This is a genomic window from Halobacillus locisalis (assembly GCF_013694105.1).
Taxonomy (GTDB): domain Bacteria; phylum Bacillota; class Bacilli; order Bacillales; family Halobacillaceae; genus Halobacillus; species Halobacillus locisalis.
Genome location: NZ_JACEFG010000003.1, coordinates 115343 through 346028, shown reverse-complemented (window position 1 = coordinate 346028; position 230686 = coordinate 115343). Strand labels below are relative to the sequence as shown.

Below are 230686 nucleotides of genomic sequence, written 5' to 3'. Positions count from 1 at the left end.
TAGGAATAGAATAGATATTTGTTCTCCAGGTATTCTCTTCATGGTTATCAATGTATCCATTTGCTGTGCTCTCAGGTAGTTGGTCCAAAGAGAAATAACCTGAACCTAACATATTGCACCTAAGAAAAACTTCTTTTTCTATGTATTCTGTAAAAGACATTCCTGTTTGTTCTTCTATTATCAGACCTAAGAGAATGTACCCTGCATTGTTATAATGGAAGCTATCCCCTGGCTTGAAGTTCATTTGTTCAGCCTGAAATAGAGGTAAAAAATCTTTAAGAGTATTGATTTGATAAACAGGATGGTCCTTCCACATATCTTCATAATCACTCATCTTTTCTTCATCAAAGTAATCAGTTATGCCAGATGTATGTGTTAAAAGATGATGGATCGTAATCTCTTTATCGAAGTTTGGAAATTCTAGATCTAAGCAGTCAGCTAAACGAGTCTCAAAATTTATTAAACCTCTTTCGACTAACTGTGAAATCCCGATAGCCGTAAATAACTTACATCCAGACGCTATCCCAAAACGGGTGTCCATATTGTTCAGCCTTTTTTCAGACCTGTCCGCATAGCCAAAGGACAAATTCGTTACATCTCCGTTATGTTTCACATGTACCACACCTGAAAAATCAATCTTATCGCTTATGTTAGTGATTATATTGTTTAATTCACTGTTCCCCATCATTTTTTCCCCTCCGCATTGTTTAGCAAATTCAACTATTAAGTTAATTACAGTTTATGCTTCTTAGAGCTTCGGTTAAATACTCAAAATGATTATGAAAAAAACTCACCATAGAAGAGGGCTACCTTTAACAGTGTAGCCCTCTATTTCAACCTCATTTAATTTCTTTGGTAAACAATATTCTTGATTGTTTCAGCAGAAAGAAAGTATTCCTCAGATATCTCATCAATATTTATACCCGATTTGAACTTTTCTTTAATAATGCGGTTCCTTTGATCTAACCTTGTTCTACTACCAGAACGTGTCCCCCACTTCTGATAGTCACTTTTATCTTTAGGTATATAAATCATCTTACCTTGAACGTATTTTTGTAGCTCTTCTAATAGTTCTGGAGGTAGTATACTTTCAGCTTTAACATAACTCATTTCTTTTGCCCCTTATAAGATATTTAAATTGGATATCACAAGGTGCAAAGCCTAAAAAGGTAGAAATGGTTACTAATAGCGAGCGACTTCTTATATCCTCACGCAAAATATCGCTATACCTTATTAGACTTTGCATGAGGCATTAGCGATTTAGCAAACGAAATAACTTGTCTAATTTCAATCCCCCCCAACATTTTCAATTCAAACATATCAAATGAACAGTGCCTATTCCATTTGTTCACTGAGAATTATGCTATCAGTAAAAAAAAAAACGACCTCCGTATTGAACTAAAGCCCCCATTAACGGAAAACTTGAATTCAAGATATTACGCATTATGTAACTGCTCACTAATAATAATTGTCATCACAATTATAATCAATTGTTGCATTTCTGTTATCTGTTTATGACTTTTAATGGAATATTGTTCTCCTAAAACTAAAGATTCTTTTAGAGTTGGAGTAGCAATTGAGCGTTTCTTAATGCTAGAAACCACTAACTCACTTTCTTCATTGTCTTTTACTAAAAAGTCTAATGAACCATTTTTTCCTTTTGCAATAAGAGAGTCATTTCCATCGGGAGACATAGCAAGTATTTTTTGAGACCTGATTTTAAATTCTTGCTGTAAAGTAGAAATTTTGTTCCCCTCGGCATCAAAGACATCTATATTCTTATTAAAACCTCTCTTTTTATTTATATAAGCAATGACCTTTGCTTTTGGATTAGTTATGCACAAGAGCTTACTCCCGACAGAATGTAAGTTAATAAAATTTAGCAATTGGTTTTTCCAGTCTTTTGATGTATCTATAGTTTCCTCAATCATACCTATTAATTTCCCTTCAGTACGTACTGAATACTGGCGACTCTGACTTTTAAATATAGTCTCTTGTTTTATCTGCAGGTTAGAATATGTTGAAAACAATGGATGAATCACTTCCTTCATTTTTCCTCTTATATTTTACGATTAATTGTTATCTCTCGTTTCATTTTTTAGATATTACTTTACTCAAAAGAAACAGAGAATCTTTTAATAGACTCTCCGCTTTTTTGTAACCTAGCTACTGCTTTATTTAGTATCTTATTTCAGATATGCCCCCTATGTTTGAAGACTCACTTTCGAGATACCTGCCCAATATCTTGCAAAAAGTGATAGCCAATTTCTAGATTACCACAATCTGTTAGTTTAGAAAAATAAGACCAAAGGCAGTACTCGTGATTGAGTGCTGCCTTTGGTCTTATTTAATTCACACTGGTTCACACCAGATTCCAGATGCGTAACATTCACATCACAATCACCACCATTAAGTATAATAAAAAGCCAGCAGTGTATGCTGACTTCTATTGAAGTGAATCGGATAAAATGCTTATTAAGGTTAATTCTCACTATCGCTAATAGCTTTTTTAATTCCAAATGCAATCGATATTCCTACAATACCACCAGCACACATAACAATAAATCGTCCCCATTCATATGCTTCATCAGTAAATAATTTTATAATAACTACAGATATAATCGCACCACCGCACCAAGCTAACCAACGAGACTGACCTTTTATTAGGTATATAAATTAGGTAATTCCTCTACTTTGGATTTGGAATTATAAAATAATAGTTAATAGTAGAGGTATGTTCTCCTCCTGCCTCCTTTACCCAGTTAAATGTTATTGTGCCTACAATCTCTTCATTTCTTTCACCACTAACTTCAATAGTGTAATCATCCATTATTACTTGACTACCTGTAGCTCCTTGTTGCTTCGAGTATATAATCTGGTCTGGTTTAGAAAGTGTTTCTGGTATATTTAATTTTATATGATCTCCAATGTTGGCATCAATTTTTACTGGGTTTATTTCTTCTCTTATTTCCTTCAAAGTTAAAGGCTGATCGTTACTGGAACACCCTAATTCAGACTTGCACTCAACGTGAAATTTTGCTTCATAAGGCTCACCCTCATATTCAAACTTAACGTCGTCTAGTATATTCATATCTATTTTCCCGATTATTTCCTTTTCACTTAAGATACTTTGTTCAGATGCTTCTTCGTCAACATCTTTTTCTTTCTGAGTGCAACTGCTCAAAATTACAATTGCTAGTACGATTAAAAATAGTCTTCTCATTTGTGATTCCCCTATTTCAAATTTACTTATTAACCTTTTGTTACTGGCTAACCTGGTAATATTAGGTTATCACATCAGAATAATACATTAAATACAGTGAAGGTCGCTTAAGATTCCGGATGCGTATCAATTCACATCACAACCACCTCCTTTCAGCATAATAAAAAGCCAGCATTAGATGCTGACTTTTAGTCTTTCATATTCAATTAAAGCCCCCATTTTCAGGAAGACTTGAATCCAAGATATAATTTAAGGATAGTTTTACTTTAATGCTCTTTCTCTCAACAATTCTTTTATCCTAAATATACAATTTCTCCATTTTCCTTTTTGCATCGCATCGTAATTTTCCCCACCTTTTGTTCTGGATTGTCATATCCATTTTCTACTTCTTGAAATAGTCTGGATAACAGAGTTTCTACTTCTCCTAATGTTGTATCTTTAGACAGATTATGTACTTCCATTAATTCAACACCTTTATGTGCACCTGCCGTACCTTGGACTTCAACCTCTCCAAATGCTTGAACTTCGATTTCTATTTTCATATTCTTCATCTCCTTTTCATCTCCTTAAAACTATTATTGTATTTAATAATTAACTTCCCAACATGTACAATACTTGCTCTCTTGTTAGTACAACGAGCAATAACCCCTATTTAAGTAAAGCCCCCGTTTCATGAAGACATGAAATCAAGATAAACCTAGAGACTCATGATTCTATTATCTGAGAGATATTAAACCGTCTACTTACTCGTCATCTTATAATTAGCCACAAAAGGAGTTAAGACCATCCCTGATAGAAATATTAATAAACCTATCAATAGTGTAAAAATAGTACTTTCGAAAGGTGTTAAAAACAACCCGAATACAAGGAATGGCACAACACTTAAGAGCGTTACTTTTAATTTCGAAGGAAAATCAATTTTATGGGCACAACTACAATTTCTACATTTACTAAAACCATGAAGGAAATTTGCCTTTAAAATTTCACCCCACCTAAACTGGGTATGACAACACTCACAACTAGTCATAAAAAAACACCAACTTCAAAATATTTAAAAAAACTAACCATTAATTTTCATGATCAATCAAATCAGATAGAACAATCGCCCCCTAAAACGGAAGACTCAGATCTGAGAGATCTACTACCTAAAAAAATTACTTTTTCGACGTACTAGTACTATTAATGGTCATATATACTAAAGTCGGATATAGGTACGGTGGAAATCCTTCTTTCGAAGAGCTAATGTTTAAAAAATAAAACTATTTTTAGGTGCACTCACGTTTTCTCCTCGATTTTCAATACAAAACCTACTGTTTTAGACCCTTGAAATTCTCCGTTTTCATTCCAGGAAGCGGTCATCAAAAAATAATGCGTCCCTTCTCCATACACCTCAAATCGTTGATCTTCAAAGGTCCCAGATTTGCTCGATGAACCCACTAGTTCAATGTAAGACAACTTATCTGGCTTCTCCCCATCCACTTCAATATCGATCACTTTTCCTGGGAGAACTCCTGCTGGCTCGATTCCTTTTGTCTCTTTCTTGATATCGATGCCGCCCGTAATGTTGGAAGGGAACGCAGAACTCTCTGAACAGTTCTCTACCCAACACTCATACTTCGTTTCGAAATTGATTTTGTCCGTCCCCTGCTTAAGGGTAAATGTAGGTTTTTCAAGAAGAGGTTCGACTTGCTCGCTTTCTTTATTGGGCTCTGTATCTTGTTTGCTGGAATCTCCATCGTTTTGACACCCGGTGAGCACTACCGATATCACAAAAACAAGTGAGAATAATCGTTTCCTTGCATTCACTTTTCCACCTCACAATATTCCTCTCCCTTAGTTTATAAGTTTGGTTCATGATAACATCTAAATTACATTTTGTACCACAAAAATGGAGGCGACTATTTTATAAGATAATCGCCCCCATTGATGGAAGATTCAATATCAAGACAAACTAACTTGAATTGAATGAATAAATATAAGAAAAGGAATTTTTTACTTAGACAAATCCCTTTTCTTATCTTCATCATCATCGCTCTCTTCACTTCCCCAATCATAACCTGATTTACCCCAATAGATAAGAAATACAGCTGCTGATACAATCGATAATATTGTTATAATTAACTCGATATTAAAACCACCTTTTCTCCACTATTAAAAATTCTCTTATTTTACATACGATACCAATCCAATTTAGTTTCAAAATACCTAATATCTCGAAACTGAGTCTTCAACTAACCTGCCCCATTCTTGAAGACTCAGTTTCAAGATACCTGCTTCATATTTTGCATAAATTAATATTCTGGTTCATGTATTACCATAATATTTGATTTAAGAAATGTAAGACCAAAAGCAACACTCAATAACGAGTGTTGCTTTTGGTCTTACTCAATTCACACTAATTCACATCAGATTTCTTATGCCTCTTAACAGGAATCCTCTCAAATCCACAAACCTGACTCTGTATGTGATGTATTTCGAGTCTATATCCTGCATCCTTGCGATCTTGATGTTTCTCGGGCTTTTTGCGGCGCCGGTTCTCGGTTTTCTATCCGGGACGGTTGTTCGAGAGTGTAAGAAGTCTGTGTTGATGCTGGTGAATTTTGGCTTCTGATTTTCATGAATTATGGTCTCGTATAGTTTAAGAACTGATTCTTCCCATGTTGATTTCCCTTATATGTGCTGTAACAGAAGTAAGTGCGAAGAGGGTGTGCCTCCAAAGGGATCGCGCCCCAAAGAAAAGGAAAAAACACGAAGATCAGCGATATTTTCGCATACTCGCCACCGTTTCCCTCAACGATCGACCTCGCCACATGGTTGTAGAAATCACCGCTTCCAGCATAAGAACGATTCACTACAAACGCATCACGCAGCCGCACAACCGCCTTTCTTCCAAGTCGTTCGTCCCCTTCTTCCTAATCCGCTCATGGTGCCCACATCCCAAAGCGACTGTTCCAATCTCTTCAATTGGTCTGAGATTTTCTCTTTCCGTTTGAACAACAGGCACATTTTCAAATAATACAAGTGTAGAATCAAATAAAGGCGTGCATAAAAGCTTTTAAGATTACCTCAACACCCTTTCCATTAGACATTTACACCATTTGATTGGAAACCTCGCACTTCTAACTATTCTAAGAACCTAAAGTCTAATTCGAAATATGTAAGTGTAACCTTCTCATTACGATACACCTATAATCCTTAAAAGACCTATGATATGGTGTGAGTGGAGGGATAGATAGTGGATGAATACAACATTTTTCTATGGTGCACGGTAGTAGTCAGCTCATTATTTGGATGGATTTTATATTTTGTAATCGGAGCGGGAGCGTTTATCATTCCTGTTATAGCTCTCCTCATTCTTATATCCATTCAGATAAATCAAGTAGTGAGTTTATTGAGGCATGAAAAGTCGTAAACCAAACGGCTTTTCATTGTCACTCATAAGGCTCCTTATCTGAATTATATACTCCTGTATCGATATCTTCTCCAACTAATTGACTTAAATCTATATGGACTCTCTTACTCTTCAGGTGAACAAAAAAGCAATTAATTTCGCTCTTCCATCGTTCTCTTATATTCCATACCTAAAATCATTAGACCGATGATCGTAATTATTATTCCTAATACGAATGGGAACCCTAGAAATAAAGACTGTACAACTTCATTTCCATATTGTTTATCACCAAAAATCGCGTACCATAACTTCGACTTACCAGACCATGCCGTAATCTGAGTTGCATAAATGGCTCCTGACAATATAATCGTTAATGTTATTAATAATCCGCCCAACATTAAAAATCCGCCAATTACGATTCTCTTCATGTAAAATTTCCTCCAAACAAAATCTCGAGGTAACTAGGGTTGACCTTTAACTAACGCCTCTATATATAGTATCGCAGCATACTACCCTATGAATATTTGCAATTGCATGATGTAGGGAAGGACGAATATCAAAAACAATCCAATTAACATATGGATCATATATTTCTTTCTTTCCTTCCCTTCTTTCAACTCCCACAGACCACTCATGACAGAGTATAAACCCGTCATAAATACTACTGCCGATATCAACAGCCACCCCATATCTTCTCTCTCCTTTTTACTGTTTTTCTTAAGCACAACTGATCTGTAACCACTACAGGCGATGGCCGATATTCAGCTATCGCCTATGGTAGTTGAATATTTTCATTCAAAATATATCACTCAAATGCTGTTGCATCCGCTTCTGCCAACCACTCATCTATAGCTTCAACAGGAAAGTAGTACTGATAGCCGATCTTTATGTAAGGGATAATGCTCTCAATATCGTCGCCATTTCTTTTGGGCATGATCTTTTCTAATTCCTCATCGCTTATACCTAAGTAACTCTTCAACTCTATCGGGCTCATCAATTGCTGTTGCGCTGGTGCTTGTGCGTTCACTGTAATGGGTTTAGCTTGGTTTTGTTCTTGTAATGCGTTTGACACCATCCAAGCTCCAGCCAAAACACACACGCCTAAGAATATAAGTGACACATTAATGGTTAGGTGCTTCATAACATTCTCCTCTCGATTAATATAAATGAGACTTCACAAGTACCAATTATTTCAAAGCAAACGTAGAAACTCAATCTTTTCCACAAAAAAAGGGGATTATCTCTTCTTCAGATAACCCTCCTTAAGCTTATGACTCGATATCATTGCATTAGATTATAGAGCAGAACAGTTCACATCACGATTACAGCCATAGGGCATAATTAGTCTCTCCTCAGTTCCTCAAGAATTTCTTTTAGGTACTCATTTCTTTCTTTTGTCCTATTAAGAATAGTAATCAGAAAATATAAGGCGAAACCAATTATTCCTAAGTAAAATAGTATATTTAGAAATCCGAAAACAACAAAATGATCCACTTAACCTCTCCTATTCCTGTTTTCAAATTCTCCTTACTTTTTGTTAAAACCCACTTATCTTACGTGATCATTTTCCAAATCAACTACTCCGTATGTAACATAAAGTATTATATTGAATTCAATTTTACTGTAATTAGAATCTTTCCTTAAACTCATTCAATATATGCTTTTTAAGCTCTACCTTTTCCTCTCCACTCAATTCGCTTCCAACAGGAAAAAGGGTATCTTGCTTATAAGTAAAGTCTTCAGGAATCATCGATGTTAGTGGTTCATCTGACTCCTTTGTGACATCACCATCTTCGGTAGTGGAATGAGTCAGGATCGTTTTAGTATACTCCCTATCCTTTGAATAGTAATCTTCAATTTTTCTTGCCTCAACTCTACGTAAGTCTCCAGACCCTTGCATGATGATTTGGGAATTGATTGCTTTATAAGCACCTACTTCATCCCCCATAGTTTTTGCGATAAAAGCCTCGATCTTCTCATCTTCACCCACTTCATCGTTATTTTCTGCACATGCAGGAACGATCAATAGTAAAAAAATAAGGAAGACTATGAAAATAGGTTTTTTCAAATTTGCACCACCATTATAAAATCCAACTACTCAAATATTTAAAACACGTCACAGAGGAATCCTCGTGACTTGGCTTCTTCTTATGTTTGAGTCTTTTTATTAGAAAAGTAGCTTCCGATTATTAAGGCAAGCCCTATCAAGAAATGTATCAGGCCATTATACACTATGAGACGCCCCATACCTGCTGCCAGAACCCCTCCCCACGGGTCGGAAGCAGCAAGAACGAAAATTGCACCAACAGTATAGCCGACCACAACGCCGAGGAATGCTAAAAGAATACCAGAAGCCCCTAGCGGAAACAGCCCCTCCTTTTGCCATTTAATCATGAATATATTCGCTGCGATTAAAAATGCCGCAAGAAATAAATACATTAATGCTACCAAAGAACTCCTCCTGACAGTATGTCTAATATAAGTGGAAAAGGATGATTTTTCGAAAATATTAATTGCCATACCTTACTTATTGGTCTTCATAACGGGTGTTTATCTCCATACCACTCAAAAACCCTGTTCTACATTATATAGAAGGATTACCACTTTTAATCGACAGACTCGACATCAAGATAGCACCGAGGATTTATTCTTTTTTTCTTACGTGTATGTACTTTTGTGTGTTCATCCCCGCATTAAACACCGATACAATCATGATGAAATAGAAGAGTACCCGAATAGGCAAGAACCTTTCCTCACCCGTAAACTGAATAAATGAGAATGAATAAATAATAAAACCGATGGCAGCTACTAGGATTAAGACAAACTGTCCTTTTATAGACTTAACCATTACTTATAATCACCCCTTATCGTTTTCAGACTTTGTTTCCAATAGTGGAAATGTTAACCTACCCCAACACCACTGATGATACAACGGTTACTCGATTGCGCAGGCACCACGATCACTGTATTTTCACTATATCACCCCCCATCCAAATAATACCAATATCTTGTGATGATTCCAAACTCAAGTCTTCCACTATCATTCCCTCTTTCAACCACAACTACTTCTTTTTGAAAAGCCACGAGCGTGCTTCGATGAATGACAAGAGGATGCCCCCATAGGAAGCACACCCTCATCACCCTTATTTCTGTTTCAGCATATACAATACTTTCGCTGCCTGCGCACGGTTGGCGTCCGCTTTCGGGCTGACCATGTCATGGTTACCGACCATGAAGCCAAGCTCATGCACCGCTTAATAAAAGTGCCTGACCCCCAGCCTTTTACAGTGGTAAAGCAATGGGGGGCAGGCACTCTTTTTGGATGCTTCACACTCACATCAAGGTCACCACCTTGATCCAAAAGAAAAAGCCAGCAATGAATGCTGACTTTTACAAACCTTTTTCATCCTGAAAGATATATACAGTAGAGTGAGATAACCAAATCATGAGTAATCTCTTTCATCGAATCGTTCAGACTTACTACGAGCAGAGGGGATTCCAAGAAGCACACGAACTACTCCAATCACGAGAAAGATGATAACTACGATTAATGCAGCTCCCATAATACCACCTCCCCAAATAGATGTAAGACTGAATTCTTTTCATCTGGAAAATTATTCCTTTGATTAATTTTCCCTTACTTGACTTATGCAAACTTATTATACGCTTTTTAAAATATATGATTACCTTGAAGAAAATTTCACTTGGGACGTATAAGATTCCTTCTACGTCTTAAAAGAAATCTCTCGAATCTCAGTCTCCCACTATCCTGCCCCTTTTTATAAAAGCCACAAACGAGCTTCGACAAAAGAAAAAAGGATGCACCCCATAGGAAGCACACCCTCATCATCCTTACTTCTGTTTCAACATATACAACACTTTCGCTGCCTCTCCCCTGTCGGCACTTGCCTTTGGATCGAACTTGTCATGATAGCCGACCATCAGCCCTAATTCGTGGGCGGCATCTACATCAGCCATGAACAACTTACTGATTTCAGCCTCATCTTCATATTCCACATCCGTCGTAGCTTCGAAATCTGTATCGTTTTTCACATTGTACGCATTCAGAAGAATATGCGCCATCTGCTCTCGCGTAATCAGCTTCCCTGGTTTGAATGAGGTCTCTGAATATCCATGGATGATGCCATGCTCATAAGCAGCGGCAATCGCATCAGCAGATCGGGCTGAGACATCTTGGAACGGTACCTCTTCTTCGTTCTCAAGGCCGAGCATCCGAACAATCAATTCTGTGAATTGTCCACGCGTCACAGGATCTTCAGGACCGAAGTTTCCATTTCCATAACCGAAGATGATTTCATCCTCGACCAGATCATAAATGTACGATGCTGCCCAATGACCATCCTCGCCTTTCGCCACATCATCAAAGACAATCTCTTCCCCGTCATCACTGTTCAGATCCATCGAGTACACGGCAAAACCATCATCACGTGTAGCCAGATAATCGACACGATCATTGTCTTCCGCATATTTCTGCGCTTTCGGCGAAGAAACGAACGTCAGTGTCGCGTCTCCTTCCACCGGTGCAAACGACCAGTTTCCGTTCGCTTGCGGATTGATGGAGTCGCTGTCCTGAATGTAATTGACGAGCACTTGACGGTTCTCGTCCGGAGAATCGATGACGACATTATCCCCATCTGGATTCGCGAACTTCGACGTCGCACGGTAGTTGTTGGTCGCAACGAGGAATTCCTGCTCCGGATCGATCGGCTCCCCTTGGAACATGACGTTCTCAATTCGGCTACTGTCGTTGATTTTCTCCCCATCATTGTTGTAACGCGGCGCTTCCGTGACATCAATTTGATACGTCAAACCGTCAATCACATCGAAGTTGTAGCTGCGGAATTCAGGGTTCACAAGCTCCTGCTCCTCATCCAAGCTAGGGTCCACTTGATTGAACTGGCCTGCGCTCCACTCCAGCCATTCGATCACTTGAGCCCCGTTGATTTTCACAGCTTTCAACGTGTTCGGATATTTGTACAGCGACGTCGTATCTTTGATTGCCAAGCCGCCTGCCGGGATATCCGTAAAGTCGCTCACCCCATCACGCCCCGCTTTGAACGGCGCGGCAGCGGATAGGACAGGTAGACCATCCAGCTCCGTGCCTTGGATGTATTTCTCGACATACTGCTTCTGTGCATCGTTGACGATTTGGACCGTCGGATCATCTTGGACTTGGGCAAAATAACTGTACAGTGGTACTTCCGTTTCTCCTACTGGAGTCGCCACATAATCCTGTGTTCCTTCGTGGTCGTCTTTGACGGCATCAAGGACGTCCTGATCGGCGTCCACTAAAGCTTCCCCGTTCTCATGATCATAGATCGGCTTCGTGGAGGCTTGCCCATTCGTCACCGTCCACTCCCCGTCGACTTTTTCAAGCTGAAGATCGATCATACCGAGATCAGAGCCCCAGAAACCGGCCTGCGTCGTTGCGACGCCGTTGATCGTTCCCTGGTCGAGATTGATGTTGTATTTGCCGTCGAGCTCCGCATAATCCGAGCTCGGGAAGGTCTGGTGCGAGTGACCGAATAGCAGCGCATCGAAGCCATCTACTGTCGACAGCTGATACGTCGCGTTTTCAGCCCCGTCCACGTATTCCTCCTTCGAACCGAGTCCCGAGTGGGCGATACCGACCACGACGTCCGCTCCTTCTTCCTTCATCTGCGGCACGAACTTCTCAGCTGTCGCTTTCAAGTCACGCGTCTCGACTTTGCCTTCCAGGTTGTCCTTGTCCCACGTCATGATCTGAGGAGGAACGAATCCGATCACACCGACCTTGATCGTGTGCGTGTCGCCGTCTTCATCCGTCACTTCTTTGTCCACGATCACATACGGGTCGAAATAATTCTCATTATTCGTCGGATCATCATCCTCATCCGCTTTATAGACGTTCGCATTCACATAGGGGAAGTCCGCACCTTCCACGGCTTTTTTAAGAAAAGTCAGACCGTAGTTGAATTCATGGTTCCCGTAGTTCCCCACATCATAGTCTAGTAGATTCATCGCTTTATAGACCGGGTGTACATTCCCGTCCTCATCCAGTACTTCCTCGTTCACGATGTAATCCGCCATCGGGTTCCCTTGGATCAAATCCCCGTTGTCGAACAGCATCGAGTTCTTCGCATTCTTCCTCGCTTCATTGATCAACGTCGCCACTTTCACGAGTCCGACCGTCTCATCACTCTGGTCACTGAAATAATCATAGTTCATCACATGGCTATGTATGTCCGTCGTCTCCATCAACTGCAGATTGACGACATCCTTGTCCTCTTCAGCTGCGAATGTCGCAGATGGCGCTACGCTCGATACCGTCATGCCGAGTGCGATGGCAGCCGTCGTCCACTTCCAATGATTTCTTTTCCCCATTTTCATCTCTCCTTAGATGTAATGATGTATACGTTTTCATTTTACATGATGGTTTTGGCGATTTGAACCACTTATTCCATTAAAATACAAGGTTAAGTCTTTTAGTCCATACAAAATAGAGACGAACAGGAATTCACCTGTCCGCCTCACTTAAGTACATTCCGTTTCTCTCTGGTCGTCCATCAATCGCTAACGTTCTGTTTCATTATTTTATACTCCAAATAAGCCCAATACGTAGACACCAGGGTGACAGACAACATGACAATGAAAAATGCAAGAGTTGCCCTCAAACCGACAAAGTGCAGGATGACGGCCACACCCAATAGAAGGGTTGTTGCCATCCTCAGTCTCCGTGCTTTCCTTTTTTGGTGTGACATATGCAATCCTTCCTTCCGTTATTCAAAGAGTCCATTTAAGTCTTTTGAAAAATCACCTGAACCTCAACCTTGTTTCAGCCTATTCAGTAATATCAGCACCGGAAGCAGTATGTCCGAACTAGACGAGACTGTAATTCATGAAAATCAGAAGTGCGACATTCACCAGCATCAACACATATTTCTTCCATCCAGGAACGACCATCCCCGAAAAGAAACCGAGAATCGGCGCCGCAAAGAGCCCGAGGAACACCAAGATCGCAAGGATGCCGGAAATAGACTCAAAGTACGCTACGTACAAGCGGATTCCGCCCCAAAGAAAAGCAAAGGCAACCACAAAGAACAGCGAAATCTTCGCGTACACCCCACCATTCTCCTCAACAAGCGATCTCGCTACATGTTGGTAGAAGCCTTCATTCCCTCCTTGAGATCGATTCGCTACAAATGCATCACGCAGACGTTTGCCCATCTTGCTTCCAGGCTGCACGTCGCCTTCTTCGTAATCCGGGGTCATGGTGCCCGCATCCAAAAGCGACTGTTCCACCCGCTTCATCTGGTGGGATATTTCTTCTTTCCGTTTGAACAACAGGCACATTTTCATATAGTACAAGAGTAGAATCAAGTAGAAGCGCGCATAAAAGTTCTTGAAAATACGTTGACATCCTTTCTCTTTTCATCCGTCATTGAAGCCGAATGCCCTTATAAAACCTTTAGCACCGCCTTGAGGTTATAGGTTCTCTCATTTATGTTGTGGTTCAATAAACCTGTAGCGCTCATGAATTATTTAGACTCTTTTTCTTTTAGTTCTATTTTTGCCTCTTTCAAGTCAATTTTTGCTTTGTGACCATGTCTCTGGAGAAGATGAAGCAGATTATTACCATTTAACAAAGTTAAGGGTTTGTCTTTGGCAAATGAATAAGCATCAGGACCATAATCAGCTGTGGATACCAATATTCCTTTTGTTGCACCTTCATTCATTACCGTGCCATATAAGTCACGAACAGCAGACACCCCGACCACATTGGTGTACCGTTTTGCTTGAATGACCATTTTTCCTCCTCTTAAGGGGTCAGGATCAAATGCAACCGCGTCTACACCTCCGTCTCTACTTGCTCTAGTTATCTTAACTTCGCCCCCACCTTGATTGAACTCTCTTTCAAAAAGTTCACGTATAAGGTTCTCGAAGTCCTGCCAATCCATTGCAGCGATGTTCATACTTTCATCGATAGTCTCCGCTACAGCATAAGATGATACAAATCTTGGATCATCTCTATCTATCTTAATGATTGGTGCTACAGGAGATAAACTATGAAGTTTGCTACTTCCTATGCCTTTTAGATTCTTAAAGCAAAGCTTAGGATCGACTTGGCCAAGATTAATTTCTTCAAACTCTTCTTTTCCAGCTTGCACAGACAAAATGCACGCGTTAACTTCTTTGCCAGTCGCTTTATCAATTGAATTGACCCATCCATTGAAAACAATAGCTTCTAAGGCACCAATAGTATCTGCCTCAAAAAGTTCATGCATAGAGCGAAGGGTAATGTTATATAGCAAAGTATCATACATCTTTCTCTCTGCAGTAGCTGATAAGTGCACATCTTTCAGTTCATCTCTGGATTGAACATACTTAACTTCTTTTAACGTGGGTACATCTCCAGGAGAAGGAAGTGAATAGTCCACAATCAATATCTTTGTCTCGGGATTGTAATCAATATCAAACTCTTGAGGAAATTCGTCTGGATATTCGGAGTTCGACAATACCATATCGCAGTAGTCAATTACTGCCACAGGATCTTTAAGTAAGTAATTCTTCCTTTGTTGTTCAATAGCTTCGTTGGTTTCTTTCTGATATAGTTCAAACTCCTTTTTCTCTTCCTCCCATTTTTTCATTTCTTCTTGGTATTGTTCATCTTTCAACTTATTTTGCTCAATGATTTCTTCTTTCTTTTCTTCCCATTTCATGTGTTCTTCATTAAATTTTTCTTCCATTTGTTTTTCTTTTTTTTCCTTCCGAGAAGAAATCATTTTATCTAGTATGTTTAACTGGGGTTGATAAACTTTATCCTCCATATTAGGTTCAGGTGGGCAGGAAACATCTTCAGGTGGTGTCGGCTGGGGTTTGTCGAATTCCCTAGTGTCCTTTAAATTTTCCCAGTCAATAGCATCATCCACGCCCAAAGTATGTATTAACGTACTTTCGATATTTTTAAGCTCTTGTTCAGCTTCTTCTGTCTGGTACAGTGCATAGGATTTCTTTTCTTCTTTTTCCTGTGCTTTTCTTTCTCTAGCTATTCTTTTTTCTTCGGCATCTACTTTCTTCCTCCACATTTCATTCCATTGATTCAGTTGCGCTTGTGCTTTTTGTTCAACAACATGTCGCTCTGCACCACGAATAACCCTATATTTATTAAGGCCATCGTGCTTGATTTCTACTTCATATACGTTTCTGTAGGACATAATTCTCCTCCTGTACTTTTGAATTCAAGAAATTTGATGTTAAGGAACGCCAAATTTCTTAGTTTATTTAACCTATATATAAACTAATATATGTTATTTTGAGGATTAAGAATAAATGTTACATTGTGGTAAAATCATCATATCAACCTACTAAATACTATTTTACCATTATTACCTATTTATGTAATACAATCATCTCTGAAGTAATAGCAATCAGCCGAAGGAGGAGTATCTAATTCAAAAAGAAAATCTCATTCAAATCATAACAAATTTAAAAGTGGCCAAACGCTTTGATGTACGTGCACCGAATAAGCCATTACTTCTTCTCTATGCACTTGGGCAATTCATAAAAGGTCATAAACTAATCCCCTATGAGAGTACGCATCCTAAATTAAGAGAATTACTGCTAGAATATGGACCACCTGTCAAAAACGATGTTACGACTGAAGACCCCTTTGTTCGATTGAAAAATGATGGTCTGTGGAGAGTCACACCAGATATCGATCACAGGAAAATTAGCAGAAAATTACTTAGAGAATTAGATGTTCATGGCGGATTCACAAATCAAGTCGTTCATCTGTTTGAGACTAATCCTTCCATAATACAAGAGGTAGCAGGGGCAATATTAGAAAGAAACTTTCCTGAAACTTATCATGATGAGTTGTTGGCAAAAGTAGGGCTAGATATTGGTGTTAGAACATATCGAAAGAGGGACTCAGTCTTTAGGAGAAAGGTTCTTGAAGCTTATGAGGAACGATGTGCTGTTTGTGGTTTTCAAGCGAAAGTGAATGATTCAGTAGTGGGAGTGGAAGCCGCTCACATTAAATGGCACCAAGCTTACGGCCCAGATACCGAAGAAAATGGCCTTGCACTGTGCTCTTTGCATCATAAGCTTTTTGATAAAGGAATTTTCACGGTGAGACCTGATAGGAAAATTGAGATAAGTCAACTGGCAACAGGAAGTGGTATGTTTAAGGAAATGGTTATAGACTTTCATCAAAAAAACATTCGGACTCCATCTTCGCATCTTTATTTGCCAAGTAGAGAGTTTACGGACTGGCATGTGAAAGAGGTTTATAAGGAATATTATGAATAATACAAAATGCCAGGCTGACGATAGCCTGGCACTTTGTATTTAGACTGATTACATAACTTCACAACAGAAAAGAGCCAGGTTCAAATACATCAAACCTGGCTCTCTCAAATACTTATTAACTCATTAATTTATAACCTTTCACCTAAAGACGTGATATCCACTACAACAGGAATAGATCCTCTTAGCTCACCATCTTTTCCTTTTGCCGGACCATGCACGATGCATTGACCTTTGCTGAGGTTCATAAGCTTCTCTTCCCATTGCTTACGACTAGGAGTGTCGTGAGCGAAGGATGAAGCGATATTGGAAACCTCATTCTCCGTAGGGTTGAAGTAGATCTTCTGAGTCGCATTCTGCAATCGGCTCAAATGATCGCTGGCAAAGCCTTTCATGAATTGAGTCGCAAACCATCCAGACCAACCGAACTTACGTCCTTCAGTCAGAATCTTGGAGGTTGGTGAATCCCCACTCATATCCAGACGTTGCATCTCATCCAATACGATTGGGAATGGTTTATTCTTACTTCCATGTTGAAGCTTATAATACCATAAATCCCATAAGATGAATTCCGTTATCATATTCTGAACGTCAGGTGAATAACCCGTCAATTGAATGATGAAGACCTTGCCTTTCTCTTTGTCGAGAAACGACCAATCGAATTCTTCTTGGTAATCGAAAGGATTTTTATCGATGAGAAGGTTCATTTGTGAAAGAGCAGTTTTGGCTGGACCCGATCCGTCTTCATCCAAGAGCTCACCTAATCTAGGGAGACTCATTCCTTCATCATATAGTTGCATACCTTTGATTACAGCTTGATAAATCGCATTCAGTTGTTGTATTCCAAGAGAGTCATAAATGGAACTTATGACATTCTTAATGCGTTCTGCCACATCAGAATCATCCTCAGGTATATGGATATCTTCATCCAACATCTTCATATTCCTTTTGAATGGATTCACAGGGAACTTTTGCGCTCTCACTATGAACTGTTCTAGGCTATCACCAAGATAATCTTTGAATTCATCCTCTAGCTGCGACTTCTTATACCCATCCGTGTAATCGATGATGATGCTTGATAGGCCTCTCTTTGAAAGCTCCATCAACATGCATTGTATGAAATAGGTTTTACCTTGACCGGAACGACCGACAGTGAACATATGCCTATTCGCTAACCCTTTGTCACCGAACTCCCAGTACACGTTTGCATTCGATCCTCTCACTGTTCCGATCGGGACCCTGATATCTGCCAAATCCACCTTTTCATCTACATCATCAGGGGCAGGTGCAAGTGGAGGTTCAGCCCCATCTTCCCCATCCATCGCTTGGTCTTCACCATCGTCCCCGACACGGTTTTCTGGCTCTTTCTTTTCTGACTCATCATTTTGTGTATCTTCAACCACTTCTTCACTTTCATCTGATTCGTCTTCATCAGAAGGCGGGAATGGAAGTTCTGCAGACTCGTCTTTGCTTTCTGAAGCCCCTTCTTCCAAGACGGACGAATAACTGTGGGATAGTAAATTCTCCGGAATCAAATCAAGTCGTCCCTCTACCATTTTCCTGCGAATTTCTTCGCTGGATGTTGTGATACCAAGGTACGCATCTTCTTCCAGAAGAGTCAGCAACAATAAGTCTCCATCTTTGACGGAAGAACGATAAGGGTACTCTTTTCTGAAGGTCAGTACTGCCCCTTTTCCTATATGTGGTTCCAGGTGTTCTCCTATTTCGAATCCATCATTCAAAAATCGGGATTTCAGATTTTCTACATAGTTGAAGGTATCATCATCCCAAAGTCCATTCGAATGTAATTTCTTCACGTTTGATAAGAGCAGTTGAGCAAAGAAATTCCTATAGAATTTCTTCTTAAATTCATCTTCACCGTTATGTCGAAGATGCTGGTTGAATAGTCGCGCTGTCTGATCGATTTGGACACGTGCCTTTTGGGTCTGAAGACCACCGATTTTCACTTCAATCGGATAGAAATGCAAGAACAGCTTCTCTCCTACTTCTTCTATACCGATCATGAGTATGTCATCGCTGTGCTTACCTCTTGACTGCAGGTTGGACGCAGAGAACAGACCTTCTACCTTTGTAAGATTCACAGCCCCAGCTACACGTAAGATTTCTTCCAGAGAAACCGGTACCCATGTTATGTTTTCATGAGTGAAATAGCTCTCCGCATATTTCATAGCGGCTACGATACTTACTTTCTCACGGGCGAATTGGCCTTTGCTTCCGATGATTCTCAATAACCATTCACCATTGATGGCATTGAAGGTCTTTATCGCTGTATCTATTTTGCCTTCCGATACTGGCACCCCATAGTCTTTGAGATATTCCTCGATGACAACCTTATATTGCTCGGATTTATCCGTGACCGTAATCGCATCATATCTGTCTGAAGATGTATATTGGTCACTATAATGGATCACCAACAGATTCTCTGCAGGCTTCTGGAAGAATTCTAAATCCACGCCTGGATCGATGAACGTCACCCTTCTCGCTTTTATTGATGGTGACTTGAGAAAGTATGCTTCCGACTATGTAGAAAGCTTCATAGAGGAAGTCGGTAATATCGAAGAGCACTCACTGATGGACAAATCCCAGAAAGATTTAATGAAATTGGGCTTTGTACGAAACCGTGAGAATATATGGATGACTCCTTTCCATCCAATGAATATAGCCTATCAATTGAAAGTGAATGATGAATTGGAAGATGAAGAAGTAGGTGTTCATATCCTTAACAGGCTTCATCCTCAGAATTTACTTCCTTTCATCTATGCAATAGATCCGAATCACGAAGTTCATTAAGAAAGTCACTGTAAGCTTCCTCCACTTTTTCAGGGAGGGACAACTCGACTTTTTGCAACCTTCCATATTCGATTGTCGCGCACCGCATATCCTGTTCAATCCAGTCGTGTTCCATCATCAGTTTTTCCTTGAAACTATCATGAGGATAGGCTTCGAATGTCCCTTGCTTCAAGCGGTTTTCAACTAATCGGAAGGATTGTTGAAGCTCCCTCTTCAACTTCCATACCCTATTGGTCTGAATCGGTGTGCTCCTGGTTTGTTTATCATTGATTTGGACTGGTATATGTACACCACCAGCTACCAAATCGACAGGTAGAGGACCTTCTCCCCAAGCGGATGTTTCTATGCTCAGCTTGGATATGACGTCAGGTTTGATTTCAACCATTTGATCCGACTGACTTATCGGAACCTCTTCCTCTATTTCTCCTTCACCTATGACGATTTCATCACTTTCATATTGAAGTGAAATCGAGGATTTATTTTTTGTCACTTTCAGGTCATAAGAAGTCTCTATACCCTTCAGTCTTTCTTGTGGGAATGGGACGACACAGAAGTAGAAAATATAAGTAGACTTGTTATCATTCTCATGTTTGTACCTCAAGTGGTAAAACCCGGGTTCAGCTTGATAAACAGGTAAAGTCACTTTGAACTTTTTACCGCTGGCCACTGCATTTACATGAGAATCCTTATTCCTGTTGTACACATAACTTTTGCTGAGATAGTCATCGAATTCGAAAGTCATATCTACAAAAGCTTCGCCGTGATTTGCGAATATGATGATATGCCTCTTTCTTTGTCCGGCCTTCGTTTCTCCAGAAGGTTTTTCCCAATAGTTCACATGCTTATTCAATTTTTTAGTTTCCGTAGACTTATATGATAATATTTTTGTCTTATTTTGATCATAAGAATCTTTGACCGGTTTGAATTCGGTTTCTTCCCAACCGTCTTTCTTCAGCTTACCAGCTATGTTCTCATCGAAGATTTTTTCCAACTCAGTCTCTTCATTTCCATACTCGTGAACCCTTTGGACACGGTCGAACAGAACAGCGTTGTCATCTAACCTTTTGCGTATTTCATTGACTGGCAGGGTGGAATCCTTACCGATTTGATTGTCAGGAAAAAGGCCTAACGTTTTGAAATCCTCTTGCTCGATTTCACCTTTATCCAACAAACTGAGGACCTCCACATAATCCCACAAGGAAGGTTGAAGAATGACATCATCCAACTTCTTATCCAAATGGTATCGGAGAACCTCCTTCTCAGAAGATGATAGAGTTCCGCTATCCTCCAACTCTTTTTTCAGATGGGTGGTCAATGACTTCACATGGAAAGGCATTCCTTCTCTTTGTAAATCGCTGCTTCCACCACGGATACTATCTAACGTCTCATGACATATGCTCAATAGGGCTGTGTTCTTCCACTGACCTCTTTGCTCCCCTACTTCATTCCTCAAGGTTACAAGGAAATCCGGTGTCACGTCTCCGATTGTAGCTGCAACGACCAATTTGACATCCCCGATTTTCAGAGAAATTGTATGATAGGGGTTACCCTGTTCATGTTGGTAAACGAACTCCTCGCTTCTTTCCATTTCTTTCAATTGATCATAGAAATGTTTGACTTCACTTCTCTCATCGAACTGGAGATAATATCGTTCCCCACCTTCTATATCTTGATAGTCTAAGAACTCGATCAATCGGTTGGATAAATACTTATAGAATCGGTTTAACATACTGCGCATCACCACTATCACTTTTTTTCTCGATCAGATTCAATTTGTCGAATAATTCCTGTATCGTTTCACGGGATTGTCTATCGAAGAACAACCCACGCTTCTCCAGTTCTTTGAAAAGTTGTTTAAGAGACAACTTTTCACTTCTCACGCATACAGCGGTCATCAGCAAGAGGAAATCCTGTGAAACATTCAACGTATGCCCTAAAGACCCTCGGGTTTTGAGGAAGTATTTTTTCCCTATCTGTTCGACTCCTAGAGCGTACCTGGATTCCGTACCTGACCTAGAAGGTTGACTATAACCTTCTTTGATGGTGTAAAAAAGTTCTTTGACAAGGTCATGAACAGCCTCATCGTCTTCCAAATCCACTTCTTCTTTAAGAACAATGGAGGCATACTCTCTGATCCACTCACTTATAGCCTGTTTAATGGATTCCTGTTCATCTGGAGACGCACTCTCGTACAATTCCAAAAGTTCCAAGTAATCCGCGTTCTTGGTCTCGAATATGAAATTGAGATGCTCCAGAGTATTGACATGGACAAGTAAGTTCCTGACTGCTGTTTTCACCTGAGAATAGCCTCTCTTATATGCAGCTCTATTCTTGCTGGATGCTTCCCAATCCAGATTGTAATACAACGGTGTAGGGCCACTCTTATCGGCTTTATCCATTTGGTTCACTTTCATAGTGAATTGAGTGATCGAGAAGAAATAGTAATACGCCAACAATAGCTCGAAATATTGAATGAAGAAATCCTTGTGATGACTAAGGAAGTTCAAGTCTTCCTTGAAGAAATCACTTACATATTCCAAAGGTTGAGTGTATTTATTTTCTATCTCGTCTTCATCCAACGCAGGCATGTGTTCACGTACCAATTTGATCAGGACATGTTCTTGATCCGTCTTATCGAACACTTCACTGAATACGGAATTGTCCCGTTCTAAAAGGGCATCATTCAGATAAAGCCCGATACTTTTCTCTCCGACCGCCTCTTGGTTGTCACTCAAAGGTACATATTTGTACATGAAAGGATGTATCACCTTCATACCTTTTGACCCGGAGATGAAATTTCCGATGACCTTTTCGAAATAAGGTTCATCAGAGGAATCCATCCTCACTTCTGCCTTGATATGTTCTATGACTTTTTCCGTTTCTACAGGCTTATCTATTTTCAATCCTTCTGAATTCCTTATGAACTCACCGACAACCGGAAGAAAGCCATCATTGAATTTAGCCCTCTCAGGGTTACGGGTCTGAAAAGGAAGGAACGATGCACTTTTATTGATGATGTGCGAAAGTTCCCTTTTCTCCCCCTCTCCCTTTACCCTCAAGGATTTTCTCAGTTCTGTTAAACGTTCCAATATATTCACGACTCCCTGCTGAATGTGTACTCTTCAAAATTATGGTCATATTCTAAGCGGAAGAGTTTGTCTTCATCTTGGTCTTCGATCAGTATCACCTTTTGTTGGCTTCCTAGAGGTAATAGACGTTCAATGAATTCTACGAATTGAATAGCGTCTTCTTTATCTTTTTTACTTAATCGATAACCTTGTCTGACTTTACTCAAAGTCTCATAAAGTGGGTAATCGATTTCCACTGCTACAGTTTCATCATCTGCTTTGTACCCTATGATTATGGACATAGTGAACCGCTGTAATTTGCCCTCGCGCTTCTTCGGAACGTACTCAGTCGATTTATCCAGATCCAGTTTTTCAGCTATACGCATGAAATCAGTCTCTTCATCCAGGTATAAGAAACCTTTTTGAGGAGCTCCCTTCCATAGATATAAGGATTTCCACACTTCATGGTACATCCCTCTCAAGCTCTTCAAGTCCCCACTATTGAAAGCATACAAATAAGAAGTGAACTGACTGTATTCCTCATCTTCAAATTGCTCATTCAATTCTGAATCGAATAAGAACGCGCTGCGGACGAACATTTCGCCGACCTGTTCTTTCGATTCCTTATCTAGATAGTAGATAGAACCTACTGAAGAAAGGAGGTCGATCCACACCACAGCTGAGGGATCTGTAATCACTTTCCTATGGAAGTCTGAAAGATCAGTCGTGTTATATAAGCCTATCAATTTCTCATCTATCTTCTGGGACCTGATATTGAGCGGGTCCTGTGAGGACACAGCTTTGAGCAACCCTGAACGCTGTCTTCCTTCGAAAAGAAGACTTGGTAAAAGGTAAGGTAGCATATCTATGATATCTGAAGAATCCATGTCTTCTATGGAAGTAGGCACCAGAATATCATAGATGAAATTGAGAAGCGCTCTAGTCGATATGATGACTTTTTCTTTGATTACCGTTTCAACCAGCAATCTTGAAATGGAATCCCTTACAGACTCGGCTCTCAACATTTTGTAGTTCATCAATATCGGATGGTTCCAGTCATTCTCCATGTCTTTCTTATATGCTTTATAGAATGGGTTCTGATCACTTTCAGAAACAATCCGTTCAAGCATCGTATCGATGTATGGCGAAACAGCACCACTTTCATGCAATTCAAACTCGTGATAGTCACCGAAGTTCACCAAACTGAAAACGGAATGGTCGATTTGCTCATCGATTCCAGTATCAAAAACACCACTCTGATCGATGAACTTCCTCAATTCACTATAGCGTTCTTCTGCATAACCAGATTCCATGAAGTTATGAAGTACACCAAGGTTGATTGCTAAAATCATTTTCTTGTCGCTGGTGTGAATATTCTCATCATCAAAAGAGGACAGGACATCTGCTAATGTATCCAACGAATCTTTTTGAGGATCGAAGCTTTCCGTCGCATCATTATGGATGTGGAAATCTTTCATCATATCCGGATATGTAGACTGCAGGTAAGCGAGCAGGTGTGATTTACCATCTCCGACGCTACCGCACAGAAACACAAGCTGAGCATCACCTGAAACAGATGCTTTCCGGAGTGATTCCTCCAAACTTTCCTGAATAGGACGTTCTATATGCAGATACCTTTTGAAAGGACTCAACGATTCGAATCCTTCTATCGCTTCCTGGGAAGATTCTCGTAATTTATTGAGCTGGTACAACAAATAGCTTCCATACTGTTTCTTGGTGGTGAAGTCCTCCGAAAGTACCGGCTTCTCTTCCCTTTCTTCAGAAGAAGGTTCCTCCTCTGATGGAGTTGCGCCTTTGCTCAGGAAATCATTGAAATGCTTCTTCAACATGGCATACATTCTTTCCTCATCGTCCTCGGGTTGCGGATCTCTATAAGAAGGAATTTTCGCAGCCAATGGACCATAGCTTTCTACATACCAAACAGATATTTCATATAGACTCTTATGAACTTTCAGAGCATCCATCATTGGTAGGGCTTCCAATTCGTGCGCCGAATGGTTCCCCCTTCTCCTGATTCGGTCGAAAGCTTTATTGATATCTCTCGTTATGACGCCTGAGTGATATAATCTGCTCACTTTCTCAGCAAGATTGGTTCTTTCCGGCACTTCCATTTCTTCATTTTCCAAAATAGAATCCACCATGCTCTCAATCAATTTCCGAGCTTTTATAATGGCTGATTCTTTATCTTTGTAAATCGCTTTTTCTATTTCAAAGCTGACATCTGTCCATTTTTCGGACACATGACTCAGAAAACTTAAAGCATGGTCATGTCTTTCCATTCAAACACCTCTGAGTTATATATTAAGATACATATCAACAATTAAATTCTGAATAATAATTCGTTGAAGTGTACAAATACCAATATACACATTATAACAAATTCCATAGTCCATTTAATGTGGAATCCTTTGGATGTTCAATATTATCCATTTGATCCTATTCAGTACAATTCATACTGGATTAAAATCAAAAACCGCCCTTAATGTGACTGTCAGTCCGTGGTCACTCATGCCAATCAATATGATGATTTGCACATGGACACTAATAAAAGTAAGGATATCAAACATTTTTTGGGTACCAGACTCAGAGAAATCAGAATAGCTAAGGGGTTATCACAAGAAGAACTAGCATTCAGGGCGGGGTATGATCGGACATATATAAGCGGTATAGAGCAAGGGAAAAAGAACCCATCCCTAGTAACCATAGGGAATATCGCAGCTTCTCTTGAAGTCCCTGTTCACTTATTATTCATAGAGTCTTCCCCGAAAGAGAATCACTGACCATCTGCTTCTCGGCCGACCAATAAGAAAGGTAGTGACTTTTTGCAACCATTCAAAAGGGAATACATACGTGTTCCAATTAGAGAATATGTATTAGTGATGGAACTTTTCCAGGGGGACTCATGCACGGTCATTTCTCATATCGGACAAGTTTCTTACAAATTTGAAGGCAATTCCAGAACAGAAGCAGTTAAAGGATTGTTGGATTTAATATCAGAAAAAGGGGCTCACTGAACATCAAGATTCAGTAGCCCCTTCCTGTTTTTTGGATTCATCTATGAATTGAGCAATCCATTCAATCGTTTCTTCGAACTTACCCTTTTTCAAGTCATGCTCCCACACTCTTAATATATGCCAACCTTTTTCTCTATAGTATTCGTTGTCACGTTTATCGCGGGCCTTGTTCTTCTCGAACTTGTTCTCCCAAAATTCCGTATTCGTCTTCGGAGTGGATCCATGTATGGGACACGCATGCCAATAGCAAGAATCAATGAAAATGACGATTTTGTATTTCTGGATGACGATATCCGGAGTACCCCTCAATTTCTTAACGTTCTTCCTGAATCTATAGCCTTTATTCCAGAGAGCCTTACTCACTTTATCTTCAAGTTTAGATTTAGCTTTGATTCGGCTCATCGTCTTTTTTCTCTGTTCCTTAGTCATTATATCCGTCATAGATCTTCCTCCCCAAAATCTGGTTGTTATATAGTCATTGCCCGGAATGCTTCATTCGATAACTTTCCAGTGTGTTTTGGGAATAAAAAAAGCCGACCGCTCTTAGCGATCGACTCCTGTTTCGAATAAATCCAGTTGCGAGACATGATCTTCTTCCTCTTCTTCTTTATGAAGCTTCAAAATCTCTTGTCCTATTTTTTCTATGATTCCTGTGACCAAGGCATTACCCATACAGAAATACCTTGTCCGTTCCGGCATGAAACCTTCTGTCCAGTTAGGTGGGAACCCATTCAGCATTTCCGCTTCAAGCGGAGTGATGAAACGGATTCTTCCCGTATTCAAGTCCTCTACGACATGTGAACTTCGGTTCTTAGTCCCTTCACTGGTAAGCATAGTACGGCTAGGAGCATCAAGGTTCTCTGGGAACGCCATGCCACCTTCCGTATAATAGTACTCATGTCCAGTCTGAGAGACCCTTTTTTCTTTTTTGGCACCTTTCTGATACTTCATCTCTTCGAAATCAGAGCGGCCTTTTTTATTTTCATTGTCGTGCTTCAAATAATACTTCTCATCCACTTCGCCCTGAATTTCATCAGCTTTCTCGAGTATCTCCCGTAATGTAACAGGTGATTCATCTGAGTCTGGGATGAGTTCAGCACTATAGATGTCACTGCCAATCAAGATACCACTGTTCTTGTATGGAAGCGAGAAGTGGTCCGACACTTCTACAATATCCTCAGGAAGAATCGCTGCTTGATCAGGGTGGCGATGATTGTGTTCTTCCTTCACAGGAAATTGTTTCACGAAGAACCCTTTTGAATGAAGGATATCTTCTGGCCCTTCGTTCTGAAGACGTTGTGCTATCAGAGTCGATTTGTGGAATGCGAAGATGAATACACGGCGTCTTCTTTGTGCGAACCCATAATCTGCAGCATTGATCACTCTCCACTCTACGAAGTACCCCTCGTCCCTCAAACTGGCGAGCATGACAGAAAAGTCACGTCCCCTTTGCTTTGATGGAGACTTCAAGAGTCGATCGACGTTCTCCAGAAGCAAATACTTCGGTTTACGGGATTGGACGATATTCATGATTTGCCAGAAAAGAACACCCTTTTTACCTTGGATCCCACTCTCGCCTGACAAAGTCCGTGCTACCGAGTAATCCTGACAAGGAAACCCACCTACGAGCAAATCATGCTCAGGGACTTGAGGCCAAACTTCTGCTATATCCTCATTGGAATGCTCACCCGAATCGAATCGGCTCGTGTAGCATTCGAACGCTGGCTGTGATTTCGTTGATGGTTCCCACTGATTCGCCCATACTGTATTGAATTCGTGACTGGCTTTTTCCAAACCTATCCTGAAGCCGCCGACACCGGCGAATAGTTCTACTACGTCCATAACACCGAACATCCTTTCGGTTTTTTATATCATTATACATTATAATTGAAATGACTGTAAAGATCAAATCGTGTCGTACAAAAGAATATTTTATCATAGATGAGTAGGCTGTGACCATCATGTGATATGGAGTAAAAACTGGATTCTACAGGATAAAGATACTACTCTTTCAATTCCGCATCCAGCTGTTCAAGTATATAGTTGTTGTTCAACCAGAACGATTGTTTTGTCATCATCCTCCCATCAGGGAGTTCGTCTCCGCACTTGCGATCATTTCCGATAATTTCACCATCGCCTAATTCATAATACCTCTTACTGGCGTGTGGACGTATGTGAATGACAGGATTATCACTCTTTTCCGGAAAATTGTTTTCAACCGTGAATGTCTTCCCGTTTTTAGAGGGCTTCTTTTCAAGGTGAACCCCTCGACGCACAATATCTTGAATCTTCAACCAGCCATCACGTGCAGCTTCCAAATCTTCATTATTGATGTTCCAAAGTTGCGCCCCTTTCAGCACATACTTGTCGCCATTCTTTTTGAAAACCACGAATAGATAGCGTTTTGAACTCAAGTCATTGTAGAAATCCGATTCTTCCCATTCTTGATATTCGAATTCTTTGAAGCTGATAGAAGGAAAAGAAATACTCTCCTTCATACTTCCGTTTTCCTCTATACGGATGGCTTTCACTTCAATGTTTGCTTTTACGAACTCTTTTGCACTGTTGGACCTTACACCCAACATCCTATATGCCAAAGCGCTCCAGAAACTCTTCGAACGTGAATTCAATCCGAGTTCCTTCTTCAATTGCTCATCAGTTTTTCCTCGGTGAGCATTTATTTTATCGATGATGAGATTTTCGAATGACTGCTCCTTGAGGTCTTGTGTATCTTTCAAAATAGATTCATATGTATCTACTTTCTTTAAGACATATTTGTTCAGTACATAGGTCATATAGGATTGTTTGAAACAGAACGCCCGTTTCCTTGCTTTGGATTCTACAGCATAGTATTTCTGAGGGACTGTACTTTTCTCAGCATTTGACCCCTTAGTGCAAGCCCCCAAGTACATCGTATCCCCTTCAGAAAGTTCATGGGCTTTGCCATCTTTTACTTTCGATATGATTTTTTCGTAGTCCTGTTCAATGATTTTCATGTCCTCTTCCGGTGGTGAAAAAAGCGTCACATAATCAATCGGATAAGCAGTCCTCGGGATTGACCGATCTCGCAAATAATGAATCAATAGTGATAGGTTGAGCTTGTTGTACAGATGTGAGGAATAAAGGTTCTCCTCAACTGCCTTCTCATAGCTGATCATCGAAATGACCAGTCGTTCTCCTGCCGAATAGCCACCTTTCTTCCCTATTTCATAAGGGGTGACCTTCAACTCCACGCCAGCCTCAGGGAAATCAGCTTCCTGATTACTATTCAATTCGTAGCCAAAGTGGAATTTCTCAATCAAATGTCCGACTCCACCTTTGTAGCCTGGCCTATTCACTTTTCCGATGGTTTCTTGTTTCAGTTCATAGGATGTTTCGGCCTCTCTGATAACATCTGCGAAAGTACTTCCTATAAGTTTTTCTCCATACTCTTTTATACTTATGGGATCTTTTTCATCATAATTAATCTCCATCACCCCTACTAAAGTCGTGGTTTGATTATACATGAAATCGTTTTACATTTTAAGGAATGGGTTTTAATGAATATTCATATCTACTATATGTTGCTTCCATTACCCTTGAACCTACCATACTCCTTCCAGAACCCCAACATCACCGTCCCAACAGGACCATTCCGCTGCTTCCTCAAGATCACCTCCACCACATCACTGCCTTCCTGCGTATAGTAATCATCACGATACAAGAAGCTGATGACGTCGGCGTCTTGTTCGATGTTGCCGGATTCTCTCAGGTCGGACATCATCGGGCGTTTGTCCTGGCGTTGTTCGACGCTTCGGGAGAGCTGGGAGAGAAGGATGATCGGGATATTGAGTTCACGGGCGAGGAGTTTCAGTTCGCGGGTAATGGCGCCGACTTCGAGGTCGCGACGTTCGTAGCGGCCTGTGACGGTCATGAGCTGCAGGTAATCGATGATGACGAGGCGCTCGTGATTGGGGTCTTTGACGACAGATGCTCTGATTTTCGAGGTGATGTCTTGGATGGATTGGTCGCGTTCATGGATGGACAGGTTCCATTCGGCGATTTCGCCGATCACGTGGAAGGAGCGTTTGTAGTCGTCTGCAGAGAAGCACATCGATCGCCACTTCTGTCCGTCGATGCGGGCTTCGGAGGAAATCATACGCTGCAGGAGCTGTTTGGAGCCCATTTCGAGACTGAACAGGTCGACGGCTCCTCCGTTTTTGCAATGGTTCATTGCGATGTTCAAAGCGAAGGCGGTCTTCCCCATCGAGGGGCGGGCGGCGACGATGATCAAATCGCCGCGCTGCGCTCCTCCGGTCATTTTGTCATAGTCTTCGAATCCTGTAGAGAAGCCGGTCTGTCCTGGCGATGATGTCATTTCCATGGCGATTTCACTGAGCTGTTCTTTGACGGTCTGCTCTTCCGCTTCTTGGTCTTGATCCATCAGATGCAACTGCTGTTTCAATCCTAGTAGAGCATCCGTACTCGGATTTTCAATGTATTGGATGGCTGATTGTCTCATTTGCTGGTTGGTGTAGGATTCGATGAGCAGCTTCTCATAGACGTGGACGTTCTCGGTCGTCGGGACGGAGCCGGACAGCTCGAGCAGGTAGCTCACTCCCCCCACCTGTGCAATGTCGTCTGCTAGATTCGTCGTGACGGTCACGACGTCGACCGGCGTCCCGGTGTCATCGACCGCCTGCATCGCTGTGAAAAGAAGTCTATGTTCCTGCTTGGAGAAATGAACGGGTTCAAGGACGGTATGCTTGATGCGTTCTCCGTCTACGAGGAAGATTCCCAGTATGGCTTGTTCCGTCTGAAGGTTATGATTCATTGGACTTGTCCTCCGTGAGGGAACGGAATTTGTCCATGAACTGGCGGCGGATCTCATCGGACACTTCGGCGGCTTCTGCTTCCCACTGCTTCATCTGGTCCAAATGGTGGTTCTTCTCGGGTTCGTAGACCGCAATTTCCCCGATGGTCGGTGGGAACGGACTGCGGACGGCGAAATCGGACAGCTTCGACAGCACGGCTTGATAATCCATTTCCAAAAGCTTCGGAATCAGCATGTTCGCGACTCGCTCGGTGATATCGAATTTCTGCGGATACAGTTCACTGATCGTCTCGAGTACGTCGATTGCTTGTTCACGCTTCATGACTGCACCTCCTCTCTCAATTTATCGAACAGGGATTTGTTTTTGGTGGGCTTCTGACGGGTCTTCTTGTGATTCGCTTGAGCGCGTTCGACAGCTTTCAACGTGCGGACACCGGATTGCTGCCACTGCTTGAGGGCGCCTTCACAGTAGCTGAAGAACGGCTTGTTGCTGCGGACGGCGAGCTTCATCGATTCGATGACGAGATCATCGGACAGCTCCTCACACCACTTGGTGATGCTTTCTGCGATGTACGGGGACAACGTGCCGATATTGTTCTCGTAAAAATGATGTGGATTCTCGTCACGTGCTACTACTTCTTCTTTTTCTTTCGTTTCGTTTTGTTTAATTAATGTGTTCGACTTGCCGCTTTGATTGCCGTTCGTGTTGCCGCCACGGTTGTCGTTCTCGATGTCGTTTTCCATTTCTTCATATAACGGGATGATGTGGTAAATCGGGGCCTGGTTGCCGGGTCTTGATGTGAAGGTGATATAGCCTTTCTCGACGAGTTCCTGGCGTGCTTTACGGATGCCACTTTCGCTGAGGCTCGACTTCAGACAAAGGACGCTCATCGGAGCTGTGAATTCTTCTTTCCAGCGAGATTTGTTGTTCACGTGCATGAGGCTGTGCCAAAGGTTGATGGCGGCGGATGTCAGGGGGTTGAATTCTTGGTGATCGTAGAAGGCGTTGATGGCTTTGATATAGTTCATTTGAATTCTCCTATTCTTTTTTGAAAGATGGAGGAAAGTGCACTGAAAAACACTTCCTCGATACTATAATCGAAGGAAGTGTCGGTTAGGTGTCTATAAATTTGAAAGTTTTTTATTTTTTTCGAATTTTTTATGGGGACGGTTCTGTTGTTTGGGAATTGAACTTCAAACAAGTGAACCGTCCCTATAGAAAATTAGAAAATGAAGGAAACCGACAAAATGCAACGACTTCTCAACTCAAGAGAAAGCTCAAATCCTTCTTTGAAGCTGCCGGCGGTCCTGAACAAGATCCACATAGACTAGAAGGTGATAAGAACTGTTACTGCAAGAACTTACATATATCTACAACCAATAATAGTATGTAAAATAGTAGACCTATATGATGGCGAAGACTTCTTTTCAACTAATCATTTAGTCTCTAGTCAGACAGATCATTTCTGCTACAATGATGTAGACAAATCAAAGGAGGGAGTTCAGCAAATGCATAAAAGAACACTATTCATTGGAATTATTCTTTTGGTTTCAGCACTCCTAATTCAGAATTTTTACCTGAGCAACAAATTCACCAATTCACAAATTAGGTCTGATGGAATTGAATCAATGAAAGGCGCGGACTATACACTCACAAGGTTAACCTACATACTTAATATAATTAATTCAAATGATGAAAATGTAGATTTGATATTAGAAACAGAGGCTGATTATCTTAACCATGTTTACAGCCAGTTCAAACAGGACACTCGTGAACTTATAGTACACAAATCAAATGAAAGTGTTGAACTAGACTCATTCAAAGTTTTCAAGAATCTTAATTCTATCGAAGAAATGATATTCAATTATGATTCACTTTCCTTTGAAGAAATTGAAGTCTTAAAGTTCGAACTTAATAAAGCAATTACTACCTTGCAAGAAAGTATAAACTCATATAACCAGGGTAAAATAAAACCTTATTTACTTGAGTTAGACGTAACGTTATAAAGTATTGGCGGATATTTTCTCCAGACTATAAAAGATGATGCACTATCTAATTATCCCAATAAAAAACTTGTAGAAAAACAAATAGTTTTTCTACAAGTTAGAAACTGCAACTCTTGACTATCAAATTTTTAATTAGTTTACATCAACGTCATACTCGTAATCGTGAGTTGTATCCTCGTATGTCCACATGTAAACACTCATGGATTTATATGCTCTAGACTTGAATTGCATGTGAGTTTTTGTTCTTAAATCTTGAGTTCCATAACTTGTGTTGTAAGAAGTATCCATTTCTACACGCATGCCTAATTTATTTCCTTCTTCTTCACCCAAATTAGACTCAGGCATGTTCTCAATTTCATTTAAATCCAAACCAATCTTCTGAGCACCAATATCAACCCATGTTTTACCCACCTCTACAGGTACCGTCTGATAACCTACATATGGAACATACACAGGAAGGTTATAAGAATCAGTCTCATCCGCAACTGGATCAGCAGCAGCCCATTGGACAGCATTACCGTTTGAGTAGAAATATGTGTCAAAATCACTCACTTCATTGAAGTAGAAACTAATGTAACCTTCCTCTTTCCACTTATCTTTTACCTCATCAAAACGTGAGACTGCATTGACTGTATGATAATCAGATTGACCTCTACCTATAGTGTTTGGAGCTACAATTTGTGATCTCATACCGTTAGAAGCATACACGAACCTAGGGTCACCATAGGAGTCTGCTAACAAGCTAAATGTATTTTCATTAGTTTTAGCTTCAGGAGAAGTAACCTCTTTCCCATCAATTAGAGTTTTCTCACTTGTATTAGGTGCCTTACCATCAAAAATAAATGTTTTGTTATGTTCAGGTTTAGTTACACTGACCGTCGCTTTAGAGAACTTATTCTTAGGTTCTTTTTCAACTATTGCTTCAAATGTAAAATCTTCTTCGCCATTAACAATCCCTTCATACTTGATCAAATTTCCATCTTTCATTACTTTTTCACCAATTAGACTTAAGTTGATTTTCTCCACTTTATCTTTAATTGATCCTTCAAACTTTTTTTCTGTAACCTTTAGGTTCCCAATCACTTCTACTCCATTTTTTTCTTTAACATGCTGAGTATCACCTTCAACCTCAATAACAGATTCAGTTATTTGGTATGTACCAGTTGGATGTACTTTAATATTTTCCTGTGCGCTCACTGGGTTACTTACAAATAGTGAAAACAATAAAGTTAAAGCAATAAAAGTTAATTTTTTCATTTTTTTCCTCCTAAGGTATAATTTTGCCGGCAAACAGAATTTATCATCTTTCAACAAAGAAATAAAAGGGAAAAAATCACTTATTATCACTTTTATTGTACTTAATAATGCCTTAACCATTTTTGTAAATGGATAGTAAATTCACGTTAATTAATTGTTAATCACCAAAACCATTGATTTCAATGGTTTTTATGGCATTATTGACTAATATCTACAAAAGTCAATAGATTTCGCTTATGAAAGTTCAGTTCTCATCCCCCTTTTAAAGGGTGTTTTTAACTTATACTTTCACAACATATTTTTAAACAAATATTCGAATCTATATCTCAACTAGTCGAAGGGATGATTTATTCAGACTGCTTAACGTATATTGTGCACCCGAACATACCTTTTAGTTCCGCTGTGTAGTATTTTGCCACATTTTCATCAACCAACGTTCCTGTCCATAAGCGTAATGTGGAATCAAAATACTTATCATCCCCACGCTCATAAATCATCCACCCACATACCTCTTTCAATTTATCATGAGCTTTACCAAATGTATCAGCATCACGGTAGGCGCCGGTAGCCAACCTATATCGACCGTTGTCTGTTGGTTCCGGTACTTTAAATTGGATTAACTGATTCAGCCCGCAACTTAACCTTATTACCAGTGTCAGTTCCTATGCCCCCAGATGCATAAGCATAAATATTTTCAAGGATTTCTCTTATATACTTCGCGTTGTTGATGAACCCAAGTTCTACTAATCTATACGTGATGCCACGCCTTGCAACAGTTTACAGGATGTATAGATCATCTCAATAACTAATCCCACTACCAACTCATGTCCAAACTCTGACTCCGACGCTTTATCCGCCCTTAAGTGCAACAAACTGAAAGTGCATCACCCTTCCTTTACAGAGAAAAAGAAGTGGTGGTCAATCACTTTTAAATCAATCACTCGACTAACCGAGGGCCCACAATCTTATACCCAAACCCTATATGCGTCTTCTCCTCCAACGATTGCTGTTCTACTTGATCAAGCTGACGCTGAAGTTGTTCTGGTACGTCTCCCTCCACAATGGTTAAGTCGCGATTTATACGATCAAAATATACCACTCTTACATATTTTTCACTATCCATTGGTTCGCTGACCATTCTAGGAAACTGCTCTGAATTTGATACGACAAGTTGGTAATAAAGTGACTCCGTATCTTTTTCGGCAACATAGCCCTCGTGATGCGTGCTCAGGGTTGCATTTGATACTTCGGTCGTTTCGCCTGCCATTTGGATAGTAGTCGTTAATTGATCACCCTGGATATTAAAGCCTTCTACTTCAAGTGATGTGGGGATTTTATCAGGTTCCTCCCCTTTAGCGAACCCTCGCTCAGGTAAATCATATATACTTTCACCTTTAAATTCATATGATTTATTCCCTCCACTGTTACAACCTGATAGTACAGTTATGAGTACTATACTCAGTATGAATAGTGTACTTCTCATGTCGTTTTCCTACCTTTCATTTTGTTATGGCTTTATAATAGCCTCCCAAATCTTTATCGTACTAAAGCAGCGGGGAGGAAGACAGTTTTCAGTTTTGTTCTTATTATTTACTACGATCCTCTACCAGCTTTTGTTTTATAAAACGAAGGGACGGTTCTCTTGTTTGGGATTTTAACCTAGACAAGAGAATCGTCCCTATAGAAAATTCTTTCAAACTCGCAATCCTGGATAGTAAAATAAGGAAGAAGTGTTGAATGGATAGTCCATGATGATAGAGAAAGGTGAAACATGATGATAGAGAGTAAGACGAAGCTGGTTAGTTCGTTCATCATTCTATGTATATGTTTTTATTTATATTTTCCTTTTCCTGATAATGTTCTGTTTGAAGCGGAATCTTCGTTCATGAATTTTCCGGTTACTACTCAGGATGGCTACGATTTGCTAGGTGCAACCTGTTCTATTTTGTTTCTAATGGCGATAATATTAATTCTTTTTGGCATGAAGAAGTATCGACTTAGAGCTGTTTTTTTAGTCGTGTTAGGATATTCATTAATTCCTGGTTCTATGATCACACTCTATCAAGAGACTTATGCAAGTGGAGTTGAAGCCATTTCATAGAATGTGACTTTGAATATGTAAGCGAGGATTTAGTAAATGGGGACTGCAACCTTACGTTATACAATAGAAGTAATGAAACGGTGACATTTGAGCTGAAATTCTTAGATTTCAACTTCCGAGATGACTTACGGGTGGAATCACTCATGAATTTATCGGGGCCTTATACGATTACGATTGAAGCGAATCAAAAGAAGTCTATTGAACTAGATGAATCACTCGATTTGTCTGGAGTACAAAGACATAAACATATACAAAGCGGACGTTCCTCGAATAATAACCTTAAGATAATAGACGATGATACTGAAAGAATCCTATAAAGTAAGTTTCATTTTACATAACAAAGTTCATGATCTTTACTATTTATTGTGGTAAAGATTTGGTGATCAGTTACTTTTATGAACTTTATTAGTTTAGAATTTTCTTGATTAACTTGTATCCAATAAATACAAAACCAATTAAAATAGCAAGCATAATAATGATTACTGGATAATTGAATGTGTGTAGCATCTTATACCTCCTAACAAAATCAGGTTTATTTTACCATAGAGTGATAAAGACATGTAAGAGAGCTATTTATTTCTATAAAAATCTTGGGAGAGGATAAATAAACATGCTAGTATCTCAACAAATACATCATAGAAAGGGTGGTGGCATTGAAAAGAGTAATCACCATAATATTCTCATCCATTGTATTAGCAAGCTGTAATCCAACAGATGATTCAAAAGATGCCATTGAGGTCGATAAGAACGAAATGAATAGCACATCTTCAGAAGAAGTTGCGATCGAAGTCAATGGTCAAGAATATGAACCTAGTGTACTCCCAGGATGTGAAGCGGGGGATTCTTGTATTGAAATAAAAGGCGATGGGGATGTTGTTATGTTTGAGGGCAGTTCAGGTGAAGAAGTAAAGCCAACCGAAGTAAAGGCCGATATTGGTGATACGTTATCTCTTCTCTTTCCAAAAGACATTCATGAGCCAAATTCACTCCATTATACAAAAATAAACGGAGCTACTTACACGGACGAAAAGATTGAAAATAATCAAATAGAGGTTTCTGGTGATAAAAACAAGAACATTACATACCTTATTCACGCTAAATGGAATAGCCCCGATGAATCTAGGACAAACATTTTTTATGCTTTCAGTGTCAATTAAATGAAGGGACGGTTCTTCTGTTTGGGATTTCAACCAAACAAGAGAACCGTCCCCACAAAAACTGGCCCAAGACTACTTCAAATCGATGTTCACACTTTTTGTGCCCCAGAATCCGGCGTTGGCTTTCAGGGTCAGTTCGCTCATATCGATGTCTGTTCCGACCTCGAAGACGATCATGCCTTCTTTTTTCAAGCCGGGGTTGATTTCTTCGAGGAAGAGCATCTTCTCGCTCGGCATGACCATGATGAGCTCGCCATCATTCTTCGGACTGTACTCCGTGCCGTCTGCGGCAATCAAGCTGAAGAAGTTCGAGTCGGTCATGATGGGTTCACTCTGCCCGTTGTTAATGACTACATCGAGCACGATGAACTGGTTATCCGTGCTGACAGGATCGATGAACTGATTATCTGAATCAATCGTCTGCGTACTGTTGGCTTTCAAGACGGTGAAGCCGATCTCTTCAATCGTTGCGGTCTCGCCGATTCCGACGGATTTCGATGCTTCTTCTTCTTTTGGTTCTTCCGGCTCTTCCACTACTTCAGGTTCCGCTTCCTCTGGCTCCTCTACGGTCTCCTTCGACTTCTGCTCATCACTTGCAGGTTCGGTTGGCGCAGGTTCCGTTGTTTCCTCATCGCCCGCTACAAGTGCAACCACAATGATCAATGCCATAAAGACCCCAAACGCTATAAGCAACCCTTTTAATAGCTTTTTCACCTTGTATATCCTCCTATTTGCTCGGATGCCTCTCTTGGAAAACATATCTTTCCATTAAAAAACCGCCGCTTAGGCGGTTTTCTCTGAATAGATCAGGCGACCATGTCCGCTTCCTTGCTCTCTTTTCTGATTATGCCCATCAATCCTGCCGCAATCAGGAAGAGCGCTGGAATGATGCCAAACAAACTGATGGAGATGACGAGTCCTACGGCGCTAGCGAGCATCAGCCAACCGGCTAGTTTCGGTTTGAACTTAACGAGAATGCCTCCGACGACTGCAATAATACTGAAAATGAATGCACTGGTTCCGAGCGCGCTGAATTCGCTTGCGCCGCTGTTGAACGATTCGTCCACAGCTCCGATGAAGAGCGCGAAGAATGCTCCTCCGAACCCGAATAATCCTCCCATGATGCCGAGTACCATTTCTGTTGTTCTACTCATGATGATCCACCTTTCTCTGATGTAATCAAGCCCATGATAATCATATGGTGGAGGATGAGAATACAGTACAATTTTTCATGGGGACGGTTCTCCCGTTTGCTCATAATGAAAAGTGCCTGCCCCTTCTACTATAGTGTAAAGCGTGAAGGAGCAGGCACTTTTTTGTTATTCCGGATCGTTGATTTCTCGAATTAACACAGTGTACGATGCATGACCCGGAGCGGTCAATTGCATCCCGCCACCCATATAAGCTTTGACTTTATCACCTTTTTCGAAAGTAGTGCCAAATAAAGAAGTCAAGTATTCTTTGTTATGAATTGTACCATAGTGTTCGTCGGCTTTCTGTTCTAGGTACGCAAGCCTTTCTTCCTCTTCTCTACTTTCAATCTCATCCAGAAATGGCTCACTAATAATATGGATCGTATCGTCACTGGTTGATACCACATAGCCTACTTCAGTAGAAAGGATACTCAGAAAGATGAACATTCCGATTAATATTATTAACAGCAAAGTGGAAATGGCGATGAAAATTTTCTTCATTTTCGATTATCCTCCTTTACTCGTTTTAATTAAATGAGGAGTGACGGGTGTTTGATTAATGGTACATTCCTTTAGACTTAGGAAGTTCTTTGTATTCTTGTTTGCTTTTAACGATGTTGAATATATAATCCCTTAACCTAATCATTTGTTTTGTATCATTGGTCGTCGTGCAGTATTTACCAGAAATGAATAATGTGACCGCTCTGCCATCGATCCTAATCTTCCACTCATCTTCCCCATGTGGTTGCTGCACACAGTTATCAGATTCCGGAGTGAAGTTTTTCGTTTCTAGTACGTTGATCTCTTTCATCTTTTTATAAATGTTGTTCATTTGTTCTTTTGTAAAGTTGATCTCTGTCGTTGCTGTTCCATCCAGTATCAAGTCTTTCGTCACGGTACCTTCGAAAGTATTAATTCCATTCTTTTTACCCATACCGAATTGAATGGAAAAGTCGAAGTCGTCAGGCATTTGTTCGGGCATACTTTGGGCATTGGTTTCTTTTGGACCTGAGGAGCTTAAATTAGGATGTAACGGACTACAGGCACCGAGTATCAGAGTAAATAAAAGAAAAGGTAACAGCTTTTTCAAAAAATCACCTCTCAAAATAATTCTGATCAGGAACTGATGTTCAGTTCATTTACTTATGTAGCTTCATCGCCTCCCCATCGATCATAATCTTCTAATTCATGTAATTTCCAATAAAATGGAATCATTCATCAAGAGTATCATTATTTCGTTTCAAAGGAAATTGGTAGCTTCAGAGCATTATGCGGGGACGGTTCTCCCGTTTGCTCGAACCGCCCTCTCAACCGAGGGGAATGAAGCTGGATTGGGTCTGGCGGATAGGATTAGGCGTCGGATGTTATCTTTTGTGTATCTTCTACTTGAGTGAAACCGACCACATGACAGATTCGTATGAAAGGGGTAGGAGGGAAGCAAATGGGTATAGTGATATTTCTTTTGGTGCTTGCTGCCATTATTACGATTGTGTATTCAATTTACAAACATTCAGGGTATCAGAAGGGGAACATCGTCTTACACCTGGATGAATGGTACAAAGATTATAATAAGTATGTAAAAGCGATTGAATCAGAGTTGGAGGAACAAGGTAAAGAGGTACACTACCGCGGAGACTTTGAATTCGAGATTGATGGCAAATCTTATATCTTACATCCGCAGATTGTCACGACCTTTCGTGTCCCCAATCAACGGACGATTTTAATGCCGAAGGACAAGTCATGACTCTGTTGGTACTTTAAGCCACAAAAAGAGCAAGACCGCTATCCAGGCGGCCTTGCTCTTTTTATTCGTATGGGATCGAATGCTCTTCTGCCCATTCACGTGCAATGCGCGGTAGGCTTCGTCTTTGTAGGCATACCATTCCTGGTCGATGCCTAAGTGGAAGGCTTTATCCTTGAAACGGCGGAAGGCTCCGCGCCCCCGGATGTCATATACAGCCTCCTTAAAACCACCATATCTACAAAGTTTTCTCTAAAAGAAACTCAAGGCGATCACAAAGCGAACAGCCCGAGCAGCGCAACGATCACTCCCCCTACACGATTCGCACCCAAAGCAAGGTCACTCGGCTCCGCACCGCGAAGCTTCCAGCCAATCTCCAAGTACCAGGCCGTACGCGAGGAAAAGGTCGCAATCACACCGAACAGCACCATCAGAATGCCGATCGGGCTGCCAGATGGTTCCTGTTCATCCATCGTTGAATGGACCGCATGATTCTGCTTGTAAATTTCCAGCGCTTCCTCTGCCATATCCGTCTCTTCCGAGGTCAAGCTTCCAGAACCACCCGCTCTCCCGGTATTCCCCGTTTCTTCGTACCAATAGTCACGACCATTTTCAAATCGCACCTCATACCTGAAGCCATTCGAGAGCTCTTCATACGAAAATTTGACGACGTCTCCATTCGATAGTTTGATTCTTTCCCATGTTGAGTCGGCTGACACTGGAGTTACGATCGATCCACTAATCAGCAACGACAACAATAGGAATACGATGCGTTTCATACTGTAAATCCCCCATATGTTTTGTTTCCATTATGTATTGCGCTTACTTTCTCGATAAGTAATACTTTGCATTGGCAAAAGAGATGGATCCTGCCAAAAACAGCACCACAATCAACCAGCTCGCCAAGCCGTCGAACTCACTGCCCAAAATAAAGACATTTACTAATGTGACGACAACAATCAGCACCATCACTGCATACATGGCAGTCACCCATTTCATCACTTTCCCTCCTCTTTTATATGCATGTTTTTAAACCCTTGGTTAAGTAGTTCAATCACTGGTATGATTTTTTTCTTTAAGTAGTGCAATGATTTCTTTGTTTTGTTCCACTTGAATGTCGCTATTCACTTTGATTAAACGAATCCACCTGATTAGAAACGCTACTAAAATCACTGGGATGAAAGTAAACAGCGTAGGAATGAATAAGTCCATTCAAATCCCTCCTTCTTATGATGATTTACAACTTCGCATACTTAAATGGAGTGATCGTGATATAAACGGAGGTTAGGATTCCCTGCTTTTAATGACTCTTTTTACTCCCATTACAACCGATGTACCGACTAAACCACCGATCGCTACACCAATAAACGGAGCCCAGCCTATTGCTTCATCGCTGAATATACGTACAACGACTACCGAAATAAGCACACCAAAACACCAGGCTGACCACCTTTTGCTTATATCTTTCATACTTATCACCCCTGCACCATTATCGATCACGTTGATTGTATCAGCAAATGAATCTCTAAACTTCCTATAAGTAAATGACAATCATCGTGATTAAACTCACGATCGTATAGAGGACAGACCCGAAGAACACACTACCTAGATTGGTCTTCAGCGCCTCTTCCTCTTGCACCTGAAAAATAGATAGGGTGGCCGCATAATTGGCTCCTTTAGATATCGATCCTCCGCTACTGTTGAATAAAAAAAGAAAGACGGACAAGCCAAGGCCAATGAAAAAGCTCCACACATTATAGGAAAACGGAACAAGTAGACTCGCTACCCATACGATCAAGCTGATCAGTAGTGACGACACAACAGATTTTAAGATCAGTCGCTTCATATCTAACCCCCCTCTTTCTCTTTACGATAAAAAAGAGGGAAGGTTTCGTTTTTCCTTACTTTCCTCTCCTCAACATGGATGATGTTCTTAAAGTGAACCTATTTCCTAATCGGGCAAGTGCTTGAGCATCCAAACCTCATAGCAGATACCGTGAATTCAAACAACAGAACCGTCCCCACAGCAAGTTTCCATTAAGAGAATATTCAGCTGTGGAAATGTAAAGAAGTGCATAAGAAAAGACCTCGATTGAAGGTCAAATTCATTCCTTATTCACTTGGCATATACCCAATCACCTTATTTGTATCGGGTTCGATTATTATTAATGGTGTGCCAACAACGCTATTCTCCTTATCTTCAAAGGAAACAGATAATACTTCTTTGCCATCATAAGTTCCATCTAATAGCTCGTAGTTGTTGTCACCAACGACTTTTTTTACTTCGGCACTCTGCCAATTGTCCTTTGCAGTATCATTCCAACCTTTTTCTTTAACAAATTTCCAAACGTTTTCTCTCACTTCATTATAATCATCTGCATCATTTGGGCTTACGGCATTTTGATTATCAGAACAGCCAACTAACAAAAGTGCCGAGAAGACTGTTATTACAATATATAAAACTTCTCTTCTCATATCTTTTTCACCCTTCTCATATTAGACGTTTAAAATCCATAACAGTTTCAGTGTAATAGTTGTCTAAAGCCATCGATTTATATGACGATATTATCAAACTTTTATGGAGACGGTTCTTTTGTTAAATCTTATAAGAAGCATGTGGCTATCCAAATCAGTAATAAAGCAAATAAGATCGCTGCGACGTGGTGGACCCAGCTTCCTTAACCCTTTCCTTTCGCAATATCAAAGTCCCTTAGGATGATGGCTCCCCAACCTAAGACGACGAGTACGATGATGATCACGGACAAAATGATGTCATTCATATAAACCCTCCATGTTGGACTATGAACTCTATTGCCTAAAGCGCCCATTTACAAACTATTCCATCGAAGGACCTACATTCAAACCGCCCGCCCCGTTCACATTCGCCTAGAAGAGACTGTCACTCACATCAGAAGGAAAACCGAACGGGAGAACCGTCCCCACGTTTACCCACGTTTACTTCAAACAAGAGAACCGTCCCCACGTTTAAGCCCCATCAAAAACGGATACAAAAAAATATAAGCCTAATTATGAACATTTTGTGTCTAAAGTGAGAATTTTTTGTTACAATAGGATTAAGAAAACGTTTTCAACGTCGAGACATCTAAAAGGGGATGATTTACGTGGATATGATCGTTGTGTTCTTACTATTAGCTACCGTTGCGCCATTTCTATTTATCATAACTAAAAAGACAGCTTTAGCTGTTGTTCAATCTATCCTACTCATCGGCATGTGGCTGTACTTTTTCCAGGTCACGATGTACACAGACCCCGGCGCTTTTTCCATTACATGGTCGATGTTCTATCTAAGCCTGATCGGTGCACATGTGGCTTGGGTAATGTTCATCATAGCTACCGTTGAAGCAAGCCCTGCTTATCAAGAGAGCTTAGACAAAGAAAAAGAAACGCTCCTTCCATGATAATTGGAAGAAGCGTTTCTTTTTTTACTCTTTCGGTTGCAGTTTCACGAGCTGGATCATCGCTTGTGTGAAACTGAGCCCTGTCACGATGAACAAGAGAAGTTTAGGGTCATAGGAGGAATACAAAGCACCACCTAATGAAAAAGCCGTCAGCGTAATGCAAAGGACAAATCCGATCAAATCTTTCCATGGCCAGCCGGCCTCCATAGGCATGTTTCGTTTCTGTTCCATCCTTATAACCCCCATTATTAATGATTAGTGACCGCTATGGTCTTGTTGTTCTTCGTGCTGTTGGTGATCTCCACCGCCACCACCATGGCCATCATGATCAAAGCCGAAGGACATCGTGAACAGAGATCCTGCGACGATGATGCCGGCCAAAGCGAAACCGTGGAACATCATATTCCATGGGACGTGGCCATTTCCGCTTGAAGCTTCGGTGACGTGCATGAACATGAACAATTGCACGCCTGCTTGCAGTAAGGCCAGAATCATGATTCCGATGATGACCCAGCTGACAGGCAAGTCGGATCCGATGGCCGCCCAGGCAGCAACGAGCGTCATGGCTAGGGACAAGACAAATCCGATGACATGGTTTGTTGGGACACGTTTATTTGAACTGGCCATATTACAACACCATCCCTATTAGATAGACACTTGTGAAGATGAAGATCCAAATGACATCAAGGAAGTGCCAATATAAGCTGATAATAAAGAATTTACGGCTTGTGACGTTCGTCAGTCCGCGCTTTCTTATTTGAATCAAGAGCAGGATCGCCCAGCCGATACCGAGCGTGACGTGCAGACCGTGGGTTCCGGCCAGTGTAAAGAACGCCGACCAGAAAGCACTGGACTGCATCGTCGCCCCTAGGTGGGCATAGTGGACGAATTCATATATTTCAAAACCGAGGAAACCGAGTCCTAAGGCCAAGGTGATCGACATCCAAATCGTAAGCCCCTTGACGGACCCTCGGCGCATTTCATGAATCGCAAGTCCACAAGTGAAACTACTAGTCAAGAGTAGGAACGTCATGATCAGCACGATGCCTGGCTCGAATAATTCACCTGGAACCGGTGCATCCGCCGTACGTCCGTACAGGACAGCATAGGTCGCAAAAAGGGTCGCGAAGAGGACGACTTCGGCTCCAAGGAAAATCCAAAAGCCCATGATGCCCATTTGCCCTTCTTGCGTGCGGTATTCTAATGGCCCTGTTTTCAGTTCTTCTGCAGCCATATCATAACCCCCTCGCTTTTTTCTCTGTGCGTTTGATTTCATCGACCGGCACATAATACCCGTCATCATAGTCGAAGGAACGGACGATCATCATGATGACGCCTCCGATTAATCCGAAGATCGCGACATACATCCATTCGAAGACAAGCCCGAAACTTGCGAGTCCGAGCAGAGCCATGAAGAGGATAGGCTGAGCCGTGTAACTCGGCATGTGAATCGGCTTAAGCTCCGACTCTTCATACGTTGTTTTTCCTTCTTCTTTCATACGAAGGTATGGGTCGATTTCATCCACATAAGGTACCGTTGCAAAGTTGTAATATGGAACCGGTGTCGTCGTCGCCCATTCAAGCGTACGTCCATTTCCATTCCAAGAGTCGCCTGTTGTTTCGCGCTCGCTGTAGCGGAAGCTGTAGTACACGTTGTAGACGAAGACCATGAATCCAAGTCCCATACCGAACGCACCGACTGTCGAAATGACGTTAAGCGGCAGCCATTCGGCAACGTTCGTAATGAACAAACGACGCGGCATTCCATCTAGGCCAAGGAAGTACTGCGGGAAGAAGCAGACATGGAAGCCGAAGAAGAACAACCAGAATGCCCACTTACCGATGCGTTCGTTCATCTTATGGCCGAACATTTTCGGATACCAGAATGTAAGACCTGCGAAACAGGCGAATACGGTACCCGCAATCAGCACATAGTGGAAGTGCGCGATCAGGAAGTACGAGTTGTGGAACTGGTAGTCAGCTGCTGCCATACCGAGCATGACCCCTGTGACACCACCAAGAATGAAACTTGGGATGAACGCAAGTGACCACATCATCGGTACGGTAAACTCGATTTTCGATTTATATAAGGTGGCGAGCCAGTTGAAGATCTTCACTCCGGTCGGCACGGCAATCAACATCGTCGAAATCGAGAAGATCGAGTTGACGAAGGCGCCGGCACCCATCGTAAAGAAGTGGTGCACCCATACTAAGAAACTGAGCAATGCAATGACGATCATCGACCAAACCATCACATTGTATCCGAACAAACGCTTTTTCGCGAACGTCGCGATGACTTCTGAGAAAATACCGAATGCCGGAAGAATGACAATATAGACTTCCGGGTGTCCCCACATCCAGAAGAGGTTCGCCCACATCATCGGCATACCTTCCCCTGTCAATGTAAAGAATTGAGACCCGAAAATACGGTCAAGCGTAAGTAGCGCAAGCGCTACGGTCAAAATCGGGAACGCGAATACGATAATGAAAGACGTGACCAATGTCGACCATGTAAAAATCGGCATATGGAAAAGCTTCATGCCTGGCGCACGCATTTTCAAAATCGTGACCATCAAGTTGATTCCTGTTGCCAGGGTACCAATACCGGATAGCTGCAATCCCATCAGATAGAAGTTCTGTCCTGGTCCCGGGCTCATCGCTGCACCGGATAGTGGTGTATAACTCGTCCACCCTGCATCCGGAGCTCCTCCGATGACGAAGGAGATGTTGAAAAGCGCCATTCCGAAGAAGAACGACCAGAAACTCAAAGCGTTCAAATAAGGGAACGCAAAGTCACGGGCACCGATTTGTAATGGAACGATGATGTTCATCAAACCGATCAGGAACGGCATCGCCATGAAAATGATCATGATCGTCCCGTGTGTTGTAAAGATTTCATTATAGTGCTGGGAATTCAAGAATCCCAAATCAGGAAATGCCAACTGCACACGCATCATCATGGCGTCTACGCCACCACGGAATAACATGAGCAGGGCACTTAATATATACATGACACCGATTTTCTTATGGTCGACTGTCGTCAGCCATTCGCGCCATAACCAGCCCCACTTTTTGAAATACGTCAAAAGGAACAGAAGGGCGATTCCAACGAGTACCATCGAAACCATGGCACCGTAGATGATCGGCTCACCGGTGACTAAAATATCTGTAATGTGCATGTCTTCACCTGCTTTCTTTCAGTTCTATTTCCAGGTTTCTTGTTTTTCGATTTCATACAAATGAAGCTTCTCTTTGAAGAGATCACGGTATTGCTCTACTACGTAGCCCATATCTTCGTTCGTATGGTGTTGAAGGTACTCCAGGTGTGTGCTTGAGAAGGTCTCTTTGTCCGTCAAACCAGGTTTGAGCAGCTCATTATAACGCTCACGTGTAAGCTCTGGAGCTTCGGATGATACTTCTTCCACCCAAGCGTTGAACTCGTCTTCACCTTCAGCGTGCACTTTGAAGGTTTGAGCGGCGAACCCTTCTCCGTTGAAGTTCGAATTACGTCCGTCATAAATGCCTTCTTCATCCGCTTGAAGGTACAATTTCGTCCTCATCCCAGCCATGTTGTACTTTTGACCACCGAGAGCCGGAATCCAAAGGGCTGACATGGAATCCGCTGACGTTAAACGGAATTCGATCGGACGATCTGTCGGGATGTGTAAGTAATTGACGGTTTCAATATCCTGTTCCGGATAACTGAAGAACCATTTCCAATCCGCCGTCGTCGCATGTATGACAAGCGGCTCCTTCACCTCTTCCCCTGCTTCAGGCTCTGGAGGCTTTTCTAAAGCATAGTTCGTCGTCACCGTCGGAATCGACAATAGCGCGACAATGATGAACGGGATGACCGTCCAAACGATCTCGATCATCGTATTCCCGTGCAAGTTCGGATCATAGTCCTTATCTTTGCGGCCGGGACGGTTCTCGCGATACTTGATGAGCATGTAAGCAAACAAAGCAAACACGACGACAATGATACCGATCATGAACCAGAACGCATATACAATCAGGTCATATTGCATTTGTGAGACAGGCCCTTTCGGATCAAGTATCGTCATTTCTAATTGCCCACACCCGCTTAAGAAAATGATCAAGCTGAGCGGCAGCAATCCTAACCATCTATTACGGAGATGTTTAGCTTTCATTAATCTGAACCCTCCTATCAAACTGTTACATATTTCTATAAAATGGGATCCCATAAACTACTAGACGTATTAGGGCTTGCCTGATTATATCAGATTTTGACGAAATAAAGACAAGTGTTCACAACTTCGTAATATATCGTTCACGAAGTGTTAATAATTTCGCCATATGTTAGACGCTTTCAAGGAAATTACTTGTATTATGGGATTAAAATGGGGACGGTTCTCTTGTTTGGAATAAAGATTCAAACAAGAGAACCGTCCCTATGTAAGCTTTATTAATCTATCTTCTTCACTTCAAACTCTAATCGGTCTTGATCCCAGACATCGTCATCATAATCCTTGATGATTTTCACCTGTACTTTCTCACCTTCATCGTAGTTCTCGGGATTCTCAACTTGTATCGTTCGTGAATCTGGCCTATTTGCAAATGGATAGGGGGCTGTGGGGGAGTCTGCATCACTAACGGTTGCCCTTCCAAAAATACCGATTTTCATATCTCCGGTTTCTTCATTTATTTCGGTTATGTCTCCTAAAATAAAAGTACCTTTTGGGGAACAACCGATCAAGGTCATAGCTAATATTGCGATTACGATTAGAAGCTTGCTTTTCGGCATATGATCCTCCTCTTTCCTTATTCGTTTTCTATTAAGTTCTCGACTGCAATCTTTGGAATGTTATCACTCGAGATATTTCCAAATTCATTATGTATTCCTTTTCTGTACACATGGTTGATGTTTGAGAAATAAAATCCCCCGTGCAAATCATTCAGAAAAAGGAGGTATTCACCTGACTGCATGGGGATAATTTCATCTGATAGAGAATGTAAATATTCCTCGAAAGTTCCAGCTTTCTTTTGTTTAAAAAACCCACAGGATAGACGACCTCTACCTCATCTCCTCTCGTATAGTAGTTCTCATTAGGATTTTTTAAACTCTTATTTACTGTTACGGTATATACCCTGTCAATTTGATAAACATCGTGTTCTCTGTCTGCAACCTGTGTCTTCACCTCATAATCCCCATCAAGCTCACCTTGAATGATCAACTCAGCATTTTCTTGTAAAGCTTTCAGATCTTTTTCCGCCGAAACCGATAACCCAACGCCCTTTGTATCTTCGCCTTTACTAGAAATCATGATTGCTATTACTGAACCCAGCAGTATGGATGAAAAGATTGTAACCATCTTCTTGAACTTCAACAGCATCATTCCTCCATTCTAGATAAATTATCATTGTAAGAGTCCTCCCTCACTTCACAACAATAAATTAGTGAGCTTCATGATATGCTCCTTTACCATGCATGATTGCTTTCTTAGAGTAAACACTAGGAGAAATCCAACATAGAAAGGAGCCGCAAGATGACGGTTGCGACAATCAAAAAAGAATGGTTCACAAACGTGAAGGGTGATGTTCTATCTGGCATCGTCGTCGCATTGGCCCTCATTCCTGAAGCGATTGCTTTTTCCATCATCGCAGGAGTCGATCCTATGGTGGGGTTGTATGCCTCCTTCTCCATTGCTGTTGTCATCGCTTTTGTAGGTGGTCGTCCTGGGATGATTTCTGGAGCAACAGGGGCGATGGCTTTAGTCATGATTACATTAGTCGCGGATTACGGTTTACAATACTTATTGGCCACTACCATTCTAACGGGGTTATTACAAATCCTATTTGGACTTTTCCGTCTAGCTAGGTTTATGAAATTCATCCCCCGCTCTGTCATGATTGGTTTTGTGAATGCTCTCGGGATTTTGATTTTCACTTCTCAACTGGAGCATTTCCACAATGAGTCGTTCATGATTTACGTGTTAGTCGGACTCACGCTTGCCATCATTTATTTGTTTCCTTTCATTTCAGAGACCATCCCTTCTACCTTAATTGCCATCGTTGTCGTTTCAATCCTTGCGATTACAATGAACATCGACGTGAGAAATGTGGGAGATATGGGGGAATTAACACGGAGCCTTCCCATCTTCGCTCTTCCCGACATTCCTTTGAATTTAGAAACCTTGAGGATTATCTTCCCTTATGCTATAGCCTTGACTATTGTTGGTTTGCTGGAATCGTTATTGACCGCCTCTATTGTTGATGACATGACGGATACAGATAGTGATAAAAACAAAGAAAGCAGAGGACAAGGAATCGCTAATGTTGTAACAGGCTTTTTCGGAGGTATGGCGGGTTGTGCGATGATCGGTCAATCCGTAATCAATGTGAAGTCTGGCGGCTTGACCCGGTTATCCCCCTTGGTTGCAGGCGTTGTACTCATGTTTTTAATTATAGTCCTCGGCGATATTGTAGTTGAAATTCCAATGGCTGCCCTTGCCGGTGTCATGATTATGGTGGCCATTGGTACGTTTGATTGGCATTCCATCACCAGTATTCATAAAGTCCCTATTACAGATGCAGTCATCATGATTATTACGGTCCTGACTGTTGTGATCACACATAACCTTGCTTATGGCGTGTTAACAGGCGTTCTATTAAGTATGATTGTCTTTGCTGTAAAGATATCGAGAGTACGGGTATTGGGTCAGTATATGGATGAAGGTACCCGTAAAATTTATTATGTACAAGGGCAACTATTCTTTGCATCTGTCACGGAATTCTTAGAGGGAATCGATTTTGACGATGATCTAGAGGAAGTCATAATTGACCTCAACGAATCTCACTTATGGGATGATTCCGCAATAGGGGCACTCGATCATATTGAGTCGAAGTTCAAAGAGAAAGGCACCCCTGTAAAATACATCGGCCTGAACGGGCAAAGCAAACGTTTATTGCAGCGATTAGGCGGCTCAACAAAAAATTCCGGTCATTAAGGAGTGGCATCATGTTCAAAAAAATCCTGTTAGCAACAGATGGGTCCGAACACTCATCACGCGCCATCGACCAAGTATTGAAAATGGTCGCTCCCTACAAGGATCACGTGACGCTTGATCTGATTTATGTAGTGAATGGCACTTCTTCAAAAGATGATGTTCTACAATATGGCGACCTCCATACAGCAAAAATGAAGCGAAAAGAAAAATTCTCTGATACTCTCTCTTATGTAGAAGACAAAGGTGTGCAAACAGACCTCATCATCCTACACGGGGAACCAGCTCCTGAGATTACGGAATATGCCAATAAACAAGCGTATGATTGCGTCGTGATTGGGAGTCGTGGTCGAAACAAATTCCAAACCCTGGTTCTCGGAAGTGTCAGCCACAAGATTGTGAAATATGTTCAAGTACCTGTCATTGTCGTGAAATAGAACATAACCTAGGTACTCCCTCCTTTACTAATCGAGCTGAGGGGGACATTTTTTCGTTGAGCTTCAACCCCCATGAAAGAGAGCATCGTGACTGACTCCCTATCCATCACTCTCTAATATGAAGGTTTCCGTATTCCCATTCCACTCCACCGTGACCTCGACTTCAGTATTTTCCGTAGCTTGAGCATTTGTCGGATTCGCCTCACTGCCACCTTTCACAAAACCATTCTCATTCAGGGTGGCACCATTCACTCCGAAACCGCCAACACTATCTAAGCTATACGAAAACTCACCAACAGATTCAGGATCTTCTCCTTTGTATTCCAACAGCAGGTCTTGTGTTTCATAACCTGCATTGGTTTGACGGACGTCTAACGTAGCGGACCAATTGTCTGTCTCACCTGAAAAAGAAAAGTCTTTAGAGCCACAAGCTGCAAGAAGTGCTAGTGAAAACAAAAGTACTACGATAATTTTACGATTCACTCGTATTCCCCCTTAAAAAATTCGAGTTGAGACTTACTATCACAAAAAACGGCCAATAAAAACCTAGCATCATTCGTGAACTTCAAGCGGCCTACATTCCGATCAACTTGATGTCCCAGGAAAGAAAAAGTCCAAAAGTACAGCCGCTCCAACCAGCAGCAAGAAATACCCTATGAATTTGTTCAAGCCGAGGGCGATATCACTCGGTTCGGCATCTTGAAATTTCCAACCTGTGGTGATGTACCAGAAAAAGGTCGGGAACTTCACATTGATGAACCCTACGATGATGGCGATCAAGCCTAAAAATGCATCCATATTTATACCCCTTTGACATTTAGCGTTCTATTATACTGTACGATTTCAACTTCATAACGTTTCACGTACACCTTTAAGGGAGCATAAAGACTTCTATTGGACACAAGCTTACGATTCCGAATGACTTATAAACATTTATTCATTCTTATCGTTTCTTTGCTGTTGTTCTAATTCTTCAATTCTTTCTTCTAACTGTTGGTATCTTTCCTAATTTCTTTCTTTACTTTTCTTTCTCTTTTCAATGATTGCGCCGATCATCAAAATCAAGAAAAAAGCAATGGTAAGCAGCAGTCCCATTGTGATCGCTCCTTCCTTTCACAAGTGTCTGAACCCTATACTTTTTCAGTGATATAGAAGTGGGGGCAAGCACTTCTTCAGCCCTCAATAACCTTCTGCTTTTTTATGAAGCTTTGAAAAGATCAGAGAAATGACAGCACTCAATAAACTCATCAATAGGAAACCTATGCCCATCCACAGCTGAAAAGGTCCGCTCCCAAAATGACTGAACGGGTAGGGTCCACTGATAATCCATACATAACGTTCATCGTCCCCATGGATGAACCAATACAATAGGAAGGGACTAATAAATGAAAGGAAAGAAATGCCTAAAAATAAGGATGATAGCACTCTATACAGGACCTTCAATTCTCTACTCCTTTCAACATTCGACTAATTTCGTAATCGCGTATGGTCGTAAGCTTGAATGACTGATTTCAATTCATACAAATCCTTGATTACATAGTCCGCTTGAGCCATTTCTTCCTCTTTGGCAAAATCAAAATCACAGCCGACCGAAACAAGCCCGTTGTCTTTCGCCGCACGAATATCGGAAATTCGATCACCAACCACCGCACCTTGACTTATTTGGTGCTTCTCGACGATTTGCTGGACTAAATCAGATTTATCCAGCGACTCAATCTGCTCGATGCTGAACGTCTCCGTTACCCACTGGTCTAAATCGTAATAATCTACAATAGCGCTCAAATACTTCTTCAGCCCATTACTCGCGATATAGATAGAAGATCCATCACCTTTCAGATGGCGGAACACTTCCTCGACACCCGGATACAACGCGCCTTTTCCAGCTTCGATATTTAAAACCAACCGATCGAGAAAGTAAGCATCCGTCCTCGTTCTTGCTTCTTGTGTATGATCCGGAAGCAACGTCTTCCACACTTCCGGTAACGGGACACCCATGATATTGCGATATTCTTCGAGGGGCGTTTCTCCTTCCCATTCATCATTTTCTCTCAGGTAATGGAACGTGTCTTCCAAGGACACCTCAAGTATTCGATCGGTCTGAAATAGTGTGCCGTCCATATCAAAAATCACCGCTTGTGCCATTGCCTCTCTCCTTTACTCTTATTGAAATGTTGTTATGTAGTGTAAGAATTAAAAAGCCAGTATTGTTCTAGCTCCTCACCTCTATACTGAAACTCGAAAATACTCTCCCGTTTATATAGACCTCCATCAACCATGTCCCAGCATCTGATTGATCAAACGCAATTCTTCCACCGCTTTGGGCTTGAGCCGACGGGATCTCTTCGTAATTATTGTTACTCGAGATCATCTGCTCGTACATGACTTTTTCTTCGTTACTATTCTCTCTGGTAGCGACCAATCGGTATCTGTTCCCAACAAGTTCCTCCTCTTCCCCCCAGAAATAAAACACATACTTATTTGATTCACCATCAGCTCTGAACCCTTCTTCTTTCAAATTTACAAATGAATCATCAATAATACCAAATTTTCTTTCCTCACCGATTAAATCGTTACCATTTACAATGAACCATGGACTCAAATTGTTTTCGAGAGTCAATTTCTCTTCTCTTTGTTCAGTCCCGGTCACTTTGACTATGACGCCTAAACTAATAACCAATGCAAGTACCATGAGGATTTTAGGATATTTTTTTAAAATGTTAATATTCCCCATCCTTTCTATGCAAAATCAGCTTATCACAGGTTGTTCATTGTAAGAAAGAGGACTCCCGAGAACATACTTAAGTACGAGGTCTGGTCTATTCTCCAGGTCTCAGCTTTATAGGAAAAATAAAAAGCCAGCACAAACTGCCGGCTCAATTTCATTCACTGAAGAACTCCTCGTCATCGTAGGCCCTAGACCAGTGGTAAGGCTGTACTTCTTCTAAAGTCTTAAAACGCAACGGTTGGTTTTCATCAGATGAGGACACGGCCACTTTCACATGCCGGCCCCAATAGATCAACCTTTCCTGACAAACCCCACAAGGCGTCAACACCTTGAAATCATCATTTTCATCATCACGAACCACACAAATGGAATGAGTGACTTTCGTGTTATGCTTGTGCGCTTCTAAAATCGCTCCTGTTTCTATACATAATTCCGTAGAAGCATTGACCACTTCAGGAGCCACACTTGTCAGGATCGATCCATCAGTCGTGTACATGGCCGCTGCTCCACCCCACCCACTCGGGTATCGCTTCTCAATAAGTTTTTTCGCTTCATCATAAAGTCTTTGTTCAATACTCATCCTGTCACCTCAATTACAATCCTCTATCTTCAATATAAGGGAATTTATCACAATATCAGCGTATCATAAATCATACTTGAAGAACTCATTCATTCTATACAAAATCAAACGGCTCACTTCGTTCTATTCCAGACTCCATATTTTTTATTTTCAGCTCATTATTTCTTACTTCTTCCTCACCAATAATGATCACATTCGGTATGTTTTCTTTGTTGGCTTTATCGAGCGCTTTCCGTAATTTTTTGTTGCTCAACTCCAACTCAACCTTATGACCTTTTGACCGAAGATCTTGTGCCACTCGCAACGATTCCTTGGTCGTTCCTAAAGGGATGATATAGTAATCTATATCCGTAGTCTCTTCTATTTTTATAGATTTACCCATAGCAGCATAGATGACATCCAACCCGAATGAAATCCCGACTGTCGGGAACTCTTCCTCTGTTTCGATTAACCCGCTTATCGCATTATTGTACCTTCCTCCACTACCAATGCTTGATTTGATGGATTGATCAGCCATGAATATCTCGTAAATGGTTCCTGTATAAATCTCTAAGCCTCTCGCCAAGAATGGATTGAACATACATTGCTTGGTGACACCTAGTGTATCCAGATAGGATTCAAGTTCTTTCAATTCCTTCAACCCTTCATCGACGAGATCATTTTGTTCTGCAAAAGACTCAAAATAACCGGTTCTTGCATTTTCTTCATCCGTCAAAAACGCCCGTATATGTCCAAGGCTGGAATCGGATACTCCGTTCTCGATGAGTTCGGCCATCACACCCTCTACTCCAACTTTTTCAAGCTTGTCTAAGACGAGTATCGCGGTATCCCTCTTGTCTTCCTCCACTCCAAATTCCTTCAACATCCCGACTAACAGCTTCCTATTGTTGTACTGGATCGTCACATCCACATTCAGCCTATTGAATGCTTCTAGCGCCATACTCATCAACTCAGCCTCTGCTACTTGTGATCGGACCCCTACGATATCGACATCACATTGGGTGAATTCGCGGTACCTCCCTTCTTTAACAGGTCCATCCCTGAACACTTTACCTATTTCATACCTTTTGAAAGGCATCCGTAAATCAGGGTTCATCGCCACGACTTTTGCAAAAGGAATGGTGAGGTCGTATCGTAATGCTAAATCTCTTTCTCCCCTATCCGTTAACTTGTACATTTCTTCTAAAATCTCGGCACCCCCGGCATACTTAGATGCCAGTAGTTCTGTATAATTTAAAATAGGCGTTTCCAATGGCTTGCACCCGTATTGGATGAACACATCTTCCAATGTCCTTTTGACCTTTCGTTTCACTCCCTCTGCGCTCCCGATATAATCCTGCGTACCTTTCACATTTTGGTAATTCATCTTCTTCATCGTCATTCCTCCTGTATTTTTGAATATAAAAAAACCGCACTTGATTTAAGTGAAATACTTAAACAAATGCGGTTCATGATTAATAGTCTTCCTATGTACGATGATTAAATCGAATAGCAAGACTAATTCATATGATGATGTAGTTGTGAACAGGTATTAAAATTAGTAGTTAGCATGTTGTTCACCTCAAGTTTCTTGTCCTGTATCATACTCCATTTTTCATTCATTATCAAACATTTCATTGATACAAGTCACGGATCTGATTTAAGTCTTCTATAAACTGACTCGATTCCTCCTGACTCAATCGAACAAGCATCTGTTCATTCAACGTCAGGATCTGATCATCAGCTTCATCTTTATGGTTATTCAAGTAGTCATAGATTTTATCAAATTGATCTTTGTTGAGGATCGATTGAGTCGTAAAATGCTTCACTTGATTTAACACGAATTCGTCGTTGACCTGATCGAAGGTTCCTTGAATGATTTTTCCATTCACGTCCACGCTACCCACTCCTTTATGGAAATAGTTTATTCCAATCCCTAAAATCTATAAGCTCGACCTCAAAAATGACCTATACAAGATTTTTCACTTTTTGCGGACATGATTTCAAAATATATCATTTTTGATTTTCTCATTCAAAACAAGCAATTTGATTACGATTTATGTTCATATAATTTATTTTTGATCATGAAAAAACAATACCGTTTTTCAACTTTCCCAAGTCGACCATCCACCACCCCTTTTAGCGCCCATTTACCCCTCCTTGTTTCCCAAACACGAGCGATTCCAGATGTGTTAACTTAGTATTAGAACAATTCAGAATTAATCAATAACTCTGGATTGAAATTAAAGGAGGAATTTGATGCGTAAACACTTGTGGAAAATAGCCGGGATGATGTTGGTGTTCGCTTTAGTCTTTTCATTCAATAACATAGCCCAAGCTGCCGTTGAAAAAGCGTCTCAGCAAAAGGCGGAGGTTGAAGAGTACTTAATTGGCTTTAAGTCTAAAGTGAATCAGAATGCCGTTAAAGGAGCCGGCGGGAAAGTACTTCATGAATATAAATATATGAATGTCGTACATGCGAAGCTTCCGGCGCAAGCCGTCAAAGCCCTATCCAATAACCCTAATGTCGCGTATGTTGAAAAAGACCAAGTTGCACAGGCAACGAGTCAAACGACGCCCTACGGAATCTCCCAGATTAATGCAGATGATGTACAAGCTCAAGGAACGACTGGGAATGGTGTAAAAGTAGCTGTACTTGACTCTGGTATCGACGGATCGCATGAAGATCTGAACGTAGCTGGCGGTGAAAGTTTTGTAAGTGGTGAACCGAATGCCTTAGTCGATGGCAACGGTCACGGTACTCACGTAGCTGGAACGGTTGCAGGCGTGAACAATACACTAGGCGTGCTAGGTGTAGCGCCATCTACTGAATTATACGCCGTGAAAGTATTGGGTAGTGATGGCAGCGGTTCTTACAGTGGCATTGCTCAAGGAATCGAGTGGGCCATCAGCAATAACATGGACATCATTAACATGAGCCTAGGCGGAAGCCGCGGATCGGCCACTTTAGAACAAGCGGTAAACAATGCTGACAACCAAGGTGTATTAGTCGTAGCCGCTGCAGGTAATGAAGGTTCTAAAGGTAAGAAAAACACAATCGGTTACCCTGCAAAATATGCAGCTGCGATGGCAGTTGGTGCTGTAGACAGTGCGAATAACAGAGCCTCCTTCTCAAGTGTCGGCGACGAACTTGAAGTGATGGCTCCAGGTGTAGATATTCTAAGTTCTGTACCAGGTAACGCTTATGATCGCTACAACGGTACGTCCATGGCAAGCCCGCACGTCGCAGGAGCAGCTGCTTTGATTTTAGCAGACAACCCTGGATTGACGAATGATGACATCAGACAGAAATTGAATAACACAGCCATTTCCCTAGGTGATTCCTTCTACTATGGAAACGGCGTCATCGACGTACAGGCTGCTGTTCAATAATATTCATAGTTACCAAAACGAAAAAGCGTATGGAATCAGACCCGATCTGATTCCATACGCTTTTCATTTTATATAACAGTCGCTTCAAAATTATACTTTCACCATTTGCTTATCATACGACTGGTAATATCGCGAGATCGACACCCATCACCTCTTTAGGCGGTACCCAATCATTCAACTCATCCATCGCAATCAACACTTCTTTATGATCTTTTTCCATCAAGAAAGCATACACATAGTCCTCCGCCAACCTGAACGGCGAAACCTTTGTATCATTTAAAACTAAACTCTCACCATCTGTTAATCGATTCAGGTTCGCAAATCCTTGCGATTCAAAAAAATCCAAATGATCGCGACTACCAAGGAATGTTTTGAAATCTAAATCGACTTGTTGCGGTATGTACACATCTATTTTCTTGTGTTGAGGAGGATCGTTAATCCAGTCTGCACTCAAAGATTCAATAACCCTCCGCCCCATGACATGGTCTGGGTGCCAATGAGAGTAGATGACCCCTTTGACATCATGAACAGTAGAACGATTGATTTGATTGTAGATCTCTTCTGGTGTATCGATCAATAAATCGGGACCATGCACAAATATACTCGGCCCCATTCTACTGTACGGAACCCCTTTATCCCTTGCTTCTGAACAAACATTACAGTTACAAAGTGGCCGCGGTATCGTGATGGCACCACCCGTTCCGAGAAATTCTATTTCCATTTTGAACAGTCCCCCCCCTAAAGTAGAGTTTAAGATAGATAACGTATACTCACCCCACTGTGAAGCAGCTATCCGTATCTTTTTATGTTGCATATGCCTTATGTCAGTTTCAACTATTAATCCTCTACACAAATCCAAACATCTCCGTTACTCAGTTCCGCATATACACCCCGGTCACACCCAACCACAGTCTGGTCCGCTTCTTTTTCTTCAAGATCCATCGAGCTATTCTTGACGGTGAAGGTGCCCCCGTCCATCCGTTCTTCAATCTCACCATAATTGTAAACCGTGTGACCTTGGTCATCACTCCACTGGGCAAGCATCCGTTCATTCTTCGCGGCTTCGTTCATCGTATAGAATTGACTGGAAGCGAAGATCACGATGCCGATTGCAATCCCGCCCCAAGAAAGATATCGCAAACGCTCCACCTTCTCACGCGGCATTTCAGAACCCTTGTTCTTCAATAGTCCCATGCTACCTAATCCGGCAATGAACACGACTATCCCCAATATGACGAACACCCACGGAACCTGTGAGGATCCATAGGCTAACAATTGTTCTTTCATCCAATCCCTCCTCTGTTTGGTAGTGTCCCTTCATTTCATCATATTTCAAAAATCCTTCGCCTACACTCCCAGAGTCGATATGGAGATATTCTGAGAAAGCGTTCCTTCATTATGTATTTTCATCTTTCCAGCAGAATACGCGTTTGTGGAAGATCGGAAGTATTCTCTTGCCCCGTGGTAAGTCGTGTACCATAGATTATTAATGACTATGAATTCTCCTATCCTTTCATCAAATACGATCGGGTGGTAAATAAATTCAAACCTACAATCTTGGACTTTCACTATTCCATGGGCACTTTTATCATCAAGCCAAACCGTCTCAAAACCCTCCATTTATACACCTCTTTCCCTCTATGCACGACTAAAGGCTTATACTAATTTAACATACTAAAACATGGAAATAAACGAATTTTCTCTCTTTTCTAAAAGGAAACCCATTTGAAGTGGAATTACTATCATGATCCAGCAGCTATAAAAAAGACTCATCCTATTATGGATAAGCCCCCGTTCATTATAAGTAGAAGTCTAAAAGAACGAATACAATGACAATCGGTCCTACAAGCTTTAAAAACCCTTTCTCCTTTCTAATAAATCCCCATAAACTGAATAGAATGCTTAGCACGGCTGCAATGATCGACGTGAAAAATAGCACTTGTAAAATAAGCACGATCATACCTTCAGGATTTACAGGTGCAATGGCGTATGACGTATAGAAAGTTATCGCACCTAAAACACTCAATAGTATTGACCACATGCTGAACTTTTTCTGCATATGGAAGCCTCCTTCTATTCTGATTCATCAGCTTAGCTAGAAGTATCTGTATCATCTGCAATCACAATATTCGCTACATATTGAGCTGTGTTCTCGTCATCCTTAAACGTAGCTTCTAGAATATAGTTCCCTTCCTCGGTCGGCAACAAGAATTCCCGATCCTCATCCAAATCGATCTCGGTTTTTTCACCATTCGTCCATAGGTTAGCCTTGATGGTTGGGTCGGTCCAAATATCTCCACCATTTTCTTCATTCTCTTCGAACCTTAACGTAACATCTTGGCCCGGGAAAATTTCGATTTCATCTTGTGTTGATGCATATTCCTCGATATCATCAATCGTTTCTTCTACTTTGCCACTCGATGAGTCCCAACTTACATTCGCTTCCGTCAATGGCACGTCTCGACTAAGTATGTGAGCATCTATATGTAAAATAGCCTTTGGCACGCCGACATCATAATCTTCACCAATACACCCTGCAAGTGTCCAAATCAACAGCAACCCGGCACATAATCTCAAAGTTCTGTTCATAATCATACACCACTCCCTGTATCGTTACTGTCAAACCTACATGCTTCATGAACATGTCTTTTTATAAAAAATAAGAGTTGCATGATCGTTCAGCTTCTTGCTGACCCCTGTTTTGTCATAACCCATTTTTTCATATAAATAACAATTTCTTTCTTCTATGATTGTAGCTAGCTCCCACGTGGTTGCTTGTGGGTAACGTTCTTCGACTAACGTGATAGCTTTCTGAGCGACGCCTCTTCCTTGATATGAAGGTAAAATGAACATCGGGCTGATCCAAAAATGTACGTCTTCCTTCCATAGAATGCAGATAGCACCTACAAGTTTTTGATCAGCTACAATCTTATAAAAAGCGCCATCGGGGTTGTTTATTCTGCTGATCACTCTTTCGACCGTTTCATTCGCTGGGTTAGTGTCATGATCTTTATACTTATCTAGAAGCGGCATGAATGCTTCAACTTGGATATCAAAAATACTCTGTGCATCTGGAACCGTTGCTTTTTCTAACCTTACCTCCACCATCGCACCCCACTTCCTCCATTTCGTTTTCTAAAAAGCGATGAACGCTACCGTAATCAAAGATCAGGACCTTTTATTAAAGTTGCTGCTATCGCTAAAATCCCGAAAAGTATCCACATATTTATATCTCCATTTTCTACTTACTATAAGACTATGAATGTAAACGGTAGTAAATTTTCATAGTCTGGTTATCCACGTGTAACTTACTTCACTACATTCCTTTTCGCTATGTTTCCATTCAAAAAAAGGTGGGTGAAGAGCTGCCTTGCTGTCACATACATCAATGCAGCTTGCGCAAAGCCGAATAAATCCAGCCATCGACCATCCTGATACTGCTCAGGCTGAATGAACAGCATCGACAATTGCACCCCGCTGATGATCAACGGCGGCACCATCAAGAACAGCCAAGGGTTCAACACCCACTTCCACTTCCTTTTGATGTCACCTTGCAAAGCATCATGCATCAATTCACCAGCCCCAGCTAGTGACGCGACATAAAACAAGAGCGTCCAAGAGTTGAACAAGTTCAGCCCATTATCAAACTCCGGGTGGTAATATTCCATAGCAACGTATGAAATCGAACAAATCCCTACAACCGTCCACATGACAGCCCAAGCGAAACGAACCAGTTTATACGTTGGAAAGAAAGACCGCTTGAACTCCTGATTCAGCTTGCCCCCATCACCGAATGAGTCAATCGCGAGACACACCGCCTCCTCTTCCCTATATCCTTCTATAAGAAGCTCCTTCACATGTTCGTGTAAGTGGCCGACCATCTCTTCCCTCAACTCTTCCTTCTCCGCATCAGGCAAATCCTTTGTAATTTCCTCTACATACTGCTCAATCTCCTTCATCTGAATTCCCCCGCTGTATGTTGGATTAATGAATTGATTTGTTTCCAGTCCTTAAGCTTTCCCGCCAATACCATACGTCCAGTTTCGGTAATGGAATAATACTTCCTCCGCCCACCAGCAGATTCCGTGCACCAATAAGAGGTCACACATTCCTTTTTCTCCAGTCGTTTCAAAGCCGGATACAAGGTCCCCTCCTTCATATGGTAGGCATCCTCACTCAGTGCCCTGAGCTTCTTGGTCATTTCATAGCCATAGCAGTCCGCCTGCGCCAGAATCGAAAGCAGCAAGATTTCAATGCTCCCTTTCATCAGCTCTCTGTCCATTGCGTTACCTCCAAATATTGTTAATTACATTGTATAACTACTTACATCGTATAGCAAGGTAATTTAACCTAATTCCTTCCAAAACACTTATCCTTTAAAACGAAGTGTTAAAAATCAGGTGAACTGATTCGTAATTCCTGAACCAGAGTCACCCATAATTTCATAATTCTATCCCATTAGGCAAAACTAGAACCAACATTCCCACTAGATGCAAATGAGGTGATTCATGGATGCTTCTAAAGTATAAGAACTTCTTTTCAATTCTGGGCTTATGGATCTTCTTTGGGAGCATAATTGGTTTTATCGTAGGCTCGGCAACCACTTTCCTTCTAGAAGTGAACGATTTTCTTGGAGATGAGGTCAGGTTAAAAAGAGATTGGCTCATCTACTTCCTCCCCCTTGGAGGAGCTCTCATAGGATATGTGTATATGAATTACGGCAAGGTTTTTCTGAATAACACCGTAAATGACACGGCGGAATTAAATAATCTGGTGATTGATTCTGTTCATGGAAAAAAAGAAGTGCCGAAGCGGATGGGAGGAATCGTCTATTTCGGTACCTTTATAACCGTTCTGTTTGGTGGATCAACGGGCAGGGAAGGTGCAGCCATCCAGATGGGCGGCAGTGTGGCGGCCGCCGTCAATAAATTCTTTAAAATAAATAAACTGGATAGAAAAACGCTGCTGATGAGCGGAATAAGCGCCGGATTTGGATCTGCCTTCGGGGCACCCATCACCGGTGCTGTATTTGGCATGGAAATGACGGCCATAGGAAAATTGAAATTGGCAGCATTTGTTCCTTGTCTGACGGCAAGCTTCGTAGGGCATTATGTAACGACGGCAGCCTGGGGACACGAGCATGAAACATTCATCATCCAGAGCGTGCCTGAAGGATCGATGATTGCTTTTATGAAAGTGATTCTATTAGCTGTCCTATTCAGCTTGGTCAGCGTAAGCTACTGTCAGCTGAGGCACGGCATCCAGAATATATCTGAGAAACTTTTTAATAAAAACCATATAAAACGAGCCTTCGTAGGAGGATTGATCGTTGTAGGACTTACTCTCGTCGTGGGATCCCAAGATTATAACGGCCGGGGATTACAGATGCTTGAACAATCTTTTCAGGAAGACGTTCCTCCCTTCGCCTTCCTGGCAAAGCTGGTATTCACGGCGGTAACTTTAGGCAGCGGATTTGTTGGAGGGGAAGCACTTCCTTTATTTTTCATTGGTGCCACACTGGGCAATGCCTTGCATGCCTTTGTTGATCTGCCCCTGTCTTTTCTGGCAGCCTTAGGATTAATTTCGGTCTTTTGTGCAGGAGCCAACACCCCTTTGGCCGCATTCCTTTTAGCGATGGAGATGTTTGACGGGAAGGGACTGGAGTTCTTTTTTGTGGCCTGTTTAGTCAGTTATCTTTTTTCAGGACATCACGGCCTATGGCCTTCTCAAAAAATTTACGGCCTTAAGGGCAGATTATATCGTATTCCGCCAGGGAAAACGCTAGAAATTGTGGAAAAAACCAAAAAGTCAAATGGATGGTCAAGGAGGTAGAGGCTTATGGATTTTAACTTCATATGGAAAGCCGTTGTCGTGGTAGTTGGCGGGGTCCTTATTTTACGTCTAGCCGGTCGAAAATCCATTTCCCAGCTTACGGTAGCCCAGACGGTCATGATGATTGCGGTTGGATCCTTGATTATTCAGCCGGTTGGCGACCGGAACATCTGGATTACCATGGTGATAACCTTTCTCATGGTATTGACTCTTCTATCGATTGAGTATGTAGTTCTGAGATCAGATACTTTGGAAAACCTCATCTACGGAAAGTCACTTCTGGTCGTCGAAAACGGCCAGATTAATGAAGCCAACTTAAAGAAATTGCGCTTAACGGTCGATATGCTTGAAGTTCGTATGCGACAGCAGAACATTAAGCATTTTTCTAATTTGCAATGGGCGACCATCGAACCCAATGGCCAGTTAGGGTATATGCTGAAGCCTAATAAGGATTATGCGACGAAAGAGGATATTCAAATGCTCAAATCGTTAATTGAATCACGGCAGTATAAACCACAAAACGATACGTCGAGTGCTCAATCTGATACCTCGGATAACGTTTTCACCGAGGTTAAGAATAGAAAGCACCAGGAGAAGCCTAAGGAGAAGTTGGATTAGCATAAGCCTTGAAGTCCAAGCTTACCGTATCCTAAGACTACTTTCTTTTAGTAAGGTGATAGCTCTGTTTAAGTTCAGTGTTCATATTACTTAAAATAACTTCCCATTTCAGGGGGGTTATTTTTATATTGGCTTTATTTAACAATAGCTCGTCTATGCTTATTTTGTTTTACAACCTGACCTTAATGGGAATTACATGATAGAAGAAGCATAACTTCTTTGTTATGAGGAGGAACCATATGAGTCATGATACTAGGGAAGATAAAATGAGAAGCCAGAGAAAGGCAAAAGAGAAAGAAAATCATTATAATATATTGACTAGTTTGGGTTGGAAGAGTGTTGGAGTATTATTCCTTCTACTAATCATAGTCTTTGTAGTGTACACCTTATTATGACGTTAGGATTATACTTGTTGTGCGATGACATACTTCCAGATAACTGGAAGTATTTTTTTGAAAGGTTCAACATAGATAGATCAAGGAGGCGAATGTACCGTTTTATGATTGCCCCCTTTAGCTATTTTTAAAATCATGTTACAACGCCATGGTAACGGTCACTATTTAAAACACCAGTTCAGCCATTAATCTCTTATATTTATCTCATGTGCTGCTCTTATTCCGGATTCAATGGCCCCTTCGATCCACCCATGAAAATCAGATGCTCCTTCTCCTGCAAAATGTAACCTCCCCTCCGGCTTTTTCATCACAGTACTGAATTTTTCCCCTTGGCCTGGAAGAAATAGAGCAAATGCTCCTGCTGAAAAAGGATTCAATGCCCAATCGTAAGCCACAGTCGTTAAATACTCCTCATATACGATATGCCCATATATTTTAGAAAGATCTTTGAGGGCTTCTTTGACTTTCTCCTCAAATGATAAACTTGTCCATAACTCTGCGTCATGCCCCCAACTATAACTTGCCAACAAAACAGCTGGTCCAGGAGTACCCCTCCCATGACTTGGTATATAAGAGTACCGAGTGGGTTGATCCGTGACCGCGTTCCCAACATCATTCCTCTCCCAAAAACGTGTTTTAAACTCTATCCCTATCTTTACAGCATTGATTGAAATCAGTTCCCTGATGATTTGATACTTATCAAACGAAATAGAATGATAAGGATTGATATCCACGAATTGTATTAAAGGAAATGGGATTGTAATCACAGAATAATCACCCTCAAAAACATGGACCTGGTTCGTTGACGTATTCTTAGTATGAACTTTCACGCAATCTTCGGTATTATCTATTCGTTCCACTTGCTGGTTGAAGAATATATTACTCTTCAGACCGGGATAGAATGACCAAGGTAAGCAATCATTCCCGCCCGTTATTTCTACAAAGTCCACTTCTTGACTGAAAATAGGAAACGCAATATCCGTTAAAATATCAACAAAGGAACACTCCGGAAAACCTTCTATACCTAAAAGAACAGCAACTTCCCTAATGGCCGCTTCAGAAAGACTAATACCAAAAGGATTAAACTTTAAGAATTCTCTCATAGAGTATTGCGAAAACTTATCTCTTAACTTTTCCTGTTCTTGAGGTGGGCTGCCGTAGTATAAGTCGCGGAACGGCTGGGTGGCTTCTAAAAAAAGCTCCTGGGCTGTCTTCCCTCTTTCGCTCTGTTTCAAAGGATATTCTAAGACGTCTGGATTTAACTCATAATACTTCCTAGTAGTAAGAACATGATTAGCATAAATTAAGTCGTTAGGGTTCGTGTTGAAGAATGGGTTTACTGGTAAACGGAATTTATGTATATACTCCATAACCAACTTATGATTGGATGGTATTCTCATTGCACCCACGTCAAAATAATTCCCGGGTGCAAAAGGGGAACGAATTGTATAAACCCTTCCTCCTACTCGATTGTTTGCTTCTAAAATTGTAACGTGGTGGCCAGCTTGCTTAAGTAAAGAACCTGCAACAAGACCGGACATTCCTGCTCCTATAATGATCACTTTCTTTTTGTTACTCCTTCCACCAACGAGTAATCCGTTTCTAATAATAGAAAGCATATCAAATGGATATTGCAGAACATTTTCATACATCATTTCTATCCCCCCTTCTTAAACAGATATTCAAACTTTGCTAAAATATCCCAATCACATAAAAGATTTTTAGCATTCGCTGGGTGTCATGCCATTTTAGAAATAGGATGAGTGTTTTCTCTTGGACAAAACTATGATGCTCTGTATTTCAATAGCGACCCTACCTTAATACAAAATACCCCCACCTCATTGAGGTGGGGATATTTCTTTCATTCTTAAAAAATCAATCTAAGATTGACCACATATCCGGGGTTTTCATTTGAAAAAGTCATCGAAACGGTGAAGCCTTCGGGAATCCTGAAGTAGATCGTCCACTCAAATAAATCAGCTATCGTCCATTCATTTCCATAGTTCTTCCATATACTATCGTAATGAGATAAAGGAGGTGTTCAGATGAGTAAAGATTGTTGTCACCACCACAAACATGACTGTCATAACCATGATTGCCACAAGCATCATCACTGTTCCTGCCAGTGCAGAGATCACCACTCCAAGTGTCACTGCGACCACCACCATTCGAAATGCTGCTGTAATCATTCCTGCCTTTGTTCCGATGATTTTCGTGTGCGCTTAGGCGGTCTTCAAGGTGGACTCAACTTCCGTTTGCGTCAACTAGTAGGCTGTAAAGTTCAAATCGAAACGGAAGGAGGAACCGTTGTCGGGAAACTCTGTCACGTTGGTTCAAACTTCGTTGAATTGCTCGTGAAAGAGAAAGTCAAAGAAGAAGAGGCGGAAAGTCCTGTAGAAAATGAAGAAATGGAAGATCTTGCTGAAGAAGAGATGGAGAGTTCCGCCGAAGAAGAAATGGAAAGTGAAGAAGAGGAAGAGTCAGTTGATATGACGCACAAAAAGCGCAAGCACAAGTGCTACACAGACTTCATTCCGATGGAAGGCATCAGCCAAGTAAAGGTGAGAAGCCGCTGTAAGTGCCGTCGCTGCTGCTAATTCCGAAAAAAACAGGGGCGTATCTGCCCCTTTTTCCTATATGAAAAAAGGAGCTTGATTCAACATGCGTAAACGAACCTATGTATATTTATATACTTGTTCGGGAGAACGACTTCGGGTCTATGGAACGGATTCAGAGGGCTGTTGTTTTTCATCTACATCTTTAAACCTCTTAGCTTTCGATGAAGAAAAGAAAAGGCTACTCGTTCAGCCCGCCCGTCATCATTGGCTATCTCCCACCCAAACATGGATCCCCCTTTCATGCCTTCGCGGATGGCAGGCGGTTCCCAAAGAAGCGTTACCCGTAGCCATACCTCCTTCTCACACTCAAGAAAAAGATGAACCTGAACAAATGAAAAAAGAAAAAAGAAACATCCATATTAAAAAGGACACTTTTTCACAAACCTCTCCCCAACCGAATTATGAAGAGGTCCAACATACCAAACTATCGCATCCTCCGATCCCATCACACAATGAGCTTTACAGTCAAGATGATTCGCCCGAAACGACATTTGAAGAATCTTTAGATGTAGACGATTCCGAACCAAGAATCATTCTTTCAATCGACTCCATCAAATCGTTCACCATTCTAAAGGATTCAGATGATCCCTCATAGAATGGAGAATGAAAAGTGACCCTTTTTAACTTCTATAAGCCTTATCTATGGAGCAGGCTCAGGCTATGTGCTCAACTCAAGCCGTCCTCATCGCAACAGTCGCTTCATAGAACCTACATAGACAAGCTCAAACCAAACAAACCTTCAAGTTACTTCACTTGAAGGTTTGTTTTTTTATTGCAGAAGATCGATCATCAAAATGTGATCTAAATTGAACACTTCTGTCTTCCCTTTATCCTGAGTCACGATACTCCCTTTATTTACATCGGTCAGCAATCCATCTCTGAATTCATCAGACTCTGTGTAGACACGAATACGTTTAGCTTCTACGAGTAGCAGGTAAATGTCCAGCCTGATACGGAAAAACAAGTTGATCAACTCAGGAGAGCCGGAAACGACGCAGCCGAACTGATTGACTAAGAGTTCTCGAAAGCACTCATCGATATCTTCCAAAGACGGTTCATGGTCCATTTCAGCAAAACGCCCGCAAGCTTCGACTGTTTTCATAAACGTAAACGGGACAATTTTCTCCACGCCGTCGTCTTCGAGTAATGCAAAGTCATAGCCTACAAGCTTAAGCTTTCCTTCCACTGTGGTCTCTTCTTCCGCTTGCATCAAAACTCTCACTCGTAATCCAACAATGCCATCTAATAGTTTCATCATGGTCTGTTGTTTGGTAACATCATCTGATTCAGACAAAGCGAGGCTCAACAACAGTTGATTCGCTTTATCGATTTTTTCTTCTAGCTCTTCCGTTTCTTCTTCCGGGAGACAGCTTGTCGGCGAGGGGAGCTCTGGAGTGTTTCGAGTGGGGCATTTTTCATTGCTCATTCTTTTCACCACCTTTCCTATTATGTAAAACAGGTGTGACCAGGTCACACCTGTTCGTGATTAATCCTCCCCTAGCGGAGGCAGATGTTCTTGGAGGTATTCATACACACGGAATATTCCCCAAAGACCCTTCTCAATGCCCCACTGGATGTTCCCGGACCTGTACATATAGTCACCTGGATAACGTTTTATTCCACCGGCTCCACCGATCAATTCCAAGTCTTGTTTTTTACCTGTGACCGTGTAACCGATTGTAGAATCAATACGTGAGTCTACATCTTTCACATCCGATCGCCATTGGTGTCCGTGAAAATGGAATGTCTGTGTCCGGCGACGCTCAGCAGGATACAAGTAACGGATCGTCACCGGTTCACCTGCGTAAGCTTCCAGTAGTGGTGTAGCTGGATCACGGAATGTTTTTGAACTGAAGAGCTGATGCAGAACCGGTTTCTCATTGTAGCGGTTTATGAGCCGCTCATTGCGGTAGTTGAAGGCGTGGGACCCTTGGTCGTACGTATCCACGGATTCCTCTTCAGGCTCATCTTCGAGCAGCACACTCGCTACCGGGTCGACAATTACCTGATCACACTTGTCGAGCAATCGGACCCCATCATGCATAATTAAGACAAACTCTCGAATATCCGGTAAGAACGGATTCCGAATGACGGCACGTGCACCGGTTTTGATTTGACACAGAGAGTAAGGATCATGATACGTGCTACCTCGCGGTTCTGCGATGAACGCCCCGAATGCCCCTTGAGACTTGTGGTTACGGATATCTGCCATATCCCATAATCCACATGCACCATGTGCGGAATCCACAAACCAGCGATACGTACGCTTCTCACCAGGTCCTACCGTCTGATCACCATTGAAACCAACCGTTTCCCCAGACGACGTTTTTACATCAAAATCAATTAACTGTGGATGCAGTGAAATGCGTAGCGATGGCGGGTAACAGGCCTGCTCTTTGACGTCAGGATAAGGATAGATGCCGTCTTGGAAAGGGAACAGTTCTCGTTTCAACTCACTTGTGAGCGTCACTTCCACCGTATCTCCTACATTGGCTCTAATCACCAACGGTTCAGGATTCTTCTTCCCTTTCAAAATGGCTTCCTGATCTTCACGCAATGCGAATACAATCGCGTACGGATCGTGATCGCCATATGAATTATATTGGATCGGCACTTGAAAGGCGACGATATCAAAGGTCTTTAACGGACTCGGTGGCGGGTTCAGCTTCTTGAGCTTCGCATCGGGTCTTGGATCACAAACGTCCGGAACTGCCCCTGTTGGGATATTCGGAATTGGTCGGTCGGGAAGTTTCACTAAGTCCGGAACTTTTTGACCATAAGCACGGATTAACCCCCATAATCCGTTCCACAAATCCTCTTCTGTTTCAAACGCCCATAAATAGTCTCCCGACCTCGGAAGATAACTTTCAAACGTAAAGGATTCCGAGATACCGACATGCCTCTGATCGTCCAGTTTAGAATCTAAATCCGCCCGTTCTTCTAACCACTTCAATCCGTGTACGTTAAAGCTATGGGACTCTTCCTGTGCACCTTGCAAAAGCCGAATGCGAATTGGATCACCTTCATACGCCCTCAGGATTGGAGTGATGGGGTCACCATGTTCAAAAGAGCTGAATGAAAAGGCAGGATCACAATCTTTACCTAGTCGGAACTGTAACGGTTCATTTTTGTAATTCACTCCGAATACGCCAGGGTCATCCTGTGAACCAGGGAATGCTGGCGGTTGAATAGGGTTTCCTTTCGCGTCAAACAACAAGGCAAAATCCTGCGCGAATAAAGCTAGGTCCCGGTAATCAGGAATCAGCGGGTTAGTCACCGAAATTTGAGTTCCGTGATCTACAGTTTCTCCTGTTTCTGAGTCAAAAAAAGAACTAAAACGAGAGTGGACAACGCCTGACCCGAACACACCATGCGGTTGATCGACAACTGCAAATATGTGATCATGAAAGAACCAAGCCTTCAATTCGACATCAGCAAAGTATTCATACGTAATCGTCTGACCTGGTAGAACAGATGTGTCATAGTTCCACCCAATGTTCGACCCATCACAAACGAGCTGATCAAATTTAACAAAGTGAATGTGCATACCGCTCTCATAAGTTCTGGTAACAAGCTGAAAAGCATCTCCGTCTAACACTGAAGGCAGACAGTTAGTGAAATGAACACGAATCGCAACGTTGGCTGGAGTGTGGATGACCAATGGTTCCGGATCTTTTCTTCCTGCCAACACATCCTCTTTATCCTCATCCTTGACATAGATTCTACCTTTCGGATCGTTCCACCCTTGTTTGTTATAGACAATTGGAAGCTCAATCAAAGACACATTAAACTCAATAACCTTCGTTCCAGGTGGAGTAGGATCAGAGAAAACGGCTCCTGGCCTGGCATTTGGTACCGCCGCATTGGCTTCTAACTCTGTTAACCCTCTCCCCCCTTTTATGCCGAGAGGTGGACGGGGCGCTTTGTACCCGACTTTGCCTGGAATGAAGTTCGGAAAACCCGGACGTTCCTTCGTTGGTGCAGGAGGTGCAGGTCGATCAGGTAATGGCTGAAGTGCTTTAATCTTTTCTCCATTTGGATAACATTGGCTGCCATCTTGAAGCGTGTCGAATACCCGGTTCATCCCCCACATTCCAACCATAAAGTGCGGATACAAGTGGCAGTGGACGATTGCATCTCCGTAAGAGCCTTGTAAGCTTCCCAAGCCGTACAAAGGATCAATTGTATAATTAGACTGAGGACTAACAGCTTGAGCATCAATGATATTAGATTCGATATTCGATTGATCACTCAACCATTGGTGCACATGGTAGTGGAACACATGCGTCTCTTTTACTCCCCCATGAACCAATTGAATTCGGGCTGGGTCCCCAACATATCCCTTTAAAATTGGGGAAGCGGGGTCACCGAAGACCCAGGAATCGTGGTGAACTTCTTCTCCATCCGTACCGGGCCCCACCACTCCTTCTTCAATGAGCTGCTGCCTACGATGGAGCGGTTCATAGCGATAATTGACTCCATGGAACGATTCAGTCTCCTGATTGGTCATGGGATCAACCGGATTGTTTCCGGTCAAATCGTTAATTTCCATCTCATCGTGAAAGATCCATGCATACTCGCGGTGCGAGGGTAGTAAAGGGTGATGGATGTCGGCATCGACACCGCTATTGATCGTTTTTCCAGTGACTGGATCCGTCCACCAAGAAAATCGTTTTTGCACAAACAACGCTCCAAACAGACCGTTTCCATTAGAACCTTCTTCACTACTTGACGGATTACCTAAATCCGAAAAGTAGCTGATGCCTTCTTGATCGGCAATAATCCGGTAAACGATTTTCTCACCAGGAGCGACGGTTGTATCTTCATTCAATCCTACCGCTGCCCCATCGGCCTCCTGCACATCATAACTGACATCTTGAAAGTGCATGCCCGTATTGAAGTGGACTTTGTTTTCGAAGAGGATTTCCACTTCATCGCCTTCATTTGCTCGAATGACGAGAGGTTGCACAAGATCAACTGGTGTAAAAGGGTTCTTTCGGACGAGCTCTCTCACTTTCGATTCGTTTTCCTTCAGCACGTACATATAACCATTCGGGTTGTAGTCGCCAAACGTGTTGACGACAATCCGAATCGGAATCGCTACCACATGGTAACACCGTTTCATACGCTGCCTCCTTCGTTAGCCCTCTAAGTCGGGAATTTTCCGTCCCCCTATGCTCTCAATATAAAAGACTTCAATGGAGTGAATGTGAACATTCCAGACCTTCTCTTCCAGCTGAGCGACAGATGTTGTCTCAACATCAATGGTCGCTATGTCATCTATCACTTTTAAAATTTTGCCGATAAACAGAAAAGGAAAAGAAGGCGTTAAAATAAAAACACGCCGCCCTACTCCTGCTACAAACTCATCAATCATCGCCTGATCACGTTGCTGTAATACACTTTGCTGCCTCGGATGGTTCATTGTATTCAACCTCCTTAAGTCAGTGGAAACGCTAAGTCACACGGTACTTCAGTCGAGAAAGATACCACTTTTTCTAATGGTATGCTCAGTGGTAATGGAAACTCATAAAATGGAGCATTAAGCATTTTAATAATGACAGGATCAAGCGTAACGGACCCTTCTGTCACCTCTGACACTTCTCCACAGAAAATCGGGCGGAAGACCTGCCCTAGTAAATTGAGCTGAGCCGCTTGTGTGACGACGAGAATTTCCTGCCCTTTCAAATCCAAGAGGGCGCGGTAAAGATCTTTTTCATTACTCACTGTCCGTTCTCCTTTCCGAAATCTTTTCTCCTGATGAACTCTTTCCAGACGGTGGTCCAACGAACCGTTTTGACCGTTTGAATCGAATTCCACTCGAGTTTCTTTGCTGTGTGGAACGACTTGACCTCCAAGTGCTTCTTCGTAGAATCTTCAACTTTTCCAATGGCTTCATCATCATGAGTCTGAATTACAACCCAAGTCCCTTTCCATTGATGAAGGTTCGTTCTGAGCGACTCCTCAAAGAATACCTCCGCATACGCATTTCGCTGGGACACCGTTTTTCCGAATTCACGACACAATTTATACTGCAGGTTATTATCATAGATAAAATGCTGGTGCGGGTTCGAATAAGTAGGGGAACCAAATGGAAGATCGGCCGCATCGATAGCAAAAAAAGGAACCCACAAACGATGGTGAACCGTTGTGATGCTGACAAAGTCTCTTCCGACCGTTGCGACCTTTCCTTTGTGCGTTTTCCGCTTGGTTCCCTCTTTTGTATGAACGACGACTTCCTGATTTCGTTTACTTTGAAAAAACTTTTTCAAGAGTAGTGTTTTTTTGCGGCTTTCATCATATCGTGCAATCGCAAAAAGGTTGGCTTGATCCATATACTCCATCAGCAAACGCCCTTCTTCCAACGTGCCTTCACACGTAGGTGAGGTAAACGAAACGTGGGCATCTTCCACATGATCTTGATCCGGCATTCCTTTCACCTCGAATCCCTTCTTCTAGCAACCTATGAAAATCTGTGCATTTGGTGTAGTTCATGTGTAGCGGGTCTTATTGCAACCGTTCAATATGATCCGCCACCTCCCTCACATCCATCGGCTTTTGCGACGTGGCCATTGCATGCTTGGAGCGTATGTTTCCGTTCCGATCGACGAGATAAAGCGTGGTACTGTGAGAAACCACCCTCCCTTCTTTTCTGAAGACCATTCCAAAGGCTTCAGCAAGCGACTCCACGTCCTGATCAGACCCTCTTAAGAACCTCCAATTTTTAAAATTTGCATCGAATTTGTCCCGGTAGCTTATTAATGATGAAACGGTGTCGACGGCAGGGTTTAATGTGATCAACAATATTTCATAATGATCGTCCTCCACCCCTCTGTTCACAAGCTCCTTCCGCAACTTTTTCAAGTCCCAGATTGTCAATGGACAGATATCAGGACAATCCGCATAGAAAAAGACGACAACTTTCGGGACGGGCTCATAGAAAGAATGTGAAGAACCATTCAACGATGTTAAGTGTATGTCCGGAACCGGTCCTTCATTCGGCAACTCCATCTCTTTTGGTAAAAAAAGAAAAACGCCGAAGAGGATGACCATTCCAAGAATCACCCAGCGGTACAATCGATCGCCTCCTCACACGGAAAAAGCATATAGCAACAGCAAATAAAACAAGGTGACCGTCAGTGCCATAAACCCAGCTAATCCATCTATTGAAATGAACCACGTATTGGACGATAAGGGAAGCTGACATAGAGCCGGGTTCTTCAGCACCGCTCCAAGCATGGCGCCTGAAATCACACCTTGAAGGGTAAGAAACTGCGAATGAATAATATGGTCGGATCGAACGAATGACCCGAAACCATAGGCTACGATGGTGGCGACCAACCAAGAACCCATCAGCACGACGACGAATGGGCGAGAGTATAGAAGCACGAGAAGAAGAGTGAGTTGAAAAGAGAAAGTGAATGATGCAACGATAGCTACTGTGTTTGCAAAACGATCGTCGAATAGAGACTTTTTCTTGTTGAGGATGATATAAAGCACAAGCATGATGACAATATGCCATATTAGAAAAGCGATGATCACATGAGCATCCCTCCTACGCTCTTTTCAACTTGAAAAAGACCAATCCCATGAGTATCAGAACAACCACCTGCAAAAACCAGATGAACAGATCCATCCCCGTAGCCAATGCCCCCAGCATCGGAGCCATGACGCCGATCATGAAGCCCTGCACCATGCCTTTAAGAAGCGTTTGATAATCGAACAAGGCTCCAAAAGCAGCTCCAACACCCATACTTATGAGAGCAGTGGCGATCGTAATACCAATAAATTGAAATGGGTACAAGCTGATCAACAATACACCATACAACAACCCGACAGAACCACTCGCAACCGTCGTCACATTCATCGCCAGCTGAAAGCCAAGCAGATATCGAACGCGAAACACATACACATACAACCCGAGAAAAAGCAGACCATTACACAAAAGTAGAACCTTCACCCCCACAACACCACCTCTTCTCATATGTATGCACGAGCAAGATATGCATGTTAGGGGGACAGGTTATTTGTCCCCCTACAAGCGTCTTAGGCTGTATTGATCGAGTGTGCTGAATCCGACTTTAGAGAAGATGGGTAGAATGATGAAGGCAAGCGGGGCTACCAGCTGTTGAGTGAATCAGATGGCCAAATAAGCAATAGCTAAAGTGCATCTTGTAGATTCATCTTCAAGATAACTCGATACTGTAATAACAGCTTAAACTAGTCCTCCAGCAACAATCATCCTTATTGAACAATCGCACCAGTTTATGGAAGACTTGAATTTGAAATATCTCTCACGGTTCTACTTTAAACCCCTTTAGTTATAGATAAAAACTTACACGATAGTTGAATATGAAATACATGATGTGATATTTAATCATCATTTCTTATGTATTCGTTCTAAGAATATAGGTGATATATTTAACAAGATAGAAACAATTGTCAAAAACCAAAATGCCTTTGCCATACCTGGTACAACATCCATTATAGCCGCCCAATCTTCCACTTTCACCCACCGAGTTAGATTACTGTAATTTGCACTATTTGTTAATGCTGTAAATGATAATGCCACTGCCATAGCCAGCTTATAATCCTTTCCTGCTGCATACAAAAAAAGATTTATAACCGTTACTACTATGGCAATAACCCCAAATATTACCCACATTACTACACCCCCACATATTGTTATTTGAATGATAACCCATTTTACTTATTAAAGTTTACTGCTCCGTCAGTTAAATTGGTTTAACAAATATGGCTGAGGTTATAAATCGGGAGCCGAAGGACTTATTTCTAACTAAATCTTTGATTACAAGAAAAGCCATTGTGGATATTATAATACCGGCAATTATAGTGTATATATAAAAGTTCGTTATGTAATGGATTTCTAAGTCCCCCTTTTTAAGGCGGGTATTTTTAATGAATAACAGCCCACCATTCATTTTAGTTTTTTCTTCATTACGAAGTTGACAAAATCAGTACCCTTCACATTCTTGGTTTGTTTTGCTAATAATTGATAACCTTGTAACTCGAAAAATGGTCTTGCTGTTATACTTGCTTCAGTAAACACCTCTGTCATACAAATAGATTTAGCATGCTTTTCGATTTGAGTTAATAGTTTAGAGGCAATCCCTTGTCTTTGATAATCTTTATGAATATAGAGCAAGTCAACTTCCCCTATTTTATTTACATTCCCGAATCCAACAATTTGTTTGTCAATAACAGCAACATAAGTAAAGCTTTCTTCAAGACGTTTTACCCAGATTTCCTCATCCATTATACTGTTTGCCCAATTTTCAACTTGTTTTTCAGAGTAGTCACCGAGATTAACTGTAAGAATAGTTTCCCTGAATAAGTTTATAATTTGTTTTGTATCTGTTATGTTAAACCTTCTAATAAACACGATGAACACCACTCTCTGATTACATAGAAATTCACACTATCTTGTTCAATTAAACAGCCCCATCAGCAAAAAGCGATCATCCATTATTTAATAATCGCCTCCGAGATTGGAGTAAGGTATTATATTTTGATAAATTAAATAGTGTCATCTATCTTCTTTTCAAAATCCTTGGTTTCTTTATCAGACATTATAAAGGAAGAAAGAAATATATATCCTAAAACACAAGAGACCACTCCCCATATCGCCAAGTCAAAAATGTCTTTAGTATCATTTATAAAAAACAAGCCAAAAAATATGATCGTTCCCACCGTTATACTAATAGTACCTTTTATCATAGTCTTGACCATATCCCCATACCTCCCACTATATAATTTAGTGACATTAGTTCGTTTAACTGTTCATTGGATAACTCAAGCTACAGCCACTTTGCAGCTATCGTCCCCGTTTATGGGACACTTAAAGTCAAAATAATATCCTCATCCCCGTTATGTAAATTATTTCAAAATATTGTATGTAACTCAATACTTCTAGATCGAGTTGCCAATGCAGAAATTCTGAGTTTTCCACTTTGAAGTAAGGCCACACGCGACCTTGGGCAACAGAATCTGCATGAATCAAGTCTTACCGATCGTATATCATTGCCACACGCCATCCCGCCTTATTACACTTTCCTGCTGTGATTGATCCTCCTGAACCTGTCCCAATGACAACCAGATCCTATTTGTTGGTCATTAACATTCCTCCTAATAACACTATTTCTAATTACGTTATTTTAGTTAGTAAACTAACAAACCATGTACCTTATCCATGGTTAAAAAAAGTTCACCGTGAGTTACGGTGAACGTAAATCTAACCAGCACAACAAGATAATTTAGAGACATCTTTATCAAACGTCAAACTGGCTAGCTTTAAACCTTCTGCCATCGTTAGGTAGGGAGCCATGGTCTCTTGAAGGTCATCAGCTGTTAATTTGAATTTTACAGCTAACGTAGCTGCATAAATGACATCGCCAGCATTTTCAGCCACCACATGAGCACCTATAAGCTGATTGCTCTTAGCGTCCATGATCAGTTTGAAAACACCTTGATCATGATGATTCACTAATGCTCTTGGCACCGATCCTAATGGAAGAACGGACGTTTTCACATCATAACCTGCTTGGTTGGCTTGGCTTTCTGTCCACCCAATAGAAGCGATTGAAGGTGTTGTAAACGTCACCGCGGGTACATGTTCCAACCTTTGTTTCTTTTTAGATGGTTTAGATACGTTTTGTCCTACGATGCCCCCTTGGTGAGCTGCTACATACACGAATTGAGGACTTAGAGTCACGTCCCCAGCTGCATAGATGTGAGAAATATTTGTCTCCAGATAATCATTTATAAGAACTTCCCCATCTTCCCCCAACGCTAAATCAATGTTTTCTCCTTGAAGTTTTTCTGTATTGGGCTTTCGTCCCGTAGCCACAAGCAGCTGATCACCTTCTATAGTCTTTTTGTTTCCTTCCACTTCCAGGTGAATGTATTTTTTTCCGTTCTTTTCTTCAACTTTTTTATAATTGACCTCTTTCATTAGAGTAATGCCCTCTTCTTTTAACATACCTTCAACGGTTTCAGAGATCTCGGGATCATATTGTTTCAAGAGTCTAGAACTTCGTTGCATAAGTGTAACCTCAGCACCTAGATGTCGATACATTTGTCCTATTTCCAAAGCAGTATATCCGGAACCTATAATAACAAGATGGTTAGGAACTTCTTTCAACTCTAACGCAGACGTACTTGTCAGATAAGATGTATCCTTCAACCCAGGAATATCCGGAATATAAGGGGATGCCCCTGTTGCAATTAAAAAGGATGCAGCTGTGAGTTCTTTCCCTTGTACAGAAATGGTGTGTGCATCAAGGAAGTGAGCTTCTCCTTGAATAAGGTCGAATCCGTATTCTTCAATGAGGTCTTCATACTTCTCTTTACGCAATTGTTGAACCAACTTCTCTTTTTGGTTTTGTAGCTCAGCCATATCCGGTTGTTTAGCCGATGTCATCAAACCACTGAAAGGGTGATGACCGGATTGGAATTGAATATATCCAGCTTGAAGTAGGGTTTTAGAAGGCACACATCCGATATTCACACAGGTGCCTCCGACGTCCCCTTTTTCTACCATGGCTACTCGAAGTCCATTTTCAGATGCTTGGATAGCTGCTGAAAAGGCTGCCCCACCTGAACCTATAATTAAAAAGTCGTAATCGTAGGTTGTATTCGCTGGTCTTCTTTCATCGCCTGGGGACATAGAAATTATTTCCCCTGGTTCATAAGGTGTCTTTCGCAGCTCTTCACGTATAATCTCTTTCTGTCTTTCATCAAGTAAATGGAATTCAGCCTTTCCTTCTTGATGGTCTACCTGAATATTTTCTGCCCCTTTTTCTTGAAGCTTATCTCGTACATGATCTTCACAGCTTCCACATGTCATTCCTTTGATTTCAATTAGAAATTTCTTCATCATATCCTCCTTTATCTATTAAGAGCAGCAGTCCTTATCGGTTGATGTTTGACATCTTTTTTTATAGGTCACTACTGCAAGGATTAAAAATATAATCAACATTGGGAACAGAACGTAATCCAAGTACCCAGTCCATGCTCCAAGCCCCAACACCCCTAACATGATCACTAACAAAGGAGTTGCACAGCAAAGGAGAGTGATGATGAATCCAACTACACTTCCAACAAACCACTTATTCCTTCTCATCTTACTTCCCTCCCTTTAACCACTATCATCAAGAACATTCTCTATAATTGGACAAGCATACAAGTCTCTTTCATTCGGGCAACAATCCTTTAAATTACTTAAGACCTTTTGTATGTGTTTTAAATCATTGATTTTCTTCTCTACATCCATCTGCTTTTCTGAAACGAATTGATACATATCCTGACAACGGTCAGAGTCTTTATCGACTATCCCGAGCAGTTTGTATATTTCACTTAGTGAAAACCCCAAATCCTGCATTTTTTTAATGAAACTTACACGTTTCACTGTGGAATCACCATAAATACGGTAACCGGAATTGTTTCGATATGGTTTTGGTATTAATGATTTCCGTTCATAGTAACGGATGGTTTCTTTATTCACATTACAAATTCCAGCTAACTCGCTAATTTTATATTCCAAAGCAATCACCTCTAGATATAATATAAACCCTGTACCATAGTACAGGGTCAAGTGTTAGTCGATTTTTTTCAATTATCAGTCTCAATAAAGCATGTTGCTTTGACGAAAAATTCACTACCTTTACTTATTAACGATTGTATTATCTCGAAACATAACCATACTATACGAAGCCCGATTCTAAAGAATTACAAGCAGGATTTGTTACGAACATTATGCATAATGTTCGTAACAATAAAGTATTCATTTTTTCATATAAGTGTAAAATCCAAAATCAATCTGAGTGGTATAATGACCTTAACTTTTTCTTGAGAAGGAGAGAGGACATGTACATGCTTATTAGATATGTAGATGACAAAAGACAATCATTAAAGAAATCAAGTTCGTCTGTCACGAAATACTTCGATGACTACGAAGAAGCAGTCGGATTAAAGAATAAAATTAATCAACATACATCTTTACCACAAAAAAATGGTCGGTTGAAAAAGCGGAATAATTTCCGCTTTTTCTTTATGCAAATTTGCTCGAAGACTTGATGGTGAACACTATAAAAAGCCAGCATCAGATGCTGGCTTCGAGTCTTATTCAAGAAATATATAGAAAGCGTCACCCATTATCTATAATGATTTCTTTCAATGCTCTGCTCTCGATGAAATATTCAGATGGCAGCTCTTTAAATTCATCACCACTAGCAATCACCTTAAAAATGTCATGCCCTTTATAACCAATATAGTAATGGTTTCCAGTAGATTCAACATCAATAGAAAAATGGGAAGCGGAATGTTTCTCAAGTAGTGATTCGTCCGTTGAAATAGGATCGATACTCACATGCGCTTGATCATTTTCTTCAACTGACTGAATATCAGCATCGTTATAGATATCGATGACTGCCGTCAATACCTCCTTGTTTTCCAGTAGGTCTATATCTTTTACTAGCATCCCATCATTGTGTATTTTTAGTGTTCCCCACGTAACCTCACTCGCTTTTACTTCATGGCTGCCATTAGAACAGGCGGCCATGAGGAAAATAAGGGTACTGAAAACGGTTATATACCATCTCACATTCACCCCTCCTATCCCTTTTTTTGGATAATGTTGTTTGTACATTCATTTTCGGGAACTACCGGTATCCCCTGATTCCACTCTCAAACGCACCTTGGTCATCATTCTCGATTCCATGCAGAGCCTCTTGTAAGGCGAATGTACTTTTATAGAAGTTTATTCTCTCCAGGATGTTCTGACCCTCCGGATATAAACGGAGGCACCTTTTGACGAAGGCCTCACCATAACTTGCGGCTAACCCGGCAAAATCATAGGCTGGATCGCCAACCTCTGTTTCTCCAAAGTCGATCACTCCAGATATGCTCACGCGACTTGAATCCCACAAAATATTGGATGCCCCAAAATCTCCATGAATGAGGACGGTTTTGAAATCTAGAAGGTCGTCATTCGATAAGAAGGCTTCGAAGTTTTGAGAGACCTCCGACTTCGAACTCTCATTCATATAGGGGTAAAGCTTCTCTTTGAAGTTCGCGTATAACTCTACGATCGATTGACGTATATCTTGAGCACTCTGCTTTTCAATCTCCAACTCATCTACAGGTTGAGCATGCAACTCAGACAAGAATTGAACCAACTCGGAGGCAAGTCGTTCTACGTGACTTTCATCCTCAATATCTTTCATATCATGTGACCATAAGGGCTGGCCTTGAATAAGTGGATAGCCCGTGAACACTTCTCCCACTTCACAAGATCCAAATGAGCGGTACTCAGGATAAGGAATAGGCAGGCTGACTTTCCCTTTAATATGATCCAGCACTTTCGTTTCTTTTTCTAATTTCCTGATCCCTTCGACGTATTTCGGAAACCTGAAAACGAACGTATCGTTCACGATGATGACATCATTATTCTGACCGATCTCATTCATTTCGATTTGATGTATGGATAAAGCGGGATACCGCTCTCTTATCCTTTTCTCATAATCAATCTTCATTTCCATCCCTCCTCCCTTTGTTTAATAGAATTGCTTCCAAAAGTTCTCGATCAAAACCGAGCACACGATGGATAACCTCCACATAATCCTCACAAGAATGTTTATATAAACCGTCTGTCGTACTTAACGTAATCTCCCAATCATCAAATTCCCAATGGGCGACTTCATTTTTATAAGGAATCCGGCATTCGACCAACGGCGTTTCCCTTATTAAACTTTGAGACTTGTGCGCAGCACGATAGAAGGTTTCTGCCTGGATAGGAGTTATATCATATAGTTGTTTGGAGACTTTTCCATTCGGTCTGTGATAAAGTATTTCTACGTACTTACCACTAGGTTGAACCTGAACATCCGCTGCTGGGAAGAACCCACTTTGTCTTTCAACCGTGAAATCCTTATTGTTCTCATCTATGAGTATCGGCATAATCCATTGATCACCCAAATCACATAGGTAGCGATCCCCTAATTCATCCTTTGCCACCACGGCAACATGTGCATCTTCTGTGTTCAGATCATGACCTATGGGATAAGCTTCAATTCCATCTTTCCTAAACTCATCAAGCAGCCAAATTGCTAAATCAAAGCAATTCCCTGAAAGGCCATATTTACGGCGATGTTCTTTCATTAAAGAAACGCCCCTTTGCACGCCACCTTGATCTATGGAATGCATCCATACTTTACTTAGAGTTTCTAATGGAAAATCGTTGAATTTCCTCCATGTGTTTAAGATCTTTTCGCTTGGTTTTATGAGGGCCACCTCATTTCTAAGGAGTTCATGTGGAAGTTCTTAGCCTGAAAGGTCATCTTGTACAAACCCCAGTGCATTCCCATCAATATCAAGGATTGTGAATATTCTACTTCCAAATGGTGTAGTAAACAATTCCTCTACTTCAGCTTTGTCTTTTATTTTACTTATTCCATTCCAATGCTTTTTGTTGAATTTCATCAACAAGATGGTTCTTAGCGTTTATGTATGATTCGATATCATAAGGAAATTGACGGGCCAATCGTTCTTTTAATTCACCATAGTCATCTCGTTCAGTCGGGTGTGCAATCAAATAATCCCTGAAAACTAGATGCCTTGTTATGTCATCACTTCCACCCTGATAAATATGTACATGATGAGACCGGGCATTGCCTCCTTTTTCAAAGTACCTACGTCCAGGGATTCCATTTTCACCTTTTGGTTCATAACCAATCCCTTTCATCGCATCATTATAGGTATCTACAATACTTATGTCTTTCACAACAGGCATGATATCGATGATTGGTTTAGCTTTTAATTCGGGTACAGAGGTGCTCCCGATGTGGTGGATATCGATGAGTTCTGATCTAAAGAGCTCACGCAACTTGCTAGCTTCTTCCGTAAATTTCAACGGCCAGTTCTCATCATAAGCGTACACTTCTACTTTTCTCATCTCACAACTCTCCTATTCTGTTAACTAGTCTCCTTAATAGTTTTCTATAAATAAGCGGAAAAGACCGCACAAAAGAGTAATGCAGCCTTTTCCTTTATTTTGATTTCTAATTATTCGTATACGTTTCCGGAAAAAGTTGCTTAGAAAATATCAAATACACAGCAGCGATCGCTAGCAAAGTACCCGCCAACAAAAATGCATATTGAACTCCGAACACATCAGCGATTCCTCCCAGCAATAAAGAGGACAGGCCGAAAGTTAAAGCGGTAAGCGCCCCTTGTGCCCCATAAATCTTCGGCAGATCATCGCTCGTCGCTTCGGTTTGAAGATACGTTTCCATGGTTATGGACTTGATTTGCTCGACTATACCGAATACGACTGATAACACTAAAGCTAACGAGGCGATCCGATTGAACCCAAACCATAAAGTTGCGATGCTCACACTGACTGACGTGAGAATCATCACCTTTTTCAAGTTTCTCTCGATGAACGAGGGATACCTAGCGCAATACAAACCACCGAGAATAAGCCCGATGAAGAACGTTGTATTGATATAGCCCCACCACGCTTCGCTTTTCTGAAGAACTTCAGAAACAAACACATAAATGATCGCCGCAATCCACACGACGTTCGCGATGGATTCAATGAAAATTACCACATGAATCTTTTGGAAGATGGGCGTATTCCAAATCGTACTCCACCCTTCCTTCAAAACTACTCTTGTGGATTTTTCAATAGATTGACTGAACTCTGTTGAATCTTGCATCAACATCATGAAAACAGAAGATAAGATGAACAGAGTGAAGGTCAGCCATATGACGTTCTGGCCACCTATCCAGGCAACCATGACTCCGCCGAGTGCCCATCCTCCCAACTGGACCACCTGACTTACTAGGGAAAAGAAACTATTCGCTTTTACGATTTCCTGCTTATTCACCAATCTCGGGAGCATGGCACGACTAGCAGGTGCTGCCCACCCATCAAGGAAGGCGATGGTGAAAATAAAGAACAGGATGATCACGATGGAACCCTGAGGTTGGATGGTGGTAAACGTCGCTAACCCAAGCAAGAACAGGGTTTTAATGATTTGTGATCTGGATAATAGGGTTTTTAATGGATACTTTTCAAACAATAGCGGAGATAGATATCCACTGATAAACCGCCCAAATGTATTGATAAATGGCAGCAAAGCTAAATAAAATGCTGACTGTGATGCTGCGTACATAATCGAGATCAGGCCTACGATATAGAACACATCGCCAAGGTTGGCCATGGCTTGCCCGATCCATAAGAACCGAAAGGATGAAGACTTCATTATTCACTACCCCTTTTTGATCGTTTTCGTAATCGATGAAAAAGGGGATACCTACATTGGACGTGAGCCTCCTTATAGAAGATTTTAAATGTTCATTTCTAACGTTCGTTATCTTTATTTAAATCTAGTGGAGTTTTAGAACTTCTTGGGGTAGCTAAATGAATCCTAACGGTTGGTTTGTTTTATTTATGTATGAATTTTACATTTCATGGCCATTGTACCATAAAGGAATAAAATGAGCTTACAACTTCGCCACTATTCATAGACTGACTTCGAGTTCCCCAGTTTGAAATAAACTGTGATTAAATTAAATTCCGCTTCTCAAGGCCACTAGTATCAGTCATACTCCTAACCAATTTTGATAAAACAGCGTTCGTATCACTGATTTCTTTTTCTGTAAGAACCTTGTTAAAATCAGCGTAGAGCTGTTCCTCAATTTCCTTTACTTCTTTTGTTTTACCTTTACCTGTTTGAGACAACTTCAGCAAAGTGGATCTGCTATCTGAAGGGTTTGTAATCCGTACAATCAACCCAGCCTCCACCATGCTTTTGATTAATCGTGAAGGGCTGCCTGTCTCGCATACCAATAACTCACCTATTTCCCTTACCGACAATGGTTGATAAGAATCCAGCACCCTTAATACCTCGGCCTTTGAAGAAGTAAGTCCTAAATGGGCCAGTTTATCGTTCAACATCCTATTCCCTTGCCTCTGAGCAGCGAGTACGAGGTATCTAAGCATTTCGGCCTCATGTTTACTTTTGTTATTCATCAACAATCACTCCTTCCCTTACGTCTGGATCATGGTTCGCGAATACATACCTACAATCCTCTCTTGTTGAAAAATCTTTTACCCAAGCAAGCGATTTATGCGCATCACCTTTATGCACCGTGACTCCGGGCAGGATTTGTTGCATCCAAGACTTTTCAGCATAGCCCACATCACTCGCCAAAAGGACCCATCCTCCCTCCGTTGAAATCAGAACGGATACTTGCCCCTTACTGTGTCCAGGGGTATGGACCAATAATACAGTACCGTCATGGAACAGGTCATACCCTTTTTCAAATGGTCCAAAGGAGATGTCATGGAATTCAAAAGTCTTTACAGGAACATCTTCCCACATGCTTCTCACATATCCTAATCCTCTTTGGGCTGCCTGCCACTCTACTTCACTCGTTAAAATTGTTTTAGCTCCGGTAACGTGTTTTAAACCACTGACATGATCTGCATGTAAATGAGTAAGAATAACGTAATCCAGTTCCTTTGAGGATAGATTCATATGTTCAAGACGGTCTTTGATAGATTCACCAGTAGGCAGATTTCCCTTGAACATGGAGTTAGGCAACCATCCTAAGTGTTTTTTAGAATTTGTCCGTATCTCTTCATGCCAACCAGTATCAATGAGTATAGTTCCCTTGGGGTGCTCGATTAAATAAGCAGACACGGGAAACCATGATTTATTTTCTTTCTTCCTCAGCCAACCTGAATACGGCATCGGGTGCCATGTTTTTTCTTTAAATGCTAACGCTTGGTCTATGTAAACGGATCCTGTATGCCAAATATGAATCTTTGTGGTCATGTAAAACACTCCTCACCGCTTTTTAGATGACATGTCATCTAGTCTCAATATACATGACACGTCATGCATTAGCAAATATTACCTGAATTTACTGCACCCATACCCTCTCAGCCACTTTATCATTTTCACCTATTTTCCTAACCCAAACTTTCACATCATCTTTCACTTTCAATTCTTCAAAACTATTTTTACTTCCTTCGATCCTAGTATTTTCATCAATACGAATCTCATAAGTAGGGTACGAGGCCTCTGGGTCAGTAGCATATGGAGCAATGACAATCGTATTTTCCATCATAGCTTCAATGAACACTTGATTGTAATCTGGATCCGCTTCATCCATATCCGCTGAAGTTTTTTCTGAAGAAAGATGAAACGTCCACGCGATTTCATTGGAGTCACAAACCCTCAGACGATATTCTATTCTTTCACCTACATTGATTTGATTGATTTCAGAGCAACGTGTCTTTCTTTTCCCCCTGCCCGAACCAGCGTATCCATCTTCTGTATTATCAAAAGTATAAAGGATATCCTCTCCATTAAATTGGAGATTATAGAAGATCGGAGCACCTTCGATCGTATATTTAGTAACACGAATTTCATCGTTTTCCCCTGTTAGTACACTAGTTAAAAATGCATCGAACCGTTTGTAATTCACCGTCTCTCCCTCATTATTGACGACAACATCCCCATTCTCGGTTGCCTGTTGAGGTGGATATGGCTTACTTGGATTATCTACGGATGAGCTTTCTTCAGCTGGACTGCTGCAACCTATTAGAAAAAGGAATAACAAGATACTCATGAATGAACCTCTCACATTTCCACCCCCTTGAATAATTGGACGATGGAAAAGGGTAGAGGTTACATCTCCAGCTTTTAAGAAAAATGAATGATTCCTATATAATCATAAATGAAATGACTAAAACAATGACTCCTGAAATGGTCAACGAATCTTGAAAACGATTGAAGTCCCCCGACCTCTTGCTTTTCTTCTTAACCTTCTCATGAATATGTTCATCTGGCGGTATTTCCGGGGTTTGGGAACCGGCCATCCCTCTACCTCCATAGTAGACCACTTTATGCAGTGGCAGTGCACTGATTAAAATGACAAGGCCCGTTAAAAGCCCCCAATTCCCCAAAAACTCCATTGAAATTCTTGAGTTGAATATTAAGGAAAGCACTGTGAGTAGCAGATAGTTAAGACTGACAATAAGTAAAATCGATTGCATTCTTTTCAGCAACCTCTCCACCTCCTAGTATTAAATACGAACTCCAGTCGAAAAGGTTCCTCATACCGTCGTTTGTTGCGTTTTTCAATACGCAAGATCAAAAACATTTTTATGCATTAAAAAAAGCCAGCATAATCTGCCGGCTTTTTACCTGCATTTATTTATTCCTCAAAGTATTATGGGTAATCCCTCTCATCATAACGATCCGATTTACTGCGGGAAGAAGGGATGCCGAGAAGCACACGAACTACTCCGATCAAAACAAAGAAGATCACAATCATTAATGCAACTCCCACGGAAACACCTCCCATAAGTAAATAAAGTCGTCATCACGAACCCTAGTGACTACTTAGCATAATCTCCAATACTAATTACCTATACATTCCTTTCCCCTTTTTAGACTAACTGAAAACTCGGGGAGGACTAAAACCGATCAAACTTATGTCTCATTAATCAGTCCAAACACATAATGATCGACATATTCACCATACAGCAATTCAGACTTCTCCAGACACCCTTCCTTCTTGAATCCCAATCTAGGTGGAATCGCCAAACTCTTTTCATTCCCCGTGGCCACCCTTATTTCGATACGCTTAAGCTGTAGATCATGGATACAATAGCCGATGACAGCCTGACACGCTTTTGTCATCAGTCCTTTTCCTACAAAATCATCTCCAAGCCAGTACCCTATGGAGGTGGATTTGTTTGACCAGTCGATTTTATGCAAACCGACGACGCCAGCTAATTCCCCTTTGTACCAAATCCCCGCTTGGAAGCCGTCATTGTTGCTGAATTGCTTTAAGGTCCCTTCAATAAAGCCCCTTGAATTCTCTACCGTCTTCGTATAATCGATCCAAGGCAACCATTTTCGCAGACTTGTTCTTGAAGAATCCGTCAATTCGAACAATGCTTCAGCGTGCCTTGGTTCTAGTAAACGTAGTTCCGTATCTTCGTTAATGATATAAGTAAACATTCAACATCCCCCTTTGGTTTCAAAACTTTATTTAGACTCCATATTCGCTTCCTAAAATGGAATAGACTTGCGTATCCCTGAACTCACCCTTGATCCACTCATTTTTCCGTAGCGTTCCTTCATAGGTCATACCCAGCTTTTTCATGACCTTTTGAGAACCAAAATTATCCGTATCACATCGACCATCAATTCTATTGAGGTCTAGTTCGTCAAATCCGTAGTAAATGAGCTCTTGAAGTGCTTCTGTCACGATTCCTCGTCCCCAATAATCCTCTGATAAAAAGTATCCCAATTCAGCTGATTGATGGACGTTACTCCATCCAATAAACGCTGCCACTCCAATGACTTGGCCGGTTTCTTTCCATTCAATCGCCCTTTCACCAGACTCGCCTTTTTCGTATCCTTCCGTGACCATTCGCAAGAAATCGTTGGTCATATCGATGGAATTGTTCGTCTCCCAAGTCATAGGATCTGATACGTTAGGGTTGGAGCAAAAGCTATAAACATCTTCTGCATCAGACATAGCCAGTCTTCTTAATTTCAACCTTTCCGTTTCGAATTCCGGCATCCCTTGTAAATAGTACTCATAATCCATCCTCTTCACCTCCACTTGATGCCTGCTCATATATTCAACTGATTTCTTCAGCCGAAAATGTTTCCATCATGACCTTCAGAAAAGGAATCGTCTGCTCGTCTTCTTCCACCATTTCCTCTATCCACTTGATTTCCACTTTCAACAGGGAGATGATTTTCTCCACACCCCTTTTGTGGGAAGAAGGGGTGATGTCCTCATAGATTTCTTGGATGTACTGCTGCTTTTCTTCTGGTAAATGTGTATGTATCGCTTTCAATCCAAGTTGAGAACGGTCTTTCGCATATCGATAAAGCAGGACATTCGATAAACTCCTCATTGCATAACGCAACATCTCGGGTGCCCAGGTAGGATTGCCACGTTCTGCCGATTTTTTATATTGAAACAAAAACCAGGCTACATCGATGACATGGTCCTTGAATTCCTGTTTTGAAAGAGTAAGCTTATCCGCTGTTTGGAATTGAGCCATGACATTGTCCGGGTCGTACAGAACGGTGAAGTAATCCTTATTCTGAAAGGTCTCTTCCGTAACCATAAATAGATCCACATGAAGCCAGTCATCATAGATGGCGATGATTTGTGGGGCGATAATGAAAATGTCATCATAGAACATGATGTCACGATACGATTTCAAATGATCCAACCGGCGAGACAGAAATGCCTTCTCTTCTCCTTCTTCGACCAGGCAATATAAGTCGATATCAGAGTGCTCATCATATTCATTCCTGCCCATTGATCCTTTCAGAAATATGCTTCGTACACTAGGGTCTTGCTTCAAACTTTCTACCAACTTCTCAACTGCCTGTTCCTGACGCATCCTATTCACCTCGAATTTCGTAAAAATAAATATTACGCCATCATACCGCTAATTAACATAATTTTCAATGTTTTTTTAAACCGAGGTAAACCGAGGGACGGTTCTCGTGTTTGATCATTCTTATCAAACACGAGAACCGTCCCTATGATTGCTTGTTTTTGATTTCTTCTAGTAAAGAAATGACCTTCTCGTTCTGTTCAATTATGGTATCGTTCTGCTTCCTGAGTCTTGTGAAGTCATATAAGAACACAATTAATATGATTATGATAAAAATCATCACTCGATTCACCCCGTGTGTATGTTATGGTCCTCTCAATCGGTTTTCACTACATTCCCAATCTTCGCAGACAAGCTGTGCAGTCCGATATAAATGTGATAAAAGATCAGCCCGCACATGGCGCCTGCCAATATCGTCCTCAGAAACTCCCCTATTGTCGTGGACAATAGAAAACGCTGAACGGTGAAATCCTCGAAAATCACAGCTTAAACCGCAGGGAAATAGATGAGCAGAACCCAAATCACCGCTCCACTCAAGGTATAGACCATCACATTCGTTATGTATCGGTTCTTCCACTGAATCAACAAGTACATGATCTTAACGATGACACCACTGCCTATAAAAACAAAAAAAGCGACGATGAAGACGAGAAGGGTATAATCGCCACTTCCGCGCGAAGCAAAATATAGACTGACTACGATGGCAGCCAAAATACTGGTAACGAATTGGATGATGCCTTCACTCAATTTTTTCAATGCGAACCCTCCTTCCCCAGATGGGCGCAGGCTACGTTTAGAAGTCTACTCCCTACAACTTTTTCAAAAAATATGTACTTCTCAAATCCATACATAAATGGCTACTCCGATTAACATGACGATGAGCAAGCTTTTGGCTTTTTTATCCCTCCACATCGTGACCACAGATGTGATTCCGGAGATGATCAGTAAAGCGAGGCCGACAAATTTAATGGCATTGACGGATAGAAGGTTTCCTAGAGAAGCCAAAAATCCTCCTATTGTAAGAAAGCCGATGGTCAAAATGAAACGCCTCGTTGTGAAGTCTTCTATGACGTCACGCTTTTCGTCTTTACTCATTTTCAAATAAGCTACGGTGCACATGACGCTCGGCGTGCCCCATAATATAATAAAACTCACCAATGCATCGGTATTAATGTCCAACATCATTCCCCCTTCCTGTTAATTCGCTCACTTACCGACAAACCATTCTACAAAAAGGATGAATGCGATCGCTACAATCCCCATCACCCATACATACCATCCTGGAACCGCGTAGAATTCGAACATTGGAGCACCGTCCTCTCTCCTTCAGAGTTTAGGATTCTTCTTAAATCTCGGTTTGCTGAAATAGGCGCCGATCAACATGAATGTTAAGGCCGTCAATATTCCTATTGCTTCTTGTTGGAATACGATGGAGACGGAGATGGATAGGGCTGCTAATAGGAAAAATACTTTTAACAACATGTTCTCACCTCTATTAAAAATTCGATTATGAGAGGGTTTCAGTTCTTTCTATAAAGCTTGTATAACTGTCTTAATCCCCAAAACATCATAAGAAAACTGATTCCAAAAATGACAAGGACAATCAGAATTCCGGCTACATACTCTAAAAATAAGTCCATACTTACCTCCAATATCTGAATCGTTATCTTCCTGACTCGGTTCATGATGTCACGCTTACTATAAGTTGCTCTTCATTTTTGGAATTTTCTACTATACTATTCTATTCTACGATTCATTTAAAGGATGGTTTCATCTTCCAATTATTTTTATCGACTCATGTAATGCTTTACTCATTTACAAGAATAGATGATTATGATCGTTATTCAAAACCTCTTAATAGATGACAATTAAGGGGATGTATATTTGTGGATTTATTTTCCATTGATTGTGTGGTTTGATATACTTACACTGTTTACCCTTTAGAGATTGACCGAAGAGGAGAGAATCGATATGGAAACGAAGAAACTACCCTATGTCATGTATTGGATCATCATCGGCGTTGGGGCGTTATCGTACGCTGTACCCTTCTTTCAAGATTATGGATTCGTTACGACCCTAACACTCACATTCCTATGCGGTATCTTCAGCTGGGCGGTAGCTATGGGAATCGGAAAACGATCGTATATGTATATCAGCGGTCTACTATTAGTGAGTCCTTGGCTATTTATTTTATCTCTTGCTTTGTTTGACTGAAAAAACGGGACGGTTCTCGTTTGTGGATCATTCCCAAACAAGAGAACCGTCCCGCTGTTTAATTCGCCGGCACTTTTCCTGCTACGTCTTTTCTTCTGTAAACGCTCAGTACGAGTCCGAATACAATGGCATGTAGTACCATAGGGTGTAACCCGTAGCTTAGGAAAGGTAGGGAAATTCCTATGAAGGGAAGCAACCCGAATGACATCAATACTTGATAGAGTAACGGGAAAGAATAGAAGGCCAGTCCACCTATGATCAGCATGTTTCCGAACGTGTCGTTGATCTTCGTGTTCACAGCCACCAGCCGCGCCATTAATGACAGAAGCACAAGGATCGTGAGGATTGAAACTACCCATCCATAGTTATATATCAAACTAACCAATACAAAATCTGTGTGCCCGGATGGAAGGTCCTCTAGATTCCCGCTATGACCGAACCATCCCGTTTCAGAGAGCATCTCCTGGACTTTCAAATACGTGTACCCTTGTGATTCAGCATAGTCTTGGGGGCGCAGAAATGAATAGAATCTTTCCAATTGATAACTATGAAGCGGTGCAACCCACAACCTTACCGCTATTGCGGCAATACCCCCAGCAATCAATCCAAGCATCGCTTTTCGGTTCAAGTTCCGATACCAAGCCATGGTGAAAAACACCACCAAAAGAATGACCAAAGAAGAAAAGTCGGCGGCATTCAAGTAAAAATAAGACGGTATGGTCACGAGGACCAAGCCTTTCCATAGTTTTGCTTTGGGGCTGGCAAAGAGGGACGAAAATCCTAGTATGAAGAGCGGTAGAAAATATATCGCTCTTACAGAAAGAGGACCGGCCTGCATGATTGGTGTTCCCATTACATGTATGACGGGTCCATAGCCATAAGCAAGACAGTACATCCCTACACAACCCGCCCCATAGAAGACCCATCCCCACTTCTGTAATTTTCGATAATCAAAGAAGAATAAAGTCGCAACCATTACAACCCCCATCAAGGTGTAGAAATACTTACTCACCAATAGGTTTCCTATTTCCTGATCGAAAACCAGTACAGGAAGGAAACTGAACCCTATACTGATGATTAAAAGGGCGATCATCCACCAGTCCGTTCGGGGACGATACATTTGATTAAAGTGCTTCCCGACTTCAACAGGACTCCCCATTTGCTGAACAGCTTCCTGTTCCGATTCTTCCTCAGAAAGTTTCCCGCTTTGCATCAGCCTTCGTTTCTCCTGTTCGATATGGTAGGTCAATTCTTTCGAAACGATCTGTTTCGCCTCTTTGTTTTTTATAAACTGCTCCACATAGGCAAGGTATTCTGTTTTATCCATCTTCATGGTTGCAGCACCTCTGTCAACGATTGCAAAAGGGATTGCTTCCTTGGAGAGGATTCATATTTATCCAAGAGCTTTCCCCCTTTTTTTGTTAAGTGGTAATATTTTTCGTTTCCGTTCTTCCACTCAGCTTGCGTATAGCCTTTGTGCTCCAACCGATGCAGAATCGTATATAAATGCCCTTCGTTGTCTTCAAACCTTCTGATGCCTCTAGCCCTTAATTTCTTAGATAACGTAAACCCTGTTTTCTCCTCGACCAATAGCTGAAAGATGGAAAGGAGCAATTCCTCCTCTATATGGGGGCGATGGAGTTGGTTAAGGATATTTTTCTTATGATTGTCAGTGAATTGAAGATCCTTAAATTCTGAGTTGTTCAGCGATTTCTTTAATTTGTTCAGTCTTTCTTCCATTACAAGCTCCCTCCTAATTGTTCTTTCAGCATGACTTTCGCTCGTTTCAGCCGAGTTTTTATCGTATTTTCATTTATTCTCAAAACCTTAGCCATCTCTCTTGTGTTCAGTTCTTCGTAATAATAAAGATAAATGACCTCACGATACTTGGTAGGCAACTTCATGATGGCATTCACCAGCTCTTTGTCTACGTCATTTTGAATGACTTCTTCCTCTGGGCCCGCATCGCCATCTTCCACACGCATGACCTTTCTTTCTGAAACGACCACATTCCGGTTGTACCAGCTTCTCAAATAGTCTTTGCTATGGTTGATCGCAATCGACCATAACCATGTTTTCAGTTTTGATTTCCCATTATATTTATGTAAGTTCTTATAGCATTTGACGAAGATCTCCTGTGTTAAGTCTTCTGCAACGGCTTTGTTCTTCACATAGGCATACACCAGTTGAAGAACGGATTGTCCATATGTATCCATAATCTCTTGGATGGCTTTGTCTTTATCTTGAATATCCAAAAATTCCTCCATTGACTCTTCCATACTTTCACCTCCTGCTCTATTAAACGAGACGACTTGGCCATTAGTTTTAGTAAATTAAAAAAACCACAATTTCATGGAGGGAAATTGTGGTTTGATAGACTTAGCGTTCGGGAACACTTGCACTTTATGTATTACTTCATACTGTCCCTTACTTTCTTCGGAATCATCACGACCTCAGGCTTTATATCGTGTGGCCGAAAAGTTTCATCAATGCATTCTTCCCAAAACTCCACATGCTTTTGATCCACCCAGTGCTCAGAATGCTCTACCGCTTGTCCGCCTTCTCCTTGCACGGAATACCAGTAAAGAAACTCATCACCATTCAGATGTTCTCTGAATATGGTTTCGACATACATCTTTTCTCCCTCTAATGTGAGAAGCACTTCCTGCATGTGTTCATTCAAAAAAGCCATCCACTCATCGACTCGTTCTGATTTTCCCCTTTTTAACCTTGAACCTCGTCAGTTCCACTTTCATCTCTTGGTCCTCCTTTTTCTATATGAAAATTAAGCTTCACGGAAACCGTATATCCCTATAAAAGTAAAAATAAGAGTGTACACAAGCAGCATGCTACTACAAGCTATCAAAATGTCCCTGAACTTATTCTTCTCTCCGATGAACGCAAACACTAGACCAAGAAAGTTATAGATGTTGAAAAACAGAAGGGATACCGGCCCCGTTGTTCCGAATGTCAATAGATCGTGAACTCCCCAACCGGTGGAAATCGAATAAATCAAGCTGAACCCCATAATAATAAATATTGCTGATAATATCGAAAAGACTTTCTTCATTCTATTCCTCCTCTTTTTCAAATCAACCCTCAGAGACGACCATTTCCAATTGATTATCACCTTGGTTCCACTCCATGGAATAGGTATTGCTTTCGGAGTGGAGTTTGACACCTTTCAGAATGCAATAATGTGGAAAATCGCGGCCGCACTTCTGACCTGTAGGAGTTGCTAAACCTTCCTCGAGATCTCTCATCACTTCTTCTTTATCAGCCTGATCCAAGGATTCAAATGATTGATTCACATCTCTGTTCACGTGGATGAAGGTCATCTTCACTAACCCATCCTCGATTCTTTCTGCTTCTGCTGTATGTCCTTTTGTTAACGTGAATGACTGATCTTCAAAGTATGATAGGTAGTCCTGGTTCACATATTCTTGATTCACCTTATACTCTAGTTCCTTCAACAACTCTTCATCTATATGGCTCTTGGGTGAACAGCCGACGACAACGATAAGGACAGCTGCCGCAGCTAACATATACTTTATTCTACGCATCAAACCCATCTTGTCTTTTTTGACAATATTAACTCAAAATCAATTTGGTGATTATTTCTATTCATTACATTTACGAAGAAAGTGAACAAATGTTTCATATAAATGTGAGGTACATTTGTCTTAGACTGCAATTCCCTTATCTACGTTTCCCTTCTTCCATTATCACTTTTACGTAAGACTTCATCTCCTCCACGTCAGACTGTTGTTTTTTAACCATTCGCTCCAGTTGAGATACTTTATAAATGAGATAAATGAGAAATAAACAGGCAACTATGATCATGATGTATTCTGAATCCTCCTATATTAACAGAATGATCGACTCTATTAATCACTTCTTTTTTACTTACCAAATTCACCATATTCATTAGACTTTAAAGAAACAGGAAAAAGCCAGCATAAGACGCTGACTTCCTCGGTTACCTTTGTTCCATTTTCTTACTTCTAATAAACCCATAACATGTTAACCCCATACCCATGAGTAATAAAACTATGACATAGAAGTTGTCCGTAAGATTAGGCATATCTGGTTCCATGGGGTAAGAACCGTTCCCACTAAGTTTTACAGGAGCCGTCTCCGTGAAGTATTGGAACATGGCTATAAATCTCTCCGCTGTATAGATAAGTCCACTACCTACAATCAAACCTATCCCTGCCCAAAAGCTTTCTTTCTCCATCCAATCATCCTAACTTGTCATTCTATCCAAGCATAAAAATCCGTACCCAATAAATCAATTCAATGATTCAATAAATGCATCAAAAGAATAATCTCCGAGATTAGCATTTACTTTATAATAGTTCTCTACTTTGTTCCCACCATCTTTGTTTGCGAAAATATAATCTGAAATCCCTAAACCAAGTAAAGACTTATTTAGAAAACCAATGAATTCCGTCGTTTCAAACACCTCATATTCGTTATCGAAGCTATAATCACTAGATTCAATGTATTTCTTTAATTCAGTTTGTGTACTACTATAGTTTCCTTCGTGCTGATACATTTCAATCCACTTATCACCACTCACAAATCGAACAAATACAGAATCATCCTCTACATTACTTTTTTCAAGTTGGAATGTATCAGGCAATGACTTTGGGAGCCACAACTTAAAACTTGCTTTCTCTCTTACTTCATTGTGGTCATAGCTTTGACTATTGCAGGACACCAATAGAAAAAACGAAAGGAGCACCAGAAACTTTTTCATCCTATCACCTCTAAAACATCTTGTAACTATTGCTGCAAATATCTTTTACTCCATTATTCTTTAAGCAGACATTTCGATGACTTCATCAAACGGAAATCCTAGATATGTATAATGTACGGTAATCGTAGATATAGGCGCATGATGCTCTACACCTATCGCATACTGGCGAATCCTATCCATCTCACCACTGTACTTTTCCTCAGGTGGCGTCTGGATGGTATGTGCATCAATGCTATCAAACTGAATGCCTTTAGCTGGATTTCGCCAATCGGCAATGGTGGGATTACCATTAGAACGGCTGGTTCCAAGACGAACTTCACTCGGGGTTTCATTACCATTCACAGTGACAGAACGTAGATTCAATTTCGCAAAGCCCTCATTCTCGATTTCCGCCACGATGATTGTGGAGTCCTCGGAATGGAAACTGTACCCTTTGCTATCGAGTGGTTTATTGAGACTTATGTAACCATAGAAGATAAATGCGACGGCTGCGATCATCAGTGCAAATTTCATTAACCTGTTTTTTAAAATAACTTTTTTCATTCGATGGATGACGATGATAAATAGGGAAACCGCAATGATTAATATGATGATGCCTGGAATTGAGAATGTTGTCAGCATTCGCTCGTCACTCCCTTTCTTTCATAGAATAAAGGATTTGGTCCGTTCCATCCTCACTCGATGAACAATCATCTAATAGATCAGGGGGATTCTGAAAAAGGATAGAAGATTTCTTGACCATCTTTCAGAACAAGACTCAACTGATCTGCCTCGAATTCTGTGACCTTCATAGGAACTTTCATGTGCCAAATGGGAGAAGTAATAGAACGCCTAATTACATAAGATTCATTTCGGAATTTAACCTCTTTAATTAAGTCAACATCTGGTGTGTAACCAAAAAATAAAGTTGTGTTTTTATAAGGGACAAACGCGAACAGATCTGTGCTATAAAAATCATCGCTTGCGTTCTGACTGAGTATATTATTCGAACGTAGAATTTCCTTCCATCCCAGCAAGCCTTTTTCCAGGTAGATCCCTTGATAGAAGTCTTCCTTGCGAACAATAGCGATAATCCCATCCTCAAAAGAGAATTTTTCCATCAATTGAGTATCTTTTGAGCTTACTACTTTTTCAACACTGGAGTGCTGGTAATAATAAATGGCTGTGCCTATCACTAATAACAAAGCTACAGACATAGTTATAGAAACCATTCTTTTGATGAAGATTTGATCACAACCTCTTCTATTTGTTCTCATTCTCTGCTTAATAGACATAAATTCCTCTTAACCTTCACTCACAAATAAACCTTTCTCCCCTTTGACTTTGGCATAGCGCTCTTGTTCTTCATCAAAAATGGTCATGCCAGGCTCTTCTTCATCCCACCATACCTTGTATGCTTTCAAACGTTCCGGCATATTTTCATCGTAGGTAAAAAACAATACTACTTGAGCGTCTTCTTCCCTTTCAGGTCCATCTGTACCGTTCCATTCCGTTTCCTCAAACAAACTTCGAATCAACTCTAAGTCCTCTTCCTCGACTAGAATTTGATCATCGGTGTCCGTCATTGTGTCCACTCTCGTCAGTTGATCTAAACGATAGGGTTCAGGCGTTTGATTCGCACACCCAACCAACATCATGGTCAAAATCATTGCCGCAACATGCTTCATCTTATCCCCCCTTTTTGCAACTTAGAGACTTCTTCCGTAACGGTTCTCATCAAATAAACACAGAATATGTTGTAGGATTACCGAACCCTAATTTTTCTGCTAACCTTATGGATGAAGCATTCGATCCGTCGCAATCCCACCTGGGGACCAACCCATTCTCCACGCTATGATTGATAAAAGCTTTGGCAACATCTGTGGCAAACCCTTTTCCTCTAAAGTTTTCGCTCGTCGCAATATCAATTTCTGCAAAATGATCGGAACAAAAGATGGATGTCCCTTCACTCACGACTTTTCCACCAGAAACGATGCAAAACCCAAATCCTTTTTCCAAAAATCTAGTTACAGAACCCCAGTATTCCTTGTAATAGTCCCCTCCGAACTCTAGGGCCTGATGGATGTGGGAGGAATAGATTCGTTGTACTTCATTTTTCTCTTCGGGTGGAAGTGATGACTTTCCTTCTTCTATGTATTCAAAACTGAAACGTGAGTATTGCTTTACTTCATCATCGAGTCGAGTGTGAATCATCTCCTCCCATTTCTCAGAAGCCGTGAACAACGTAAATCTTCTGTGCTCATTCTTATGCTCTCTGAATTGACGAATCAATCTCTCATTGAAATCGTCGTGATTTTCCTCTCCACATACAAAACATAATCCGTTATTCGTCTTCACGAACACGTTCTCTACTAAGTGAGAATTAGAATAAATCTCTCCTACGATTTGTCCGTCCAGTACGGAATGAACGAAAGTCGGCACGAAACACATCTGATTTTGAAAGAGCCTTCTTACTCGACCCCATTCTTCCTGCTTTACTCGTTCCATAGATGATCGCCTCTTTAAAATGGAATAAACTGAAAAATATGTGCTAAGCATACCATACGTTTTCATGAGTAAAAAGAAGCGTTTGAGCCTATCAGGGATCCATAATTCAATTACAACCATTTCAAACAAAATAGAAGCCGGAAAACTTCATAATAAGATTGTTAAGACGGTTCTCTCTCTTATGCATTCCCGAGAGCGTCATAATTCTTGTGATAAGACGACTTTCAGGGTTACAAGTTACGGGAACGGTCTTAGTCAAATGCTTTAGAGCCTTTTCATGATTCAGAGTCAATGAATACCTGCCCTAGCTCACTTTTTCAAGCACAAAAAAAGCCAGCATTTCATACTGACTTTTACTTTTTCCTATTCTATTTAAACTCCGTATCCTCATCAGGTACTACCCATCCGTAAGTATAGATTTTATGACGTCTTTCAATTGGGATTGAGTTACCGCTTCACCTGAAACTAAATAATACATATCGTCTTTCCAGAAAAACATTTTGAAATTGTCACCAAAAGCATCTACATATACCGTCGTGCCTTCAACTTCTATCTGTTCCAGCTTATCTAAAAACGGTGGTTTAACAGTCGCTTCTGCTTGAGAAATCCCTACACTTTTTACCGTCGTTCCAAATGAGTAACTCACTGTATTGACCGTCTCCGTTGTCTCACCTTTGTAGTTCTGAATGTCTACCTCATTGACACTACTTCTGATGTCGCCTCTAATGTCTTCCGGTATCGTATTTAGATTTGGAAGTCGGACGCTGTATGGAACTTTAGATTGTGCCTCTTCCAGGCCAGGGATCAAGGAGTCCTGCTCATCGCGTATCTGTTCGCTTTCATCTTTCGTTTTTTCAGCACTGTTATTAGAATCAGCGCTCACCCATGTCAATCCAAGTAACATGGATACACCCAATGCAAAACTAATTGTCAGTATTTTCTTCATCGTGCACCTCCTGTGAATTGTATGATTGCATACCAATAGTCTTCATCCATTCAATCTAATACGTGAGTGTATTTCATAAAATGAAGTATAACCCCTAATATCCCTAGGGTAATTCCCATATAAAATGGCCACGGATTATCATGTATGTTCTTGTCAAAAGTTCTTAAGCTGAGCACACCGTACACTATGGAAACGAGAGCAATCCAAAGATGTTGGTTGCCGAAAACAAAGCCAGCGCCTCCTATTAACAGCGCAAGGATTCCCATAGGGTTTTGGGAAGGAATAGAATCTATGTATTCTTTCTCTTGTTGAGTTAAATCGTTCTGTGAACTCGTATTCCTCATGAACTGTGTGAATAGATCTTTCATGGCACCATTCCTTATTTATAATCGGTCGTTCATTGCATTTCCAAAAAATGAAAATCGATACAATTAAGCGTAACATTTTCTCTGGATATATGGAAAATCAAAATATGAAAATTCCTGTATTACCTCATAATTAAATAGATTACATAATTTTGATTTTTCTAACAACTATTGGTAATATATTTCCAAGGTGGTGATTCAGATGAAAGATCCAATCATTCTACCTATTGGTTAAATACTTAATAGCTCCAGTTCTTCTGATGGGCTGGAGTCTAGAATTTGCATTTACTAGTGATATTAATGGAAGGAAGGATAAAATGAGTGATTTTCTATTGAGTAGTATCCATTATTTTAGAATACCTGTTGTGAACCTTAAAGAATCCATCAAATGGTATTCAGAATGTTTAAAGCTGAAAATGAGATTCGACAAAGGGGAATTAGCAGTTTTTGAGGTTGGAACAGGTCCACTATTAGTATTAGTAGAAGCGGACAAGGACTCAAGAGGCCATTTTCTTAAAGATGGACAAGCTGAGTTCTCGATCGGGTTCACGACTTCTGATATCCAATCCCTTCATGATTATCTAGTCGATCAGCATGTGACAGTAGAGTCCATCATGGAAGAGGAAGGACATCGGTTCTTCTACTTTTATGACCTCGATGGAAACAAACTTCAAGTGCATAACTAGCTAACAGACATACATATCCTATCACTCAAAAAAGCCAGCATGTCCTATGCTGAGTTTTTTACTTTCTATTATCCCTTAAAAGGTCTTCACTAGGCGTTAGTTACATAGGGCGCCTATACTATCTTCAGGAGTCAGTGTATCTCTGCCACTTTCTATGAGAGTGGCATAAAAAAACAGAGAAACAATAAGGGAAAAAGACAGTGGCATACTCAGCCACTGCCCCCACCTAATCTTTACTGTTGCAAATCGATCTGCACGGATTTCGTTCCGAAGAATCCGGCATCCACTTCAAGCGTCAACGATTCCATAGCCACACCAGCAGGGACTTCGAAGACAACAAGTCCCTCTCTTGTTAATCCAGGATTGATCTCTTCCAAGAAAAGCATTTTCTCTGTCGGTACAACCATGATTAGATCCCCGTCGTTCTTCGGTTCATAAGTAGTACCATCATCTGTGAGCAAGCGGAAGAAGTTCGAATCCATCGTGATGGCTTCTTGTTTGCCATTTTTGATGCTTGCATCGATGACGATGAACTGTTCGGTCGTCGTGACGGGTTCAATGAATTCATTTCCGTCTGGGTCATCGATTTCCTGGGTGCTTCGTGCTTCATTGACCGTGAAAGCAATATCATCGATCGTAGCCGCTTCGCCGATTTTGGCGTTCTCCACCGCCTCTTCTGTTTCCGCTTCACTCTCGCTGTTCGTTTGTTCAGATGCCGTCGTGTCCTCAGTGGAAGTCGAAGTTGAAGCCGTATCATCCCCTCCACCAGATACTAATGAAATGATGATTCCAAGTGCAATGACGGCCACAATCGCAGTCATACATCCTTTGAACAGTTTCTTCATAATTGTTTCCCCCTCGTTTTTGGTTACTTTCATCATAATAAAAAGGGTGAGCAAAAATTTGCTCACCCAACATACGTTCCTAGTTATTGGTAATGCTTGTTCATTTCCTTTACTTCCTCCTGGATCTGCTCCACAAGCGATTCCGGCGACAACACTTTCGCTTTTGCACCCCATGTGAGGATCCAGTTGATGAGGCCGCGGCTCATCTTCGCTTTGGTTGATAAAATGAAGCGGTCCTCGCCCTCTGGTGTAATCGATGCGTCGAGTCCGAAACGGTCGATGACGACATTGACGAGCGAAGCGTCGAACTCGATTTTGACCCAGACGTCTTCGCCCGCGAACATGTGGAAGCTCTGATCGACGTAATCCTGGATGGTGAAATCTTCACGCCGGAAACGCTCATCCGTAATCTGCATGTCCCGCATCCGGTCAAGCCGGTAGTGGCGCATTTCGCCAGTTCCACGGTATTTGCCGATGAGATAATAGTAATCGTTCCGCCAAATGAGCGCGTACGGTTCCACTTCATAAAAGTCGCCACCACGATGGAATTCGAACTCTTTATTCAAGTTGTACTTGCCATAATGATACAGCAGCACCTTTTGGTCGGATATTGCACGATGCGCATGATCGATATTCAGCTTGACCAACTGATAGCTATCATTCGCGGACTGGGAAAAAAGCATCGGGTCCGGCAGGGTTTTTGCAATGTGACGACTCGTCAGCTGCTTCGTCTTCTGGATCAACGTCTTCTTCTCTTTTTCCGTAATGAACTTCGCGGACAAGACGGCATCGTTGATCAAGCGAAGTTGATATGTTTCAAAAACATGGTCCTGATAGCTGTAGTACACTTTTCCGAACCGACCGGTATTGCGGACGATCTCGATTCCCGCTTCCTCGAGCACCTCCATGTCAAGCTTCAGCGTCCTCGGATCGAACGTCGCTTCTGTTCCGAAGTAGAGCTTCATTTTTTCTATGATGTCCTGAAGGCTGAGTTCGTTGTATTCATCGGTTTCTTCGAAAAGGATGTCTCTCAGTTTGAGGAGTCGGGTGTTATTGTTGAGTTCCACGGGTCTGCCTCCTTTGTCCGTATCAAAAGATGATCCCTGCCCCGGCGGTAGCGATGACAGTCTTATCTACATGAGCGGTATAATCGTCCTTGCTGAACGTATGCACATACCGGTTCCATGTGATGACTCCGATGTCGTTCGTCGTATGATACACGACGACAGGATGACCGCTGCGGTTGTAATAAAAGTATGGCTCGATGATGTCAGGCTGGTCCTGTTCCATTTCCCAATCATGCATTTCCGTATCGAAATCGTCGTCAGGGCGGCCCATGACCTGCTCTCTTCCCCAAGAAATTCCATGCCACATCGCGCCGAATTCATAGAGCTCATGGGAGCAAATCGCCGCCTGCAGATAGGATAGTGGGGAGCGGTCACCTTCTACAGCCACCATAAAATCATCAAATGCTTCGTCTGGTTTCGGTGGGTTCAAGAATTCGTCCTCCAACCTCGGACATTGTTCCGGTGGTGGCAACTCCTGATCATCTTTAAGAGCCCAGACGATTCCGTTGCCATTTCCGCCCTCGGTGAATTGATAACCACGAAGCTTGAAGCCGTCTTTGATTCGAAGCTGGGAAAAAGCACGCACGATATGCTCCGGGTTGTGCCGGGAAATCTGCCACCCACCTTTTTCGAATTCTTCAAGTTCTTCTCGGTCCGCCTCGACCATGAGATTCATTTCCGCCGCATGAGCGGTAAATCGTTGGAAACCGATATGATTTCTGTACTGAGTTACCATGTTTTTTCGGATTTCAACCTTCTTTGAATGAAGCAGAGGGCTTAGGTGATAGTAGTCGTCCGTCGTCTGGGATTTCACACGGAAGGTCGGAATCCCCGATTCGTTAATGACTTCGAGCCACTTTTGCTTAACAACACCTAGATTCTTTTGGCCCTGATTGATGCCCCATCCGACCATGATCCACGGATGACGGCTCAGTTCCTCGGTCGTCGCGATTCCGCTCTCTACTGTAAAAGCACCATTTTCGACTAATGATTCAAAGGTAGCGATCGCCTGTTCAGAGTTGGTCTCCCTTAACGGAAATAGATTGTAGATATGTAGCCGCCCATTAAGTGGCTGCCCCTTGTACATTTCTTCGACGATTGAAATCAACTGCCTCATCGTGGGATCTTCCGCCTCGATCCTGCCGCTCGCCTGACCTTCTTTTTCCAACTGATGCTGCAATGCACCATCAAGTACAGCTGATCCCGGATTCAATAATAAACAGGCACCAAGTGAACGATCAGATGATCCCCATTGAATATAAGCAGACGTCCGAAAGATATGGTCCCCTTGTTTGGTGAACGTTCCATAAGACTTCAAAGTCCCAGCTCCTCTTCTATCCTAGTTTGTCCTCTTACCTATTTTATTCTATATAATGGAAAAGTTATCCTTTATATAGAAGGACATGATTAGAAGAATATTCATCATGTGTATCTTTACGGTTTTGACAAAGCGTTAAGGAAGAAAACGTGGAGATGTGGGCGATCAAGACAACTTATAGAAATAGACTTCTTCAAAAGTGTCGTGATCGAGCTGATCTAAGCACTTTTCCAAGAATGAGAGACAAAAAACTGCGTAAATCATCTTGATCTACGCAGTTTTTAGATTGATCAGGTGGCAAAACCGTTGTGATGCTTGCTTCTTAGGAAAGCTTCACAACCGTTCTTCCGCGCGACTGACCTTTCAGGATTTGGGACAGCTTGTCTGGAAGTTCAGACAAAGTGACTTCTTCCGTCATGTCTTCAAGGACCGCTTCTGGTTTCAAGTCTGATGCCAGGCGTTCCCATAGCTTCAGGCGTTGTTCCTGCGGGTAATAGACGGAGTCGATCCCGAGCAGGTTGACGCTTCTCAGAATGAACGGGAAGACAGTGGTCGGTACTTTGACGCCTGCCGTCAGGCCGCTGACCGCGACGTTGCCGCCATACTGGGTGTTGCTGAGAATCGCGGCGAGCGTTTCGCCTCCGACGGGATCGACCGCGCCTGCCCATTTCTGTTTATCGAGTGAGCGGATTTTCTCTGGTGTCACATCTTCTCTTGAAACAATCTCGGACGCTCCGAGCTTCGTAAGATAATCATGTTCCGTTTCTTTTCCCGTACTTGCCGTGACGTGGTAGCCTTTTTTGGCAAGCATCGCGGTCGCCATACTGCCGACGCCGCCTGTCGCACCGGACACGAGAACCGTCCCCATGTCTGGGTTTTGTCCGTTCTGCTCAATTTTGTCGATGGAGAGGGCGGCGGTGAATCCGGCTGTTCCGAAGGTCATGGCTTCTTTCATGGTCAAGTTACCAGGAAGTGGCACAATCCAGTCGCCTGGCACGCGGGCGTACTGGCTGTATCCGCCGTAATGGCTGACGCCGAGCTCGTAACTTGTCACGATGACACGGTCGCCTTCGTTGTAACGGTCATCAGAGGACTGGACGACTTCGCCGGCAAGGTCGATGCCGGGCACGAATGGATACTCTTTCACGATGTTGCCGTTCGGAATCGACGCAAGGCCGTCCTTATAGTTCACGCTTGAGTAATGGACGTTGATCGTCACGTCGCCTTCTGGCAGGTCATCGAACGTGAGCGTCTGCACGCTCGCTTCGACGTCTTCCCCTTTTTTGTCGACGATGAGTGCTTGGAATGTTTCTGGTAGATTCATGTCGTTCACCCTTTCAAAAATAGATTCTGATTGTATGGTACTAAAATTATACTGACTGGTCAAAATATTTATTTCATCTCTGTTTTTTTGTATAATGGAAGCGTTAGGAGAGGTTACGATGGCAGGTAAAGCAGAAGCAAGAAAACAGCAATTGATCAAAGCGGCGTTCGAAGCCGCAACCGATAAAGGATACGAGCACGTCACCTTGCAGGACATTGCGGATTACGCTGAGGTAAGTAAGGGCGTGCCCAACTACTATTTCAAAAGCAAAGGCGATGTCTTCGCCCACTTGTTCGAATGGCTGACGCAGCGGATCTTTGAAAATGAGCGTGCGGCGATGGATGAAGTCGAGACGGCTGAAGAAAAGTTGCAGGCGTACATCGGGCAGGTCTTCATCAGCCCCGAAGAAAACCGGACCTTTTACCAACTCTATCTCGACTTTTTAGCAAGGGTAAAACAGGAACCGGCCTATCAGAAAATTAATGCGCAGTTCTATGAACACTGCTTCTCGATCGGGCGGTCGATTGTCGAGCAGGGGATTGCGGAAGGTGTGTATGAGGTCGAGGATGTGGAACAAGCGGCGGTGATGATCCGGACGATGATTGACGGGTCCTTGCTGCAATGGTTGATGCGAGGTGAGGAATCCCTTCATGATTGGTACCGGGATTCGTGTCATGAGGGGATTCGCCGGATGCTCGGGGCTAAATGACGTTTTTAGAGTGAATTATTGCTGGAACCCGTCTTAACTATGAACTTAGGACGGGTTTCTTCATTATATTACTTTGAAAGTGTTGTAATCCGTTGAATAAGACGGTTGCATGATAGCGCATCGAGAAAATGAGCCTTAACCATAGGCATTTCCTACGATGATCTCGTGAAGTGGATTTAAGTTTATTAGTCTGTTCACGACCGTTTTTTTAATACATTCCTAGAAAACCGTCGTGATCAATACGCTCACGACGGTTTTCTTCATTATAGATTCTTGAAAGTGTCGTGACTCGGGCTGTCTAAACGGTTTTCATAATGGTGGATTGGAGAAAGTGTGTTGATCAGTCCTATCAAAGCGGTTTTCAACGTTCAGCAACCGCATAACTGCTTTCATCCCCCACACCACCATAAAAGAAGACGCACCCCCAAAGAGTGCGCCTCATCAATCATCCGAATTCCTTTTCCAAAGACGCCAGAATATCATCCAGCGATTTCCCGATACTCGCTTCAACAGCCGCCAGATAACTGCCTTCCACAATCGGATAAGACACAAGACGGACATCCTCGGACTCAACAACCTCAATCGCCATCTCGGCGTTCATCTTGGCACTGCCGAGATCGTAGAACACGAGCGCGCCGTCATCGCCAGAACCGGCTTCTTCCACGGCCGCCTGGATTTTATCAAAGTGGGTACCGATATTGCCGTCTTCATCCCCACCAGCCGTGACGATCGAAACGTCGCCGACGACCTGCTTCAATAATTCGTCCAGCCCTTCGACTAACTTTGCACTATGTGACACGAGCAAAATACCGACCATCCGATCACGCTCCTTTCCCGATGACATCCGCGAGTTCCGCGAACAAATAATAGGAAGAAACCGCGCCCGGATCGAGGTGACCTTGTGATTTCTCTTTGAAATACGATGCCCGGCCTTTCGTCGCCGTCATGTCTTCCGTCTTCTGCATCGCCTCTTCTGCCGTCTGTTTCAATCGCTCCGCGTCGAAGTCTTCTTCCTGGAGCGTTCCGAGCACCGGTGCCCAGACGTCGATCATCGTCTTCTCGCCTTCTTCCGACTTGCCGCGCTGCTTGATGCCGCCGAGTGCCGCTTCGACCATATCCGCAAGCACCGCCGCATCGACGTCTTTTCCTTTACACTCCATCGACATTTTCAAAAACGCCGTGCCGTACAATGGACCAGACGCACCACCGACTTTTGACATCACCGTCGTCGCCGTTTTTTTCAATACGTCCGATACCTCATCAAAATCCCCGTCGAGCCCTTCCGCGACCTGCTGGAATCCACGCGCCATATTGATCCCGTGGTCCCCGTCCCCGATCGCACGGTCGAGCTGGGACAAATAATCCTTCTGCTCACTCAATCGATCATTGAACTGCTTCAACCATTGAATCGTATCTTCAACTGTCAGCTGCATCCGAATCCCTCCTTATTTCTTGAACGCCGCCGCATGAGACGGCGCATCGAGCAATTCCTTCAACTCATCATCCAATTTCAGCAACGTCAGCGAGCACCCCGCCATTTCAAGCGACGTCATGAAGTTTCCGACAATCGTATCGTAGACCTTCACCCCTTTTTCTTGTAAAAGGTCTTGTACTTTCCGGTTGAACACATGGAGTTCCATCTCAGGCGTGGCGCCCATTCCATTGACCATGACCGCGACTTCGTCTTGGTCCGCCAAATCCACCTCAGGGAGCAGACGCTCGACGAGTTCCGCCGCGATTTCATCGGCGGTCATCTGCTTGCGCTTCTCGATCCCCGCTTCGCCGTGAATGCCGATGCCGAGCTCGATTTCATCATCCGCAAGTTCAAATCCCGGTTCACCTGACGTCGGCATGATACAAGGGCTGAGCGCAACCCCCATCGTGCGGGCATTGTCAATCACCTTCTGAGCTGTCGCTTGGACTTCCTCGAGAGACGCACCCGTTTCCGCTTTGGCACCAGCGATTTTGTGGACATAAATCGTACCGGCCACACCTCGTCGGTTTTCCGGATCATCGACGGCGATATCGTCACGAACGATGACTTGTGCCGTCTCGATTCCTTCTGCTTCCGCAAGCTCTGCTGCCATATCGAAGTTCATGACATCTCCGGAATAATTCTTGATGACGAGCAGCACACCAGAACCGGAGTCCGTCGCTTTGATGGCCTCGAGCACTTGGTCAGGCGTCGGCGACGTGAACACTTCACCCGATACCGCACCGTCAAGCATCCCTTTTCCGATATAGCCCGCATGCGCAGGTTCATGACCACTTCCACCGCCGCTGATGAGCGCGACTTTACCATCCACTGGGGCATCTTTCCGGACAAGAACCGTCGTATCTTCTAAACGGCGGACGGACGACGGGCTTGCTGAAACGATGCCGTCCAGCATTTCATCAATGATCTGTTCGGGTTGATTGATCAATTTCTTCATCAGAATTCCTCCTTTGATTTGCGAGCGTTAGTCTACTTGTTGCGAGCACACAGCCACTTTTGCGAGCGCTCAAACATGCTGAAAAAGGCACAAAAGGACAGGCGCACGTCACCTGTCCTTTTGAATCTCTTATTTGAACTGACGTGTCGCTTCGACGGCTTTCTGCCATCCTTTGTAAAGATTCTGGCGAGTTTCGTCATCCATTTCGGACTCGAAGATGCGCTCGTCTTCCGCTTGTTGTTTGATCTCTTCTTTACTGCTCCAGTATCCGACGGCAAGTCCGGCAAGGAAAGCAGAACCGAGAGCTGTCGTTTCTTGGACGACTGGTCGCTCGACGGGTACGTCCAGAATATCGCTCTGGAATTGCATGAGGAAGTTGTTCTTCACGGCTCCACCGTCGACGCGCAGGGCTTTCAAGTCGATGCCGGAATCGGCGATCATCGCATCCAGGACGTCTTTCGTCTGGTATGCAAGCGATTCAAGCGTCGCACGGACGAAGTGTTCTTTCTGCGTTCCACGCGTCAATCCGAAGACGGCTCCACGTGCATCACTGTCCCAGTAAGGTGTTCCAAGTCCGACGAAAGCCGGTACGAGATAAACTCCGTCTGTTGAATCGACAGATGTTGCCAACCCTTCCGTTTCAGGTGCGCTATCGATCATGTCGAGACCATCTCGCAGCCACTGGATCGCAGAACCCGCGACGAAAATGCTGCCTTCAAGCGCGTACTCGACTTTTCCATCGAGTCCCCAAGCAAGCGTCGTCAATAAGCCGTTATCCGATTTAACGCCTTCTTCACCTGTGTTCATCAACATGAAGCAGCCTGTTCCGTAGGTGTTCTTCGCCATTCCTTTTTCAAAACAAGCCTGTCCGAACAAGGCGGCCTGCTGGTCTCCGGCGATACCGGCAATCGGTACTTCATGACCGAAGAAGTGATAATCGACGGTCTTCGCATACACTTCTGAAGACGGTTTCACTTCCGGGAGCATCGATTTCGGTACATCCAGGATTTCCAACAATTCATCGTCCCATTTCAAGTCGTAAATGTTGTACATGAGTGTACGGGATGCGTTGGAATAATCGGTGATGTGCGCGGCCCCGCCACTCAATTTGTAGACAAGCCATGTGTCGATCGTACCGAACATCAAGTCGCCGTTCTCCGCCTTTTCGCGGGCCCCGTCGACGTTATCAAGCAGCCATTTCACCTTCGTTCCGGAGAAATACGGATCGAGAAGCAGCCCCGTTTTGTTGCGGAACAGATCGTTGTGGCCTTTCTCGCGAAGCTCTTTACAAATATCCTCGGTCTGTCTCGACTGCCAGACGAGCGCATGGTAAATCGGCTTGCCTGTATTCTTGTCCCACACGACCGTCGTTTCGCGTTGGTTCGTAATCCCTATACCCTCAATCTGACTAGGTTCAACATCGGCTTTTCGCAACACATCCGCTATACAAGCAAGGACGGACGTCCAGATTTCATTCGCATCGTGCTCGACCCAGCCCGGCTTCGGGAAGAACTGTTCGAACTCCTTCTGCCCGGTTTCGACGATTTTTCCTTCCTTATTGAATAGAATGGCCCTCGAGCTTGTCGTTCCTTGGTCAATGGATAAAATGTACGTGTTCGTCATTCCGAATCTCTCCTTTTATGTGTAATTAAACCGCCTTGTTTTGAGCGGGTTTTTCGCCTATTTTCGCTTTTTTCAATTCCGTTTGGACAGCCCCGACGATAATGACCGCCATGATGACGGACAAAATCCAGAACGCAATCGATAGATCCTGCATGAAGATGGCACGGTAGAACACCGCTCCGTATACGCCTCCTAGAATCGGGCCGACAACCGGAATCCAAGCATAACCCCAATCCGATCCGCCTTTTCCCGGAATCGGCAACAGGAAGTGTGCGATTCGTGGTCCAAGGTCACGGGCCGGGTTGATCGCATAACCGGTCGCGCCTCCCAAGGACATCCCGATCGCGACAATCAATAAGCCGACAATCAGCGGATTCAATCCGTCTGTGAACTCATTCGCTCCGATGAAGAGAAGCCCCATCAGAAGGACGAACGTTCCGATGATCTCACTCAATAAGTTGGAGAAAGGACTGCGAACCGCAGGGTCTGTTGAGAAGACCGCAAGCTTTGCTCCTTTGTCCTCTGTCTTGTTCCAGTGAGGCAGATAGTTCAAGAAGACGATAGCCGCCCCGATCATCGCTCCGATCATTTGAGCGAGAATGTACACCGGAACCTTCGCCCACGGGAATTCCCCGATTGCCGCAAACCCGAGTGTTACCGCAGGGTTAATGTGTGCACCGGTGAAACTTCCGACCGCATATACCCCCATCGTTACGGCAAGTCCCCAGGCAATCGTAATGACGACCCAACCAGAACCTTCCGCCTTCGTATTCTTCAACACTACGCCACCAACGACGCCTCCACCAAAAATAATCAAAATCATGGTTCCGATCAACTCGGCTACGAACTCTGTCATGACTTCATCTCCTTTTACTTTTTTTACCATACAGAGACAAAAAGACTCACACCGATGTCATACTTGAAGAAAGTATGCTTAATCAATGTGAGTCTCCATATCTCCGACACAGTTATTAACTTGTTATCTATTAAACTACGCTACTTTGAAAGCGTTGTCAACTTTTACTTTAATATTTTTTGACGATTCTGATACTTTCGTGCTGGATGGTTGGAAAGGATAGGGGTGGATGTTCCCTTTTTCTTCATAAAATGACGAAAAGGGCCTGTTCACTTTCTTTTTCTATCAAGTTGGAAGAGAGAAGGTAGATCTCTTCCCTTTTGTTGCCTAGTACGTGGAAAAGACGAAGAGTAAGCCACCGTCTCTTCCTCTTTTATCGCTACTGGTTTAGAAAGTGACTTAGACACAATGAAGTTTTTTGATTCATTCCATTTCTTGACTTAAATCAAGGCAATGGGGCAAAAGCAGAAGTATGATTAAAGCATATATAAGGAGGGGTTCCATTGAACTTTATTTTGAAGGCTTCAAAACGTTCGGCCGCTCTCGTCGCAGGCATTTCCTTACTGATCATGACGCTCGCCGCGTTCTTCTCATACGGGTACGTGCATAGCACGCTCGTCATTCCAGACGATGCGGCCGCGACATTTGAGAATATCCAGGATTCTCTCGCCTTATTCCGTCTCGGGATTGCCGGGTGGGTTGTGATTATCGCGGCAGACCTACTTGTATCATGGGCTTTTTACACCTTTTTCAAAACGGTTGACGTGCGATTGGCTCAGGTTGTTGGTGGGTTGCGTCTCCTCTATACCCTCATCCTCTCGATCGCTGTTTTTCAACTGGCGGGTGCGGCTGTTATGCGATCTGCTTCTGAGGTGATGGCGGCGATCACGAGTTTCGAAGTGATTTGGTCGTTCGGGTTGATCGTCTTCGGTGTGCACCTTGTGATGACGGGAATTGTTGCTTCAAAAGCGGGGGACATTCCGAGATTGTGGAGCGTTTTATTAGTCGCAGGTGGCGCCGGGTACATGGTTGTCCATGCGTTGTACCGCTTCCTGCCGCAATTCGACAGCGCAACAGCCATCTTGGAGGCGATTTTGATGCTTCCGATGATGGCTGGTGAGCTGGGATTCGGCGTGTGGCTTTTGGTTAAAGCCCTTCAGGTGAAAAAGGCGGCGGTCACGTCATGGCTGGGGGCTTCCTAACCGCTTTTTGATACGGCTGAAGGATTCGGGCGTGATGCCGAGGTAGCTTGCCAGCTGATAGTTCGGCACGCGGTCGATCAGTCCAGGTCTTTTTTCCATCAATGTCTTGAATCGTTCTTCTGGCGCTTGGGACATGTAGGCGGCGAACTCGTCGTGCATCTGTCCCATGCTGCCTTCGATCATCTTGCGCGTCATCGCCTCGAGAGCCGGATTCGCATCGTACGACTCCTGTTCGGTGGACAAATCCCCGACGACCAGCACGCAATCCTCAAGGCAGTTCAACGAGTAGTTCGATTCCTTACCGTTGCTGAAGATGGTGACGCTCTCTTCTTCTGTATAAAAGTTGAAGGTGGTTTCCTTGCCGGTTTCATCGACGGTGTATTTACGGATGCATCCTTTCAATATGAAAAAACAACGGTCTGGAACCTCGCCTTGATGCAGCAATACGGTCCCTTTAGGGAAGCTCGCTACGTCGACCTCCGAGGCCACCTTCTCAAGTTCTGCTTCACTGAGATCCGAGAATTGTTTCATGTAATCGATCAGGATTTGTTTCATTCCACCGTCCCCTTTCAGAGGCATTTTATTCATAATACCATATACCAATCAGGGACAATCAACACTTTCACTAGACATAAAAAAACATGACACCTCCCCGGCTTCCGCTTCGATTATAGAAGTGAAAGGAGGTGATCACGATGGCCGTAAACGCAGAGATCATCGACAGCCAGTTACAGCTGATTTTCGAAGATGGCATCGACCTGAAAGGAAACGCGGTGTACCGTACGAAGTCCTTCAACAATGTGAAAACGACCGCGACGTCTGAACAATTGCACACTGTCGCAAATGCTCTAGAACCGTTGCAACAACGCGTCTTATCTACAATCGAACGTAACGACGAATACATGATTTATGAAGTTTAATTGGTGTAAGGAGGGAACCGATGAAAAAGCTGGAATTTAAATTTCTCAATGAAGATGGCAAAACCGTGACGATCTCGCTCGATCAGCCTGTTGAGCCGGCCGATCCTGCGCTGGTCAACGCCGCGATGGATGCAATCATCCAAGAAAACTGCTTCTATTCAAGTGGAGGCAACCTCGTCTCCAAAAAAGAAGCCCGCATCGTCGAGCGCAATGTGTTCGACGTCGCCCTATAAACGAAAAGCCGCTATGTGGGAGCATAGCGGCTTTTCGTTTATTTATTTACGTTTTTGATGAGTATGTGTTCCGGAAACCGTCATAAACGTTTTCTTTACGACGGTTTTGAATGGTCGGTGTCGTGAAAAGCGCCTTAATGGAGGCGATTAAAGCACTTATAGACACAATCTACTTCCAAAAGTGCTTTAATCCGGCTTCTCTCTGCAGATTCCGAGACTTCGAATGCTCAAAACCGCCGAGAGTAAGCCTGGTCGCACATCATCTATGCCTCACCCTCCGCATCAAAGCGAATCTCAATTTCTTCGTAATCCTTTACGTCCCATATGACTTTTCCAGAGAGTCCTTGGTCAGCGCTTGAATGTTCGACCGAGATGCGCTGTTCGAATTGTGTGGCACTCGTGCGTTCCGGCTCACTTTGCTCGATAAGCTTCATCTCTTCATCGCTTAATCTAACTTCGAGATTTGTTGGATCAGCTTTAAGGGCTTCCTCCTCTTGGTAGATCTCGAAAGTCGCTTCCACAATCAGATCAGTAGCTTCACCAGATTCTTTTTCTATCTTCATTCTTTCACCCAAATTGAATATCTCAAGTCTTCGAGTTGTCTGTACATAGAGAGTATCATAGATCTCTTTCAATTTCTGATAGACTTCCGGGTCAAACGTTTCCGTCATGTAACCGACATCCGTCGATCCCCCGTCAAAAGAGAGAAACATCCCTTGGCCGCCTTCTGCAATGGTAAAGAAATAAGGTGCATTATCACTAGATCGAGAGAGAGATACTTCGAGCGAGGGAACAGCCTGCATCAGCTCATGGTGAGCACGCATCTCGTCTCCCTCTATTTTGAATAAAGAAAGTTCGTTGATGACCGAGAGAAGTTCGTCTATCTTCTCCGGATCATCCGTTTGCGCTCGTTCCAGATTCGTGTTCGCACTGCCCCCTGTTTTCATATTTACTTCCACCACTTCTTCACTGACCGGAAAATCTTCTTCAATCGTATAGGTAGACTGACATCCGATCAGCACGGACAGGAAGAGCACCCCTAGAAAAATCCTCAAGCGACCTCCTCCTTATACATTTCCAAATATTCATTTTTCGCATGCCATCGCTTCTTTGAATCGCCCAATTGTAAGACAGCCGTTACGATTGCACCTCCTATGTAGAAGGAAAAATCCACTCCCAAGATCCATGTAAACACGAACATCCCCGAGATTACACTTACAACTTCCTTCAAAACAAATAGCCGCTTCCTCCCACTCCAGAAGACTTCCCACTTGTGCCACAACGTGTCATTCGACTGCATGCTTTTCAAAAATTCGTAGACCATCGGAACGGCCATGATCATGGATGCATATATCAGTTCGGGAATCGAGCTTGTCACCAACTCAAACACAAGCCCGACGAAGCTGATCGCGGTCAACACGTATAAAAGATTTTTCGCCGATTTACGGTGTTTCGTTCGTTGGTCTAGCGTTTCATCCTCCAACACTTTTTCATACTTCATCATAACCTTCCTTTTTCCATATAGTGGTTCCCATTATACACGTTCACCGAACATGGGGACAGGTCTCACCTATGATCCACTCCGCTCCCCGCAATCAAATCAGCCAGATGACGTTGGTCTTTTCTTATCAAAACCATCACGATGTATGTAAGCGACAGACCCACGGACAACGTCAAACACAGAATCGCAAATAGGTTATCATATCCTTCATAGATTCCCTGGATCGTACTCATATGGCCAAGCTGCCATAGAAAGAACTTGAGCACATTGCGAATCAAACTCCCTTTGACAGGAGAACCTTTATAGAAGACCTTCAGCCCCGTTTTTCTTTTCCCCCACGAAGCGTACGGTTCACGCCCTTCCATTATGGAAAAAAGCAGCACAAGCGGAACAACGGACGTCAACGTCGCCACCCATTGAGATTGGGCGGATGAGAATTCCGGAATCCCGTCAAAGGCGAGCTGGTAAAAAAGGACGGTGATGCTAAGCAACAGTAGTAAATATACGCTGATGAACAGCCAATCGAGAAACAGCTCCATGGCTCGTCGCGTTTGAACGTGATCCGTTTGTGTGTCGTCATAAACCCCCCTTCCTGTTCAATCGATACCTTAATTTTACTTGAAACGAAACAGACGGAACAGGTCCCCTCCCGTGATTCACCCACCAAAATGATTTACACTATATAGGGGCGGGGGTTTATAGAATCTCCGCTTGAAAGGAGTCATTCATATGTACACGGAAAAAGGAATCAAATCGAATCTTCCCTCCTTTTCCATGCTCGTCCTCATCAATTTATTCGTCGGATCGATGGTCGGACTCGAACGGACCATCCTTCCCATCATCGGAGAAGAAGAATTCGGTATCGCATCAGCCAGTGCGACACTCGCGTTCATCGTCAGCTTCGGCTTTTCCAAAGCGGTCGTGAACTTATTCGCCGGCACCCTCTCAGATCGCATCGGCCGGAAAAAAGTGTTGCTTTTCGGCTGGGGCGTCGGTCTTTTCGTGCCGATTCTCGTCATTTTCGCCGAAGCCTGGTGGGTGATCGTATTCGCGAACGTCCTGCTCGGACTCAATCAAGGACTCGCTTGGAGCATGACGGTGAATATGAAAGTCGACATCGCCACGCCCAATCAGCGCGGACTCGCCGTCGGCTTCAACGAATTCGCGGGCTACACAGGCGTGGCGCTGACCGCGATGATTTCAGGTTACATGGCGTCGACGTATTCGCTCAGACCCGAGCCGTTCTATATCGGAATCGGCATCGCCATCGTCGGGTTCCTCCTGTCGCTGACCGTTCAGGACACCAGTTCTCTTGTAAAAAAAGACAAGTCGAAGCCTTCGATCAATATGAAGAAAGCCTTCTTAATCACATCATGGGAAAATCGCAGCTTGTCAACGATCAGCTTCGCCGGGCTTGCGACAAACTTGAAAGACGGCATGGCCTGGGGATTGTTCCCGATTTTCTTCGCGACAAGCACGCTAACCGTCGGCCAAATCGGCACCATCATCGCCATTTATCCTGCAGCATGGGGATTCTTCCAGCTGTTCACCGGCGCCCTCAGTGACCGGATCGGCCGGAAAATCCTGATCGTATCCGGCATGTTCACACAAGCCGCCGCGCTCTGGTGGATTCTTTTTGTAGATGGATATGCCCTCTGGCTGATCGGCGCCGTCATCCTCGGCATCGGCACAGCGATGGTCTACCCGACGTTGATCGCCTCGATCAGCGACATCGCCGCCCCCGAATGGCGCGCCAGTTCACTCGGCATTTACCGCTTCTGGCGGGACAGCGGATACGCGTTCGGCGCCTTGATCGCCGGAGTCCTTGTCGACTTGCTCAGTGTCGGTTGGTCGATGGGGCTTGTGGCCGTCTTTCCGCTTGTAGCTGGAATTCTTGCCATGACTCGGATGAAGGAATCGCATTAGATTTTATAACAGAGGGACAGATCTACCGGCTCGCATAGCCGTGAGATCTGTCCCTCCGTTTATCTCTACGGTTTTTAACCGTGTATCTGACTAGAACTGCTGTGGCAGACACCCTCAAGACACTTTCCAGACTCATCATCGTCTGAAACCGTCTTAACCGAGCCTATTACAACACTTTCTCATCACACCCCTACTCAAAACCGTCGTTAAGCTCAAAATTAAGACGGTTTCACCCCTCCCCCCCTCTCAAAAGTGCGTTAATACCCACCGAACACCCATACATACACCCAACCGCCCATATCGACATATCGTATGGTGAGGTGATCACGATGGAACTTTTGTACAATAGAGGCGTTGTCACGAGCATCACTGCACTCGGGCTGGGCACTGAGCCGGACGGCTGCCTTCAATTGGTATCGGTCGAAGATAATAATGGCAACCGGGGCGACTTCACGCTCAGCCAAGATACCTATTTAATCAATCATCAGCCGATTCAAGTCGGCGATTTCGTAACCGGCTATTACGATGCGCTCGCCCCGACTCCGCTCATTTACCCGCCCCGCTACCGGGCGATCGTAATGGTCAAGGAAGTGCCTTATCAAAATGTGAAAGTCGACTTTTTCAACGAACAGCTCATCAGCAGCGATGGGCGATTGAAGCTGAACCTTGCTCCATACACGCCTGTCATACTCAAAAATGGGCAGCCGTTCGGTCATTCTCCTGCAAGACAGCCTCTTGTCGTGGTGTACGGCACGTCGACTAAGAGCATTCCCGCCCAGACGACGCCTTATCAAGTCGTTGTGCTCTGTCCGTCTTCCTGAACGCAATAAATCAATCTCGTTGTTGACATTTCATGCGGGATGCTATATATTTTGCATCAAGGAAACTTTTTGAGCGTTAGTGAAATTTGTAAACTTTCCGCCACATTAAACATATAGTAGCAAGACAAAAATTTTTACCTAAAAAGTTGGTCAAAGGAAAACTTAATTCCTTTTAGCAACACTTATAAAAAACACCAACTTACATTCAAAGGAGGACTGAAGAATGACACAGACAGCGATCAGCATCGAGGATTTACACGTATCGTACTTCGGAAATGAAGCGATCCGTCATGTCAGCTTGAACGTCGAGCCTGGTAATCTCGTCGGCATCATCGGACCGAACGGGGCTGGGAAATCGACATTATTGAAGGCGATGCTCGGTCTGATTCCGCGGGATAAAGGGCAGGTGAAAATCCTTGATAAGCCTGTAAAAGAGGTACGCAAGCAAATCGCCTACGTGCCGCAGCGCAATGATATCGACTGGGATTTCCCGATCACCGTGCTCGATGCGGTACTGCTCGGCACGTACCCCAGGTTGAAACGATTCCGCCGCCCAGGAAAAAAAGAACGTCAGTGGGCGTTGGAATGTTTAGCACGTGTCGGCATGGATGCGTTCAGTAAACGTCAGATCGGAGAATTGTCCGGGGGCCAGCAGCAGCGTGTCTTCTTGGCACGTGCGCTTGCGCAACAGGCAGACGTCTTCTTCCTAGATGAGCCGTTCGTCGGTGTCGATGCGTCGAGTGAAGAAACAATCGTCAAGATTTTGAAAGAACTCGGGGAGCAAGGAAAAACCGTCGTCGTCGTGCACCATGACTTGAGCAAGGCGAACGAATATTTCAACCAGCTCATTTTATTGAACAAAGAATTGATCGGATTCGGAACGGTCGGCGACGTGCTTCAATCCAAGGTCATCGAAAGAGCGTATCAAGGGCAGTTCGCCTTTATGAACGGAATGGGGGTGTAGATCGTGGAATTTTTAGAAGCCATCATGCATTATGAATTTTTACAAAAAGCGTTACTCACATCCATCATGGTCGGCATCATCTGCGGCGTCATCGGCTGCTTCATCATTCTGAGAGGGATGGCACTCATGGGCGATGCCATTTCACACGCGGTGCTGCCGGGTGTCGCGATTTCCTATATGCTTGGCATCAACTTTTTCTTCGGAGCCGTATTCAGTGGGGTTCTGACAGCGATCGCAATCGGGTTCGTCAGTCAAAACAGCCGCATCAAGCACGATACGTCGATCGGCATCATGTTCACAGCCGCGTTTGCCGCCGGGATCATTGTGATCACGATGCTCAAAAGCAGTACGGATTTATACCACATCTTGTTCGGGAACGTGCTCGCGGTCCGATCATCCGATATGTGGATCACGCTCGGTACCGGCGTCGTTGTGCTGATGGCCGTTTACCTGTTTTACAAAGAGTTGTTGGTCACGTCGTTCGATGAAACGATGGGCGCGGCGTATGGATTGCCGGTCCGCCTGATCCATTACTTCCTGATGACGCTGCTTACGATGGTCACGGTCGCTTCGCTGCAAACCGTCGGAATCGTGCTCGTCGTCGCGATGTTGATCACACCAGCCGCCACCGCCTACTTACTGACGGACCGGTTGTCGATCATGATTTTCATATCCGCCGGGCTAGGGGTTGTCTCAGCCGTCGTCGGACTGTACTTCAGCTTTACCTATAATCTCGCATCCGGTGCCACGATCGTCATGGCCGCAACCGCGCTATTCATCCTGACGTTCTTGTTCTCACCGAAACACGGATTGCTTTGGAAAATGATTAAAACGCGTAAGAAACGCGCGTCCCTTATATAAAAAAAGAAACGAGGAGATGATTACATGTCTAAGAAAATTTTGATGATGATGGTGACTTTGCTTACCATCGGTTTACTTGCAGCTTGTAGTTCAGAGGAAGCAGAAGGAAATGCAGAGGATCGTTCAGATGAAAAGGTGCAAGTCGTCACAACCTATTCCATCATTTATGATATTGTCAAAAATGTAGGTGGCGACAAGGTCGACATCCACAGCTTGGCGCCGATCGGTTCCAACCCGCACGAATACGACCCGCTACCTGAAGACGTCAAGAAAACGACCGACGCGGATGCCGTCTTTTATAACGGCTTGAACTTGGAAGCCGGAAACGCTTGGTTCGATAGTTTGATGGAAACGACAGGAAAAGACGGCGAAGATGCGCCTGTGTTCTTGATGAGTGACGGCGTCGAAGCGATGTACCTGACGACCGAAGGCAATGAAGGTGAAGAAGATCCACACGCTTGGTTGAACATTGAAAACGGGATCCAATATGCGAAGAACGCCCGTGACGGATTGATCGAAGTCGACCCAGACAACAAGGAAGTCTATGAGAAAAACGCAGAAGAATACATTGCTGAACTGCAAGAATTGCACGATACAGCCGTTGAAGAATTCAATGAGATTCCAGAAGAAGAGCGCGTCCTCGTGACGAGTGAGGGAGCTTTCAAATACTTTAGTGAGGCGTACGGATTCCAAGCGGAGTATATTTGGGAGATCAACCAGGAAAACCAAGGGACACCGAACCAAATTACGCGTATCGTCGATATCATCAATGAGAAAGAAATCACAGGGCTTTTCCTAGAAACGAGTATCGACCCGCGTAGTATGGAGGCCGTATCCAATGAAACGGACGTTCCGATCATGGGTGACGTGTTCACCGATTCGCTTGCTGAGCCTGGGAATGAAGGAGATACGTACATTTCGATGATGAAATCGAATGTTGAAACGATTAAAGAAGGGTTATCTAAATAAAGTGAAGGCTGCCACCTCAGGGTGACAGCCTTTTTTCGGTTTCTCTGCAATTATCCTCAAGGCCTCGGCCTGAAAGTGTCGTGATGGCGCCTCTTATAACCGTTTCAGAACTCATCGAGTCATGAAACCGTCTTTATTGTCTCGCTTAGCGCGCTTTTAAGACTCACATTTGAGCAAAACCGTCATAATCAGACTACTTAACGCACTTTTATGACGACCGGTCGGGTAAAACTGCGTTAATCGCGTCTCTGTCCTTTTACGATTGAGACACGACAAGCTGACTATTGATCCGAAACTTCCACACGCTTTTCTTCCCGGTTATCTAGACGTCTATGATGCATGACCTGTAGGATCCACTGATCGGAATCTTCTTCGTAGGTTATTTCCCCGATCATCAGGTAGCCGTCCACGTCCCCGACCTTCTTCCTTCTAATAACAAGGCATGTTTATGCATAAGTACCACCCTCTACCTGATCACCCAACAAAAAAATTAAATCGTAAGCGCTAAAATTTTCTTTCTTTTCTGTAAGTTTGTTAAGATAGAAGATAAGAGATTTATAAGACCCACCCCTTCCCCACGATGACACACAACTACACACTAGACTCACCCTATGTTTTAAACACCTTCACGAATTTTTTTTCAGAAAACGAACACGTCTCGCTTCCAATTTTTTCGCTAGTTTATTATAATTATAATCTAAGAGCGATTATAATTTTTTCACACATATAGGAGGGAGCAACAAATATGGACAAGAATGAAATGAAACACAGTCAAGCAGAAGGTTGCCCAGTATCCCACGGTTCTCATGGCAGTAATGAAGAAACGAGTGCCATTACGCCGATTAAAGTCGGAACGAAGAACAAGGATTGGTGGCCGAACCAACTGAATTTGGACATCCTTCATCAGCACGATAAGAAAACGAATCCGATGGGTGAGGAATTCGATTACCGCGAGGAATTCCAAAAGCTCGATTATGATGCGATGAAGCAGGACCTTCGCGAATTGATGACGGACAGCCAAGACTGGTGGCCGGCCGATTACGGACATTATGGTCCCCTGTTCATCCGTATGTCATGGCACGCGGCTGGTACATACCGCACAGCCGACGGGCGTGGTGGCGGTAGTTCAGGTCAACAGCGTTTCGCTCCATTGAACAGCTGGCCGGATAACGGAAACCTCGACAAAGCGCGCCGACTCCTATGGCCGATCAAACAGAAATACGGCAACAAACTATCTTGGGCTGACCTGCTCGTTCTTGCAGGTAACGTCGCACTTGAAGACATGGGCTTGCAAACGGTCGGATTCGGCGGTGGACGTGAAGACGTCTGGCACCCGGAAGAAGATATTTATTGGGGTAGTGAAACAGAGTGGCTGGAAAATGAACGTTATTCCGGCGACCGTGAGCTTGAGCAACCCCTTGCCGCTGTGCAAATGGGACTCATTTACGTAAACCCGGAAGGTCCAGATGGCGAACCTGATCCACTCGGAAGCGGTCGTGACATCCGTGAAACATTCGCCCGCATGGGAATGAATGATGAAGAAACCGTTGCCCTGACAGCTGGCGGACACACATTCGGTAAAGCCCACGGTGCCGGCGATGCGGTCGCACACGTCGGAGCTGCCCCGGAAGCTGCAGATATCGAAGATCAAGGCTTCGGTTGGAAGAGTACGCACGGAAGCGGTAAAGGCCGAGACACGATCACAAGTGGTGTGGACGGTGCATGGACACCGACGCCGACGAAGTGGGACATGAGCTACTTCGACCTTTTATTCGGATACGATTGGGAGCTCACGAAGAGCCCAGCCGGCGCGTATCAATGGAAGCCGGTCAACCCGAAAGATGAGCACCTGGCTCCAGATGCGGAAGATGCTTCTGTAAAAGTCGACACGATGATGACGACGGCTGACATGGCGATGCGTGAAGACCCGGTATATGAAGAAATCTCCCGTCGCTTCCACCAGCGACCTGATGAATTCGCCGACGCTTTCGCACGCGCTTGGTTCAAACTGCTTCACCGTGACATGGGACCGAAATCCCGTTACCTTGGACCAGAAGTGCCAGAAGAAGATTTCGTCTGGCAGGATCCAATTCCAGAAGTCGATTATGAACTGACGAATGCCGAAATCGAAGACTTGAAAGCTCAGATCCTAGACTCTGAACTGACAGTTTCTGAACTCGTCAAAACGGCATGGGCGGCAGCGAGCACCTACCGTGATTCTGACAAGCGCGGTGGCGCAAACGGCGGACGCATCCGTCTAGCTCCTCAGAAGAACTGGGAAGCAAACGAACCGGAGCAGCTTGAAAAAGTGCTATCGGTCTATGAAAATATTCAAAGCAAGTTCGACAAGAACGTCAGCATCGCGGATTTAGTCGTACTTGGCGGTTCCGCTGCCATTGAAAAAGCCGCGAAAGACGCAGGTGTCGAGGTTACCGTTCCATTCACACAAGGACGCGGCGATGCGACTGAGGATCAAACCGATATCGAGAACTTCGAATTACTTGAGCCTATGGCGGACGGATTCCGTAACTATGAGAAAAAAGAATACACACTGAGCCCAGAAGAGTTGCTCGTCGACAAATCGCAGCTCCTCGGCCTTTCCGGACCTGAAATGACGGTACTGGTCGGCGGTATGCGTGTACTCGGAGCCAACCACGGCAACAGCAAAAACGGCGTATTCACCGACAACGTCGGAACATTATCCAACGACTTCTTCGTGAACCTATTGGATATGGGCGTGAAGTGGGAGCCGGTCGACTACAACGAATACGAAGGCCGCGATCGTCAAACAGGCGAATTGCAGCACACCGCTTCTCGTGTAGACCTTGTATTCGGTTCGAACTCGATCCTTCGCTCTTATGCGGAAGTGTATGCGCAAGCGGACAACAAAGAGAAATTCGTGCATGACTTTGTGGATGCATGGGTGAAAGTGATGGACGCGGATCGTTTTGATGTAAAGTAAATGATGCATGGATGAGAAGCACCCTTTGTGGGTGCTTCTTTTTTAGTGGTATTTCCGCTTAAGACGTTTTTAGTATGCAGATGCTTGTGAAACTGCTTTAAATAAGGGGATTATGATACTTTCTGCCAAATGAAGTCATTGAAGAGGTCTTAATCAAGCAGTTTATGACGGTTCTGTATTGATTCATTTTACAAAAGCGTTTTAAGTACTTCCTCACAAATTCAAAGGACGCTATGCTATACTCAACTCATCCCCCATAGGAAGGAAGAAAAATATGCCCCCTTACAAACCTCGAACCAAACCTCGCCATCTATCTATTCTCGAGTTTTTAAATAACAGAATGACATTGTCACCTAGAGAAAAGAAAGACTTAACCAATTGGCAGAAAGGCTACGAAGGCGAATTACATTTTGATGAATTAACCCGACCTTTTGAGTCCACCTTCCTTCTCTTACAGGACCTCCTGTTAAAAAATCACTCCACAACCTTTCAAGTCGACACCCTCTTGATCACACCTAACAAAAATTATCTATTCGAGATTAAAAACTACGAAGGCGACTACGTTCACGACGACGACAAATTCTATCATCTCCCACAATCAGAGATACTCAATCCTCTCCATCAGCTTCAACGAGCGAACGCTTTGTTAGGACAATTGTTGACTCGCCACGGCATTACTACCCCGTTCGAATCTTACCTTATCTTTATTCATCCGCATTTCACCTTGTATCAAGCCCCTCAACACCCATCCATCATCTACCCGACTCAACTCTCATCTTTTCTAAGAAAAATATCACCGGCCAGTAACCCCTTGAAGGGTCATCATCGCAAACTAGCTGACACGCTGACCACCCTCCATGATCCGAACCCTGTTTTACCAGACTTGCCGGCCTATAGCTTTGACTCCTTACAAAAGGGAATCTACTGCCTTCAATGCTCATCTTGTTCCATTGCCTTAAAAGGGCGGTCCATGTACTGCGAGAAATGCGGCCACATCGAAGAGTTCTCTGCAGCTGTCTTAAGAAATGCACTCGAATTCAAGCAGCTGTTTCCATCAAACAGGATAACTTCAACTTCAATCTACGAATGGTGCGGAGAAATTGGGACTCCACGGAGAATTCGCACAGTATTGGAAAAGCACTTCGCAATAAAAGGACGAAAGCGCGGGACGTACTATGTATAAGACCTTTTCGCCACCCCTACTTTTCCTAAACTGTCTTATTCGACATGTATAAAACACTTTTAAGCGATGTCTCTCCACAAAAGGGTACTAACCGCTCCTTTATAACGTTTTAGCATAAGATGACTCTCTTAAACGTCTTTAATTCGAATCATAAGACGTTTTCAGCTAATCGCAAACACCGAAGTCGTCCATAAGTAAAAAGCAAAATCAATAACCGAACGCCCCTATACACTCCCTCATTTATTGATCCCCACCGCGTTTCATATCTTTACCAGAAGGGAAAATTCACCAAAGACAAAACACGTCCCCAAATGACAAGAAAGGAGTCGAAAACCATGTCGATCACACAAGGAATCGTGCTATTATTCATCGGATTCCTCATTTTCACGTTGGATAAAAAACAAGAAAACATTCCCGTGCCAACCGTTCTCGTGTTCATCGGCATCGGGCTGTCCTTCATTCCTTATTTTTCATCCATCGAAGTGACTGAACACATGATTTACAACGTGTTCCTGCCACCACTTTTATTCGTGTCGGCTTACCGGTTCTCGCCCGCCCAGCTGAAGAAAAATATCGGGATCATCCTTTTCCTTGCCACCGCCGGACTCGTCGTGACCATCGGCGCCTTAGGAGGGCTCGTCTACCTCATCAGCGGACCTTTTCTGTCGATTTCGTTCCTCGGGGCGTTGTTATTGGCTGCGATCCTTACCCCGACGGATCCGGTATCGGTGGTATCGATTTTAAAAACGACGACCAACAACGAGGAAATTGCTGATGTGGTCGAAGGGGAATCGTTATTGAACGATGGCACGAGTATCGTCGTATTCACCTTCCTCCTTGAACTCTATACGACGCAGCAAGAATTCTCCCTATCATCTTTTCTAGGTGAATTTGCGTTCGTATTTGCTGGAGGCATTCTACTCGGTATTACCTGTGGCTGGCTCGTGAGTAAAGGCGTTCACTATACCCACAACAAAGAATATCAAGTGATGCTGAGCATCGTCATGGCCTACGGATTGTTTCATCTGGCCGAAGCCGCCGGGGTATCAGGCGTGCTCGCCACGGTAGCGGGAGGGCTCATGCTGTCGTTCGAATACGGCCGAACGAACAAAGAAGAGCATTTCAAAGAAGCGTTGGATGGATTCTGGGGCGTGGTCGAAATTTCCGCCCTATCGCTACTGTTCCTGCTGATCGGGATTGCCGCTTCTTCTTATTTACAAACGTCCATATGGGGATTCGCCTTCCTCGTTTTCGGACTATCCATTGTCGTCAGAGTCCTCGTCGTCTCGGGGACCAGCTCGCTTTTTCCAAGTTGGAGAAAACATATGTCGTGGAGAGAGTCTATAATCATTTCCTGGTCGGGATTGAAAGGGACGATGTCCGTGTTCCTCATCCTTCGATTCCAAATCGAGCAAGCAGGCGGATCGAGCTTGTTCCTATCCTTGGCTTTTGCCACCGTATTGATTTCGCTCGTGATCCAAAGCCTGGGGATTTACCCCCTTTCGAAAAGACTGGAATCCCACTGACAACACACGCAACTAAAAAAGCCTGATCCCTCTATAGGATCAGGCTTTTTCTAGGCTGTTGAAGCAGGTTCTGTTAGATCATATATGCATACCGTGGGAGGGAAAACGACTCGCTTTCCCCTCCCACTATGCTATAAATAGTGGAGACAGAACCTTGTCAAGCATTGTGCTCTCATCAACAGAGCTCCACGTTGTAGTAGAATCCCTAGAGGTTCAGCCTACTTATGGTGAGGTGGCGTGGAAACGGCGATACTCCTGCAGGATCCTGAGGCTTGGGTGAGATCCCGCAGGGCGCGAAGCGTCCGAGGAAGCTCACCGCCTCCTGCGGAAAGGGAGTCGTTTCCACGCCACCTGCCCCTTCTCAACTTGGTAGAACCGAAAGTAGCTTTCTCAAAACCATGAAGAGCCTGATCCTTCGATAGGATCAGGCTCTCTTTCTTACTCTTCTGTATCTGTTGAATCAGACTCAGACTCTTCCGAATCCGTTCCGCCAGAATCATCAGACTCTCCAGTGCCAGATCCTTCGCCCTCAGGCGCATCCGGCTGCTGAAGCTGCTGTGAATTTTGCAACATGGACTGGATTTCTTCCATGATCGCTCCGGCTTCTTCGTAATTTCCTTGAGACATCTGCTGCTGATACTGATCGAACAGATCGGACAATTGCTGAAGCACTTCGTTCGACTCGATCGAAGGTCCGGCATCCGGCGTCTCTTCCGCACCATCATCTTCAGGTGCTTCCGCTTCCGGATCGATCCGTGATAGCAAGACTTCAAGCGCTCGGTCGAATGTCGGCTCCATCACAATCTGGTTCTGATAGGCGACAATGACCTGTTTCACTTCAGGGAGTGATGTTTCGTTCGACGACTGGATATAGATCGGTTCAGCATAGAGAATCGTATCTTCAATCGGCAGGACGAGTAAGTTTCCTCTGATGACTTCAGATCCACCTTGTGACCATAAGTTCAACTGTTGGGAAATGTTACTGTCTTGGTTGATCCGGTTTTCAATTTGCTGCGGCCCATAAATGTTTTCCTGCTTCGGAAACTCATAGACCATCATCTCACCGTAGTTTTCTCCATCGTTTCGAACACCCATCCAGGCAATCATATTCTGACGGTTCCTTGGTGTGAACGGCGTCATGAGGACGAATTCCTCTTCCTCTGCATTCGGAAGACGCATCGTCACATAGTACGGCTCCATCTGAACGTCTTCATTGAAGTATTTCTCTGTCGGGATTTCCCAATAATCTTCCCGGTTATAGAACACTTCAAGGTTCGTCATATGGTACGTCTGATACATTTGAGACTGCACTTTGAAGAGATCGATCGGATAACGGAAGTGATTGCGCACGTCTTCCGGAATCTCTTCTGTGAACAACTGCGGGAACATCTGTTGATACGTCTGAAGCAATGGTTCATCCGGCTCCGCTACATAGAAAGTCGGTTCCCCTGTGTACGCATCGACGGTCACTTTCACCGAGTTGCGGATGTAACTCTGATTGCCGGAGTACGGCTCAGAGTACGGATAATTTTCTTCCGTCACATACGCATCGATCATCCAAGCCATCGTGCCATCATCTCTTACAAAAATATACGGATCATCGTCATACGATAGGAACGGCGCAATGCGCTCCACACGATCCATGATGTTTCGCGTCTGCAATAACTGACTATCGCCGGTCACTTGCTCTGAGACGAACATCCGGAACGATCCTTCATCAAGAGCGAAAAGCGCACGATTGAGACCGGACATTTGGATTCCGGTATCGGCTTCAAAACGGTTCGACATGTTCTCATCCCCTGCAGGGTAGTCGAACTCTTCTACGCCACTGTCCACGACGACGGAATCATACTCTTCTTCACCGAAGTACACTTGAGGACGCGTAATCTCGATTTCCCCTTGAGGCGGCAGGTTCTGAACCATATATTCCGGCTGACCCTGCGGCGTAATTTCGTGCACGTTACTCATCGCGATCCCGTAGCCGTGCGTGTAACGAAGGTTTTGGTTTTCCCACGTTTGCGCCTGAGACGGCAAGTCGGACGTATTCAGTTCACGCGCGCCAAGGAATACTTGTGTGTATTCTCCGTCGACCATATAACGGTCGATGTCGATGTCATTGAATTCATAATACGTACGGAACGTCTGGAGCTGATTGTACACATCCAAAATCGGGCGACTATCGTTGATTCTGACGTTATCGAACGTTCCCGCGTTCCGGTCGACCAACTCCTGGTCGAGCGAAGCCGCTCCCGGATGCTGATCTTCTGTCATATTATCAAAATCATAGGCTGTACGAGTCATCGAAAGGTTCTCCTCTAAATAAGGACTCTCACGAGAGAATTCACTCGGCGATACGACGAAATTTTGTACAATCATCGAAGCCCCTTGAGCAAGGATCCCGACGACAAAATAAAGGACAATCGGAGCAATCATGCCTTTCCAATTGCCACGGAACAACGACCAAATCACCCACACCGTTCCAAGCAATGCCACACCCGCAAGCACATACGATGCCGGGTTGTTGATGACGTCATCCGTATAACTCAAACCATGGACGACACTTTCTTGGAACGCATTCACCTGATTGGTGAGGAGCGAATGAAACGGCTCGAGCACATGCTGCGCCGCAAGCAGCACGCCGATGACAGCAAGCGTCACACCCATATGCGTCTGCGCGTTGCGACTCTTCATGTACATCTGGTAAACCGAATACAATCCGATTTGGACAAAGAAGAAAAAGATCGCAAGACCAAGCACCATCGATAACACAAACTCGATGAACGGCAGAACGAACATGTAGAACGAAACGTCCCGACCGAAGTGAGGATCCGTGATTCCAAATTGTTCATAATTGAGGAACTTCAGCCACGGCTCCCAGCCTACCCCCTGCACGATCATGCTACCAAGCAGCCCGACAATCAAGGCAGCCGAAAGCAGCACTAAACGGCTCTGCTTCTTACTCGTCACCACACCCGGCAGCTGTTCCTCGGAGAAATACCCGACATAGACCCTCCGAATCCAGCTAAGCGTAATGTAAGTAAAAATAGAAAATACAATAAACCCGACAATCCCAAGCATGACCTTACTCGTCAGAATCGTCATGTACGTTTCCTGATAACCGACCGTCCCCATCCAGATATATTCCGTAACCCAGTTGAGCGACAGGAGGACTAAAAGGGCAAGAATGATGAAAAAGACCACTGTTTTACCTAAACGCCTGCCGAGCTTACTCCACTTCTGTTTCTGAGCAGAAGACAGCTGGCTGACGTTATTGAAATTATTGTCCAACAAAACTCCTCCTTTCGTTTCTTTCTTCTATACGAATCAACGTCTAGAAATGTTTCATAAATGTAAATGATCCTACATTAAGTATATCAAATAAGTACCTGTCCCCGCTTGTTGTAGATTCTTTTATCTAAGGTTGTGCGCGGGTCAAGACGCTTTTGTTCACCGAATCGACATGAAACCGTCATAATCCAGTGCTTCACAACCTTTTCAAGGGCTCCTTCCGTTGAAAAGTGTCTTACGAGCACCGATTATGACGGTTTTGATCCTACTGTTGATTCAAAACCGTCATAAGGACGCTTGCCACGTCGGTTTTCACCAAAGATCGCGGCGAAAAGCGCCGAGATCAAAAAAGCGACACCAGGCTGCATACCCGATGTCGCATAACTTCTCCACTTAACCTTTTTACAAAAAGACAAAATACATAATGAACAATCCGCCGAGCGTGTACATGATCGGGTGGACCTGCTTCCAGTCCTTCTTCGCGATCATCGCAAACGGATAAAGAATGAATCCGAGCGCGATGCCGGTCGCGACACTGAACGTCAGCGGCATCATGATCACGGTCACAAACGCTGGGACGACGATTTCGAACCGGCTCCAGTCGATCTCTTTCACTTCCGTCGCCATCAGCGCACCGACGATGATCAACGCGGGCGCCGTCACTTCAGGCGTAATGACACCGAGAATTGGCGAGAAGAATAACGCAATGAAGAAACAGATCGAGATGACGACACTCGTAAATCCAGTTCGTCCACCGACAGCAACACCTGCTGATGACTCGACGAAGGAGGCCGTCGTCGACGTACCGAAGATCGCTCCGACGACACCAGAAGTCGAATCCGCGAGTAGAGCACGTCCCGCATTCGGAATCTCGTTATTTTTCATAATGCCAGCCTGACTGGCAACCGCAATCAGCGCTCCTGCGGTATCGAAGAATGCTACGAATAAAAACGTAAAAATGACAGCTAGAATCTCAGGCGTGAAAATATCGCCGAGGTTCTGGAAAACCACTCCAAAGGTCGGCGCAAGACTCGGTACCTCTCCGACAATCGAACCCGGCACATCGACGAGCCCTAGGAACATCCCGAGAATACTCGTCACGACGATGCCGTAGAAAATCCCGCCGCGGATGCCGCGCACAAGCATCATCAGCGTAATAACGAAACCGAACGCAGCAAGGGCCGTCCCCGGCGAAGTCAACGCGCCGATCGATACGAACGTTTCCTCATTGGCGACGACGAAGCCGGCATTTTTCAACCCGATAAAGGCAATGAAAAAGCCGATTCCGCCTGCAATCGCATGCTTCAAATCTTTCGGAATCACATTGATGATTTTTTCACGGATTTTGAAGAGACTGAGGATGACGAAAATCACGCTCGCGATAAACACGCCCGTCAGCGCGACCTGCCACTCGATGCCCATCCCGATGACGACAGAAAAAGTAAAGAATGAGTTCAGCCCCATACTGGGCGCGATGCCGACCGGGAAGTTGGCAAGCAGTCCGATCAAAAGCGATCCGACAATCGCCGATAACGCGGTCGCCGTGAACAGCGCCCCTTTATCCATACCCGATTCACTTAGAATGATCGGGTTGACGACTAAAATATAGGCCATCGAAAGAAACGTGGTGATTCCCGCCAGCGTTTCCTTCTTGAAATTCGTTTCTCTTTTGTTGAACTCGAAGAATTGTCTCATGATGTTTTCCTCCTCTATTCATCAAACAAAACGTCTTGTATTTGGACGCAAAAAAAGCGCCGGCAATCTACCGGCGCTTACACATAGGGAAAGAACAAATTCGTTGTTTCCCTTGTAGACTAGCTATTTCCGGTAGCTGGTAGAAACGCTCAGGCCGTATCCCTGAACTTATACAAGGTGTTGTATCTATTTTTGAATGATAGGGAGAATCATAACAATCTGTGCGGGGTGGGTCAATCGTTATAGAAAATGTTCGGGAATTCACTTTTTTCTGATATTCTCGCGGTATCGTTTACATTGGCGGATCAAAGCACTTTTGTTGAAAATACTCTATCGAAACCGTCATTATCAGGGTTCTTACGACGGTTTAGAATATCTCATTCTATGAAAAACGTCGTAAGGGGCACGGTTAAAACATTTTCCAGACATTGGTAGATTCAAAACCGTCTTATGCAGCCGGATCACGACGGTACTCATCAAGATTTTTTAGAAAAACGTCATGATCGGCGCTCGCTACACGAAATATCGGCCATCAAACGCGAGAACCGTCCCCACGCACGACATTCCGTAACTCCTGCTCTGTATAGGTCCCCTTCACGCCCGGAACATCCATAAAGTACGCTACGATCTCGTCTTCCTCGAGGCCCGCCGACTTTTGCAGCCCCGTGATGATCGTACTCAAATACTCCACCGACGGCTTTTTGACCTCATCCGGCGCCATCGGCTCAGGATTGGTAAACGTGAAGACCGGATAACCACCCTCATCTCCTAGATAGAGCAAGTTGCCATACCAAGAGTCTTGGACGACTTTAGCGCCTTTTTCCATGACTTCATCAAAATCCATGTCGAAACTGTCGAGCCCGTTCTCCTGCGCGACGATGTCCAGGAATTGCTCCCGGGTCACGAGATACATGTTGCTGTACGTCCGGTAAGCCGGATCACGCACGACGTCAATAAACCCGACGCCTCCACCATTCCAACGCCCCGCTTCTTTCGCGAAATACAGCTGATGGTTCATCACGAATGGCTTCTCACTTCTCGGAAGCGTCATATCACGGCAGCCCCTCTCGGTATCGTTCGACAACGCCGGCTTTCCTCCTTTTATGTAGCAAAGAAACCGATCCACATTAATATTCGATCCAAAGCTCGCGTACCACACTAAGTTTTTGTCCTTCATATGCACTCTCCTTTATGGGGACGGTTCTCATGTTTGGCTGAATCCCTCAAACACGAGAACCGTCCCCATATCAAATTACATGTTTTTTTGGAGTTTCTTTAACAAATCGTGCAAGATCACTTGCTCTTCTGGTTCTAGTCCCATAAATTGAGAGGCTTGGAATTGTTCTTGTTGAGGGACCATTTCCTCAAATAGCTCTTCACCTTGCTTCGTTAGAGAAATCGTTTTGGTTTTCCAATTTTGCTCGCGCTTCACCAATCCCATATTTTCCATTTTCCTAATCAGTTGTGTGATATTTCCTTTGGTTACAAACAATTTTTCTCCTAGTTCTTTCTGCGTAAGTTCTTTGTGGACACCGACTTGTATTAACACATCGAATTGTGCGCTTGTGAGCCCCCACTGCTTCATGAATTCATTGTTCAGACGAATACTTTGGTTGTACACACGAGAAAGACGAAACCAGATCATCAATCCAAGCCGTTTTTCTTTTTGAGATAACTCTTTGTTCTCATGCTCATTCATATCGTGCAACTCCTTTGTACTTGGACTGATCTGTTACGAATTTATCGTGTGCCGTCAGTCTGTCGGCAGTGGTTTTAATTTGCTCTCGATTTCTTCTCTCTGCGGTTCCAGGAAAGTAGGTAACGATAAAGTTTCACCCAAGCGACCTGGGTCTTCATCTGTATCAAAACCAGGGCCGTCCGTTGCGAACTCGAACAATATCCCGTTCGGTTCTCTGAAGTATAAAGAACGGAAATAAAAACGATCGACAAATCCTGATGTTTCGAATCCATCCTGTTCTATATGCTCGACCCATTTCTTTAATTCTTCCTCTGATTCTACCCGGAAAGCGACATGGTGTACTCCTCCGCGTCCCTGTCTTTCTTCTGGAAGGTCTTTACGTTGTTCGACATGGATTTCCGTGTCTAATCCCCCTTCAAAGGTTTCAAAAACATGGATTTCGTTCCCCTCAAAGGTGTACTGTCCCACTTCTCTATACCCCATCAGTTCCGTTAATACTTGAGCGGTCGGCTCCAGATATCGAACGGTCAATTTGACGGGACCAAGGCCGAGAATCTGAAAAACTGCTGGAATATCGCTGTTTTCCCCAGTATGTTCGAATCCATTCTTTTGGTCAAATTGGTCTGCCACCAGGGTCATTCGGTGGCCTTCTGCATCTCGGAACGGCAGAATCTTATGGCCGAATCGTTCTGAGATGGGTGATTGATCGACACCCAATTGTGTGAAACGATCCTTCCAGAAGAACAAAGCCTCATCGGACGCTACGCGCAACGACACATTGGATATGCTATTGGTCCCCTCATGATTTTCAGCCAAATTAGGAATTTCAAAAAACGTTAATTCTGTCCCCGGGTTCCCTTGTTCGTCTCCATAAAACAGATGGTAGTACGAAGTGTTATCTTGATTGACCGTTTTTTTCACTAAATGCAGTCCTAATGCTTTCCTGTAGAAGGCCAAGTTCTTTTCTGCGTTGGCCGTTAGGGAAGATACGTGGTGAATACCTTTTAAATTCATATTCTCGTCTCCTTTTATCATTTGGTTTATTGCTGTTCCAGATCCTACTATTGCATTTTTTTGCTTGTTTATGTATTATCAGTTTAGTACTAAACTTAAGAACAGTCAAGATTCATAATCCATAGAATGGAGGGGTAAAAGATGAAACATTTCTTTCATTATAGTGATGAGTCCGCCCATGTCTTTATTCTCCTGCATGGAATGGGTGGTAGAGAGACAGATTTACTGCCTGTTTCTGCACAATTAGATCCGTCGATGTCGGTTCTCGGTATAAGAGGGGAAGTTGGGGAGAAAGGGAATCACCGGTATTTTACTCGCTTAGAGAATGGTTCTTTTGATAAAAAAGAGTTGCAGAATCGGACAGAAGAGATAATCCGTTTTATTCAGAAAAAGGCTGAGAATATCGAACATCTCCATTTAATCGGGTACTCTAACGGCGCCAATATGGCTGCGAGCTTATTGACGTCAGACCCAGATCTGTTCACAAGTGCCCTATTGTTTCATCCTAGTATTTCAACGCATTATCTAGAAAACGGAAATCTCGAAGGTAAAAAAGTATTGATGACAGCCGGTGCGATTGATCAACAAGCACCACCTGGACAAACGGCAGCCTTGAAAAAATTCTTCACTGGATTAGGAGCCTCGGCTTCTCTATCCTTGACCGATCATGGTCATGAATTGATGAAGTCTGAATTTGATGTAGCCGCTGAATGGTGGAAAAGTAATGAGGAGGATGGAGAAGTATGACTGAAAAAAATTTACGTATTGTAACAATTTTAGGCAGTTTAAGAAAAGAGTCTTATAATAAGATTCTATTGCAGGCTATTGCGGATAAGGCCGACCAAAAGTGGGATATCTCGAGTGCAGATATAAGCGAGCTGCCTTTGTTCAATCAAGATATAGAAGCAGATGGTGACCCGGAAGCCGTGACCACTTTTAAAGAGACGATCAAGCAAGCAGACGGCGTTGTCATTGTTACACCTGAATATAATAGTGGCATTCCCGGCGTATTAAAAAATGCACTAGACTGGGGTTCCCGACCTGGCAATTCGTCTGTCTTTATGAATACCCCTGTGGCGATTGCCGGAGCAACACCTGGTGGAGCTGGGACGGCCCTTGCTCAAATGCAAGTAAGGCAGACGCTAGCCGCTATGAATGCGAATGTCATGAGTCATCCGAAAGTATTGGTCGGGGGTGTTCAGAATAAAATCGACTTTGACAGCGGGCGGATAGAGGATTCAAGAACTATTTCACGTCTGGAGGACTTCGTTCACACCTTCACTTCCTTTGTCGAGATGTATCAGCAATCCAGTAAAGCAGGGCAATAAAGCATCTCAAAAAGGTCGTCTAGCCAGCATTTTTCATTTGATTTTTGAAGGCGCTTTTGTGGGGACGGTTCTCGTGTTTGTGATCGAATCACAAACACGAGAACCGTCCCATCATAAACGTTTTACAGCCAATGGCTCCCCAACCCGAACCAAAGAACCACGCTTGACGTTCGGATGCAGATCGACTTTTCCTTTTTCAAATAACAGCACGACCGTCGAACCAAAGGAGAAATAGCCGATCTCTTCCCCTTTTTCAACCTCGGATGAAGGATGGGTAAGTTCAATGGTATTGACCCACATCGCTCCCACCTTCACCAACGCAAACCTCATTCCGTCATCCATTTTCATTTCAGAAACGATTCTATAATTCGTCGATAAGGGGGAATTCCCTAGTGTCATCCCTGTTTTGTTCACAGGAGTGGATTTACCTCCAAGGTCATACTGCTTTTCAACGACCGCCTTACCAGGAGAATGAATACGATGATAGTCTCCTGGGCTGAGATAAAGGACAACGAACAGACCGTCCCGGTAGCGAGCACTCATTTCCTCATGCTTCAAAAGATCTTCTATAAAATACGTGATCCCCTTCACTTCAATCGACGTATCCTCCACTCTCCCGAATTGCTCCACCTTGGCATCTACTGGACTCACAAGTTCATTCACATCCCCCTCGATCGGGCGGGCCTCTTTTTTCAATTTCCGAACGAAAAAATCTTCTAACGAACGGAACTCTCGGCGTTGCTTGTCCAATTCATCATCATCGATACCGAATAGCTTGGCGTATAAAGGAATCACCCACCTGCTTACAGATGACCGACTCATATTGTGAAGCACACCGCCGATCCTTCTACTGTTCAACACGCTAATGATTCCGCGGTACACCTGTTTCTTCACAGTATTCCCCCTCGTCATAGGGACGGTTCTCGTGTTTGTGAACCGATCACAAACACGAGAACCGTCCCCATTGTCACCATATCAACATCACAAGACAGCACACAAATACGATCGCGGTTAGCGGTGTCATCACGAGCTTTTCTTTCTTACTCTTAGAAAAGAAGTTCCCAAACGTATTCAACCCGATAAAAATGGTGATCCCCCACAGCCATGGCGTTGTCGGAACAGCCAATCCATCCGTTATCACCCCCGCGTGTTTTAACAACACATACGCAAACCACAGGAGAATAACGGTCGAAATTAAACTCACCAGCCTCATCGACCTCGGCAACACGCCCTCATACTTCCCTCCCCAACTAAATTCCCCTAAAGGAAAACCAAAAAATAGACACACTTGATAAACCGCCATCACAACAAAGATGATGGCCGCAATAGTCGACGTTAATTGCATCACGCTCTCTCCTGCCATTTAAAGCCCCCTCTTGAAATTACAGCGGGACGGTTCTTGTGTTTGTAGATTATTCCTTGCCACTTCAGCCGAACACGAGAACCGTCCCCATGTTTATTTTATCGGAATCCAAACTTCTTCTACGGCTTGTTCGTCCATAGGGTGATAGGCTTCGGTGAAGCGTTCGAAGTGTTCGCGGTCATCTAACTCATACCCGGAAGACGGAAGCCACGATCCGAATATGTAGCCTAGCGTTTCAGAGAAAGCCTGAGCTGGCCCGTAGTGCAGAAAGACCGCATAGACTCCTCCCACAAGTTCTGTCATCCGCATGCCATGGCTTTCCTCATGACCATCAGACACCTCCACTGCCGCCCATTTTTCAAACGAAACGTCGGCATTGAACTGGGCAGGATTGAATGGTGGGTCGAATCGCTTCATATCGTAGAGATGGTGATCGACTTGATGTGGAATCGATGACCGATTCGGCATAAAACTTTTCCATAACTCTTGCGTCCGGTCTTCGGCAAGCGACATGACGCGAGACTTTCCGACCAACTTTTTTGGCTTAAGATGTACGATTTCCGGCTCCATGACTAATCCCTCCTACATTTTCCTCGACACCTATATTATATACATAAGAACAATAACAAGACTTTAACCGATGATGATCAGGGACGGTTCTCGTGTTTGCATGCTCTTCATTCCCAAACACGAGAACCGTCCCCATGACTGCGCTACATACCAAAGATACGGATAACCTCCCCGAAAGTTTCATAAAAAAGACGGTTCCCGCAGTTTGTGATACCATCACAAACACGAGAACCGTCCCCACGTTTACTTCACCCATTCTCCAATCAAGTCTTCGTTCTCTTCTACCCATTTACGGGCGCCTTCGATCGGATCCTCGGAACCTTCTACATATTCAATGAGCTCACCGATTTGCTTATCGTCCATCTTCCAGTTCTTCAACCATTCGCTCACTTCAGGATAGTCGTCTGCAAATCCTTGACGAGTCGCGTGGTGGATCTTCTCAACGCCACCGAATGTCTCTTTCGGATCCTCAAGGAACTTCAGGTCATGCTTGGAGAATACCCAGTGCGGGCTCCAAAGTGGCGCTACAATCGGTTCCTCGTTTTCTACAGCCTTGTCGATCTCCGCTAACATCGCAGGTTCAGAGCTTGCTAGAAGTTCGTACTCAAGACCGTATTCCTTCATCATTTCTTCCGTCACTTCCATCGTACCTGCACCAGGGTCGAATCCGACGATTTCACTGTTGAACATGTCTTTATTTTCGTTCAAGTCCTCAATGCTGTTGATGTCTTCCAAATAGGACGGAACAATGAGTCCGACTTTGGCATTATCAAACCACGTCGCATCCGAGAAATTCACGCTATCTTGATATTCTTTCAAGTAGTTCGCATCTTGAACCGGCAGCCAGATCTCTAAGCTTGCATCCAAGTCGCCCGCTTCCAACGCTTTCATCGTACTTCCCATGTTCAAGTTGTTCAAATTCACTTCATACCCTTTGTCTTCCAAAATCACTTTCCACATATTCGTAACGGCAATATTTTCAGCCCAGTTGATTTGCCCAATCGACAATTCCTTGTTTTGTTCCTCTGTTTCCGCACCTTCTTGGTCACTCGTTTCTTCCCCACTCGTGCTCCCACATGCTGCCAGGACAGCAATCAATAGAACCACTGAAATCATACTAAGTATTCTTTTCGCCTTGTACATGTTGAATAACTCCCCTTTTACAAAATTTATATCTCAAACGCATTATAAAATATTAAATACGTTAAGAATTTATTTAACAAAAAGTCATAAAGAAGTGCTCTCTTTTTATGAAAGAGGGCATTCTTCATTCAGCCTGTCTTAGTCGCGGCCGTCTTTCGGCAAAAACTCGAAGATTTCACCGCTTCTGATGCTTGCTACCAAATCTTCCAACCAATGATAGTAGGTCTTCGATTCTTCCAGCTGGTCATAATATTTCTTGGCGTTCGCCACAATATCCGGTGTGCTCGCTGGATCCTTGATCGCTTCTATGAAATCTTCCTGCGCTTCTTCGATCGCGTCCAAGTTCATTTTCACTTCACGGTCCCACATCTGACAATAGAACGCCATGAAGGAACGGAAGAAATCTTTCTCTGCGGCATACGTATGTTTCCGTGAACCGCGTGTAAAGGTCTTCTTCACCATTTCGATTTCCTGAAGCCGGCGCACGCTAGTACTCATGCTCGGTTTACTCATGCCGAGTTCTTCGCGCATTTCATCAAGCGTCATCTGATCCTTGAAGTACATCGTCGCATATAAGTTGGCGGCGGCCGGGGTGACCCCGTACAAATCCATCGTCTCGGCAATCGCGCCAATCACCTTATCTTTGGCTTCATCAATCTTGTGCTCGGGTGTTTCGTAAGATTCACTCATATGGTCTCTCCTTCGATCTAAAGTAAACCGTGTTAAATATTTATTGAATTTTCTTCACAGACTTCATGTTAACGTGTTCAGACGAAATGTCAAATAGGATATCGGACATTCTTGGACGCCAAAATTCCCCTTTCCTATATAGTATATCCCTCATGTAAATTCGGGATTCTTTTCAGCTCCTCTCTTTTCCCAGTTCCTTTTGACAACCTCAGAAGGACATGTTACGTTAAGTTTGTTAAATAAATTCTTAATAAACTTAATCCAATCCGAAACAGGAGTTGATAGACGTGAATCTTAAACTACAACATTACATCAATGGTAAATGGGTAGGCGCAGACTCGGAGAATACGCGTACGATTATTAATCCATTCAACCAGGAAGTGATCGCTACGGTTCCTGAAGGGGATGAAACCGAAACGAAACAAGCCATCGCAGCAGCACGCGAAACCTTCGATCAAGGCGATTGGGCGACGACACCAGCGACAGAACGAGGAGCGCTCGTCACAAAAATCGCAGAACTGATTGAACGGGACAAAGAAGAACTCGCTCACCTCGAGTCACTGGATACAGGTAAGACAGTAGAAGAAAGCCGCGGAGACATGGACGATATCGCGGGCGTGTTCCGTTATTACGGAGAGCTTGCGGATAAGAACGGCGGAGAGATGATCGATTCTCCTGTACCGAACTCGATCAGCAAAGTCGTTCACGAACCCGTTGGTGTTTGTGCGCAAATCACTCCTTGGAATTACCCTCTACTCCAAGCGTCTTGGAAGCTCGCTCCAGCGCTTGCCACAGGAAATACATTAATTATGAAGCCGAGCGAAATCACGCCGCTTACGACAATCAAAGTCTTCGAACTAATCGAAGAAGCTGGCGTACCGGCAGGCGTTGCCAACCTCGTTCTTGGAGCAGGCGCAACCGTCGGCCATGAATTATCAAGCAGCACTGACGTCGACCTGATTTCATTCACCGGAGGCATCGAAACAGGCAAGAAAATCATGCAGACCGCAAGCGTGAACGTGAAGAAGCTTGCACTTGAGCTCGGCGGGAAAAACCCGAACGTCATCTTCGCGGATGCGGATTTCGATTTGGCTGTCGACCAAGCGTTGAACGGCGTCTTTTTCCATGCGGGACAGATCTGTTCAGCAGGTACCCGACTCATCGTCGAAGAAAGCATTCATGACGATTTTGTCAAAGCGCTTGTAGAACGAGTGGAAAACTTCAAGCTCGGCAGTGGCTTTGAGGAAGATACTCAGATGGGGCCACTGATTTCAGCTGAACACTTGGCGAAGGTAGAGAAATATGTAGAAGCAGGGATCGAAGAAGGCGCGACGGTGGCCATCGGTGGCAAACGTCCGGAAGATCCTGAATTACAAGACGGATTCTTCTATCTGCCTACGATCTTCACAGACTGCACGACCGACATGAACGTCGTGCAAGATGAAGGATTCGGACCGGTCATTACGGTGGAGAAATTCACGACGGAACAAGAAGCTGTAACGCTTGCGAACGACTCGATTTACGGCCTTGCTGGCGGCGTGTTCACAAACGATATCGCGAGAGCAGAACGCTGTGCCGCGAAAATGCGCATGGGAACAGTTTGGATCAACGAATTCAACCTGTACTTCCCGCACGCCCCGTGGGGTGGATATAAGCAGTCTGGAATCGGACGCGAACTTGGCAAGCTAGGTATCGAAGAATACACAGAAACGAAGCATATTTTCCAGAACTTGAAGCCTGAACCGATCAACTGGTTCTAAGCTATCGAACTTTTATTCAAATAGATCACACATCAAGGAGGAATTACACATGACGGAATCATACGATATCGTAATTGTTGGTGGCGGTAGTGCGGGGTCTGTACTCGGCAACCGCCTTAGTGAAGATGGAAAGAAGAGCGTTCTGATTTTAGAAGCAGGACGTAGCGATTATAACTGGGACTTACTGATTCAAATGCCGGCGGCCCTGCCATTCCCAGCAGGTAAAAGCCTGTATGACTGGAAATACGAATCAGACCCTGAACCTTATATGAACGGACGCCGCATCAAGCATGCGCGCGGTAAGGTACTCGGCGGTTCAAGCTCGATCAACGGCATGATCTATCAGCGCGGAAACCCGATGGATTACGAGCGTTGGGGATCTGATGAAGGTATGGAAAACTGGGATTTCAAACACTGCCTTCCTTATTTCCAACGTCTAGAAAATGCATTGGAATCACCAGATGATGACCTTCGCGGCCACGACGGACCGATCAAACTTGAGCGCGGACCAGCGAAGAACCCTCTATTCCAAGCGTTCTTCGACTCAGGTGTAGAAGCAGGTTACAACCGCACGCCTGACGTGAACGGCTTCCGCCAAGAAGGCTTCGGACCGTTCGATAAGCACGTCTACAAAGGCCAGCGCCTGTCCGCTTCCCGTGCCTATCTTCACCCGGTCATGGACCGCAAAAACCTGACCGTAAGAACGCGTGCGTTTGTGCAAAGCATCGACTTCGATGGCACACGCGCGAAAGGATTGACGTACAAGCGAAACGGTAAAACGCATCAAGTCGAAGCAGGCGAAGTCGTCCTAGCCGGCGGTGCCATCAACACGCCACAGCTGCTTCAACTATCCGGTGTTGGGGACGCGAAACACTTGAAATCCCTTGGCATCGACCCGGTTGTCGACCTTCCTGGGGTAGGCGAAAACTTGCAGGACCACCTTGAAGTGTATGTCCAGCACGCTTGTCCAGTACCTGTTTCTGAACAACCGAATTTAAATAAAGCCCGTATGCCGTGGATCGGACTGCAGTGGATGTTGGGACGCACAGGTCCAGCAGCAACCAACCATTTTGAGGGTGGCGGTTTCGTACGCTCAAACGACGACGTTGACTATCCGAACCTCATGTTCCACTTCCTTCCGGTCGCGGTACGTTACGATGGTCAAAAAGCGCCGACCGATCACGGATTCCAAGTCCACATCGGACCAATGTACTCCGATGCTCGCGGATCCCTTAAGATCAAATCGAAGGACCCGAAAGAGCACCCAAGCATGGTGTACAACTATCTTTCAACGGAACAGGATAAACGCGAATGGGTCGAAGCGATCCGCGTGACGCGTAACATCATGTCCCAACCAGCGATGAAGCCGTACAACGCAGGCGAAATTTCCCCTGGTCCAACGGTTCAAACCGACGAAGAAATCCTGGAATGGGTCAAAGAAGACGCCGAAACAGCGCTTCACCCGTCTTGTACAGCCAAAATGGGACCAAAATCAGACCGCATGTCTGTTGTTGACCCGAACTCAATGAAGGTTCACGGCCTCGATAACGTACGAGTAGCTGACGCTTCTGCCATGCCTTACGTAACAAACGGCAACATCCACGCACCCGTGCTGATGTTGGCAGAGAAAGCAGCCGACCTGATCCAAGGTCGCAAACCACTCGACCCAATCGACGCCGACTACTATCGCCACGGCGTCCACGCACCCGACGCCGGAACAGTTTGATCATGGGGACGGTTCTCGTGTTTGGGATGTCGACTTCGTCGCATCACCAAACACGAGAACCGTCCCTTCGTTTTGCATAAAATCCATCCCTGTTCATGATAATAGAGAGAAAGCTTTATTATGGAAGGGGATGCCGACCGTGAAAGGGAACTTCACTACGGTTTTCAAAATATCTGCAGCCATCATGCTCGTGCTTGTCATCTTCGGCGTAGCCTTACCCGATGCCCTTGAACAGACCACAGCGAATGTCAGGGCGTTCATCGCCAACAAGCTTGGCTGGTATTATTTAATTGTCGTCACGATTTTTCTCATCGTCTGTTTGACCTTTTTGCTCACCCCACTCGGGAGGATCAAACTTGGCAAAACGGACGAAAAACCTGAATTCTCGAGGCCGACCTGGATTGCGATGTTATTCAGTGCAGGGATGGGAATCGGAATTGTCTTCTGGGGAACGGCGGAACCGATCAGTCACTATGCGCTCAGCTCACCGACCGGCGAAACGGGCACTGATCAAGCCATCAAGGATGCCATGCGGTTCACCTATTTCCACTGGGGCATCCATGCTTGGGCAATTTACGGGATTGTGGCGCTTGTCTTGGCGTACTTCAATTTCCGTCATGGCCACGCAGGACTGATCAGCGCAACATTAAAGCCTCTTATCGGGGAAAAAGCGGCGGAAGGAATTCCGGGGAAAGTCATCGATATCCTCGCCGTGATTGCGACCGTCATCGGTGTCGCAACAACGCTCGGCTTCGGCGCTGTTCAAATCAATGGCGGGCTATCGTACTTATTCGATATCCCGACAGGCATTTTGATCCAATTTATCATTGTCGCCATCGTGACCGTTTTATTCATGATATCGGCCTGGACCGGTCTTGGAAAAGGAATCAAAATCCTCAGCAACGCCAACATGGCCCTCGCAGGTCTGTTATTCTTACTCGTTTTTGCGATGGGACCGACGATGTTCATCTTGAACATCTTCACGAACTCCCTCGGCTCGTATTTACAGCACCTGCCGCTGATGAGCTTTCGCATCGCTCCTTTGAATGAAAACACGCGGGAATGGATAAACGCTTGGACCATCTTCTACTGGGCGTGGTGGATTGCCTGGTCCCCATTCGTCGGCGTATTTATCGCGAGGGTTTCACGCGGTCGCAGCATCCGTGATTTCGTCTTCACCGTGCTGATCGTGCCGTCCGTCATCGGCTTTTTATGGTTCTCGACATTCGGCGGGACCGCGATTTCATTAGAGCATAACGCCATTGATACCATTTCTTCGCTTGCGACAGAAAAAGCTCTGTTCGGCGTTTTTGACAACATTCCATTGGGATTGATCGCTTCCATTGTCGCCATGTGTCTGATCGGAACCTTTTTCATTACTTCAGCGGATTCCGGCACATTCGTATTAGGCATGATGACGACCGGGGGATCCGAAAATCCGAGCACGACCATCAAACTGACATGGGGCGTCCTGTTATCCGCAACCGCCCTTGCGCTTCTCTACACAGGAGGACTGCAAGCCTTACAGAACACCATGATCATCGCCGCTCTCCCTTTCTCGATCATCATGCTCATGATGATGATCAGCTTCATCAAATCCATCTACAAAGAAGGAAGAGAACTCGGAGTCGGCCGCTTCAACCCAAAGAAATAGACATGGGTAGACATGGGGACGGTTCTCATGTTTGGTGATATCGACTACGTCTCATCACCAAACACGAGAACCGTCCCTTCGTTTTATGCTATGATAGAGAGAAAACATCCCCTCATGTAAGGAGGTATCAGACGTGGACCGGAACAACGAAGAGGAAGTAATCCGGAATTATCAAAAAGGCGAGAAGATGATGATTTTGCTATTTGCCCAGTGGTGCATCAATCATGACCTGGATCCCGTAGACATTTACCAACAGGCCTATCCCTATCAGGCCAAAAACACCGAACTGATCGACGCGCTCGAGCTGACGGTTTCGAAAAAGGAATCGGATCACATTGATTCTGAAACATTGCTGGACGTTCTATCGATGTACGGCAATGATGACCTGGCTTTTGTCGTGTCGGAATACATAAAATAAAGGGACGGTTCTCGCGTTTGTGGTGTCGACTTCACTACATCACAAAACGCGGGAACTGTCCCTTTTTTCCCATTTCTCCATAATAAGATAATCCCTCGTTTTCACAACCTCAACACTATGTTCTTCACAAAATTTCTGAAGCGCATCATAGGCTTCCGGTGATTTGAACACGACAAGTCTTATATTCATCCCGCTCTTCCGCTTCACCACGGCCGCCTTCTCCTTCCAACTCACACGGAAGAATTTAACGCGTGGAATCTCCTCTGGCTGCACTTCTAACTTCAAAACGGTCCACTTCCATAGGGAAATGCGATAGCTCAGAGAATGAGAGTCAATTTGAAACGAGAAGCGCAAAGCCCGAAAAGCATGGCGATCAGTAAATAGAGTCCATACCTTCCTATTCTTCCGAGCAGCGACTCTCCTCCTACACCACTCGTCTCCAGTATGATAATCGGAGCCAGCAAAGCAGCCATCATCGGAATTCGTTTCGGATACATATCGTACGTCATTGGTATGCCTCCTTTTCATGGGGACGGTTCTGCTGTTCGGAGCAGGACATAATCAGCTACTCCCTCAAGCCCTTACTTTACTCTTTCAACCTCCGTAACCAGATACGGCTTCCCCAAATCCTTCTCTTCAATCGTCACAACTATCGAGTCTCCACCCTCAATGTCTTCTTCCTTTAAGTAATTCATGGCATCCTGCGAGACATCTACATCGAACAACACATCTCCTTGAGAAACTTGGATATAGTTATCCATGCCAACGTACCCCTGAAGCACTACACTAGCTTGACCTGTCACTTTCCTATCCATATAGCTAATTTCTTTCTCAGGTTCAGATTCACCTTGTGTTTCCGACGGCAATAGAATGATGCCTCCCCAAACCACAGAAGCAACTACCGCTCCAAACAATCCACCCAAGAGCTGATTCTTCATCATCCCTACAGACCTCCTCTACGCGGGGACGGTTCTCGCGTCTGAAACCTCCCTCACCAAACACGAGAACCGTCCCCATAAATGCCCATAAATGCTACGAATGAACGATCGGTTTAAATCCACCTAACTCCACTAACTCTTCTCTACCATTCACCTTCACAATAAAATAGTCTTCCTGATCGGTAGCCGATATGTTTTCGACTTTTAAGCCTTTACTAGAATAGAACTCCACAATTTCATTTCTTTCTCCTTCAGAAACTCCATGAGCGCTCATTGCTTTTACTTGGTTCCCATCATCACCTGACAAAATCTCAGATTCTGAAGCAGTCGAGCTTGATGCTCGAATCATTATGTCCCCCTGATTATAAATCCCCTGTAATAACCGGATCACCTCGGAGAACCCAATAAACACAATTCCACTTACCACACCAGTAAGCAATAAAGATAAATCAAACATAATTCCTGTAACAATCCCAATGGTGATCATAAAGAACCCGACAGCAAAAATAGCAGAAGCAACTTTATTTTCTTTCAATCAAATTCCTCCATAATATGACTTCAAAGAACTATTTTCAGTGTACCAACCATAGCTAATATTTACCATATCATACTCACTTCTCTATTAATCGATAAAACCTTATAGGTTACGTCATTTTAAATCGACAAACGCCCTCCCTTAAGCGATTATCCACTCCCTTTCATTTATGGTAGATTAGAGACAAACCATAAAAGATGAGGTGGGATGATATGCGTATCGTAATCTTATTCTTATTACTTGGCGGTCTCGGCATTTCTTATTACGCTCTCTTCAATCAAGCATTTGCAGCGAATCACATGGAATCGTTAGGGATAATTTTCGTTTCCTCCATTGCGCTCGCAGGATTCCGAACCATGAAGAAAGGTCAAAAAACAGAAGGCTCCCTTTACATTGGTGTTTCCATACTCCTGTTCTCTCTAGTCGTAATCGGCCTATTTTCATAGAAAAAACAATCTGCCAAAACACAAGAACCGTCCCTATGATTCAAGCTGCGAGCGGATCTCGTCGGCAAACGGAACCTGATCCGCTACCACAAAACGCCACTGCTGCCGCATCAAAAACGCCTGTCTTTCCCTTAACGCATTCATTTCCAACAAATCTTCCATAGACCTAGCATCCGGTTCCACCTCACTTTTCGCAAGCTGATTGTAATAATGCCTGGTAAACTCCTTTTCCGTACAGTCATTCACACGCATAAAATGCCTTTTCAACTTCCGCATCACCCGGTCTCGCACCTTCCTATCCTTGATCCTCAGCACCGCATGATGAAAATGCTTCAAATCATGACAAGACTTACACAACGACTGAATCTCTTTTAAAATCAACAAGAAGGCTTCCTCATCATAGTCCCAGACTTCATGAGCATGAAGGTTATCTGGATCATGCTTTCCACATATCTCGCACATGTGACCGCTCCGCTCATGAACATGGTTCCGTACCGCATTCCACAAAGAACGGGGAATCGCCTCCCTGACCGTATTGTACTGCGCATAACTCGGCTTCCCTATCTCAATCGTCAATCGAAACTCATCCATCTACAAACCTCCTTTTTCATGGGGACGGTCCTCGTGTTTGGTAGCTTCGCAACCAAACACGAGAACCGTCCCCACACAAACAATTGTTACTAAATCTGTCACGTCTCCCTAGTGAAATCCTCCTCCGAGTTTACTATACTAAAAGGGAATGACTTCATAGAGATGGAGGATTAATGTGACTACAAAGAAAGAATTCAACTATGTCCCATGGGTTGTCGGATTATCGATTGCCATCAACGCCATCGTCGTCGCCCTATTATTCATACCGAAACTCGAACCGCAAACCGGCTTTGACGTAACGATTCTACCGCTATTAAATGCCGTGTTGAACTCGTTTACGTTCGTATTCCTATTAGCCGCATTATATATGATTCTTAAGAAAAACGTCCTGTGGCACAAACGATTCATATTCGCTGCCTTCACCACAACGGCCTTATTTCTTGTTTCATATCTAACTTACCATTCCATGGCATCCTCGACGTCCTACGGCGGAGAAGGCATCATGCAAACAATCTACTACTTCATCCTTATCACGCACATCGTGCTCGCCGCGCTGATTGTCCCACTAGCTCTCCTGACGCTTGCACGCGGACTCACGATGAAAGTAGAAAAGCACCGCAAAATCGCACGCTGGACGATGCCACTATGGTTATATGTCAGTTTAACAGGTGTACTCGTCTACTTAATGATTTCACCTTATTACTGACCACAGAAAGACTCCCTAGACCAGGGAGTCTTTTTTCGTGGGGACGGTTCTTCTGTTTGGTAGCTTCGCCACCAAACACGAGAACCGTCCCCACAAAAACCAACACCAAAACCCAAGGGATATCTCCATCAATCAAGCATACATTTATATGGACAAGAACTTTGGAGCTGAAATGGCGGAGAGGAGTCCATGCATGATCTATATCATCTTTTTCATAGCCGCGTTGCTCGTCGTAACAGCGGCCGTTTTCATCAGTCAATCAGGAGATGTCATCAGCAAGAAAACCTCGTTGAGCGGGGCTTTGGTCGGCACATTCCTGATTGCTGGCGCCACTTCCCTACCTGAACTCACCACGAGTCTGACTGCCATTTATATAGACAACCCTGATATCGCCGTAGGGAACATGCTTGGCAGTAACGTCTTCAACTTGCTGATCCTGGCGATGGTCGATGTCCTTTACCGCAAACACCGTTTCTTCCATAGAATCAATCCAAACGACAATATCCCGATTGCCATGATCGGGCTCACTTTTCTAATCGTCATCATCGCGACATTACTCACGCCCGTTACCGTTCAAATTTTCGGCATTGGCATTGAAATGTTCATCATTGTCACGCTCTATATTCTTTATATTCGATACCTCCCGAATAGTCATGGTGAGGAGGAATCCCTTCCCACAAAAGATATGAGCCTGAACTCGGCGATTACTCTATTCGTTGTGGCAGCCATCGTCGTTTTCCTATCCGGCAGCATTCTGTCCTTAGCGGGCGATAGAATTGCAGAGATTTCCGGTCTAGATTCGAGCTTCATCGGAGGCTTCCTGATAGCGGCGTCAACCTCTCTTCCAGAACTCGTCACGGTCCTCGCCGCCTTCAAACTAGCAAACTACAATATGGCAATCGGCTCGATTCTTGGCAGCAACATTTTCAACATCAAACTGCTCGTCCTGACCGATGTCTTATACCGAAAAGGACCCATTTTAAAATCGATTCAAGAATCGCATCTTTACATCGCCTTGCTCAGCGTTTCCATGACACTATTTGTCCTATACCTTTTACTAGGACGACCAAACCAAAACCACCGTTCCATCAGTCAATGGCGATACATCATGCCCTCCGTCCTCATGATCATCATCTATTTCGCCGTATCTTACATGCTATTCAGAGCGTAGACGCCGAGCATAGGGACGGTTCTCTTGTTTGGTGAACCAACTAGCTAATCTATCCAAATGAAAGAGGTGAACATGATGAGCTTCCATCCAGAAAAATTGTCGGTAACCCTCATCCCTCCCGCCACCAAAATCGAACCGATCGAGAACAGAAAATACACCCTGACCCACTCGGACACAACGGGAGAATTGTTTCTGAGTACAGGGACCGAATATGATATAGCCGCCATCAATCCCGTCATGCGGGATGAAGTCATCGCCGAATGGATGAAAGACGATCAGAACCGTTATTATCTGGCCGGAAAAGCACACGTGGACGGTACGAACATGGACAAATCATCCTCGATGATCCGCTTCAATGTCTTCAAAAAAGAGATGGAGACGGCACTCAAGGGGATCACCTACGGAGACCGAGCTTTTTTCGCTGAATATCCAACTCTGCAGGATGCCCCGATCTACATCCAATACGAATCCATTTATCCAAAATACAACCAAACCTTCTACTACGGCACGCCAAGACAGTACTTAACGTAGGGACGGTTCTCATGTTCGGGCACACATCCCAAACACGAGAACCGTCCCTACGAAAAAGAATGCCTCCCCGTGGCGGTTACAGGGAGGCATTCTTACACAATCAATAGATTAAATTTTTACGTTTTTCACTGCAAACAGAAGAACCGCCATTTTTCATGAACTATTCTTGTCTAGAAAGATCCGTTACATACTCGAAGAACGCTTCACGATCCACTTCATAAACGAGGTTCACTTCACGACCGTCCTCTGACAACTCCGTTCTTCCCTGGCTAACACCTGAATCATGTACGATACTCTTCACCGTTTTCTTCTTCACAAGGTCTTCTTTTCCTACCGTTGTCGTCGTCAGTACGTCCCATAGGAAATAGGTGGAGTTCGTGTGATTATGAACGAGTGGCGGCACCATCGCATAACATTGACCAAGAAAATCGATCCCTAGGTCTTTGCGTTCTGATGCCCATTTTTGGCGGACATCCAACGTCAATGGGACCATGTTTGTACTCTCCAAGGCGACGAGATCAATGACGATCGAGCTGTCCCAAACGCGCTTAGCTGCTTCAGGATCCCAGAAAACATTCCATTCAGCCGTTCCGTCATGCTCAGGCTCTTCCACGTTTCCAACCTCAAGAAACGTTCCCCCCATCCAGACGAGCTTCTCAATTTTCTCTTCAATATCCGGCGCTTGATCAAGGGCGCGAGCCAAATCCGTCAACGGTCCGATGAACACGAGAGTCGTCGGATCTTCTGTTTTTCTAAGCGTTTCAATCAGATGCTCATGGGCAGGCATGTCAGCGAGTGGCGCATGAATCTCTCCTTCTTCATTCAAAAGGGGTAGCGCATCTACGTAGAACGCATGCATACGCCACTCCTTAGGGAACGCGTTCACCCCACGCGAGTTCGATGCTGCTACTTCCACCGATTTTCCATGCCCGAAACGATCGATGATCTTACGACTTGCATAAGCGGCTGGTTCTAAATAACAATCGGCCGGAATCACACCGACACCGGTCAATTCAACATCATCCATCTGTAATAAAAGGAAAAGCGAGATGAGATCATCGACGCCTCCATCGTGGTTCAAATATACATTCTTCTTCATACTAAACTTCCATCCTCTCTTGTGTATGCACGAATAAAAAAAGACCTCTTTCCCGTCATTAAAAAAGGAAAGAGGTCTCGCCGCGCGATTCTTTCCTTATAGTCCAGCTTTGCACGGCAGCTAGGTAGAGACTTGTGGGCCATCTTTCCACATATATATAAGGAATGCTGATTAATTTGAACTTCATTCTAGCAGAGAGTACAGCAAGAGACAATGGAAAAAACATGGGGACGGTTCTTGTGTTGGATTCTCCCTCAAACACGAGAACCGTCCCCATGCCTTACATTACTATATATTCCACATTAACATCATCTACATAATTGATTGTTGGGTTGATTCTAACAAACATTCTGAAACCTTTCCACCACCGAATCCGTAGTAAAATTATTGAATAAAAGGAGTTGATTTCTTGTCAGCTAAACCACTCGTCATCCGCAATTTATCGAAATCATTTAAGACAAAGAAGATCATCGAGGACTTATCCTTCGAATTGGATAAAGGGAAAATTTACGGCTTCCTTGGCCCGAACGGTGCCGGAAAAACAACTACGATCCGTATGCTTGTCAGTCTTCTCCATGCAGACCAAGGGGAGATCACCGTAAACGGGTTTGATTTGAACACAGAACGAAGCAACGCCCTCTCAAGAATCGGAGCCGTTGTCGAGAACCCGGAAATGTACAATCTGATGTCCGGCATGCAGAATTTGAATCACTTCGCCCGCATGCACAAGCCGAAGATTTCCGAAGAACGAATCAACGAGCTAGTCGAGTTTGTAGAATTGAAGGGTGCCATTCACGACAAAGTGAAAACGTACTCCCTCGGGATGAAGCAAAGACTCGGGATTGCGCAAGCCCTTCTCCACAAACCGAACGTCCTCATCCTGGATGAGCCTACGAACGGCCTTGATCCGAAAGGCATAAGACAGCTACGGAAATACCTTCGCACACTGGCGAGAGATGAAGGGGTTACGGTACTCGTTTCCACTCACCTGTTGTCAGAAACAGAATTGATGTGTGATGAAGTCTTGATCATTCAAGACGGAAAGTTCGTCAAGCAATTTTCCATGGACGAGGATTCATCTGAGCAGACGGTAAATGCCTTATTCCGCGGTCCATCTAATCAAGAGCTGATTCCTCTCTTGGAAGAGTTCGGAACCGTTGAAGAAGAGGAAAAATACATAGTCGTCTCAGGCATCCAGCAAGAACAAGTGCCGACTATCATCCAGACCGCTGCAGAACGCGGAATCCTACTCTATGAAGTCATTTTGAAAGATACACTGGAAGATCAATTCTTAGAATTGACAGGAGGCGAAAGCGCATGAATTCACTGATCTATAACGAACTGATTAAGACATGGTACCGGAATGGTGTGAAATGGTTTCTCACTGTACTCATCGGCTTATACATCATTGTCGCCATTTCCCTACGATTCTTTTTGAATGAAAACTCCATTCCGACCGCTGGATCGTTCCTACTCACTTCCCAAACGTTCATCAATGGAACCATCCTTTTATTCTATGGCGTCATCATCACGACTTCCTCCATCACGAGCGAGTTTCATAAAGGAACGATCAAACAGCTGGCCATACGCCCTATTCCACGTTTTAAAGTGCTAGCATCCAAATTGATCAGTGGCTTTATCTCTCTGATCTCACTGATGGTCGTCTTTAATGTGATCATCTACCTTGTGTCCGTATTATTATTCGATGCATCCAATGCATCCGAAAGTTTACTCGTGACGACTCTGACAAGCTGTCTATACCAAATTCCCGTTTACGTGTTCTACTTGGCCCTGTCCGTTATTATCGGGACTTTGTTCAAAAGCACCACCATCGCTGTTGTCTTGTTCTTCGTCATTGATACAGCGGGCGGTATGATCACAGGCCTATTCAGCATGTTAGAATGGAATGCAAGCTACTTCATTTACCCGAACCTCATGCTTGAAGTTTATAGTGACAATACACTCATCAGCAGCCAAACCATGCAAGGAATGATAGCAGGAAGCGGAGAAGGCCTCTTATTCTCCCTCACCATCATCCTTATCTACTCCCTTGCATTAGGATCCATCGGTTTTTACCGATTCCAAAAGCAAGATATCGCATAACTTTATAAGGGGACGGTTCTCGTGTTTGAGACCAAACACGAGAACCGTCCCCAACCTAAAAAAGGAGGAGAACACTATGGATCACCCGACACGTGAAGAATTTGAAAGCTTGAAAAGAGAAGTCGAACAACTGAAAAAGGCCAAAAGCAAAGTGAACACCGAAATCACGAGTATCATCGCCGGATCCGCCATTGCCATCACCGCCATCATCGGCATCTTTTGGTTATAATCAGGCAAATGATAATAGGGGAGGTACATGTGCTTGGTCTTGCCCATAGCACATGTACCTCCCCTACTTTATGCCTTAGAAATGGTGATACGTTCATGAACAAATTGATTAAAACGTTCTTGTTGCTTTTCCGTCTCAAAGAACCTTTTCGGTAAAACAATCGCCTTCGTCTTCGACACATACAAAACGAACATCTCCTCGTACTCATAGACCGAGACAAGGTCACTCCATTCGAAATAATTATAGGACTTCTCCGTTGTCAGATGAATTCCATCCTCACGAAAGGCATACGTCATTGTTTTTTTAAGCTTTGGATCACTATGATAAAGTTTCGACGATCGGCGATGTACACCCAAATTCATGACCCCTACGATGAAACCCGCAGGAATCAACGAAAATACCAGCGCCCAAAAGAGTTGCGTGAACCAGATCGCGTCAATCACATTGAAAATCATCAGAGTGAATAGGATCAATGTAGCGATGAAAAAGCCCCTTCTCAATTTCTTCGTATGGTAATGGTTATACGTTTTGAACTCTTCAAAGCTGAGTACACCCTCAACGGATACCCCCTTATCCTCCTTCATAAAAATCCCCCTACTTAAAGTTGACCTGTAACAATCAAAACTGCTTGCCAAATCACAATCAATTAAAAGCATCTATTATTCCAATCATACCTATTACTATAAGAATAACGGAGATAACCCTCGAAGAATATTTATAAAACGTTGAGGGACCCTCTGCATCAACGCTTGACCTCCAACTATCCCCGATCAACCACATCGTATAGGGAGAAACGATGCCCCAAATCCCTATCGCTAACAAGAACAACCCTACGAACATCAAAACCCCTCCTTCCTTATTCCACTACAAAGTATCATCCTCCAATATCAGATGTTTCTTCCTATCTACTACGATCCGAAAATTAACCAGGTTTCAAGATATACCCTTTTACCAAATGCTTCTCTCCAATAACGAGGCAGTTCTTCAGATAACCTTAACTTAAGTCAATGCTTTCACGACGCACTCCTTGTATCATGAAGACAGTATTGAAAACAAGCTAATAAAAAGAATGTTACCCAAAATGGAGGAGGCGATCAGCTTGGACTTGTTTTTATTCATTTCCTTCATTGTTGCTTTGACCTTTATTTTCTTATATTTCGTCATGCGATACGACTTCAAAAAGAAAGCATTAGAGGTAGAAGAAAAGAAACTTGATTTGGAAAAGAGAAAATTAGAACTCAAGGAAGAACATCAAGACGAAGAGTAAGTTCATAGGGACGGTTCTTCTGTTCGGAAAGGAAAATCAAACAAGAGAACCGTCCCCAAGCTTGTTATGGCCACATTCCCCCCCCTCAAAAAATTTCTAATGACATCTGAAACCTACGCCTGATTCATCCGTAGAAAAGATACAGAGGAATACTTTAAAAGATGGAGTTGGTCATGTGAGGAAGAAACGACTGTACCTAGTCATGCTTAGCATTCTCCTCTTGATAACAGGCTGTTTCAATCAAGAGAAAGAACAACGAATCGTATCAAAGGAAAAGTACACCTTGAAAGAAACAGCATTAAGCAAAGATGTGGAAGCAGAACGAATTGAATACATAAGTGACGGATTGAAAGTCGTCGGATACATCGTTAAACCGAAAGAGGTGGAAGGAAAGCTTCCACTCATGATTTTCAACCGGGGCGGGAACAGAGAGTTCGAAAAACTAGGCGATGATCTCCTGTCCGTTTACCTTCCCTACTGGGCCAAACAAGGCTATGTCGTCCTCGCTTCCCAATATAGAGGGAATGATGGAGGGGAAGGACAAGAAGAGTTCGGAGGTTCGGATGTGAATGATGTATTGAACTTAGCCGAAGTGGCAAAAGAACTTCCCTACGTGGATCAGGACCAAAAAGTGATGCTGGGCGTTTCACGGGGTGGCATGATGACCTACCTGGCCATCAAAGAAGACATGGACCTTCAAGCTGCTGCAGTGATGGCTGGTGCCACAGATTTAATCACCCTGCATGAAAATAGAGGCAAGAGAATGAAGGTGATACTCCAGGACCTTGTAGGAGATGTAGATGAGGATCAAAAAGAATACCAAAAACGATCCGCCGTTAATTGGGCTGACCAAATAGATGTTCCGACCTTGATCATCCATGGCGCTGAAGACCGGTTGGTTCCGGTTGAACAATCAAGAAGACTAGATCGTAAGTTAGAAGAATACAAAAAAGACTATAAATACGTCGAATACCCAGATGCCGCCCATTCTATTGCCACTCATCATGAACGGTCATCGAAGGAAATTCAAAACTGGTTCCAAACCCACTTGGATGATTAACGAGACGGTTCCAGCATTTCTCCGTACTATATAAAAAGAGCATCACACCCGAGAAGTGTGATGCTCTTAACTATAGGTCATTCTTCACCTGATCCTGCCCCGTCACCACGCATTTTAATGGTGTAGTTCTTATGAGCGACAACCGTTTTTTCGACATCTATATTACGCTCTTCGAAATCCTCCATAATCGTCATGTCGCAAACCACGGAGTTTTGTAATCTAGAAGAAGTAACGACCGCTTCTACCTGCTGGCCGTCTTTTTCAAACGTAATGATGTCGCCTTCCGTTGCTTTGTCTTCCTCTTTCATCTTGTTCTCTTCTTCTGCGTTTTTCTTCTTAAACGCAGCATCAACTAAACCTTTACTCAAGTTTTCATCAGCCATAAGAAGTTCCCCTCCTAGTGAATGTCGTATCGTTTGGCTTGTATCCAATTCTGGACAAGGCTTTCCTTAACTATACCCCGAATCATGGGTCCCCACTCTTCTTTTTAACGTAGGGACGGTTCTCGTGTTTGATTCTGCTCACCAAACACGAGAACCGTCCCCACCAGCACCCACCAGCAACTTAGAGAAACGAATTTTCTTCTAAAGGATGCATAATTTTCTAAAATTTGTTATGCTTTGATTGTCCAAGTGAATAAGAAATTTAACTACTAGGGGTGCCCGTTAAGCGGGCTGAGAGGAAAGCGTGACTTTCCGACTCTTGGGACCTGATCTGGGTGATGCCAGCGTGGGGAAGTAGTCAACATACCATTGACAAACCGGGTCCTTTTTATCAGGGGCCCGGTTTTTTGGCTTCCCCTCCTATCATAGGAAAAGGAGGGAAAGAGATGAATCGTACGAAAATGCTCACGACGATGGCTGTACTAACCGCCTTGGGCACACTGGGAGCGCAAATGCTCTGGTTTCCGGCAGGTGTGGCGAAAGCCTATCCTGTCCAGCATGCCGTGAACGTCGTTGCTGCCGTTTCGCTTGGACCAGTGCCGGCAGTGACGATCGCATTCCTGATCGGTGTGTTAAGAAACCTTCTCGGGCTTGGAACGCTGCTCGCGTTTCCAGGAGGGATGATTGGTGCTCTATTTGCGGGGATCAGCTATTATTACACGAAGCGCGTCGGCGGGGCGGTCACTGGGGAAATCATCGGTACCGGTCTATTCGGATCTCTCGCATCCGTGCCGATCGCGAATCTATTGATGGGATCGGAAGCGGGCGTATTCGCTTTTTTACCATCATTCGTCGTCAGTACTGTCACGGGAGCTTTGATTGGCTGGGTGGTTTCCATACGATTGAAACAGACAGCCATCGTCACAAATGTATAAAAACGTTGCTGGGGGCGCGATTGTCGCTGAGATAAGGCTTTGCCTTAGTCCCTTTGAACCTGATGCGGGTCATGCCGACGAAGGGAAGCACTCTGGACACACGAGAGGCTTCCTGTATTCAAAACAAGGAGGCTATTTTTTATGACATTTACTGAACAATTAAGAAGAGAAAACGATGATATTTTCCAGGCCATTTTCCAACATCCGTTTGTACGCGGATTAGGAGAAGGAAAATTGCCGGAGGATGCGGATTAGGAGAAGGAAAATTGCCGGAGGATGCGGATTAGGAGAAGGAAAATTGCCGGAGGATGCGGTCTCTCATTATGTAAAAGCGGACTATGAATATTTGAATACATTTATGCAGCTGTACGGCACAGCAGTGTCCCAGTCAAAAAAACGTGAGGATATCGCCTTTTTTCAGGGGCAGATCGCTTTTGTCCTCGGAGATGAAATCCACCCTCACCGCAATCTGTGTGCCTATATCGGAGTGCCTTATGAACAGCTGCAAGGTTTCCCGTTACCACCGACGGCTGACCACTATCGTACGCATATGAAAAGTGTTGCTACAGAAGGGTTGCTCGGAAAAACGATCTCTGCGATGTTACCGTGCCCGTGGACGTACCAGGAAATCGGGCGGGAGTTGAAGAAAGAATTCTCTACAGGACTGGATCACCCTTTTTACGAGTGGATCGAATTCTACGCCAATGATTCCATCTCGGAAACGACCGATTACCTGTTGAAGCGTCTGGATGAAGAAGCGGAGGCGGCATCACCGGAAGATCGTCAGCTCATGAAGGAATCATTCCGGAAGAGCTGTCAGCTGGAGTATGCGTTCTGGGAGATGTCTTATACGAAAGAAGACTGGCCTTTAGCTGAGGAGGCGATCAAATGAAGCCGTTCACAGCTATAACGATTGCCGGATCCGATTCCGGTGGAGGTGCAGGAATTCAGGCAGATATCAAAACGTTCGAAGAGTGGGAAGTATATGGCATGTCTGTGCTGACATCTCTAACAGCTCAAAATACGACAGGTGTCCAGGATATTCATCACGTCCCCGTTTCCTTTATCGAAGCACAGCTTGGGAGTATAGAAGAAGATTTGCCGATGAATGTCATCAAGAGTGGAATGGTTGCGACGAAAGAAGCGGCAAAAGTCGTGGGGAACTGGATCGCGCGTCAGCATATCCCTTATGTGTGTGATCCTGTCATGGTATCCGCAAGTGGTCACCCGCTCATGGAAGAAGAGACACGGGCTGCTCTTTCTGAATACTTGTTTCCTCATGCATCGGTAGTTACTCCAAACATCCCGGAAGCAGAGACGCTTCTAGATATGGAGATAAAAACGGAAGAGGATATGGAAGAAGCTGCACGGAAATTTGTAGATAGACTTGGAGCCAAGGGGGCACTGGTGAAAGGTGGCCATCTGAACGGAGAAGCGGTGGATGTCCTGTATGACGGGGGAATCATTCGCACGTACCGGGAAGATAGAATTTCTACGGAGAACACGCATGGAACCGGATGCACCTATGCCTCGGCGATTGCTGCCAACTTGGCGATGGGGAGGACGCTTCCTTTCGCTGTGGAATATGCGAAAAATTATATCACCGAAGCAATCCGTCACTCTTTCGATATCGGTTCAGGAAGTGGTCCTACCAATCATTGGGCTCACAGAAAGGAGAGAGTACGATGAATCTTGAAGAATTGCGGAAAAAACGACCGCTCGTCCACCATATCACGAATGAAGTAGTGATGAACTTCTCAGCGAATGGACTTCTCGCTTTCGGAGGAAGTCCGGTGATGGCGAAGGAAAAAGAAGAAGTCGAAGAGATTGCGAGAGTTGCGGGTGCGCTTGTCTTGAACATCGGTACGATACGAAAAGAGGATATAGAAACGATGATCAAAGCGGGACAGGCGGCGAACAAGACTGGGGTTCCTGTGCTTCTCGATCCTGTTGGTGCAGGTGCGACGACGTTCAGAAAACAGGCGGTTCAAAGAATAGTGAAAGAAGTGGATGTCTCAGTCGTAAAAGGAAACGCCGGAGAAATAGCGGCGCTTGCTGATATCCCTTTGAAAGTCAAAGGCGTCGATGCTGATGAAGATGGGGATGCAGTAGAAATTGCTGCAGAAGCGGCGAAGCGTATGCAGACTATGGTCGTAGTGACCGGGAAGACGGATGTGGTCAGTGATGGAGAGGACTTCACCACCTCTTCGCGCGGAACACCCTTACTTGGATCAATTACAGGTGCCGGATGTTTGCTTGGCTCTATAATGGCGGCCTGCATGGCTATAGAGAAAGATAAGAAAGGGGCAGCACTGTTTGCCCTAGAATTTTACAACAAAGCAGCTGAACGTGCGGAGACTAAAGCTGAAGGACCAGGTACGTTCGTTCCTCACCTGCTGGATGAACTAGCGAAGGCCTATGACTGACTACCTTCATACGTATTTCATCATGGGCAGCCAGAATTGCAGGAAGGATCCGGAACGAGTACTGGAACAGGCGATCCAGGGTGGGATCACGGCTTTTCAATTCCGAGAAAAAGGAAAAGATGCATTAGTGGGTGAAAACAAAGTGCAATTGGGTCAACGGTTGCGCCGAATCTGCAAAGACCATGGCATTCCGTTTTTCGTCAATGACGATATCGAGATCGTTCACGAGCTGGAAGCGGATGGCATCCATATCGGTCAGGACGACCGTGATATCAAAGAAGTCCGGGAACTGTTTCCTGATCTTCAGATAGGACTTTCTGTTTCAACGGAAGAAGAACTGCATGTCAGTAGATGGGATCTGGCAGATTACCTTGGTGTCGGACCTGTGTTCAAAACTTCTTCCAAAGATGATGCGAAAGAAGTGATCGGCATCGAAGGAATTCTGGCGATTCAGGGAAAGGTGTCATTGCCTGTCGTTGCTATCGGTGGTATAAACGAATCGAATATTAATGCGGTAAGACAGGTCGGCGCAGGGGTGAGTGTGATTTCAGCTATTGCAGGAAGTGAAACCCCCAAAGAAGCTGTAAGGCGTCTCAAGTTTTAGAAGGAAAGTCATCCCCGTCGGGGAAGATCCCGACGGGGATATTTGTGAGGGAAAAGTCAGGTGTCGGCTTCAAACATTATATCAGACCAATACTTAAAACGGTGCCTGCCCCCACTGCTTTACCAATGTAAAAGGCTGGGGGTCAGGCACCGACATTTCACCACTCTAATAATTTAAAACAACAGAACCATCACATATATCTCAAAAAGGCTGTTGAGGTAATTACCTCAACAGCCCAGAATTGGTGATGCAAATTATTAATGTGGATAACTTCATAAATTATCGAATAGTTAATACGGAATTTTCACGTTCATCTTTGTGTGTTTTATAATAGTAGGGGTCTTGTGATGTTTTACTTGCATCTTTTACTTTCACGCCATTCTCATCCAATAATTCTTCGATTGCTTCAATAAGGGTTTTATCCATTTAGAAATCCCCCTTCAAATTTAACTTACCTATTATTGTATTCCACTTCAATGGATTGTTCAACCTCCAAGAGCCTAATTAAAGAGTCCATAATTTGCTTATCATTCAACCCAGGTCGATTTTCTACTGTAATCACCAATATGCTGGGTCTTCCTCTAACACTTGTTTTTTTCGTAATATAAATCCTATTGTCTTTCCTGGAAATTGGTTCTTTCTTTTTATAACTAAAAGTGTAAAGGCTCCCTTTGTCTAAAATACCACGCAAAATACCTGTTTTAGACTTCTCGAATAAAGCTTTTTCTTTTTCTTGATCTTCTTCGTTCACAAAAAGCAACTCTTTATTGAAGTCAACCTTTTGGAACCAGTCTTCAATGTCACCTGCAGCTAATATTAATAAAGCAAATTTTGCTACATCCTCTTTACTATATGGTTCTTTTTCAACATCTTTCTCAAATAACTCCGTTCTTAACTCTTGGAAAAAGTTAATTAAAGGCTTTTTGTCTTTTAAATCAGGCTTTTTCCCATTATATACGTCTAAAAAATATTGATTTTGAAACATGTATTGAGCTGCTTTAAATTTTTCATAAGTATATTTAGGGATGTGATAGTAATGCTGAAGTATAGTATTATGATCTTTATTTTCCATAACTCTACCTAATGAGTGGTTAATTTTTACAGCTGTATAATCTGTACCATCCTGAAGATAGTAATTGTAGAGTTCTACAGCTATTACATTTTCTTGTGTCATAAGAAACCTTTCGAACACATTCATTACACTCTCGTTGTGAGCATGGATATTTACTTTGGATAACTCTTTCCATAGTGATTTGGAATGGTCTTTTAGGGTTTCACGTTGCTCTTTATTTTCAGCTTGAAGGGTGCTAAGTTGTGATACTCTATCCTTTATATTTTCTCGATGGTTTTGAATGATAATATAAAAAACTGCAAGGAATATGTAACCAACTACAAAAAGATAACCTACTTTAACAGGAAACTCATGGCTCCAAATGCCATCTAAACTCATAAGAGTAAAAGTGAATGCCATTATTGGGAACCCTATAATTATTAGAGCGAAAATCACCTTGGTAAGAACCTTATATAAATCTATATTTCTCAATATCTGTTTAGTTTTTATCCAAATGCCCCTCAACCCCTTTATCATATCAATATAATCTTCAACGGATATTAGATGAAAAAATTCAATTAATCAGTGTATATGATGTTGTTTGAGTCGGGGAGGACAACATGGTCACTGTGAATCAATAATTCATTAGCTTTACGAACATGATTAGCTGAATAATTCAAAGAATATTTTCGTATAGAATAGTTCTTATAAATATTTTTAATTGCATCTTTATTATCATAGGTAGTTATCCATTTGAATTTTGTTAAGGTATCTATTGCATTTCCTAAAGTCACATGATCCTCATGTAAAAAATAATTAGTATAAAGTTTCTTGCCCTGCGTATAGTACGGGGGGTCAAAAAAAATAAACGTGTCTGAAGAATTCATCTCACTTAGATCATTTAATATTAAGTCTTCAGCATTTTTATTTGTCAAATGTATTTTTTCTTTGTATCTTGAAATTTTGTTAATTTTCTTAATTAAGTTTTCTTTTGTGAACCGACAGTCTATTTTATTTTTTCCAGTTTGACTCTTACCACCTATAGGTCCACCACTAATAATTCCCGAGACGTTCGTGCGATTTAAGAAAAATGTTGCAAACCCTACGTCAAGAGTGTTGTGGTGTTCCGATCCCATGACAACCTCTTTCTGTCTTTTCCAATTTTCTAAATCTATAGGAGTCTCTTCAATTAGTTTTATAAATTTACTAGTCTCATTTAGAATCGAGTACCATATTGAGTAGATGTTAAAATCGTAATCATTAATATGAATTTCACTGACCTTCTCTTTGTAAAGTAAAGATAGTGCTAGACCCGCTCCACCAGCAAAAGGTTCTACATACTTTGGTGTATCAATAAAACTATTACTATCCAACAAATCAATGATGAATTTTTTAAGTTGAGTTTTCCCTCCGGGATACCGAAGAGGAGAGTCAGTCACAGGCATTTAAACACCTCTTTCTCGAAAATAACTTTAATGTTGAGCAGTCACTCTCTTCATTTCTTGGAAGACTGAATCAGAAATGATTATTTCGTCTAAAAAATTTTCTTTCGCTACAAAGTCATGAGATTTTTTAAGGTTATAAACAAATTTTTTCACTTCATCTTCATGATCTTCAAGCCAATATTTTACAATATACTCCATTTGAAACATGTTATCCTTAAACCATTCTTTGTACTTACGTCGTTCTTCTCTAAGGTGATCATACTGTTCTGAAAAAGGGCCATTATCTACAAAAGCTATCTTCTTAAACGCCAATCCCTTAGGGTTCTGAGTGTAAAATAGATGATCAGGTTCTAGGTTTCTAGCATACTCCCACAATACTTTTTCCGGCGACTCATTTCCTGGCAATTTCAATAGGTTGTATGTTTTACCTTCATGATGATTATAATCGTTAATTACCCCTCTTAAATATGTGTTGATTTCTTGATCGGTTACATCTCCATCAAGTAAAATCAAGTTATTTGAGAAGTATCTAAAATCTCCTTTCAGCAGATGCAGGAGTTGGTTTTTCCCAAGTGAAACAGATACATGATCTAATTTGTTCGGGTGACTTTTAATAAGTTTATTTCTCTCACAATACTCAAAAAGTATATTAAAAAACCAACGCGCCTCTTCGTCTTCAGAATATACCTTAAGTTCATTCCAGTTACGCTCTGTATATTGATTCAGTAAATCTAGTTTTAGATCCTTAGATGAAGGGTTATTATAAACCTCAAGCTTACCATGGCCTGTTGTTAAATAGTTTGTTTCTATTGATAATGGATTCTCATTCCGTTCAGCGTAATAGGGATGCACACTACTTTGTTTTGTCTCAATGTGTTCTAAAAGCGAAAGGCTATGACTCGTAAATACGATTTGAACATCGTATTCCTTTGAAAATTGTAGTAAAAAATCAAAAAGTCTATTTTGTGCAATTGGATGTAAAGTTGCATCTATCTCATCAATTAATAATAATCCACCAATCCAATCTTTCTCCATTTTTTCTTTTAATCTTTTGAATGAGAGTAGCGCAAGGAGGATTTGACCAAGGTTATCCTGTCCTGAGGAATTCGCCAAAGCATCATACTGAGAAGTCTGGACACCAAACCCTACTTTTTTTGTGTTTTTGACGTTTAGCGTATGCGCCTCATCGTAATCTTCCGAGCTAGCCATTATCCATCTGTGGTTATCATGTAAAAAATTTTTTTCCTCTTCATCTGTAATTTTTATTTTATTTGGATCAACATTATTATCATCGACCTCGCCTATTGGATACAACCTAGAAAGGCCAAGATAGAAAGTAGGCCATAACAATTTTCGTTCTGTATCTCTAACTTGTGTTTTCATTGGCAATAATCGGTACCTTTTACCTTCTTTACCCGTCTTCTGCCAGGTTGCTCTAAAACTCAACTGCTCGACATAAGGCTCTTCTGTATCATCCGGAAGATTTGAAAAAGTGAGCGTGCATTTTTCTGAACCAGACGGATCATGCTCAGGAGAAAACTTCATAATCTCTTTCAGATCCACTTTGAAAGCTTTACCAGTTACTGTAGTACCAATGTTTTTATGTAGTTCAGAAGAGTTAGCAAGAATTCCAAGTATTGTTGATTTCCCTACAGCATTGTGACCTGACAAGCAAGTGAGGTTCTTACCGAATCTTACATTTATGTTTTTAAACTTCCTGAAATCATTTAGCTCCAAATTCCTTACCTTCATGATTTATGCTCCTTTAACTATGAAAAATGATGGATTATGAAACAAACAGTACTTAAAGACTTATTCATTAATACATCTATCAGTTCTCAATTCTAGAAATAAAAAGGAAATCCTGCAAGAAATGACAAATGTAAACAACTTCACTTTGTTTTACTTTTATACTAATAATATTCCACCACATTAAAACTCTAAAATCGTGGAGGCCAGGGACAAGCACCTTTAGCTATTAGGGTGATCCGCTGGATATACACCCCCAATTTGCTTCCTAGCCGCTTCAATAATCTAACAGTCGATAAAGAATTCTCTAACGAATTAATAGAAGGCATCGTTTCGCCTTCTTTAATCAAACTAATAAACTCCTCTGTTTCATAATACACCTCATGGTGATCAAGCTCGGTGCTAACCACTTCTGATGCGCCATCACGATACACAACTTTCATATCATCAAAGGAAGAGATCCCACCTTCAATGAGGAGGCTGCCTTCTTCCCTTGTATTTCCGAGTGAATGTAGGAGTTTTGGATTTTAGAGTGAGTAAGGATCCCCTTCATGCCCTCATATTGAACAATAAGACTGCCTCCGCCATCTACACCAGAATCCAAGAAATCCCTGATGCCTGGATTCCTTTCGGCTCACCGAATTGTACAACCAGGGGGTAGATACAATACCCTAGATCCATTAACAAGCCGTTAGAAAATTCAGGGTTGAACGCATTCAATACGGTTCCCTCTCTATAAACATCATAGAGGGACGAGTACTTAGAGAAATTGGCGTGATAGCGACGGACAATCCCGATTTTGCTCAAGTTATCCTGAAGTAGTTTGAAATTAGGAGAAAGGGTTGATTTCATCACTTCCATCAACAGCACATTATTTTCTTTGGCTACTTTGATCGTAGCTTCTGTTTCTTTTGTGTTTGATGCCAGTGTCTTCTCACACAGAACGTGCTTCCCATGTTTCATCATTAATATGGACTGTTCACTATGTAAAGAGTTAGGACTTGCGATATAAACTGCATCCACTACATCCCTATTTGCCCTCTCTTCTAAACTTGTAAAAGTGTGGTCTGCACCAAATTTAGCTGCAAAGGATTTGGCATTCTACCCCGTGCGTGATTAGACAACGGATAAGGTGAAATCCTTCAAGTCTTTCACTGCATCTAAGAATCGTTCTGTAATCCAATTCGATCCTACTATACAGAACCTAATCATATTTAAAACTCCTTTAGTGAAAAGAGAGGTTAATCAAGGTAACCTGCTCTTTTATTATGTAATGGTCTCTACTTGCGCTTCCCAATAAGCACCTGTCTCTATAATTTTAACATTTTATAGCATTTCGTGGACACTACCGCCACCGCTAATTACCTGTATCCTAATAAAAAAAGAGCAGGAGAATTCCCCTGCTCTTTCATCAGACTTTCCATAGCTCTCGCATTTCCCACCCAACAGACGAGAGTGCGTGCTGAAATCAAATGTTACTTACTTAAGAAGATAGCCCTGGAACGATGGAACCTTTCCTTATGTCCCAACACTAATCTCCTGCTCGTATTCCGTCAAAGCCTTGTCCAGCATTTGTAGTCCTTCTTCAATCTGTTCTTGCGTCACAGTCAATGGCGGGATCATGCGGATGATTTCAGTTTGGTTTCCACCAAAGTAGAATAACACGCCATTTTCTAGCGCTTTATCCAAGATGTTGAAAAGTCCCTCACTATTCGCTTCCCCTGTTCTCGGATCCACGATTTCAATCCCGATCATCAATCCGATCGATCTAACACGTCCAATGACTTCGTGCTTCTCTTGTAGTTCGTGCAGTCTCTTTGTCGCGTAAGCTCCTTGTTCCTTCGCATTCTCAAGCAGATTTTCTTCTTCCATTACCTCTAAAACGGCAAGGGCTGCGGAACAAGCGATTGGATTTCCCCCGAACGTAGTGGCATGGCTTCCAAGGGGCCATTGTTTCATCAAAGCTTGCGGTGCGACTGTCGCACTTAGTGGCATGCCATTCGCAATCCCCTTGGCGATCGCCATGATGTCAGGTGTGACCCCGAACGTCTGGGAGGCAAACCATTCCCCTGTACGGCCGAACCCTGTCTGGACTTCATCAAAGATAAGTAAAATATTATGACGATCGCATAGCTCACGAACCTTTTCTAACCATTTCTTTGGTGGAACGACATAGCCGCCTTCCCCTAAAACAGGCTCGACAATCACAGCCGCTACCTCTTCAGGCGTGACCTGATGGTTGAATAGACGCTTGAAATCCTTTTCTAACTCAGCGACGACGTACTCCTCTGAATCCATGCCAGGAGGACATTCATCCTCTTGTGCAAAAGGAACTTGATATGAACCCGTAGGCTGTAAAAACTGGCGATACTTACTCTTGGAGCTTGTCACGCTGAGCGCTCCCATCGAACGTCCGTGGAACCCTCCGATAAACGACACGATATAAGGTCTTTGGGTCACGTGTTTCGCTAATTTGATGGCACCTTCCACCGCTTCTGCCCCACTGTTTCCGAAAAAGAAACAATCCAGATCCCCAGGGAGCTTTTCAGCTAAACGGTCCGCGAGCTCCAAAATCGATTCATACATGATGACACCTGAAGGACCATGAGCCAGGGAGTCCGCTCCATCTTTGATGGCTTGGACCACTTTCGGATGACGATGCCCCACATTGGTCGTGGCGATACCAGAAGTGAAATCCAAATACGTTTTCCCATCCACGCCATAATAGTAGCACCCTTCCTCTTTTTCGACCGGTAGATTCGGGTGGTCTTTCGCCATACTTGGTGCTAAACGTTGTGACATTTTATCTACGAGATGACTCCATTCTTTTGCCATATTGAAAACCTCCTTTGACTAGTTTAAAAGAATAATAGATGTGCAAGTAACGCTGCGACAGGCAATGTTACGATCGTACGTTGTAAAAAGATCACGAATAATTCAAGCAGCGTAATCGGAATCTTTGATTTAAGCAGTAACACGCCGATCTCCGACATGTAAATCAATTGAGTGAGTGATAGAACGCCGATGACGAAACGCGTCAAATCGGATTCGATTCCACTTCCGACAACAGCAGGAAGGAACATATCCGCAAATCCTACCAACATTGCAGGAGCTGCCTCTTGAGCTTCTGGAATCTGAAGAAGTTGTAAAAACGGAATAATAGGATAAGAAAGATACGTGAAAATCGGCGTGAATTCCGCAATGATCAAGGCGAATGTTCCTAGTGCCATCACGAGGGGAAGTAATCCTATCCAAATATCAGCGACACTATAGATCCCCTTCTGAATCACACTACGAGCACTTTTGACACTATCTGCTTTCTCGACCGCTTTTTCAACACCCCACCTAAAGCTTGATACACCAGTTGGTACCTCTTCATCAATTTGTTTACCGACCGGTTCATGATAGGTGTTCGTTTTCTTGGAAAGCGGCGGGATACGCGGGCATATAATCGCAGCTACGACTCCACAAACCACAACGGTGAAGTAGAACTGGACAAACATATGATCAATCGATAAGAACTTGGCAATGACGAGGCTGAACGCAATCGATGCAATCGAAAAGTTCGTTGCCACAACAGCGGATTCTCGCTTGGAATAATAACCGGCCTCATATTGCTGGGTCGTAAGCAGAACGCCAACCGTCCCGCTTCCCATCCACGATGCCATCGCATCAATCGAAGAACGTCCTGGAAGTTTGAATAAAGGATGCATAATCTTACGAACGACCGTCCCGATGAAATCCATCAATCCAAACTCTAGTAATAACGGCATGAACAAACTAGCAAATAAAAACCAAACCATCAATACGGGAATAAGATCGAACAGTACCACGCCACCTGTGAGGTCTGACGATATGAACGACGGCCCAATGCCGGCTAATGTAAAGAGAGCGAACAATGCGCCGATGAAACGTAAGACGATCCAAAAGGCGCCAACATCGAATAAATTCGATAGAACAGGGTTCTCCTTTATTTTCGGAGACTTGATGCCTTTCATGACGAGACTACCTATCGCCGATAAACCTAGCACACTCGTCATGAACGCAGGGATATAATCTGAAATGGCCCCTTGAAGCCCCTCAGCTAACACCCCGAGTCCAATCGTGACCTTCCCATCAACCGAGATCGGAACGAGGAAAAGTAAGACTCCAATTAGAGAGGGCACAATAAACTTCACTAATTGCCCAAATGTATATGTGCTCTTCCCTTGTACTTCATTGATTGTTTTTGAATGATTACCATACTCCATAATATAATGCCTCCCATGTATAATACTGTATATTAATTAGAATTTTGAGTTGATTAATGCAACCTGAGTAAATAATAATACATGTTTATGCATTAAAATTCAATGGGAGTTTAAGAGTTTTTTCAATATTACACAAAAAAGTGCCTATCACTTCCATAATTTTGTCGATATACACTAGACAAAACAATGGGAAGTGACAGGCACTTATTATATTCGCTATTATTTCTTCTCCAACCAAGTAACACATTCAACATGGGAAGTCTGAGGGAACATATCAACCGGTTGAACCTCTTTCGTCTCATATCCCCCGTCCTCTAGCACTCGCAAATCACGCGCCAGCGTCGACGGATTACAAGATACATACACGATACGCTCCGGTTCCATATCCAGCATCGCTTTCAACAGTTCCTCATCGCAGCCCTTACGCGGTGGATCGACGACAATCACGTCTGGACGCAGACCTTGGTTACGCCACCATGGCATCAGTTCTTCGGCTTGTCCTACGTAGAACTCGGCATTATCCATGTTATTCAGACGGGCGTTTTTCTTCGCGTCTGTGACAGCTTCAGGGACAATCTCGACGCCGTACACTTTCTTCGCCTGCTGGGCTAGGAAAAGGGAAATCGTGCCGATACCGCAATACGCATCGATGACGGTTTCGCCGCCTTTTAAGTCCGCGTATTCGAGAGCCTGGTCGTACAGGGCTTTCGTCTGGGTCGGGTTTACTTGATAGAACGACTTCGGTGAGATCATGAATTTGATATCGCCGATCGTATCGTAAATGTATTCGTCCCCGTAGATGATGTTCGTTTCTTTTCCAAGGATGACGTTCGTCTTCTGGCTATTGACGTTATGGACAATCGACTTCACATTTGGGAAGGCGTCACAGATCTCATCGATCAGCTTGTCCTGGTGCGGAAGCTTCTTTGTTTTCGTGACGATAACGACCATGATGTCCTTCGTATTTTGACCGGTACGGACCATGATATGGCGTAGCGTCCCGCGATGCGTATGCTCGTCATAAGCTGATATACCAAGCTTTGAAGCGATACGGCGGACGCTTTCGACCATGCGATCGTTCATTTCATCCTGAATCAGACACGTGTCCATATCGATGATGTTATGGCTGCGTTTTTGGTAGAAACCCGTCATCAGTTCGCCGTCTTCCTTTTGACCGACAGGAATCTGCACCTTGTTACGGTAGCGCCACGGATCTTCCATACCGATCGTCGGATGGACGGGTACGTGTTCAAGGTGACCGATTTTCTTCATGACGTCTTTCACTTGCTTCTGTTTCATATTCTTCTGCATTTGATAACTCATATGCTGGATTTGGCAGCCACCACACTGATAGAACACATCACATGGCGGCTCGACACGGTCGTCACTCTCTTTCGTCACGTTCAAAAGCTTACCGAATCCGAAGTTCTTCTTCACTTTCACGACCTTCACTTCTGCTTCTTCACCAGGCAGACCATAAGGCACGAACAGTGGATAGCCATCCACCTTCCCGACGCCATTCCCTTCATGCGTCAAGTCCTCGAAGTTGAGCGTGATCGTTTCATTCTTCTGTACAGGCGGCTTAGGTTTCGCCATCATTCATCCGTCCTTTGTTTCGTAGTTGATGTCTATTTTATCACATTCACTCTCTGCATGTTCGAATCCAAATGTCCGATATCAAAAACGGCCTTGTCCCAAATACGACAGCTTTCACCCGAATACCAGGAGAAGCCGTCCGATATATTCCAGGAATTGACCGAATCCAACACTCAAATTTCTGATTCAATTTCTCACTCCCAGGAAAAGCTTCGGCACGTTGCTCTGTTTATGCAGAAGGTGGAGGGAAAACGGCGAGACTCCTGTGGGATGAGCGGGATAGTCGAGATCCCGCAGAGCGCGAAGCGATCGAGGAAGCTCGACACACGCCCACGGAAAGCGAGTCGTTTTCCCGGAACCTTCCCTCCATACACAAAGCAAAAAGCGCTACGAAACGCAGCGCTTTTCCACTATTCCTTACAATGACCATCCCTGAACTTATCTTCCGGTAAGAAAAAGTCCAAATGACGATATAAATTGACAAATTCCCCGGGCAATAATCCACCAAATTCCCCGTCAATATTCAACTGCATCTTCTCATCGGTCTTCACCTTCACGCGGCTCGCCGTCGTGTGAATGAACTTAGGATGGTTGAGATGGTTTCCTTGTGCCGCGAGTGTAGCAAGACGGATGAATTCGGCGATGTTCATTTTCTCAATGATCATCAAGTCGAATAGACCGTCATCCATACGCGCAGACGGGGCTAGTTTCTCCAAGCCACCGACGGAATTGGTGTTCGAAACAAGGAACAACATGATCTCGCCTTCGTACCATTTGCCGTCGTATTCCATCTCGACGCGAGTCGGACGGATTTGCGGAAGCAGCTCTATGCCTTTCAAGTAATAGGCGAGCTGGCCGAGCATCGTCTTCAGCTTGCTCGGGACTTCGTAGGAAATCTCGGTGATCTTACCGCCACCTGAGATATTCATAAAGTAGTGATCGTTCACTCGTCCTATATCAAGTGGCTGTGTGAAGCCTTCTAAAATGATATCGACCGCTTTATGAATATTGCGCGGGATGCACAGGGCACGGGCGAAGTCATTGGTCGTGCCGACGGGAATGATGCCGAGCTTCGGCTTATGGTCCTGTTCAGCGAGTCCATTGATGACTTCGTTGATCGTGCCATCTCCCCCTGCAGCAACAACGACGTCGAAACGGCGCTCGATGGCATATTTGGCGGCTTCGATGGCATCACCGGCACACGTCGTCGCATGCGCGGACGTTTCGTAGCCTTGTTGTTCGAAGCGTTGCAATATATCGGGCAATACTTTTCTGATTACTTCTCTGCCAGAGGTCGGGTTGTATATGATCCGGGCAGTTTGCATAGGTTTGACCCCCTCATCCAGGCGTGGTTCTCTACGGACTTGGACACTATACTTCATTATATGTCACCATCTTGTTTCCATACATCTTACTATCGTGTATTCCCTCAATCAGATGGTTTATATCCGTTTTTTTCTCCACGCTTCACATTCACACGAAAACACGCACTTGGAAACGGTGCGTGCTTTCGCGGAAAGTGTTCTGTGTTGGTGTAGTGTTAGCGTTTCTCCATTTCAGCAAGGATGATTTTGTTGACCATCGGCGGGTTCGCCTGGCCTTTCGTTTCTTTCATCACTTGACCGACAAGGAATCCAAGCGCTTTGTCTTTTCCGTTCTTGTAGTCCTCGATCGACTGCGGATTGTTATCCAGAATGCCGACGATGATTTCTGTGAGTTGACCTTCGTCAGAGATTTGGACAAGTCCTTTATCTTTGACGATTTTCTCAGGGTCGCCACCGTTTTCAACAAGTTCGGAGAAGACTTTCTTCGCGATCTTAGAAGAAATCGTGCCGTCTTCGATCAGCTTGATCATTTTCGCCAGGGATGCTGGTGTCAAAGCAAGCTCGTGAAGCTCTTTATAATGCTTGTTCATGTACGCAGAAACTTCACCCATCAACCAGTTTGAGGCCTGCTTGATATCCGCTCCTGCAGCAATCGTTTCTTCGAAGAAGTCGGATAGTTCTTTGTTATTCGTCAGAACCATCGCGTCATATTCCGGCAGTTCTAGTTCTTCGATGTAACGCTTCTTACGTGCGTCCGGAAGCTCAGGGATTTGCGCGTAGATACGCTCTTTCCATGCTTCATCGATGTGCAACGGCACAAGATCCGGCTCTGGGAAGTAACGGTAATCATCCGATCCTTCTTTGACACGCATCAGGATCGTTTCTTTCGTCTGCTCGTCATAACGACGTGTTTCCTGAAGGATTTCGCCACCTTGCAGCAATTCCTTCTGCTGACGTACCTCTTCGAACTCAAGTCCTTTTTGTACAAAAGAGAACGAGTTCAAGTTCTTAAGTTCCGCTTTCGTACCGAATTCCTCTTGTCCGATCGGGCGAAGGGAAATGTTGGCGTCACAACGAAGGGAACCTTCCTCCATCTTACAATCCGATACGCCTGTGTATTGGATGATGTTCTTCAGCGCTTCAAGATACGCGTACGCTTCTTTCGGCGTGCGGATATCGGGTTCCGATACGATTTCGACAAGCGGTGTACCTTGGCGGTTGAAGTCGACTAGAGAATAGCCGTCATCGGAGTGAGTCAGCTTCCCGGCATCTTCCTCCATGTGAAGGCGTGTGATGCCGATACGCTTTTTCACGCCATCGACTTCGATATCGATATAACCGTTCTCCCCGATCGGCTTATCAAACTGAGAGATTTGGTAAGCTTTCGGGTTGTCCGGGTAAAAGTAGTTCTTACGGTCGAATTTCGTGTCAGTCGCGATTTCACAGTTCAGTGCCATCGCCGCTTTCATCGCGAAGTTGACGGCTTCTTCGTTCAATACAGGTAGGACACCTGGGTACCCGAGGTCGATCGGGTTCACGTTCGTATTCGGCGCATCCCCGAACATGTTGGGAGACGGGCTGAAGATTTTCGAGTCGGTTTTTAGTTCCACGTGGACTTCAAGTCCGATAATCGTTTCAAAGTTCATTATGCGTTCGCACCTCCAAGGGACGGGCGTTGTTTATGGAATTCTGTCGCTTGCTCGTAGGCGTGAGCCGCACGATAAACGGTTGATTCGTCAAAATGGTTCCCGATGATCTGTAGTCCGATTGGCAGTCCGTCTTCAGAGAATCCGCATGGAATGGAGATTCCTGGTACGCCGGCCAAGTTGACTGGAATCGTCAGAATGTCGTTGGCATACATCGTCATAGGATCGTCGACTTTGTCCCCTACTTTGAAGGCAGGCGTCGGTGTCGTCGGTCCAACAATCACGTCATAGTCTTCGAACACCTTTTCAAAATCGTTCTTGATCAGCGTACGCACTTGTTGAGCTTTCTTGTAGTACGCATCGTAGTAACCAGAGCTCAGCGCGAATGTTCCAAGCATGATGCGGCGCTTCACTTCGTCACCGAAGCCTTCCGCACGGGAACGCATGAACATTTCAAGCATGGATTCTACGTCATCAGCACGCTTACCATAACGGACACCGTCAAAACGTGCCAGGTTCGCAGACGCTTCAGATGAAGACAATAGGTAATACGTGGATAGGGCGTATTTAGAGTGTGGAAGGGATACTTCTTCCCATGTCGCTCCAAGCTCTTCATACTTCTTAAGCGCGTTCTGAACCGCTTCGCGCACTTCCGGGTTGACCCCTTCGCTCAAGTATTCTTTCGGTACACCGATCTTCAAGCCTTTGACGTCATTCGTCAGCGCTTCTGTATAGCTCGGCACATCTACGTTAGCAGATGTAGAGTCCATCTTGTCATAACCCGCGATCGTTTCAAGTAAGAACGCATTGTCCTCAACCGTATTCGTGATCGGACCGATTTGGTCTAGAGAAGACGCAAAAGCGATCAATCCGAAACGGGAAACACGGCCGTATGTCGGCTTAAGGCCGACAACTCCACAGTATGCCGCTGGTTGACGGATCGAACCACCTGTATCAGAACCTAGAGAGTAAGGCACTTCACCTGCTGCAACCGCAGCCGCTGAACCACCACTAGAGCCACCAGGAACGTAGTCTGTGTTCCACGGGTTACGTGCAGCCGCGTAGCTTGAGTTCTCGTTCGATGAACCCATCGCAAATTCGTCCATGTTCAATTTACCGATCGTGACGGATTTCGCCTCGTTCAGCTTTTGAACGACGGTTGCGTCATAAAGCGGATCCTCGAAGTTTCTCAAGAACTGGCTTCCAGCTGTCGTGCGAAGTCCTTTTGTTACGATATTATCTTTCACACCAATTGGCAGACCGAATAGCTTAGCATCGTCGTTGCCGCGCTGCTCGTCCAACTCTTTGGCTTTCGCTTTCGCCGCTTCTTCGTTCAACGTGATGAACGCCTGTACTTCCCCGTCCACTTCGTTGATACGCTTGTAGGATTCTTCTACCAAGTCTGATACGGAAATCTCTTTGTTATGTAGCTTCTCTTGAAGCTCACGTAACGAATGCTCAAATAAAGACATCATCTAACCTCCTATTCCAATACCGATGGCACTTTGAATTGGCCATCCTGATGATCGGGTGCGTTATTCAGGGCATCTTCCTGTTCGATCCACTTCTTCGGCTCGTCTTTTCTCATGACGTTCTTCAAGTCGAGTACGTGTGTCGTCGGCTCTACGCCTTCTGTATCTAATTCATTCAACTGCTCGGCATACGTGATGATATCATCAAGCTGCTTCGTGAATGTTTCGGCTTCTTCTTCTGAGATAGCAAGACGCGCCAAGTTGGCGACGTGCTTCACTTCTTCTTTACTGATCCTGGACATAATCAGGCCTCCATTTCGATCTCACATAATATATGATCATACCAAAAATCTGTATCCATTTTCAACGTCGTTCGAGTTTTTTCACCTCTACTATCTTAACACATCAACCGTACAGCTGTCTTTCGTCGTGAAGATGCGCGTAGTCCGTCACCACAAAAGGATTGGGAGGGAAGGGAAAATAGTTCGCTTTCCGCGGGGAACGCTGAGCCTCCTCAAGCTATCGCTTTGCGGGGTCTCACCCTGTTCCTTTTTCCCGCAGGAGTCTTCCTATTTTCCCTTCCCTCCCTTCGGTAGATCAGATTAACGGACTGTGAATCTCTACCTATTTGAAAGTAACGCCAACGCTTATCCGTCACTCTCAATTGAGTAAGGTGATCGGGGAAATGGGGAGACTCCTGTGGGATGAGAGTGACAGGTGAGACCCCCGAAGGCGTAGCCTGAGGTGGCTCACCGCACGCCCACGGAAAGCGACTTATTTCCACGATCAACTTTAGACTGACTGGGTAGACGGATTCGCTCAAAGGAATAAAAAAAGGAACCTCCGGGGGACCGGAGATTCCTTTTGGTTGATGGATTACATAGATTTCGCTTTTTCGAACTCTTCGACGATCTCTTTCGGTGGTGTACCCATCTTCGAAACAACAACCGCGACGATTGTGTTCAATAGGAAACCAGGAACGATTTCGTAAAGATCGAAGATACCGCCGGATAGGAAGTCAGCCCATACAACAACGGTTACGGCACCGACGATGATACCGGCAAGCGCACCGTTACGGGTGATGCCTTTCCAGAATAGGGACAAGATGATGATCGGACCGAATGCGGCACCGAATCCTGCCCAAGCGTAAGATACAAGTCCAAGTACAGTACTGTCTGGGTTACCTGCCATCAGTACGGCGATTAAGGCAATCGCAGCTACGGCGAAACGACCAACCCATACAAGTTCACGCTCAGAAGCATTCTTACGGAAAATCGCTTTGTAGAAGTCCTCCGCTAGTGCAGAAGAAGATACAAGCAATTGAGAGTCAATCGTACTCATAATCGCAGATAGGATTGCGGCTAGCAAGATACCTGCAATAACTGGGTGGAACAGAATTTGTGAGAAGGTAATGAAGATCTTCTCAGAGTCGGCAAGCATTTGGATGCCGCCTTCTGTAATCACTTCAGCGTTGAATGTGGAAAGGTCCAGTGAATCCGCTGAGTTGATGTAAGCCAGTCCGAATAGACCAGTGAAGATGGCACCATAAAGACCTAGAACCATCCAGCCGATTCCGATGAAACGCGCTTTCGGAACGTCTTTCGGAGAACGTAGGGCCATGAAACGAACAAGGATGTGTGGTTGACCGAAGTAACCAAGTCCCCAAGCCATGGATGAAATGATCGCTAGGGCTCCAACACCTTGTACCATGTTTAAGTAAGTCGGGTCGATCTGTCCTACAGCATCAACAGCACTGCTCCAACCGCCTAGCTCTGAAACCGCTACGATCGGTACAGCAATCAATGCGAAGAACATCAGAATACCTTGTACGAAGTCGGTCCATGATACGGCCAGGAATCCGCCAAGGAAAGTATAAGATATCGTTACAATCGCACCAATCCATAGTGCTTGTGTGTAACTAAGTTCAAAGGAAGCTTCAAATAGCTTCGCGCCGGCAACCATACCGGAAGATGTGTAGAATGTGAAGAATAATAGAATTACAAATGCAGAAATAACACGTAATACGTGGGAGTGGTCACGGAAGCGGTTCTCAAGATAGTCGGGCACTGTAATCGAATCATTCGCCACTTCAGTGAATACACGAAGACGACGTGCTACAAATTGCCAGTTCAGGTAGGCACCAATAGCTAGACCTACTCCGATCCAAGCTGCTGATAAACCACTAGCGTAAATCGCACCTGGTAATCCTAGTAGTAACCAACCACTCATGTCGGATGCTCCGGCAGAAAGTGCGGCTACTCCTGGGCCTAGTCGACGGCCACCTAATACATAATCAGATAAATTGCTTGTTAAACGGTATGCGGCAAAACCGATTCCGAGCATACCTAGTAAATAGACTATAAACGTAATTAACGTTGCAGTACTCATGTCTTGTTATTCGCTCCTCTCAGTGAATAGTGTGATAATAGATAGAATAATTAAAATTGGCATCGGGACAAACAGCCAAAACCACGTAGCTCCCGAAATAGTTGCTGATGTTACAGTTGCTAAGTCAAACACTTGTCCACCTCCTCTATTTCGTTGTATGCAGTTGTATGCATTTGTTCCGACTACTACTTTTCCTGTGGAGAAAGTCGAAAAAGCCAAACACAGGTACAACTATATCATAATATATTTGTAAGAACATTGCAAAAATTTAGAAAGATTACGAAATTTGTATTTTTATTCGCTAAAACCTTATAAAAATTCACATATAGAACAAATATACTATAAACATTCATGAAATTTTTTTGAAAAGATTCTCCCAACTGGTAGATTTTTGGTTTTTCCACTCTGAATCGTACCTATGTAGTATCTCTTTTTCAGGAGAAAAACATCCCCTTTCCCGATAAAAAAGGAGATGCTCTTCCCGACCATTTTATATACCCGTTTTTACAACATTTCAGACGTCGTTTTTCCTTGCATGTGATGAATCAAGTAATCAGGTCCTCCGGCTTTCGAATCTGTCCCCGACATATTAAAGCCGCCGAACGGGTGATACCCGACGATCGCAGCCGTACAACCACGGTTGAAATACAAGTTTCCGACGTGGAAATCTTCCCGTGCTTTTTCAATGTGGGAACGATTGTTGGTGATGACAGCCCCCGTCAATCCGTATTCGGTGTTATTGGCGATTTCGATCGCTTGCTCGAAGGACTTCGCTTTTGTGAAACCGACGACCGGTCCGAAGATCTCTTCCTGCATGATGCGGCTGTCCGGCTTCAAGTCGGCGAAGACTGTCGGCTCGATGAACCAACCCTTGCTATCGTCTCCATTGCCACCAGCCATCAGCTTGCCTTCCTCTTTCCCGATGTTGATGTAATCGAGGATTTTATCATAGGCGCCCTGATCGATGACCGGTCCCATGTAATGGCTATTATCGGTCGGATCGCCGTGGTTGACTTCTTCCTTAGTCTTCTGGACGACACGATCGAGCAGCTCATCATACACGTCTTCATGAGCGACGACACGCGAGCATGCCGAACATTTCTGACCGGAAAAGCCGAATGCGGAGTATGTTATAGCATCTGCGGCGAGCTCAAGGTCTGAGTCTTTATCGACGACGATTGTATCTTTTCCGCCCATCTCAATGATCGTACGCTTCAGCCACTTCTGACCTTCCTGTACTTTCGCTGCGCGTTCGAAAATACGTGTGCCGACTTCGCGGGATCCCGTGAAGCTGACAAAACGCGTGCGTGGGTGGTCGACAAGGTAGTCCCCGACTTCTTTACCGCTCCCAGGGATGTAGTTAATGACGCCATCCGGCATTCCAGCTTCCTCTAGCACTTCCATCATCTTATAGGCGATGATCGGAGTAGAGCTTGCAGGCTTCAACAACACCGTGTTCCCGGATACCATCGAAGCAACCGTCGTACCACACATGATGGCAAACAAGAAGTTCCACGGCGAAATGACGACACCGACACCGAGCGGGATATAATGATAACGATTATTTTCGATCGGACGGGAATTGATTTCCACGCCTTCATCGATTCTGAGCATTTGACGCGCGTAAAATTCCATGAAATCGATCGCTTCTGCTGTATCAGCATCCGCTTCTTTCCATGGCTTTCCGCCTTCTTTGATCAAGTGGGCCGAAAATTCATGCTTACGGCGACGAACAATCGCGGCTGCACGGAACAAAATATCCGCACGGAATGACGCTTTCGTCTTCCTCCACCAGCCGAATGTCTCGTCTGCGATTTTGTGTGCCTTCTCAGCCAAATCCTGGTTCGCTTTCGATACGCGTCCGATCACTTCTTTTCGATTCGCCGGATTGACGACTTCAATCTTTTCATCCGTCGCAATCCGCTCACCACCGATGATCAGCGGATAGTCTTTTCCTAAATCGGCTTCGACCTGTTTGATCGCAGCCTCCATCGCTTTTTTGTTTTCTTCCAAACTGAAATCCGTAAAAGGTTCGTGCTTATAAGGGACTACCATGTCCAACCGCCTCCCGAGTAATTATTTGAAAATTAACAATTTAAGCGTTTCCATTGATTAGTTTATCGTACCTATCGTGCTTGTTCAACTGAAATACATCTATATGGAGGAATGTGTAGTCATGTAGGAGGTTGAATAGGATTTATAGTTGATTTGCTTCTTTTTCCTACGTATTGTTGCATATTTCCGAATCTTGTCGAGGTTTGGAGAATCGTTGAAGGATAGCAGAAATTTATCAGAGCTGTTTTCAAGTCAGAGGATGATTAAAAGTGGGGAGAAGAACCCTATCTGAACAGTTTCTGCCGAGGACAAGTTCAAAAATTGCGGTGAGACGATTGATTAAAGCGGTTTTGACTGTTGTAGAGTTGTAAAAGTGCGGTGACAGTCGCGATTATAACCGTTTTGACTGGCGACATTCCGTAAAAGTGTGGTGATGACCTCAGAGACTCCATTCATTTTACCCACAAAGAAAAAGCACGGGAAACGATTCGCTTCCCATGCTTCAGACACTTACTTATAAATATGGACGAACGGCTCTTCTGCCCCAGCTTCACGGACGATCAAGCTTTCTTGACGATCCATGCTGTATATGTTCACTTCGACATCGTAATGCTCAGGGAACATTTCGACTACGAGGCTGTACACGTACTGCGTAAAGCCGACGACTTCCGACTGTGACCTGAACTGGATCGGAATATTGATCGACACTTCCTGTAATTCATCGTTGATGTAGAATCCGTTGGCGATCATGCCGACGAAGTTCGGGAAGTAGTTGGACACCTCCGTCCGGAAATCGGAGAAGATCTGCGAGTCATCAAAGTAATTTTCGCGCGCTTCGGATGATGGGAATAGAACGTGTGTCTCGTTCAAGTCTTTCCAATTATTGATCGACATGTCTGCGCCTTCGACGTACGTCTTACTCAAAAACTTGCCGGGCACTTTGGAGCTCGCTTCTGCTTCTTCATATAAAGCGAACACGACAGGGACATCCGCCAGCTTCTCGTTTTCGCGGAGTCGCTGCAATATCGTGCTCGCGTACTCTTTCCCTTTTTTCATCAATTCTTCCGTCGAGTGATCGACCTGATAGTCTTTTCCTTCAGTCGTAAAGTTGTAGACAGTCCGGAGCGAGATTCCGATGGTCACGCCTTTCACTTCGACGACGTTTTCCTCTGATTTCACGAGGAAATCCTGCTCGACGATGTTGGAGATGTATTTCGGATTCTCTTTGAACTGGGCGACCGAGGCACTATCTTCATCAAGTTCCGGGTTCAATCCCTCTTCAGAATCTGAACCTCTGGACAGCCAGGAAATCAGCTCTTCACCACTCAGGAACTGACCGGGTTGGAAATAGTAATTCTCCGGGTCATAGTACTCTTTGGAATGGCGACGCAGTCCGCTTTCGAACTCACTGATATCGAGGCGGTTCCCCATCTGGTTCGTCGTCACGGTTCTCGCGGTGGAGACCTTCGAGCTGTCTTCGGTCAAGATCATGCGGTAATTCTCATCCGACATCCGGTAGTTCGGGACGATGGCGCTCTGGTCGGTATCTTCATCGGTCGTTTCTTGAATCACTTCATCGCGATTATCGAAAACGGGCGTACACGCGGTGACAAACAACAAAGAACACAACAACAATGCGTGTAACTTCCTCATGGTTTCACTCCTCATTTTCATTCAGGGAGAGCGTTCTTGAACTGCTCTTCATCCCAAATTTCAATCCCCAAATCTTCAGCCTTCTTGTATTTCGATCCGGCATCTTCACCGGCAATCAATAAATCAGTCTTCTTGCTGACGCTGCCTGTGACGCTTCCGCCGAGCTCTTCGACGATCTTCTTCGCATCACCGCGTGAGTAGTCCTCCATCTTCCCTGTCAAAACGATGGTCTTGTCTTTGAACGGGGAGTCGGCAGGCCCTTCACTCGGTTTCGCCCCTTTGTACGTCATATTCAATCCGAGCTCTTTCAATTCTTCAATTAATTCGACCACTTGCGGCTTATCGAAGTAGCGGGCAATCGAGTCGGCCATCTTCTCTCCGATTTCCGGAATGTTTTCAAGCATAGCCGCATCCGCTTCGAGAAGCGCGTCAATATGTTCGAAGTGTTGCGCTAGCGTGCTGGCGGCTTTTGTTCCGACGTAACGGACGCCAAGGCCGAACAAGAGACGTTCGAGTGAGTTCTCTTTCGATGCCTCAATCGCTTTTAATAGGTTCTGAACCGATTTCTCTCCCATCCGGTCGAGCTCAAGTAATTGTTCACGTTCAAGCTTATATAAGTCCGCGATATTGTGAATCAATTTCTCTTGGAAAAGCTGAGCGATGACCTTCTCACCTAAGCCTTCGATATCCATAGCGTTACGCGATACGAAGTGGATCAGGCCTTCGCGCAGTTGAGCTGGGCAGTTCGGGTTGATGCAGCGCAGCGCCACTTCTTCTTCCAAACGGACGAGCTTACTCTCACACTCTGGACAGAATTCCGGCATGTGGTACGGCTCTTCGTCACCTTCCCGGTGTTCGGTCAAAACACGTACGACTTCCGGGATGATGTCCCCTGCTTTCTTGATGACGACGGTATCGCCGATACGGATATCCCGTTCGCGGATCAAGTCTTCATTATGAAGCGACGCGCGTCCGACGGTCGTTCCGGCAACTTTGACCGGTTCCAAAATCGCGGTAGGTGTGACGACGCCTGTACGGCCGACGCTCAGTTCAATCTCTTTGAGCGTGGTCACAACTTCTTCAGCCGGGAACTTGTAGGCCGTCGCCCAGCGCGGGCTTTTCGCTGTAAAGCCGAGCGTTTCCTGTTGATCGAGGCGGTCGACTTTGATGACGATGCCGTCGATTTCGTAATCGAGATCCGGACGGCGTTCGACCCAGCCGTTGACGTATTCGATGACTTCCTCAATATCCTTGCATCGTTTCCACTCGGGGTTCGTCTTCAAGCCGAGTTCTTTCAGCTGATCGAGACGCTCGCTGTGGGAATCTGTCGGGTCTTCTTCCCATAATCCGACTCCATACAGGAAAATATCCAAGTTCCGTTTGGCTGCGATTTTAGGATCGAGTTGGCGTAGCGAACCGGCTGCCGCGTTACGCGGGTTGGCGAACGGCTCTTCCTCTTTCGCCTCGCGCGCTTCGTTCAATGCGACAAACGAGCGCTTCGGCATAAACGCTTCCCCGCGTACTTCAATCGACTCCGGTCGACTCAAGCGGAGCGGGATGCTTTTGATGGTTTTCAAGTTTTGGGTGATGTCTTCGCCTGTCGTACCGTCGCCACGTGTTGCGCCGCGAACGAACAAGCCGTCTTCATAACGAAGCGAAACCGCCAGTCCGTCGATTTTCAATTCACAGACGTAGCTGACATCCTCATCCGTGCCTCCTCGGACGCGGCGATCGAAATCGCGAAGCTCTGCATCGTCGAATGCATTCCCGAGACTGAGCATCGGGATGTCATGCTGGACTTTTACAAAAGCTTCTAAAGGCGCTCCCCCGACGCGTTGGGAGGGAGAATCCGGCGTTTGCAGTTCCGGATGTTCTTCCTCAAGCTCGATGAGTTCACGCAGTTTCTGATCGTACTCTTGGTCTGAGACGCTCGGTTCGTCAAGCGTGTGGTATTCGTAATTGTAACGGTTCAGCTCTTCGCGGAGAGCGGCTATTTTATCAGATGCGTTCATATTTCCACTTCCTTAGGCTTTCGTAATCGGAGCATAGCGGGCAAGTAGTCGCTTGATGCCGGTCGGTGCCGGGAATGCGATGTCGAGTTCCATTGAGTCGCCTTCGCCTTGGACTTTGACGACGGTACCTTCGCCCCACTTCTTGTGCGCGGCTTTGTCACCCGGATTCCAGCCGATCTTCTCGCCACCACTCGATGGTTTCTTCTTCGCTACGCGTTTCTGAGGTTTCGGTGCTGCTTGTGCTTGCGGCTTCGAGATATCGCGTTTTTGGTTGAAGAATGGCAGGTCCTGCTGTTCTTCTTTGCCTTCGATCAGGTCATCCGGAATTTCGTTTATGAAACGGGAAATCGGGTTCATGTTCGTACGTCCGTATAATGTGCGCATTTTCGCATGAGAAATGAACAGCTCTTGTTCGGCACGGGTGATGCCGACATAAGCGAGACGGCGTTCTTCTTCCATCTGCTCATCATCCTGCAAAGCACGGCTGTGCGGGAAGACCGTCTCTTCCATTCCGATCAAGAAGACGACCGGGAATTCGAGTCCTTTGGCTGAGTGAAGCGTCATCAGTGTTACGGTGTCGTCACTTGTAGGGTCTTCATTCATGGAATCAATATCCGCAATCAAGGCAAGATCGGTCAAGAACGCGATCAGCGTCTTGTCTTCGGCGTTCTCTTCGAAGTTCTTCGTAACGGACTTGAATTCTTCGATGTTTTCAAGACGACTTTGTGCTTCGATGCTTTTCTCATTTTTCAACATTTCCTCGTAACCCGTTTTGTCTATGACTTCCTGGACCATGTCGGTTGCAGATAGGAACTCCTGCTGCTCGGTCCAGTTCTGAATCATACGGCGGAATGACATGATCGCTTTCGCGGCTTTGGCGCTGACGCCGACGAAATCGACTTCGGCAGCTGCTTCGTATAAGGAAATATCGTGGTCTGCCGCATACGCCATCATCTTGTCCATACTCGTCTTTCCGACGCCCCGCTTCGGTTCGTTGACGACACGCTGGAAACTCAGGTCGTCATTCGGGTTCGCGATCAGGCGCAAGTAGCCGAGCATATCTTTGATTTCTTTACGGTCGTAGAACTTCGTGCCGCCGATCATTTGATACGGGACGCCCGCTTTGACGAACGTTTCCTCGATCGTACGGGACTGAGCGTTCGTACGGTACAGGATGGAGACGTCTTTATACTGGTAACGTCCCTTTCTAATCAAGTCTTCGATCGTGTCCGTGACAAACAACGCTTCTTCGCGCTCGGTGCCTGCTTGTTTATAGTGGATTTTCTCACCGCCGCTGTTGTCCGTCCATAGACGTTTCGGCTTACGGCCACTGTTTTTATCGATGACGTTGTTGGCTGCGTTCAGAATCAGCTCAGTGGAGCGGTAGTTTTGTTCAAGTAAGATCGTGCGAGCGTTCGGATAGTCACTTTCAAAGTTCAAGATGTTCTGAATGTCCGCTCCGCGCCAGGCATAGATCGACTGGTCGGAATCCCCGACGACGCATAAGTTCTGGTAACGGCTCGCTAAATGTTTGACGAGCTGGTACTGCGCATGGTTTGTATCCTGGTACTCATCGACGTGGATATATTGGAAACGACGCTGATAAGATTCGAGTACTTCTGGTACTTGATCGAAAAGGGACAGCGTCTGCATGATCAAGTCGTCGAAATCGAGAGATTGGTTTTTACGCAGCTTTTTCTGATAGCCTTTGTAAATTTGCGCGATTTGTTCTTCGTGGGCGTTATCGGCCTGCTTCGCGTAGTCTTCGGCGGTCATCAGTTCGTTTTTCGAGTTACTGATGGCACCAAGCATCGCACGCGGGTCCCATTTCTTCGGGTCGAGGTTGATTTCTTTCAATACTTGCTTGATGACGGACAGTTGGTCACTAGAATCTAAAATCGAGAAGTTGCGGTCGTATCCGATCCGGTCGATGTCGCGTCTTAGAATGCGTACACACATCGAGTGGAACGTCGACATCCAAATTTTCTCGCCGTCTTTTCCAACGAGTGATTCGACACGGTCCTTCATTTCGCGGGCCGCTTTGTTCGTAAACGTGATCGCCAGAATATTGCGTGGGCCGACGTCTTTTTCACTAAGTAAGTAGGCGATTCGGTGGGTCAAGACTCGGGTCTTTCCACTTCCCGCCCCTGCCATGATCAGCAATGGTCCTTCGGTATGGGTCACGGCGTTTCGTTGTTCTGTATTCAAGCCTTGGATCAAGGCATTCATTGCTTGTGTCATCGTACACCATCCTCTTTCTTTATCGTTTCGCTGCTTGTACGGTCGAAAGCGCAGCGTCTATATTTTCATAAATGACATTTCCTACAACAATCAAATCGGCATGAGCACTCATCTCTTCGGCTTGCGTGGCATTAATAATGCCGCCTCCGTAGACGAGCTTTGTTTCGTTCAGTTCATCCGCGACTTGGCGGACGAGATCCTGGTCTCCATAGGTTCCGCTATATTCGATATAAAAAACCGGAAGCTTCAGCATATGTTCAGCCATTTTCGCATAAGCGATGACGTCTTGTGTCGTCGGGAGGTCGCAGTCGGTCCGTTGGTACACTTTCGCCTCTGGATTGAGGACGCAGTAGCCTTCGGTCATAATGCTCGTCCAGTCTATGATATCGCCATATTCTTTGATCGCATCGTGCTGGACATCGAACATCCACCGTTTGTCACGGCTATTCAACACCATCGGTATCAAATACTTGTCGAATCCGGGCGCAATCGCTTCGATGTCAGAGACTTCGAGTACACACGGAAGCTCATACGGCTTGATCCGTTCGTACAAGTCTGTGACGTTTTCGAACGTGACGCCATCGGTTCCACCGACGATGATCGCATCGGTACCAGACAGGCAGATTTTCTCGAGTGCGCTGTCGGTTATCGTTTTGTTCGGATCGAGTTTAAACACGTGATCCCATTCGTTGAACTGCTTCATGTTCATCCTCCAAACAACCGTTATCCATTCACTCATTATAGCAAACTTTTGGGTGTCGTATGAATGGCTAAGGGAGAAAAAACCACAGCTTTGACAGCTGTGGTTACGTTAAGATTCATCGTCCATATATTTTCTATAAAACAAGGTAAGATTCCAGATCTTGCAAATATCCTTGAAGACGCTCCTCGACTTGCTTTTTAGTTCCGTACCGAATGATCTGTTCACGATTCAGCGTCTTCTCCTCTAGCAGTTGATGATGCTCAAACGCCATGGTCAGCAATTTGATGAACACCTCAATATGTAAGTCCTTCTGTTTCTGTTCCGAACCATCCGTATAGCTTTCTGTAAACCCTTCTGCATTCGCCTTTAACTTCGCAGCATGGATGTGGTAATCCCCTTTGCCGAAACGCTCTGTATCTGCAAACTTCGGAAAAAGCATCGTATAGTTGAACACATGGTTCGCCGCAAGTGATGTGCCGGTTGCCAGAAGTGGAAACGGATCGATCATTTTGGCTCCGTTTTTCGAGAACAAAATGTTTTCTGGAGACGTATCCTGATTGGTGAACACGACTTTTTCTCGTTTGATGGAGCGCTCCGCGAGTAACTGGCGGCCAGTTCGCTCTACTTTTTCTTTATCAAAAGAGTAAGAGCTTGCAAGAAGTGTGTCCAATTCACTGAGGTATTCGTCCGTTTCTTGAACAAGGAATTCCTCGGCGTTCATCTCATACGGCCCCTTCAGCTGCCCCTTTTCGTCTAGTTCAACATAGCCCATCCCTGCAAAAGGAGGGTCCAGCGTTTCAAGGAGACGGAAGCACTCGCCCAATTCGCGTCCGTACTGTTTGGCTTCTTCGATCGTTTGATGTCCAAGTCCAATCGATTCGCCGACGTAGGATTCGATCGTGTACGTGAGCTCTTCACTGACATAAAAATCGAAATACTCCGGACAGATTCCTTTTTTAGCACGATTGGCATGCTCGTAGAAAGCTTTGGTAGCTGCATATTCTGCTGTCAGCTCTTGTGGATTGAATTCAACTTCCTTGTCATAGGCGATTTTCTTCGGAATACGGAGGACGAGCTGCTTTTCTTCGATAAGATAAGCCATATGCCACGCCCCTTCTCCAAGCGGCTGAACCGTACCCGTTATTCCCTCCCTATCTAGGGCACGTTGAATGTGTTCGCGGTCTTTCATCAAAACCATAGGACGACCTCTTCTCTTTTTTTCAATCGTACCATACATAAGGAAATTTTTTCATGAAGTTGTAGGGGTTTTCGCGGTGGTCGCCATGGTGACAAGCGCCACACTTAAGATGGCGATGGTGGAAAGCAGAAGCGTTTGAGTAGAAAATAGATACCCACTGATGCCGATGATGATGGCGTCGATTAAGAAGATGACGAAACCGACGTTCAGCTTGGAAAGGTCCGCAATCATCTGCGCCAGCAAGTCGGTCCCCCCTGTGCTTGTACCGTTGCGGAGCATCAGTCCGATTCCACCCCCAACAAACATCCCGCCCGCAACTGAACTCATCGCAGGATCAAGCGGCAGATGGTAGGGTCTTAGAACGTGGAGGAAGTCGATGAACAATGAAGAGATGAGCAGTCCGTGCAAACTGTTGTAAAAATAGGGGCGATAGCGGAACCACGCGATCAAGAAAATCGGAATGCTGCACAAGATGATCGTGAAGCCGACTTTCATGCCCCATACGTAGTTGGCAATTAGTCCGACGCCGATGATGCCACCGTCAAGTACGTGGTCTGGGATGAGGAAAAAGTTGATGCCGAGGGAGATGAGCGTGCTTCCGAGCATGATCACGAACGCTTTTTTCAACAAAAATTTCAATGTCGTCATCCCCCTTTACAGAGCAGTCTTTCTACTACCCTATGCTTGTCTTGGTGGGATTAGAAGAGAGAGGTTGTTCCAAGGTGAGTGCATCGGTGGCGTGGAAACGACTCCCTTTCCGCAGGAGGCGGTGAGCTTCCTCGATCGCTTCGCACTCTGCGGGATCTCACCAAAGCCTCAGTATCCTGCAGGAGTGTCGCCGTTTCCACGCCGCCTTGCAATAAGAAGTGTGAACCTCTTTAGATCCAACTACTAGAAGGGACGCTAACGATGACAGCACAATGTTGGCAAGGTTGTGTTCCCAAATTCTTCACTTTCGAAAGGTCGTAGCCTGGGAACCGCTCATCGAAATCGTTGAATAACGGCTGCAGTGACTCTTCGTCCAACAGCTCATTATAAGTTCGGAACGTATGTTGAGTCCTTTGTCCGAATAAGTGGATGTGGTGTCCGAAATGTGAAATGAAATGTCCGAATTAACGGCAATTGTCCGGAATACGTGAGAGGATGTCCGAATTAGCGGGGACGGTGTCCGATATACACGAGAGCACGTCCGAAATGCCTAATCAAATGTCCGAATCCCCCGCCACCGCCCCTTCTCACCTTTGAAGAACCGAAAGCAGCTTTCGCAAACACAAAAAAGACTACCTTTATATCAGGTAGTCTCTCTGTCTACGATTATTTCGTTTCTTTTTCCTGCACGCGGTCAAGCGCTAGCGTGTAGGCGTCGTTGCCGTAGTTCAGGCAACGTTTCACACGTGAAATCGTCGCTGTTGATGCGCCGGTTTCCGTTTCGATTTTATGATACGTGAACCCGTCACGCAGCATACGAGCGACTTCTAGACGCTGAGCAAGCGACTGGACTTCGTTCATCGTCGCCAGATCGTCGAAGAATTCATAGCATTCCTCTACATTTTGAAGAGATAGAATCGCTTCGAACAACTGATCGAGCGTTTTTCCGCGTAATTTATCGATTTGCATTCCGGTTGACCTCCTTAATTGGTCACGTCCACACGCGTGCTCCCCTGGATGATGTTGACCCAAGTCTGCCCTGGTGTGAAAGATAATGGTTGTCCATCTTTATAAGGAAGGATGCGTCCATCGACGCTCTTCCATTGTATTTCTTGAATCATTCCTTTTTGTAAAAGATAAGCTTCTCCGCCAGATGTTAAGTCTACATCTCGCCTTCCGACGTTATCGATGATCGAGTGACCTGTACGGACGATGAAGACGTTATCGAGAGCTATGCGTTCACCATTTGCCTCATCGAACGACTTCTCTCCATCGCTTGAACGAAGATACTGTCCGCTTGATTCGTCATAACTGTAGCTGACGCCTTCACGGTCGTAATACGTCACCTGGACGTCATCCGCCCGCGTGCCTTGTGGCGTGATGTCTTCTTTGAAAGGAAGGGAAGGAGTGGTTGTCTCCGCCGCATACCCTTGCTGTTCGACAGCACGATCAATGCCGTTTGTTAAAAAATAAGAATCATGCGGTGGTCGACGTTCTGATGATCGTTCAAACAACCAGCCGTTGCGGTCGTAAGCCGCTCCATCTAAATAGTCGATTCCACTGCCGGCGATGTGACGATTGATATTCGTCGATGCGCCGTGATAAGTATAAAGGGCATCGAAGCCAGCTGCAAGTTCCATATAATAAGGACGAGCACTTCTCACGGGACCGATCATCTCAGGAAGTTCGCTGTGGTACAACGCTAGAAAGCGGGTGATCTGCCCTTCTGCGAGCACCTCATATACGACATCCGCCTGACTAAGCCCCGATTGCGGACGTGCCTTCGTGTGGTTGTTCACCATCACCGAGACGACGCGATGATCGACCTCTTCATTCGTCGGTTCACCGGTTAATGGATAGACATTGTCGAACGTCACCTCTTCTTCTTCAGGCTCCTCTTCCACAACGACGTCCACTTCTTTTTCTTTTTCTGGCTGTTCACTCGTTTCCGAACGCTCGGGAGGTTCGGTTTGGTCCGCTTTCGACTCCTGACTTGCTCCCGCTTCACCCGAACAAGCCGCTAACAAAAGAAGGACCAGCAACAAGCTGAATGACGCAAGCTTCCTCAATGATAGCACTTCCCTACAAAATATTTTCTTCTTCTAGTTTAACGCATTATCGAAGGGAAGAGTACCTCTTTCTTTTTCACATCCATGATTCCAAGAGGTGTGATTCTTGTAAAAGGCAAATGGACAGAAGATAGGAAAAGCAATGTGTACACAGGATCATTGTAGGTGAAACCGTGTGCATTCAACTGTTTTTTCAACTCCGCTTCCTCTTGAATCAACTCTTGCAGCGGCAAATCGGACATCGTTCCACCTAAAGGTAGCGCCATCTCGAAAATCACTTCACCGTGATCGACGAGTACGATTCCTCCTCCGATCTCTTTCATCCGCTGGAACGCTTTTCGCATGTCCGATTTCGATTTTCCGATAAAAATGATGTCGCCCGTGTTCGAATACGAACTGACAAGTCCACCAAGCGACTGCGTGAACCCTTTCAACAACGTGTTGACCGCCCATTCCCCTTCGCGATCGATCAGCGAAAGAAAGGCCTCCTCATTATCACTCGCGATCCGGTCGACCGACGCATCGGTATCGACCGCATACGGCTTCATGATCACATCGTTGATCATCTCAAGCCCGACCGGCATCGAGAATTGTAAATCATTATCTTTTAAATCCCAATCCAAATCAAGACGGGACACCCCGTTTCTCTCCCACTCGATCGGCGTCTCCTCGTGATTCACCCACTCACCCTTGGCAATCACTTTTACAGGCGTAGGGTCATTCGGGTCTTGTAAAAAGTTCAAATGAGCAACGCGTCCGACATTCAGACTACCCACACGGTTGTCAATCCCGAAATGACGCGCAGGTTCATATGTCGCCATCATGTACGCATCAATCGGAGGGACACCTTTTTCAATCGCGATTCGAATGCACTGATTGATCAGTCCTTCACGATAAAAGCCAGGCGTCGATCCGTCGGTTGTGAACATCAGGTGGCTGTAGTGATCGTGCCCTTGATTTTGCAACCCTTCTAAAATCTCAGGTAAGTCCGGTCGAATCGACGAATAGCGTAGCCCTGTCTGATAGCCGAGCTCAAGACGCTTCAATACGTCATCCGCGTTCATCGATTCGTGTTCGGAATTCATCCCGAGCAGGCGCATCTTCACAAGCGTTTTTTCAGAAGCTCCCGGCAAATGCGCTTCAAGCGGCTTGCGTGCCCGTTTCGTCTCCTGCATCCAGTGCAGAATACGGTCATCACCGCCGTATAAAACGTCCGGCCACGCCGTCAGCTCGCCGCCTTGAATGACCGCATCATGCTCGATCCAATCCGGAATCTGATTTTCAAAGCGTTTCTTATCCTCTTCCCGGAGTGCCGATTGCGAGTCGAACCGCGCCCACCAGTACATCGTCGCGGGCACTTTCATGAACTCTTCTAAAAGGGAAAACGCTTTCTCTTTGTCCGTTAAAAAAAGCCACATCAAATTATCATTGACGAGCGTTGTCGTTCCCGTCTGAACTGCATATTCCGCTAGGCTTCGGGGATTATATAACTGAAAAGGATGTGCATGCGGCTCAATATAGCCCGGCACGATATAATGATCCTTTCCATCGATGATTTCCGTACCTTCTGTATTTGAAGGCAGTTCTGTACCTGTATAAACAATTCGATCTTCGTACAACCATATATGTCCAGACATCCATTTTTTCAAATAGACGTTCAAATACGTAGTATGTTTGATCAACTTGGTTGGAGCAATGGCGCCGTCGATCACTGCCGCATGTTCGCGCAGCTGACGATTCCGCCAACGAAAGCGTGTTTCATTCATGGAGCGTCCTCCCTTGATTCAATATGTACTATCGTAACACAAGCGTCCCCGAAGGAGGAAGTGAACCGTGAAACCGAATATCGGAATAATGAACGCTATGATCCGCATCACCGCTGGATTCAGCATGCTTACTTTTCTTACCATCCGTGCTGGAAGGAAGGAAGATGCATCCATCCATCCGACCTGGATCGTCATGTCTTCTCTGAAAATCGCAGAAGGCATCGTGCGCTACTGTCCGCTGACGGCTGCTTATGAACAGCTTGCGACGGAGCGTGACGGCAAGGAAGAGAGCTGGGGTCAGAATTATGATTACGACCCGGATGAAGATAAGGATGCGTGTAGGCACTTGTGATTGGAGCACGGTGAGTGGGGTTGTGCACGACTCTTGTGATTTGTGAGCGCTTGGCCGGATTTGCGAGCGTTCAGCCCAGTTTGCGAGCGTTCAGCCCAGTTTGCGAGCGTTCAACCGGATTTGCGAGCGCTCAACCGGATTTGCGAGCGCTCAACCGGATTTGCGAGCGCTCAACCGGATTTGCGAGCGTTCAACCGGATTTGCGAGCGCTAAACCGGATTTGCGAGCGCTCAACCGGATTTGCGAGCGCTCAACCGGATTTGCGAGCGTTCAACCGGATTTGCGAGCGCTAAACCGGATTTGCGAGCGCTCAACCGGATTTCCGAGCGCTCAACCGGATTTCCGAGCGTTCAACCGGATTTCCGAGCGTTCAACCGGATTTGCGAGCGTTCAACCGGATTTGCGAGCGCTCAACAGAGTTTGCGCGCGACTCCAGCATTCTGCTCGCCGTGCAATTAAAGAACTTAAAAGAGCTTCAAAACACAAAAAGAAGGAAGGGCTCGCCCTTCCTTTCATTAAAGGATGATCTTAATGGATTTCATGGAGTATTTCACAGACGTCGGATTCGTCATCGTCACGATCATCGGGACGATCGCAGCACTACTTTACGTGGCGACTAGACGCCGGCGCAATTGATGAAAGACCGATATCACGACGGTAGAAGAAGTCTTTGTTGCCGTCGAACTGTTGCATATAGTCGTAGACGTTTTCCAGTGCTTCGGGCAACCGTTCGGCTTGTGCGCCGACGAGGAGTACCCGCCCGCCACTGGATACATAGCCTTGCTCCGCTTTTTCCGTACCGGCATGAGTGACAAATACATGATTGGACTCGATCACCGGCACAGGACGGCCTTTTTCATAGGCGCCAGGATAGCCGCTTGACGCGACCACGACACCTGCACATGTCGAACGAGACCAGCGAAGTTCAGGGTCACGCCCCTCGAGCACATCGACAAATACTTGGTCCAAATCATTCTCGAGAAGAGGCAGGACGACTTGCGTTTCCGGGTCGCCGAAGCGCGCGTTGAACTCGATCACTTTCGGTCCGGCAGACGTTTGAATCAAGCCCGCGTACAAAATCCCGACGAACGGACGGCCCTCTTCGACCATCGCATCCGCTGTCGGCTGCAAAATCGATGAGACGGCAAACTGATAATCCGATTCAGCCAAGTCCGGCACCGGGGCGAAGGCACCCATGCCACCCGTGTTCGGGCCTTGGTCGCCTTCGAACGCGCGCTTGTGGTCTTTCGCCGTAATCATCGGGTAGACGTTGCGGCCGTTGACGAACGCCATCAACGAGAACTCTTCCCCAGCTAAAAACTCTTCGACGACAATCTCGCGACTCGCATCGCCAAACTGACCATTTCCGAGCATATCCTCGACCGCTTCACAGGCTTCGTCCACTGTTTCCGCAACGACGACGCCTTTTCCAGCTGCCAATCCGTCCGCTTTCACGACGATCGGTGCGCCTTTCCCACGAATATACGCCTTCGCCGGCTCTACTTCCGTGAACGCCTCGTACGCCGCCGTCGGAATCTCGTACTTCGCCATTAGCTGCTTGGCGAAATGCTTGCTTCCTTCGATCAACGCCGCCTCCGAAGACGGACCGAACACCTTCAGTCCCGCCTCTTGAAAACGATCGACAAGTCCGTCCAACAACGGGTTTTCCGGTCCGACAATCGTCAAGTCGACCTCGTTTTCTTTAGCAAAAGCTACAAGTTGCGCTTGATCGGTTTCGGGGATGGCGACACACTCGGCCACCTGCTCCATTCCGGCATTCCCTGGCACTGCATAAATCGTGGACACGTTCGGGCTTTTTGCTAAGGTTTGTGCGAGGCTATGCTCTCTCCCACCTCGTCCAATCACCATCACTCTCATCAATCTCCGCCTCCTCTTTTCCCTTTATAATAAAAATGAATCGAATTGCACCAGCATGTTCCAGTAGGAGTGGTTCCGTTCTCCTCATTTCGTTAAGAGGGAAGAAAAACGGTGAGACTCCTGTGGGATTAAAGTGCAGGGTGAGACCCCGGAAGGTGAAGCCTGAGGAGGCTCAGCGTACTCCCACGGAAAGCGATCCGTTTTTCTTCCCTCTTGCACACCACGTTTCGTTAACGGAACCTCACTTAATGCTTGAAGTGGCGCATTCTTGTGAAGACCATGGCGACACCGTGCTTGTTGCAGGCATCAATCGAATCTTGGTCACGCTTCGAGCCACCCGGCTGGATGATCGCTTTCACGCCAGCTTCAGCTGCCGCTTCGACGGTATCCGGCATCGGGAAGAAGGCGTCGGACGCCATGACGCTGCCTTGTGCTTGGGCACCGGCTTGTTCAAGCGCGATTTTCGCTGCGCCGACGCGGTTCATTTGGCCCGCTCCGACGCCGAGTGTACGGTCGTTCTTCGCGATGACGATCGCATTTGATTTAACGTGTTTCACAACTTGCCAAGAGAGCTTCAAGTCGTGCATTTCCTGTTCGGTCGGTTCGCGGTCTGTCGCGACTTCTAGTTCCGCATCGGCAAGCGAACCTTCGTCAGTGTCCTGAACGAGCAGGCCGCCGTGGACGCTTGTCAGTTTGTGAGTCTGTCCTTCGGGCTTGTCCATCGTGACCGTCAACAGGCGCAGGTTCTTCTTCGCTGTCAAAATCTCGATCGCTTCGTCACTGAAGGACGGGGCGATGATGATTTCAAGGAAGATCTCTTTCAATTTCGATGCGGTTTCGGCATCGACTTCGCGGTTCAGGGCGACGATTCCACCAAAGATGGAGACCGGATCGCCTTCGTACGCTTTCGTGTAGGCATCATAGAGTGTTTCGCCTACACCCACCCCACACGGGTTCATATGCTTCACGGCTACGGCGGCAGGTTCACTGAACTCTAACACCACTTCGAGTGCCGCGTTCGCATCCTGGATATTGTTATAGGAGAGTTCCTTACCGTGTAGTTGCTCAGCGTTCGCTAAGGACGCGCCTTTTTCATTGGCTTTTTTATAAAAAGCGGCGGTCTGGTGCGGGTTCTCGCCGTAACGCAAGGACTGCACCTTCTCGTAAGTGACCGTGTACGTTTCCGGGAACGGTTCTTCGGTCATGTAGCCGGCGATCATTGCGTCGTAGTTCGCCGTGTGTCGGAATACTTTCGAAGCGAGCTGGCGACGCACGTCATGTGTGAGCTGGTCGTGCTTTAGCGCTTCGATGACTTGGTCGTAGTCGCTTGGATCGACGACAACCGTGACGTCTTCGAAACTTTTGGCAGCAGAACGAAGCATCGTCGGTCCGCCGATGTCGATGTTTTCGATCGCTTCGGCTTCGGTTACATCTTCTTTGGCAATCGTGTTTTTGAATGGGTACAAGTTTACAGCGACAAGGTCGATCGTCTGGATATCGAGCTCATCGAGTTGAGTCATATGATCCTCACTTGAACGTTTGGCGAGCAGGCCACCGTGGACAGATGGATGCAGCGTTTTGACGCGGCCGTCCATGATTTCCGGAAATTCGGTCACCTCAGAAATCGACATCACCGGAATACCGGCTTCTTCGATGCTGCGTTTCGTTCCGCCTGTGGAGACGAGTTCGTAATCTAGTTCGTGTAATTGCTTGGCAAATGCGGCCAAGCCTTGTTTATCGGATACGCTCAGTAGGGCACGCTTTTTCATTATGATTCCTCCTTGACGAGTAAAGACTGAATGACACGCGGATAGAGCTTGTGCTCGACCGCCTGGATTTTCTTCTGAACATCTGCTCTTGTATCGGCCGGGTCGATGCGGACCGGTTCCTGATCGATGATCGGGCCTGTGTCCATGCCGTTATCGACGAAGTGTACGGTCACACCGGTGACTTTCACTTGTTTGTCAAAAGCTTGACCAATCGCACCTTTCCCGGGGAATGCCGGTAATAGAGACGGGTGAATGTTCAATATACGATGTTCATAGGGCTCGAGTAAAGTCGGACCGATCAGACGCATGAAGCCAGCGAGAATGATATAGTCAATGTCGCGAGATTGGCAATCATGAAGCAGCGCACGTTCGTAAGCGACTTTATCTTCGTAACATTTCGCGTTGAACACGACAGTATCGATGTTGTACTCTTGTGCCTTTTCGATGACGGGCGCTTCGATTTTGTCACAGATGAGCAAAGAGACACGGGCCTCGAGCGTTCCTTCTTCGATGGCCTGAATGATGGCGTCGAAGTTCGATCCTGTGCCTGATGCAAAAACGGCTAAATTGATCATGACCAGTGGATTCCTTCCTGATCTGTGACATGACCGATAACACTCGCTTTTTCTCCGTCTGCTTGCAAGGCCTCGACCGCCTGATGCTTATCTTCTTCCGAGACCACGACGACCATACCGATGCCCATATTGAAGACGCCATACATCTCGTCTTCATCAAGGTTCCCTTTCCTTTTCAACACATCGAAAACGTGCGGAATCGTCCATGAACCTTTCTCGATCTGGGCGCCCAGTCCTTCCGGCAACGTACGAGGGATGTTTTCATAAAAACCACCACCGGTAATGTGGGCGATGCCTTTGATCTTCAACGTCTGCTTCAACGCTTGGATCGCTTCGACATAAATGCGCGTCGGCGTCAGCAGTTCTTCTCCGATCGGTCGTCCGAAATCGCTCGTATCCTTCATGTCACCGACGATGCGGCGGACTAAGGAGAATCCGTTGGAATGGACACCCGATGAGGCGATGCCGATCAGGGCGTCTCCCGCTTTGACGTTGTCCCCTGTAATGATGTCGTCTTTATCGACCATGCCGACCACGAACCCGGCGAGGTCATACTCGTCAAGATCATACATGCCAGGCATTTCAGCCGTTTCGCCGCCGACCAGCGCCGCTCCAGACTGTTCACAACCGTCTGCGATGCCTTTGACGATTTGTTCGATGCGGGCAGGATCGTTTTTACCACATGCAATATAATCGAGGAAAAGCAGTGGGTCTGCGCCTTGGGCGATGATGTCGTTGACACACATCGCGACGACGTCGATGCCGATCGTGTCGTGACGGTCCATTTCAAACGCGAGCTTCAACTTTGTCCCGACACCGTCTGTCCCGGTGACGAGTACGGGGTGATCATAGTCCATGCCTCCGATGTCGAACAATCCTCCGAAAGCGCCAAGGCCACCAAGGACCTCTTTCCGCATCGTACGTCCGACATGCTTCTTCATTCGTTCGACCGCTTCGTAGCCGGCTTCGACATCCACACCAGCCTGTTTATACGATTGACTCATAGATGACCTTCCTTTCGTTACGCCTTTTCGTAAGGGTGTACGGTATTGGGATAGATTTCCGTTGGGTAGTTCCCTGTGAAACAAGCCATGCAACCGCCATGTTCCATCGATTCCTGACCTTCGTAAATCGCTTCATTCAGTCCATCCGTTGTAAGGAAAGACAAGCTATCTGCGCCGATGATCTCTTTCATCTCTTCAATCGAGTGGTTGGCTGCGATCAGCTCTCCACTGTTGGACGTATCAATGCCGTAGTAACAAGGGTTCTTGATCGGAGGAGAAGCGATGCGTACATGCACTTCTTTCGCTCCCGCTTCTTTCAGCATTTTCACAATCCGTCTGCTCGTCGTTCCGCGAACGATCGAATCATCGACCATGACGACGCGCTTCCCTTCGACGATGCCTCGTACAGGAGACAGCTTCATCTTCACGCCTTGCTCACGTAACTCTTGTGAAGGTTGAATGAACGTCCGGCCGACGTAACGGTTTTTGATAAGCCCTAGTTCATAAGGGATGCCGGATTGTTCAGCGTAACCGATCGCCGCTGAAATACTGGAGTCCGGAACTCCGGTCACGACGTCCGCTTCAATCGGCGCTTCTTTCGCGAGCGATTTGCCCATCCTTTTGCGGGAGGCGTGGACGTTTTTTCCATCCAAGTTACTGTCTGGTCTTGAAAAGTAGACATATTCCATCGAGCAAAGTGTGCGCTGAATCGGTGCCGAGAACTGTCTGGACTCGACGCCTTCATCTGAGATGATCAACAGCTCACCAGGTTTCACTTCACGCTCATACGTCGCTCCGATAATATCGAACGCACATGTCTCAGAAGATACGACCCAAGAGTCACCAAGGTAACCGAGCGAGATCGGTCTAAGACCACGCGGGTCATTGGCGACGAACATCTTGTCTTCGGTCATCATCAAGAAAGCATAAGCTCCTTTGATCATCGACAATCCTTCTGTAATCGCATCGGCCAATGGCAAATGACGGGCCCGCTTGATCAAGTGGGCGACGACTTCTGTGTCAGATGTCGTTTGGAGAATGCTACCTTGCGCTTCAAGCTGGCTTTTCAATGCTTGAGCATTGACTAAGTTGCCGTTATGAGCAAGAGCCAGTCCGCCCGTTTGCGAACGGAACAACAGCGGCTGGATATTTTCATAGCCGCCGTCTCCTGCTGTCGCATAGCGGACATGTCCGATCGATGCGTGCCCTTGAAGTTCATTCAATTGATCTTGAGAAAAGACATCGTTGATGAGTCCGTGCCCTTTATGAAGCTTGAGTTGGTTGCCGTCCGTCGTAATGATGCCCGCTCCTTCTTGCCCGCGGTGCTGAAGGGCATGTAAGCCGTAATACGTCAGTTGAGCGGAGTCCGGATGACCCCATACGCCGAAGATGCCGCATTCTTCATTTAACCCTTTGATTTCAGCAAGCATGGAATAGCTCCTTTCCAAGATGTTTTAAGCGCTGATGTTTGCTCTTCCACGACCGTATCGTCACCCGATACAACGCGATACGTGCCCTCGTCCGTGACCGTTCCGATCGGCTTCGAACCGCGGAACAACGCTTCGAACGCGTTCTTGTTTTCCGGTTTCACAGACAATAGGAAGCGCGTCTGAGATTCAGCGAATAGAGCGGTCGTTGCGTCCCTTTCCAGGTTCACTTCACAACCTAGTTCCTGGTCGAACAAGCTTTCGGCAAGCGCGACACCAAGTCCGCCTTCTGCCAGATCGTGAGCCGACTGGACAAGTCCTTTTTCAATCGCGGTACGAACCTGGCTTTGACGTGTCATTTCAATATTCAGGTTGATCTCAGGCGCTTTTCCAAAGTGACGGCCTTCGAGCATGCCTTGCAGTTCACTTCCGCCGAACTCAGGTTTCGTTTCTCCAATCAAGTAGATCAAGTCCCCTGGTGCGCGGAAATGCGATTGGGTGATGTAATCGGTATGTTCAATCAGTCCGACCATGCCGACGATCGGTGTCGGATAAATCGCCTGACCACCGAACGATTCATTGTATAAGGATACGTTCCCGCTGATGACGGGTGTCGATAGGAAGCGACATGCTTCACTCATCCCGTCCACGCTTTTTTCCATTTGCCAAAAGATTTCCGGGTTCTCTGGAGATCCGAAGTTCAGTCCGTCTGTCAGACCAAGCGGTCGTCCACCCGAACAGACGATGTTACGCGCCGCTTCTGCGACCGCGATTTTGCCTCCGACTTCTGGATCGACGTAAATGTAGCGCGAATTACAGTCGGTCGTCATCGCAAGCGCTTTGTACGTACCGCGCACGCGGATGACGGCAGCATCGGAACCAGGCGTGACGACAGTGTTCGTCTGGACCATCGAATCGTACTGATCGTAGACCCACTCTTTGCTCGCAATCGTCGGTTGACGGAGAAGCTGGTGGAGTGTCTCTTTATGATCCGTGATTTCCGGTACATAATTGTCCATCGCTTGGAATTCTTCATAATAAGCCGGTACCTTGGACGGTTGGTGATACACCGGTGCATCTTCAGCCAGTGAATCGACCGGGACGTCTGCGACGACCTCGCCGTGGTGCTCAAGACGGAAGCGTTTCGTGTCGGTCACTTCCCCGACTGCGACTGCTTCTAGGTTGTATTTACGGAATACTTGAGCGATTTCTTCTTCCCGGCCTTTTTCGACAACGAGAAGCATACGCTCCTGTGATTCCGACAGCATCATTTCATAAGCTGTCATATGTTCTTCACGCTGAGGGATGTGGTCCAAGTTCATCGTCATGCCTGTGCCGGCTTTACTCGCCATTTCACTGGCAGATGACGTAAGGCCTGCTGCCCCCATATCCTGAATGCCGACAAGGGCGTCATGATGGATGACATCCAGACACGCTTCAATCAACAATTTTTCCATGAACGGGTCTCCGACTTGGACGGATGGACGCTTTTCTTCCGATTCCTCAGAAAGCTCTTCTGATGCGAACGTTGCACCGTGAATGCCGTCACGTCCTGTTTTTGCCCCGACATACATGACCGTATTGCCGATTCCAGCCGCGATCCCTTTTTGGATATCTTTATGATCGATCAATCCGACACACATCGCGTTGACGAGCGGGTTGCCGTTGTAGGCATCATCGAACTGGACTTCACCGCCGACTGTAGGAACACCGACGCAGTTGCCGTAACCTGCGATACCACGGACGACTTCTTCGAATAAATACTTGACGCGTTGACGCTCAAGCGAACCGAAACGCAGTGAATTCAACAACGCAACCGGACGGGCGCCCATCGAGAACACGTCACGAAGGATGCCGCCGACACCTGTCGCCGCTCCTTGATAAGGCTCGACGGCTGACGGGTGGTTGTGGCTTTCGACTTTGAATACGACCGCCTGCTCATCACCGATATCGATGATGCCAGCTCCCTCGCCAGGTCCTTGCAGTACTTCTGGACCTTCCGTCGGGAACTTTTTCAACAATGGTTTGGAGTTCTTATAACTGCAGTGTTCCGACCACATGACGGAAAACAAACCGGTTTCCGTGTAATTCGGGCGTCTGCCGAGAATCTTCGTAATCGATTGGAACTCCTCATCACTCAGTCCCATCTCGCTGTAAAGGCGCTGTTCTTCAATTTGTTGTGGACTGATCTCAAGCATTGATGGCATGTGTATTCCTCCAGTGTGTCAAGATGGATTGAAACAATCGTAAACCGTCATCGTTACCAAGAAGCGCTTCGACCGCACGTTCCGGGTGTGGCATCATGCCGAGCACATTGCCTTGTTCATTCGTGATGCCAGCAATGTCACCGACCGATCCGTTCGGGTTCGATTGATATGTGAAAGCGATCTGATTGTTGTCTAGAAGCTGTTGGTGGGTCTGTTCATCGCAGAAGTAATTGCCGTCTCCATGGGCGATCGGAATCCGGATCTCTTCTTTATCTTCATAATGCTTCGTGAACATCGTATCGGCGTTCTCGACCACAAGCGTTTCGTAATGGCACATGAATTTGAGGTGTTCGTTCGGCAGCATCGCACCGGGAAGCAATCCAATTTCAAGCAATATTTGGAATCCGTTGCAGACACCGAGAACAGGTTTCCCCGCTTCTGCCGCAGCAAGGATTTGTTCGATGACCGGGGACGTGGAGGCGATCGCACCTGAACGGAGGTAGTCTCCATACGAGAATCCGCCAGGCAATAGAATCGCATCGAAACCGCTCAAGTCTGCTTCTTTATACCAAACGAGTTCCGCTTCTTCTCCTAGAGCATCTTTGACGGCAAAGTACATATCGCGGTCACAGTTCGAGCCTGGAAAAACAACGACAGCAAACTTCACTTAAACAACCTCCTCGATCTTGTACGTGTAATCTTCGATGACCGGGTTCGCAAGCAGTTTGTCACACATTCGATCGACTTCCGCCTCGATATTCTCCGTGTCTTCTACCATCAATTCCATATATTTTCCGACGCGGACGTCATGGACGTTGTTGAACTCCAAGGATTCTAGTGAATTTTGTACGGCCTTCCCTTGGGGATCGAGAACCCCTTCTTTTAATGTGATGTACACTTTTACTTTGCGCATGTATATGCCTCCAGTCGTTGTAAGATCGTTTCATACGTATCAATCAAGTTTCCGATGTCTTCACGGAACACATCTTTATCCATCTTCTCTCCTGTTTCCAAATCCCAAAGGCGGCATGTATCAGGGGAGATTTCATCCGCAAGCACGATGGTTCCGTCCTCCAAGCGGCCGAATTCCAATTTGAAATCGACCAGTTGCAGACCGACTTCACGGAAAAGCCCCATCAACTGCTCATTGATCATGCGGGCCATCTGTTTGATGCTAGAGAGTTCTTCCTCCGTCACATCCGTCAGATGATAGGCATGAGCATCATTGATGATCGGGTCATTCAATTCATCTTTTTTATAAAAAAGTTCGACAAGTGGTGGGGTAAAGCGCGTACGTTCTTCAATGCCGAGGCGGCGGGTGATGCTGCCTGCAGCAACGTTCCGTACAACGACTTCAAGTGGGATGATCGTCGTTTTCTTCACAAGTTGTTCGGTCTCGTTCAACGCTTTAATAAAGTGGGTTTCTAACTGGTGTTGGTGCAAATATTCGAATATGTTCGAGGTGATCAAGTTGTTCAGGCGTCCTTTGCCTTCGAACTCGTCTTTCTTTTTGCCATTGAATGCGGTGGCGTCGTTTTTATAAGATAAGATCAATTGATCCGATTCGTCTGTCGTGTAGACTTTTTTCGCTTTTCCTTCATATAAAAGAGAACCTTTCATCGCTGTGCACCCCTTTTGTGATGATTCCCCCGCTTGCTAGCGGGGGATGTGGAATTATGTCCCGTTTACAAGCCGATCCGTTCAAAAATGCGATCGACGTTCTTCAGATGATGCGTATAATCGAAACACGCGTCCAGCTGCTCAGACGATAGCGTGTCCGTGATTTTCGCATCCGCTTCGATCAATTCACGGAACGGAATGCCGCGCTCCCATGCTTCCATCGCCTTCGGCTGCACAAGATCGTACGCTTCTTCGCGGACCATGCCTTCATCGATCAACGTCAATAGAACTCGCTGAGAGAAGATCAAGCCGTATGTTTTCTCCATATTCTCCTGCATGCGCTCAGGGAACACCGTCAAGTTCTTCACGATGTTGCTGAAACGGTTCAACATGTAATTCAACGCAATCGTCGCATCCGGTAAAATGACGCGTTCTGCTGATGAGTGCGAAATATCGCGCTCATGCCATAACGGCACATTCTCGAACGCCGTCAGCATTTCACCGCGCAGTACGCGCGCCATGCCTGTCATGTTCTCCGAACCGATCGGGTTACGTTTGTGCGGCATCGCAGACGACCCTTTTTGACCTTTTGCGAAGAATTCTTCCACTTCTCGCGTCTCCGTCTTCTGTAAGCCACGAATTTCGACAGCAATTTTCTCAATCGAAGTCGCAATTAAAGCAAGTGTCGACACATAGTGTGCGTGACGGTCACGCTGCAAGGTCTGTGTCGAAACGGGCGCTGGTTTCAGGCCTAACTTCTCGCAGACGTGCATTTCGACAAATGGATCGATATTCGCATACGTTCCAACGGCTCCAGATAGTTTGCCGACTTCGATGTGATCGATGGCAAGATCGAGACGCTCCAAGTTACGCTTCATTTCTTCAAAATAGAGCGCGAGCTTAAGGCCGAATGTCGTCGGCTCGGCATGCACGCCGTGGGTACGCCCCATCATGACGGTATGCTTATGTTCGCGCGCTTTATCTCCTAAAATATCGATGAAATTGACCAAGTCTTTTCGAATGATGTCATTCGCCTGCTTCAACTGATAAGAAAGCGCCGTATCGACAACATCTGTAGACGTCAGTCCGTAATGGACCCACTTCCGCTCTTCCCCGACCGTTTCAGACACCGCACGGGTAAAGGCCACCACATCATGACGCGTCTCCGCCTCGATTTCATGGATCCGCTCGACATCAAACGATGCTTTATCGCGTAATTTCTCTACATCCTCTTTCGGAATGACACCAAGCTCACTCCACGCTTCACACGCGAGCAACTCGACTTCCAGCCACGCCTGGTAACGGTTTTCCTCCGTCCAGATCGCGCCCATCTCGGGTCTTGTATAACGTTCAATCATTGTCTTCCTCCTCGTTTTTCTACCATAGGTGCACCTGATTATTCTCTATGATTTCATCAATTTCCTCAAGGCTTTCGCCAACAATCGTCAAATGCCCCATCTTTCTATGCATGCGCGCTTCCTTCTTCCCATAATCGTGAAGATGGATCCCGTGGTATTGTTCGATTTTTCCCATCAAAAGGTCATGATGTTTGCCAAGCACGTTCACCATGACGGCAGCCGGGAAACTGTGCACCTTCAATAACGGTAAACCGCAAATCGCGCGGACATGCTGTTCAAACTGCGAAACGTTGCACGCTTCGATCGTATAGTGCCCGGAATTGTGCGGACGTGGCGCCATTTCGTTGATATAAATTTCATCCCCGACCACGAACATTTCGACCGCGAACGTGCCGACAATATTCATCGTCTCCGCCATGCGCTTCACCGCGTCTCGTGCTTTTTCAACGACCGCATACGAGACAAAAGCAGGCACGCGCGTTTCTTGTAAAATATGATTCTTGTGTATGTTTTCAGCGACAGGGAAATAAACGATCTCCCCGTCTATGCTTCGTGTGAAGACTTGCGAGATTTCGAGATCGAACGCGAGCCATTGTTCGACGATATAGACGCCGCCTTCTTTCATAAACGAGCGAGCCTCTTCAATAGACGTTTCGTCACCAAGCTTCAGCTGGCCTTTTCCGTCGTATCCTCCGCTGATCGTTTTGATGACGGACGGATATCCGACGGTTTCCAAGGCTTGTTCCGCTTCTTCGAACGAATGCACGATGCGGTATTCCGGTACCGGCAGCCCCGCATCCACCGCGACTTGTTTCTCTTTTTCACGATTCTGTGTCACTTCGAGCGAATAAGCCCCCTGCGGCAATTTCCCTTCTTGTTCGAAAAGCCTGGCAACATCCAAATCGACGTTTTCGAACTCATAGGTAATGACATCACTCTCATCACTCAACACCTTCGCCGCTTCCTGGTCGTCGAAGTCCGCTTGGATATGAAGGTCCGACACCGTAGCGGTCGGGCAATCTTCTGCCGGGTCGAGAACCGCAATCCGGTAGCCCATATGTCTCGCTGCGACCGCCATCATCTTCCCGAGCTGGCCGCCTCCGAGGATTCCGATCGTTTGACCTGGTCTGATCACGTTAGCTGTCACGTAAATCACTCCTCATCCCTTCGACTTTTTCTACCATGTGCGTTCGATAGGTTTGAAGACGCTCCGCCACTTCCTCGTCAAAAGCCCCCATCATTTCCGCTGCTAGAATGCCAGCGTTCTTAGCTCCTGCGCTTCCAATCGCGACGGTCGCAACAGGTACGCCGCCTGGCATCTGCACGATGGATAAGAGGGAATCAAGTCCCTGCAACGCTTTCGACTGCACCGGTACGCCGATGACCGGGAGTGTCGTTTTCGAAGCGACCATGCCTGGCAAGTGTGCGGCACCGCCCGCTCCGGCAATGATCGTTTTGATCCCTTTTTCGCGAGCTTGTTCCGCATAGGTGAACAAATCTTCCGGTGTCCGGTGAGCGGAGATGATTTCTTTTTCATAAGAAATGTGTAATTCATCAAGTACATCGCACGTATGTTTCATCGTTTCCCAATCCGATAGACTCCCCATAATCACGCCAACGTCCGGCATATGATTCATCCTCTCTCTTTATACTTCCTTCTATATATCAACCCTGGAATATTCAAAACAAAAAAAGCCTGCTTAACGCCCTCTACAATGAGAGGAGTTAAACAGGCAGACGTCGCACGTTACGAATAGAACGCCACACTCCCCTCATAGTCCGGAAATTTACGGTTTCCAGGTAGAGACGAACGGGCCCTATTCCCGTCTTATATGAGGCTTCCTATGCAATTTCTGTCCTTATCATAACAAGAGCTTCACAGCGTGTCAATCAAATAACCGAACGTTTTATTTCCGATTACTTTTAATTGTTCGGCTTTTACTGCTTGATCGCATGAAAGACAATCGTCTTCCCGACAGGCTCCATTACCTTTTCCCCGTTCCGCTTCTCTTCACGGAAAACCGGTTCTTCCGCACGACGGATTGGTGTGTAGCCTTCTTTCTTCATCCGATCGAGACATTGCCCGATCGTTTCATTCTCTTCCACTTCAAAGCGCTTCTTGCTGTTGTTCTTCTTGGGCACGTTGGATCTTTCCTTTCTTGACCGACTTCGCCCAGAATCCACCATGGATCTGTTTCGGCTCATAGGCGACAATAAAGGCTTTCGGGTCGATTTCATGAATCGCCCGATAAAGAGTCAACTCGTATTTCCGCGGTGTCAGGATCTGCATATTCAAGCGATCCCCTTCCATCCCATACGCATACCAGCTCGTTACCCCGTAGCCTTTGTCACGAAGCTTCTTCGTAAACTGAATGTCAGGTTGTGAAGAAATCACGTTAACTGTAATATACCCGAGAGCGAGCTTCTCTTCAATCTTCATCCCGACAATGACACCTAGACCATAACCGACCGCATACGCCACAACGTTAATCCACTGATCGAGACGTTCAAGGACAATTCCGAGACCGTAAATATACGTCACAATCTCAAACATCCCTATCGTGGCCGCAATATACCGCTGCCCTTTCAGTGTGAATATCATACGAAGCGTAAAGAACGACACATACACTACATTCACCATCAAAATGATGGCAATGATCAACCATGGATTTTCCATGTACATCCCCCTGACCTAGGTGTCTCTATAATATTGAAGAAATGAGATAGTTGATCGTCCTTTGAGACATTCACCTAGTCGTATTTCTTGCATACACTATAAACCATGGGAACTCGATGGCACAATGATTTTTCACCGCAAATCCTGACAATTTACGGAGGTAGATGTTGTGGATCAATTCAACGATTGGAAAACCAACCTAGACCGCGTCTTCGGCGATGATTTTTGGAAAGGATTCGAAGGGATGATGAAGAACTCGTCCACCCCATCTAAGAATGGGGGGAACGACCTATTCGGAGGCTTCGAAAGCATGATGAAACCCGCCATTCCAGCGGTCAACATGTATCAGTACGACAACGAGCTCTTATGCTTCGTCAACATCCCCGGCATGAATCACCCGAAGAACGTCGAAGTACTCGTCGATCAAACCACCCTCACCCTGCAAGGAAAAATCGACATCAACAACCGCGGCGGCCACCAAATCAAATCCGAAATCGCAGACGGCACCTTCGAACGCACCCTGAACCTGCCATTCGCCGTCCGACACGACAAAATCGAAGCGACGTATAAACACGGCTTACTCATCATCCAACTGCACAGACAAATCTCCGACGCCTCCACACGCAAAGCTGTAAGAATCCGCCACTTACAAGATGAGTAAATGGCGGATTCTCTTCTTTTTATGGAAAAAGTCCGGAATAGTCGTTCTGATGTCCGATATCCGGCGCATCTTGTCCGGATTCCTGGATGCGGTGTCTGATATTTTCGTGCAGATGTCCGAATAATCGTTTCAAATGTCCGATTCGGCTGCTTTGTCCGAATAACTGGACGCGGTGTCCGATATCCTCATGCAGATGTCCGAATTCCCGTCTCAATTGTCCGATATCAGCCGCTTTGTCCGAATAACTGGACGCGGTGTCCGATATCCTCGTGCAGATGTCCGAATTCCTTATCCAAATGTCCGAATTATCCTAGTTCTACTAAGCTAGGAATACAAAATACAAGACGAATATCAAGAACAGTCCATACATAATCGGGTGAATCTCCTTCGAACGCCCTTTCAACAGCATCGTAATCGGATAGAAAATGAATCCGATCGCAATCCCTGTCGCAATACTATACGTCAGCGGCATTGCAGCGACCGTGAAGAAGGCCGGTACGCCGATTTCGAATTGATCCCAGTCGATATTTTTCAAAGTTGACGCCATCAAGACCCCGACGATGATCAAGGCAGGCGCAGTCACTTCTGCTGTGACGACCGATAACAATGGCGAGAAGAATAGCGCTAGTATGAAGAACCCGGCCGTCACAACCGACGTGAATCCGGTCCGACCACCCGCTCCAACACCGGCAGTTGATTCAATATAAGACGTCGTTGTCGATGTTCCGACCGCAGCACCTACAACCGTCGCCGCAGAGTCTGCAAACAACGCACGTCCTGCACGTGGCAATTTATTATCTTTCATAAAGCCAGCTTGCGTCGCAACCGCGACAAGCGTTCCGGCTGTATCGAAGAAATCGACGAACAAGAACGTTAAGATGACCACAAGCATTTCAATCGTGAAAATATCTCCGAAGTGAGCGAAAGCGGCACCGAATGTCGGCGCAACGCTCGGCGCAGCCCCTACAACATCACCAAGACCACTCGGCGGTGTAATCAGCCCCGTTACCATACCAGCAATCGACGTCAACACCATTCCGTAGAAGATACCACCTTTGATGCCGAGCGCAAGAAAGATGACCGAAACGATGATCCCGAAGATGGCAAGCATCGTTGGCCCTGCCGTTAAATCTCCAAGCTGAACAAGCGTTGCATCGCTGTTTTGAACAATCCCGGCATTTTGAAAACCGATAAAGGCGATGAACAAACCGATTCCGGCTCCTACCGCAAGCTTCAAGTTTCCAGGAATGGCATCAATGATCTTTTGACGTAAGCCAGTAACCGTAAGAACGATAAAAATAAGACCAGAAGCTAATACGCCGGCAAGCGCCGTTTCCCAAGGAATGCCATAACCGAGAACCACCGTGTAAGCGAAGAAGGCGTTCAGCCCCATACCAGGCGCGAGTGCAATCGGATACTTCGCAAATACCCCCATAATCAAGGTACCGACCGCCGCGGCAATCGCTGTTGCCGTGAAGACCGCTCCCTTATCGATTCGCGTGACACCTTCCGGAAGCTGCTCAATTCCGTCTAGCGCAAGCGTTGATGGGTTGACGAATAAAATGTAAGCCATCGCAAGGAAAGTCGTCAGTCCTGCCATGAATTCCGTGCGATAATTCGTTCCAAGTTCTTTAAAGTTGAAAAATTTCTTCATATCTAGTTCCTCCCCCTAGTTGTCATACCGTTTCTCTATATCTACAAAAAAAGAAACCCTTGGGAGTCCAAGAGTTTCTTCGTCGGGGATCGGACGATCGAATAGAAATAGACTTCTATACAAATCGCCCGTTCACCAACGTAGTCAGACCGATTTACGGTGGTCTGGTAGAAACTTATGGGCCCTATCCCCAAAATTATACGACGGTGTTGCTTATATATTTTTATGATGACGATTTATATCTTACAAGGTTCGACAGCTATCGTCAACCCCCATTTCCGAACATTATCCAAAATAAAACACCTGAATGTTCGCTTTATTATTCCCACTCGATTGTTGCAGGTGGCTTACTCGTCACATCGTACACGACGCGGTTGATATGGTCGACTTCATTGACGACACGTGTCGAAATTTTCTCGAGCACATCCCAAGGAATGCGTGCCCAGTCAGACGTCATCCCATCAATGGAGGTAACGGCACGGATTCCGATCGTATAATCATACGTACGCTCATCCCCCATGACACCTACGGAACGCATGCCCGGAAGTACGGTGAAGTACTGCCAGATATCACGGTCGAGTCCAGCATTCTTGATTTCCTCACGCAAAATCGCATCGGATTCACGGACGACCTCAAGCTTCTCTTCCGTCACTTCTCCAAGCACACGAATCGCAAGTCCAGGACCAGGGAACGGTTGGCGCCATACGATATGTTCCGGCACACCAAGCTCAAGGCCTAAAGCACGCACTTCGTCTTTGAATAGCGTATTCAAAGGCTCGATCAGCTGGAATTCCATGTCTTCCGGAAGACCACCGACATTGTGGTGAGACTTGATTGTCTGAGCCGTTTCGGTACCACTCTCGATGATATCCGTGTACAACGTCCCTTGTGCCAGGAAGTCGATTTCTTTCAATTTGTCTGCTTCATCATCAAACACATAAATGAACTCGTTGCCGATGATTTTACGTTTTTCTTCTGGGTCGGATACACCGTTCAGTTTGCTCATGAAACGCTCTTTGGCGTCAACTTTGATGATGTTCATGTTAAAGCCATCACCCAACGTGCGCATCACATCATCCGCTTCATTTTTACGAAGCAGCCCGTGATCGACGAAAATACACGTCAACTGATCACCAATCGCTTTATGGATCAAGGCGGCTACGACAGAAGAGTCCACACCGCCACTTAGCGCACATAAGACTTTACGGTCGCCGACTTGTTCACGGATCTTCTCAACTTCCATTTCGACAACGTGCTCCATCGTCCAGTCATCCTTCGCCTCGCAAACGTCAAAGACGAAGCTGCGAAGAATATCATTGCCATATTCAGAGTGACGGACTTCCGGGTGGAACTGAACGCCGTACATACGCTTGTCTTCATCACTGATCGCTGCGACCGGGCAAGATGGGCTCGTGGCGTCCACACCGAAACCTGCAGGTGCTTCGATGACTTTATCACTGTGGCTCATCCATACGACCTGTTCACGAGGTGTTTTACGGAAAAGAGACGGGTCTTCTTGAACCGAGATGTCCGCTTTCCCGTATTCACGCTGCTTAGCACGCTCGACTTTACCACCGAAATGATGCGTCATCAGCTGCATTCCGTAACAAATGCCGAGTACAGGGATTCCGAGCTCGAACAGATCCTCATCACAACGGAAGCTATCCTCACCGTAGACACTGTTCGGTCCACCAGAAAGAACGATGCCGCTCGGGTTCAATTCCTTAATTTCTTCCGCCGTCATTTTATGTGAACGAAGCTCACTATACACACCGAATTCACGGATGCGTCGTGTAATCAATTGATTGTACTGGCTCCCGAAGTCGAGGACCAGAATCATACCTTCTACCTTTTCCATACCTTCCACTCCTTTTATATATCGTTAGTGTACTCACCTTATCAAAATATAACTGCTCATGGTATACGATTTCCGTTACAAAGTCTAGCGCTTGAAGGGCTGGGAAATCACTCGCTTTCCGCGGGCATGTGCTGAGCTTCCTCAGGCTCCGCCTTGCGGGATCTCACCGATCATGTACATCCCGCAGGAGTCTCGCAATTTCCCATCCCTTCTTACTATTGTTAGGAGAACGGAAACATGCGATGGACTGGTTCACGTCACAAGAATTACAGATATGCGGAAATCATATAAGCTAGAATCTTGTCCTTAGACAATTATCAACTATGATTATGGGTTCGTTCCTCTCCATGCTGAAAGGGGTGGTTTGGAAACAGCGAGACTCCCGCGGGAGAAGGACCCAGGCGAGACCCCACAGGGAGTGTCAACGACCGAGGAGGCTCGGCGGCTCCCCCGCAGGAAAGCGAGTTGTTTCCAAACCAACCCTACACCTCATCCGATGACGAACCTTTAGCAAAACTGCATAAAAAAATGGATTTCTGCCTTCTATGAACAAGTCATTACGAAGGCAGAAATCCACATACGTGTACACGTATCGAGATTCCCACCTTCATAGTCAGGGCGTTTACGGTGCCCCGGTAGAGACTCTCGAGCCATATTCTCGAGGATATACGAAGGAAGAATGCGATTAAGTTTCATCCATTCTATCAACCGTATCGACAGGAATCAAGACAATGCTTTTTTGATTAAATTTTCCCATAATTCAGTGACTTTGTTCCACTGCATGTTCTGATGATCATTACGGTACAGCATACGCTCATAATGATTGGTCAATTGACGCATCTCATTCGTCTGATAATGGCTGTCGACCGACCGAGCATAGTCACGAAGCGTTTGCTCAGGGTTTCGTTTGACCCCTTTATGCGCTAACACTTTTAACAAGAATTGGTACGCTTGCTCATACCGATCCGCACTCCCTCCTTTACGGAAACGACGCTTCAGAAGAGAAGACATCCATCTGAATCTCGTAAAGTAAAGGATGATTCCCGTAATGACAACGAGACCGAGCAAGATGTAGAGCCACATGAAGCTTCCGTTTGAAGAGGTTCCACCGGCTGTATCCGTATTGGATTCCGCCTCTTCTATCTCTTGTGGGTTCCCCATATTCTGGTCAGGTGTATCACCTGTTTGACCAGCGGTTGGATCTTCACTGTCTGTATCGATATCACTATAGAAATCGGTGTTGTTCGAGAATCCTTGCGTCGGTTCGAATGGAACCCATCCGATTTCCGGGAAGTACACTTCGACCCATGAGTGAGCGTTGGCACTCGTCACTTGGTACGTATTCTGCAAGTCTTCCGAGAACTCAGTCGCTTCGGAATCGATACGCTCTCCGGCTGTAAATCCTTTCACCCAACGGGCCGGGATGCCTTGAGAGCGCAAGAGCACAACCATCGAAGTCGAATAGTTATCGCAATACCCAAGCTGTGATTCGAATAAAAACTGATCGACATAGTCTTCATTCTCACTTGGAACGTCTACATCAGTCGTCGAATATTCGAAACCGTTAGAAGAGAAATATTGCTCCACTGCTTTCGCTTTGTCATAACGGTTATCCTCATCGGCGACGATTTGGCTCGCCAGGTTCTGGACACGGCTCGGCAGACTGTCTGGAAGCTGCAAATAATTCTCCTGAATCTCCGCAGGATCCTCCCCGGTCGCTTCTCTCAGCTGACCATATTCGAAGGACGGAAACTCGTAATTGACGACGTAATTGTTGAGTTTGGCGGGTGAATCTCCACGCAACGTGTCGATTTCACCTGTATTTTCATGAAGTCTGAAGTTACTCTCTGATGGTGTTCTCAGCAATGAACCGAGTCCGTACGGGTACACAAGTTTCTGGAACGTTGCCCCGTTGTTCATTTGGATCATTGCCGTCTGTTCTTCGACTTCTACGTTATCCGTGAACGTTTTGTATTCCAGGTTTTCAGCATCATAGATGTTGGTAGGCTGATCGAGGCTGTCCACCCAACCTTTACCAGTATAGGTGTCCTTCGATTCAATCCGCCAATACCGATCACCATCAGCCATCGCGCGGAATACCGGCGTATTATCCTGGACGAATGAACCACCTAAACGGCTGTCATTTTCACCATATCCGACTTTTTGAATCGCCGCTCCACTTCCACCTGGTCCCGGCCCTCCTGTAGCACTTTTCAAGTAAGGGACGGGGTCCGGCCATTGCGGCGAAAGTTTAGGTGATGCGTACGCCGCAGCGGTCGAGAATACAATCACACCGAGCAGAGGGAGCACCCATAAATGGACCCGCTTGAACCAATGTGAAGGAATCGATTCTTTGTCCATTTCTTTTGCAAAACTGGACATGCCAAGAGCCGCCATCGCTAGAATGAACGTACGGACGATCGCCCATTTCCCATCATAGAATGTAAATGTGTCGATGACCGTGACGTAAACTAGCGTCAATACGACGAAGATCAGCATCCGCTTCGCTACGACAAACCAATAAAACAACAAGTAGCTCATCAGCCAAAGCAGGATCAGGAACAATAAGCTCCGGAATAACGGCGTCATCTGCCACCATTCCTGCGTCTGAATCACTTGGATATTGAAAATGATCTGGTCGTAAACGACAGAAAACCAGTCACGACTGAAGATCCGTTCGGCAATATATAATCCATCTAAAATAAAGGCTAGCCCGATGAACTTGAGGGGCATGGAAATCCACCATTGCACTTGAAGAAACGAAACGAAGAAACAGAATGCCGCATAGATGAAGAAAATCGATACGTCATCTGTGTTCGTGATGGTTTCTAAAGGAAGGAGCCATTCACAAAATAAGAGAAAGCCAATCACATAGATGGTGAGCTTATAAATGAACGGTTGTTCGTTTGTCTGTTCATTCATCAGGTATTCACCTCAAATTCCTTCTTCAATAATTGCTCTTCCGAAAGCACGTTGACGAGGACGCCCTGATTCTTCAACTGCTTCACATTCTGATGGTCCTGAAATGTCATTTGCTTACTGGAACGAACGTAGAAGAATACGAGACGTTTACTTTTCTTAGCCAGTTTGAGAAGGGACTGACGGATGTCTTCATCAAGATGGTGGCTGATGATCATCGTGACCATTCCAGAAGATAGCCGTGCACGTTCCCGTTCCAACTGTTGCGCGAAAGGCGTCCTTCCAATGGCACGAATCTTAGCCAAATGCCCTTGGATCATCTGCTTTTGGGTAGCATCCTTTTGGAAAGGGAAATAGCCGCGCCCGTCTCCGAGCGTCATGAAGGCAAGTTGAGACGTCGACTTCTGCATCTCTTCGAGTAGGGAGGAACTGAATTCCACCGACCCTTCGAAGCCGACCTGGTTCATAGAAGGATGATAGACAGCATTCAAGATGATCATCATATCGACGCTCTTCTCCTGTTCGAATTCTTTTGTCATCATCTGGTCCATTCTCGCCGTCGTTTTCCAGTCAACCCACGCAAACCGGTCGCCTGGGATGTACTCACGGACGCCTGTCACGATATTCGTATTTTTCTCATTCAACTTAAACGACGGGCTCGCCCCTTGTTCGAAGCTATAGACACTTTCCTTCAATTGCACAGGTCGTGTGAAAGGAAAAACGAGGACCTTATTTTCCGCCTGAAATACATGCTCTTTTTTCACGAATCCGAAGAAGTCACCTGTTTTCACGCGCAATGCTTTCAACTCATGTTCTCCGCGCGGAACTTTGTCGAGCGTGTACCGGAAACGGATTTTCTTACTGAACCATGGAAACGTGACATGCTTGATCTGTCTTGCTTCTTCCATTGTTTCCTCCCGGTCCATGTGACGGTACTTTTCAAAATGGGTATCCTTCTTCTTCAATGAATGGGGCAAGTATTCTTCTACAACACAATAATAGATGGGAAAAGGCAGAGTACGCCTCAACGTCACTTCAACCTCTATACTCTCGCCGCCTGTAGCCACGCGTTTAGACAGCTTGCGCTCGACTTTCCATTTGTGGATCGGATAGATGGCCACACCAAACATGTAGATTAAAAATGGTAGGAAGGCATAGAAGAGAAACCAACTGACAAATCCACCTTGAAACATCGCATAGGAAAATAAAACCGCAAATAGAAACGCGACGACGGTTAGTTTAAGGATGAATTGGACCGTTTGTCTCATTCACCGATGTTCCTCTTCACAGGAATCGATGTGGAAGAAAGCAACCCTTCGATGATCGTCTCAGCTGTCGTCCCTTCAAAACGAGCTTCTGACGTTAGAATCATACGGTGCGCAAGAACGAAAGGAGCCAAGTACTGCACATCATCGGGCACAACATAATCACGGTCGTGAATGAATGCGTAGGCTTTCGCTGCTTTCATGAGGGAAATCGATCCACGAGGACTGACACCTAAGTAGACGCTGTCATGCTCACGGGTTCCTGTAATGAGGTCAATGATGTAACGGTTGACCGTCGTATCCACATACACTTCTTCGACTTCCTTTTGCAAACCGACCAGTTCATCACGGCTTAAGACGGAGGAAATCGTCGTAATCGGATGGGCCCCTGAAGTACGGGAGAGCATTTCCATCTCCTGTTTAGCTGACGGATAACCCATCTTCATTTTTAACAAGAAACGGTCGAGTTGCGCTTCTGGCAAAGGATACGTCCCTTCATATTCAATCGGGTTCTGAGTCGCCATGACAAAGAACGGTTCACTTAATGGAACGGTATTCCCATCTACTGTAATGCTCGTCTCTTCCATTCCTTCTAATAGAGCGGACTGCGTTTTTGGAGATGTACGGTTGATTTCATCCGCAAGCACTACATTTCCAAGAATGGGACCTGGGCGAAATTCGAACTCCATTTCTTTCGGATTATAAATCGAAACACCCGTGACATCGGATGGAAGTAAGTCCGGAGTGAATTGAATCCGTTTGAAATCACAATCGAGTGACTTCGCAAGCGTTTTGACAAGCATCGTCTTTCCGACGCCAGGCACATCCTCCAATAGAACATGACCCTTTGCGAGAAGCGCGACGAGGCTTAATAAAGCGGCTTCTTCTTTTCCGATCATTACTTTATTGATATTTGTAATGACCTCAGATATTTTTGGTTGTAACAAGAACGTTTGCTGAGACATCAGATGTTCTCCTCCCCTTTTATATCAAACTATTTTCAGAATTATCACGCTCATTCTAACTATACTATATCACCGCTAATGGGACAAAATATGCGAACCACTGGATATTACAGGAAAACACTGTCATATCAAGGATGAAGCCGCGAAAAAATTGTCGAACAGGGAAGCGGAACAGACCTTTGAGTATAGGGGATGGCATGAAGCATAACTATGATTTTCAATATGTTTCCAAAAAACCAACAGTTCAAAAATACCATATTCTATACCAGAGTAGAAAGATTTTTGTCATAAATAATTAGATTTTTTTAATTTTTTCGACAACATTATGTTTAAATAACATTTATTCGGGTAATGTACACACTACACCATCATGTGGAGGAGAGTTATTATTCTGTGAATGGCTTAGAAAAGAAAATCGAAGAGACACGAAAGAAAATGTATGATTCTTATTTGAGTGAACAAGATTACGATCAAGTTCTTCGTTTCTCACAGGAACTCGATCGTCTACTTAACAAATGGACAGAATTGAAATCCCCACAAGTAAATAGATAATACGAAAGAACAAATAAAGCCCTCTCGTCCATCGAGAGGGCTTCTTTATTCCATTATTCTTTTTTAAAATCGATCGTGCTTCTTACAGTATCGATTTCGCGTACAGACTGCTCGATTTGCTCACGCTTCGGCTCGAGCATCGGTGGCAAAGCAAGCTTTTCTCCTAATGTTTCATACGGTTCATCACCCATGAATCCTGGTCCGTCTGTTGCGAATTCGAACAATATTTGCGGAGCTACGTTGACATAAAGTGACTCGAAATAGTGACGATTCACATAACCGGACGTACGGAATCCGAATTGTGGCATGCGCTCGATCCACTCGTCCAGCGCTTCCCGATCTTCTACACGGAACGCCGCATGGTGAACCGTCCCGTATCCTTGTCTTGCAGGAGGCAGGATATTGTTGAACTCGACGATGACTTGGGCGCCGTTTCCACCTTCCCCGACCTCGAACAAACGAAAGGATCCTTCATGGGCAAGTTCTCTGAACAGGAGGACTTTTTCCAGCATCTTCTTAAAGTATTCCACATTGTCTACACGGACATGAAGCGGCCCGAGACCTGTAATCGCGTATTCTAACGGAACCGGTCCTTTTTGCCATGGGACTCCCGCCGCAACGCCCTCAATGCCTTCATCGGATACCAGCTCATACGATTGGTCATCAAAGTCGACAAACGGCAGGACTTTTTTACCGAATCTCTCTTGGATTCCCTTGTGCTTCACGTCCAAACGATTGAAGCGCTTCTCCCAATATTCAATCGCCTCGTCGCTCGGTACACGGAACGACGTACGGCTGATTTCATTTGTTCCGTGAGAGCCTTTCGGGATGCCAGGAAAATCGAAGAAGGTCATATCCGTCCCCGCGTTCCCTTCATCATCCGCGAAAAATAAATGGTAGGTTTGAATATCATCTTGGTTGACGGTTTTCTTCACCAACCTCATCCCTAAGATGTAAGTGAAAAATTCATAGTTCTTTTCGGCACTGCTCGTGATGGCTGTAACGTGGTGAATCCCTTTCAATTCGTTCATTTTCATCCCTCCATTGGATCTATGTGAAATAGTCAATAAAATTATCTCAGTTTCAAGATAAATATAATAAATTTTGAGCTGAAAGTCAATCGATATGCCGCGATTACCTGCTCAGTGACTGCAATCACTCGTGTTTTGATTAATAAAAAAGACATACGCTTTCACTTTTTTGTATTTTCGAACATTGACGAAACTACTTGTCAGTACAACTCGAGACTGCTAGAATCACAATCATTCAAAACTATTCGGATTCCTTATATAAATGTGGAAATATGGTCCACAAGTCTCTACCCGGCTACCGTAAATGGCTGGACTATAAGGAAAGTACGTATATGACGTGTACCCTTCTTTATAGGGGAACCGCTATACCTCTTTCCTTTTTCGGGAAAGAGGTATTTTTTTTAGACTCATAGAGGTCTGACGTCATACTACCTCCACTAAGGAATCCACCATTACTTAAGGAGGAATCATCATGAATTTTCTAACTGGAATCATCTCATTACTACTTCTTATCGCACTCGCTTGGCTGCTGAGCAGCAATAGGAAAAGCATCAAGTGGCAGACGATCATCGTCGGGCTCACACTAGAGGGATTGTTCGTTTATTCGATGCTCAATTTAGCGTGGGGGAAATACCTTCTAAAACAAGCCGCTCTATTCGTACAAGGAATCATCGATTATAGTTCCGCTGGAATCGACTTTGTATTCGGACCTCTTTTTCAAAACACAGACATCAACTTTCTTTTCGCCATTAACGTTCTAGCTGTCATTATCTTCATATCCGCTCTGATTTCTGCCTTATACTACATTCGCTTGCTGCCTTTGATCGTCAAACTGTTAGGTACGGTTGTCGGCAAGCTCTTAAAGACATCCAAAGTGGAATCGTTCAGTGCTGTAGGGAACACCTTCCTAGGTGTTGCCGAAGCGCCGCTACTCGTCAAACCTTACTTGGAGCGGATGACCCGTTCGGAATTATTCGCAATCATGGTAGGAGGAACCGCTTCTGCGAGTGGAGCTATTCTAGTCGGTTACGTGGAAATGGGCATCGATTTGAACTATCTACTCATCTCCATCTTCAGCGTACCGCTCGTCTCCCTGGTCATAGCAAAGTTACTAGAGCCAGAAACCGAAACATCTGAGCTGAACGACAAGGTCGAAATGGCCCAGTCCGAGCATGTCAACGTATTCGAAGCCATATCAGATGGTGCTGTAAACGGGGTGAAGCTCGCCCTGAACATCGGAGGACTGTTGATTGCCTTCATCAGTATTCTAGCGCTGATGGATGGTATACTCGGCCTCGCCAATTTAGATTTGGCGACAATCTTCGGCTACTTGTTCTATCCTTTCGCCCTGCTGATTGGAGTTCCGTTCGGAGACGCATTCCAAGCGGCATCCCTAATTGGTTCGAAGCTTGCCGCTAATGAATTCATCGCCTATGCAGGTCTTACGGAAATCATGGGGGAACTGTCGCCGAAGACGGTCGCCATCATGTCGGTCGCCCTCTGTAACTTTGCCAACTTGTCGACCATCGGACAATTGATTGTCGGCTTAGGTACGTTAGCTCCAGGGAAGAAAGCCCAAATCTCAAAACTCGGCCTCAAAGCGATTGTAGGCGGAACACTAGCAAGCTTCATCACAGCTATTTTCGTATCCATGTTCATCTAATTCTACGAAACAGGTACTTTGCTTTTTCCCCTTTTCAGACAAAGTACCTGTCCCTGGTTTTTTTACCACTTCATGACAATAAATGTTTATTATGGGTGATAAAGAAACCACATAGGTGTTTACTATAATGGACAAAATTACTTATAAAGGACCGTACCCCGAGATTTTGTTTAATGCTACAATTCAACTTGTGATGAATAAAGTCGAATTCTGCAGAATGGCACACTTTTTCTCAACATCTTATTTATGGAGGTCCAAATGAAACGTATTCTTCTGTCCGCCGTATCTGTCGCAGCTATCGCTTTGCTATCCGTCGTTGCATTCGATCAACCATCCGAAACAACACAAGCCGCATCACCTCAACAAACGGAAAGTCTGTCTGTTGCTGATTTTTCAGGTGACAGTCATGCCGAACAAATTCAAAACGCCATCAACGCGGCATCCAATAACGAAATCAAAACGGTTTTCGTTCCCGCTGGCGACTACTATATTTCTTCAACCCTGACGTTGAAAGAGAACGTCAAACTTCAATTCGCACACAACGCCCGTCTCGTCATTTACGGAAACCAGGATGTGCTGAATGTCGAGCGTAACGCAAGTGTCGACGGCGCTTATATCGCCATTGACGATACGAAGTTCCAATCCAATGTCTTCTCTTTCGACGGAGCGAACAAATATTATAATTCATGGCACCGCTCCACGTTCGAAAATATCAACATCGTAAACTGGACAGGCAACAATCAAGGTACAGGAATCGAGTTGTACTCTCACGGGGCCGGTCACGAAATTTCTTACCTTCACTTTGAAAATATTAAGATGGCTGGACTCCACACAGGAATCCACCTTCAAGCTGACCCTGCAGAGGGCGGGTACAGCTGGGTGAATGCCAACAGCTTCGATCACATTACGATCGACGATACCGTACGCGGCATCTGGTCGGAATCAAGCATCACGATTCCGAACGAAGTGAGCGGAAACTCGTTCACCAACCTTCAAATCCAACTGTCCGCTGCAACGAAGAGCGCTCTTCACGTCACAGGTGAATTCAACGCGTTCAGCGGTGTGATTTGGGATACGCATATGGTCAACGATCCAAGCTCCCTCATTCATTTGACGAAGAACAGTCAAGAGACTGAGCTTGATATGCGCGGTAACATCGAAGTGCTTGATCAAGGAAGCCGAAACCAGTATTAATCTCGTAACAGAAAAAGGGGAGGTCGCTTGGCTCATGCCAACGGACCTCCCCTTTTTTATTTCGAATGGATAGCTTGCGTCGCTTTGTGTTGATCTTCCTTTTTGACATAAAACTTATATTCCGTCGCGTACTCATCTGATGTTCCTATTGGAGAAGACGACATATTTGACGTCGTCGCTACCCGGAATTTTACGGCACCTTGCAGCTTAGAAGCGACCTTGACATATTCCTCCCGGTTAAATGTCACATACACTTCCGTCTTTTTACTCGAGATCAAACACTCGATGATATTCATCCATACACTCACCTATGATCCCCCTTAGTACTCTATGGATTGATAGACCTCTCTCATAATCTCTTCAAACTGTTCCTTAGTCGGATCTTCTTCTCTTGCATAAGCATTAAAGTAAGATAGGCTGTAACCTTTCCCGTCACGCGCCCAGTGGAGTGAAGCTGCCGGGATGCTTGGTGAATAACTGAAGTACACCTCTTGATCACCGAACATTACTTTTTCAACGTCTTCGTGCTCTTTAATGCTTTTCAATCCAGTTTCATAACCCGCTACTGTGTAGTCCAAGTATTGAAAGATATCATCCATCGGCCGTTTTGAACTATAATCCAACTCTACGCCTTCTTTCACATACCGGACCTTCACCCCTTGCCGGTCAGGATTATCGATATGTTCATAGATTTGCGCCCTTGAATCGCCTTGTTCAAAAGGCAGAGTAGTCGGCAAGGGCACATCGTAATCCAGTTGATCCAACGCTTCATCTATTGATATATCTTCGTAAAATCGCAGTCCATCTTGTTCTCGTTCTACTTCAAGGTCAATTTGATTCTGGCAGGCACTCAGTATGATCAGCAGTGCAGCAAAGTATATTACTTTTATTGTTCTCTTCATAGTTTCCTCCTTGTGTCCATTTACCTCATCTGAAAAATCCTCTCAACATTTTCTACGAACCAATGCTCGTAAAGTTACAATATGAAGAAAATCTCTAGAAAAAAGATAATCAAGCACTAAAAAACAGGTGCCGGGGTCGATCCGGCACCTGTTCTTATCATCTACTTGTTGTAATGGTAGTAAAGCCATTTTCCGCTTTGGTCCAACTTGCCCATAATCCGTTCTCGAACAATCGGTTCCAGGCTGTCTAACCCTTCCATTACAGCGTATGTTTTGTCCAATTCTTTTTCAACTTTAGAATACTTCAATGAATGATCCGGACGCTTCATCATGACTTCCCACTTCTTAAGCGTATTGATCAACTTTTGCCCTTCTGTATGATGAATCGCTCCTTTAGGGATGTAGATCGTTTTCGTTTGGTCAATGAGTTGTTGCACTGTTGCCAATACGGCCTCTTTCGGTGTTTCACCAGGGTTGACCGCCGCTTCTCTCCAAGGTCCTTTTCCTAAAGCATCAACGGAAGGGGCACTGGCTTGACCAAAGGCGAACATATTTACACCTGAAGTACCATATGCCGCTGCTCGAACATCTTCAACCGCTGCCTTTTCGCTCAAATGATGATAGAAGGAATAGATTCCCGTATAATACATCATCGAATCTGGTGTCAGTTCCTTGCTTGCTTGAACTGTCGCTTGAATGCTCTTGAAATCATGACCATAGGCTTGAGGGATAACGCCATCGATATCGTCCACCCAGTCACTGATCAACGTAGCCTCTGCACCAGGTTCAGGTGTAGCGGTAAGCATGAAGGAGGGATCTATCGCGTTACTTTGGTCATGTAGTTTGTCAACGAATTCATTCTCCTGTTCACGTAACCACGCTTCCCACTCTTCCCATAGATCATCCGATTCATCTAATTCCATCGGATCAACTCCATACACTTCTTCAAAGCGATTTCTGTTCGAATCACTGAAGCTATAACTCTCTTCAAAAGAATGATGCGGATAGCGCATATAGTCGATATTCAATCCCGTGATATCATAGTTTTTCTGCTGCTCTTCATAAACCTCCAACATGAATTCCTGCACGTCTGGGTTGGCAATATCGAGCCAATAATAGTTGCTCTTCGAATCCGTCCCGATTGTTCCTGTTTCGTCATTGCGCTGCACCGCTGTCCATTCTGGATAGACCTCAAATTGAGGAGATACTCCGAGGCTGATGTGCCCGACCATGAATCCGTCTGTCCATGACTGCACGGTAATGCCTCGCTTCTTCCCTTCCTCCACAAAAGCCTTCAAAATATCTGAACCGTAATCCCCGTACGTCTTGTCAGCAAAATTAGGGTGCTGTTTCGGGAGACCATACGCTTCCATCGTTTCACTTGGGAATATGGTATATCCCCAGAACGTCGTTTCAAGATAAAGCGAGTTGAATCCTGCTTTCTCCATGCGATCAAGTGTCGTTCTCACATCGTCCAAATCCTTTTCTTCTGGACGATACCAAACCGCACGCTGTTCCCCTACTTCAGAGGACAGAGAATAATAGTATCCGTCGTAGGCTGATTGTGTTGCTTGTTCTGTCAAATCGAGCGCCTGCAGTGGATCTTCTTCTTTCACTTGTTCCGCTTGTTCTAGCAGTTCTTCCGCTCTTGCAATCGCTGCTTCCGATTGATCATATGCGGCGTCTACATAATGATTTCGCGCCTCTTCAAGACTAGCTTTCGCTTCCGCTAAGGCTTGTTCACTTTTAAAAATAAAAGTGGAGGCATCTTGGATCAATTCCACGGATCCACTTTGATCATATTCTACCTTCATTCCAATCTCGGCGTTCTTTAAGTACGTTGCTCCCGTTCCATGGCCACTGACCACAAACCCTTGAGCTGGAATATCACTATCTCCTCCTCCGACTTTGGTTACTACACCTTCAACTACTGTAATTTCATAACCATACGGATTCGTTCCTGTGCTTGTTCCGAAATCACTGGTGTATAGCAAAAGTTGGTTGGACCCGCGGTTCCCAGGGAAAGGGGCACCATCTGGATTGGATTCGTCTGTTGGGTTGATATCATCCAATTGGTCTGGATAGCGTTTTTCAATCGGTTCTTCAATGGTGACCTGTTCTCCTTTATCCAACCCTTTTAGAAAAGGAAGAATATCTGATGTTTCGCCGTTCGTCGACAGCACCACACCGTTTTCTGGAATGGCCTGATCGCCTGACCCGGAATCGATCACCATGTACTTCGTTCTTTCGACCTTTTCTAAGACGACTTCATACGATGACCCGCTTGTTTCTGTAAAGTAACTGAAAGTCGGATCAAATAATACAAGCTTATTAGTATTACTGCGATCATTCAGACTGTCCACCGCCAACACTTGCCCTTCTTCATCGGTAACCGTTACGGCCTCAGATTCTTCGGCCGCTATAGCTGGCCCGAAAATACTGAACATGATTAAAGCAAAACCTATGACGACACTGCTAAACAACTTCTTCCGTCCCCTCAAATACGCACTCATGATACACCCTCCTGTTTAGTGGTTGTATGCGCTTTCATGATGTTACTCGAATTCTACCACAATTTTCTGTTAATAAAGGATGTTTTCTTCAAAATAATAAATAAGTTGGATAAATCCTTCAAATCAAACCACGAAGACAGGCCTTTCTTCATAGTTGTTCTTTGATGAAGAACATGCGGAATAGAGACTTTCAGCAGAAAGCCTCTTTTCGGTCTTCAAACTATAGTATCCCTACCTCAGGCCAATGAAGCGCTACACCTAAATGCTCAAGTTTCTGTTGGAACGCCCAAGTCAAGTCAGCATTCTCATGAATGGATAGTAAAGATGCTTTATGATCGATAGCAAAAGCTGCCAGAGCGCCAGCTGATTCTCCGATGTTCCATTCGACAGGGTGCACCCTCATACACCCATTGGTCAGGTGTGTGCATCCTATATTTTTGCAGGCAGGGATCAAGTTCTTCAGCCGCTTCGGAATCAAGGCCCCTAAAGGTATTTCGAATGGATAGCTGGGCGCATAGAACAACCTGTTGGTCTCTGTAGTCGGATGGAGATCGATGCGATAAGCACCAATTCCGATAGAATTCTTACGCTTGCGAACACCTTTATAAGGAGAGTAGTCCGCATTGATATCCTGTTCGACTACGGTCTCAAGCGCTTCGATTCTCCTGGATTCACGGATATAAGGATGCTTAGCGATTCCATCCTCTGTCCCCACTATATCGGGACGGAGCTTCAGCCCTGGGTACCCGAACCCACCGTCATCCCTCGGAGCTTCGGTCTGAAGCCAGTACAATAGAGACAGACTCAATTGTTTCGCTTGGTATAACCGATCTTGGCGGACTTCTTCAGGGACATCGACAATCGCCCCTTCCCAGAAATCGTTCTGTGGCCAATTGATCAACGAAAGATCTCCTTTGAAGAATCCTTCTTCAAATAAATTCGCATCGATCACTCGACGATATTGCCAAAGGCCGAGTTCTTCTCCATCATTGAACATCCGAAAACGTTTTGATTTTCCAGTGTCGGCATCCGGGATATCCCAGCTCAACTGCAAATGTTCAAGAAAACTTGCCTGGTACGACTTCCAATGCTCATACATCAGTGGCTTGTCTATCGTATGACTTCCTTCAGGGTCATATTGTAGGGCAAAGACTTGAGTAAAGGACTGCATATCGCCTGGCCGGTATGTATCAAGCGCGTGCGGTTCTCCCGTCATGTCCTTCGATTCCGCCCCCACTCGGTATTCCGCTCCAGCAAGTGGAAGTAAGTCCCCACATTCTGTTGCATCTAACACATATGCCCCCGCGATATCGAGCGTTTTTCCCTTTTTCTTCACGGTAACGGACGTGATCTGGTCCCCCATCACCTCTACAGAAACAGGTTTAGTCTCCAGTAAAAGAGTAATCTGTCCATTACTCAAGTAGGGTTGGATCATGTCTTCAAGCAGTTTTTTGGCCACTTTCGGTTCATGCGATAAACGACTGACCCAAGCAGATCCAGGGTTCAATAAAGCGTCTCCTCTCGCTTCTTCTCTGATTGGATAATGGGTCCTATAGTAATCTCTCAACCGATTACGAAACTGCCGGTACGTAGCCGTGCACCCGAAGGACTCGATCCATGGATGTTCATCTGGAGGCACAGCCTGAGCCGTCAATTGCCCACCGATCCAATCGGTCTCTTCCGTCAGAATAACGCTTTTCCCCATTCTAGCAGCAGATAGGGCTGCGAGTGTGCCTCCGATCCCTGCTCCAATGACTAAAACATCGGCGTTCATTCCGGTTCCCCCTTCCGAAGTTCAAAATCGATTTCAAAAGTACGATCCCAAGGATAGTTGATGCCCTCCACCTGCCACTCGTTGGCATAGTCATGTAAAAACGCGGTCGCCTTCTCAATGAATAGCGGCGTCATGACTTTTTCAAGCGTCGTGCTGTCTGACATCCGTAACCTTCCTTCTTTACGGACGATAGACTGATAGATATAATCATCCAGAAAACGATGAAGAAGCTGTTTTTTCAGAGCGTTGTGGGTCTGCTTTGTATGGTTGTCCGCAAGCCACATCAGTGCTGCTTGTGACACGACCGTACCGATTGAATTCCCGGCCGTATTCCAGCCGGCAAACCCGTAGAGACGTTCCCAATTTACATTTGCCATTAACATCGGAGTCAGTTGCGGATCCACTCCGTTAGCATAAGCGACGTCGACCATCGCGACAGGTTTTCTTTCCATATAAGCCTGTAATCGTCTCAACCACTCCTCAACATTCCGATCATTCGTATCAACCTGATTCAGGTTTAACCCAAGAGCTAGATCGCCTTGCTTTCTCCCTGGCACATTGACGCCGAGAATAACGTCTGACCTACTCATCTCGTCTTCAGAGCGTGAGCCGACCGCTGCGATTTGACCTTTGACAGATTCACAGATAGGCCGGTCTTCGTACATCGCAGGGCTCAATGCTCCCCTTGCACCACTATAGACTGGGTAAAAACTAGGGGGAGAGACGTTTTCTAACTGGAAGATTAAACGAGTCACAAGTGTACTCGCCACTTCATCCGCTCCTGGATATAGCAAGGCCTGTTCTGTCAACTTCCGCTCTCTGATCGCTGCTTGCAGTTGTTCCTGCTCTCGAACATTCCAACCGTATTCACTCGTATCATCTTGCGGGAAAACAAGATGATCGATCGTGTTGTCCTCTAATAGTGTAAGCAAGGATTGGTTGACCGCAAAGTTTATCTCACGTGTAGATTGATAGTCATCCAGTACATCTGCGGGGACTTCATTCTTCAACTCTTCTAATCGAAGCAAATCTGTTTCTTCTTGTAGCTTTTCGTAACGATGAGAGTGATAGGAAACGCCCCAGATTGCGGTTCCATAATCCTTCCAATACTCTTTTTCTTCTTCATTGATATTATTGTTCGATATCCTCATCGTGGAGCTTAACGCCATAATTTTCAGATCAGGGTATTGTCTTTTCCATTCTTTTATGACGACAAGACGCTTTTGGAGTTCTTTTTCCGTAAGGGAATGCATCCGGGAAGGGACGAGCCCACCGTAAAGCAGCATGTCGATTGAGAGGATCATGCCATCCACTTCCGCAGCCACCTGATCAAGCCACGCAATCAAGACATCGGTCTTTGCCGGCCGCTTCAAGAAACCGAGCAACTCTTTTTCGGGTGCCATGACTTTCCACCCGGCGATTCCCGCTAAGTCGATGGGAAGCTGTCGTGTCACCGGTCTTGCATCAACAGGTAATAAAGCGATTTTCTTTTTCATCTTAGCCACCTCACGTTCGGAACAATTGGAATGTCTGGATCGTTTTACTTGGAATAATAAGCTTGTCGCCTTGTTTCTCACCTTTATGAAACAGGTCATGTTCTGTCGTTACGTTTGTGCGAAGCATATCTTCCATAGGGTTCCACACCCGCACTTCTACGTAGTCGTGTTTCTGACGGATCGCACTTACTTGTATATAAGGGTTTGAAAACTCGATCAAGGAAGGGATCGCCTTATTTCCTTGTTGAATAAGCGGTGCCCTGCGGAAACGGTCAGCCTGATACAATGCCGCGACCGCTTCGTCTTGAAAACCGAAACCGTATTCGAACCTCCAGTCACCCTGACACTGTGCATCGGGTGTTTCAAAAGAAGGACCCGCTCCTCCTCCGCGTGTACGAAGATCATCACGCGACAGCCATCCGACACTGCGGATTAAAGTTACCGCAATTTCGTTCTTTTCGGTCACCTGGTATTCTTGAAGTCCTCGATGGACGAAACTGAATCGGTTCGCATAAACAAAGGAAGCACTCGGCTCAACGACCACTGGCACTTCCTTCTGTTTTTCCGCCTCGAAACGTTCTTCCTTCTGTGCGATTCTTTCGATGACATCAAAAGCCGTGTCACTATAGCTTGCCTCAATATTTTTCTGCAAGGGAAATCCTACGCGAAGCCGCTGGTCATGTGCGGAATTCTGGACGTGTAAAGACACTTGAGCGATCGGATCGTTCTTGAAGAGGCGAATGGATACATCGATCAAGATTTCAACTCGCTGATCTACCGGACCCGTCCGCTCTTGATTCAAAGACACAGGGACATCAAGGGAGATCACGTACCGGAGTTCTTGGATAGACCCGTGATGATGAACTTCCGGTGCACCTATGCAGACACCTTCGGTCAGAACATCGTGGACCGGCGGCGAGTAATTGTATTCATCTCCCGCATCCATTGAGGTTGTAAACCGGTTCATCCCTTCGAATACTTCTCCCGTCGGAAGGTCGGTCACTACCAACTCACTTCCTCTCAACTCGATTTTCAGAAACTCATTTCCTATCGAAGTTTTCTCCTCTAGTTGCGCGTCAGGTCCTTTTTCTTCTGTTATAGAAAACACCTGTATCGATAGGGCCGGTAATCCTTGAACGAGAAAGGCGATTTGGTAATGCCACACCTCTTTGAATTCCGGGAAAGCATCGGTCGGAGAATCAAAGTGGCGACTTTTCTCTTTCTTAAGAATAACGGTTTCTAATGGTTTTCCGTCACGTGACTCCACGATTATTTCACTGTCTTCATAGAGCCATATCTCTCCTTGTACCCATCCATCGTAGGTGTAGGCATGAGGATTGAACACAGTGAATGTTTCCATATCCGAGAAAGGCTTCCTCGTTGCATGTCCCGTCATAGATAAATCCTGAGCCCCCACGCGGTACATCGCTTCTTTTTTCAACACATCCATACGCTGTCTAAGGCGCATCGTTCGTGTTTCCATCTCTTTATGTACCTCATCAATGCTGCAGCCACAAATGCTGTCATGAGGATGATTCTGTAACAATAGTTTCCACGTATCAGTCAGGTACCTTTCAAGATGAGGGGCATCCGCCAGTGTGAGCATCGGCTCTACATAACGCGTCAACTCATCCTCTATTTCCTGATTCTGCTGCTTTAAATACGTGCGTGTAGATAAGACATTCGGCAGCACATAGATATGCTCGTTGGAACGCATCTCCCCTTCGTACGTCGCTAGGTCAGATACCTCGCTCCGCACACTGTCCATGAAGTGTTCATACGTTGAAGAAATCACATCTAGTCCTGCTTTGTTAGAAGCTTCGATTTTATCGTTCATGTTCTCCCATGAGGGCATCAAATGATCCCCACCATTCGTCAGCAGCACATGAGAGGTATTCGTGTAAGGTTCGACTTTTTCTATAAAAGTACGAAGCGCACTTGTGGTCTCTTTTTCATTCAAAACCGGCTGGTAGTATCCTTCTGGAAGGAAAACGGTGAAGACTTCTTCTCCGTTCGGGCTCCTCCAACGAAACTCTGAGCTGTCGATTTTGATGCCGCGCCAGAGTATGGCGTTGTCGATATCGAAGGCTTGAAGGATTTGTGGCATTTGACTGATATGACCGAACGTATCCGGTAAATAACCGATCGACTGCGGCTCTCCATACTCACGGGCCATTTCCATGCCGATCTCGAGGTTTCGCCACAGAGACTCACCTGAGACCAGAAACTCATCAGCCAGTACATACCATGGGCCGATGATCAGTCTCTCTTCAGATAAAAGTCTTAGCACGCGTTGTTTCTGAGCTGGGGAACATACATCAAAGTAATCCTCGATGGCCGCCATCTGACCATCAAGGACAAACTGATCGATCTCCCCCTTCTCCATTCCATCCATGATTCGTTCCATCACATGCATGAATCGGTGACGGAACGTTTCAAAAGGAAGGTACCATTCCCGGTCCCAATGCGTCTGAAAAACGACGTGACAGGTTTTGTCGTGCTTGCTCATCCTTTCACCGCTCCTTTCATCGCTCCTTCAATGAAGTAGCGTTGCAGGATCGCAAATACGATGATGATCGGCAACACGGAAATAATCGAACCAGCCGCGATATAACGCCAGTTGGACGAGAAGTTCCCTTGTAAAGACTGTACCCCGAGAGGAAGAGTGTACATACTTTGGTCATTCAGAATAATCAGTGGCCATAGGAAGTCGCCCCATGCCATCATGAAGGTGAAGATCGCGAGCGTCACCATTGATGGTTTGACGAGCGGCATAAGAATCCTCCACCAAATTTGAAAGGCATTTGCGCCGTCCATACGTGCCGATTCATCCAACTCGTACGGAATGGTCAAGAACGCCTGCCTCATGAGAAAGATCCCGAAAGCGGTCGTCGCATGAGGGAGCACTAGCCCAAGGTACGTGTTCTGAAGCCCCAGATTAAGAGCGAGAATATAAATCGGAATCATTAAAAGCTGGAACGGAATCATCATCGTACTGATGATGAGGATAAACACAATGTTTTTTCCTCTGAACTCCATTCGCGCTAGTGGATACGCAGCCAGCGAACAGAACAATAAATTAGCGCCTACCGTCAAGATCGCCACGACGGTGCTATTGAATAAGTAGGTGAAGAATGGAAAATACTCGAGAACGGCCCCGAAGTTTGCAAGCGTCGGATTTTCCGGTATGAATTGCGGAGGATAAGCAAAGATGTTTTCAGACCCTGATTTCAGGGAAGTAGCCAATAACCATAGGAACGGCCCCACCATAATGATGGAAACAATGATCAACATAAAGTAAGACAACGTTTTCTGCCACATTTTACGAGGTGAAAGCATCGGTTTCTTGCGATGCTTCTTAAGCTTGATCGGTTTAGTATAAGGTTGTTTCTGTCCGTCTTCGGATAAAGGAGCCTGTTCTTCCTGTTTCAAAGCTTCCGAGTTTTGATTCATTGATTCCTCACCCTTTCATCGCTTGTTCACGTTTATTCATGAAAGCAATATTCACAATGGAGAACATGAGCGTCACTATGAAGAGAATAACGCCTGCTGCACTTGCATACCCCATCTCTAAACTATCGAACGCCTGATTATAAATGTAGTAGACGAGCGTCATGGAACTATTCAATGGACCACCTTGCGTCATGACATAAATCTCTTCGAACACTTTCATCGCTGAGATCGAGGACATGATGGTGACGATCATGATCGAAGGCATGAGAAGCGGAATGGTAATATGGATGATTTGACGCCACTTGCTTGCGCCATCAATATCGGCCGCTTCATAAAGGTTAGGCGGAATAGCTTGCAGACCGGCTAAATAAATGACCATATAATATCCGAGACCCTTCCAAATCGTGACGGCCATGATGGCAAATAAAGAGGTTGAAGTAGAGGTCAGCCAGTGTACCGGATCATCGATGATTCCTAGACTTTGCAGAATAAAATTCAATACCCCTTGATCGGCATACATCCATTTCCAAGCGATTCCGACTACAACCATGGATGTTACAACAGGAAGGTAGTAAATCGAACGGAAAAATGTAATCCCTTTCAACTGTTGATTCACTAAAATCGCCAGAAAAATCGGCAGGAATACCAGGGCCGGAACGACTATAATTAAGTATAAAAGCGTCTGTCCAAGAACTTTCCAGAATAATTCATCTGCAAATAACTCTTTGTAATTCGCCACCCCAATGAAATCAGGATTTTGTTGAATCATATTATAATCAGTGAAACTAAGCCAAATAGCCTGGATCATTGGATAAAAGATAAATGCTCCGAGAATAATGCACCCAGGCAGCAAAAACATCATCGGCGTAAATTTACGTTGTTTCATGTTCCTCTCTCCCTTCCTTCCATGCTTCTAAAGCGATATGAGCCGCTCCATACATTCCTGCTTTGTTCAATTTCGTTGCGCGGGCAAGTTCTGTTGTGATCCCTTGTTCATGTAAAGCCGATAAAAAATCTTCCCACCAGTACGTGTACGATTCGACT

Annotated in this window: 252 protein-coding genes, 2 pseudogenes and 8 riboswitches (2 of these 262 cut by a window edge); of the genes and pseudogenes, 59 read left to right on the top strand and 195 right to left on the bottom strand. The window is 44.7% G+C overall.

The window, feature by feature from the left end; genetic code table 11:
• The 17 genes from H0266_RS14800 to H0266_RS14720 all read right to left on the bottom strand — a co-directional run.
• On the bottom strand, positions 1–688 hold the 5' portion of the coding sequence (locus H0266_RS14800) for a serine hydrolase domain-containing protein (protein ID WP_181473197.1). Its footprint begins 338 nt before the window's first position; 688 of the gene's 1026 nt are visible here — the first part of the coding sequence; the start codon lies at positions 686–688; the stop codon falls past the left edge of the window.
• A gap of 155 nt (positions 689–843) precedes the next feature.
• Complete coding sequence (locus tag H0266_RS14795) at positions 844–1110, bottom strand: CD3324 family protein (protein ID WP_181473196.1); 267 nt, start codon at positions 1108–1110, stop codon at positions 844–846.
• Positions 1111–1436: 326 nt separating this feature from the next.
• The gene (locus H0266_RS14790) at positions 1437–2051 is read right to left on the bottom strand and encodes a hypothetical protein (RefSeq protein ID WP_181473195.1); all 615 of its coding nucleotides are present in this window, start codon (positions 2049–2051) and stop codon (positions 1437–1439) included.
• Positions 2052–2689: 638 nt separating this feature from the next.
• A complete protein-coding gene (locus H0266_RS14785) occupies positions 2690–3223 on the bottom strand; it encodes a hypothetical protein (RefSeq protein ID WP_181473194.1) in 534 nt (177 codons plus the stop codon).
• Positions 3224–3516: 293 nt separating this feature from the next.
• Complete coding sequence (locus H0266_RS14780) at positions 3517–3765, bottom strand: hypothetical protein (RefSeq protein ID WP_181473193.1); 249 nt, start codon at positions 3763–3765, stop codon at positions 3517–3519.
• 197 nt (positions 3766–3962) lie between these two features.
• Positions 3963–4250, bottom strand: a complete 288-nt coding sequence (locus tag H0266_RS19750) for a TIGR04104 family putative zinc finger protein (protein WP_181473192.1) — start codon at positions 4248–4250, stop codon at positions 3963–3965.
• Positions 4251–4498: 248 nt separating this feature from the next.
• Entirely contained in the window at positions 4499–4993 is a 495-nt protein-coding gene (locus tag H0266_RS14770) for a hypothetical protein (RefSeq protein ID WP_181473191.1), read from the bottom strand.
• Between the two features lie 1773 nt (positions 4994–6766).
• Positions 6767–7042: a hypothetical protein gene (locus H0266_RS14765; protein WP_181473190.1), complete on the bottom strand. Its 276-nt coding sequence runs from the start codon at positions 7040–7042 to the stop codon at positions 6767–6769.
• An 81-nt stretch (positions 7043–7123) separates the two neighbouring features.
• Complete coding sequence (locus tag H0266_RS14760; protein WP_181473189.1) at positions 7124–7303, bottom strand: hypothetical protein; 180 nt, start codon at positions 7301–7303, stop codon at positions 7124–7126.
• Positions 7304–7419: 116 nt separating this feature from the next.
• Positions 7420–7755, bottom strand: coding sequence for a helix-turn-helix domain-containing protein (locus H0266_RS14755; protein WP_181473188.1), 336 nt, complete (start codon positions 7753–7755; stop codon positions 7420–7422).
• A gap of 486 nt (positions 7756–8241) precedes the next feature.
• Positions 8242–8682, bottom strand: coding sequence for a hypothetical protein (locus tag H0266_RS14750; RefSeq protein WP_181473187.1), 441 nt, complete (start codon positions 8680–8682; stop codon positions 8242–8244).
• An 80-nt stretch (positions 8683–8762) separates the two neighbouring features.
• On the bottom strand, positions 8763–9065 hold the full coding sequence (locus H0266_RS14745; protein ID WP_181473186.1) for an inner-membrane translocator: 303 nt from the start codon (positions 9063–9065) through the stop codon (positions 8763–8765).
• A 193-nt stretch (positions 9066–9258) separates the two neighbouring features.
• The gene (locus H0266_RS14740) at positions 9259–9462 is read right to left on the bottom strand and encodes a hypothetical protein (RefSeq protein ID WP_181473185.1); all 204 of its coding nucleotides are present in this window, start codon (positions 9460–9462) and stop codon (positions 9259–9261) included.
• Positions 9463–10466: 1004 nt separating this feature from the next.
• Positions 10467–12998 carry a bifunctional 2',3'-cyclic-nucleotide 2'-phosphodiesterase/3'-nucleotidase gene (locus H0266_RS14735; RefSeq protein ID WP_181473184.1) on the bottom strand — a complete coding sequence of 844 codons (2532 nt, stop codon included), beginning with the start codon at positions 12996–12998 and terminating at the stop codon, positions 10467–10469.
• 182 nt (positions 12999–13180) lie between these two features.
• On the bottom strand, positions 13181–13339 hold the full coding sequence (locus tag H0266_RS14730) for a hypothetical protein (RefSeq protein WP_181473183.1): 159 nt from the start codon (positions 13337–13339) through the stop codon (positions 13181–13183).
• Between the two features lie 154 nt (positions 13340–13493).
• Complete coding sequence (locus tag H0266_RS14725; RefSeq protein WP_181473182.1) at positions 13494–13925, bottom strand: hypothetical protein; 432 nt, start codon at positions 13923–13925, stop codon at positions 13494–13496.
• A gap of 227 nt (positions 13926–14152) precedes the next feature.
• Complete coding sequence (locus H0266_RS14720; RefSeq protein ID WP_181473181.1) at positions 14153–15829, bottom strand: restriction endonuclease; 1677 nt, start codon at positions 15827–15829, stop codon at positions 14153–14155.
• A 235-nt stretch (positions 15830–16064) separates the two neighbouring features.
• Here H0266_RS14720 and H0266_RS19715 point away from each other — a divergent pair, with 235 nt between their 5' ends.
• Positions 16065–16925 (top strand): phosphorothioated DNA-binding restriction endonuclease, encoded by an 861-nt coding sequence (locus H0266_RS19715; protein ID WP_343063324.1) that lies wholly within the window; start codon positions 16065–16067, stop codon positions 16923–16925.
• A 128-nt stretch (positions 16926–17053) separates the two neighbouring features.
• Here the strand turns inward: H0266_RS19715 and H0266_RS19710 are convergent, their stop codons facing one another.
• A complete protein-coding gene (locus H0266_RS19710) occupies positions 17054–19396 on the bottom strand; it encodes a helicase HerA domain-containing protein (RefSeq protein ID WP_343063300.1) in 2343 nt (780 codons plus the stop codon).
• A gap of 10 nt (positions 19397–19406) precedes the next feature.
• Between H0266_RS19710 and H0266_RS14705 the strand changes: the two genes are divergently transcribed.
• A complete protein-coding gene (locus H0266_RS14705) occupies positions 19407–19733 on the top strand; it encodes a hypothetical protein (protein WP_181473179.1) in 327 nt (108 codons plus the stop codon).
• On the opposite strand, the gene H0266_RS14700 is transcribed toward H0266_RS14705, so the two are convergent.
• Genes H0266_RS14700 through dptF form a run of 3 tightly spaced genes read right to left on the bottom strand, consistent with a single transcriptional unit; the run spans position 19696 to position 25062 of the window.
• Positions 19696–21462, bottom strand: a complete 1767-nt coding sequence (locus H0266_RS14700; RefSeq protein WP_181473178.1) for a hypothetical protein — start codon at positions 21460–21462, stop codon at positions 19696–19698. The genes H0266_RS14705 and H0266_RS14700 overlap by 38 nt on opposite strands.
• A complete protein-coding gene (dptG, locus tag H0266_RS14695) occupies positions 21443–22822 on the bottom strand; it encodes a DNA phosphorothioation-dependent restriction protein DptG (RefSeq protein WP_181473177.1) in 1380 nt (459 codons plus the stop codon). The genes H0266_RS14700 and dptG overlap by 20 nt, the downstream gene beginning before the upstream one ends.
• Positions 22823–22827: 5 nt before the next feature.
• On the bottom strand, positions 22828–25062 hold the full coding sequence (dptF, locus tag H0266_RS14690) for a DNA phosphorothioation-dependent restriction protein DptF (RefSeq protein WP_181473176.1): 2235 nt from the start codon (positions 25060–25062) through the stop codon (positions 22828–22830).
• Positions 25063–25356: 294 nt separating this feature from the next.
• On the opposite strand from dptF, the gene H0266_RS14685 reads away from it, so the two are divergent.
• On the top strand, positions 25357–25602 hold the full coding sequence (locus H0266_RS14685) for a helix-turn-helix domain-containing protein (RefSeq protein ID WP_181473175.1): 246 nt from the start codon (positions 25357–25359) through the stop codon (positions 25600–25602).
• A 237-nt stretch (positions 25603–25839) separates the two neighbouring features.
• Here the strand turns inward: H0266_RS14685 and H0266_RS14680 are convergent, their stop codons facing one another.
• From H0266_RS14680 to H0266_RS14655, 6 genes are all read right to left on the bottom strand, one after another.
• Positions 25840–26277: a very short patch repair endonuclease gene (locus H0266_RS14680; protein WP_181473174.1), complete on the bottom strand. Its 438-nt coding sequence runs from the start codon at positions 26275–26277 to the stop codon at positions 25840–25842.
• Between the two features lie 102 nt (positions 26278–26379).
• Positions 26380–27678: a DNA (cytosine-5-)-methyltransferase gene (gene dcm, locus H0266_RS14675; protein ID WP_181473173.1), complete on the bottom strand. Its 1299-nt coding sequence runs from the start codon at positions 27676–27678 to the stop codon at positions 26380–26382.
• 161 nt (positions 27679–27839) lie between these two features.
• Positions 27840–29342, bottom strand: coding sequence for a Sau3AI family type II restriction endonuclease (locus H0266_RS14670; protein ID WP_246364040.1), 1503 nt, complete (start codon positions 29340–29342; stop codon positions 27840–27842).
• Between the two features lie 50 nt (positions 29343–29392).
• Entirely contained in the window at positions 29393–30649 is a 1257-nt protein-coding gene (gene dnaB / locus H0266_RS14665) for a replicative DNA helicase (RefSeq protein ID WP_181473172.1), read from the bottom strand.
• Positions 30639–30971: a hypothetical protein gene (locus tag H0266_RS14660; protein ID WP_181473171.1), complete on the bottom strand. Its 333-nt coding sequence runs from the start codon at positions 30969–30971 to the stop codon at positions 30639–30641. Before H0266_RS14660 ends, dnaB begins: the two co-directional genes overlap by 11 nt.
• Complete coding sequence (locus H0266_RS14655; RefSeq protein ID WP_181473170.1) at positions 30968–31678, bottom strand: DnaD domain protein; 711 nt, start codon at positions 31676–31678, stop codon at positions 30968–30970. Before H0266_RS14655 ends, H0266_RS14660 begins: the two co-directional genes overlap by 4 nt.
• A 101-nt stretch (positions 31679–31779) precedes the next feature.
• On the opposite strand from H0266_RS14655, the gene H0266_RS14650 reads away from it, so the two are divergent.
• Both H0266_RS14650 and H0266_RS14645 read left to right on the top strand, forming a co-directional pair.
• Positions 31780–32043 carry a hypothetical protein gene (locus H0266_RS14650; protein WP_181473169.1) on the top strand — a complete coding sequence of 88 codons (264 nt, stop codon included), beginning with the start codon at positions 31780–31782 and terminating at the stop codon, positions 32041–32043.
• A gap of 115 nt (positions 32044–32158) precedes the next feature.
• The gene (locus tag H0266_RS14645; protein ID WP_181473168.1) at positions 32159–32656 is read left to right on the top strand and encodes a hypothetical protein; all 498 of its coding nucleotides are present in this window, start codon (positions 32159–32161) and stop codon (positions 32654–32656) included.
• Between the two features lie 132 nt (positions 32657–32788).
• Here H0266_RS14645 and H0266_RS14640 read toward each other — a convergent pair whose 3' ends face one another.
• The 3 genes from H0266_RS14640 to H0266_RS14630 form a co-directional block, all read right to left on the bottom strand.
• Complete coding sequence (locus H0266_RS14640; protein WP_181473167.1) at positions 32789–33913, bottom strand: hypothetical protein; 1125 nt, start codon at positions 33911–33913, stop codon at positions 32789–32791.
• A 347-nt stretch (positions 33914–34260) separates the two neighbouring features.
• Positions 34261–34485, bottom strand: coding sequence for a hypothetical protein (locus tag H0266_RS14635; protein ID WP_181473166.1), 225 nt, complete (start codon positions 34483–34485; stop codon positions 34261–34263).
• A gap of 365 nt (positions 34486–34850) precedes the next feature.
• A complete protein-coding gene (locus H0266_RS14630; protein ID WP_181473165.1) occupies positions 34851–35396 on the bottom strand; it encodes a hypothetical protein in 546 nt (181 codons plus the stop codon).
• Between the two features lie 761 nt (positions 35397–36157).
• On the opposite strand from H0266_RS14630, the gene H0266_RS19525 reads away from it, so the two are divergent.
• Both H0266_RS19525 and H0266_RS14620 read left to right on the top strand, forming a co-directional pair.
• Positions 36158–36331: a hypothetical protein gene (locus H0266_RS19525; protein WP_246364037.1), complete on the top strand. Its 174-nt coding sequence runs from the start codon at positions 36158–36160 to the stop codon at positions 36329–36331.
• A 336-nt stretch (positions 36332–36667) separates the two neighbouring features.
• Entirely contained in the window at positions 36668–37171 is a 504-nt protein-coding gene (locus tag H0266_RS14620; RefSeq protein ID WP_181473164.1) for a hypothetical protein, read from the top strand.
• A 72-nt stretch (positions 37172–37243) separates the two neighbouring features.
• Here H0266_RS14620 and H0266_RS14615 read toward each other — a convergent pair whose 3' ends face one another.
• From H0266_RS14615 to H0266_RS14600, 4 genes are all read right to left on the bottom strand, one after another.
• On the bottom strand, positions 37244–37885 hold the full coding sequence (locus H0266_RS14615) for a DUF4352 domain-containing protein (RefSeq protein WP_181473163.1): 642 nt from the start codon (positions 37883–37885) through the stop codon (positions 37244–37246).
• A gap of 92 nt (positions 37886–37977) precedes the next feature.
• Positions 37978–38325, bottom strand: coding sequence for a DUF4064 domain-containing protein (locus H0266_RS14610; RefSeq protein WP_181473162.1), 348 nt, complete (start codon positions 38323–38325; stop codon positions 37978–37980).
• Between the two features lie 165 nt (positions 38326–38490).
• Complete coding sequence (locus H0266_RS14605; protein WP_181473161.1) at positions 38491–38865, bottom strand: DUF3221 domain-containing protein; 375 nt, start codon at positions 38863–38865, stop codon at positions 38491–38493.
• Positions 38866–38920: 55 nt separating this feature from the next.
• Positions 38921–39346, bottom strand: coding sequence for a hypothetical protein (locus H0266_RS14600; RefSeq protein WP_181473160.1), 426 nt, complete (start codon positions 39344–39346; stop codon positions 38921–38923).
• Positions 39347–39805: 459 nt separating this feature from the next.
• On the opposite strand from H0266_RS14600, the gene H0266_RS14595 reads away from it, so the two are divergent.
• Complete coding sequence (locus tag H0266_RS14595) at positions 39806–40108, top strand: hypothetical protein (protein ID WP_181473159.1); 303 nt, start codon at positions 39806–39808, stop codon at positions 40106–40108.
• 269 nt (positions 40109–40377) lie between these two features.
• Here H0266_RS14595 and H0266_RS14590 read toward each other — a convergent pair whose 3' ends face one another.
• The 6 genes from H0266_RS14590 to H0266_RS14565 form a co-directional block, all read right to left on the bottom strand.
• Positions 40378–40884 (bottom strand): DUF6199 family natural product biosynthesis protein, encoded by a 507-nt coding sequence (locus H0266_RS14590; RefSeq protein WP_181473158.1) that lies wholly within the window; start codon positions 40882–40884, stop codon positions 40378–40380.
• A 43-nt stretch (positions 40885–40927) separates the two neighbouring features.
• Entirely contained in the window at positions 40928–41104 is a 177-nt protein-coding gene (locus H0266_RS14585; protein ID WP_181473157.1) for a hypothetical protein, read from the bottom strand.
• A gap of 51 nt (positions 41105–41155) precedes the next feature.
• Positions 41156–41317: a hypothetical protein gene (locus tag H0266_RS14580; RefSeq protein ID WP_181473156.1), complete on the bottom strand. Its 162-nt coding sequence runs from the start codon at positions 41315–41317 to the stop codon at positions 41156–41158.
• A gap of 72 nt (positions 41318–41389) precedes the next feature.
• Entirely contained in the window at positions 41390–41575 is a 186-nt protein-coding gene (locus tag H0266_RS14575) for a hypothetical protein (protein WP_181473155.1), read from the bottom strand.
• 64 nt (positions 41576–41639) lie between these two features.
• On the bottom strand, positions 41640–41951 hold the full coding sequence (locus H0266_RS14570) for a hypothetical protein (protein WP_181473154.1): 312 nt from the start codon (positions 41949–41951) through the stop codon (positions 41640–41642).
• Between the two features lie 266 nt (positions 41952–42217).
• Entirely contained in the window at positions 42218–42580 is a 363-nt protein-coding gene (locus tag H0266_RS14565; RefSeq protein WP_181473153.1) for a hypothetical protein, read from the bottom strand.
• 653 nt (positions 42581–43233) lie between these two features.
• Between H0266_RS14565 and H0266_RS14560 the strand changes: the two genes are divergently transcribed.
• Positions 43234–43524 (top strand): hypothetical protein, encoded by a 291-nt coding sequence (locus H0266_RS14560; protein ID WP_246364123.1) that lies wholly within the window; start codon positions 43234–43236, stop codon positions 43522–43524.
• Positions 43525–43548: 24 nt separating this feature from the next.
• On the opposite strand, the gene H0266_RS14555 is transcribed toward H0266_RS14560, so the two are convergent.
• From H0266_RS14555 to H0266_RS14525, 7 genes are all read right to left on the bottom strand, one after another.
• On the bottom strand, positions 43549–43755 hold the full coding sequence (locus tag H0266_RS14555) for a cytochrome C oxidase subunit IV family protein (RefSeq protein WP_181473151.1): 207 nt from the start codon (positions 43753–43755) through the stop codon (positions 43549–43551).
• 24 nt (positions 43756–43779) lie between these two features.
• Complete coding sequence (gene qoxD / locus H0266_RS14550) at positions 43780–44151, bottom strand: cytochrome aa3 quinol oxidase subunit IV (protein WP_181473150.1); 372 nt, start codon at positions 44149–44151, stop codon at positions 43780–43782.
• Position 44152: 1 nt separating this feature from the next.
• Entirely contained in the window at positions 44153–44758 is a 606-nt protein-coding gene (gene qoxC, locus H0266_RS14545) for a cytochrome aa3 quinol oxidase subunit III (protein ID WP_181473149.1), read from the bottom strand.
• Between the two features lies 1 nt (position 44759).
• Positions 44760–46703, bottom strand: coding sequence for a cytochrome aa3 quinol oxidase subunit I (gene qoxB, locus H0266_RS14540; RefSeq protein ID WP_181473148.1), 1944 nt, complete (start codon positions 46701–46703; stop codon positions 44760–44762).
• A gap of 24 nt (positions 46704–46727) precedes the next feature.
• On the bottom strand, positions 46728–47675 hold the full coding sequence (qoxA, locus tag H0266_RS14535) for a cytochrome aa3 quinol oxidase subunit II (RefSeq protein ID WP_181473147.1): 948 nt from the start codon (positions 47673–47675) through the stop codon (positions 46728–46730).
• A 275-nt stretch (positions 47676–47950) separates the two neighbouring features.
• The gene (locus H0266_RS14530; RefSeq protein ID WP_181473146.1) at positions 47951–48289 is read right to left on the bottom strand and encodes a hypothetical protein; all 339 of its coding nucleotides are present in this window, start codon (positions 48287–48289) and stop codon (positions 47951–47953) included.
• A gap of 151 nt (positions 48290–48440) precedes the next feature.
• Positions 48441–48872, bottom strand: coding sequence for a hypothetical protein (locus H0266_RS14525; RefSeq protein ID WP_220127285.1), 432 nt, complete (start codon positions 48870–48872; stop codon positions 48441–48443).
• A gap of 159 nt (positions 48873–49031) precedes the next feature.
• Between H0266_RS14525 and H0266_RS14520 the strand changes: the two genes are divergently transcribed.
• Together H0266_RS14520 and H0266_RS14515 are read left to right on the top strand one after the other, a co-directional pair.
• A complete protein-coding gene (locus H0266_RS14520) occupies positions 49032–50492 on the top strand; it encodes a SulP family inorganic anion transporter (RefSeq protein WP_181473144.1) in 1461 nt (486 codons plus the stop codon).
• Positions 50493–50503: 11 nt separating this feature from the next.
• On the top strand, positions 50504–50926 hold the full coding sequence (locus H0266_RS14515; protein WP_181473143.1) for a universal stress protein: 423 nt from the start codon (positions 50504–50506) through the stop codon (positions 50924–50926).
• Between the two features lie 99 nt (positions 50927–51025).
• Here the strand turns inward: H0266_RS14515 and H0266_RS14510 are convergent, their stop codons facing one another.
• From H0266_RS14510 to H0266_RS14475, 8 genes are all read right to left on the bottom strand, one after another.
• On the bottom strand, positions 51026–51409 hold the full coding sequence (locus H0266_RS14510; RefSeq protein WP_181473142.1) for a hypothetical protein: 384 nt from the start codon (positions 51407–51409) through the stop codon (positions 51026–51028).
• Positions 51410–51511: 102 nt separating this feature from the next.
• Complete coding sequence (locus tag H0266_RS14505) at positions 51512–51724, bottom strand: DUF6199 family natural product biosynthesis protein (protein WP_181473141.1); 213 nt, start codon at positions 51722–51724, stop codon at positions 51512–51514.
• 381 nt (positions 51725–52105) lie between these two features.
• Positions 52106–52369 (bottom strand): hypothetical protein, encoded by a 264-nt coding sequence (locus H0266_RS14500; protein WP_220127284.1) that lies wholly within the window; start codon positions 52367–52369, stop codon positions 52106–52108.
• A 24-nt stretch (positions 52370–52393) separates the two neighbouring features.
• A complete protein-coding gene (locus H0266_RS14495) occupies positions 52394–53068 on the bottom strand; it encodes an HAD family hydrolase (protein ID WP_181473140.1) in 675 nt (224 codons plus the stop codon).
• A gap of 67 nt (positions 53069–53135) precedes the next feature.
• Entirely contained in the window at positions 53136–53615 is a 480-nt protein-coding gene (locus H0266_RS14490) for a hypothetical protein (RefSeq protein ID WP_181473139.1), read from the bottom strand.
• 190 nt (positions 53616–53805) lie between these two features.
• Positions 53806–54231, bottom strand: coding sequence for a cytidine deaminase (locus H0266_RS14485; protein ID WP_181473138.1), 426 nt, complete (start codon positions 54229–54231; stop codon positions 53806–53808).
• A gap of 94 nt (positions 54232–54325) precedes the next feature.
• Positions 54326–55606 carry a histidine--tRNA ligase gene (locus tag H0266_RS14480; protein ID WP_281374343.1) on the bottom strand — a complete coding sequence of 427 codons (1281 nt, stop codon included), beginning with the start codon at positions 55604–55606 and terminating at the stop codon, positions 54326–54328.
• Positions 55607–55844: 238 nt separating this feature from the next.
• On the bottom strand, positions 55845–56108 hold the full coding sequence (locus tag H0266_RS14475) for a hypothetical protein (protein ID WP_220127283.1): 264 nt from the start codon (positions 56106–56108) through the stop codon (positions 55845–55847).
• A 358-nt stretch (positions 56109–56466) separates the two neighbouring features.
• Here H0266_RS14475 and H0266_RS14470 point away from each other — a divergent pair, with 358 nt between their 5' ends.
• Positions 56467–57603: a S8 family peptidase gene (locus H0266_RS14470; protein WP_425484313.1), complete on the top strand. Its 1137-nt coding sequence runs from the start codon at positions 56467–56469 to the stop codon at positions 57601–57603.
• Between the two features lie 112 nt (positions 57604–57715).
• Here the strand turns inward: H0266_RS14470 and H0266_RS14465 are convergent, their stop codons facing one another.
• The 8 genes from H0266_RS14465 to H0266_RS14430 all read right to left on the bottom strand — a co-directional run bounded on the left by H0266_RS14465 (position 57716) and on the right by H0266_RS14430 (position 61885).
• A complete protein-coding gene (locus H0266_RS14465; RefSeq protein ID WP_181473136.1) occupies positions 57716–58324 on the bottom strand; it encodes an MBL fold metallo-hydrolase in 609 nt (202 codons plus the stop codon).
• A 116-nt stretch (positions 58325–58440) separates the two neighbouring features.
• Positions 58441–58890, bottom strand: a complete 450-nt coding sequence (locus tag H0266_RS14460) for an RpiB/LacA/LacB family sugar-phosphate isomerase (RefSeq protein ID WP_181473135.1) — start codon at positions 58888–58890, stop codon at positions 58441–58443.
• A 60-nt stretch (positions 58891–58950) separates the two neighbouring features.
• On the bottom strand, positions 58951–59223 hold the full coding sequence (locus H0266_RS14455) for a hypothetical protein (protein ID WP_181473134.1): 273 nt from the start codon (positions 59221–59223) through the stop codon (positions 58951–58953).
• 178 nt (positions 59224–59401) lie between these two features.
• A complete protein-coding gene (locus H0266_RS14450; protein ID WP_181473133.1) occupies positions 59402–59662 on the bottom strand; it encodes a hypothetical protein in 261 nt (86 codons plus the stop codon).
• Between the two features lie 32 nt (positions 59663–59694).
• Positions 59695–60192 (bottom strand): hypothetical protein, encoded by a 498-nt coding sequence (locus H0266_RS14445; RefSeq protein ID WP_246364033.1) that lies wholly within the window; start codon positions 60190–60192, stop codon positions 59695–59697.
• Between the two features lie 45 nt (positions 60193–60237).
• Positions 60238–60708 (bottom strand): GNAT family N-acetyltransferase, encoded by a 471-nt coding sequence (locus H0266_RS14440; RefSeq protein ID WP_181473132.1) that lies wholly within the window; start codon positions 60706–60708, stop codon positions 60238–60240.
• A gap of 203 nt (positions 60709–60911) precedes the next feature.
• On the bottom strand, positions 60912–61562 hold the full coding sequence (locus H0266_RS14435; protein ID WP_181473131.1) for a permease prefix domain 1-containing protein: 651 nt from the start codon (positions 61560–61562) through the stop codon (positions 60912–60914).
• A complete protein-coding gene (locus H0266_RS14430; RefSeq protein ID WP_181473130.1) occupies positions 61559–61885 on the bottom strand; it encodes a PadR family transcriptional regulator in 327 nt (108 codons plus the stop codon). Before H0266_RS14430 ends, H0266_RS14435 begins: the two co-directional genes overlap by 4 nt.
• A gap of 230 nt (positions 61886–62115) precedes the next feature.
• Between H0266_RS14430 and H0266_RS14425 the strand changes: the two genes are divergently transcribed.
• From H0266_RS14425 to H0266_RS19765, 3 genes are all read left to right on the top strand, one after another.
• The gene (locus tag H0266_RS14425) at positions 62116–63435 is read left to right on the top strand and encodes a chloride channel protein (RefSeq protein ID WP_181473129.1); all 1320 of its coding nucleotides are present in this window, start codon (positions 62116–62118) and stop codon (positions 63433–63435) included.
• A 6-nt stretch (positions 63436–63441) separates the two neighbouring features.
• Positions 63442–64053, top strand: coding sequence for a DUF421 domain-containing protein (locus H0266_RS14420; protein ID WP_181473128.1), 612 nt, complete (start codon positions 63442–63444; stop codon positions 64051–64053).
• Between the two features lie 224 nt (positions 64054–64277).
• Entirely contained in the window at positions 64278–64448 is a 171-nt protein-coding gene (locus tag H0266_RS19765) for a hypothetical protein (protein WP_484494483.1), read from the top strand.
• A 185-nt stretch (positions 64449–64633) separates the two neighbouring features.
• On the opposite strand, the gene H0266_RS14415 is transcribed toward H0266_RS19765, so the two are convergent.
• Complete coding sequence (locus H0266_RS14415) at positions 64634–66103, bottom strand: flavin monoamine oxidase family protein (protein ID WP_343063298.1); 1470 nt, start codon at positions 66101–66103, stop codon at positions 64634–64636.
• A gap of 421 nt (positions 66104–66524) precedes the next feature.
• Between H0266_RS14415 and H0266_RS14410 the strand changes: the two genes are divergently transcribed.
• The 3 genes from H0266_RS14410 to H0266_RS14400 all read left to right on the top strand — a co-directional run bounded on the left by H0266_RS14410 (position 66525) and on the right by H0266_RS14400 (position 67661).
• Complete coding sequence (locus tag H0266_RS14410) at positions 66525–66674, top strand: hypothetical protein (protein WP_181473127.1); 150 nt, start codon at positions 66525–66527, stop codon at positions 66672–66674.
• 29 nt (positions 66675–66703) lie between these two features.
• Positions 66704–67045 (top strand): hypothetical protein, encoded by a 342-nt coding sequence (locus H0266_RS14405; protein ID WP_220127280.1) that lies wholly within the window; start codon positions 66704–66706, stop codon positions 67043–67045.
• 64 nt (positions 67046–67109) lie between these two features.
• On the top strand, positions 67110–67661 hold the full coding sequence (locus tag H0266_RS14400; protein ID WP_181473125.1) for a hypothetical protein: 552 nt from the start codon (positions 67110–67112) through the stop codon (positions 67659–67661).
• A 174-nt stretch (positions 67662–67835) separates the two neighbouring features.
• Here H0266_RS14400 and H0266_RS14395 read toward each other — a convergent pair whose 3' ends face one another.
• From H0266_RS14395 to merR, 14 genes are all read right to left on the bottom strand, one after another.
• Positions 67836–68492: a hypothetical protein gene (locus H0266_RS14395; protein ID WP_181473124.1), complete on the bottom strand. Its 657-nt coding sequence runs from the start codon at positions 68490–68492 to the stop codon at positions 67836–67838.
• A 60-nt stretch (positions 68493–68552) separates the two neighbouring features.
• On the bottom strand, positions 68553–72191 hold the full coding sequence (locus H0266_RS14390; protein WP_181473123.1) for a multicopper oxidase domain-containing protein: 3639 nt from the start codon (positions 72189–72191) through the stop codon (positions 68553–68555).
• Positions 72192–72206: 15 nt separating this feature from the next.
• Positions 72207–72491, bottom strand: a complete 285-nt coding sequence (locus H0266_RS14385) for a hypothetical protein (RefSeq protein WP_181473122.1) — start codon at positions 72489–72491, stop codon at positions 72207–72209.
• A 14-nt stretch (positions 72492–72505) separates the two neighbouring features.
• Positions 72506–72793 (bottom strand): hypothetical protein, encoded by a 288-nt coding sequence (locus H0266_RS14380; RefSeq protein ID WP_181473121.1) that lies wholly within the window; start codon positions 72791–72793, stop codon positions 72506–72508.
• Complete coding sequence (locus H0266_RS14375) at positions 72790–73506, bottom strand: hypothetical protein (protein ID WP_181473120.1); 717 nt, start codon at positions 73504–73506, stop codon at positions 72790–72792. Before H0266_RS14375 ends, H0266_RS14380 begins: the two co-directional genes overlap by 4 nt.
• 67 nt (positions 73507–73573) lie before the next feature.
• Positions 73574–74143 (bottom strand): SCO family protein, encoded by a 570-nt coding sequence (locus H0266_RS14370; protein WP_181473119.1) that lies wholly within the window; start codon positions 74141–74143, stop codon positions 73574–73576.
• Positions 74144–74155: 12 nt separating this feature from the next.
• Entirely contained in the window at positions 74156–74608 is a 453-nt protein-coding gene (locus tag H0266_RS14365) for a hypothetical protein (RefSeq protein WP_181473118.1), read from the bottom strand.
• Between the two features lie 13 nt (positions 74609–74621).
• A complete protein-coding gene (locus H0266_RS14360) occupies positions 74622–75026 on the bottom strand; it encodes a hypothetical protein (protein ID WP_181473117.1) in 405 nt (134 codons plus the stop codon).
• Between the two features lie 420 nt (positions 75027–75446).
• Positions 75447–75731 carry a hypothetical protein gene (locus H0266_RS14355; RefSeq protein ID WP_181473116.1) on the bottom strand — a complete coding sequence of 95 codons (285 nt, stop codon included), beginning with the start codon at positions 75729–75731 and terminating at the stop codon, positions 75447–75449.
• Between the two features lie 273 nt (positions 75732–76004).
• The gene (locus tag H0266_RS14350) at positions 76005–76478 is read right to left on the bottom strand and encodes a GNAT family N-acetyltransferase (protein WP_181473115.1); all 474 of its coding nucleotides are present in this window, start codon (positions 76476–76478) and stop codon (positions 76005–76007) included.
• Positions 76479–76603: 125 nt separating this feature from the next.
• A complete protein-coding gene (locus H0266_RS14345) occupies positions 76604–76816 on the bottom strand; it encodes a hypothetical protein (RefSeq protein WP_181473114.1) in 213 nt (70 codons plus the stop codon).
• A gap of 502 nt (positions 76817–77318) precedes the next feature.
• Positions 77319–78962, bottom strand: coding sequence for a mercury(II) reductase (gene merA / locus H0266_RS14340; RefSeq protein WP_181473113.1), 1644 nt, complete (start codon positions 78960–78962; stop codon positions 77319–77321).
• Between the two features lie 18 nt (positions 78963–78980).
• Positions 78981–79208 (bottom strand): mercury resistance system transport protein MerF, encoded by a 228-nt coding sequence (gene merF / locus H0266_RS19645; RefSeq protein ID WP_181473112.1) that lies wholly within the window; start codon positions 79206–79208, stop codon positions 78981–78983.
• Positions 79209–79223: 15 nt separating this feature from the next.
• On the bottom strand, positions 79224–79628 hold the full coding sequence (gene merR, locus H0266_RS14330; protein WP_181473111.1) for a mercury resistance transcriptional regulator MerR: 405 nt from the start codon (positions 79626–79628) through the stop codon (positions 79224–79226).
• Positions 79629–79951: 323 nt separating this feature from the next.
• Between merR and H0266_RS14325 the strand changes: the two genes are divergently transcribed.
• Positions 79952–80161, top strand: coding sequence for a hypothetical protein (locus H0266_RS14325; RefSeq protein WP_181473110.1), 210 nt, complete (start codon positions 79952–79954; stop codon positions 80159–80161).
• A 70-nt stretch (positions 80162–80231) separates the two neighbouring features.
• Here H0266_RS14325 and H0266_RS14320 read toward each other — a convergent pair whose 3' ends face one another.
• The 16 genes from H0266_RS14320 to H0266_RS14250 all read right to left on the bottom strand — a co-directional run bounded on the left by H0266_RS14320 (position 80232) and on the right by H0266_RS14250 (position 91016).
• The gene (locus tag H0266_RS14320; RefSeq protein WP_181473109.1) at positions 80232–80687 is read right to left on the bottom strand and encodes a hypothetical protein; all 456 of its coding nucleotides are present in this window, start codon (positions 80685–80687) and stop codon (positions 80232–80234) included.
• A gap of 58 nt (positions 80688–80745) precedes the next feature.
• Positions 80746–81618, bottom strand: a complete 873-nt coding sequence (locus H0266_RS14315; RefSeq protein WP_181473108.1) for a phosphotransferase — start codon at positions 81616–81618, stop codon at positions 80746–80748.
• On the bottom strand, positions 81608–82243 hold the full coding sequence (locus H0266_RS14310; protein ID WP_246364030.1) for a hypothetical protein: 636 nt from the start codon (positions 82241–82243) through the stop codon (positions 81608–81610). The genes H0266_RS14315 and H0266_RS14310 overlap by 11 nt, the downstream gene beginning before the upstream one ends.
• 283 nt (positions 82244–82526) lie before the next feature.
• Positions 82527–83036, bottom strand: a complete 510-nt coding sequence (locus tag H0266_RS14305; protein WP_181473107.1) for a GrpB family protein — start codon at positions 83034–83036, stop codon at positions 82527–82529.
• A 106-nt stretch (positions 83037–83142) separates the two neighbouring features.
• Positions 83143–84351, bottom strand: coding sequence for an MFS transporter (locus H0266_RS14300; RefSeq protein ID WP_181473106.1), 1209 nt, complete (start codon positions 84349–84351; stop codon positions 83143–83145).
• Between the two features lie 302 nt (positions 84352–84653).
• Positions 84654–85121 carry a MarR family winged helix-turn-helix transcriptional regulator gene (locus H0266_RS14295; RefSeq protein WP_181473105.1) on the bottom strand — a complete coding sequence of 156 codons (468 nt, stop codon included), beginning with the start codon at positions 85119–85121 and terminating at the stop codon, positions 84654–84656.
• The gene (locus H0266_RS14290; protein ID WP_181473104.1) at positions 85114–85929 is read right to left on the bottom strand and encodes an N-acyl homoserine lactonase family protein; all 816 of its coding nucleotides are present in this window, start codon (positions 85927–85929) and stop codon (positions 85114–85116) included. The genes H0266_RS14295 and H0266_RS14290 overlap by 8 nt, the downstream gene beginning before the upstream one ends.
• Before the next feature lie 88 nt (positions 85930–86017).
• Positions 86018–86743, bottom strand: a complete 726-nt coding sequence (locus tag H0266_RS14285; protein ID WP_181473103.1) for a DUF4362 domain-containing protein — start codon at positions 86741–86743, stop codon at positions 86018–86020.
• A gap of 79 nt (positions 86744–86822) precedes the next feature.
• Entirely contained in the window at positions 86823–87167 is a 345-nt protein-coding gene (locus H0266_RS14280; RefSeq protein ID WP_181473102.1) for a hypothetical protein, read from the bottom strand.
• 427 nt (positions 87168–87594) lie between these two features.
• The gene (locus H0266_RS14275; RefSeq protein ID WP_181473101.1) at positions 87595–88128 is read right to left on the bottom strand and encodes a GNAT family N-acetyltransferase; all 534 of its coding nucleotides are present in this window, start codon (positions 88126–88128) and stop codon (positions 87595–87597) included.
• Between the two features lie 31 nt (positions 88129–88159).
• Positions 88160–88723, bottom strand: a complete 564-nt coding sequence (locus H0266_RS14270; protein ID WP_246364027.1) for a GNAT family N-acetyltransferase — start codon at positions 88721–88723, stop codon at positions 88160–88162.
• A gap of 34 nt (positions 88724–88757) precedes the next feature.
• Positions 88758–89537 (bottom strand): nucleotidyltransferase domain-containing protein, encoded by a 780-nt coding sequence (locus H0266_RS14265; protein WP_181473099.1) that lies wholly within the window; start codon positions 89535–89537, stop codon positions 88758–88760.
• Positions 89538–89679: 142 nt separating this feature from the next.
• Positions 89680–89814 (bottom strand): hypothetical protein, encoded by a 135-nt coding sequence (locus H0266_RS19640; protein ID WP_281374341.1) that lies wholly within the window; start codon positions 89812–89814, stop codon positions 89680–89682.
• 206 nt (positions 89815–90020) lie between these two features.
• Complete coding sequence (locus H0266_RS14260) at positions 90021–90290, bottom strand: hypothetical protein (protein WP_181473098.1); 270 nt, start codon at positions 90288–90290, stop codon at positions 90021–90023.
• An 81-nt stretch (positions 90291–90371) separates the two neighbouring features.
• Entirely contained in the window at positions 90372–90713 is a 342-nt protein-coding gene (locus H0266_RS14255) for a hypothetical protein (RefSeq protein ID WP_181473097.1), read from the bottom strand.
• 147 nt (positions 90714–90860) lie between these two features.
• The gene (locus H0266_RS14250; protein ID WP_181473627.1) at positions 90861–91016 is read right to left on the bottom strand and encodes a hypothetical protein; all 156 of its coding nucleotides are present in this window, start codon (positions 91014–91016) and stop codon (positions 90861–90863) included.
• A 489-nt stretch (positions 91017–91505) separates the two neighbouring features.
• On the opposite strand from H0266_RS14250, the gene H0266_RS14245 reads away from it, so the two are divergent.
• Entirely contained in the window at positions 91506–91748 is a 243-nt protein-coding gene (locus H0266_RS14245; RefSeq protein ID WP_181473096.1) for a hypothetical protein, read from the top strand.
• Positions 91749–91806: 58 nt separating this feature from the next.
• Here the strand turns inward: H0266_RS14245 and H0266_RS14240 are convergent, their stop codons facing one another.
• The 13 genes and pseudogenes from H0266_RS14240 to H0266_RS14180 form a co-directional block, all read right to left on the bottom strand.
• On the bottom strand, positions 91807–93081 hold the full coding sequence (locus H0266_RS14240) for an FtsW/RodA/SpoVE family cell cycle protein (protein WP_181473095.1): 1275 nt from the start codon (positions 93079–93081) through the stop codon (positions 91807–91809).
• The gene (locus tag H0266_RS14235; RefSeq protein WP_181473094.1) at positions 93078–93488 is read right to left on the bottom strand and encodes a PadR family transcriptional regulator; all 411 of its coding nucleotides are present in this window, start codon (positions 93486–93488) and stop codon (positions 93078–93080) included. The genes H0266_RS14240 and H0266_RS14235 overlap by 4 nt, the downstream gene beginning before the upstream one ends.
• On the bottom strand, positions 93488–94027 hold the full coding sequence (locus H0266_RS14230) for a sigma-70 family RNA polymerase sigma factor (RefSeq protein ID WP_181473093.1): 540 nt from the start codon (positions 94025–94027) through the stop codon (positions 93488–93490). The genes H0266_RS14235 and H0266_RS14230 overlap by 1 nt, the downstream gene beginning before the upstream one ends.
• A gap of 131 nt (positions 94028–94158) precedes the next feature.
• Positions 94159–94504 (bottom strand): annotated as a pseudogene (locus H0266_RS14225) (DUF6176 family protein).
• A gap of 29 nt (positions 94505–94533) precedes the next feature.
• The gene (locus tag H0266_RS14220) at positions 94534–94818 is read right to left on the bottom strand and encodes a hypothetical protein (RefSeq protein ID WP_181473092.1); all 285 of its coding nucleotides are present in this window, start codon (positions 94816–94818) and stop codon (positions 94534–94536) included.
• A gap of 22 nt (positions 94819–94840) precedes the next feature.
• The gene (locus tag H0266_RS14215; RefSeq protein ID WP_181473091.1) at positions 94841–95311 is read right to left on the bottom strand and encodes a hypothetical protein; all 471 of its coding nucleotides are present in this window, start codon (positions 95309–95311) and stop codon (positions 94841–94843) included.
• Between the two features lie 136 nt (positions 95312–95447).
• On the bottom strand, positions 95448–95591 hold the full coding sequence (locus H0266_RS14210; RefSeq protein ID WP_181473090.1) for a hypothetical protein: 144 nt from the start codon (positions 95589–95591) through the stop codon (positions 95448–95450).
• A 448-nt stretch (positions 95592–96039) separates the two neighbouring features.
• The gene (locus H0266_RS14205) at positions 96040–96510 is read right to left on the bottom strand and encodes a hypothetical protein (RefSeq protein ID WP_181473089.1); all 471 of its coding nucleotides are present in this window, start codon (positions 96508–96510) and stop codon (positions 96040–96042) included.
• 60 nt (positions 96511–96570) lie between these two features.
• Positions 96571–97131: a hypothetical protein gene (locus H0266_RS14200; RefSeq protein WP_181473088.1), complete on the bottom strand. Its 561-nt coding sequence runs from the start codon at positions 97129–97131 to the stop codon at positions 96571–96573.
• A gap of 80 nt (positions 97132–97211) precedes the next feature.
• Entirely contained in the window at positions 97212–97784 is a 573-nt protein-coding gene (locus H0266_RS14195; protein WP_181473087.1) for a hypothetical protein, read from the bottom strand.
• A 9-nt stretch (positions 97785–97793) separates the two neighbouring features.
• A complete protein-coding gene (locus H0266_RS14190; RefSeq protein WP_181473086.1) occupies positions 97794–98177 on the bottom strand; it encodes a hypothetical protein in 384 nt (127 codons plus the stop codon).
• Between the two features lie 49 nt (positions 98178–98226).
• Positions 98227–98997, bottom strand: coding sequence for a GNAT family N-acetyltransferase (locus H0266_RS14185; RefSeq protein ID WP_181473085.1), 771 nt, complete (start codon positions 98995–98997; stop codon positions 98227–98229).
• 397 nt (positions 98998–99394) lie between these two features.
• Positions 99395–99943 (bottom strand): hypothetical protein, encoded by a 549-nt coding sequence (locus H0266_RS14180; protein WP_181473084.1) that lies wholly within the window; start codon positions 99941–99943, stop codon positions 99395–99397.
• Between the two features lie 682 nt (positions 99944–100625).
• Here H0266_RS14180 and H0266_RS14175 point away from each other — a divergent pair.
• The gene (locus H0266_RS14175; RefSeq protein ID WP_181473083.1) at positions 100626–100994 is read left to right on the top strand and encodes a VOC family protein; all 369 of its coding nucleotides are present in this window, start codon (positions 100626–100628) and stop codon (positions 100992–100994) included.
• A gap of 233 nt (positions 100995–101227) precedes the next feature.
• On the opposite strand, the gene H0266_RS14170 is transcribed toward H0266_RS14175, so the two are convergent.
• From H0266_RS14170 to H0266_RS14155, 4 genes are all read right to left on the bottom strand, one after another.
• Positions 101228–101839 (bottom strand): DUF4352 domain-containing protein, encoded by a 612-nt coding sequence (locus tag H0266_RS14170; RefSeq protein ID WP_181473082.1) that lies wholly within the window; start codon positions 101837–101839, stop codon positions 101228–101230.
• A gap of 83 nt (positions 101840–101922) precedes the next feature.
• Complete coding sequence (locus H0266_RS14165) at positions 101923–102906, bottom strand: WCX domain-containing protein (protein WP_181473081.1); 984 nt, start codon at positions 102904–102906, stop codon at positions 101923–101925.
• Between the two features lie 22 nt (positions 102907–102928).
• Positions 102929–104224, bottom strand: a complete 1296-nt coding sequence (locus tag H0266_RS19515) for a hypothetical protein (protein WP_246364024.1) — start codon at positions 104222–104224, stop codon at positions 102929–102931.
• Between the two features lie 322 nt (positions 104225–104546).
• Positions 104547–105548 (bottom strand): NADPH:quinone oxidoreductase family protein, encoded by a 1002-nt coding sequence (locus tag H0266_RS14155; protein WP_181473597.1) that lies wholly within the window; start codon positions 105546–105548, stop codon positions 104547–104549.
• 118 nt (positions 105549–105666) lie between these two features.
• Between H0266_RS14155 and H0266_RS14150 the strand changes: the two genes are divergently transcribed.
• Positions 105667–106257 (top strand): TetR/AcrR family transcriptional regulator, encoded by a 591-nt coding sequence (locus tag H0266_RS14150; protein WP_181473080.1) that lies wholly within the window; start codon positions 105667–105669, stop codon positions 106255–106257.
• A gap of 445 nt (positions 106258–106702) precedes the next feature.
• Here H0266_RS14150 and dhaM read toward each other — a convergent pair whose 3' ends face one another.
• The 5 genes from dhaM to H0266_RS14125 form a co-directional block, all read right to left on the bottom strand.
• Positions 106703–107074: a dihydroxyacetone kinase phosphoryl donor subunit DhaM gene (dhaM, locus tag H0266_RS14145; RefSeq protein ID WP_181473079.1), complete on the bottom strand. Its 372-nt coding sequence runs from the start codon at positions 107072–107074 to the stop codon at positions 106703–106705.
• A 4-nt stretch (positions 107075–107078) separates the two neighbouring features.
• Positions 107079–107690 (bottom strand): dihydroxyacetone kinase subunit DhaL, encoded by a 612-nt coding sequence (gene dhaL / locus H0266_RS14140; protein WP_181473078.1) that lies wholly within the window; start codon positions 107688–107690, stop codon positions 107079–107081.
• A 12-nt stretch (positions 107691–107702) separates the two neighbouring features.
• A complete protein-coding gene (gene dhaK, locus H0266_RS14135; protein ID WP_181473077.1) occupies positions 107703–108689 on the bottom strand; it encodes a dihydroxyacetone kinase subunit DhaK in 987 nt (328 codons plus the stop codon).
• Between the two features lie 129 nt (positions 108690–108818).
• Positions 108819–110312 carry a glycerol kinase GlpK gene (glpK, locus tag H0266_RS14130; protein WP_181473076.1) on the bottom strand — a complete coding sequence of 498 codons (1494 nt, stop codon included), beginning with the start codon at positions 110310–110312 and terminating at the stop codon, positions 108819–108821.
• 25 nt (positions 110313–110337) lie between these two features.
• Entirely contained in the window at positions 110338–111168 is an 831-nt protein-coding gene (locus H0266_RS14125) for an MIP/aquaporin family protein (RefSeq protein WP_181473075.1), read from the bottom strand.
• A 503-nt stretch (positions 111169–111671) separates the two neighbouring features.
• Between H0266_RS14125 and H0266_RS14120 the strand changes: the two genes are divergently transcribed.
• Positions 111672–112370 carry a DUF4386 domain-containing protein gene (locus H0266_RS14120; RefSeq protein ID WP_181473074.1) on the top strand — a complete coding sequence of 233 codons (699 nt, stop codon included), beginning with the start codon at positions 111672–111674 and terminating at the stop codon, positions 112368–112370.
• Here the strand turns inward: H0266_RS14120 and H0266_RS14115 are convergent.
• Positions 112350–112925 carry a Crp/Fnr family transcriptional regulator gene (locus H0266_RS14115; RefSeq protein WP_181473596.1) on the bottom strand — a complete coding sequence of 192 codons (576 nt, stop codon included), beginning with the start codon at positions 112923–112925 and terminating at the stop codon, positions 112350–112352. The genes H0266_RS14120 and H0266_RS14115 overlap by 21 nt on opposite strands.
• A 140-nt stretch (positions 112926–113065) precedes the next feature.
• On the opposite strand from H0266_RS14115, the gene H0266_RS14110 reads away from it, so the two are divergent.
• Positions 113066–113290 (top strand): DUF1659 domain-containing protein, encoded by a 225-nt coding sequence (locus tag H0266_RS14110; protein ID WP_181473073.1) that lies wholly within the window; start codon positions 113066–113068, stop codon positions 113288–113290.
• A 20-nt stretch (positions 113291–113310) separates the two neighbouring features.
• Positions 113311–113523 carry a DUF2922 domain-containing protein gene (locus tag H0266_RS14105; protein ID WP_181473072.1) on the top strand — a complete coding sequence of 71 codons (213 nt, stop codon included), beginning with the start codon at positions 113311–113313 and terminating at the stop codon, positions 113521–113523.
• Between the two features lie 263 nt (positions 113524–113786).
• Here H0266_RS14105 and H0266_RS14100 read toward each other — a convergent pair whose 3' ends face one another.
• From H0266_RS14100 to H0266_RS14090, 3 genes are all read right to left on the bottom strand, one after another.
• Positions 113787–114578, bottom strand: coding sequence for a hypothetical protein (locus H0266_RS14100; protein ID WP_181473071.1), 792 nt, complete (start codon positions 114576–114578; stop codon positions 113787–113789).
• On the bottom strand, positions 114575–115024 hold the full coding sequence (locus H0266_RS14095) for a hypothetical protein (protein WP_181473070.1): 450 nt from the start codon (positions 115022–115024) through the stop codon (positions 114575–114577). The genes H0266_RS14100 and H0266_RS14095 overlap by 4 nt, the downstream gene beginning before the upstream one ends.
• Before the next feature lie 65 nt (positions 115025–115089).
• Entirely contained in the window at positions 115090–115563 is a 474-nt protein-coding gene (locus H0266_RS14090) for an RDD family protein (RefSeq protein ID WP_181473069.1), read from the bottom strand.
• 190 nt (positions 115564–115753) lie between these two features.
• Between H0266_RS14090 and H0266_RS14085 the strand changes: the two genes are divergently transcribed.
• On the top strand, positions 115754–116950 hold the full coding sequence (locus H0266_RS14085; RefSeq protein WP_181473068.1) for an MFS transporter: 1197 nt from the start codon (positions 115754–115756) through the stop codon (positions 116948–116950).
• 257 nt (positions 116951–117207) lie between these two features.
• Here H0266_RS14085 and H0266_RS19510 read toward each other — a convergent pair whose 3' ends face one another.
• Entirely contained in the window at positions 117208–117360 is a 153-nt protein-coding gene (locus H0266_RS19510) for a hypothetical protein (protein ID WP_246364021.1), read from the bottom strand.
• Here H0266_RS19510 and H0266_RS14080 point away from each other — a divergent pair, their 5' ends adjacent.
• The 4 genes from H0266_RS14080 to H0266_RS14065 all read left to right on the top strand — a co-directional run bounded on the left by H0266_RS14080 (position 117361) and on the right by H0266_RS14065 (position 120565).
• Positions 117361–117771, top strand: coding sequence for a hypothetical protein (locus tag H0266_RS14080; RefSeq protein WP_246364018.1), 411 nt, complete (start codon positions 117361–117363; stop codon positions 117769–117771). It begins immediately after the preceding gene.
• A gap of 223 nt (positions 117772–117994) precedes the next feature.
• A complete protein-coding gene (locus H0266_RS14075; RefSeq protein WP_181473066.1) occupies positions 117995–118735 on the top strand; it encodes a metal ABC transporter ATP-binding protein in 741 nt (246 codons plus the stop codon).
• 24 nt (positions 118736–118759) lie between these two features.
• On the top strand, positions 118760–119596 hold the full coding sequence (locus H0266_RS14070) for a metal ABC transporter permease (RefSeq protein ID WP_220127309.1): 837 nt from the start codon (positions 118760–118762) through the stop codon (positions 119594–119596).
• A 24-nt stretch (positions 119597–119620) separates the two neighbouring features.
• Positions 119621–120565 carry a metal ABC transporter solute-binding protein, Zn/Mn family gene (locus H0266_RS14065; RefSeq protein WP_181473064.1) on the top strand — a complete coding sequence of 315 codons (945 nt, stop codon included), beginning with the start codon at positions 119621–119623 and terminating at the stop codon, positions 120563–120565.
• 281 nt (positions 120566–120846) lie between these two features.
• Here H0266_RS14065 and H0266_RS19635 read toward each other — a convergent pair whose 3' ends face one another.
• On the bottom strand, positions 120847–120975 hold the full coding sequence (locus tag H0266_RS19635) for a hypothetical protein (RefSeq protein WP_281374338.1): 129 nt from the start codon (positions 120973–120975) through the stop codon (positions 120847–120849).
• A gap of 335 nt (positions 120976–121310) precedes the next feature.
• Between H0266_RS19635 and katG the strand changes: the two genes are divergently transcribed.
• From katG to H0266_RS14050, 3 genes are all read left to right on the top strand, one after another.
• Positions 121311–123527 (top strand): catalase/peroxidase HPI, encoded by a 2217-nt coding sequence (katG, locus tag H0266_RS14060; RefSeq protein WP_181473063.1) that lies wholly within the window; start codon positions 121311–121313, stop codon positions 123525–123527.
• Positions 123528–123867: 340 nt separating this feature from the next.
• Positions 123868–124710: a nuclease-related domain-containing protein gene (locus H0266_RS14055; protein ID WP_181473062.1), complete on the top strand. Its 843-nt coding sequence runs from the start codon at positions 123868–123870 to the stop codon at positions 124708–124710.
• A 335-nt stretch (positions 124711–125045) separates the two neighbouring features.
• The gene (locus tag H0266_RS14050; protein WP_181473061.1) at positions 125046–126236 is read left to right on the top strand and encodes a cation:proton antiporter; all 1191 of its coding nucleotides are present in this window, start codon (positions 125046–125048) and stop codon (positions 126234–126236) included.
• 438 nt (positions 126237–126674) lie between these two features.
• Here H0266_RS14050 and H0266_RS14045 read toward each other — a convergent pair whose 3' ends face one another.
• From H0266_RS14045 to H0266_RS14025, 5 genes are all read right to left on the bottom strand, one after another.
• The gene (locus H0266_RS14045) at positions 126675–129524 is read right to left on the bottom strand and encodes a UPF0182 family membrane protein (RefSeq protein ID WP_246364015.1); all 2850 of its coding nucleotides are present in this window, start codon (positions 129522–129524) and stop codon (positions 126675–126677) included.
• Between the two features lie 402 nt (positions 129525–129926).
• Entirely contained in the window at positions 129927–131219 is a 1293-nt protein-coding gene (locus H0266_RS14040) for an NCS2 family permease (protein WP_181473060.1), read from the bottom strand.
• Between the two features lie 95 nt (positions 131220–131314).
• A riboswitch (purine riboswitch) is annotated at positions 131315–131415 on the bottom strand.
• 336 nt (positions 131416–131751) lie between these two features.
• Positions 131752–132378, bottom strand: coding sequence for a hypothetical protein (locus H0266_RS14035; protein ID WP_246364012.1), 627 nt, complete (start codon positions 132376–132378; stop codon positions 131752–131754).
• A gap of 93 nt (positions 132379–132471) precedes the next feature.
• Positions 132472–132918, bottom strand: a complete 447-nt coding sequence (locus H0266_RS14030) for a MarR family winged helix-turn-helix transcriptional regulator (RefSeq protein WP_181473058.1) — start codon at positions 132916–132918, stop codon at positions 132472–132474.
• A 54-nt stretch (positions 132919–132972) separates the two neighbouring features.
• Positions 132973–133932 (bottom strand): ring-cleaving dioxygenase, encoded by a 960-nt coding sequence (locus H0266_RS14025; RefSeq protein ID WP_181473057.1) that lies wholly within the window; start codon positions 133930–133932, stop codon positions 132973–132975.
• 141 nt (positions 133933–134073) lie between these two features.
• Here H0266_RS14025 and H0266_RS14020 point away from each other — a divergent pair, with 141 nt between their 5' ends.
• Together H0266_RS14020 and H0266_RS14015 are read left to right on the top strand one after the other, a co-directional pair.
• Complete coding sequence (locus tag H0266_RS14020) at positions 134074–134679, top strand: alpha/beta hydrolase (protein ID WP_181473056.1); 606 nt, start codon at positions 134074–134076, stop codon at positions 134677–134679.
• Positions 134676–135260, top strand: a complete 585-nt coding sequence (locus H0266_RS14015; RefSeq protein ID WP_181473055.1) for an NADPH-dependent FMN reductase — start codon at positions 134676–134678, stop codon at positions 135258–135260. The genes H0266_RS14020 and H0266_RS14015 overlap by 4 nt, the downstream gene beginning before the upstream one ends.
• Before the next feature lie 111 nt (positions 135261–135371).
• On the opposite strand, the gene H0266_RS14010 is transcribed toward H0266_RS14015, so the two are convergent.
• From H0266_RS14010 to cudC, 6 genes are all read right to left on the bottom strand, one after another.
• A complete protein-coding gene (locus H0266_RS14010) occupies positions 135372–136154 on the bottom strand; it encodes a phosphatidylserine decarboxylase (protein WP_181473054.1) in 783 nt (260 codons plus the stop codon).
• A gap of 73 nt (positions 136155–136227) precedes the next feature.
• A complete protein-coding gene (locus H0266_RS14005) occupies positions 136228–136623 on the bottom strand; it encodes a hypothetical protein (protein ID WP_181473053.1) in 396 nt (131 codons plus the stop codon).
• A 93-nt stretch (positions 136624–136716) separates the two neighbouring features.
• Positions 136717–137193, bottom strand: coding sequence for a GyrI-like domain-containing protein (locus H0266_RS14000; RefSeq protein WP_181473052.1), 477 nt, complete (start codon positions 137191–137193; stop codon positions 136717–136719).
• The gene (locus tag H0266_RS13995; RefSeq protein ID WP_181473051.1) at positions 137168–137449 is read right to left on the bottom strand and encodes a hypothetical protein; all 282 of its coding nucleotides are present in this window, start codon (positions 137447–137449) and stop codon (positions 137168–137170) included. Before H0266_RS13995 ends, H0266_RS14000 begins: the two co-directional genes overlap by 26 nt.
• A complete protein-coding gene (locus tag H0266_RS13990) occupies positions 137437–138336 on the bottom strand; it encodes a glycine betaine ABC transporter substrate-binding protein (protein ID WP_181473050.1) in 900 nt (299 codons plus the stop codon). The genes H0266_RS13995 and H0266_RS13990 overlap by 13 nt, the downstream gene beginning before the upstream one ends.
• Before the next feature lie 138 nt (positions 138337–138474).
• On the bottom strand, positions 138475–139026 hold the full coding sequence (gene cudC, locus H0266_RS13985) for a choline uptake/conversion transcriptional regulator CudC (protein ID WP_181473049.1): 552 nt from the start codon (positions 139024–139026) through the stop codon (positions 138475–138477).
• 287 nt (positions 139027–139313) lie between these two features.
• Here cudC and betB point away from each other — a divergent pair, with 287 nt between their 5' ends.
• The 4 genes from betB (at position 139314) to H0266_RS13965 (ending at position 144584) form a co-directional block, all read left to right on the top strand.
• The gene (gene betB / locus H0266_RS13980) at positions 139314–140786 is read left to right on the top strand and encodes a betaine-aldehyde dehydrogenase (protein ID WP_181473048.1); all 1473 of its coding nucleotides are present in this window, start codon (positions 139314–139316) and stop codon (positions 140784–140786) included.
• 49 nt (positions 140787–140835) lie between these two features.
• A complete protein-coding gene (gene betA, locus H0266_RS13975; protein WP_181473047.1) occupies positions 140836–142512 on the top strand; it encodes a choline dehydrogenase in 1677 nt (558 codons plus the stop codon).
• 130 nt (positions 142513–142642) lie between these two features.
• Complete coding sequence (locus H0266_RS13970) at positions 142643–144166, top strand: glycine betaine uptake BCCT transporter (protein WP_181473046.1); 1524 nt, start codon at positions 142643–142645, stop codon at positions 144164–144166.
• 187 nt (positions 144167–144353) lie between these two features.
• Entirely contained in the window at positions 144354–144584 is a 231-nt protein-coding gene (locus H0266_RS13965; protein ID WP_220127308.1) for a hypothetical protein, read from the top strand.
• A 39-nt stretch (positions 144585–144623) separates the two neighbouring features.
• Here the strand turns inward: H0266_RS13965 and H0266_RS13960 are convergent, their stop codons facing one another.
• The 4 genes from H0266_RS13960 to H0266_RS13945 form a co-directional block, all read right to left on the bottom strand.
• Positions 144624–144869 carry a hypothetical protein gene (locus H0266_RS13960; RefSeq protein ID WP_181473044.1) on the bottom strand — a complete coding sequence of 82 codons (246 nt, stop codon included), beginning with the start codon at positions 144867–144869 and terminating at the stop codon, positions 144624–144626.
• A gap of 32 nt (positions 144870–144901) precedes the next feature.
• Positions 144902–145093: a hypothetical protein gene (locus H0266_RS13955; protein ID WP_181473043.1), complete on the bottom strand. Its 192-nt coding sequence runs from the start codon at positions 145091–145093 to the stop codon at positions 144902–144904.
• Positions 145094–145165: 72 nt separating this feature from the next.
• Positions 145166–145525: a hypothetical protein gene (locus H0266_RS13950; protein WP_181473042.1), complete on the bottom strand. Its 360-nt coding sequence runs from the start codon at positions 145523–145525 to the stop codon at positions 145166–145168.
• A gap of 91 nt (positions 145526–145616) precedes the next feature.
• Positions 145617–146057, bottom strand: coding sequence for a hypothetical protein (locus tag H0266_RS13945; protein WP_181473041.1), 441 nt, complete (start codon positions 146055–146057; stop codon positions 145617–145619).
• Positions 146058–146269: 212 nt separating this feature from the next.
• Here H0266_RS13945 and H0266_RS13940 point away from each other — a divergent pair, with 212 nt between their 5' ends.
• On the top strand, positions 146270–146503 hold the full coding sequence (locus H0266_RS13940; protein WP_181473040.1) for a hypothetical protein: 234 nt from the start codon (positions 146270–146272) through the stop codon (positions 146501–146503).
• A gap of 33 nt (positions 146504–146536) precedes the next feature.
• Here H0266_RS13940 and H0266_RS13935 read toward each other — a convergent pair whose 3' ends face one another.
• Positions 146537–147094, bottom strand: coding sequence for an anaerobic carbon-monoxide dehydrogenase catalytic subunit (locus H0266_RS13935; protein WP_181473039.1), 558 nt, complete (start codon positions 147092–147094; stop codon positions 146537–146539).
• Between the two features lie 169 nt (positions 147095–147263).
• Between H0266_RS13935 and H0266_RS13930 the strand changes: the two genes are divergently transcribed.
• The 3 genes from H0266_RS13930 to H0266_RS13920 all read left to right on the top strand — a co-directional run bounded on the left by H0266_RS13930 (position 147264) and on the right by H0266_RS13920 (position 149502).
• Complete coding sequence (locus tag H0266_RS13930; protein WP_425484321.1) at positions 147264–147800, top strand: DUF420 domain-containing protein; 537 nt, start codon at positions 147264–147266, stop codon at positions 147798–147800.
• A gap of 193 nt (positions 147801–147993) precedes the next feature.
• A complete protein-coding gene (locus H0266_RS13925) occupies positions 147994–148971 on the top strand; it encodes a sodium:calcium antiporter (RefSeq protein ID WP_181473037.1) in 978 nt (325 codons plus the stop codon).
• 57 nt (positions 148972–149028) lie between these two features.
• On the top strand, positions 149029–149502 hold the full coding sequence (locus H0266_RS13920) for a staygreen family protein (protein ID WP_246364008.1): 474 nt from the start codon (positions 149029–149031) through the stop codon (positions 149500–149502).
• Between the two features lie 160 nt (positions 149503–149662).
• Here the strand turns inward: H0266_RS13920 and H0266_RS13915 are convergent, their stop codons facing one another.
• Positions 149663–150601 (bottom strand): nucleoside hydrolase, encoded by a 939-nt coding sequence (locus H0266_RS13915; RefSeq protein WP_181473036.1) that lies wholly within the window; start codon positions 150599–150601, stop codon positions 149663–149665.
• Positions 150602–150680: 79 nt separating this feature from the next.
• Positions 150681–150782: riboswitch (purine riboswitch) on the bottom strand.
• 228 nt (positions 150783–151010) lie between these two features.
• Between H0266_RS13915 and H0266_RS13910 the strand changes: the two genes are divergently transcribed.
• The 3 genes from H0266_RS13910 (at position 151011) to H0266_RS13900 (ending at position 152933) form a co-directional block, all read left to right on the top strand.
• Positions 151011–151922, top strand: coding sequence for an ABC transporter ATP-binding protein (locus tag H0266_RS13910; RefSeq protein ID WP_181473035.1), 912 nt, complete (start codon positions 151011–151013; stop codon positions 151920–151922).
• The gene (locus H0266_RS13905; protein WP_181473034.1) at positions 151919–152704 is read left to right on the top strand and encodes an ABC transporter permease; all 786 of its coding nucleotides are present in this window, start codon (positions 151919–151921) and stop codon (positions 152702–152704) included. Before H0266_RS13910 ends, H0266_RS13905 begins: the two co-directional genes overlap by 4 nt.
• Positions 152705–152780: 76 nt before the next feature.
• On the top strand, positions 152781–152933 hold the full coding sequence (locus H0266_RS13900) for a hypothetical protein (RefSeq protein ID WP_181473033.1): 153 nt from the start codon (positions 152781–152783) through the stop codon (positions 152931–152933).
• A 68-nt stretch (positions 152934–153001) separates the two neighbouring features.
• Here the strand turns inward: H0266_RS13900 and H0266_RS13895 are convergent, their stop codons facing one another.
• Together H0266_RS13895 and H0266_RS13890 are read right to left on the bottom strand one after the other, a co-directional pair.
• Positions 153002–153517 carry a YcxB family protein gene (locus H0266_RS13895; RefSeq protein ID WP_181473032.1) on the bottom strand — a complete coding sequence of 172 codons (516 nt, stop codon included), beginning with the start codon at positions 153515–153517 and terminating at the stop codon, positions 153002–153004.
• Between the two features lie 58 nt (positions 153518–153575).
• A complete protein-coding gene (locus tag H0266_RS13890) occupies positions 153576–153773 on the bottom strand; it encodes a DUF6199 family natural product biosynthesis protein (RefSeq protein WP_181473031.1) in 198 nt (65 codons plus the stop codon).
• A gap of 259 nt (positions 153774–154032) precedes the next feature.
• On the opposite strand from H0266_RS13890, the gene H0266_RS13885 reads away from it, so the two are divergent.
• A complete protein-coding gene (locus H0266_RS13885; protein WP_181473030.1) occupies positions 154033–154200 on the top strand; it encodes a hypothetical protein in 168 nt (55 codons plus the stop codon).
• Between the two features lie 175 nt (positions 154201–154375).
• Positions 154376–155260, top strand: coding sequence for an alpha/beta fold hydrolase (locus H0266_RS13880; protein WP_181473029.1), 885 nt, complete (start codon positions 154376–154378; stop codon positions 155258–155260).
• Between the two features lie 77 nt (positions 155261–155337).
• Here H0266_RS13880 and H0266_RS13875 read toward each other — a convergent pair whose 3' ends face one another.
• Positions 155338–155643: a YkvS family protein gene (locus tag H0266_RS13875; protein WP_246364005.1), complete on the bottom strand. Its 306-nt coding sequence runs from the start codon at positions 155641–155643 to the stop codon at positions 155338–155340.
• A 261-nt stretch (positions 155644–155904) separates the two neighbouring features.
• Positions 155905–156013, top strand: a riboswitch (TPP riboswitch).
• 76 nt (positions 156014–156089) lie between these two features.
• On the opposite strand from H0266_RS13875, the gene thiW reads away from it, so the two are divergent.
• The 5 genes from thiW (at position 156090) to thiE (ending at position 159608) form a co-directional block, all read left to right on the top strand.
• Entirely contained in the window at positions 156090–156578 is a 489-nt protein-coding gene (thiW, locus tag H0266_RS13870; RefSeq protein ID WP_181473028.1) for an energy coupling factor transporter S component ThiW, read from the top strand.
• Positions 156579–156681: riboswitch (TPP riboswitch) on the top strand. It begins immediately after the preceding gene.
• Positions 156682–156876: 195 nt separating this feature from the next.
• Positions 156877–157470, top strand: coding sequence for a thiaminase II (gene tenA, locus H0266_RS13865; protein WP_425484312.1), 594 nt, complete (start codon positions 156877–156879; stop codon positions 157468–157470).
• Positions 157467–158267 (top strand): bifunctional hydroxymethylpyrimidine kinase/phosphomethylpyrimidine kinase, encoded by an 801-nt coding sequence (gene thiD / locus H0266_RS13860; RefSeq protein WP_181473027.1) that lies wholly within the window; start codon positions 157467–157469, stop codon positions 158265–158267. The genes tenA and thiD overlap by 4 nt, the downstream gene beginning before the upstream one ends.
• Positions 158264–159004 (top strand): hydroxyethylthiazole kinase, encoded by a 741-nt coding sequence (gene thiM, locus H0266_RS13855; RefSeq protein ID WP_181473026.1) that lies wholly within the window; start codon positions 158264–158266, stop codon positions 159002–159004. Before thiD ends, thiM begins: the two co-directional genes overlap by 4 nt.
• On the top strand, positions 158997–159608 hold the full coding sequence (gene thiE / locus H0266_RS13850; RefSeq protein WP_181473025.1) for a thiamine phosphate synthase: 612 nt from the start codon (positions 158997–158999) through the stop codon (positions 159606–159608). The genes thiM and thiE overlap by 8 nt, the downstream gene beginning before the upstream one ends.
• Before the next feature lie 279 nt (positions 159609–159887).
• Here the strand turns inward: thiE and H0266_RS13845 are convergent, their stop codons facing one another.
• The 23 genes and pseudogenes from H0266_RS13845 to H0266_RS13735 form a co-directional block, all read right to left on the bottom strand.
• A complete protein-coding gene (locus tag H0266_RS13845) occupies positions 159888–160034 on the bottom strand; it encodes a hypothetical protein (RefSeq protein ID WP_181473024.1) in 147 nt (48 codons plus the stop codon).
• A gap of 25 nt (positions 160035–160059) precedes the next feature.
• The gene (locus tag H0266_RS13840; RefSeq protein WP_220127277.1) at positions 160060–161079 is read right to left on the bottom strand and encodes a hypothetical protein; all 1020 of its coding nucleotides are present in this window, start codon (positions 161077–161079) and stop codon (positions 160060–160062) included.
• 158 nt (positions 161080–161237) lie between these two features.
• On the bottom strand, positions 161238–162104 hold the full coding sequence (locus tag H0266_RS13835; RefSeq protein WP_181473022.1) for a DNA adenine methylase: 867 nt from the start codon (positions 162102–162104) through the stop codon (positions 161238–161240).
• 27 nt (positions 162105–162131) lie between these two features.
• Positions 162132–163856 (bottom strand): AAA family ATPase, encoded by a 1725-nt coding sequence (locus H0266_RS13830; protein ID WP_181473021.1) that lies wholly within the window; start codon positions 163854–163856, stop codon positions 162132–162134.
• Positions 163857–164075: 219 nt separating this feature from the next.
• A pseudogene (locus H0266_RS13825) lies at positions 164076–165065 on the bottom strand (Gfo/Idh/MocA family protein).
• A gap of 306 nt (positions 165066–165371) precedes the next feature.
• Complete coding sequence (locus H0266_RS13820; RefSeq protein WP_181473020.1) at positions 165372–166688, bottom strand: aspartate aminotransferase family protein; 1317 nt, start codon at positions 166686–166688, stop codon at positions 165372–165374.
• Positions 166689–166711: 23 nt separating this feature from the next.
• The gene (locus H0266_RS13815; protein ID WP_181473019.1) at positions 166712–168103 is read right to left on the bottom strand and encodes a YjiH family protein; all 1392 of its coding nucleotides are present in this window, start codon (positions 168101–168103) and stop codon (positions 166712–166714) included.
• 219 nt (positions 168104–168322) lie between these two features.
• Positions 168323–169699 (bottom strand): 23S rRNA (uracil(1939)-C(5))-methyltransferase RlmD, encoded by a 1377-nt coding sequence (gene rlmD / locus H0266_RS13810; protein WP_181473018.1) that lies wholly within the window; start codon positions 169697–169699, stop codon positions 168323–168325.
• A 410-nt stretch (positions 169700–170109) separates the two neighbouring features.
• Positions 170110–171024, bottom strand: coding sequence for a diacylglycerol kinase (locus H0266_RS13805; protein ID WP_181473017.1), 915 nt, complete (start codon positions 171022–171024; stop codon positions 170110–170112).
• A gap of 215 nt (positions 171025–171239) precedes the next feature.
• The gene (gatB, locus tag H0266_RS13800) at positions 171240–172670 is read right to left on the bottom strand and encodes an Asp-tRNA(Asn)/Glu-tRNA(Gln) amidotransferase subunit GatB (RefSeq protein WP_181473016.1); all 1431 of its coding nucleotides are present in this window, start codon (positions 172668–172670) and stop codon (positions 171240–171242) included.
• Positions 172670–174142, bottom strand: coding sequence for an Asp-tRNA(Asn)/Glu-tRNA(Gln) amidotransferase subunit GatA (gene gatA / locus H0266_RS13795; protein ID WP_181473015.1), 1473 nt, complete (start codon positions 174140–174142; stop codon positions 172670–172672). The genes gatB and gatA overlap by 1 nt, the downstream gene beginning before the upstream one ends.
• Positions 174143–174153: 11 nt before the next feature.
• Positions 174154–174444 carry an Asp-tRNA(Asn)/Glu-tRNA(Gln) amidotransferase subunit GatC gene (gene gatC / locus H0266_RS13790; protein ID WP_181473014.1) on the bottom strand — a complete coding sequence of 97 codons (291 nt, stop codon included), beginning with the start codon at positions 174442–174444 and terminating at the stop codon, positions 174154–174156.
• A gap of 574 nt (positions 174445–175018) precedes the next feature.
• The gene (gene putP, locus H0266_RS13785) at positions 175019–176530 is read right to left on the bottom strand and encodes a sodium/proline symporter PutP (protein WP_181473013.1); all 1512 of its coding nucleotides are present in this window, start codon (positions 176528–176530) and stop codon (positions 175019–175021) included.
• Between the two features lie 504 nt (positions 176531–177034).
• Entirely contained in the window at positions 177035–178585 is a 1551-nt protein-coding gene (pruA, locus tag H0266_RS13780; RefSeq protein WP_181473012.1) for an L-glutamate gamma-semialdehyde dehydrogenase, read from the bottom strand.
• 510 nt (positions 178586–179095) lie between these two features.
• Positions 179096–180238 carry a CamS family sex pheromone protein gene (locus tag H0266_RS13775; protein WP_181473011.1) on the bottom strand — a complete coding sequence of 381 codons (1143 nt, stop codon included), beginning with the start codon at positions 180236–180238 and terminating at the stop codon, positions 179096–179098.
• A gap of 17 nt (positions 180239–180255) precedes the next feature.
• Positions 180256–182250, bottom strand: coding sequence for an NAD-dependent DNA ligase LigA (ligA, locus tag H0266_RS13770; RefSeq protein WP_181473010.1), 1995 nt, complete (start codon positions 182248–182250; stop codon positions 180256–180258).
• Between the two features lie 12 nt (positions 182251–182262).
• Entirely contained in the window at positions 182263–184491 is a 2229-nt protein-coding gene (pcrA, locus tag H0266_RS13765; RefSeq protein ID WP_181473009.1) for a DNA helicase PcrA, read from the bottom strand.
• Positions 184492–184510: 19 nt separating this feature from the next.
• A complete protein-coding gene (gene pcrB, locus H0266_RS13760; protein WP_181473008.1) occupies positions 184511–185194 on the bottom strand; it encodes a heptaprenylglyceryl phosphate synthase in 684 nt (227 codons plus the stop codon).
• A gap of 133 nt (positions 185195–185327) precedes the next feature.
• Positions 185328–186392: a phosphotransferase gene (locus tag H0266_RS13755; RefSeq protein ID WP_181473007.1), complete on the bottom strand. Its 1065-nt coding sequence runs from the start codon at positions 186390–186392 to the stop codon at positions 185328–185330.
• Between the two features lie 51 nt (positions 186393–186443).
• A complete protein-coding gene (locus H0266_RS13750) occupies positions 186444–187040 on the bottom strand; it encodes a YitT family protein (RefSeq protein WP_181473006.1) in 597 nt (198 codons plus the stop codon).
• 666 nt (positions 187041–187706) lie between these two features.
• Entirely contained in the window at positions 187707–188009 is a 303-nt protein-coding gene (locus H0266_RS13745) for a YerC/YecD family TrpR-related protein (protein WP_181473005.1), read from the bottom strand.
• A 14-nt stretch (positions 188010–188023) separates the two neighbouring features.
• Positions 188024–189118, bottom strand: a complete 1095-nt coding sequence (locus tag H0266_RS13740) for a DUF3048 domain-containing protein (RefSeq protein WP_343063295.1) — start codon at positions 189116–189118, stop codon at positions 188024–188026.
• Between the two features lie 29 nt (positions 189119–189147).
• The gene (locus tag H0266_RS13735) at positions 189148–190875 is read right to left on the bottom strand and encodes an adenine deaminase C-terminal domain-containing protein (protein ID WP_181473004.1); all 1728 of its coding nucleotides are present in this window, start codon (positions 190873–190875) and stop codon (positions 189148–189150) included.
• A gap of 67 nt (positions 190876–190942) precedes the next feature.
• Here H0266_RS13735 and H0266_RS13730 point away from each other — a divergent pair, with 67 nt between their 5' ends.
• Both H0266_RS13730 and H0266_RS19705 read left to right on the top strand, forming a co-directional pair.
• Positions 190943–191227, top strand: a complete 285-nt coding sequence (locus H0266_RS13730; protein ID WP_181473003.1) for a YgaP-like transmembrane domain — start codon at positions 190943–190945, stop codon at positions 191225–191227.
• Positions 191228–191749: 522 nt separating this feature from the next.
• Entirely contained in the window at positions 191750–191863 is a 114-nt protein-coding gene (locus H0266_RS19705; RefSeq protein WP_343063294.1) for an EYxxD motif small membrane protein, read from the top strand.
• On the opposite strand, the gene purD is transcribed toward H0266_RS19705, so the two are convergent.
• The 14 genes from purD to H0266_RS13660 all read right to left on the bottom strand — a co-directional run bounded on the left by purD (position 191828) and on the right by H0266_RS13660 (position 205742).
• Positions 191828–193105 carry a phosphoribosylamine--glycine ligase gene (purD, locus tag H0266_RS13725; RefSeq protein ID WP_181473002.1) on the bottom strand — a complete coding sequence of 426 codons (1278 nt, stop codon included), beginning with the start codon at positions 193103–193105 and terminating at the stop codon, positions 191828–191830. The genes H0266_RS19705 and purD overlap by 36 nt on opposite strands.
• Before the next feature lie 245 nt (positions 193106–193350).
• The gene (gene purH / locus H0266_RS13720; protein ID WP_181473001.1) at positions 193351–194874 is read right to left on the bottom strand and encodes a bifunctional phosphoribosylaminoimidazolecarboxamide formyltransferase/IMP cyclohydrolase; all 1524 of its coding nucleotides are present in this window, start codon (positions 194872–194874) and stop codon (positions 193351–193353) included.
• The gene (gene purN / locus H0266_RS13715) at positions 194874–195449 is read right to left on the bottom strand and encodes a phosphoribosylglycinamide formyltransferase (RefSeq protein WP_181473000.1); all 576 of its coding nucleotides are present in this window, start codon (positions 195447–195449) and stop codon (positions 194874–194876) included. The genes purH and purN overlap by 1 nt, the downstream gene beginning before the upstream one ends.
• The gene (gene purM, locus H0266_RS13710) at positions 195446–196453 is read right to left on the bottom strand and encodes a phosphoribosylformylglycinamidine cyclo-ligase (RefSeq protein WP_181472999.1); all 1008 of its coding nucleotides are present in this window, start codon (positions 196451–196453) and stop codon (positions 195446–195448) included. Before purM ends, purN begins: the two co-directional genes overlap by 4 nt.
• A gap of 17 nt (positions 196454–196470) precedes the next feature.
• On the bottom strand, positions 196471–197883 hold the full coding sequence (purF, locus tag H0266_RS13705) for an amidophosphoribosyltransferase (protein ID WP_181472998.1): 1413 nt from the start codon (positions 197881–197883) through the stop codon (positions 196471–196473).
• Positions 197859–200087 (bottom strand): phosphoribosylformylglycinamidine synthase subunit PurL, encoded by a 2229-nt coding sequence (gene purL / locus H0266_RS13700; protein WP_181472997.1) that lies wholly within the window; start codon positions 200085–200087, stop codon positions 197859–197861. The genes purF and purL overlap by 25 nt, the downstream gene beginning before the upstream one ends.
• A complete protein-coding gene (gene purQ, locus H0266_RS13695) occupies positions 200071–200754 on the bottom strand; it encodes a phosphoribosylformylglycinamidine synthase subunit PurQ (protein ID WP_181472996.1) in 684 nt (227 codons plus the stop codon). The genes purL and purQ overlap by 17 nt, the downstream gene beginning before the upstream one ends.
• Positions 200755–201000, bottom strand: coding sequence for a phosphoribosylformylglycinamidine synthase subunit PurS (purS, locus tag H0266_RS13690; RefSeq protein ID WP_181472995.1), 246 nt, complete (start codon positions 200998–201000; stop codon positions 200755–200757).
• The gene (purC, locus tag H0266_RS13685) at positions 200988–201707 is read right to left on the bottom strand and encodes a phosphoribosylaminoimidazolesuccinocarboxamide synthase (protein ID WP_181472994.1); all 720 of its coding nucleotides are present in this window, start codon (positions 201705–201707) and stop codon (positions 200988–200990) included. Before purC ends, purS begins: the two co-directional genes overlap by 13 nt.
• Before the next feature lie 65 nt (positions 201708–201772).
• Entirely contained in the window at positions 201773–203065 is a 1293-nt protein-coding gene (gene purB / locus H0266_RS13680; protein WP_181472993.1) for an adenylosuccinate lyase, read from the bottom strand.
• 19 nt (positions 203066–203084) lie between these two features.
• Positions 203085–204212, bottom strand: coding sequence for a 5-(carboxyamino)imidazole ribonucleotide synthase (gene purK / locus H0266_RS13675; RefSeq protein WP_181472992.1), 1128 nt, complete (start codon positions 204210–204212; stop codon positions 203085–203087).
• Positions 204202–204693, bottom strand: coding sequence for a 5-(carboxyamino)imidazole ribonucleotide mutase (gene purE, locus H0266_RS13670; protein WP_181472991.1), 492 nt, complete (start codon positions 204691–204693; stop codon positions 204202–204204). Before purE ends, purK begins: the two co-directional genes overlap by 11 nt.
• A 127-nt stretch (positions 204694–204820) precedes the next feature.
• Positions 204821–204921: riboswitch (purine riboswitch) on the bottom strand.
• An 82-nt stretch (positions 204922–205003) separates the two neighbouring features.
• Positions 205004–205207, bottom strand: a complete 204-nt coding sequence (locus H0266_RS13665) for an NETI motif-containing protein (protein WP_343063292.1) — start codon at positions 205205–205207, stop codon at positions 205004–205006.
• A complete protein-coding gene (locus H0266_RS13660; RefSeq protein WP_181472990.1) occupies positions 205173–205742 on the bottom strand; it encodes a DUF2179 domain-containing protein in 570 nt (189 codons plus the stop codon). The genes H0266_RS13665 and H0266_RS13660 overlap by 35 nt, the downstream gene beginning before the upstream one ends.
• Before the next feature lie 169 nt (positions 205743–205911).
• On the opposite strand from H0266_RS13660, the gene H0266_RS13655 reads away from it, so the two are divergent.
• Positions 205912–206403, top strand: a complete 492-nt coding sequence (locus H0266_RS13655) for an Hsp20 family protein (RefSeq protein WP_181472989.1) — start codon at positions 205912–205914, stop codon at positions 206401–206403.
• Between the two features lie 19 nt (positions 206404–206422).
• Here the strand turns inward: H0266_RS13655 and H0266_RS13650 are convergent, their stop codons facing one another.
• The 6 genes from H0266_RS13650 to H0266_RS13625 form a co-directional block, all read right to left on the bottom strand.
• Entirely contained in the window at positions 206423–206617 is a 195-nt protein-coding gene (locus H0266_RS13650; RefSeq protein WP_181472988.1) for a hypothetical protein, read from the bottom strand.
• 105 nt (positions 206618–206722) lie between these two features.
• Positions 206723–208057, bottom strand: a complete 1335-nt coding sequence (locus H0266_RS13645; protein WP_181472987.1) for an NCS2 family permease — start codon at positions 208055–208057, stop codon at positions 206723–206725.
• Positions 208058–208178: 121 nt separating this feature from the next.
• Positions 208179–208281, bottom strand: a riboswitch (purine riboswitch).
• A gap of 95 nt (positions 208282–208376) precedes the next feature.
• Complete coding sequence (gene guaA / locus H0266_RS13640; protein WP_181472986.1) at positions 208377–209915, bottom strand: glutamine-hydrolyzing GMP synthase; 1539 nt, start codon at positions 209913–209915, stop codon at positions 208377–208379.
• 590 nt (positions 209916–210505) lie between these two features.
• A riboswitch (purine riboswitch) is annotated at positions 210506–210607 on the bottom strand.
• A gap of 31 nt (positions 210608–210638) precedes the next feature.
• Complete coding sequence (locus tag H0266_RS13635) at positions 210639–212837, bottom strand: transglutaminase TgpA family protein (protein WP_181472985.1); 2199 nt, start codon at positions 212835–212837, stop codon at positions 210639–210641.
• Positions 212837–214102, bottom strand: coding sequence for a DUF58 domain-containing protein (locus tag H0266_RS13630; protein ID WP_181472984.1), 1266 nt, complete (start codon positions 214100–214102; stop codon positions 212837–212839). The genes H0266_RS13635 and H0266_RS13630 overlap by 1 nt, the downstream gene beginning before the upstream one ends.
• Positions 214099–215064: an AAA family ATPase gene (locus tag H0266_RS13625; RefSeq protein ID WP_181472983.1), complete on the bottom strand. Its 966-nt coding sequence runs from the start codon at positions 215062–215064 to the stop codon at positions 214099–214101. The genes H0266_RS13630 and H0266_RS13625 overlap by 4 nt, the downstream gene beginning before the upstream one ends.
• Before the next feature lie 393 nt (positions 215065–215457).
• Between H0266_RS13625 and H0266_RS19630 the strand changes: the two genes are divergently transcribed.
• Entirely contained in the window at positions 215458–215616 is a 159-nt protein-coding gene (locus tag H0266_RS19630; protein WP_343063291.1) for a Spo0E family sporulation regulatory protein-aspartic acid phosphatase, read from the top strand.
• A 53-nt stretch (positions 215617–215669) separates the two neighbouring features.
• On the opposite strand, the gene H0266_RS13615 is transcribed toward H0266_RS19630, so the two are convergent.
• On the bottom strand, positions 215670–216647 hold the full coding sequence (locus H0266_RS13615) for a ring-cleaving dioxygenase (RefSeq protein ID WP_181472981.1): 978 nt from the start codon (positions 216645–216647) through the stop codon (positions 215670–215672).
• Positions 216648–216881: 234 nt separating this feature from the next.
• Positions 216882–216983, top strand: a riboswitch (purine riboswitch).
• A 136-nt stretch (positions 216984–217119) separates the two neighbouring features.
• On the opposite strand from H0266_RS13615, the gene H0266_RS13610 reads away from it, so the two are divergent.
• A complete protein-coding gene (locus H0266_RS13610) occupies positions 217120–218310 on the top strand; it encodes a NupC/NupG family nucleoside CNT transporter (RefSeq protein ID WP_181472980.1) in 1191 nt (396 codons plus the stop codon).
• Between the two features lie 258 nt (positions 218311–218568).
• Complete coding sequence (locus H0266_RS13605; protein WP_181472979.1) at positions 218569–219504, top strand: pectate lyase family protein; 936 nt, start codon at positions 218569–218571, stop codon at positions 219502–219504.
• Between the two features lie 56 nt (positions 219505–219560).
• Here the strand turns inward: H0266_RS13605 and H0266_RS13600 are convergent, their stop codons facing one another.
• The 9 genes from H0266_RS13600 to H0266_RS13560 form a co-directional block, all read right to left on the bottom strand.
• A complete protein-coding gene (locus tag H0266_RS13600; RefSeq protein ID WP_181472978.1) occupies positions 219561–219812 on the bottom strand; it encodes a hypothetical protein in 252 nt (83 codons plus the stop codon).
• A gap of 12 nt (positions 219813–219824) precedes the next feature.
• Complete coding sequence (locus H0266_RS13595; protein ID WP_181472977.1) at positions 219825–220406, bottom strand: hypothetical protein; 582 nt, start codon at positions 220404–220406, stop codon at positions 219825–219827.
• A gap of 161 nt (positions 220407–220567) precedes the next feature.
• Positions 220568–222919 carry a family 10 glycosylhydrolase gene (locus H0266_RS13590; RefSeq protein WP_181472976.1) on the bottom strand — a complete coding sequence of 784 codons (2352 nt, stop codon included), beginning with the start codon at positions 222917–222919 and terminating at the stop codon, positions 220568–220570.
• Positions 222920–223139: 220 nt separating this feature from the next.
• Positions 223140–224693, bottom strand: a complete 1554-nt coding sequence (locus H0266_RS13585; RefSeq protein WP_181472975.1) for an FAD-dependent oxidoreductase — start codon at positions 224691–224693, stop codon at positions 223140–223142.
• Positions 224690–226189: a DUF4127 family protein gene (locus H0266_RS13580; RefSeq protein ID WP_181472974.1), complete on the bottom strand. Its 1500-nt coding sequence runs from the start codon at positions 226187–226189 to the stop codon at positions 224690–224692. Before H0266_RS13580 ends, H0266_RS13585 begins: the two co-directional genes overlap by 4 nt.
• A gap of 10 nt (positions 226190–226199) precedes the next feature.
• A complete protein-coding gene (locus H0266_RS13575) occupies positions 226200–228698 on the bottom strand; it encodes a glycoside hydrolase family 38 N-terminal domain-containing protein (protein WP_181472973.1) in 2499 nt (832 codons plus the stop codon).
• Entirely contained in the window at positions 228695–229642 is a 948-nt protein-coding gene (locus H0266_RS13570; RefSeq protein WP_343063289.1) for a carbohydrate ABC transporter permease, read from the bottom strand. Before H0266_RS13570 ends, H0266_RS13575 begins: the two co-directional genes overlap by 4 nt.
• Positions 229643–229649: 7 nt before the next feature.
• Positions 229650–230528, bottom strand: a complete 879-nt coding sequence (locus tag H0266_RS13565) for a carbohydrate ABC transporter permease (RefSeq protein WP_181472972.1) — start codon at positions 230526–230528, stop codon at positions 229650–229652.
• A protein-coding gene (locus H0266_RS13560) for an ROK family protein (RefSeq protein WP_181472971.1) crosses the window boundary here: on the bottom strand, positions 230515–230686 show its final stretch. The gene runs 746 nt beyond the window's last position; 172 of the gene's 918 nt are visible here — the last part of the coding sequence; the start codon falls outside the window, past its right edge; the stop codon is at positions 230515–230517. The genes H0266_RS13565 and H0266_RS13560 overlap by 14 nt, the downstream gene beginning before the upstream one ends.

Excerpts from the sequence above, each read along its gene's own strand:
- guaA (WP_181472986.1), bottom strand. The coding sequence starts at position 209,915 with ATGGAAAAGGTAGAAGGTATGATTCTGGTCCTCGACTTCGGGAGCCAG.
- H0266_RS14565 (WP_181473153.1), bottom strand. The coding sequence starts at position 42,580 with ATGAGAAGAGAAGTTTTATATATTGTAATAACAGTCTTCTCGGCACTT.
- H0266_RS14275 (WP_181473101.1), bottom strand. The coding sequence starts at position 88,128 with ATGTTTACTTATATCATTAACGAAGATACGGAACTACGTTTACTAGAA.
- H0266_RS14180 (WP_181473084.1), bottom strand. The coding sequence starts at position 99,943 with ATGAAGAAAATACTGACAATTAGTTTTGCATTGGGTGTATCCATGTTA.
- H0266_RS14040 (WP_181473060.1), bottom strand. The coding sequence starts at position 131,219 with ATGAGACAATTCTTCGAGTTCAACAAAAGAGAAACGAATTTCAAGAAG.
- H0266_RS14530 (WP_181473146.1), bottom strand. The coding sequence starts at position 48,289 with ATGCCGAAAAGCAAGCTTCTAATCGTAATCGCAATATTAGCTATGACC.
- H0266_RS13630 (WP_181472984.1), bottom strand. The coding sequence starts at position 214,102 with ATGAGACAAACGGTCCAATTCATCCTTAAACTAACCGTCGTCGCGTTT.
- H0266_RS14790 (WP_181473195.1), bottom strand. The coding sequence starts at position 2,051 with ATGAAGGAAGTGATTCATCCATTGTTTTCAACATATTCTAACCTGCAG.
- H0266_RS13660 (WP_181472990.1), bottom strand. The coding sequence starts at position 205,742 with ATGGAAAATCCATGGTTGATCATTGCCATCATTTTGATGGTGAATGTA.
- H0266_RS14780 (WP_181473193.1), bottom strand. The coding sequence starts at position 3,765 with ATGAAAATAGAAATCGAAGTTCAAGCATTTGGAGAGGTTGAAGTCCAA.
- H0266_RS14205 (WP_181473089.1), bottom strand. The coding sequence starts at position 96,510 with ATGAAAAAGTTTCTGGTGCTCCTTTCGTTTTTTCTATTGGTGTCCTGC.
- H0266_RS14670 (WP_246364040.1), bottom strand. The coding sequence starts at position 29,342 with ATGTATAATCAAACCACGACTTTAGTAGGGGTGATGGAGATTAATTAT.
- H0266_RS14725 (WP_181473182.1), bottom strand. The coding sequence starts at position 13,925 with ATGAAGCGGGTGGAACAGTCGCTTTTGGATGCGGGCACCATGACCCCG.
- H0266_RS14435 (WP_181473131.1), bottom strand. The coding sequence starts at position 61,562 with ATGAAGGAGATTGAGCAGTATGTAGAGGAAATTACAAAGGATTTGCCT.
- purH (WP_181473001.1), bottom strand. The coding sequence starts at position 194,874 with ATGAAAAAGCGTGCCCTACTGAGCGTATCCGATAAACAAGGCTTGGCC.
- H0266_RS14610 (WP_181473162.1), bottom strand. The coding sequence starts at position 38,325 with ATGAGTAGAACAACAGAAATGGTACTCGGCATCATGGGAGGATTATTC.
- H0266_RS13920 (WP_246364008.1), top strand. The coding sequence starts at position 149,029 with ATGAAAGAGGTGAACATGATGAGCTTCCATCCAGAAAAATTGTCGGTA.
- H0266_RS13940 (WP_181473040.1), top strand. The coding sequence starts at position 146,270 with ATGCGTATCGTAATCTTATTCTTATTACTTGGCGGTCTCGGCATTTCT.
- pcrA (WP_181473009.1), bottom strand. The coding sequence starts at position 184,491 with ATGACACAAGCAATGAATGCCTTGATCCAAGGCTTGAATACAGAACAA.
- H0266_RS13840 (WP_220127277.1), bottom strand. The coding sequence starts at position 161,079 with ATGGCATTCACTTTTACTCTTATGAGTTTAGATGGCATTTGGAGCCAT.
- H0266_RS14735 (WP_181473184.1), bottom strand. The coding sequence starts at position 12,998 with ATGGGGAAAAGAAATCATTGGAAGTGGACGACGGCTGCCATCGCACTC.
- H0266_RS13645 (WP_181472987.1), bottom strand. The coding sequence starts at position 208,057 with ATGAAGAAATTTTTCAACTTTAAAGAACTTGGAACGAATTATCGCACG.
- H0266_RS14055 (WP_181473062.1), top strand. The coding sequence starts at position 123,868 with ATGACATTGTCACCTAGAGAAAAGAAAGACTTAACCAATTGGCAGAAA.
- H0266_RS14190 (WP_181473086.1), bottom strand. The coding sequence starts at position 98,177 with ATGAAGCATGTTGCGGCAATGATTTTGACCATGATGTTGGTTGGGTGT.
- H0266_RS13585 (WP_181472975.1), bottom strand. The coding sequence starts at position 224,693 with ATGAACGCCGATGTTTTAGTCATTGGAGCAGGGATCGGAGGCACACTC.
- H0266_RS14395 (WP_181473124.1), bottom strand. The coding sequence starts at position 68,492 with ATGAGCAATGAAAAATGCCCCACTCGAAACACTCCAGAGCTCCCCTCG.
- H0266_RS14580 (WP_181473156.1), bottom strand. The coding sequence starts at position 41,317 with ATGGACTTATTCATTCCTACGCTGTTTACTTTCATCCCAGTGATTTTA.
- H0266_RS14110 (WP_181473073.1), top strand. The coding sequence starts at position 113,066 with ATGGCCGTAAACGCAGAGATCATCGACAGCCAGTTACAGCTGATTTTC.
- H0266_RS14605 (WP_181473161.1), bottom strand. The coding sequence starts at position 38,865 with ATGAAGAAAATTTTCATCGCCATTTCCACTTTGCTGTTAATAATATTA.
- H0266_RS14390 (WP_181473123.1), bottom strand. The coding sequence starts at position 72,191 with ATGAAACGGTGTTACCATGTGGTAGCGATTCCGATTCGGATTGTCGTC.
- H0266_RS14575 (WP_181473155.1), bottom strand. The coding sequence starts at position 41,575 with ATGAAAGATATAAGCAAAAGGTGGTCAGCCTGGTGTTTTGGTGTGCTT.
- H0266_RS14245 (WP_181473096.1), top strand. The coding sequence starts at position 91,506 with ATGGAAACGAAGAAACTACCCTATGTCATGTATTGGATCATCATCGGC.
- H0266_RS14075 (WP_181473066.1), top strand. The coding sequence starts at position 117,995 with ATGACACAGACAGCGATCAGCATCGAGGATTTACACGTATCGTACTTC.
- H0266_RS14170 (WP_181473082.1), bottom strand. The coding sequence starts at position 101,839 with ATGAAGAAACTGTTCAAAGGATGTATGACTGCGATTGTGGCCGTCATT.
- H0266_RS14070 (WP_220127309.1), top strand. The coding sequence starts at position 118,760 with ATGCATTATGAATTTTTACAAAAAGCGTTACTCACATCCATCATGGTC.
- gatA (WP_181473015.1), bottom strand. The coding sequence starts at position 174,142 with ATGTCTTTATTTGAGCATTCGTTACGTGAGCTTCAAGAGAAGCTACAT.
- H0266_RS13935 (WP_181473039.1), bottom strand. The coding sequence starts at position 147,094 with ATGGATGAGTTTCGATTGACGATTGAGATAGGGAAGCCGAGTTATGCG.
- H0266_RS14560 (WP_246364123.1), top strand. The coding sequence starts at position 43,234 with ATGATCGTTGTGTTCTTACTATTAGCTACCGTTGCGCCATTTCTATTT.
- H0266_RS14660 (WP_181473171.1), bottom strand. The coding sequence starts at position 30,971 with ATGAAGCGTGAACAAGCAATCGACGTACTCGAGACGATCAGTGAACTG.
- H0266_RS14005 (WP_181473053.1), bottom strand. The coding sequence starts at position 136,623 with ATGGCAGGAGAGAGCGTGATGCAATTAACGTCGACTATTGCGGCCATC.
- dhaK (WP_181473077.1), bottom strand. The coding sequence starts at position 108,689 with ATGAAGAAATTGATCAATCAACCCGAACAGATCATTGATGAAATGCTG.
- H0266_RS14200 (WP_181473088.1), bottom strand. The coding sequence starts at position 97,131 with ATGCTGACAACATTCTCAATTCCAGGCATCATCATATTAATCATTGCG.
- H0266_RS13635 (WP_181472985.1), bottom strand. The coding sequence starts at position 212,837 with ATGAATGAACAGACAAACGAACAACCGTTCATTTATAAGCTCACCATC.
- H0266_RS14150 (WP_181473080.1), top strand. The coding sequence starts at position 105,667 with ATGGCAGGTAAAGCAGAAGCAAGAAAACAGCAATTGATCAAAGCGGCG.
- H0266_RS14415 (WP_343063298.1), bottom strand. The coding sequence starts at position 66,103 with ATGATGTATGAAAATGTTCTGCAATATCCATTTGATATGCTTTCTATT.
- H0266_RS14240 (WP_181473095.1), bottom strand. The coding sequence starts at position 93,081 with ATGAAGATGGATAAAACAGAATACCTTGCCTATGTGGAGCAGTTTATA.
- H0266_RS14645 (WP_181473168.1), top strand. The coding sequence starts at position 32,159 with ATGCATAAAAGAACACTATTCATTGGAATTATTCTTTTGGTTTCAGCA.
- H0266_RS14400 (WP_181473125.1), top strand. The coding sequence starts at position 67,110 with ATGCGTAAACGAACCTATGTATATTTATATACTTGTTCGGGAGAACGA.
- H0266_RS19525 (WP_246364037.1), top strand. The coding sequence starts at position 36,158 with ATGAATTTATCGGGGCCTTATACGATTACGATTGAAGCGAATCAAAAG.
- H0266_RS14720 (WP_181473181.1), bottom strand. The coding sequence starts at position 15,829 with ATGTCCTACAGAAACGTATATGAAGTAGAAATCAAGCACGATGGCCTT.
- H0266_RS14385 (WP_181473122.1), bottom strand. The coding sequence starts at position 72,491 with ATGAACCATCCGAGGCAGCAAAGTGTATTACAGCAACGTGATCAGGCG.
- H0266_RS14485 (WP_181473138.1), bottom strand. The coding sequence starts at position 54,231 with ATGAGTATTGAACAAAGACTTTATGATGAAGCGAAAAAACTTATTGAG.
- H0266_RS13605 (WP_181472979.1), top strand. The coding sequence starts at position 218,569 with ATGAAACGTATTCTTCTGTCCGCCGTATCTGTCGCAGCTATCGCTTTG.
- dhaM (WP_181473079.1), bottom strand. The coding sequence starts at position 107,074 with ATGGTCGGTATTTTGCTCGTGTCACATAGTGCAAAGTTAGTCGAAGGG.
- H0266_RS13745 (WP_181473005.1), bottom strand. The coding sequence starts at position 188,009 with ATGCAAATCGATAAATTACGCGGAAAAACGCTCGATCAGTTGTTCGAA.
- merA (WP_181473113.1), bottom strand. The coding sequence starts at position 78,962 with ATGAAGAAATTTCTAATTGAAATCAAAGGAATGACATGTGGAAGCTGT.
- H0266_RS13950 (WP_181473042.1), bottom strand. The coding sequence starts at position 145,525 with ATGATGAAGAATCAGCTCTTGGGTGGATTGTTTGGAGCGGTAGTTGCT.
- H0266_RS14680 (WP_181473174.1), bottom strand. The coding sequence starts at position 26,277 with ATGACGGATATAATGACTAAGGAACAGAGAAAAAAGACGATGAGCCGA.
- H0266_RS14015 (WP_181473055.1), top strand. The coding sequence starts at position 134,676 with ATGACTGAAAAAAATTTACGTATTGTAACAATTTTAGGCAGTTTAAGA.
- purE (WP_181472991.1), bottom strand. The coding sequence starts at position 204,693 with ATGCCGGACGTTGGCGTGATTATGGGGAGTCTATCGGATTGGGAAACG.
- H0266_RS14085 (WP_181473068.1), top strand. The coding sequence starts at position 115,754 with ATGTACACGGAAAAAGGAATCAAATCGAATCTTCCCTCCTTTTCCATG.
- dnaB (WP_181473172.1), bottom strand. The coding sequence starts at position 30,649 with ATGAATCATAACCTTCAGACGGAACAAGCCATACTGGGAATCTTCCTC.
- H0266_RS14515 (WP_181473143.1), top strand. The coding sequence starts at position 50,504 with ATGTTCAAAAAAATCCTGTTAGCAACAGATGGGTCCGAACACTCATCA.
- purB (WP_181472993.1), bottom strand. The coding sequence starts at position 203,065 with ATGATTGAACGTTATACAAGACCCGAGATGGGCGCGATCTGGACGGAG.
- thiW (WP_181473028.1), top strand. The coding sequence starts at position 156,090 with ATGAATCGTACGAAAATGCTCACGACGATGGCTGTACTAACCGCCTTG.
- H0266_RS14250 (WP_181473627.1), bottom strand. The coding sequence starts at position 91,016 with ATGTTGTTAAAAGTATTTTTCCTATTAGCAGCCCTATCCATCTCCGTC.
- H0266_RS14445 (WP_246364033.1), bottom strand. The coding sequence starts at position 60,192 with ATGAACAGAACTTTGAGATTATGTGCCGGGTTGCTGTTGATTTGGACA.
- H0266_RS14185 (WP_181473085.1), bottom strand. The coding sequence starts at position 98,997 with ATGGAACGAGTAAAGCAGGAAGAATGGGGTCGAGTAAGAAGGCTCTTT.
- H0266_RS14215 (WP_181473091.1), bottom strand. The coding sequence starts at position 95,311 with ATGCGTAGAATAAAGTATATGTTAGCTGCGGCAGCTGTCCTTATCGTT.
- qoxD (WP_181473150.1), bottom strand. The coding sequence starts at position 44,151 with ATGGCCAGTTCAAATAAACGTGTCCCAACAAACCATGTCATCGGATTT.
- H0266_RS13890 (WP_181473031.1), bottom strand. The coding sequence starts at position 153,773 with ATGTTCGTAGGGTTGTTCTTGTTAGCGATAGGGATTTGGGGCATCGTT.
- H0266_RS13625 (WP_181472983.1), bottom strand. The coding sequence starts at position 215,064 with ATGTCTCAGCAAACGTTCTTGTTACAACCAAAAATATCTGAGGTCATT.
- H0266_RS14755 (WP_181473188.1), bottom strand. The coding sequence starts at position 7,755 with ATGAAGCACCTAACCATTAATGTGTCACTTATATTCTTAGGCGTGTGT.
- H0266_RS13735 (WP_181473004.1), bottom strand. The coding sequence starts at position 190,875 with ATGAATGAAACACGCTTTCGTTGGCGGAATCGTCAGCTGCGCGAACAT.
- H0266_RS14465 (WP_181473136.1), bottom strand. The coding sequence starts at position 58,324 with ATGGAAATAGAATTTCTCGGAACGGGTGGTGCCATCACGATACCGCGG.
- H0266_RS13875 (WP_246364005.1), bottom strand. The coding sequence starts at position 155,643 with ATGGCTGATGAAAACTTGAGTAAAGGTTTAGTTGATGCTGCGTTTAAG.
- purL (WP_181472997.1), bottom strand. The coding sequence starts at position 200,087 with ATGCCATCAATGCTTGAGATCAGTCCACAACAAATTGAAGAACAGCGC.
- H0266_RS14030 (WP_181473058.1), bottom strand. The coding sequence starts at position 132,918 with ATGAATGAGCATGAGAACAAAGAGTTATCTCAAAAAGAAAAACGGCTT.
- H0266_RS14310 (WP_246364030.1), bottom strand. The coding sequence starts at position 82,243 with ATGAAAGAACATCGCCGTAAATATGGCCTTTCAGGGAATTGCTTTGAT.
- H0266_RS14630 (WP_181473165.1), bottom strand. The coding sequence starts at position 35,396 with ATGAGAAGTACACTATTCATACTGAGTATAGTACTCATAACTGTACTA.
- H0266_RS14315 (WP_181473108.1), bottom strand. The coding sequence starts at position 81,618 with ATGAAGATTGATTATGAGAAAAGGATAAGAGAGCGGTATCCCGCTTTA.
- H0266_RS13565 (WP_181472972.1), bottom strand. The coding sequence starts at position 230,528 with ATGAAACAACGTAAATTTACGCCGATGATGTTTTTGCTGCCTGGGTGC.
- H0266_RS14235 (WP_181473094.1), bottom strand. The coding sequence starts at position 93,488 with ATGGAAGAAAGACTGAACAAATTAAAGAAATCGCTGAACAACTCAGAA.
- H0266_RS14025 (WP_181473057.1), bottom strand. The coding sequence starts at position 133,932 with ATGAATTTAAAAGGTATTCACCACGTATCTTCCCTAACGGCCAACGCA.
- H0266_RS13590 (WP_181472976.1), bottom strand. The coding sequence starts at position 222,919 with ATGAGTGCGTATTTGAGGGGACGGAAGAAGTTGTTTAGCAGTGTCGTC.
- H0266_RS14300 (WP_181473106.1), bottom strand. The coding sequence starts at position 84,351 with ATGAAGTCTTCATCCTTTCGGTTCTTATGGATCGGGCAAGCCATGGCC.
- H0266_RS13895 (WP_181473032.1), bottom strand. The coding sequence starts at position 153,517 with ATGAAGGAGGATAAGGGGGTATCCGTTGAGGGTGTACTCAGCTTTGAA.
- H0266_RS14295 (WP_181473105.1), bottom strand. The coding sequence starts at position 85,121 with ATGAATAACAAAAGTAAACATGAGGCCGAAATGCTTAGATACCTCGTA.
- purF (WP_181472998.1), bottom strand. The coding sequence starts at position 197,883 with ATGCTTGCTGAAATCAAAGGGTTAAATGAAGAATGCGGCATCTTCGGC.
- H0266_RS14685 (WP_181473175.1), top strand. The coding sequence starts at position 25,357 with ATGGACACTAATAAAAGTAAGGATATCAAACATTTTTTGGGTACCAGA.
- H0266_RS14490 (WP_181473139.1), bottom strand. The coding sequence starts at position 53,615 with ATGGTACTTGCATTGGTTATTAGTTTAGGCGTCATAGTCAAAGTGACC.
- H0266_RS14785 (WP_181473194.1), bottom strand. The coding sequence starts at position 3,223 with ATGAGAAGACTATTTTTAATCGTACTAGCAATTGTAATTTTGAGCAGT.
- dhaL (WP_181473078.1), bottom strand. The coding sequence starts at position 107,690 with ATGCAGCTGACAGTTGAAGATACGATTCAATGGTTGAAGCAGTTCAAT.
- dcm (WP_181473173.1), bottom strand. The coding sequence starts at position 27,678 with ATGGACGTAGTAGAACTATTCGCCGGTGTCGGCGGCTTCAGGATAGGT.
- rlmD (WP_181473018.1), bottom strand. The coding sequence starts at position 169,699 with ATGGCGAAACCTAAGCCGCCTGTACAGAAGAATGAAACGATCACGCTC.
- H0266_RS14585 (WP_181473157.1), bottom strand. The coding sequence starts at position 41,104 with ATGAAATGGGTGACTGCCATGTATGCAGTGATGGTGCTGATTGTTGTC.
- H0266_RS14065 (WP_181473064.1), top strand. The coding sequence starts at position 119,621 with ATGTCTAAGAAAATTTTGATGATGATGGTGACTTTGCTTACCATCGGT.
- purS (WP_181472995.1), bottom strand. The coding sequence starts at position 201,000 with ATGCGCAAAGTAAAAGTGTACATCACATTAAAAGAAGGGGTTCTCGAT.
- H0266_RS13830 (WP_181473021.1), bottom strand. The coding sequence starts at position 163,856 with ATGAAGGTAAGGAATTTGGAGCTAAATGATTTCAGGAAGTTTAAAAAC.
- H0266_RS13905 (WP_181473034.1), top strand. The coding sequence starts at position 151,919 with ATGAATTCACTGATCTATAACGAACTGATTAAGACATGGTACCGGAAT.
- H0266_RS13575 (WP_181472973.1), bottom strand. The coding sequence starts at position 228,698 with ATGAGCAAGCACGACAAAACCTGTCACGTCGTTTTTCAGACGCATTGG.
- purN (WP_181473000.1), bottom strand. The coding sequence starts at position 195,449 with ATGATCAATTTAGCCGTTTTTGCATCAGGCACAGGATCGAACTTCGAC.
- H0266_RS14480 (WP_281374343.1), bottom strand. The coding sequence starts at position 55,606 with ATGAAGAAGATGAATTACCAAAATGTGAAAGGTACGCAGGATTATATC.
- purC (WP_181472994.1), bottom strand. The coding sequence starts at position 201,707 with ATGAAAGGTTCTCTTTTATATGAAGGAAAAGCGAAAAAAGTCTACACG.
- thiM (WP_181473026.1), top strand. The coding sequence starts at position 158,264 with ATGAATCTTGAAGAATTGCGGAAAAAACGACCGCTCGTCCACCATATC.
- H0266_RS13995 (WP_181473051.1), bottom strand. The coding sequence starts at position 137,449 with ATGGGTGAAGTAAACGTGGGGACGGTTCTCGTGTTTGTGATGGTATCA.
- H0266_RS13815 (WP_181473019.1), bottom strand. The coding sequence starts at position 168,103 with ATGGAGTATGGTAATCATTCAAAAACAATCAATGAAGTACAAGGGAAG.
- H0266_RS14600 (WP_181473160.1), bottom strand. The coding sequence starts at position 39,346 with ATGCCCGAACAAATGCCTGACGACTTCGACTTTTCCATTCAATTCGGT.
- H0266_RS14520 (WP_181473144.1), top strand. The coding sequence starts at position 49,032 with ATGACGGTTGCGACAATCAAAAAAGAATGGTTCACAAACGTGAAGGGT.
- qoxC (WP_181473149.1), bottom strand. The coding sequence starts at position 44,758 with ATGGCTGCAGAAGAACTGAAAACAGGGCCATTAGAATACCGCACGCAA.
- H0266_RS14430 (WP_181473130.1), bottom strand. The coding sequence starts at position 61,885 with ATGGACAGAGAGCTGATGAAAGGGAGCATTGAAATCTTGCTGCTTTCG.
- H0266_RS19705 (WP_343063294.1), top strand. The coding sequence starts at position 191,750 with ATGATCTTAATGGATTTCATGGAGTATTTCACAGACGTCGGATTCGTC.
- H0266_RS13615 (WP_181472981.1), bottom strand. The coding sequence starts at position 216,647 with ATGAACGAATTGAAAGGGATTCACCACGTTACAGCCATCACGAGCAGT.
- H0266_RS13805 (WP_181473017.1), bottom strand. The coding sequence starts at position 171,024 with ATGCAAACTGCCCGGATCATATACAACCCGACCTCTGGCAGAGAAGTA.
- H0266_RS13775 (WP_181473011.1), bottom strand. The coding sequence starts at position 180,238 with ATGAGGAAGTTACACGCATTGTTGTTGTGTTCTTTGTTGTTTGTCACC.
- H0266_RS14355 (WP_181473116.1), bottom strand. The coding sequence starts at position 75,731 with ATGTGGGTAATATTTGGGGTTATTGCCATAGTAGTAACGGTTATAAAT.
- H0266_RS19750 (WP_181473192.1), bottom strand. The coding sequence starts at position 4,250 with ATGACTAGTTGTGAGTGTTGTCATACCCAGTTTAGGTGGGGTGAAATT.
- H0266_RS14270 (WP_246364027.1), bottom strand. The coding sequence starts at position 88,723 with ATGGATTATGAGTACTATTTACAAGGGATGCCGGAATTCGAAACGGAA.
- H0266_RS14555 (WP_181473151.1), bottom strand. The coding sequence starts at position 43,755 with ATGGAACAGAAACGAAACATGCCTATGGAGGCCGGCTGGCCATGGAAA.
- H0266_RS14450 (WP_181473133.1), bottom strand. The coding sequence starts at position 59,662 with ATGCAGAAAAAGTTCAGCATGTGGTCAATACTATTGAGTGTTTTAGGT.
- H0266_RS14115 (WP_181473596.1), bottom strand. The coding sequence starts at position 112,925 with ATGAAACAAATCCTGATCGATTACATGAAACAATTCTCGGATCTCAGT.
- H0266_RS14425 (WP_181473129.1), top strand. The coding sequence starts at position 62,116 with ATGCTTCTAAAGTATAAGAACTTCTTTTCAATTCTGGGCTTATGGATC.
- H0266_RS14000 (WP_181473052.1), bottom strand. The coding sequence starts at position 137,193 with ATGGAGCCGGAAATCGTACATCTTAAGCCAAAAAAGTTGGTCGGAAAG.
- pcrB (WP_181473008.1), bottom strand. The coding sequence starts at position 185,194 with ATGAAGCAGTTCAACGAATGGGATCACGTGTTTAAACTCGATCCGAAC.
- H0266_RS13820 (WP_181473020.1), bottom strand. The coding sequence starts at position 166,688 with ATGGCAAAAGAATGGAGTCATCTCGTAGATAAAATGTCACAACGTTTA.
- H0266_RS14495 (WP_181473140.1), bottom strand. The coding sequence starts at position 53,068 with ATGGCACAAGCGGTGATTTTTGATATGGACGGCACACTATTTCAGACC.
- ligA (WP_181473010.1), bottom strand. The coding sequence starts at position 182,250 with ATGAACGCATCTGATAAAATAGCCGCTCTCCGCGAAGAGCTGAACCGT.
- H0266_RS14595 (WP_181473159.1), top strand. The coding sequence starts at position 39,806 with ATGGGTATAGTGATATTTCTTTTGGTGCTTGCTGCCATTATTACGATT.
- H0266_RS14230 (WP_181473093.1), bottom strand. The coding sequence starts at position 94,027 with ATGGAAGAGTCAATGGAGGAATTTTTGGATATTCAAGATAAAGACAAA.
- H0266_RS14460 (WP_181473135.1), bottom strand. The coding sequence starts at position 58,890 with ATGAAAGAACAATTGTTAGCCTATGGATCCTCACAGGTTCCGTGGGTG.
- H0266_RS13835 (WP_181473022.1), bottom strand. The coding sequence starts at position 162,104 with ATGCCTGTGACTGACTCTCCTCTTCGGTATCCCGGAGGGAAAACTCAA.
- H0266_RS14265 (WP_181473099.1), bottom strand. The coding sequence starts at position 89,537 with ATGCGTCAGGAACAGGCAGTTGAGAAGTTGGTAGAAAGTTTGAAGCAA.
- purM (WP_181472999.1), bottom strand. The coding sequence starts at position 196,453 with ATGAGTCAATCGTATAAACAGGCTGGTGTGGATGTCGAAGCCGGCTAC.
- H0266_RS14570 (WP_181473154.1), bottom strand. The coding sequence starts at position 41,951 with ATGAAGCGACTGATCTTAAAATCTGTTGTGTCGTCACTACTGATCAGC.
- H0266_RS14050 (WP_181473061.1), top strand. The coding sequence starts at position 125,046 with ATGTCGATCACACAAGGAATCGTGCTATTATTCATCGGATTCCTCATT.
- H0266_RS13965 (WP_220127308.1), top strand. The coding sequence starts at position 144,354 with ATGATGATTTTGCTATTTGCCCAGTGGTGCATCAATCATGACCTGGAT.
- H0266_RS13925 (WP_181473037.1), top strand. The coding sequence starts at position 147,994 with ATGATCTATATCATCTTTTTCATAGCCGCGTTGCTCGTCGTAACAGCG.
- H0266_RS13750 (WP_181473006.1), bottom strand. The coding sequence starts at position 187,040 with ATGACGACATTGAAATTTTTGTTGAAAAAAGCGTTCGTGATCATGCTC.
- glpK (WP_181473076.1), bottom strand. The coding sequence starts at position 110,312 with ATGACGAACACGTACATTTTATCCATTGACCAAGGAACGACAAGCTCG.
- H0266_RS14325 (WP_181473110.1), top strand. The coding sequence starts at position 79,952 with ATGTACATGCTTATTAGATATGTAGATGACAAAAGACAATCATTAAAG.
- qoxA (WP_181473147.1), bottom strand. The coding sequence starts at position 47,675 with ATGAAAGCTAAACATCTCCGTAATAGATGGTTAGGATTGCTGCCGCTC.
- H0266_RS13990 (WP_181473050.1), bottom strand. The coding sequence starts at position 138,336 with ATGTACAAGGCGAAAAGAATACTTAGTATGATTTCAGTGGTTCTATTG.
- H0266_RS13900 (WP_181473033.1), top strand. The coding sequence starts at position 152,781 with ATGGATCACCCGACACGTGAAGAATTTGAAAGCTTGAAAAGAGAAGTC.
- H0266_RS14765 (WP_181473190.1), bottom strand. The coding sequence starts at position 7,042 with ATGAAGAGAATCGTAATTGGCGGATTTTTAATGTTGGGCGGATTATTA.
- H0266_RS14700 (WP_181473178.1), bottom strand. The coding sequence starts at position 21,462 with ATGTTAAACCGATTCTATAAGTATTTATCCAACCGATTGATCGAGTTC.
- H0266_RS19640 (WP_281374341.1), bottom strand. The coding sequence starts at position 89,814 with ATGATTTTTATCATAATCATATTAATTGTGTTCTTATATGACTTCACA.
- merF (WP_181473112.1), bottom strand. The coding sequence starts at position 79,208 with ATGAGAAGGAATAAGTGGTTTGTTGGAAGTGTAGTTGGATTCATCATC.
- H0266_RS13610 (WP_181472980.1), top strand. The coding sequence starts at position 217,120 with ATGAATTTTCTAACTGGAATCATCTCATTACTACTTCTTATCGCACTC.
- H0266_RS13580 (WP_181472974.1), bottom strand. The coding sequence starts at position 226,189 with ATGAAAAAGAAAATCGCTTTATTACCTGTTGATGCAAGACCGGTGACA.
- H0266_RS13595 (WP_181472977.1), bottom strand. The coding sequence starts at position 220,406 with ATGAAGAGAACAATAAAAGTAATATACTTTGCTGCACTGCTGATCATA.
- H0266_RS14505 (WP_181473141.1), bottom strand. The coding sequence starts at position 51,724 with ATGGATGCATTTTTAGGCTTGATCGCCATCATCGTAGGGTTCATCAAT.
- H0266_RS14420 (WP_181473128.1), top strand. The coding sequence starts at position 63,442 with ATGGATTTTAACTTCATATGGAAAGCCGTTGTCGTGGTAGTTGGCGGG.
- H0266_RS14705 (WP_181473179.1), top strand. The coding sequence starts at position 19,407 with ATGAACGTCACCCTTCTCGCTTTTATTGATGGTGACTTGAGAAAGTAT.
- H0266_RS19765 (WP_484494483.1), top strand. The coding sequence starts at position 64,278 with ATGAGGAGGAACCATATGAGTCATGATACTAGGGAAGATAAAATGAGA.
- gatC (WP_181473014.1), bottom strand. The coding sequence starts at position 174,444 with ATGTCCAGGATCAGTAAAGAAGAAGTGAAGCACGTCGCCAACTTGGCG.
- H0266_RS14795 (WP_181473196.1), bottom strand. The coding sequence starts at position 1,110 with ATGAGTTATGTTAAAGCTGAAAGTATACTACCTCCAGAACTATTAGAA.
- H0266_RS14290 (WP_181473104.1), bottom strand. The coding sequence starts at position 85,929 with ATGACCACAAAGATTCATATTTGGCATACAGGATCCGTTTACATAGAC.
- pruA (WP_181473012.1), bottom strand. The coding sequence starts at position 178,585 with ATGGTAGTCCCTTATAAGCACGAACCTTTTACGGATTTCAGTTTGGAA.
- H0266_RS13915 (WP_181473036.1), bottom strand. The coding sequence starts at position 150,601 with ATGAAGAAGAATGTATATTTGAACCACGATGGAGGCGTCGATGATCTC.
- thiD (WP_181473027.1), top strand. The coding sequence starts at position 157,467 with ATGAAGCCGTTCACAGCTATAACGATTGCCGGATCCGATTCCGGTGGA.
- H0266_RS14090 (WP_181473069.1), bottom strand. The coding sequence starts at position 115,563 with ATGGAGCTGTTTCTCGATTGGCTGTTCATCAGCGTATATTTACTACTG.
- H0266_RS14095 (WP_181473070.1), bottom strand. The coding sequence starts at position 115,024 with ATGAAGTATGAAAAAGTGTTGGAGGATGAAACGCTAGACCAACGAACG.
- H0266_RS13570 (WP_343063289.1), bottom strand. The coding sequence starts at position 229,642 with ATGAATCAAAACTCGGAAGCTTTGAAACAGGAAGAACAGGCTCCTTTA.
- H0266_RS14220 (WP_181473092.1), bottom strand. The coding sequence starts at position 94,818 with ATGAAGAAAGTCTTTTCGATATTATCAGCAATATTTATTATTATGGGG.
- putP (WP_181473013.1), bottom strand. The coding sequence starts at position 176,530 with ATGAGTACTGCAACGTTAATTACGTTTATAGTCTATTTACTAGGTATG.
- H0266_RS13845 (WP_181473024.1), bottom strand. The coding sequence starts at position 160,034 with ATGGATAAAACCCTTATTGAAGCAATCGAAGAATTATTGGATGAGAAT.
- H0266_RS14410 (WP_181473127.1), top strand. The coding sequence starts at position 66,525 with ATGACTGTCATAACCATGATTGCCACAAGCATCATCACTGTTCCTGCC.
- betA (WP_181473047.1), top strand. The coding sequence starts at position 140,836 with ATGACGGAATCATACGATATCGTAATTGTTGGTGGCGGTAGTGCGGGG.
- H0266_RS14210 (WP_181473090.1), bottom strand. The coding sequence starts at position 95,591 with ATGATCATAGTTGCCTGTTTATTTCTCATTTATCTCATTTATAAAGTA.
- H0266_RS14730 (WP_181473183.1), bottom strand. The coding sequence starts at position 13,339 with ATGGCAACAACCCTTCTATTGGGTGTGGCCGTCATCCTGCACTTTGTC.
- H0266_RS14020 (WP_181473056.1), top strand. The coding sequence starts at position 134,074 with ATGAAACATTTCTTTCATTATAGTGATGAGTCCGCCCATGTCTTTATT.
- H0266_RS13955 (WP_181473043.1), bottom strand. The coding sequence starts at position 145,093 with ATGACGTACGATATGTATCCGAAACGAATTCCGATGATGGCTGCTTTG.
- katG (WP_181473063.1), top strand. The coding sequence starts at position 121,311 with ATGGACAAGAATGAAATGAAACACAGTCAAGCAGAAGGTTGCCCAGTA.
- H0266_RS14590 (WP_181473158.1), bottom strand. The coding sequence starts at position 40,884 with ATGAAACGCATCGTATTCCTATTGTTGTCGTTGCTGATTAGTGGATCG.
- purD (WP_181473002.1), bottom strand. The coding sequence starts at position 193,105 with ATGAGAGTGATGGTGATTGGACGAGGTGGGAGAGAGCATAGCCTCGCA.
- H0266_RS14175 (WP_181473083.1), top strand. The coding sequence starts at position 100,626 with ATGAGTGATTTTCTATTGAGTAGTATCCATTATTTTAGAATACCTGTT.
- H0266_RS13755 (WP_181473007.1), bottom strand. The coding sequence starts at position 186,392 with ATGGTTTTGATGAAAGACCGCGAACACATTCAACGTGCCCTAGATAGG.
- H0266_RS13970 (WP_181473046.1), top strand. The coding sequence starts at position 142,643 with ATGCCGACCGTGAAAGGGAACTTCACTACGGTTTTCAAAATATCTGCA.
- H0266_RS14640 (WP_181473167.1), bottom strand. The coding sequence starts at position 33,913 with ATGAAAAAATTAACTTTTATTGCTTTAACTTTATTGTTTTCACTATTT.
- H0266_RS14760 (WP_181473189.1), bottom strand. The coding sequence starts at position 7,303 with ATGGGGTGGCTGTTGATATCGGCAGTAGTATTTATGACGGGTTTATAC.
- H0266_RS14195 (WP_181473087.1), bottom strand. The coding sequence starts at position 97,784 with ATGTCTATTAAGCAGAGAATGAGAACAAATAGAAGAGGTTGTGATCAA.
- H0266_RS14305 (WP_181473107.1), bottom strand. The coding sequence starts at position 83,036 with ATGAGAAAAGTAGAAGTGTACGCTTATGATGAGAACTGGCCGTTGAAA.
- H0266_RS14740 (WP_181473185.1), bottom strand. The coding sequence starts at position 9,462 with ATGGTTAAGTCTATAAAAGGACAGTTTGTCTTAATCCTAGTAGCTGCC.
- qoxB (WP_181473148.1), bottom strand. The coding sequence starts at position 46,703 with ATGCACATTACAGATATTTTAGTCACCGGTGAGCCGATCATCTACGGT.
- H0266_RS14155 (WP_181473597.1), bottom strand. The coding sequence starts at position 105,548 with ATGAATCTACCAGAAACATTCCAAGCACTCATCGTCGACAAAAAAGGG.
- H0266_RS14455 (WP_181473134.1), bottom strand. The coding sequence starts at position 59,223 with ATGGAGGGTTTTGAGACGGTTTGGCTTGATGATAAAAGTGCCCATGGA.
- cudC (WP_181473049.1), bottom strand. The coding sequence starts at position 139,026 with ATGAGTGAATCTTACGAAACACCCGAGCACAAGATTGATGAAGCCAAA.
- thiE (WP_181473025.1), top strand. The coding sequence starts at position 158,997 with ATGACTGACTACCTTCATACGTATTTCATCATGGGCAGCCAGAATTGC.
- H0266_RS14345 (WP_181473114.1), bottom strand. The coding sequence starts at position 76,816 with ATGGTCAAGACTATGATAAAAGGTACTATTAGTATAACGGTGGGAACG.
- H0266_RS14655 (WP_181473170.1), bottom strand. The coding sequence starts at position 31,678 with ATGAACTATATCAAAGCCATCAACGCCTTCTACGATCACCAAGAATTC.
- gatB (WP_181473016.1), bottom strand. The coding sequence starts at position 172,670 with ATGAACTTTGAAACGATTATCGGACTTGAAGTCCACGTGGAACTAAAA.
- H0266_RS14105 (WP_181473072.1), top strand. The coding sequence starts at position 113,311 with ATGAAAAAGCTGGAATTTAAATTTCTCAATGAAGATGGCAAAACCGTG.
- H0266_RS14125 (WP_181473075.1), bottom strand. The coding sequence starts at position 111,168 with ATGACAGAGTTCGTAGCCGAGTTGATCGGAACCATGATTTTGATTATT.